We start from the raw sequence: 226242 nt of genomic DNA, 5'->3' as shown, positions 1-226242 counted from the left end.
GAGCCGGGCAGAACCGTCACATTATAGTCGGCGTACAGGCGGCGGGCGAACTCGGTGTCCGACAGCCCGGTGCGCGACACGTTGGCCCACAGGTAGAACGCCGCGTCGGGCAGCTTCACGTCGATCGCGTCGGCCAGCATCGGCGTGACTGTATTGAACTTCTGCAGGTACAGCGCGCGGTTCTCGCGCACGTGCGCCTCGTCGTTCCACGCGGCGATGCTCGCGTGCTGCCAGACCGGCGACAGCGCCGCGCCGTGGTACGTGCGGTACAGCAGGAATTTCTTCAGCAGCGCTGCGTCGCCGGCGACGAAGCCCGAGCGCATGCCCGGCACGTTCGAGCGCTTCGACAGGCTCGACAGCATCACGAGCCGCTCGAAGCCGCGGCCGAGGCGGTGCGCGGCCTCGAGGCCGCCGAGCGGCGGCGCCGCTTCGTCGAAATAGATTTCCGAATAGCACTCGTCGGACGCGATCACGAAGCCGTGGCGGTCGGACAGTGCGAACAGCTCGCGCCAGTCGTCGAGCGTCAGCACCGCGCCCGTCGGGTTGCCCGGCGAGCAGACGTACAGCAGCTGCGTGCGCGCCCAGACTGCGTCGGGCACGGACGCGTAGTCGCACGCGAAGTTGCGGGCCGGGTCGCTGTTCGCGAAATAGGGTTCGGCACCGGCCAGCAGCGCCGCGCCTTCGTAAATTTGATAGAACGGATTCGGACAGAGTACGATCGCTTTCTCGCCCTGTTCGGACGGGCGGGCGTCGATCACCGTCTGCGCGAGCGAGAACAGCGCCTCGCGCGAGCCCGACACGGGCAGCACCTGCGTGGCCGGATCGATGGCCGGCAGCCCGTAGCGGCGCTCGAGCCAGTGTGCGATCGACGTGCGCAGCGCGTCCGAGCCGGCGGTGGCCGGGTACGACGCGAGACCGTCGAGCGCGGCCACCACGGCGTCGCGGATCAGCGCCGGGGTCGCGTGTTTGGGCTCGCCGATGCCGAAGCTGATCGGTTTGAGGGCGCCGGAGGGCGTCACGTCCTTGAACAGGGCGCGCAGCTTTTCGAAGGGATAGGGCTGGAGCGAGTCGAGTCGAGGGTTCACGGGCGAAGCGGCCATCGCGGCCGGTTGGAGCGAAAGAAGCGGCGGGCGCGCCGCACGGCTGCGAACGGGCGCCGATGGCGCGCGGGTCGCAACGGACGATTATAGCGTGACGGAATGCGGTCACGGCCTGCCGGAACGGCGGCCGGGCCGGTCGAATAAAGGGTATTGAACCAAATGAATAACGCGGTACGCGGCAGCCTGCCGACGCTGGCCATCCTGATCGGCGCGTCGGTGTGGGGCCTGATCTGGTATCCGCTGCGGATCCTGGCGTCGCTCGGCGTGACGGGCACGCTGGCGAGCGCGCTGACGAGCCTCGTCGCCTTCCTGTTCGTGATCGTCGCGCGGCATCGCACGATCGCGACGCTGCGCTGGCACTGGGTGCTGCCCGGCATCGCGGTGACGGCCGGCGTGACGAACCTCGGGTTCGTGTGGGGGACGATCCACGGCGAAGTGCTGCGCGTGATGCTGCTGTTCTACCTGACCCCCGCATGGACCGCCATCTACGCGCACTTCCTGCTGCGCGAGCGGCTGACCTGGGCCGGCGCGGGGCTCGCGGCGCTGTCGATCGGCGGCGCGATGCTGATGCTGTGGTCGCCGACGCTCGGCCTGCCGCTGCCGGCCACCCCGGCCGAATGGGCCGGGCTCGCGGCCGGGTTGAGCTTCGCGATGAGCAACGTGCTCGTGATCAAGGCGAGCCGCGAGTTGCCGGAGATGCGTGCCGAGATGCGCACCGCGACGCTGTTCGGCGGCGCGGCCGTGTTCGGTGCGATCGCATCGCTGTTCGAGGGGATCCCGGCTGCGCCGGCGGGCGGCCACCTCGGCACGGCCGCGCTGATCATCGTCGCGATCGGCGTGACGATGGCGTCGAACAACCTGCTCGTGCAGTACGGGCTGGCGCGCGTGCCGGCCAACCGTGCGTCGATCATCATGCTGTTCGAGATCGTGATCACCGCGCTGTCGGCCTGGGTGTTCGCGAGCGAGCTGCCGACCGCCCGCGAGTGGGCGGGCGGCGCGTGCATCGTGCTGGCGACGCTGCTGTCGAGCCGGGTCCATCGTGCCGCGCCGGCACCGGACAAACCCGGCGACGGTCGGGACGGCGCACGCGCGATGGTATGATGGAAGCCGTTTGCGGGGCCCAACGCTGTATGCGCGCGGCCCCGCTTTTGAATTCCGGGGCGCATCGCGCGCATGGGCCGTCGGGCTCCGCGCAGTGCGGCTCCGTCCGTTTCACACCTTCTTCACATCCGATACCGCCGTGCGTCTGAGCTCGATCAAACTCGCTGGCTTCAAATCCTTTGTCGATCCCACGCATTTCCAGGTTCCGGGCCAGCTTGTCGGCGTGGTGGGCCCGAACGGGTGCGGCAAGTCCAACATCATCGATGCCGTGCGCTGGGTGCTCGGCGAGTCGCGCGCTTCCGAGCTGCGCGGCGAATCGATGCAGGACGTGATCTTCAACGGCTCGACCGCCCGCAAGCCCGGCAGCCGGGCCAGCGTCGAACTGATCTTCGACAACTCCGACGGCCGCGCGGCCGGCCAGTGGGGCCAGTACGGCGAGATTGCCGTGAAGCGCGTGCTGACGCGCGACGGCACGTCGAGTTACTACATCAACAACCTGCCGGCGCGCCGCCGCGACATCCAGGACATCTTCCTCGGCACCGGCCTCGGGCCGCGCGCGTACGCGATCATCGGGCAGGGCATGATCGCGCGCATCATCGAGGCGAAGCCGGAAGAGCTGCGCGTGTTCCTCGAGGAAGCCGCGGGCGTGTCGAAGTACAAGGAACGCCGCCGCGAGACCGAGAACCGCCTGCACGACACGCGCGAGAACCTGACCCGCGTCGAGGACATCGTCCGCGAACTCGGCGCGAACCTCGAGAAGCTCGAGGCGCAGGCCGTCGTCGCGACCAAATACAAGGAACTCGTCGCCGACGGCGAGGAGAAGCAGCGCCTGTTGTGGCTGCTGCGCAAGAACGAGGCCGCCGGCGAGCAGCAGAAGCAGCAGCGCGCGATCGAACAGGCGCAGATCGACCTCGAGGCGCAAACGGCGAAGCTGCGCGAGGTCGAGGCGCAGCTCGAGACGCTGCGCGTCGCGCATTACTCGGCAAGCGACGCGATGCAGGGCGCGCAGGGCTCGCTCTACGAAGCGAACGCCGAGGTGAGCCGCCTCGAAGCCGAGATCAAGTTCATCGTCGAATCGCGCAATCGCGTGCAGGCGCAGATCGCCGCGCTGAATGCGCAGCGCGAGCAATGGCGCGCGCAGGCCGAGAAGGCGCAGGACGAGCTCGAGGAAGCCGAGGAAGCGCGCGCGATGGCCGACGAGAAGGCCGCGCTCGCCGAAGACAACGCCGCCGCGAAGCACGATGCGCTGCCGGCGCTCGAAGCGAAATTCCGCGATGCGCAGGCGCAGCTCAACGACGAGCGCGCGCGGATCGCGCAGACCGAACAGTCGCTGAAGCTCGAAGCCGCGCACCAGCGCAACGCCGACCAGCAGCTCCAGCAGCTGCAGCAGCGCCATGAGCGCCTGAAGAGCGAAGCGGGCGGGCTCGATGCGCCGGACGAGGCGCAGCTCGAGGAGCTGCGCATGCAGCTGGCCGAGCAGGAAGAGATCCTGGCCGAAGCGCAGGCGCGCCTCGCCGACGCGCAGGAAACCGTGCCGCGCCTCGATGGCGAACGCCGTGCCGCGCAGGAGCGCGTGCAGGCCGAAGCCGCGCAGATTCACCAGCTCGAGGCGCGTCTCGCCGCGCTGAAGCAGCTGCAGGAAAACGTGCAGACCGAAGGCAAGGTGCAGCCGTGGCTCGACAAGCACGAGCTCGGCGCGCTGCCGCGTCTGTGGAAGAAGCTGCACGTCGAAGCCGGCTGGGAAGCCGCGCTCGAGGCCGTGCTGCGCGAGCGCCTGGCCGCGCTCGAAGTGTCGAATCTCGACTGGGTGAAGGCTTTTGCCACCGACGCACCGCCCGCGAAGCTCGCGTTCTATGCGCCGCCCGCGGCCGGTGAACCGCCGGCGGCCGTGGCCGGCCTGCGTCCGGTGCTGTCGCTCGTGCGCATCGACGATGCGGGCATCCGCGCGGTGCTGAACGACTGGCTCGGCAACGTGTATGTTGCCGACGACGTCGCGCAGGCGCTCGCGACGCGCACGAAGCTGCCGGCAGGCGGCGCGTTCGTCGTCAAGGCCGGCCATATCGTCACGCGCGTCGGCGTGCAGCTGTATGCGGCCGATTCGGAGCAGGCCGGGATGCTGGCCCGCCAGCAGGAAATCGAAAACCTGACGCGCCAGGTGCGTGCGCAGGCGCTGCTCGCCGACGAGGCGCGCACGGCCGCTGTCCGCGCGGAAGCCGCGCACACGCAGGCCACGCAGGCGCTCGGCGACGTGCGTGCACAGGCCGAGCGTGCGACGCAGCGCGTGCATGCGCTGCAGATGGACGTGCTGAAGCTCGCCCAGGCGCACGAACGTTACACGCAGCGCAGCACGCAGATTCGCGAGGAACTCGAGGAAATCGGCGCGCAGATCGAAGAGCAGCGTGCGATGCGCGCGGAATCGGAAGCGAATTTCGAGCGTTTCGACGGCGAACTGGCGGAACTGCAGGCGCGCTTCGAGGACAATCAGCTCGCATTCGAAGCGCTCGACGAATCGCTGACGCAGGCGCGTCAGGAAGCGCGTGACCTGGAGCGCGGCGCGAACGACGCGCGCTTCGCCGCACGCAATGCCGTGACGCGGATCGACGAGCTCAAACGCAGCATCCAGGTCGCGCACGAGCAGAGCGAGCGCGTCGCCGCGTCGCTCGAGGACGCACGCGCCGAGCTCGAGACGATCAACGAGCAGACCGCGCACACGGGGCTGCAGGACGCGCTCGAGATTCGCGCGGTGAAGGAAGAGGCGTTGCAGGCCGCGCGGATCGAACTCGACGACCTGACCGCGAAGCTGCGTGCGTCGGACGAGCAGCGCCTCGTCGCCGAGCGCTCGTTGCAGCCGCTGCGCGACCGCATCACCGAATTGCAGTTGAAGGAGCAAGCCGCGCGCCTGTCGGTCGAGCAGTTCGCCGAACAGCTCGTGACGGCCGAGGTCGACGAGGTGGCGCTGTCCGCGAAGCTCACGCCGGATCTGAAGCCGTCGTACCTGCAGGGCGAGGTCACGCGCCTGAACAACGCGATCAACGCGCTCGGTCCGGTGAACATGGCCGCGCTCGACGAGCTGAAGGCCGCGAGCGAGCGCAAGGTGTTCCTCGACGCGCAGTCGGCCGACCTGATCGACGCGATCACGACGCTCGAGGACGCGATCCACAAGATCGACCAGGAAACCCGCACGCTGCTGCAGGGCACCTTCGACGAGGTCAACCGTCACTTCAGCGACCTGTTCCCGCGCCTGTTCGGCGGCGGCCAGGCGAAGCTGATCATGACGGGCGACGAAATCCTCGATGCCGGCGTGCAGGTGATGGCGCAGCCGCCGGGCAAGAAGAACGCGACGATCCACCTGCTGTCGGGCGGCGAGAAGGCGCTGACCGCGACCGCACTGGTGTTCGCGATGTTCCAGCTGAACCCGGCGCCGTTCTGTCTGCTCGACGAGGTCGACGCGCCGCTCGACGACGCGAACACCGAGCGTTTCGCGAATCTCGTGCGCGCGATGTCCGACAAGACGCAGTTCCTGTTCATCTCGCACAACAAGATCGCGATGGAAATGGCGCAGCAGCTGATCGGCGTGACGATGCAGGAGCAGGGCGTGTCGCGGATCGTTGCGGTGGACATGGAAACCGCCGCGGGTTTTGCCCAGAATTGACGTTTGACGAAACCGGACCGCGTTCGCGCGGCGCATGGGCGCCCGTTCGCGGTTCCGACGAACAAGAATTGCTGATGGAGCGTGCATGGACGAGTTGACACTCGGTTTGATCGGCGCGGGCGCCGTCGTGGTGGGCGGCGTCGTGGTCTACAACGCATGGCAGGGCGCGAAGGTGCGGCGCAGGATGCCGCGCCCGATGCCGGAGGAAGCGGCCGAGGCGATGAACCGCCCCGAGCGCGACGAAGAATTGCCGTTCATCGAGCCGGTGCGCCAGCCGGTGCGGCGCGAGCCCGCGGCACCGGCCCCGGCGGCCGCCACGGGCGGCGCGCAGGCCGAAGTCGCGCGCGTCGAACCGACGTTCGGTGGCGCGGCGCCGGCCGACACGCCGGCCGATCTGCAGGCCGAAGCGACCGGCGTCGATGCACCGGCCGAGTCGGTCGAGCCGGTTGCCGGCGAAGCAGCCGCACCGGCTGCCGCGCACGACACGCACGCTGAACCGGCAGAGCCGGCCGAACCCGTGCTGCCGGCCGCCACGACGATCTCGTCGGCTCCGCCGGCGATCGTCGACCGCCGGATCGACTGCATCGTGCCGATCCGCCTCGGCGGGTCGCTGCCGGGCGACAAGATCCTGCCGGCCGCGCAGCGGCTGCGCCGCGCGGGCAGCAAGCCCGTGCACATCGAAGGCAAGCCGGAAGGCGGCCAGTGGGAGTTGCTGCAGAACGGCGTGCGCTACGAGGAGCTGCGCGCAGCCGCGCAGCTCGCGAACCGCAGCGGTGCGCTGAACGAGCTCGAGTTCTCCGAGTTCGTGACGGGCGTCCAGCAGTTCGCCGACGCGATCGACGGCGCGCCGGAATTCCCGGACATGATGGAAACGGTCGCGATGGCGCGCGAGCTCGACGCGTTTGCCGCGCAGTGCGACGCGCAGCTGTCGATCAACGTGATGTCGGACGGCGCGCCGTGGTCGGCGAACTACGTGCAGGCGGTCGCGTCGCAGGACGGGCTGCTGCTGTCGCGCGACGGCACGCGTTTCGTGAAGCTCGACGCGAAGCAGAACCCCGTGTTCATGCTGCAGTTCGGCGACACGAACTTCCTGCGCGACGACCTCACGTACAAGGGCGGCAACATGATCACGCTCGTGCTCGACGTGCCGGTCGCCGAAGAGGACATCCTGCCGTTCCGGCTGATGTGCGATTACGCAAAATCGCTGTCCGAGCGGATCGGCGCGCGGGTCGTCGACGATTCGCGGCGGCCGCTGCCGGAATCGACGCTGGTCGCGATCGATCAGCAGCTGATGAAGCTGTACGCGAAGCTCGAGGAAGCCGGCATCCCGGCCGGTTCGCCGGTCACGCGCCGCCTCTTCAGCCAGTAACGCGCGCACGGCGGGCGACGGCTTACGGCGCCGGCGCCCGTCGCGGCAAGGCGCCGTGCTCGTGTGCACTGCAGCGTGCCCCCGCTCCGGCGTCAAACTGAGATAATCGGAATTCCGATTTTTCAGAACGACTCTGCCGCCAGCATGGCCCGAACCCAAGCCGAACCGCCAGCCAGCCAGCCCGACGCGCGCGCCGCGTGGCTGCGCGACCAACTCGAGCGCGCGAACTACGCCTACTACGTGCTCGACCAGCCGGATCTGCCCGACGCGGAATACGACCGGCTGTTCCGCGAACTGCAGCAGCTCGAAGCCGACCATCCGGAACTCGTGACGCCCGATTCGCCGACGCAGCGTGTCGGCGGCGAGGCGGCCGGCGGCTTCACGCCGGTCGTCCATGACGCGCCGATGCTGTCGCTGAACAACGGCTTCGCCGACGAGGACATCGTCGCATTCGACAAGCGTGTCGCCGACGCGCTCGACAAGACGACCGATCTTGCCGGCTCGGTGACGGAGCCCGTCGAATACGCATGCGAACTGAAGTTCGACGGTCTCGCGATCTCGCTGCGCTACGAGCAGGGCGTATTCGTCCAGGCGTCGACGCGCGGCGACGGGACCACGGGCGAGGACGTGACCGAGAACGTGCGCACGATCCGCTCGATTCCGCTGAAGCTGAAGGGCAAGAACGTGCCGGCCGTGCTCGACGTGCGCGGCGAGGTGCTGATGTTCAAGCGCGATTTCGCACGCCTGAACGAACGCCAGCGGGCGGCCGAGCAGCGCGAATTCGCGAACCCGCGCAACGCGGCGGCCGGCAGCCTGCGCCAGCTCGACTCGAAGATCACCGCGCAGCGTCCGCTGTCGTTCTTCGCATACGGGATCGGCGTGCTCGACGGGATGCCGATGCCCGATACGCACAGCGCGCTGCTCGACTGGTACGAGTCGCTCGGCCTGCCCGTGAACCGCGAGCGCGCGGTCGTGCACGGGGCCGAAGGCTTGCTCGGCTTCTTCCGCCGGGTCGGCGAGAAGCGCGAGTCGCTGCCGTACGACATCGACGGCGTCGTCTACAAGGTCAACCGGCGCGACGAGCAGGAGCGCCTCGGTTTCGTGTCGCGCGCGCCGCGCTTCGCGCTCGCGCACAAGTTCCCCGCACAGGAAGCGCTGACCAGGCTCGTCGCGATCGACGTGCAGGTCGGCCGCACCGGCGCGATCACGCCGGTCGCGCGCCTCGAGCCCGTGTTCGTCGGCGGCGCGACCGTGACGAACGCGACGCTGCACAACGAGGACGAGGTGCGCCGCAAGGACATCCGGATCGGCGATACCGTGATCGTGCGCCGCGCGGGCGACGTGATCCCCGAGGTGGTCGGCGCGCTGCTCGACCGGCGCCCGGCCGATGCCGCCGAATTCGTGATGCCGACCGAATGCCCGGTGTGCGGCTCGAAGATCGAGCGCCTGCCGGACGAGGCGATCGCGCGCTGCACGGGCGGCCTGTTCTGCCCGGCGCAGCGCAAGCAGGCGCTGTGGCACTTCGCGCAGCGCCGCGCGCTCGACATCGACGGGCTCGGCGAGAAGATCATCGACCAGCTCGTCGAGCTGAATCTCGTGCGCACGCCGGCCGACCTGTTCAATCTCGGCTTTGCGACGCTCGCCGAGCTCGACCGGTTCGCCGAGAAATCGGCGCAGAACCTGCTCGACTCGCTCGAGAAGGCGAAGCATACGACGCTCGCGCGCTTCATCTACGGGCTCGGTATCCGTCACGTCGGCGAATCGACCGCGAAGGATCTCGCGAAGCATTTCGGCTCGCTGACGCCGATCATGGACGCATCGATCGAAGAGCTGCTCGAGGTCAACGACGTCGGGCCGATCGTCGCCGAGTCACTCCATCAGTTCTTCGCGGAAGAGCACAACCGGACCGTGATCGAGCAGTTGCGCGCGCCGGGCAAGGTGACGTGGCCGGAAGGGCCGCCCGCGCCGAAGGCGCCGCAGGGCGTGCTGGCCGGCAAGACGGTCGTGCTGACGGGCACGCTGCCGACGCTTACGCGCGATGCCGCGAAGGAAATGCTCGAAGCGGCGGGCGCGAAAGTGGCCGGTTCGGTATCGAAGAAGACGGATTACGTGGTCGCGGGCGCCGAAGCCGGCAGCAAGCTCGCGAAGGCCGAGGAACTCGGCATCCCCGTGCTGGACGAAGACGGCCTGCACCAACTCCTGGAGGGTAATACGCCATGATTCGCGAGATCCTGAAGATGGGCGATCCGCGCCTGCTCGAAGTCGCCAAGCCGGTCGAGCGGTTCGATACACCCGAACTGCACGAGATCGTCGCGGACATGTTCGAGACGATGCACCACGCGAACGGCGCCGGCCTGGCCGCGCCGCAGATCGGCATCGGGCTGCAGATCATCATCTTCGGCTTCGGCAACAACAACCGCTACCCGGACGCGCCGCCGGTGCCCGAGACCGTGCTGATCAACCCGAAGATCGAGTACCTGCCGCCGGACATGGAAGAGGGCTGGGAAGGCTGCCTGTCAGTGCCGGGCATGCGCGGCGTCGTCAGCCGCTACGCGAAGGTGCGCTACAGCGGCTTCGACCAGTACGGCGAGAAGATCGACCGCGTGGCCGACGGTTTTCACGCACGCGTCGTCCAGCACGAATACGATCACCTGATCGGCAAGCTGTATCCGATGCGGATCACCGACTTCACGCGCTTCGGCTTCACGGAAGTGCTGTTCCCGGGGCTCGATCCGGCTTCCGACGATTGATCGGCCGGCTTTGCCGGCGTCTCGCAGACAAGAAAAAAGCCCGCTTGCGCGGGCTTTCTCATTGCATGGTGCACGTGTAGCCGCCCGCGATCAGAACGTCTCGTCGGCCGACAGATAGCGCCATTGACCCTGCGGCAGTGCGCCAAGCATCACGCGGCCCATCCGGACGCGCTTCAGGCCGATCACGTCGAGGCCCACCAGCTCGCACATGCGACGGATCTGGCGCTTCTTGCCTTCGCGCAGCACGAAGCGCAACTGCTCGCCGTTCTGCCAGCTCACCATCGCGGGCTTCAGCGCGACGCCGTCGAGCTCGAGGCCGTGGCGCAGCTTCGCGAGCGACTCCGCGGGGAAGTGCTGGTCGATGTCGATGAGCCGCTCGCCGAAGCGCACGCGTACCAGGTACTCCTTGTCGATATCCGACTGCTCGCCGATCAGCTGCTTCGCGATCACGCCGTTCTGCGTCAGCACGAGCAGGCCGGTCGAATCAATGTCCAGGCGGCCGGCCGGTGCGAGGGCATGCAAGTGCTGCGGCGAGAAGCGCACCGGCGAATGGTCGCCGCTCCAGCGGTTCGCGCGCGTGATCAGCACGGCAGCGGGCTCGTAGCCGTCTTCCGCCTGGCCCGACACGTAGCCGACCGGCTTGTGCAGCAGGATCGTCACTTGCGCGGCCTGCGCGGCGCTCGCGCGTTCGTCGATCTCGATCTTCTGGTCGGCGCGGACCTTGGTGCCGAGCGTGTCGATGCGTTCGCCGTCGACGAGCACCCAACCCTTTTCGATCCATTCGTCGGCTTCGCGGCGCGAGCACATGCCGAGCTCGGACATCCGTTTCGACAGGCGCATCAGGCCCGATTCGTCACCGTAGTCGACGTCGGCGGCGGCGCGCTTGACCGGTTGTGCGGTCTTGACGGCGCCGAACGAGCGGCGCTCGCCGTCGCGTGCGGGGCGGGCCGGGCGGTCGCCGAAGCTGCGCTTCGCACCTTCGCCGGCAGGCTTGTCGCGATACGACGGGCGCTTGCCGTCGTCGGCGCCGGCGCGGCGCGGGCGGGCATCGTCATCACGGCGCGGCGGGCGATCGGACGATGGGCGACGGTCGCCGAAGCTGCGCTTTGCGCCTTCGCCGGCTGCCTTGTCGCGATAAGGCGCGCGTGCGTTCCCTTCACTGGAACCGGCTCGACGCGGCCGCGAGTCGTCATCGCGGCGGGGCGGGCGATCGGACGACGTGCGGCGGTCGCCGAAGCTGCGCTTCGCGCCTTCGCCAGATGCGTTGTCGCGATACGGTGCGCGCGCGTTGCCTTCACTGGAACCTGCCCGACGCGGACGTGTATCGTCATCGCGGCGCGGCGGACGATCGGACGACGTGCGGCGGTCGCCGAAGCTGCGCTTTGCGCCTTCGCCGGCTGCGTTGTCGCGATAGGGCGCGCGTGCGTTGCCTTCACTGAAACCTGCGCGACGCGGACGTGCATCGTCATCGCGGCGGGGCGGGCGATCCGACGACGGGCGACGGTCACCGAAGCTGCGCTTCGCGCCTTCACTGCCTGCGTTGTCACGATAAGGCGCGCGCGCGCCGCCTTCGGCACCTGCACGACGCGGCCGTGCGTCGTCATCGCGGCGCGGGGGACGATCCGACGACGTACGACGGTCACCGAAGCCGCGTTTTGCACCTTCACCGCCTGCGCTGTCGCGATACGGCGCGCGTGCGTCGCCTTCGCCACCTGCACGACGCGGCCGCGCGTCGTCATCGCGGCGCGGCGGACGATCGGACGACGTGCGGCGGTCGCCGAAGCTGCGCTTCGCGCCTTCCCCGGCCGCGTTGTCGCGATAAGGGGCGCGCGTGCCGCGTTCCGCACCGCCGTCACGCGGCGCACGCTTGGCCGGTGCGCGATCGGCGCCCGGGCGCTCGGCGCCCGCGGCAGCGCGCGGCTTGAACGTACGTTCGCCGGCGCCGGCCGGGGACGCCTTCTTCGGGCCGGCCGGCTTGTCGCCGGCGGGAGGCGTGGCGGGACGCACCGCCTTGCGGGCGACGAGGCTGCCGGAGCGGACAGGGGCGCGGGTCGGCGACGCCGGCTTCGGATTCTTGACGGTTAATTTGGTGCGCATAAACGCTGGGATTCATTCAGACTGCGATCGCACGCAGCAATTCGGTTTCGAGCTGGATCTGCAGGCGGTTGTCGGACAGGCCGGCACCCGCGAGCAGGAAGATGTCCTCGACGCGTTCGCCGAGCGTATTGATCCGCGCCGCGTGGACGCCGATCCGATGCTCGGCGAGTACGCGCGCGATCGAATAGAGAAGGCCCGGCCGGTCGTTGGCCGACACGGACAGGATGTAGTACTGGCCGCGCTCGTCGGCCCGCAGGTCGACGCGCGGCGTGATCGGAAACGTCCGGGACAGCCTCGACAGGCGGCCCTTGGACGGCTCCGGCAGCGGCGCGGTTTCGGTGAGCCGCGACGCGAGTTGCTGCTCGACGAGATTCGCGATGTCGCGATACCGCACGTCACGTTCGGTCTGCGTGACGATGAAGTTGTCGAGCGCATAGCCGTGCCGCGTCGTGCTGACGCGTGCGTCGAGCACCGACAGCCCGTTGCGGTCGAAATACGCGCAGATGCCGGCGAACAGGTCGGGGCGATCCTTGACGTACACGAGCACCTGCAGCGCGTCGCCGATCGGCGACGGCCGAGCGCGCACGATCGCGGTTTCGGCATTCACGTGCCGGTACAGCACGCGTGTCTGCCACGCGATGTCGGCCGCGTCGTGACGCAGGAAGAAGCCGACATCGAGCTGATCCCACAGCGCGCGATGCGCGTCGTCCGGCACGGTCTCGAGGCGCAGCAGCGCGAGCGCCTGCTCCTGCCGCGACTTCAGCTCCGAATGCGCGTCGGGGTTGGCTCCGCCGAGCACCGCGAGCGTGATGCGGTACAGATCCTCGAGCAGCTTGCCCTTCCACGTGTTCCACACCTTCGGGCTCGTGCCGCGGATATCGGCGACGGTCAGCAGGTACAGCGCGGTGAGGTGCCGCTCGTTGCCGACGACTTCCGCGAAGCGCTTGATGACTTCCGGGTCGCTCGTGTCCTGCTTCTGCGCGACCTGGCTCATCGTCAGGTGATGCTGGACGAGCCACACGATCAGCGCCGCGTCGTCGCCGGCGATGCCATGCTCGCGGCAGAAGCGGCGCGCATCGGCCATCCCGAGCGTCGAGTGATCGCCGCCGCGGCCCTTCGCGATGTCGTGGAACAGCGCCGCGACATACAGCACCCACGGGCGCTCGAAGTTGCCGATCAGCTGGCTGCAGAACGGATATTCGTGCGCGTGCTCGGCCACCGCGAAGCGGCGGATGTTGCGCAACACCATCAGGATGTGCTGGTCGACCGTGTACACGTGGTACAGGTCGTGCTGCATCTGGCCGACGATGCGGCGGAAGTTCAGCAGGTAGCGGCCGAGCACGCTCGTCTGGTTCATCAACCGGAACGCGTGCGTGATCCCTTCGGGTTGCTGAAGGATCCGCATGAACGTGTCGCGGTTCTGCGGATCGCGGCGCCACGTGTTGTTCATGATCTCGCGCGAGTTGTACAGCGCGCGCAACGTGCGGGCCGATAAGCCCTTCACGCCGCGGGTCGTCTCGTACAACAGGAACGCTTCGAGGATCGCGTCGGGGTGGCGTTCGAACACGCCGTCGTCGACGATCTCGAGCATGCCCTGCTTCTCGACGAAGCGGTCGGGCGACAGCACGCGCGTGATGCCGCTCGTCGCGGGGAAGAGCTGCGCCTCGATGTTCTGGATCAGGATCGTCGCGAGCTGCGTGACGGCTTTCGCGGCCCAGTAGTAGCGGCGCATCAGCTGTTCGCTCGCGCGCTTGGCCTGCGTCGCCCGATAGCCGAAGCTTTCGGCGGCCTGCGTCTGCAGGTCGAACACGAGCATGTCCTGGCGGCGGCCGGCGATCACGTGCAGCCGCGCGCGCAGCGTTTTCAGGAAACCTTCGTTGCGACGCAGCTCGCGCGCCTCGCGATCGGTGATGAGGCCACGCGTGTCGAGCTCGCGCCAGCTGCTGCCGAAACCGGCCGCGCGCGCGATCCACAGGATCGTCTGCAGGTCGCGCAACCCGCCGGGGCTTTCCTTCACGTTCGGCTCGAGGCTGTAAGGCGTGTCCTGGAACTTCGCGTGGCGCTGGCGCATCTCGAGCACCTTCGCGGTGAAGAACGCGCGGGCGTCGAGCGCCTCGTGGTAGCGCACCGTGAAGCGTTCGAACAGCGCAGTGCTGCCGACGATGCGGCGCGCTTCCAGCAGCGACGTCTGCACCGTGACGTCCTGCGACGCCTCCTCGATGCACTGCGCGACCGTGCGCACGCTGCTGCCGATCTCGAGGCCGAGATCCCACGCCATGCCGATGAAGCGCTCGATGCGCGCGTCGAGGGCCGGATCGTGCGCATCGGGCAGCAGCACGAGGATGTCGACGTCGGAATAGGGCGCGAGCTCGCCGCGCCCGTAGCCGCCGACGGCGACGAGCGCGAGCGTCGCGGGCAGCCCGCAGTCGTCCCACACGCGCTTCAGCGCTTCGTCGGTGAGTTTCGACAGCGCGTGCATCAGCGACGCGACGTTCGCCGCGCGGCGAAAGCGCTCGAGCATGTCCGCTTTGGCGGCCTTGAATTCGGCGCGCCGCGACAGCGCTTCGGGCGAGGGGGCTGCGTGAGCGCTCATGGGCGGCCGTTCAGGTGCGGGTGGGGCGGGCTGGCGCGACGGCGCTCAGACGGCGGCGGCCGGTTGCGCGAACACCGGGCGCGCCGGCGTGCCGGCCGACACGGTCAGCACCTCGTAACCGGTTTCGGTGACGAGCACCGTGTGCTCCCACTGTGCCGACAGGCTGCGGTCGCGCGTCTTGACCGTCCACTGGTCGGGCATCGTGCGAATGTCGCGCTTGCCGGCGTTGATCATCGGCTCGATCGTGAAGATCATCCCGGCCTTCAGTTCGATGCCGGTGCCCGGACGGCCATAGTGGACGACCTGCGGATCTTCGTGGAACACCGTGCCGATGCCGTGGCCGCAGTATTCGCGCACGACGCTGTAGCCCTGCGCTTCCGCGTGCTTCTGGATCGCGTAGCCGATGTCGCCGAGGTGCGCGCCCGGCTTGACCTGGTCGATGCCGAGCCACATGCATTCGTAGGTGGTCTGCACGAGGCGCTTCGCGAGGATCGAACCCTCGCCGACGATGAACATGCGGCTCGTGTCGCCGAAGTAGCCATTCTTGATCACGGTGATGTCGATGTTCAGCGCATCGCCGTTCTTGATCACCTTCTCGCCGGGAATACCGTGGCAGATCACGTCGTTGACCGAAATGCAGGTGGCCTTCGGGTACGGCGGGTAGCCGGGCGGCTGGTAGTTCAGCGGCGCCGGGATCGTGCCCTGTTCATTGAGCATGAACTCGTGGCAGAGGCGGTCGAGTTCGGCGGTCGTGACGCCCGCGACGACGTGCGGCGTGATGAAGTCGAGCACTTCGCTCGCGAGACGGCAGGCGACGCGCATCTCGGCGATATCGTGTTCGTTTTTGAGCGTAATAGCCATCGAGGTATGCCTGGAATGCGGTGAATTGACGGATTATCGCACCTTCTGGCAGGCGTCGCAGCCCCTGCCGGCGGTGCGGATGCGGGTTTTCGCGGATTGTCCGGCCGGCTGCCGCGCGGCAAGCGAAAGTGGTGAGCGACTTGAGAGCGGACAAATCGGCGTGCTATACTCTTTGGCTAAGTCGATATCCAATTGCCGCGCTTGCCCCAAGTTGGGGCGGCATGACGGATGGAAGGCTTGCGGCACGGGCGTTTGCACGTGTCGAATCGCAAGCCGGCGCAACCAGGGTGCCGGCCGCGCGGCATTCGCGCCCTTCGGGGTGGGATCGCGCGGCGGTACGGCGGCCGGCTTAAGACCCAACCCTCGTGGAGAATTTACATGGCAGTTACGATGCGCCAAATGCTGGAAGCGGGTGTCCACTTCGGTCACCAGACGCGCTTCTGGAACCCGAAGATGGCTCCGTTCATTTTCGGTCACCGCAACAAGATTCACATCATCAACCTCGAAAAGACGCTGCCGATGTTCACGGACGCACAGAAGTACGTGCGCCAGCTGGCAGCGAACCGCGGCACGATCCTGTTCGTCGGCACGAAGCGTCAATCGCGTGACACGATCGCCCAGGAAGCGCAGCGCGCAGGCATGCCGTTCGTCAACGCACGCTGGCTCGGCGGCATGATGACCAACTTCAAGACGCTGAAGGTATCGATCAAGCGCCTGAAGGACATGGAGGCGGCAGTCGAGGCAGGCGAGCTCGAAAAGATGAGCAAGAAGGAAGCGCTGCTGTTCGAACGCGAAATCGCCAAGCTGCAAAAGTCGATCGGCGGCGTGAAGGACATGGGCGGCATTCCGGACGCGATCTTCGTCGTCGACGTCGGCTACCACAAGATTGCTGTCACCGAAGCGAACAAGCTGGGCGTGCCGGTCATCGCCGTGGTCGATACGAACCACTCGCCGGAAGGTGTGGATTACGTGATCCCGGGTAACGACGACTCGAGCAAGGCAGTCGCGCTGTACGCCGAAGGCGTGGCCGATGCGATCCTCGAAGGCCGTGCGAACGCGGTCAACGAAGTGGTCCAGGCCGCACGCGGCGACGACGAGTACGTCGAGGAAAACGCGTAACTGGCCCCGAGCCGGCGCAAAAAGGGGGCTCTCAACAGGCCCCCTTTTTTTAAGCTTGTGCGTCGGACCTGATCGCGCCGAATGGGCGCGGGTCCGGAAACGAATCTCGGCCGTTCGCGTCCAAGCGGGCGGCGTTGTGAATACAGACTCAAGGAGCGAATGATGGCGGCAATTACCGCAAGCATGGTGGCAGAACTGCGCGCAAAGACCGACGCACCGATGATGGAGTGCAAGAAGGCGCTGACGGAAGCCGACGGCGACCTGGCCAAGGCTGAAGAGCTGCTGCGCGTCAAGCTCGGCAACAAGGCGAGCAAGGCGGCATCGCGCGTGACGGCAGAAGGCGTCGTCGCATCGTTCGTCGGCGGCAACGCAGGCTCGCTGGTCGAACTGAACTGCGAAACCGACTTCGTCGCGAAGAACGACGACTTCCTCGCATTCTCGAAGACGGTTGCAGAACTCGTCGCGACGCAAAACCCGGCCGACGTGGCTGCACTGTCGGCGCTGCCGCTCGACGGCTCGACGGTCGACGCAGTGCGTCTTGCGCTGGTCGGCAAGATCGGCGAGAACGTCTCGATCCGCCGTTTCGTCCGTTTCGAAACCGCGAACAAGATCGCCACGTACCTGCACGGCGCGCGTATCGGCGTGATCGTCGAGTACACGGGCGCGGACGAGCAGGTCGGCAAGGACGTCGCGATGCACATCGCGGCCATGAAGCCGGTCGCGCTGTCGTCGGCCGACGTGCCGGCGGAACTGATCGAGACGGAACGCCGCGTGGCCGAGCAGAAGGCTGCGGAATCGGGCAAGCCGGCTGAAATCGTCGCGAAGATGGTCGACGGCAGCGTCCAGAAGTACCTGAAGGAAGTGTCGCTGCTGAACCAGACGTTCGTGAAGAACGACAAGCAGTCGATCGAGCAGATGCTGAAGGCAGCCAATGCCGCAGTGCAGAAGTTCGCACTGTTCGTCGTCGGCGAAGGCATCGAGAAGCGCCAGGACGACTTCGCCGCCGAAGTGGCCGCGCAAGTCGCAGCAGCAAAGCAGCAGTAAGCCGTAAGCAGTCAGGCAGTATCCGCGGCGGGCGTCCGCTCCGCCGCGGTCGGCGCCGCCGCCGGCCGGCCGGGAAACCCGGTCCGACCGTCGGCGCTTGCCCGAATCAGTATTTCGCCCCTACAGTTCGTGGTTGTCATCCTCTCGTCGCTCGGAAGCCCCTATGTCCAATGCCTATAAACGCGTCCTCCTCAAACTCTCCGGCGAAGCGCTGATGGGCGACGATGCCTTCGGCATCAATCGCGCGACGATCGAACGGATGGTGGCCGATATCGCCGAAGTCGTGCGTCTCGGTACGCAGCTCGCGGTCGTGATCGGTGGCGGTAATATTTTCCGCGGTGTCGCGGGTGGCGCGGCCGGCATGGACCGCGCGACGGCAGACTACATGGGGATGCTCGCGACGATGATGAACGCGCTGGCGCTGCAGGACGCGATGCGCCACGCCGGCATCGAGGCGCGTGTGCAGTCCGCGCTGCGGATGGACCAGGTCGTCGAGCCGTACATCCGGCCCCGCGCGATCCGCCAGCTCGAGGAAGGCCGCGTCGTGATCTTCGCGGCCGGTACGGGCAACCCGTTCTTCACGACGGACACGGCCGCCGCGCTGCGCGGTTCGGAAGTGGGCGCCGAGGTCGTATTGAAGGCGACCAAGGTCGATGGCGTATATTCTGCCGATCCGAAGAAGGATCCGTCGGCCACGCGTTACACGACGATCACTTTCGACGAGGCGATCAGCCGCAACCTGCAGGTGATGGACGCGACCGCCTTTGCGCTGTGCCGCGACCAGAAGCTGCCGATTCGCGTGTTTTCGATCAACAAGCCGGGCGCGCTCAAGCGCATCGTGCTGGGCGAGGACGAAGGTACGCTCGTCCACGTGTAAACTCCCGCGGATGCGGGCCATCGGCCGCGGCGCATCCGCTGCGCCGGGCAGGGCCCGTGTTATTTGAAGGTTAGAAGGTTCGGAGGTTGAAATGAGTGTCGCTGATACCAAGAAGGGCGTCGAGCAAAAGATGCAGCGCTCGATCGAAGCGTTCAAGAACGATCTGGCAAAGATCCGTACGGGCCGTGCACACACCGGTCTGCTCGATCACGTGCAGGTCGACTACTACGGCTCGATGGTGCCGATCTCGCAGGTCGCCAACCTGACGCTCGTCGATGCGCGCACGATCGGCGTGCAGCCGTGGGAAAAGAACATGGTCGCGAAGGTCGAGAAGGCCATTCGCGAAGCCGACCTGGGCCTGAACCCGGCCACCGCCGGCGACCTGATCCGCGTGCCGATGCCCGCGCTGACGGAAGAGCGCCGCCGCGAGCTGACCAAGGTCGTCAAGAGCGAAGGCGAAACGGCCAAGGTCGCGATCCGTAACCTGCGCCGCGACGCGAACGAAGCGCTCAAGAAGCTCGTGAAGGACAAGGAAATCTCGGAAGACGACGAGCGTCGTGCAAGCGACGACGTGCAGAAGCTGACCGACAAGCACGTTGCCGAAATCGACAAGCTCGTGCAGAGCAAGGAAGCCGAGATCATGACGGTCTGACGACCGTCCTCGCGCGCCGCCTTCTTCCCGCATTACTGTCTCAACGGCCATGACCTATACCAGCTCTACCGTTCGCGTGCCTGACGTCGGCGTCGTGCCGCGTCACATCGCGATCATCATGGACGGCAACGGCCGTTGGGCGACCGAACGCCGCTTGCCGCGCGTCGCGGGGCATACCCGCGGCGTCGATGCCGTGCGGGCGGTGGTCGAAGGCTGCGCGCGCGCCGGCGTCGAATACCTGACGCTGTTCGCGTTCAGTTCGGAGAACTGGCGCCGTCCGAACGACGAAGTGTCGTTCCTGATGCGCCTCTTCATCACCGCGCTCGAGCGCGAGGTCGGCAAGCTTCACGCGAACGGGATCCGCCTGCGTGTCGTCGGCGATCTCGACCGCTTCGAGCCGCGCATCCGCGAGCTGATTCGCCGCGCCGAAACCAAGACGGCGCGCAATACCCGTCTTACGCTCACCATCGCAGCCAACTACGGCGGCCGGTGGGACATCCTGCAGGCGACGAAGAAGCTCGTCGAGCAGGCCGTGCGCGAGGGTCGCGAGGTCGAAGTGACCGAGGACGCGTTCGCGCCGCACCTGGCGATGGCCTATGCGCCGGAGCCCGATCTCTTCATCCGTACCGGTGGCGAGCAGCGCGTCAGCAACTTCCTGCTGTGGCAACTCGCGTACGCCGAATTCTATTTCACCGACAAATACTGGCCGGATTTCGACGGCGCGGCGCTGGCCGACGCCATGGCGTCGTATACGGAGCGCGAGCGCCGTTTCGGCCGCACGAGCGCACAGCTCGAACCGCAATCGCAGAACGCCGACTCCCTTTCATGCTGAAAACCCGTGTGATCACGGCGATCGTGATGCTGGCGGTCCTGCTGCCGGTGACGCTGTTCGCGCCGCTCACCGCGTTCGGCGCGCTGATCGGCGTCGTGCTCGTGTTTGCCGCGTGGGAATGGGCGCGACTGCTCAAGCTCGGCGGCGCCGGCCCGGTCGTCTATGCAGTCGTCGCGGCGCTGGCGCTCGCGGCAACGGCGCCGCTCGGCGTCGATGCGGCTTCGTCCCGTCCCCTTTTCATGGCAGCCGGCGTGTTCTGGCTGCTGGTCGGCCCGTTCACGCTGCGGCGCAAGCCGGCGCTCGCGGGCGGCGTATGGCGGCCGTTCCTGCTCGCGGCCGGCCTCGTGGTCTTTGCGGCCTGCTGGCATGCGCTCGTCGCGGCGCGTGCGCAGGGCGTACCGTTCGTGCTGTCGCTGCTTCTGGTCGTCTGGCTCGCCGATATCGGCGCATACTTCGCCGGCAAGGCGTTCGGAAAGCGTAAACTGGCCATCACGATCAGCCCCGGCAAGAGCTGGGAGGGCGCGATCGGTGGCTGGCTCGCCGTGATGGTCGTCGCCGGCGTCGCGATGGTCGCGCATGCATTCGAGCCGACCCTGTTTTCCGCGTTCGCCGTGCGCTACGGGATGCCCGGCGCATGGGCCGCACTGACGCTGCTGGTCGCATACAGCGTGATCGGCGACCTGTTCGAATCGTTGCTGAAGCGGCAGGCGGGCGTGAAGGATTCGAGCGGACTGCTGCCAGGCCATGGCGGCGTGCTCGACCGTGTCGACGCGCTGCTGCCGGTGCTGCCGCTCGCGATGCTGCTGCTTGGTTAAACCACTCATTCTGTTATGCAAAAACGCCTGACATTGCTCGGTTCCACGGGCTCCATCGGAGACAGCACGCTCGACGTGGTCGCGCGCCATCCCGAGCGCTTCTCGGTCTATGCGCTGACCGCACACCGCAACGGCGACAAGCTGGTCGAGCAATGCCTGCGCTTCGCGCCCGAGGTGGCGGTGGTCGGCGATGCCGAGACGGCCGCGCAGGTCGACGCGAAGCTGCGCGCGGCGGGCAGCAAGACGACCGTGCTGCACGGGCCGCAGGCGCTCGTGGACGTGTCGAAGAGCGACCGCTGCGACACGGTGGTCGCGGCGATCGTCGGGGCGGCCGGCATGGCGCCGAGCCTCGCGGCCGCGCGCGCCGGCAAGCGCATCCTGCTCGCGAACAAGGAAGCGCTGGTGATGTCGGGCGCGATCTTCATGGACGCCGTGCGCGACCATGGCGCGATCCTGCTGCCGGTCGACAGCGAACACAACGCGATCTTCCAGTGCATGCCGCGCGACGCGGCCGAGCATGGCGGGATCTCGAAGATCATCCTGACCGCGTCGGGCGGCCCGTTCCGCACGCGCGAACCGGCCACGCTCGTCGATGTGACGCCGGATGAGGCGTGCAAGCACCCGAACTGGGTGATGGGCCGCAAGATCTCGGTCGATTCCGCGACGATGATGAACAAGGGCCTCGAGGTGATCGAGGCGCACTGGATCTTCGGGCTGCCGGGCGAGCGCATCGACGTGCTGATCCACCCGCAGAGCGTGATCCATTCGCTCGTGTCGTATCGCGACGGCTCGGTGCTCGCGCAGCTTGGCAATCCCGACATGCGCACGCCGATCGCGCATGCGCTCGCGTTCCCCGAGCGTGTCGATGCGGGCGTCGAACAGCTCGATCTCGCGCAAATTGCCCAGCTGTCGTTCGAGAAACCCGATTACGCGCGCTTCCCGTGTCTCGCGCTTGCGCTGAAGGCGCTCGAGGAAGGCGGCATCGCGAGCGCCGCATTGAACGCGGCGAACGAAGTCGCGGTCGAAGCGTTTCTCGAGCGTCGCATCGGCTTCATGGCGATTGCGGCGACGGTCGACGCCGTGCTCAACGCGCTGCCGAACCGTACGCCCGACGGGCTCGAGGATGTCCTGGCGGCGGATGCCGAGGCACGCCGCCTCGCCACCGAGATCATAGCGAAAGCGCCTGCGCCACGCGTGGAGCGCACTGTCTGAATGGAGTGCTCATGAACGTGCTGGTCGAACTGATCGCGTTTGCGGTGGCGATCGGGGTGCTGGTCGTCGTGCATGAGTACGGACATTATCGCGTCGCGCGCTGGTGCGGCGTGAAGGTGCTGCGTTTCTCGATCGGCTTCGGCCAGCCCGTCGCGCGCTGGGTCAGCCGCAGGACGGGCACCGAGTGGACGCTGTCGGCGCTGCCGCTCGGCGGCTACGTGAAGATGCTCGACGAGCGCGATCCCGGCCCCGGCATCGCGCCCGAGGAGCTCGGCCAGGCGTTCAACCGGCAGTCCGTCTACAAGCGCATCGCGATCGTTGCAGCCGGGCCGATTGCCAACTTCCTGTTGGCAATCGTGCTGTTTTCCGTCGTATTCGCCACCGGCGTAACCGAACCGGCCGCGATCGTCGCACCGCCGGCCACCGGCACGGTGGCGGCGCGCGCGGGCTTCGACGGCAGCGAGCAGATCGTGTCGATCCGCAACGCGCAGGGCGGCGAGGCCGAGCCGGTGCGGTCGTGGTCGGACCTGCGCTGGAAGCTGCTGGCCGCTGCGTTCGATCACCGCGAGATCGTGCTCGGCGCACGCGACGGCAACACGACGTTCGATTTCCGCGTCGACCTCCGCCATGTTCCCGACAGTCAGCTCGACGACGATTTCATGGCCCATCTGGGCTTCGAGACCGGCGGCGGCACGCTGTCGGTCGCGTCGGTGCAGCCCGGCAGCGCGGCGGAGCAGGCGGGCCTGAAGGCCGGCGACAAGCTGGTCGCGCTCGACGGCAAGCCGATCGGCGGCGCGTCGCGCTTCATCGATTTCGTGAAACACCATGCGGGCAAGCCGCTCGAGCTGCAGATCGAGCGCGACGGCGCCGCGCAGACGGTGTCGATCGTGCCGCAGATGCAGCGCGACGACGAATCGGGGCAGCAGGTCGGCCGGATCGGCGCGGCGCTGTCGATGCATGCGCCGTCCGTCGACGTGCGATATGGGCCGATCGAAAGCCTGCAGCTCGGCGCGCACCGGACGTGGGACATCTCCGTGTATTCGCTGAAGATGTTCGGGCGCATGATCACGGGCAACGCGTCGCTGAAGAACCTGTCCGGCCCGGTGACGATCGCGGACTACGCGGGCAAGAGCGCGCGGCTCGGTCCGTCGGCGTTCCTGTCGTTCCTCGCCCTTGTCAGCATTAGCCTTGGCGTCCTGAACTTGTTGCCGATTCCCGTTTTGGACGGGGGGCATCTGTTATATTATGCGGTTGAAGCCGCGACCGGGAAAGCCGTCTCGGAGCGCTGGCAGCTGATTCTGCAAAGAGCCGGGTTGATCTGCATCGTCGCATTGTCGGCGATCGCGCTGTTCAACGATCTGGCTCGGTTAATCCATTTCTGAAGCGTCAGGCGGCGGCCGCTGGGCAGTCGCCTGATTTGATGCAGCTAAATATTGGGGATGCATGTTGTTCAAACCTCATCGCTTTGTACCTAAGACAGTTGCAGCGGCCGCGCTCGCCGCGCACGGCCTCGCGGCCCATGCAGCGGCACCGTTCGTGGTGCAAGACATCAAGATCGAGGGGCTGCAGCGCGTCGAAGCGGGTTCGGTGTTCGCCTACCTGCCGATCAAGCAGGGCGATACCTTCACGGACGACAAGGCATCCGAAGCAATCCGCGCGCTGTACGCGACGGGCTTCTTCAACGACGTACGCATCGCCACGCAGGGCAACGTCGTGATCGTGCAGGTGCAGGAGCGTCCGGCCATCGCGTCGATCGACTTCACCGGCACGAAGGAATTCGACAAGGACAACCTGACGAAGGCGCTGCGCGCAGTCGGCCTCGCCGACGGCCGCTACTACGACAAGGCGCTCGTCGACAAGGCGGAGCAGGAACTCAAGCGCCAGTACCTCACGCGCGGCTTCTACGCGGCCGAGGTCAAGACGACGATCACGCCGGTCGACGCGAACCGCGTGTCGATCCTGTTCGCGGTGGCCGAAGGCCCGAGCGCGAAGATCCGCCAGATCAACTTCATCGGCAACAAGGCATTCAGCACCAGCACGCTGCGCGACGAAATGCAGCTGTCGACGCCGAACTGGTTCTCCTGGTACACGAAGAACGACCTGTACTCGAAGGAAAAGCTCACCGGCGACCTCGAGGCGGTGCGCTCGTACTACCTGAACCGCGGCTATCTCGAGTTCAACATCGATTCGACCCAGGTGTCGATCTCGCCCGACAAGAAGGACATGTACCTGACGGTCACGCTGCACGAAGGCGAGCCGTACACGGTGTCGGGCATCAAGCTGTCGGGCAACCTGCTCGATCGCGAAGCCGAACTCAACAAGCTGATCAAGATCAAGCCGGGCGATCGCTTCTCGGCCGAAAAGCTGCAGCAGACCACCAAGTCGATCGTCGACAAGCTCGGCGAGTACGGCTACGCATTCGCGACCGTCAACGCGCAGCCGGACATCGACCAGGCGAACCACAAGGTGAACCTGAACCTCGTCGTCGATCCGAGCCGCCGCGTGTATGTGCGCCGCATCAACGTCGTCGGCAACACGCGCACGCGCGACGAAGTGGTGCGCCGCGAAATGCGCCAGCTCGAAAGCTCGTGGTTCGATTCGAACCGCCTCGCGCTGTCGAAGGATCGCGTGAACCGTCTCGGCTACTTCACCAACGTCGACGTGACGACGCTGCCGGTGGAAGGCACGAACGACCAGGTCGACGTGAACGTGAAGGTCGACGAAAAGCCGACCGGCGCGATCACGCTGGGCGCCGGCTTCTCGTCGACGGACAAGGTCGTGCTGTCGGCGGGCGTGTCGCAGGACAACGTGTTCGGTTCGGGTACCAGCCTGTCGGTGAACGTCAACACCGCGAAGAGCTACCGTACGCTGACCGTCACGCAGGTCGACCCGTACTTCACGGTCGACGGCATCAAGCGGATCACGGACGTCTACTATCGCACGTACCAGCCGCTCTACTATTCGACGAGCTCGAGCTTCCGGATCATCAGCGCGGGCGGCAACCTGAAGTTCGGCATTCCGTTCTCGGAAGTCGACACCGTCTACTTCGGCGCGGGCTTCGAGCAGAACCGTCTCGACGTCGATTCGAACACGCCGCAGAGCTACCAGGATTACGTGAACCAGTTCGGCCGCGTGTCGAACACGGTGCCGCTGACGGTCGCGTGGTCGCGCGACGCGCGTGACAGCGCGCTGATTCCGAGCCGCGGCTACTTCACGCAGGCGAACATGGAGTACGGCGTGCCGGTCGGCAAGATCCAGTACTACAAGGCCGACCTGCAGGCCCAGTACTACTATTCGTTCTCGCGCGGCTTCATCCTGGGCCTGAACCTGCAAGGCGGCTACGGTAACGGTATCGGCAACCCGTACCCGATCTTCAAGAACTACTACGCGGGCGGTATCGGCTCCGTGCGTGGCTACGAGCCGAGCTCGCTGGGCCCGCGCGACACGAAGACGAACGACCCGATCGGCGGTTCGAAGATGGTCGTCGGCAACATCGAGCTGACGTTCCCGCTGCCGGGCACGGGCTACGACCGCACGCTGCGCGTGTTCACGTTCCTCGACGGCGGTAACGTGTGGGGCAACGCGCCGGGCGGCACGAGTACGGGCGCCAACGGCCTGCGTTACGGCTACGGTGTGGGTCTCGCGTGGATCTCGCCGATCGGCCCGCTGAAGCTGAGCCTCGGGTTCCCGCTGCAGAAGCACGAAGGCGACCAGTACCAGAAATTCCAGTTCCAGATCGGGACGGCGTTCTGACCGAACGCATGACAACAGCAACGAGAGGGTAATTTTGCTAACCGGTAAGTTTTCGAAACGAGTGATGTGCGCGCTGACCGTTGCGCTGGCCTTGGGCGCGGCGACGGTGCACGCACAGGACGTCGCCCACATCGCGGCGGTCAATTCGGATCGGATCCTGCGCGAGTCGGTGCCCGCGAAGGCGGCGCAGACGAAGCTCGAAGCCGAGTTCGCGAAGCGCGACAAGGATCTGCAGGATCTGGCGGCGCGCCTGAAGTCGATGTCCGATTCGCTGGACAAGAACGGCGCGTCGCTGTCGGCGGCCGACCGCGCGCAGAAGCAGCGTGATCTCGCCCAGCTCGACACCGACTTCCAGCGCAAGCAGCGCGAGTTCCGCGAAGACCTGAACCAGCGCCGCAACGAGGAGCTGGCGGCCGTGCTCGAGCGGGCGAACAAGGTCATCAAGCAGATCGCCGAGCAGCAGAATTACGACCTGATCGTGCAGGAAGCCGTGTACGTCAGCCCGCGCATCGACATCACCGACAAGGTGCTCAAGGCGCTCGCGTCCGGCTCGACGAACTGAACGGAGCAGACGACGAATGGCATTGACGCTTGAGGAACTCGTAAAGCGGTTCGGCGGCGAGATCGCCGGCGACGCACAGTGCAAGGTGGGCGGGCTCGCACCGCTCGACCAGGCAGGCCCGCAGCAACTCGCGTTCCTCGCGAATCCGAAGTACCTGTCGCAGGTCGAGTCGACCCGCGCCGGCGCGGTGCTGATCGCGCCGAAGGATCTGGAAAAGCTGGGCGCGGCCGCAAGCGGTCGCAACTTCATCGTGACGCCGAATCCGTACGCGTACTTCGCGCGCGTCGCGCAGATGTTCATCGACCTGGCCACGCCGCAGCGCGCCGCCGGCGTGCATCCGAGCGCGACGATCGATCCGGCCGCGCAGGTCGCCGCGACTGCGGTGATCGGCCCGCACGTGACGGTCGAGGCCGGTGCGGTGATCGAAGATGGCGTGCAGCTCGATGCGAACGTGTTCATCGGCCGCGGCACGACGATCGGCGCGGGCTCGCACCTGTATCCGAACGCGTCGGTGTACCACGGCTGCAAGGTCGGCCCGCGCGCGATTATCCATGCGGGCGCCGTGATCGGCTCCGACGGCTTCGGCTTCGCGCCGGATTTCGTCGGCGACGGCGATGCGCGCACCGGCAGCTGGGTCAAGATCCCGCAGGTCGGCGGCGTCACGATCGGCCCGGACGTCGAGATCGGCGCGAACACGACGATCGATCGCGGCGCGATGGCGGATACCGTCATCGAGGAATGCGTGAAGATCGACAACCAGGTGCAGATCGGCCACAACTGCCGGATCGGCGCCTACACGGTGATCGCCGGCAGCGCCGGGATCGCGGGCAGCACGACGATCGGCCGCCACTGCATGATCGGCGGCGCGGCCGGGATCGCCGGCCACGTGACGCTCGGCGACTATGTCATCATCACCGCGAAGTCGGGCGTATCGAAGTCGCTGCCGAAGGCCGGCATCTATACCAGCGCGTTCCCGGCCGTCGACCACGGCGAGTGGAACAAGAGCGCCGCGCTCGTGCGCAACCTCGACAAGCTGCGCGAGCGCATCAAGGCGCTCGAAGCCGCGCTCGCCGCCCAGGGCGGCACGGACGCCTGAGCGCATCATGCGAGACCTCGAACCGGGCACGGCCAGCGCAACCGGCCCGGTTTGCCAGACTGGGCCGCACGCCGGCCCGCTTCAGCCTTTGCATCACCACCGCGCAGCCTCTGCGTGAGACGAACCATCATGAGCACTGAAAAAATCAATCTCGACATTCACAAGATCCTCACGCTGCTGCCGCATCGCTACCCGATTCTGCTCGTCGATCGCGTGCTCGAACTCGAACCGCACAAGGGCATCAAAGCGCTGAAGAACGTGTCGATCAACGAGCCGTACTTCCAGGGGCATTTCCCGAAGCGGCCGGTGATGCCGGGCGTGCTGATCCTCGAAGCGCTCGCGCAGGCCGCGGCGCTGCTGACCTTCTCGGAAGAGCAGCCGAAGGATCCGGAGAACACGCTGTACTACTTCGTCGGAATCGACGGCGCGCGCTTCAAGCGTCCGGTCGAGCCGGGCGACCAACTGATTCTGAACGTGACGTTCGAACGCTACATCCGCGGCATCTGGAAGTTCAAGGCGGTGGCGGAAGTGGACGGCAAGGTGGCGGCGGAAGCCGAACTGATGTGCACGGTCAAGACGACCGACGTGGCGCCCTGAGCGACGCGGCACGGACAGGCAACGCAACGCGACACATCACATCGAGAGGCAACGGCGCATGACCAGGATTCATCCCACCGCGATTGTCGAACCGGGCGCGCAGATCGACGAATCGGTCGAGATCGGCCCGTACGCGATCATTGGTCCGCACGTCACGATCGGCGCGCGTACGACGATCGGCTCGCACAGCGTGATCGAAGGCCATACGACGCTCGGCGAGGACAACCGCATCGGCCATTACGCGTCGGTCGGTGGTCGTCCGCAGGACATGAAGTACAAGGACGAGCCGACGAAGCTCGTGATCGGCAGCCGCAACACGATCCGCGAATTCACGACGATCCACACGGGCACCGTGCAGGACGGCGGCGTGACGACGCTCGGTGACGACAACTGGATCATGGCCTATGTGCACATCGGTCACGACTGCACCGTCGGCAACCACGTGATCCTGTCGAGCAACGCCCAGATGGCCGGCCACGTCGAGATCGGCGACTGGGCGATCGTCGGCGGGATGTCGGGTGTCCACCAGTTCGTGCGCATCGGCGCGCACTCGATGCTGGGCGGCGCATCGGCGCTCGTGCAGGACATTCCGCCGTTCGTGATCGCGGCCGGCAACAAGGCCGAACCGCACGGGATCAACGTCGAAGGGCTGCGCCGGCGCGGTTTCTCGCCCGACGCGATCTCCGCGCTGCGCAGCGCATACCGCCTGCTGTACAAGAACGGCCTGTCGCTCGAGGAAGCGAAAGTGCAGTTGCGCGAACTGGCGGCGGCGGGCGGCGAGGGCGACGCACCCGTGAAGGCGCTCGTCGAGTTCATCGACGCGTCGCAACGCGGCATCATCCGCTAAGCGATGCCGCTTCCGACCACTCAGCTCCGGCTCGCGATGGTGGCCGGCGAACCGTCGGGCGACCTGCTCGGCGCGTCGCTGCTCGGCGGGCTGCGCGAGCGCCTGCCCGAATCGGCCCAGTACTACGGGATCGGCGGGCCGCGCATGATCGCGCAGGGCTTCGACTCGCACTGGCAGATGGACAAGCTGACCGTGCGCGGCTATGTCGAGGCGCTGGGCCAGATTCCCGAGATCCTGCGGATTCGCGGCGAGCTGAAGCGCCAGTTGCTCGCCGAGCGGCCGGACGCGTTCATCGGCGTCGATGCGCCCGATTTCAACTTCAGCGTCGAACAGGCGGCGCGCGACGCGGGCATACCGTCGATCCACTTCGTGTGCCCGTCGATCTGGGCGTGGCGCGGCGGCCGGATCAAGAAGATCGCGAAGTCCGTCGATCACATGCTGTGTCTGTTCCCGTTCGAACCGGCGATTCTCGACAAGGCAGGCGTTGCCTCGACCTACGTCGGCCATCCGCTCGCCGACGAGATTCCGCTCGAGCCCGACACGCACGGCGCGCGCATCGCGCTCGGACTGCCGGCCGAGGGCCCGGTGATCGCCGTGTTGCCGGGCAGCCGGCGCTCGGAAATCGCACTGATCGGCCCGACCTTCTTCGCGGCGATGGCGCTGATGCAGCAGCGCGAGCCCGGCGTACGGTTCGTGATGCCGGCTGCCACGCCCGCGCTGCGTGCGCTGCTGCAGCCGCTCGTCGACGCGCATCCGCAGCTCGCGCTGACGATCACCGACGGCCGCTCGCAGGTCGCGATGACGGCTGCCGACGCGATCCTCGTGAAGAGCGGCACGGTCACGCTGGAAGCTGCGCTGCTGAAGAAGCCGATGGTGATCTCGTACAAGGTGCCCTGGCTGACCGGGCAGATCATGCGCCGGCAGGGTTACCTGCCGTACGTCGGCTTGCCGAACATCCTGGCGGGGCGTTTCGTCGTGCCCGAGCTGCTGCAGCATTTCGCGACGCCCGAGGCGCTCGCCGATGCGACACTCACGCAGCTGCGCGACGATGCGAACCGCCGTACGCTGACCGAAGTCTTTACCGAAATGCATCTTTCGCTGCGGCAGAACACGGCCGCGAAGGCGGCCGAAGCGGTCGTGCGCGTGCTCGAACAACGCAAGGGGCGCGCATGACCGCCGTCCGTGCACCACGCCGCCGCGCGTCGAGCGACGTGCAGGGCGGTTTTGATTTCAGCCGTCCCGACGAGATCGTCTGCGGTGTCGACGAAGCGGGCCGCGGCCCGCTCGCGGGGCCGGTGGTGGCCGCCGCGGTGATCCTCGATCCGGCGCAGCCGATCGTCGGGCTCGACGATTCGAAGGCGTTGTCCGCGAAGAAGCGCGACGCGCTGTACGAGCTGATCGTCGCGCGCTCGCTGTCGTATTGCGTCGCGTCGGCGAGTGTCGACGAGATCGACACGCTGAACATCCTGCACGCGACGATGCTCGCGATGAAGCGGGCGGTCGAAGGGCTGTCGGTCCTGCCGACGCTCGCGCAGATCGACGGCAACCGCTGCCCGACGCTGACCGTGCGCGCCGAGGCGATCGTCAGCGGCGACGCGCTCGTGCCGAGCATCTCGGCCGCGTCGATCCTCGCGAAGGTCACCCGTGACCGCATGCTCGTCGACCTGCACGAACGTTTCCCGGTGTACGGCTTCAACGTGCATGCGGGCTACGGCACCGTGAAACACCTTGCCGCGCTGCGCGAGCACGGCCCGTGCGAAGCGCATCGGCGCTCGTTCGCGCCGGTTCGTGCGGCACTCGACCTGATTCGATGAAAAGTATCACTTCCCGCGACAATCCGCTGTACAAGCGCCTGAAGGCGCTCGCGGGTTCGACGTCCCATCAGCGCCGCGGCGGCCAGGCGCTGCTCGAAGGATTCCATCTCGCGAGCGCATACCTCGATACGGGCGCGACGCCCGAGCTGTGCGTCACGACCGAAGGCGCACTCGGCCACGCCGAGGCCCAGGCGATCGTCGCACGCATCGATGCGCAACGGATCGTCACGCTGCCCGATGCGCTGTTCGGGCAGTTGTCGAACGTCGTCAACGGCGTCGGCTTCCTGCTGCTCGTCGACCGGCCGGCACAGCCGCTGCCGGCGCGCGTGACGCAGTCGTCGGTCGTGCTCGACGGTGTGCAGGACGCCGGCAACGTCGGTTCGATCCTGCGCAGCGCGGCGGCCGCAGGCGTGCGTCACGTGTTCTGTGCACCGGGCACCGCGTATGCGTGGTCGTCGAAGGTGCTGCGATCGGGCATGGGCGCGCATTTCCTGCTGTCGATCCACGAGGACGTCGAAGCCGGCGCGCTCGCCGAGCGCCTCGCGGTGCCGGTCGCGCTGACCGACTCGCACGGCGCGCAGGCAGTCTATGACTGCGACCTGTCGGGGCCGATTGCCTGGGTGTTCGGCAACGAGGGGGCGGGCGTGTCGGCGTTCTGGCGCGACGCGGCCACGCATCGCGTGACGATCCCGCAACCGGGCGGGATGGAGTCGCTGAACGTCGCGGCCGCGGCCGCGGTCTGCCTGTTCGAGCAGGTGCGTCAACAGCGGCGTGCGTGAGGCCACACGCGTGATCGCTCAACACCATGAAAAAGGCCGCGTCGAACGCGGCCTTTTCGTTTCCAGTGGCGACCAGGCGGCCGCCAGCGCTCGGGCTTAGTACGACTGCCGGTCGAGGCGGATTTCCTGCAGGATCGTCGTCGCGATTTCCTCGATCGACTTGTGCGTCGACGACAGCCACTTGATCCCCTCGCGGCGCATCATCGCTTCGGCTTCGTTGATCTCGTAGCGGCAGTTCTCGGGCGCCGCGTATTTGCTGCCCGGCCGGCGCTCGTTACGGATCTCGGACAGGCGCTGCGGGTCGATCGACAGCCCGAACAGCTTCTCGCTGTACGCGGCGAGCGCCGACGGCAGCTTGCCGCGCTCGAAATCCTCCGGAATCAGCGGATAGTTGGCCGCCTTCACGCCGTACTGCATCGCGAGATACAGGCTCGTCGGCGTCTTGCCGCTGCGCGACACGCCGACGAGGATCACGTCGGCTTCCGACAGATTGCGGTTCGACTGGCCGTCGTCGTGCGCGAGCGAGAAGTTGATCGCCTCGATCCGGGTCTTGTATTCCTCGGTGTCCGCGTTCTGGTGGCCGCGACCCATCGCGTGGCTCGACTTGAGCTCCAGTTCCTGCTCGAGCGGTTCGACGAAGCGCTGGAACATGTCGAGCACGAGTGCGTTCGAGCGCTTGACGATGTCGTTCGACTCGCTGTCGACGAGCGTCGTGAACACGATCGCGCGGCGGCCGTCGTGCACGGCGGCCTCGTTGATCTTCTCGACGGTCGCATAGGCCTTGTCGAGCGAGTCGACGAACGGCACGCGCACGAGACGGAATTTCTGGTCGAACTGGGAGAGGATCGAATGCGCGAAGGTTTCGGCAGTGATCCCGGTGCCGTCGGAGACGATGAATACGGTAGGCAGCATGAATCTGGGCGTCGAGCGTGAAGGGCGGTTGCGCGGGCGGCTGGAGGTTCGCCTCCAGACGCAGTGACAAGGTCGCGCCACATCCGGCAGCCGGCACGGTAGAATAGCGGCAACCTGTTGGATAAGCAATTGCGGGGGCAGGGCGCGTACGGCGCCCCAGGCTTCGCCGATCGATTCCAAAATTCCCGGCAAGTTTGGCGATTTGTCTGAAAATATCGCTCTTCTGCCGGGATTTTTGCAAATCGGGTCGGAAGATCATCCGCCGCTGCGATTGTTTCTCCAACAGGTTGCGCAAGACGCGCCGCGCCTTTTTGCAAGCGCCCGCGTCCAAGCCCACTTGCGCAATCGAGCATTTTTTTCACACTTAGGGGCTTGTATGACTAACGCAGCAAACGTCGCAAAGGACCAGGCGTATGTAATTCCGTTCGAGCAGTTGCGGATGACCGATGTGGAGATCGTCGGCGGCAAGAATGCGTCGCTGGGCGAAATGATCAGCCAGCTTTCCGAAGCAGGCGTTCGCGTACCCACCGGTTTCGCCACGACCGCGCTCGCGTTCCGCGATTTCCTCAAGCACAACGACCTTACCGACCGCATCGCCAAGCGTCTCGAGTCGCTCGACATCGACGACGTGAAGGCGCTCGCCGAAGCAGGCGCCGAAATCCGCAAGTGGATCGTCGAGGCGCCGATGCAGGCACGTCTCGAGCAGGAAATTCGTGAGCAGTTCGAAACCCTGAAGAACAGCTCGCCGGGCGAGCTGTCGTTCGCCGTGCGTTCGTCCGCGACCGCGGAAGACCTGCCCGACGCATCGTTCGCCGGCCAGCAGGAGTCGTACCTGAACGTCGTCGGCATCGACGACGTGCTCGACCGCATGAAGCACGTGTTCGCGTCGCTGTACAACGACCGCGCGATCTCGTATCGCGTGCACAAGGGCTTCACGCACGCGGAAGTCGCGCTGTCGGCCGGCGTGCAGCGCATGGTCCGCTCGGACGTCGGCGCGGCCGGCGTGATGTTCACGATCGACACCGAATCGGGCTTCAAGGACGCCGTGTTCATCACGTCGAGCTACGGCCTGGGCGAAACCGTCGTGCAGGGCGCAGTGAACCCGGACGAGTTCTACGTGTTCAAGACGACGCTCGCGCAGGACAAGTACCCGATCATCCGCCGCTCGATCGGCTCGAAGCTGATCAAGATGGAATTCACGCAGCCGGGCGAGCCGGGCCGCGTGAAGACGGTCGACGTGCCGCACGAGCAGCGCAACCGCTACTCGATCACCGACGAAGACGTGATCGAGCTCGCGAAGTACGCGGTCATCATCGAGAAGCACTACCAGCGTCCGATGGACATCGAGTGGGGCAAGGACGGCCGCGACGGCAAGATCTTCATCCTGCAGGCACGCCCGGAAACCGTGAAGAGCCAGGCGAGCGGCAAGGCCGAGCAGCGCTTCAAGCTGAAGGGGCAGTCGCAGGTGCTGGCAACGGGCCGTGCGATCGGCCAGAAGATCGGTGCGGGCCCCGTGCGCGTGATCCAGGATCCGTCGGAAATGGAACGCGTGCAGCCGGGCGACGTGCTGGTGGCCGACATGACCGACCCGAACTGGGAGCCGGTGATGAAGCGTGCAGCCGCGATCGTCACGAACCGTGGCGGCCGGACCTGCCACGCGGCGATCATCGCGCGTGAACTCGGCGTGCCGGCAGTCGTCGGCTGCGGCGACGCGACCGACATCCTGAAGGACGGCGCGCTCGTCACCGTGTCGTGCGCGGAAGGCGACGAAGGCAAGATCTACGACGGCCTGCTCGAGACGGAAGTCACGGAAGTGCAGCGCGGCGAACTGCCGGAAATCCCGGTCAAGATCATGATGAACGTCGGCAACCCGCAGCTCGCGTTCGACTTCTCGCAACTGCCGAACGGCGGCGTGGGTCTCGCGCGTCTCGAGTTCATCATCAACAACAACATCGGCGTTCACCCGAAGGCGATCCTCGAGTACCCGAACATCGACCAGGACCTGAAGAAGGCCGTCGAGAGCGTCGCGCGCGGTCACGCATCGCCGCGTCAGTTCTACGTCGACAAGCTGACGGAAGGTGTCGCGACGATCGCGGCGGCGTTCTATCCGAAGCCCGTGATCGTGCGTCTGTCCGACTTCAAGTCGAACGAGTACAAGAAGCTGATCGGCGGTTCGCGTTACGAGCCGGACGAGGAAAACCCGATGCTGGGCTTCCGCGGCGCGTCGCGTTACATCGCCGAAGACTTCGCGCAGGCGTTCGAGATGGAGTGCCGTGCACTGAAGCGCGTGCGCGACGAGATGGGCCTGACCAACGTCGAGATCATGGTGCCGTTCGTGCGTACCGTGAAGCAGGCGGAGCGCGTCGTCGGCCTGCTCGAGAAGTTCGGCCTGAAGCGTGGCGAAAACGGCCTGCGCCTCGTGATGATGTGCGAAGTCCCGACCAACGCGATCCTCGCCGAAGACTTCCTGCAGTTCTTCGACGGTTTCTCGATCGGCTCGAACGACCTCACGCAGCTCACGCTCGGCCTCGACCGCGACTCGGGCATGGAACTGCTGGCTGTCGACTTCGACGAACGCGACCCGGCCGTCAAGTTCCTGCTGAAGCGCGCGATCGATACCTGCCGCAAGATGGGCAAGTACGTCGGCATCTGCGGCCAGGGCCCGTCCGATCACCCGGACTTCGCGCAATGGCTGACGGACGAAGGCATCGTGTCGATCTCGCTGAACCCCGACACGATCATCGATACGTGGCAGGCGCTCGCCAACCGGAAGTAACGGTCGGTAACGTGCCATCGACGAAGGAGCGGCTCTGCCGCTCTTTCAGTGAAGGCAAATTGCAAGGTTCATGCTATAAACACCCCGGTAGCCACCGGGGTGTTTTTGTTTGTCGGTACGAACCGGGCTGCCCGAGCCTGTCGACCGCACGCCCGGGAGCCACGAACAAATCGATCCGGAACAGCGCTTCAGCGCGTATTCTGGTTCCATGCCACGCAAGTAAGCGCGGGAGATGTTTTTCTGGAGACCACAATGATGTCGGGGCATCTGTTCTGGTGGGTCGCGGTGGGCGTGCTGGTCGTGGCCGAGTTGCTGACGGGCACGTTCTACCTGCTGATGATCGCGCTCGGCTTTCTCGCGGGCGGGCTGCTGCAGCTGGCCGGTTTCGCGCCGCACGTGCAGTTCGGTGCGGCGGCCGTGGTCGCGATCGTCGCGATGGTCGTGTTGCGGCGTTCGGGGCTTGGCCGCAAGCAGAAGCGCGACACGTCGACGAATCCCGACGTCAATCTCGATATCGGCGCGACCGTCACGGTCGACGCGTGGCGTGATCGCCGCGCGCGTGTGCAGTATCGCGGCGCCGACTGGGACGTCGAGCTCGAGAACGGCGAGCGCGACGATGCGCACGTGTACCAGGTGAGTGCCGTGCGCGGCAATTGTCTCGTGGTCGTGGCGAAACCCGCGGGCTGATCGTCCGCCGATACAACAAGGAGGGAATATTTCATGGATTCGCTGATCATCTGGGTTGTCCTGCTCGTCATCGCGATCGTGATCGTGTCGAAGACGGTGAAGATCGTGCCGCAGCAGCATGCGTGGGTGCTCGAACGCTTCGGGCGCTATCACGCGACGCTGTCGCCCGGCCTGAACATCGTGCTGCCGTTCGTCGATCGCATCGCATACCGGCACGTGCTGAAGGAAATCCCGCTCGACGTGCCGAGCCAGGTCTGTATCACGCGCGACAACACGCAGCTGCAGGTCGACGGCGTGCTGTATTTCCAGGTGACCGATCCGATGAAGGCGTCGTACGGGTCGAGCAACTTCGTGCTCGCGATCACGCAGCTCGCGCAAACGACGTTGCGCTCGGTGGTCGGCAAGCTCGAGCTCGACAAGACCTTCGAGGAGCGCGACTTCATCAACCACAACATCGTGTCGGCGCTCGATCAGGCCGCGGCGAACTGGGGGGTGAAGGTCCTGCGCTACGAGATCAAGGACCTGACGCCGCCGAAGGAAATCCTGCACGCGATGCAGGCGCAGATCACCGCGGAACGTGAAAAGCGTGCGCTGATCGCCGCATCCGAAGGCCGCAAGCAGGAGCAGATCAACCTCGCGTCGGGTGCGCGCGAAGCGGCGATCCAGAAATCCGAAGGCGAGCGGCAGGCTGCGATCAACCAGGCGCAGGGCGAGGCCGCCGCGATCCTGGCGGTGGCCGAGGCGAACGCGCAGGCGATCCAGAAGATCGCGAACGCGATGCAATCGCAGGGCGGGATGGATGCGGTGAACCTGAAGGTAGCCGAGCAGTATGTCAGCGCATTCTCGAATCTCGCGAAGCAGGGCAACACGCTGATCGTGCCGGCGAACCTGTCGGATCTCGGCACGGCGATCTCGTCGGCGCTGACGATCGTCAAGAGCGCGGGGGCCGCGTCGGGCGGGAAGGCCTGAGTCCGGATCGGCGCGGGCCGCCGGCGGCCGCCGCGTGTGATCGGCGTGCGACGAATCGTCGCGCAGCGGGAGGCGGATGATGCCCGTGCGGTGCCGTCGTCGGCACCTTTCTTCGGCCGCAACCCGCGGCGTGCCTGGGATCGCTCTTGTCCCTGGCGTGCCCGATTCACCTGACACCCAAGCAACACGGCCCGCTTCGAGCGGGCCGTGTCGTGTGTGATGCGTGTCGCGCGGGTCAGGTGCCGGCGCGCATGATGCGTGCCTTTTCGCGTTCCCAGTCGCGCTTCTTCTCGGTTTCGCGCTTGTCGTGCAGCTTCTTGCCCTTCGCGAGCGCGATGTCGCACTTCACGCGACCGCCCTTGTAGTGGAAGTTCAGCGGCACGAGCGTGTAGCCGCGCTGCTCGACCTTGCCGATCAGTTTCTTGATTTCCTCGCGGTGCAGCAGCAGCTTGCGCGTGCGAACCGGGTCGGGCGTGATGTGGGTCGAAGCCTCGGGCAGCGGGCTGATATGGGTACCGATCAGGAAGATCTCGGCGTGCTTGATCACGACGTAACCTTCCTTGATCTGGCCGCGCCCGGCGCGCAGCGCCTTGACTTCCCAGCCCTCGAGCACGAGCCCCGCCTCGTAGCGTTCCTCGATGTGATAATCGAAGTGCGCTTTCCTGTTGTCGATGATGCTCATGAAAGGATCGGGCCAACTCGTTTAAAATCACGATTTTAGCAAAGCGGGGCGGGAATCGCCCGGCTTGCGTTCTCACTTTGAGCGATGCCGCGCGATTTATGGCAGATGTCCAGAAAACCGTATTGATCCGTCATTCGGCGGAACAGATGTTCGACCTCGTCACCGACGTGGCCGACTACCCCAATTTCCTGCCCTGGTGCGGCGGTGTCGAGATTCGCCGTCAGGACGAGAGCGGGATGGAAGCGCGCATCGACATCAACTTCAAGGGCATCAAGCAGCATTTCGCGACGCGCAACACGCAGCAGCGCCCGACGCGGATCGACATGGAGTTCACGGACGGCCCGTTCAAGAAGTTCACGGGCTCGTGGCGCTTCACGGCACTGCGTGCCGATGCCTGCAAGATCGAATTCGCGCTGCACTACGAGTTCTCGAGCATCCTGCTCGAGAAGATCATCGGGCCCGTGTTCAGCCATATCGCGAACACGTTCGTCGATTCGTTCGTGAAGCGCGCCGACCAGCGCTACGGGAAGGGGTGACGCGATGCTGTCGATCGAAGTCTGCTACGCGCTGCCGGATCGCCAGACGCTGATTCCGCTGTCGCTGCCCGACGGGGCGACCGTTCGTTCGGCGATCGATGCGAGTGGCGTGCTCGCGCTGCACCCGGAAATCGATCTCGCGAACGCGAAGACGGGCGTGTACGGCAAGCTGGCGCCGCTCGATGCACCGCTCGCCGACCACGACCGCGTCGAGATCTACCGCCCGTTGATCGTCGATCCGAAGCTCGCGCGCCAGCGGCGCGTCGACAAGTCGCGCCGCGCCGGCTCCATCGAGGGCCGCAAGTGGATGCACAAGGACGCGCGCTGACGCGGGCCGGTTCGCGGCTTCAGGCCCGATTCGTTTGATCGAACGCCGCGGCGCTCAGTGGGCCGCGGCGTTCGCGTTTGCGGGAGTGCTTCCCGACGTATCGCTGCCGGCGGGCGTGTCGCCGTGCTGCCGCACGGATCCGTAGACGCCCGCGAGCAGCAGCACCAGCGCGGCGATCTCGAGTGCATGCGGCATCCGCTGGTCGTACACGAACGCGTAAAGCATCGCAAACACGGTTTCGAACACGATCAGCTGGCCCGACAGCGTGAGCGGCAGCCGCTTCGACGCGGCATTCCACAGCCCGTTGCCGAGCCACGATGCGCCGATCGCGAGCACCAGGTTCAGCAGCCAGAACAGCTGCCAGCGCGACGCCGGCACCGACGCCTGCACGGCGCCGGCCGGCAGCGCGACGATCGCGATCCAGACGAGCCCGCCGATCAGGCCCGTCACGACACCCCACAGCACCGACCACTCGTTGCCGCCGAAATGATGATGGCGCTGCAGATAGCGAGCGTTCGCGACCGCATACCAGGTCCAGCTCGCGAGCGCGCCGGCCGCGCAGGCGATGCCCGCGAGCTTCTGGCCGAGCGTCGTCGCATGCGCGGCCTCGGACGTGAACAGGTCGACGTTGATGCAGACGATGCCCGCGATCACCAGCGCAAGCGGGGCCGCGAGCCGCCGCAGCGGCACGGCGCCGTGGTCGCCGAGGCCCGCGAGCGTGACCGTGACGGGCAGCACGCCGACGATCAGCGAACTGGGCGCGATGCCGATCAGGTGCACGGCGCCGGACAGCAGCATGTAGTACGCGACGTTGCCGACGATGGCGAGCCTGACCAGCGCGACGAGATCCTCGCGGGTCAGCCGCGCGAGCAGCGAGCGGGCGGCCGGCAGCGCGGCCGCCAGCGACACGAGGCCGTACATCGCGTAGCGGCCGGCGCTCAGCAGTAGCGGCGAGAAGTCGGTCAGCAGCCGAGGAACGAGAAACACCATGCCCCACAGGGCACCTGCCAAAACACCATAGACCACACCGCGTCGCATCGACCGCTCCGAACACATGACTGACGAGCGCGCAGCTTAGCGATGCGGCCGCCACGTCGTCTTGTTCATTCCTGCACTCGGCGCAGTGCGGAGTGCGGGCGTGCCGCGCCCGGGGGCGATCACGGCAGGCTGCTGATCATTCGTCAGCCGAATCGGGCGAGGCGCCCGCTTTGTTGCCCGACGCCCCGGCCCGCGCGGGCCGGCGTACGGCGCGCAACGTGCCGCTGTTGCCGCCGCCGCAGTAGAAGCAGTCGTGGCCGTCGGATTCGAGCCCCGATACGCCGACGCCTGCCGGCATGTCGATCTGCTCGAGCACCTCACCCGTGCGCGGATCGATGTGGCGCAGGTCGGCCTGGTCGGCTTCCCAGGTGCCGTGCCACAGCTCGCCGTCGACCCACGTCACGCCGGTGACGAAGCGGTTCGATTCGATCGTGCGCAGCACGGCACCCGTTTGCGGATCCACCTGGTGAATCTTGCGTTCGCGGTACTGGCCGACCCACAGCGCGCCTTCGGCCCAGGCCAGCCCGGAATCGCCGCCGTTGCCCGGGGCGGGGATCGTCGCGAGCACGCGGCCCGATTCGGGATCGATCTTCTCGATGCGGTCCTCGACGATCTGGTACAGGTGCCGGCCGTCGAACGCCGTGCCCGCATGCGCGGCGACGTCGAGCGAGCGGACGGTCGTGCCGCGTTCCGGGTCGAGCGCATTCAGCTTGTCGCCGGACGCGTACCACACGTACTGCCCGTCGTACGTGACGCCGTGTACGCCGTCGACGCCCGCAAACGGGCCGTATTCGCGAAGGATGTCTGCTCGGGAGCGTTTCATGTTCGTTACCTCGTCGTTCGATGCGGTCATCCTAATCGGCCCGCAGCGGGGCAGGGAGTAACAAGGTCGTCGCGAAACCGGGCAATGGCGGCGTCATCCATCGGCGCGCGCGGCCGCGGCCGAGCGCCTGGACCTTGTCGGCTTCGGCGAGTGCGTCGAGCGCGCGCTGCACGGTGCGCTGGCTTGCGCCGAGGGCCAGCGCCAGCGCGGAGCTCGACCACGCTTCGCCATCGGCGAGGAGCGCGAGCACGGCCGCGTGGCGATCGTCGACCGGGCGCGCCAGCACGACGGTCTCGCGTATGCCGAGCGGTTCGAGCGCGAAGCCGCGCGGCGTGGCGACGACGTTCGCGAGCGGCCGCAGCACCGCGCGCAGCCGGCCGATCTCGACGCGCAGGCGTGCGCGATGCGATTCGTCCGCGTGTTTCGCGCGGAACCCGACGGCGACGAGCGCGTTGCGCGACACGTCGGCCGGCCAGGCCTCGCCGAGCGCGCGGGCGAGCACGAACAGCACCGGCCGCCGCGCGAGCGACACGATCGTGCGCGCATCGCGCACCGTGTGACGGCACGCATCGACGACGAGCGCGTTCGACGCGAATAGCGTCTCGACTTCATCGAGTTGTACGAGCCGCGATGTACCGCGCGCGATGAGGCGCGCGGCCGGGGCGTCGAGCACGCGTGCCGCGGCCTCGACCTCGGCCGTCAGCGCGGCGATGCCGGCGTCGCGGGCTGCTGCGCGCGCACGGGCAAGCGCTGCACGGGCCGCGTGCGTGCGGATGCGGCGCATCGCGATGCCGGCCGCGATCAGCTCATGGGCGGCGCGCGATGCAGCGGGCAGCGGCGCGGGATCGAGATTCGCGAGCATCCGCTCCGCATCGTCGAGCTGGCCGATCAGCAGCAGCCGGCGCACGCCGAGATAGCGCGCATGCGCGGCGTTGGCACGGTCGCCGTGCGCGTCGAGCGTCGCGCACGCGGCATCGAGCGCGCGCGTCGGCCAGCGCAGGTCGCGCGATGCGAGCGCGATCTCCGCTTCCGCGACGACGCAGCGCGCACGCGCCACGGCCTCCCTGGCGCCGAACGCACGCGCGGCGCCGCGCACGAGCGCGCGAGCCCGTTCGAAATCACCGAGCTGCGCCATGGCGATCCCGCGCAGCGCGAGCGCCGGCGCATCGTCGCGCAGCGCGACGCGGTTCAGCGCGCCGAGCGCGTCACCGGCCGCGAGCGCGCGCGCGGCCGCGGTGATCAGCGAATCCATCCGAATCCCGACACACTTGTCACTCCCTCCGGTCCGATGCCCGCCCCTAATCTAGCACCACGCACACGGCACCGGACGCCGTGCCCGGATACCCATCGGAAGGAGGAACCCGCCATGACGACCCATCTCACCGGAACCCGCGACGAATGGCTGGCCGAACGCCGCGCGCTGCTCGACGCGGAAAAGGCGCTGACGCGGCAAAGCGACGAACTCGCGCGGCGACGCCAGGTGCTGCCCTGGGTGCGCGTCGACAAGACCTACCGGTTCGACACCGAAGACGGGCAGGCAACGCTCGATGACCTGTTTCTCGACCGCTCGCAATTGCTCGTCTATCACTTCATGTTCGGCCCCGACTACCAGGCCGGCTGCCCGTCGTGTTCGTCGATTGCCGACGGTTTCGACGGCTTCGCCGTGCACCTGGCGAACCACGACGTGACGCTCGCCGCCGTGTCGCGCGCGCCGCTCGCGAAGCTGCTCGCGTACCGCCAGCGCATGGGGTGGCACTTTCCGTGGGCGTCGTCGGTCGGCAGCGATTTCAACTTCGACTTCAACGTGTCGTTCACCGAAACGCAGCAGCGCGCGGGCGACGTCGAGTACAACTACGCGCGGGCCGGCCACGCGATGGACATGGATCCGCCGCCGCCACCCGTCGTGCAGTTCGCGGCGACGTGCGGCACCGACGCGCTCACGTATTCGCTCGACCGGCCGGGGATGAGCGCGTTCGTGCGCGAGGACGGCGCGGTTTATCACACGTATTCCACCTATGCGCGCGGCCTCGACGGGCTGTGGGGGATGTACCAGTGGCTCGATCGCGCGCCGCGCGGGCGCAACGAAACCGGCCCGTGGTGGCGCCGTCATGACGAGTACGCCCGTGGCTGAGCGCGCCGGCAACGGGCGGGGGCGGGCGATGACTCGGCCAGCGGCCGTCGTTGCGGGCCCCGATCCGCGGGCCTTCGCGGTGGCGCTCGCGGCCGTGTTCGCGGTTGCCGTTGTTGCGACCGTGGCGCAGCACGCGTCGATGGCCGCGATGGGCGGCGCACCGGTGTCCGGCGGCTGGATGACGCAGGCGGTATGGCAGCGGCCGTGCGGATGGGGCGCCGGCCGCACGTTCGCGGCGTTCGCCGGCATGTGGGGCGCGATGACGGTGACGATGATGCTGCCCGTGCTGGCGCCGGTGCTGTGGCGATACCGGCAGGGCGCCGGTCCGTTGGCGGCGGCGCGTTCGTCCTGGCTCGTCGCGGTGGTGGGCGCCGGGTATTTCGCCGTTTGGATGGCAGTCGGCGCGCTCGTGTTTCCGGCCGGCGCCGTGCTGACGAGCGCAGCCGCTCGGCTGCCGGTGCTCGGCCGTGCGATGCCGTTCGTGGCCGGCGCGGTCGTATTGGCCGCAGGCGTCCTGCAATTCTGCGGGTGGAAGACGCGCCGGCTGACGTGCTGCCGGCGTGCGGCGACCGGCGTGCATCCGCCGCACGCGGGGGCCGGTGCGGCATGGCGGCACGGGGTGCGAGCCGCCATCCGATGCGGGGCGTGTTGCGGGAACCTGATGGCGGTCGCGCTGGCGGCCGGCATGATGGATCTGCGCGTGATGGCGGTCGTGACGGTCGCGATCGCCGCCGAGCGCCTCGCGCCGGCCGGTGGGCGGGTAGCGCGGCTCGTCGGCTGCGTTGCGGTCGGCGGCGGCGTGGTGATGATCGTCCGCGCGGCCGGGCTGCCGTGAGGCGGGACGGCGGGCCCGTTCGGCCCGTTGCCGGGCCGCGCTTTACCGCCGCCGCTACCGCTGCGTGGCCCGTCCGCAACAGGCGGATGGGCCGTTTCGCGGCCGGCTGCGCGAATGGCTCGATGCGGCGGTGAAACGAAAGGCGATCGAAAACGAACCGAACGGCGATCCGAACGATTCGGCCCCCGAACGGCCGAAACCGGCTAAGCCGTTGTTCGTGTTGTGAAAATTCACGGCGCTTCGCGTATAATTCGCTTTTGCGCCCATAGGATTTGCCATGCGTCTGATCCAAAAAGCACTCACTTTCGATGACGTGCTCCTCGTTCCCGCCTTCTCCGACGTTCTCCCGCGCGACACCAGCCTCAAGACCAAGCTGACCCGCAACATCTCCCTGAACATGCCGCTCGTGTCCGCCGCGATGGACACGGTCACCGAAGGTCGCCTTGCGATCGCGATGGCCCAGCAGGGTGGCGTCGGTATCGTCCACAAGAACCTCACGCCGGCCGAACAGGCCCGCGAGGTCGCGAAGGTCAAGCGTTTCGAATCGGGCGTCGTCCGCGATCCGATCACGGTGCCGCCGCAAATGAAGGTGCGCGACGTGATCGCGCTGTCGCGCCAGCATGGCATCTCGGGCTTCCCGGTCGTCGAAGGCCCGCAGCTCGTCGGCATCGTCACGAACCGCGACCTGCGTTTCGAAACCCGCCTCGATGAGCCGGTCAAGTCGATCATGACGCCGCGCGAGCGTCTCGTCACGGTCAAGGAAGGCACGCCGCTCGCCGAAGCGAAGGCGCTGATGCACAGCCACCGCCTCGAGCGCGTGCTGGTCGTCAACGACGCGTTCGAACTGCGCGGCCTGATGACCGTCAAGGACATCACGAAGCAGACCGAGCACCCGGACGCGTGCAAGGACGAACACGGCAAGCTGCGCGCAGGCGCGGCGGTCGGCGTCGGTCCCGACAACGAAGAGCGTGTCGAGCTGCTGGTGCAGGCCGGCGTCGACGTGATCGTCGTCGATACCGCGCACGGCCACAGCAAGGGCGTGCTCGAGCGCGTTCGCTGGGTCAAGCAGAACTTCCCGCACGTCGAAGTGATCGGCGGCAACATCGCGACGGCCGCCGCCGCGAAGGCGCTCGTCGAATACGGCGCGGATGCGGTCAAGGTCGGTATCGGTCCGGGCTCGATCTGCACGACGCGGATCGTCGCCGGTGTCGGCGTGCCGCAGATCAGCGCGATCGCGAACGTCGCGGAAGCGCTGAAGGGTACGGGCGTGCCGTGCATCGCCGACGGCGGCGTGCGCTTCTCGGGCGACGTGTCGAAGGCCCTCGCGGCCGGCGCGAACGCGGTGATGATGGGCAGCATGTTCGCGGGCACCGAAGAGGCGCCGGGCGACGTGTTCCTGTACCAGGGCCGCCAGTACAAGTCGTATCGCGGCATGGGTTCGGTCGGTGCGATGAAGGACGGCGCGGCAGACCGCTACTTCCAGGACAACTCGGCGAACATCGACAAGCTCGTGCCGGAAGGCATCGAAGGCCGTGTCGCGTACAAGGGCTCGGTCAACGCGATCCTGTTCCAGCTGGTCGGCGGCGTGCGCGCGAGCATGGGCTACTGCGGCTGCAAGACGATCGACGAGCTGCACGACAAGGCTGAATTCGTCCAGATCACCGCGGCGGGCATGCGCGAGTCGCACGTGCACGACGTGCAGATCACGAAGGAAGCGCCGAACTACCACGTGGACTGATCGCCGATGAAACCGCTGCTGCGAGCCGTGCTGGTCATCGATGCCGTGCTGCTGCTGGCGTTCGGCGTGCTGTTCGTGCTGACGCCCTGGCAGTCGCTCTTCAACGCGCTGCAGCTTGCGAACGTCCAGCCGGCGATGCTCGGCCAGGCGTTCGGCATCGCGTTGCTCGGGCTCGCGTGGCTCGCGTTTCATGCAGCGTTCAACGGGGATCTCACGGCGCCGGTCGCGCGTTCGGTCGGCCATGTGTATTGGCTGACCGGCGCGCTGACGATCGTCTGGTCGATCGGCACCGGCAGCGGTCCCGCGCTCGCGGCCGCCGGCCGCGTGCTGTCGGCGGTGGCCGGCGTCGCGCTGATCGTGCTCGGCCTCGGCGGCGTGCGGCTCGCATCGGCTGTGCGCCGGCGCGAAAAAGAGCAGGCGCGGGAGCAGGCGCTCGAGGCGCGCGCGCCGGTGCAGCGTCCGGCCGAGCCGGCGACGGCACCCGCGTCGTCATCTGCGCCGCAGCGTGTCGAACCCGTCGTCAGCCGTCCCGCGGCGTCCGCTGCATCGTCGTCACCGGCCGCATCCGGCCCATCGTCGTCCGGCACCGTCGCACTCGACGAGCGCCCGCCGATGCAGGATTGACCGGCCATGCGTCGAGCGTGCTGCCTTCCGCCCGACGCCGCTGTCCATGCTATTGACGCAGCGCATGATGAAAATGATGCGCTGCTTTTCTTATTCTCTTCATCCCGTCCGCAGCCATGCACGACAAAATCCTGATTCTCGACTTCGGTTCGCAAGTCACCCAACTGATTGCGCGACGTGTGCGCGAAGCGCACGTCTACTGCGAAATCCATCCGAACGATGTGTCCGACGACTTCGTCCGCGAGTTCGCGCCGAAGGCGGTGATCCTGTCGGGCAGCCACGCGAGCACGTACGAAGACCATCAGCTGCGCGCGCCGCAGGCCGTGTGGGATCTCGGCGTGCCGGTGCTCGGCATCTGCTACGGCATGCAGACGATGGCCGTGCAGCTCGGCGGCAAGGTCGAATGGAGCGACCACCGCGAATTCGGTTACGCGGAAATGCGCGCACACGGACACACGCGCCTGCTCGACGGCATCGAGGACTTCAAGACGGACGAAGGCCACGGGATGCTGAAGGTCTGGATGAGCCACGGCGACAAGGTTGCCGAGCTGCCGCCGGGCTTCGCGCTGATGGCGTCGACGCCGAGCTGCCCGATCGCCGGCATGGCCGACGAGGCGCGCGGCTACTACGCGGTGCAGTTCCATCCGGAAGTCACGCACACGGTGAAGGGCCGCCAGATCATCGAGCGCTTCGTGCTGCAGATTGCCGGTGCGAAGCCCGACTGGATCATGAGCAACCACATCGAGGAAGCCGTCGCGAAGATCCGCGAGCAGGTCGGTGACGAGGAAGTGATTCTCGGCCTGTCGGGCGGTGTGGATTCGAGCGTCGCCGCTGCGCTGATCCATCGCGCGATCGGCGACCAGCTCACCTGCGTGTTCGTCGACCACGGCCTGCTGCGCCTGAACGAAGGCAAGATGGTGCTCGACATGTTCGAGGGCCGCCTGCATGCGAAGGTCGTGCACGTCGACGCGTCCGACCAGTTCCTCGGCCACCTGGCCGGCGTGACTGATCCGGAAGCGAAGCGCAAGATCATCGGCCGCGAGTTCGTCGAGGTGTTCCAGGCCGAGGCGAAGAAGCTGTCGAAGGCGAAGTGGCTCGCGCAGGGCACGATCTACCCGGACGTGGTGGAATCGGGCGGCACGAAGACGAAGAAGGCGACGACGATCAAGAGCCACCACAACGTCGGCGGCCTGCCGGAAACGCTCGGCCTGAAGCTGCTCGAACCGCTGCGCGACCTGTTCAAGGACGAAGTGCGCGAACTGGGCGTTGCGCTCGGCCTGCCGCCGGAAATGGTGTACCGCCATCCGTTCCCGGGCCCGGGCCTCGGCGTGCGGATTCTCGGCGAAGTGAAGCGCGAGTTCGCGGACCTGCTGCGCCGCGCGGACGCGATCTTCATCGAGGAACTGCGCAACACGACCGCGACCGCGCAGGATGCGGCTGCCGGCTTGTGCGGCGAAGCCGATGTCGGCAAGAGCTGGTACGACCTGACGAGCCAGGCGTTCGCGGTGTTCCTGCCGGTGAAGTCGGTGGGTGTGATGGGCGATGGCCGCACGTACGACTACGTGACGTCGCTGCGCGCAGTGCAGACGACCGACTTCATGACTGCACACTGGGCGCACCTGCCGTACGCGCTGCTCGGCCGCGCGTCGAACCGGATCATCAACGAGGTGCGCGGGATCAACCGGGTCGTGTACGACATCTCGGGCAAGCCGCCGGCGACGATCGAGTGGGAGTGAATTGACGTCCTTCGATGATTATCGCCAGCTATCGAAAAACTGCCGTAACGATTTGACTTTCAAATCAATACGTCGCGGAGTCTATCGGTGGCTATCGTCGGCCTGCAAAACAAGTTGACGGCAGAGTTGGCGGTAAAAGTCGAGGCCGGATCAAGACATTCTCGTTCACTATTCAGACTTTTACCGTCCTTGACGGTAAAAGTCTTCCCGGGGAAGCTAGTTTTACGCGGCTTTCCGGGCATCCACAGTTCTCCCGATCCCTGACGGTAAAACCGACGGTAACGCCGTCAAAAAATTGGACGCGGTGAACGCTTCGCAATATGCGAAACGGACTGCGTTCAAGCGGTTGCGCTGTCGCGAAGCGAGACGGCGTCGTACCAGCGTCGCAGCGCACGGAATTCTTCCGGAATCGACAAGTCGATCGCCTTGGCGGCGAAATCCACCGTGACGAGCAGCGTGATGTCCGCTACCGAGAAGTTCTCGCCAGCGGCGAAGGGCGACTCGGCCAACCGCGCGTTCATGTCCGCGAACAGATTTTTCACGCGCCGCGTGCTGCGCTCGACCAGTGAAGGGATCTGCTCGTAGTCGTGCGGTCCCGCGATCGCCCGGCCCTTCAGGCCGGGCGCCTTGTTCCGAATCGCTTCCATCACTGACGCGAAACCTTCCTGCTCGATGCGGCGATCCCACATCGAGACCACGGCCTGCTCCGCGGGCGTCGTGCCGAAGAGCGAGGGCGTCGGGTACACATCATCGAGGTAGCGGTTGATGACGGGCACTTCGCCGAGGGCCGTCCCATCATCCAGCACCAGCGTGGGCACGACGCGGCGCGGATTGATGGCGCGGTAGGCGTCGGCGTGTTGTTCGCCCTTGCCCAGGTCGATCGGGACCAGGGTGGGAGTGAGGCCCTTCTCGGCGAGCAGGATGCGCACGCGACGGGAATTGGGCGACGACGTGGAGTGATAGAGCTTCATTTGAATTTCCTTGAGAGATTGAATGGGTGCGGGCTCAGAGCTTGGAGCCGCCATCCACGCGCAACGTGTCACCGGTGATCCAGCGCGCCTGGTCCGAGGCCAGGAACGCGACGACGCTGGCGATGTCTTCGGGTTGGGCCACGCGTTGCAAGGCCTGCATGCCGAGGGTTGCCTCGCGTCCCGCGTCCGTCTTGGTGAAACTCGACATCTCGGTTTCCACCACGCCCGGTGCCACCGCGTTGACGCGGATGCCACGCGAGCCGAGAGCCGCGGCCCAGTGCTTCACCAGCGTATCGATCGCACCCTTGGTGGCCGAGTAGGCAGAGAGCGTGCCGACCGAGGCGTGTGCCGCCAGCGACGACAGCAGGACGATGCTGCTTCCTTTGCACAGAGCAGGCAGTAGTTGCTGCACGAGGAAAAATGGTGCGCGCACGTTGACGGCGAAGAGCGCGTCGAAGTCCTCGACCGTCGTCTCCTCGATCGACGCGGCCTTGGCGATGCCCGCATTGGCCACCAGGACATCCAGCCGTCCGCCGATGATGGTGCGAACGCGTTCGGCGAGCTGGTGCGGACCGTCCGGCGAACGCAGGTCGGTGGCGATCGTCTCGGCTTTGCCGCCGGCCCGGCGGATTTCGTCGACCACGGCGGTCGCCTCCGTCTCGCCGCTGCCGTAGTGAACCAGGACCTGCGCTCCGGCCGCGGCCAGCGTCAAGGCGGTGGCGCGGCCGATGCCGCGCGAAGCACCGGTGACGAGCGCGGTCTTGCCCGTGAGTGAGTTCATGACGTCCGTCTCCAAAGAGGTTGCGAGGTCGCTCAAGCGCGGGCCATGCCGGCCGGGCCTTCGTTCAGGAACTGAACGGCGTGCGCGACGAAGCGCTCCGGGTACTGATAAATCGAGCCGTGGCCGGCGTCCGGATAGAGCACCAGTTGGGCGTTCGGCAGGTGCTGCTGCAGCGTGACAGAGTGCGCAGTCGGGATGATCGCGTCGTTGCTGCCCTGGACGATCAGCGTGGGCTGCCGGATCGACTTCAGGTAGGCCAGCGCATTCTCGTCCGGCGCGATCCATTTGCCGATGGCGGCGCCTTGGGCGGCAACGGTTTGCGCGCTCACTTCCGGGTCGCGATCCTGGCGGCGCCACTTGCGTTGAAGGAAGGCGATGCCGGCTTTCTGGCTGGCCTCGGACGGCGCGAAGTGCACCGACAGCCAGAGATGTTCAGGCGGCTCGTAGCGGCCCGCGAAGATCTCGGCCGAGCGGCTGGCCGTCATGTCGTTGCCGCGATGGCCGGTGCCGACGAGGATGAGCTTGCGCACGAGATCCCCACCTTGAAGTGCGATCTCCTGCGCGACGAAACCGCCAATCGAGATGCCCAGCACATCGACCTGGTGGAGGCCGAGCGCGCGGATGAAGGCAATGGCGTTGGCGCCCATTTCCGGGAAGCTTGCCGGCGTCTCGCCGGACGAGCTGGACACGCCAGCGTTGTTGAACAGGATCACCTCGCGCGTCTCTGCGAGGCCGTCGGTCACGGCCGGATCCCAATAGTCCATCGTTCCGGTGTAGTGCTGGTTGAAAACGATTGGCACGTCGCTTGACTCACCGAATCGGCGATAGGCGAAGCGGATGCCATTGGCCTCGATGTACTGGGTCGGGGCGGTGTGATGAGTGAAGGTGTGCATGGTCGTATTCCCTATGAGGCTGACGGATCCTTGAGCGGGCAAGGTGCTGCCCCGCCTCGGTGAAAAGCCGGGCGTTGCCTGGGTGACGGACAGGGCCGCGCCGTCTCGGCGCGGCCCTGATCAGCCGGCTGACTTGCCGCCATCGACGGTGACGATCTGGCCGGTCACGAACGCTGCGGCGTCCGAAGCCAGGAAGCGCACGGCCGCTGCAATCTCGGCCGGCTTGCCGACGCGGCCCAGCGGCACGCGTGAAGCGAGCGCAGCCTTGTTCTCCGGCGTGGCGGTGAAGCGGTCCAGCATGCCGGTGTCGGTCGGACCGGGAGCCACGGCGTTGACGCGAACGCCCGCGGCCGCCACTTCCAGCGCTGCGGACTTGGTCATGCCCTCGACGGCATGCTTGCTGCCGGCGTACACCGACGCGTAGGCCGCGCCTTCATGGCCGTAAGTCGAAGAGATGTTGATGATGCTGCCGCTGCCCTGGGCAGTCATCACGCGCAGTTCGTGCTTCATGCTCAGCAGCGTGCCGAGCACGTTGGTGTCGAAGGTGGCGGCGTAGCTGTCGGCGGTCTGGTTCACGATCAGGCCGGGCTGGCCTTCGGTGCCGGCGTTGTTGACGGCCACGTCCAGGCGGCCGAAGTGAGCCACGGTCTGATCCACCAGATCCTGAACCTCCTGGTCATGCCGGACATCGGCTTGGATGAAGTGGGCCTCGGCGCCCAGCTGACGGAGTTCGGACTCGAGTGCCTGGCCTTCCGCCGACCGGCGGCCGGAGATGACGAGACGGGCGCCGCTGTCTGCGAACGCCAAGGCGGTGGCGCGACCGATGCCGGTCAGCGCGCCGGTGATGAGAATGACGGGATGGTGGCTCATGATATGCTCCTTGAGGTATGACGGTTGACGTACGGGCGAGGGGTTGCTGTCGTTCCGAATCTGCTTTCCCCGCCGCCATGAGTGAGAATTTAGGGGCCTCCCTTCAGAAACAAAAAGACTTTGTAAGTGGGTTGGTATGCCTAAAAAGCATGGGAGCAAGCATGGAGCTGAGACATCTGCGCTACTTCATCGCCGTGGCGGAGACGGGCAGTCTGACGGTGGCTGCCGAGCGGCGGCTGCATACGTCCCAGCCTTCGCTGAGCCGGCAGATCCGCGACCTGGAAGATCAGGTCGGCGTGGATCTGCTCAGCCGCAGCACGCGCGGCGTCGAACTGACGCCGGCGGGGAAAGCCTTCATCGATCACGCGCGACTGGCCCTGAGTCAGGTCGATGCGGCGATCGAGGCCGCGCGCCGGGCGGCGCAGCCGAGCAAGCAGCGTTTTGCACTGGGCTTCCTGACCGGACAGGAGATGACCTGGTTGCCGAAGGCGCTGAACTTGCTGCGCGACGAGTTGCCGAACATCGACGTCACGGTCTCCAGCGATTACTCACCGGACCTGGCGGATGCATTGGCGCGTGGCCGGCTGGACCTGGCCTTCCTGCGCGCCGAGCCGGGCTTCGACCTGGACTACACGACGGTTGGGCAAGAGCCGCTGGTCGTGCTGATGCCGAGCGATCACACCTTGGCCTCGCAAGAGAGCATCCGACCGCAACAACTCGTGGGACAGCCCTTCGTGGCCATGGCCAACAAGGCGCGCGTGCTGCGTTCCGTGGTGGACACGTACCTGCAGCGCGAAGGTGTGACGCTTACGCCCACCCAGGGCGTGGACAACCCAGCGATGGTGATGTCGCTCGTGGCGTCGACGCGCGGGCTGACGTTGATTCCCGACTACGTCGAGAACCTGCTGCCGTGGTCCGTGGTGAGCCGCCCGTTGGCGGGAGACGTGCCGACAATCGACCTCGTTGTCGGTCACAGCCGTTCCAACGCCTCTCCAATCCTCAAGCTGTTCCTGTCCCGGTTGAGCGAGCTGGTGCCAGCGGCCGCCAAACAAGCCATGCAGCCGAGAGTGTCGTAAGGACGGAGGCTTGCCATGTTCGGCGCAGAACCTGTGGTGCTGCGTCAATTTTTTTGCAATACAGTGCCGAGCCCACGCCCCGCGCACGGGTTGGAGAAATCGGTTGGGCGCACACCCTGCTCATCATGTCGCGCTGCAAGCGCGCGCAGGCGCGTCAGGACGACGAGAGCCTGTCCATCTGCATCACCATGTGCAAGAAGAGGCCTTGCATGACACGAACACAAGTCGCAGCTCAGTCGGTCAGCGTCGTGGGCGGCCACAAGACGGCCGTCCTGCCGTTGCCTTGTATCTGGAATCAACCGGAAGACTGCTGCGACAAGAAAACGGCCTGGCAGGTTGCCAAGCCGTTTTTCATCAATGGATTGCGCGAATCGGAAGCATCGCGACCCGGATGCTCACGCGTGTGCGCCCACGAGCGAACGCAGGTACGTCGGCACTTTCGCCTTGGCCGTTGCCTGCACACGGGCCATGAGCGCGTGATCGATGCGATTCAGTCCGTACGTCCGCGCAATGTCCTGCTGCAGCCGGCACCACAGGTGCCCGGCCATCTCGGCATCGACCATCGCCCGGTGTGCGCGGCCCGATTTCGGCAGCCGCAGCATATCCACCAGGCTCGACAGGCGGTGACTCCGGGCATCCGGATAGATACGTCTTGCCACGAGCATCGTGCACGCAAAGGCATGCTCGGCCGACACGCCAAGCAGCCCGAGTTCCGACTGCCAGAACCGTTTGTCGAACCCGGCGTTGTGGGCGACGACCGCATGCTTGCCGACGAACGCCGCGGCTTCCTTCATGACCTTCGACGCCGGCGGCGCCGCTGCGATCATCTCGTTCGTGATGCCGGTCAGCGCGACGACATCGGACGGTATGCGTCTGCCTGCATTCATCAGGCTCTGGAAACGGTCGACGATTTTACCGTCCCGGAGCAGGATGACGGCGATTTCGGTCGCACGGTCGCCCATGTTCGGCGAAAGTCCGGTTGTTTCGAAGTCCAGTACCGCAAGGGTTTGCATGGTCGAATCCTGTGGCTTCACGCGATGTCGTTTAGAGTGGCCGAGAGGTTAGCATCTCCGGGCCCGCGACAGGCTCGTTCAGTCCGGGAAACGATCATCCGTGCAAGGGTCGAGCGCGTGGTACCGGTGCGTCGTGCATGACGCGTCACGTGGCCGCATGCGGCATGCGTGGAGCGGACCTGGTATCAGGTCGCCGCGTTCGCGTGCCCGGAGCGCATGACGTGGAGGGCGGCGCGCTATCCCGCGCCGGCCACGGTTATGCGCGCTGCGGCGAGGACGACGGTTTCACGCGATAGCGCAGGTGGATCAACGGATAGGCGCGCCCCTGCCCATCGAGCGCCGATCGCCCGATGCGCTCGAAGCCGAGCCGTTCATAGAATCCCGCTGCCGATTCGTTCTGCTCGTTGACGTCGGTCGACAGGTCGGGGTGACGCTTGAGCGCGTCTTCCACGAGCAGGCGCCCGACACCCGCGCCGTGGTGAGCGGGATCGACGAACAGTGCTTCCATGTGACTGCCGTCGAGCAACATGAAGCCGATTGCGCGGTCGGCTTCGTCGACGGCGAGATCGAGCGGCGCACCGGGCAGGAACGCGACGACTTCGGATTCGATCGCACGACGGTCGTCGTCGCCGAGGAAGTGGTGCGTGGCGTCGACCGCGTTGCGCCAGATATCCAGCACGCGTGCGCCGTCGGCCGGAGTCGACTTGCGAATTCTGATCATGGGTTGGCCCATCTTTGATTTGTAATTGGAGGTTCGTCGGCGCGTAGCCGGCACCGTCATGGTTCCGATCGGGCCGCGCGCAAGCGCTGCGAGAAAGACAGCGGTGCTTCACGCATTCAAGTATTGGCCGGACGCTGCGCATGACCAAGTGCCGCCGCACGCTCGATCGCGCGTCGCGCGACATCACGAACCCCTGCGCTCATCGGCAAGTCATCGCGATCGAGTTCGGCGAGATCGAACCAGCGCGCGTCGAGTGCATCGTCGCCGGCAACAGGCGCGCCGCGCAACCATCGGCACAGCACCGCGACCATCACGAAATGCTGACGCACGTCGCCGCCGGCATCATAGTCGAACGCATCCAGCGCGGTAAAGGTGTCGAGCGCCTCGACGTCGACGGTCGTCTCTTCGGCGATCTCGCGCACGACCGCGTGCGCAATCGATTCACCCGCTTCGATCTTGCCGCCGGGAAAGCCCCAGCAGCCCGCATCGGGCGGATTGGCGCGACGCACCAGCAGCACGTCGCGCTCCCGCAGGACGATGCCGATCACGGCAGGAACCGGGCGGACGGAAGCGGGGACGCTGGTCGGGGAGCGGGTTGAGTCGGACATGGGATGCTACGTGCGGGTGCGTTCGAGTGGTTGGGGCGGCCGGCGACGATTCATTGCGCGCCGTCGGTGCGCTGCTCGATTGCGCGGATCACGGCGACCATGTCGTCCGCGCCATGTCCGGCTCGCTCGGTCTCGCCGTACAGCGCATGGCAGATGTCGAGCAGCGGCGACGCGATGCCGATGCCGCGCGCGGATTCGGCGACGAGGCGCGCATTCTTCAGCACGTCGGTGATCGCGGCTTGCACCGAGAAGTCGGCCGCGACGAGTTTGCCGAGCTTCACGCGCGACACGTCGCTCGCCATCGGGCCCGCATTCAGCACGTCGGCGAAGCGGGCGAGATCGATGCCGTGGCGTTGCGCGAAATGCGTGGCTTCGGTCAGGCCGGTGACCATCGTGATCAGGAACAGGTTCACGGCGAGCTTCATCGTCAGCGCCGACGGTACGTCGCCGCACACGAAGCTGTCTCGGCACAGCGGCTTCACGAGCGCACGGACGGCGTCGACGTCGTCCGGTGCGCCGGCGAGCATCACCACGAGTTGCCCGGCTTCGGCCGGCTTGCGCGACCCCGACACCGGTGCTTCGACGTAACGGCCCGACGCGGCGGCGATGTCGTCGGCCAGTGCACGCGAATACTCGGGTGCGTTCGTGCCCATGTTCACGATGGTGTGCCCGCCGACGCGGGCGGCGAAACCGGGCGTGCCGCGCGCGAGGGCGCCGTCGATCGCCGCGTCGTTCGCAAGCATCAGGATCACGGTGCGGCAGGTCGCGAACACGTCTTCGATGTGCTCGGCCACACGTGCCCCGGCGTCGCGCAGCGCATCGTCGCTGCCGTGCGACCGGCTCCATACGACGAGCGGCGTGCCGGCCCGCGCAAGATTGAGCGCCATCGGCGTGCCCATCACGCCGAGGCCGATGAATCCGACTGCGGTTTGCATGTTCTGCTCCCACGGTGAGTGGAGACGATCGTGGGCGTCAGTATCGCAGCGTTTCCGCATGCCTGCTATTTCATCCGCGCAGCCGCGGGCGCTACGTCACGGCCGCGCTGTCATGTCCGCCAGATACGGCCACGGATAGATGCCGCGCGCATGACCGTCGCCGAACACCATGCGGATGCCGTAGCCGGCCGTTTCCAGGCTGTCCAGCGTCAGGTCGGGCCGTGCATCGACACGACCGCCGTCGTGCCGGATCCTTCGGCATTCCGCACACGGGCAATCACCGCGCAACCGTGCATAGCTGACGCGTTGCGTGTGACCGTCCGGCCAGCGGAGGGTCAACGTGCGCGCCGGATGATCGAGCACGATTTCGGTCGGGGAGATCATCGCGACGCCTCGTCGATCTGCCGGATCGCGATCCGCACGGCCTTGCGCACTTCCGGATCGTGATCCTCCAGTGCGTGGGTCAGTGCGGGCAACGTCGCGCGGTCGCGCAATTCACCGAGCGCAAGCGCGGCTTCCTTGCGCAGGTTGCTGATCGCGTGAGAGAGCAGCGCGACGACGGCCGGCGCCGCGGCCGCATCGCGCAGTTGCCCGAGCGCACGCGCGGCGCGCAGGCGCACCTGCCAGTAGTCGTCGTCGAGCGCGGCGACGAGCGGTTCGCGCGCGGTCGCGACGCGCAGCTTGCCGAGCGTCGTGGCCGCTTCCTCGCGCACCTGCCATTCGCGGTCGCGCAGCGCGGCGAACAGCGCGTGGATGACGGTCGCGTCGTCGGGTGTCGCGAACCCGATCGCGCCGACCGCGATGCGTCGCACGTCCGCTGCGGCATCGGTTGTCGCGATGCCTGCAAGCGGTGGCAGCGCACGCGGATCCTTGAGCCAGCCGAGCACCGCCACGGCTTCGGCGCGCACCTCGGCGTGTTCGGCGTCGAGCGCGTGCAGCGCGGGCGCGAACGCGCCGGGGTCGCGCAACTCGCGCAATCCGCGCAGCACGGCACGGCGCACGAACGGCTCGGGCCGTTCGGCCCATCGGCACAGCACGGCGCCCGATGCCGCGTCCTTCAGTTCGGACAGGCTCTGCGCGGCGGCGGCGCGCACATCGTCGTCCGGATCGAGCAATGCGCAGCACAGCGCATCGACGACGTCGGGTTGCTCCCATGCGCCGAGCACACGGGCAGCTTCGCCGCGCACGTCGGCCGACGGATCGTCGCGCAGCGCGACGACGAACGCGGGCACGAACCCCGGATCCTCGAGGTCGGCGAGTTCGAACAGGGCGACGCGACGTACGGCGGCATCGGGCGCGGCGAGGCGGGCGACGAGTGCGGCTTCGTCGGAGGCATGTGCGCGGGGCAACGCGGCAGCGAAGGAGGAGTCGGTCATGGGCGACGGGAGAAAGCGTTGAGGGACACGGTCAGCGCAGCAGGTAAGGGATGTCGACCTTGACCGCGCCAGTCGGGCAATCGCGTTCGCACGGCATGCAGTACCAGCATTCGTCGAACTGCATGTAGGCCTTTCCCTTGGTCACGTCGATCGCGAGCAGGTCGAGCGGGCACACGTCGACGCAGACGGTGCAGCCCTTGTCGGCGATGCAGAGGTTCTCGTCGATCGTCACGGGTGCGCTGCTGCGCTGGAAGATGTCGTGCGGCGTATGGGACATGGCAGGTTCCTCAGAGGGCGGCCGCGAGCGCGGCCGGTTCGCGGATGCGCAGATTCGTGTAGGCGCCGCGTTCGTCGTCGGCAAGCGGCACGACGTACGGTTCGACCGGCCGCTTCTCGCTGCGCATCGCGCCCGCGGCGTCCTTGCGCAGCCAGGTGTGGCAGAACCATTCGGCGTCGTTGCGATGCGGAAAATCGACGCGGTGGTGGTACAGCCCCCAGCGGCTCTCGGTGCGAAACAGCGACGCGCGCGCGGCCATTTCCGCGCAGTCGCGGATCGCACGCACTTCGGCGGCGCGCATCAGTTCGTGCGGATGATTCGCTTTTATCGCTTCGATGTCCTCAGTAATGGCGTCAAAGCGTTGCAGCCCGATTTCCATCTTGCGCGTCACCTTCGGCGGTTGCAGATAGTCGTTCACCATGCGGCGCAGCTTGTATTCGACCTGCGCCGGCGCCAGGCCGCGCTCGCGCAGCAGCGGGGCAAGCACGCGGGTGCGTTCGGCGGCGACCTGTTCGTCGTCCACCGGCGCATGCTCGCGGCCGGCCACGTAGTCGGCCGCGTTCTGCCCGGCAAACCAGCCGTACGTGAATGCGCCGAGCATGTAGTTGTGCGGGACGGCCGCCATGTCGCCGGCCGCGTAGAGCCCGGGCACGGTCGTCTCTGCGCGGGCGTTCACGTACACGCCGGATGCGCTGTGCCCGCTGCAGAAACCGATCTCGGAGATGTGCATCTCGACCATCTGGCTGCGGTAGTCGGTGCCGCGCCCGGCATGAAAGCGGCCGCGGCTCGGCCGCTCGTTCGTATGCAGGATCTGCTCGATGGTCTGGATCGTTTCTTCCGCGAGATGGTCGAGCTTCAGGAACACGGGGCCGTTGCCGCTTTGCAGTTCCTGGTAGAACTCCCACATCATCTGGCCGCTCCAGTAATCGCATTCGATGAAGCGTTCGCCCTTGCCGTTCGCGGTGAAGCCGCCGAGCGGGCCGGTGACGTACGCGCACGCGGGGCCGTTGTAGTCCTTGATCAGCGGATTGATCTGGAAGCATTCGAGATTCGCGAGCGCGGCACCGGCGTGGTACGCCATCGCATAGCCGTCGCCCGCGTTGGTCGGGTTCTCGTAGGTGCCCATCAGGTAGCCCGAGGCCGGCAGGCCGAGGCGACCGGCCGCGCCGCAGCAGAGAATCACGGCCTTCGCGCGGATCACGTGGAATTCGGCGGTGCGGCAGTCGAAGCCGAGCACGCCGCTTGCGCGGCCCTGCGCGTCGGTCAGCACGCGCGTCGCGACGATCCGGTTCGTGATCGCGATGCGCGCGCGCTTCAGCTGCCGGTACAGCACCTTCTTGATGTCGTGTCCTTCCGGCATCGGCAGCACGTACGAGCCCATGTGATGGACCTTCTTCACCGCATAGTCGCCGGTGCCGTCCTTCTCGAACTTCACGCCCCAGCGGTCGAGCTGTTCGATCGTTTCGAAGCTGTGCGTCGCATACGCGTACACGGCCTCCTGGTCGACGATGCCGTCGTTGGCGATCGTGATCTCGCGCGTGTACTGCTCGGGCGTCGCATGCCCGGGGATCACGGCGTTGTTCAGGCCGTCCATCCCCATCGAGATCGCGCCGCTGCGCTTCACGTTGGCCTTTTCGAGCAACAGCACGCGCAGGGACGGGTCGCGCTCCTTCGCCTTGATCGCCGCCATCGGGCCGGCCGTGCCGCCGCCCACCACGACGATGTCGTATTCGAGCACATGGGTAGTCATTGCTGTTTCCTTGCAGGTTTGCGCGGTTTCTGCCGGTCGATGCGCAGCCGGTACTGGAAGGCGTCGCCGCGGAAGTAGAGGTATTCGAAGTCGATCGGTGCGCCCGACGCGTCATGCGTGAGGCGCTCGATGCGCAGCACGGGGCTGCTTTCCTCGACGTGCAGCGCATCGACGATCTCGTCGTCGGCGAGGATCGCGTCGATCGACACGTCGGCATGGCCGAGCGGGATGCCGCAGTCGTTTTCCAGGACCAGGAAAATGTCGCGCGTCGCGAGATCGGCGGCCGCGAGGCGCTTGCCGAGGGCTTCGGGTACCCACGTCTGTTCGAGCGACACGGGCTCGCGATTGAGCAGCCGCACGCGATGAATCTCGACGAGCGGCGCGCCCTCGGGCACGTTCAGCTTCGTCGCGAGATGGCGGTCGGCCTTGACGGTGCGGAAGCTGCGCACCTGGTTGACGATCTCGTAGCCCATCGACGACATCGCCTCGGCGAAGCCCTGCAGCGACGTCACGTTCTGGAACGCCTTCGGCTTCGACACGAAGGTGCCCTTGCCGTGCAGCTTGAACAGCAGTCCTTCCTTCTGGAGATCGCCGAGCGCCTGGCGCACCGTGATGCGGCTGACGTCGAACATCGCGCAGAGTTCGTGCTCGGACGGCATCCGGCTGTGCGGCGCATAGGTGCCGTCGAGAATGCGCGCGCGCAGCGTGTCCTTGATCTGCACGTAGAGAGGAGCCGGCGACAGCGGCACGACGTTGGGGGAGGTCATCGGTCAACTTGTTATGACAAGATCGCTCGAGTGTAGTCAGCCGGATCGCGCGGCCCAACCAACTATTTCTGATTTCGACTTTCCGATTCCGGAAAAGCGCGGCGGCAGGGGGCAGACCGAACGGACCATCCGCCATGTGGTGTCGGCTCGCTTCGCCCGTTACGGGCGCAACGGATCGGCGGACAATCAAAAAATTCGCCGGCGTGTGTGCCGCGCATGTCGATTTCGCGGTGCGCCGCCCGTCGTATCCATGTCGACCGGGCCTTGCGCAAAGCAGGTGGCGCCCGGTTCCCGAGGATCGCCATCACGACAAGGAGGCACCCCATGCCGGATTCCCGATACCGCTGGATCATCGTCGCCGCGGGCGGCCTGATGGGCTGCATCGCGATCGGCGCGATGTTTTCGCTGCCGGTATTCCTGCGCGCGATCGCGCGCGACACGGGCTGGTCGGTGACCGGCATTTCCGGCGCGATGACGCTCGGCTTCATCGCGATGGCCTTCGCGAGCATCGCGTGGGGCAGCCTGTCGGACCGCATCGGCACGCGCCCGGTCGTCATCACGGGCGCCGTCCTGCTGTCGGCAAGCCTGGCGCTGGCGAGCCGCGCGCCGTCGCTGCTCGCGTTCCAGCTCACGTTCGGCCTCGCCGTCGGCGGCGCGACGGCTGCGATATTCGCGCCGATGATGGCGTGCGTGACCGGCTGGTTCGACACGCACCGCAGCCTCGCGGTGTCGCTCGTGTCGGCCGGCATGGGGATGGCGCCGATGACGATGGCCCCGCTGGCCGCGTGGCTCGTGTCGGTGCGCGACTGGCGCACGTCGATGCTGCTGATTGCGGTGCTGGCGGCCGTCGTGATGATTCCGGTGTCGTTGCTGGTGCGCCGGGCGCCCGCGCTCGACGGCGCGCGGGCGGCTTCAGCGGTGCCGGCGCCCGCCGGCGAGCCGGCGGCGATGTCGGTCGCGGCCGCGCTGCGTTCGCCGCAGTTCGTCGTGCTGCTGCTGACCAACTTCTTTTGCTGCGCGACGCATTCGGGCCCGATCTTCCATACGGTCAGCTACGCGGTGACGTGCGGGATCCCGCTGATCGCCGCGGTGTCGATCTACAGCGTCGAAGGGCTCGCCGGCATGGGCGGCCGGATCGCGTTCGGGATCCTGGGCGACCGCCTCGGCGCGAAGCGCATGCTGGTGGCCGGGCTGCTTGCGCAGGCGCTGGGGGCGCTCGGGTACTACTTCGTGCGCACGCTCGACGGGTTCTACGCGGTCGCGATCGTGTTCGGCTTCATCTACGCGGGCGTGATGCCGCTGTATGCGGTGCTGGCGCGCGAGAACTTCCCGCTGCGGATGATGGGCACGGTGATCGGCGGCTGCGCGATGGCCGGCAGCCTCGGGATGGCCGCGGGGCCGGTCGCGGGCGGCCTGATCGTCGATACGTTCGGCAGCTATGGCTGGCTGTATCTCGGCTCGTTTGCGATCGGTCTCGGCGCGTTCCTGATCGCGACGATGTTCCGTCCGTTCGCGAACGCGCGGCGGGAAGCGGCGGCTGCCTGAACCGGGAAAACGGGAAACAGGGCCGCGTCTTTTTTCCGGGGCGGCGCGGTTCCGTTGGCGTCGTCCCACACCAAAACGGAGCCCGACACGGGGCGCGATGACCGGTGTCCAGATGGCCCACAGCCCGCTGCAGCGCAGCAGAGCGGCAAATGAGACCGATCGGCGCGCATGCCCCGCGATTCGGCCCCTAAAAAGCACAATATCGAGCATATATTCGAAGGGCCTGTCATACCCGCGTCACCCTGCTAGAATTCGGCCTGCCGCATTGTTCCGATTGACTGATGAGATTGCTTGACGCCCTGGTCGAACAACGTATTGCCGCCGCCGCCGCGCGGGGCGAGTTCGACGATTTGCCGGGTACCGGCGCGCCACAGGCGCTGGATGACGACCTGCTCGTGCCCGAGGAGGTGCGGGTGGCCAACCGTATCCTGAAGAATGCGGGCTTCGTGCCGCCGGCCGTCGAGCAATTGCGCGCGCTGCGCAACCTGCATGACGAAGTGCAGGCGGTCAGCGATCGCGCCGCGCGGTGCCGGTTGCAGGCGAAGATCCTCGCACTCGACATGGCGCTCGAATCGCTGCGCGGCGGCCCGATGGTGATGCCGCGCGACTACTGCCGGCGCATCGCGGAGCGCCTGTGCGAGCGCGGGCTTGACGAAGCGTCCGCCGAAGCGGGGCCGATGTGACGTCCGACGCGCTGCACGACGCAGCCCGGTCGACAGTCGCCCCGGCGGCCGAACCCGCCGCCGAATCTCCCGTTCCCGAAGCCGCGCCCGTATCGGCGCGCGACCTGCATTTCATGCGTCTCGCCCAGGCTGCCGCCGAAGAGGCGCGCGCGGCCGGCGAAGTGCCGGTCGGCGCGGTGCTCGTGCGTGGCGACGAAGTGATCGCACGCGGCTTCAACCATCCGATCGGCGGGCACGACCCGTCCGCCCATGCGGAAATGGCCGCGCTGCGCATGGCCGCACAGCATCTGCAGAATTACCGGATGCCCGGCTGCGAACTGTACGTGACGCTAGAGCCGTGCCTGATGTGCGCGGGCGCGATCATGCACGCGCGCATCGCGCGCGTCGTCTACGGCGCCGCCGATCCGAAGACGGGCGCGTGCGGCAGCGTGATCGACGCATTCGCGAATCCGCAACTGAACCACCATACCGAAGTGACCGGCGGCGTGCTCGCCGACGAGTGCGGCGCCGCGCTGAAGTCGTTCTTCGCCGAGCGCCGTCGCGCGCTGCGCGAAGCACGGCTCGCCCGCGACGCCGACTCCGGCGCGTCATAGGCGCCCGCCGCGCCCGTCGCTCGACGCGAGCCGGGCGTGCACGGTTCCGTGAACCGGAGACGGTTCGGTCCCTCTAAGGGGTTTGACGACCCGACACCTTTCTTCGCCATGTCCTTCCAGCCTGCCGCGTCCTACACCATCCGCCTGCTTGCGCCGTCCGGCTATCCGCACGATCCGGACGCGATCAATCGCGCGCTCGAACGCCTCAGCACCGCGCAGCATCGCATCGAGAACATCGAAGCGACGCAGCGGCGCTTCCAGCGGTTCGGCGGCACCGACGGCGAGCGGGCAGGCGACCTGAACCGTCTTGCCGATCCCGAGCGGCCGCTGCCGGACATCGCGCTCGCGGTGCGCGGCGGCTATGGCGCGGCGCGCATCCTGCACGGGCTCGATTATCGCGGGCTCGAACGCCGGCTGCGCGACCAGCCGGTCGCGCTCGTTGGCCACAGCGATTTCACGGCGCTCCAGCTCGCGCTGTACGCGAAGGCGCGCATCAAGACGTTCGGCGGCCCGATGCTGTCCGCCGACTTCGGCGCGGAAACGCCGAGCGACTTCACGATGCAGCACTTCTGGCAGACACTGACGCAGCCGAGTACGACGATCATCGCCGAAGCACCGCAGGTGCAGACCGTGAACGTGACGGGCACGCTGTGGGGCGGCAACCTCGCGATCCTCACGTCGCTCGTCGGCACGCCGTACATGCCCGACATCGAAGGCGGCATCCTGTTCATCGAGGACGTCAACGAGCAGCCGTTCCGGATCGAGCGGATGATCTATCAACTGCATCTGTCGGGGCTGCTCGCGCGCCAGCAGGCGCTCGTGCTCGGCCAGTTCACCGGTGCGCGGCCGTTCGAGTACGACAACGGCTACGACATGCAGGCGATGATCGACCAGGTGCGCGCGGTGATCGGGATTCCGGTCGTGACGGGGCTTCAGTTCGGCCACGTGCCCGACCTGCTGACGCTGCCGTTCGGCGCACAGGCGCAACTGGTCGCGAATGCGCACGGGTTCCGGCTCACCGTGTCGGACTATCCGCACCTCGGTTGAGGCGGGCGCAGCCGGTCGAAAGGCGGGGGTTCCCGCCTTTTTCTTTATGTAAGCGCGCAACTAACGGTCAAATATTTTCGTCGACATCAGCATGCTCGCCGTCGGATCTTGCACCAGTTTTGTCAACAAAATGACCGGGCGGGTATACGACGAGAAGCACGTCTGTCATACGTCTTGTCCTTGTCGTGCATGGATTCGACGCATCGTGCACCGAACCGGGTCGCGGCGATGCACGCCGATTGTGCGCAATGCCGGAAAAGAATTGTTGACAATCTTTATGTCCGCCCTAGGATGAGGATCATCACACGATGCCGATCATGAACGAGCCCGAATCCCACCTGTCCGGTGCAGCCAGTCCCGAAGCGATCGCCGAGCGGATCCGCACGGCGATCCTCGAGCATCGGCTCGCGCCGGGCGCGAAGCTGACGGAAGCGCAGCTCTGCGAGGTGTTCAACGTGAAGCGCGGGGCGATCCGCCAGGCGCTCGCGCAGCTCGCGACCGACAAGCTGGTCGATCTGGAGCCGAACCGCGGCGCGTTCGTCGCGAGCCCGACGCTGCAGGACGTGCACGAGGTGTTCGAGATGCGCCGGATCATCGAGCTCGCCGTGGTCGAGCGGCTCGCGACCGGGCCCGGCGCCAAGCGGCTGAAGGGTGTCGCCGCGCTGATCGAGAAGGAACGCAAGGCGTTCCAGCGGCAGGACTTCGCGGCCTGGATTCGCCTGTCGGGCGAATTCCATACGGCGCTCGCGACGCTGATGGGCAATGCGACGCTCAGCGCGTGCCTCGAAGGGCTCGTCGCACGCTCGACGCTGATGTCGGCGCTGTACGAGTCGCACGGGCGCAGCCCGTGCTCGTGCGACGACCACGACGAGATTCTCGGTGCGCTGGAGGCCGGCGATCCGAAGCGGGCGGTGACGCTGATGGCGCACCACCTGCAGCATGTCGAACTGAAGATGCTGGACCGGCCCGCGCAAGGGCAGGTCGATTTGCGCGAAGTGTTCGGCGGCGCCTGAGCGGCGACGCGAACCCGGCCACGCGCCACAAGAACGAGCGAAATGCAGGCCCGCGGCATTTGCCGCGGGCCGCTGGTCCGACTCCGGGCGTCGATCCGGAGCGATATCGATGACGGTGGAGCGGCCTTGCGGCCGCGTCAAGGAGAAGTCATGGCTCAGTTCAGTGTGGCGCACGACAGCGCCTATCCGGCGGATGAAGGCGGCGAGGGCGGCGACCCGACACTGCCGAAGGGTTACAGCGAACGTCTGTACAACGAAGATTTGGCACCCCTGAAAAACCAGACATGGGGCGCGTACAACATCTTCGCGTTCTGGATGTCGGACGTGCACAGCGTCGGCGGCTACGTGTTCGCGGGGAGCCTGTTCGCGCTCGGGCTGACGAGCTGGCAGGTGCTGATCGCGCTGATCGTCGGGATCGGCTTCGTGAACCTGCTGTGCAACCTGATCGCGCGGCCGAGCCAGCAGATCGGCGTGCCGTATCCGGTCGCATGCCGCGCGACGTTCGGCGTGCTCGGCGCGAACGTGCCGGCCGTGATCCGCGGGCTGATCGCGATCGCGTGGTACGGGATCCAGACCTATCTCGCGTCGAGCGCGCTCGTGATCGTCGTGCTGAAATTCTTCCCGCAATGGCTGCCGTACGCGGACGTGCATCGCTACGGCTTCCTCGGGCTCTCGGCGGTCGGCTGGGCCGGCTTCATGCTGCTGTGGGTGCTCCAGGCGTTCGTGTTCTGGAACGGGATGGAGACGATCAAGAAGTTCATCGACTTCGCGGGGCCGGCCGTCTACGTCGTGATGTTCATCCTCGCCGGCTACATGGTGTGGCGCGCGGGCTGGCGCAACATCGGCCTCAACCTCGGCGGCGTGAAGTACCACGGCGCGGAAGTGATTCCGGTGATGATCACGGCCGTGTCGCTGGTCGTGTCGTACTTCTCCGGGCCGATGCTGAACTTCGGTGATTTCTCGCGCTACTGCCGCTCGTTCGGCGAAGTGAAGCGCGGCAATTTCTGGGGGCTGCCGGTCAACTTCCTCGCGTTCTCGCTCGTCACGGTGATCACGACGGCCGCGACGCTGCCGGTGTTCGGCGAACTCATCACCGATCCCGTCGAGACGGTCGGTCGCATCGACCATCCGACCGCGGTGATCCTCGGCGCGCTGACCTTCACGATCGCGACGATCGGCATCAACATCGTCGCGAACTTCGTGTCGCCCGCGTTCGACTTCTCGAACGTCGCGCCGCGCCTGATCAGCTGGCGCGCGGGCGGGATGCTCGCGGCCGTCGCGTCGATCTTCATCACGCCGTGGAACCTGTTCAACAACCCGGCCGTGATCCACTACACGCTCGACGTGCTCGGCGCGTTCATCGGCCCGCTGTACGGCGTGCTGATCGCCGACTTCTACCTCGTCAAGCGCGGCCGGCTCGTGCGCGACGACCTGTACACGATGTCGGAAAGCGGCACGTACTGGTACACGGGCGGCGTGAACCGCCGCGCGCTTGCCGCGCTGTTGCCGGCCGCGGTGATCGCGGTCGTCTGCGTGATGGTGCCGGGCTGGCAGGGCGTCGCGAACTTCTCGTGGTTCATCGGCGCGGGGCTCGGCTTCGTGTTCTACCGGCTGCTCGTGAGCGCGAAGGCCTGAGGAGCATGCGATGAAGATCCGACTGATCAATCCGAATACGACCCAGCGGATGACCGACGCGATGGGCCGCTGCGCGCGCGAGGTCGCGGCCGCCGGCACGGAGATCGTCGCGGTGAGCCCGCCGATGGGGCCGCCGTCGATCGAAGGGTATTACGACGAGGCGCTCGCGACGCCGGGGCTGCTCGCCGAGATCGTGCAGGGCGAGCGCGACGGCTGCGATGCATACGTGATCGCGTGCTTCGGCGATCCGGGCCTGTACGCGGCGCGCGAGCTCGCGCGCGGGCCGGTGATCGGCATCGCCGAGGCCGCGATGCATGCGGCGAGCGTGCTCGCGCCGGGCTTCTCGGTCGTCACGACACTCGCGCGCACCTGCGGGATGGCTTGGCATCTCGCCGAGCGCTACGGGATGAAACGGTTTTGCCGCAACGTGCGCGCGACCGACGTCGCGGTGCTCGAGCTCGACCGGCCGGGCTCGGCCGCGCGCCGGATCATCGTCGACGAATGCCGGCGCGCGCTCGACGAGGACGGCGCCGACGCGATCGTGCTCGGTTGCGCGGGGATGGCCGAGTTCGCGCACGAGATCGAGCAGCAGATCGGCGCGCCGGTGGTCGAGGGCGTCACGGCGGCCGTCAAGTGGGCCGAGGCGCTCGTCGCGCTGCGCCTCGCGACCGCGAAGCGCGGCGACTACGCGCGCCCGCTGCCGAAGCGCTACGACGGCGCGTTCGCCCGCTTCAGCCCGCCGGACGGGGATCAGGCGGAACCGGTCGCGAATTTGCCGCAACCGCACATACACACCGTCTGACACGCACTATCTGCGCCGCTGTATGGGCGCGTATGGGCGTTTTCGCTAAACTGGGCCGTCATCGCATCGGCTTGCGCAGCCGGCCTCCGGCCCCCGTGCAGTCGATGCGAACCCATTATTTCAGCGAGCTTTCGCCGCACTTCGAACCATGTCACTCGATCCCAACTATCCTCGCGACCTGATCGGCTACGGCCGCCATCCCGTTCAGGCGAACTGGCCGGGGCGCGCCCGCGTCGCCGTGCAATTCGTGCTGAATTACGAGGAGGGCGGCGAGAACTGCGTGCTGCACGGCGATCCGGGCTCCGAGCAGTTCCTGTCGGAAATCGTCGGCGCCGCCGCGTATCCCGACCGCCACATGAGCATGGAGTCGATCTACGAATACGGTTCGCGGGCCGGCGTGTGGCGCATCCTGCGCGAATTCGAGAAGCGCGGGTTGCCGCTGACGGTATTCGGCGTCGGCATGGCGATCGAACGCCATCCGGAGCTCGCGCGCGCGTTCGTCGAGCTGGGCCATGAAATCGCGTGCCACGGCTGGCGCTGGATCCACTACCAGAGCATGACGCCGGAACTCGAGGCCGAGCACATGCGCCTCGGGATGGAAGCGATCGAGCGCGTGACGGGCGAGCGCCCGCTCGGCTGGTACACCGGCCGCGACAGCCCCAATACGCACCGCCTGGTCGCGGAATACGGCGGCTTCCTGTACGACTCCGACAACTACGGCGACGACCTGCCGTTCTGGATGGACGTCGAAGTGTCGGGCGGCAAGAAAACGCCGCAACTGATCGTGCCGTACACGCTCGACACGAACGACATGCGCTTCGCGACGCCGCAGGGCTTCAACACCGGCGATCACTTCTTCGACTACCTGCGCGATGCATTCGACGTGCTGTACGCGGAAGGCGACGAAGCGCCGAAGATGCTGTCGATCGGCATGCACTGCCGGTTGCTCGGCCGGCCGGGCCGGTTCCGCGGGCTGCAGCGTTTCCTCGACCACATCGAGAAGCACGATCGCGTATGGGTGACGCGCCGTGTCGATATCGCGCGTCACTGGCGTGAACATCATCCGTATCAGCCCAATCATCGAAACGAAGGGAAAGCATGAAGGCGATGCGCTACACGTTGGAACAACTGAACACGATGGCGCCGAGCGCATTTGTCGCGGCACTGTCGGGGATCTTCGAACATTCGCCGTGGGTGGCGGAAGTCGCCGCGGGCCAGCGGCCGTTCGCGAGCATCGATGCGCTGCACGAGACGATGTCGGGTGCGGTGGAAACGGCCGGCGAAGCGCGCCAGCTCGCGCTGATCAACGCCCACCCGGAGCTGGCCGGCAAGGCTGCCGTGCGCGGCGAGCTGACCGCCGAGTCGACGCGCGAGCAGAGCGGCGCGGGCCTCGACCAGTGCACGCAGGAAGAGTTCGACAAGCTGCTGACGCTGAACCGCACGTATCGCGAGAAGTTCGGCTTCCCGTTCATCCTCGCGGTGCGCGGCTATGACCGGCACGGCATCATCGCGAACTTCGAGTCGCGCGTGAATCACTCGCGCACCGAGGAACTGCGGGCGAGCCTCGACCAGATCTACCGGATCGCGCGCTTCCGCCTCGACGACCTGATCGACGCCTGACATCGCAATACGGCCTGCTGCGTCGCAGCGGCCTGATCGCCTCACTGAAACAAGGAAACATCATGGCTGTTCCGCTTCTCGATCCCAACGCACCCGACTTCACGCGGCGCTACGTGAACCTGGCCGACCCGCGTCTCGGTGCGCAGGCGCTCGAAGCCAGCGACGATTTCTTCGCGCCGAAGGACCGGATGCTGAACCCCGAGCCTGCCGTGTTCATCCCCGGCAAGTACGACGACCACGGCAAGTGGATGGACGGCTGGGAAACGCGCCGCAAGCGCACGACGGGCTACGACTGGTGCATCGTCAAGCTCGCGCGCCCGGGCGTGATCAAGGGCTTCGACATCGACACGAGCCACTTCACCGGCAACTTCCCGCCGGCTGCATCGATCGAGGCCGCGTTCGTGGCCGACGGCGCGCCGACGCATGCGACCGAGTGGGTCGAGATCGTGCCGTCGACGACGCTGCAGGGCAACAGCCATCACTACGTCGAAGCGAGCAATGCGCGCGCCTTCACGCACCTGCGCGTGAACATCTATCCGGATGGCGGCATTGCACGCCTGCGCGTGTACGGCCAGCCGCAGCTCGACTGGGCCGGCGCGAGCGCGACCGAGCAGTTCGATCTCGCGGCGATGGAAAACGGCGGTTACGTGGTGGCCGCGAACAACCAGCACTTCGGCGTCGCGTCGAACCTGCTGCTGCCGGGCCGTGGCGTGAACATGGGCGACGGCTGGGAAACCCGCCGCCGCCGCGAACCGGGCAACGACTGGGCGATCATCGCGCTTGCGCAGCCGGGCGTGATCCGCAAGATCGAAGTCGATACCGCGTTCTTCAAGGGCAACTACCCGGACCGCTGCTCGATCCAGGCCGCGTACGTGTCGGGCGGCACGGACAGCTCGCTGATCACGCAATCGATGTTCTGGCCGGTGCTGCTCGGCGAGCAGAAGCTGCAGATGGACAAGCAGCACTACTTCGAACAGGACATCGCGTCGCTCGGCCCCGTCACGCACGTGCGACTGAACATCATTCCGGACGGTGGCGTGTCGCGCCTGCGTCTGTGGGGGACGCTCGACAAATGAAGACGCTTGCCATCGAACCGCTGACCAAGGAAGCGTTCGCGCCGTTCGGCGACGTGATCGAAACGCAAGGGGCGAAGCAGATCCCGATCAACCTCGGCACCACGATCCGCTTTCACGATCTCGCGAAAGTCGACGTGACCGATGAAGGCGGCCGCACGCTCGTCAACCTGTTCCGCGGCCAGCCGCGCACGCTGCCGTTCGAAGTGAAGATGCTCGAGCGGCACCCGCTCGGCAGCCAGGCGTTCGTGCCGCTGAACGACCAGCCGTATCTCGTCGTCGTCGCGCCCGCGGGCGATCTCGATCCGGCGAAGATCCGCGCGTTCGTGACGAGCGGCTGGCAGGGCGTGAACTATGCGAAGGGCGTGTGGCATCACCCGCTGATCGCGCTCGGCGGCGTCAGCGACTTCATCGTCGTCGATCGCGGCGGCGACGGCCTGAACCTGAACGAGCAGGACCTGCAGGAATCGCTGTGGCTCACCGAGGATGCACTGGATGCGGTGACGGCCTGAGTCGCCGGCGTTGCTGCCGGCGTCTGACGAAACCCGCGCATCATGCGCGGGTTTTTTTATGCGTGGCCGATTCGGCGAGATTCAGGTCGTCGCGCTTTTGCGCGCGTCACGGCGCGGCCGGCGGCTCCTGTTCGTATGCGCGATGCAGCAGCGCGACGAACGACGATGCGTCGGGCAGCGTCGTCGCGCCGAACCGGCGCACGGCCAGTATCACGTCGTGTATCCGGAGCGCATCCTGGACGATCCGCCTACCGTGCGCTGTGCGACCGGCTCGCAGATGAACGCGTTGCGACGATGCGCGCGTCGTGGTGGCGTCTGCGCGTGCTATCGTGCCCGAATCTTGACCGCGCGACGCCCGGTTCCGGGCATGTTCCTCCGATGAGCCAACCTGAAAACGACCTCGCGATCCTGCTGCGCACGATGCAGCCCCAACTGCATCCGGGCGCGTTCGCCTTCGTATCGCTGCCGACCGACGCAGGCGTATCGTTATCCGAAGTAATCGCAACGTTTCGCGAAGCGGAAGGGCTGACGGTCGTGGTCGAAGAGGAGACGGCAGCGCGTCACGGCTGGCCCGTGCTGTTCCGCTCGGCCTGGATCACGCTGACCGTGCATTCCGACCTTGCGGCTGTCGGCCTCACGGCGGCGTTCGCACGCGCGCTGGGAGCGGCCGGAATCAGTTGCAACGTGATGGCGGCTGCGTGCCACGACCACATCTTCGTGCCGTTCGACGACGGCCCGCGCGCACTCGATGCGCTCGTCGCGCTCCAGCGCGACGCGATGCGCGCTGAGCGCTGAGCGTTGGCAACGCCGCTGCAACACGCAAAAAAAACGGGCCCGTAACGGGCCCGCGAACGGAAAGGATTGCGCCGGAATACGACCCCGGCGCACGGCGGCTTACTTGTTCGCGCCACCCTCGAACCACGCGGCGAGCTTCGTGCGCTCGTCGTCGGTCATGTGCGTGACGTTGCCGATCGGCATCGCCTTCAGGCGCACGGCCTGTTCATAGATACGCTGCGCATTCTTCGACACTTCGTCCGGCGTGTCGAACATCACGCCTGCGGGCGCGCTGCCCATCAGCGTCGGCTTCGCCGAGTGGCACTCGACGCAGCGCTGCTGCAGGATCGGCATGATGTCGTTGATCACGACCTTCGGCGCGTTCGCGGCCTGCGCTTCCGGCGCGACCGGCTTCGGCGTCGTCCAGACCAGTGCGCCGGCCAGCAATGCGACACCGCCGATCGGCAGGTACCACAGCTGCTTGCCGCGGTGGCGCATCACGAAGAACTGGCGAATCAGCGCGCCGGCCAGCATGATCAGCACGAGCACGACCCAGTTGAACTTGTTCGTGTACGTCATCGCATAGTGGTTCGACAGCATCGCGAACACGACCGGCAGCGTGAAGTACGTGTTGTGCACCGAGCGCTGCTTGCCGCGCTTGCCGTAGATCGGGTTCGGCTCTTCGCCCTTGAGCATCTTGTCGACCATCTTGCGCTGGCCGGGGATGATCACGAAGAACACGTTCGCCGACATGATCGTCGCGAGCATCGCGCCGACGATCAGGTACGCGGCACGACCCGCGAAGATGTGGCACGCGAGGTACGCGGCGGCGACCACGTAGATGCCGACGCAGATGCCGAGCACGCGGTCGTTGGTGCCGAGGATGCGGCACAGCGAGTCGTAGACGATCCAGCCGGCCGCGAGGAAGCCGAGTGCGGACGCGACGGCGACCACCGGGCCCATGTCGAGCACGCTCTTGTCGATCAGGTAGGTGTTCGGCGCGAGCAGGTAAAGCACGAAGAACAGCGAGAAACCCGACAGCCAGGTCGTGTACGACGGCCACTTCGACCAGTGCAGGTCATCCGGCATTTCCGGCGGGGCGACCGTGTACTTCTGCATGTTGTAGAAGCCGCCGCCGTGGACGTGCCACAGCTCGCCGAACACACCGCGCTTGCGCTGGTTCGGGTCGGTCGGCGGTTTCAGGCTGTTGTCGAGCGCGACGAAATAGAACGACTCGCCGATCCACGCAATGGCGACGATGACGTGCAGCCATCGCAGCGCGAGGTTCAGCCAGTCGGTGATGAAGCCTTCCATGAAACTCCTCCAGACTCAAATCGTTTGTTTGATGCGGGCGCTGATTCGAATGTCAGCTGCCGCGATAGGTGCTGTACGACCACGGCGACACGAGCAGCGGCACGTGGTAGTGCGAGCCGGTGTCGGCGATGCCGAAGCGGAGCACGACGCGATCGACGAAGCGGGGTTCGGGCACCTTCACGCCGAGCGACGCGAAGTAGTCGCCGGCATGGAACACGAGTTCGTATTCGCCGGCGGCGAGCGCGGCGCCTTCGAGCAGGGGTTCGTCGCAGCGGCCGTCGCTATTGGTCAGCACGGTCTTGATCGCGCGGCGCGATTCGCCGTCCAGCGCGTAGAGGTCCACCTTGATTGCAGCGCCGGGACGGCCGTGCGCCGTATCGAGTACGTGGGTAGTGAGCTTTCCCATTCGTTGTGTCCTTGTGTGAATGCGAGGTTCGGCGGCGACTCGATCCATGACTGTGCGGCGGATCGAGGCTCCACGTCACGTGGCTACATACCCGTCGGCGAGATTGAAGCGAGCGCCGTGCAGGCATTGTAAAAAGGTTCCCCACGCAAATACGGGCGCGATATCAAAGATAATGCGCCGCGCATGAGCGGCTGTCGACGGCACGCCGGAGGCGGCTTCCGGCGGGCTTTCGGCAGGCGTTTCGGGCCGCCGGCGGGGTGTTGCGCGGCGTACCATATTGAAACCGTGAAACGCGGTATTCCGGATCGCGCATTGTGTGCGGCGCGCGCTTGGGCGATCCTCCCGCCGTGCGCGTCGGCCCGTGGCCCGCGCGTACCCCGAAGACGGCGAGCACGCCGGGTAACCGGGCCAGGGCGTTCGAACGGACGCAGGCACCGGCGCGTGCCGCGATTCAGCGTTCGAACGGCTGTGTGACCGCCTCCAGGACAGCCCCTGGGGGCAGACCGACGCGGAGAACGCATGAACCTCGAGCAGCACGCTGGCGCACGCGCGCCGAATACCTCCTCATCCCGCCCGACAACCCTGCTGGTCAAGCACGCCGACGTGCTCGTGACCATGGACGACACGCGTCGCGAGCTGCGCGACGCGGGGCTCTACATCGAAGACAACCGGATCGTCGCGGTCGGCCCGACCGCCGAGCTGCCCGAGACGGCCGACGAAGTGCTCGACCTGCGCGGCCATCTCGTGATCCCGGGGCTCGTGAACACGCATCACCACATGTACCAGAGCCTGACGCGCGCGGTGCCCGCGGCGCAGAACGCCGAGCTGTTCGGCTGGCTCGCGAACCTGTACAGGATCTGGGCCCATCTGACGCCCGAGATGATCGAGGTGTCGACGCTCACCGCGATGGCCGAACTGCTGCAGTCGGGCTGCACGACGTCGAGCGATCATCTGTACATCTATCCGAACGGCAGCCGCCTCGACGACAGCATCGGCGCCGCGCAGCGGATCGGCATGCGTTTTCACGCGAGCCGCGGCGCGATGAGCGTCGGCCAGCGCGACGGCGGGCTGCCGCCCGATTCGGTCGTCGAGCGCGAGCCGGACATCCTGCGCGACACGCAGCGCCTGATCGAGACCTATCACGACGAAGGCCGCTACGCGATGCTGCGCGTGGTGGTTGCGCCGTGCTCGCCGTTCTCGGTGAGCCGCGACCTGATGCGCGACGCGGCCGTGCTCGCGCGCGAATACGGCGTGTCGCTGCACACGCACCTCGCGGAGAACGTCAACGACATCGCGTACAGCCGCGAGAAGTTCGGGATGACGCCGGCCGAATATGCGGAAGATCTCGGCTGGGTCGGCCACGACGTATGGCATGCGCACTGCGTGCAGCTCGACGATGCGGGTATCAGCCTGTTCGCGCGCACCGGCACGGGCGTCGCGCACTGCCCATGCTCGAACATGCGGCTCGCGTCGGGTATCGCGCCGGTGAAGAAGATGCGTCTCGCGGGCGTGCCGGTCGGCCTCGGCGTCGACGGCTCCGCATCGAACGACGGCGCGCAGATGGTCGCGGAAGTGCGGCAGGCGCTGCTGTTGCAGCGGGTCGGTTTCGGGCCCGATGCGATGACCGCGCGCGAAGCGCTCGAGATCGCGACGCTCGGCGGCGCGAAGGTGCTGAACCGCGACGACATCGGCGCGCTGAAGCCCGGCATGGCCGCGGACTTCGCCGCATTCGACCTGCGCCAGCCGCTGTTTGCGGGCGCGCTGCACGATCCGGTCGCGGCGCTCGTGTTCTGCGCGCCGTCGCAGACGGCGTACACGGTGGTGAACGGGAAGGTGGTGGTAAGGGAAGGGCGTCTGGCGACGCTCGACCTGCCGCCCGTCATCGCGCGTCACAACGCGCTCGCGCAGGCACTGGTCGAGGCATCGCGCTAAAGGAACGCCGGCGCCATCGGGCGGCCGCGTTGCCGCCGGGCAGGCCGCCGGCAGTCGCCACGCCCCGCCGAAACGGCGCGGGCGGCGCGCGCCGTTACGCCTCGATCAGCGTGCGGGTGGCTTCGGCGACGAGGCTGCGCAGCCAGCGCACTTCGTCGGAGTAATGGCAGCGTTCGTGCCACAGCTGGTAGTACTGCATCGGCGGGAAGTCGAGCGGCGCCGGCACGACCGACAGCGGCAGGAACTTCGCGTAGTGATCGGCGAACAGTCGCGTCGTCGTGAAGATCAGGTCGGACTTCACGAGCACGTACGGTGCGAGGTTGAAGTACGGCAGCGTGACGACCACGTGGCGCTTGAGCCGTTCGCGCGCGAGATGCACGTCGATCGCGCCGCGCTGGCCGACCGAGTACGGCGTCGGCGCGAGATGCGGGGCGTTCAGGTACTGGTCGAGCGTGAGCCCGCCGCGCTTCGCGAACGGGTGCGTGTTGCTCATCAGGCAGACGATTTCATCGACGAACAGGTTCGACAGGTGCAGCTGCTCGGGCGGTTCGGGCCAGTTGCCGACGACGATGTCGAGCTTGCCGTCTTCCAGCGCGAGCTCGTAGTCGAATGCGGGGCCGAGCGAATGGAACTCGAGCGTCGCGTTCGGCGCGGCCTGGCGGAAGCGCTCGACCACGGTCGGCACGAACAGCACGTTCAGGTAGTCGGGGCAGCCGATCCGGTAGCAGCGAATCGACGTGGCCGGATCGAAATTGTGCTGCTGGAACTTGATGCGCTCGATTTCACGCAGCGCGTTCTGCACGGGCTCGAGCAGGCGCAGCCCGTATTCGGTCGGCACCATGCCGGATTTGCCGCGCACCAGCAGCGGATCGCCGGTGATGTCGCGCAGGCGCCGCAGCGCGGCGCTGATCGCCGGTTGCGACTGGTTCAGTTTGACGGCCGCGCGCGTGACGCTGCGCTCCATCAACAAGGTGTGCAAGACGCGCAAGAGGTACGTGTCGATCGCCTCGCGTTGCTGACTCATGTTATCTCCGGTTTATATGGCTGGGCTGATCGAGAGGTGGGGTGGGTATATCGTTTTTAATATGAATGAAAATCAGCGTCAAGAGATGGATACCCGCAGGTACCCGTCGGCCGGGCCGCGAAGGGGCCCGAACGGGGGGGCGAAGTGAAGCGCGCGGCGCCGCGCGGAAAGCGCGTTGCACGGATCCGGTCAGCGGCGCGGCGTGTGACGCAGGGGGCGCGTCAGTCGTCGATGCGCATGCCGACTTTCAGCGTGACCTGCCAGTGCACGACCTGGTCGCCTTCGATGTGGCCGCGCGTTTCGGTCACCTGGAACCAGTGCAGGTTGTGCAGCGTCTTGCCGGCTTTCGAGATCGCGTTGCGGATGGCGTCGTCGCTCGATTGCTTCGACGAGCCGGTCAGCTCGATCATCTTGTACACGTGGTCGCTCATGATGCGCTCCCTGGGATGTCGGTATGGATGGCCGGCGCAAGCCGTGGTCCCGAAGCGGCGCCGCGCGTGCCCGGCTTCTTGAGTGATAGGTATGATGGGCGGCAAGTTCAACCCATATCGGAGACGAGGAGCATCGTGGAAGTCGGATTTTGCGGACCGGGATTGATGGGCGCGCCGATGATTCGGCATTTGCTGGCGGCAGGGCATCGGGTCAGCGTGTGGAACCGCTCGCGCGACAAGGCCGAGGCGCTCGTGAAGGACGGCGCGCAGGTGGTCGGCACGCCGCGCGAACTGGCGGAGCGCGTCGAGACGGTATTCGTGTGCGTGCTCGACGGCCGCGCGGTGGGCGATGTCGTGTTCGGCGAGCACGGCCTGCTCTCCGGCGATGCACCTGCGCGTCGCCTGCAGCGCATCGTCGATCATTCGAGCATTGCGCCCGCCGCCACGCTCGATTACGCGGCGCGTGCCGCGGCGCTCGGCGTCGGCTGGGTCGATGCGCCGGTGTCGGGCGGCGTGCCCGGCGCGCAGGCCGGCACGCTCGCGGTGATGGCCGGCGGCCGTGCGGCCGATCTCGACGCAGTGCGGCCGCTGATCGATACCTACGCGTCGCGGATCACGCACATGGGCGACGCGGGCGCGGGGCAGACGGCGAAGCTGTGCAACCAGGCGATCGTCACCGCGACGGTGACCGCGATCGCCGAGGCCGTCGGTCTGGCGCAGGCGAGCGGCATCGATGCCGCTCGGCTCGCCGAAGCGCTGGCCGGCGGCTGGGCCGATTCGGTGCTGTTGCAGACGTTCGTGCCGCGCATGACGTCGGGCGGTCATGCTCCGATCGGCGCGCTCGGCACGTTCCAGAAGGACGTCGATGCGATCGCCGACGCGGCGCGCGACACGGGCGCCGTGATGCCCGTATCGGCCGCCGTGCAGCAGGTGTTGCGGCTCGGCGCCGCGCAAGGGCTCGCCGGTGCCGATTTCGCCGCATTCATCGACATCGTGCGGCCCGGCAACGGGCGTCAGCAGGTGTCGTGACGGGCAAGCGGGGCGTGTGAATGGCAGATGGGCCGCCCGGAGGCGGCCCATCGAATGGCAGGGTGATCAGCCGAGGGAGCGTGGTGTCGTGTCGCCGGCGTTCTGGCGGCCGAGCCCGCCGCGCAGGCTCGCTTTCGTGCCTGCACCAAACTCGGGCAGGATGCGCGCACGCGCACGGCTCGCGAACACGAGGAAGCCGAAGCCGTTTGCTTCATACCAGTATCCGCCGTTCTCGAGGCCGTCCAGCGGCTGCTCGAGCGCGTTGGCGATCGATTCGATGCAGCGCTTGCGCAACTCGGCGATGGCGGGATAAGGCGGCTGGGCGCCGCGTACGCTGCACAGGAGCACGTCGAGACCGGGCAGCACATGTGCGTACAGGACGGGTTCGTCCTGCGCGCGGGCGCGGGCAATCTTGGTGTCGAGCTGGGCAAACGGTTTCGAGTGGCGCAATACCGCGAGGAATGACTCCTGGCCATCCTGCTGGGCACGCCGACGTTTTTTCGGGAAGGACATAAACACTCGCCTCAAAAACAATTGCAAGAAATGCGGCACTTTCATGCGACCCACTCCCGGCTATGTACGCCGCATGTCGATCCTTTATAGCACACGAAAATGCTGCCTTCGTGCAGTACGACGATCAATGTCTCCCGTCGACCTGCTCGCCATGATCGACACAGCCAGCGTCTTGGCGCCCGTACTGTCGTTTAGTCTCCATCATAGACCTGCTTTCCCCGCGCGTGCATTCGCCCGTCACAAAAAAGTGAGATAGGCCGCATGCGGCGGCGCATCGCGCACGCAATAAAAAGGCCCGCACGGGGCGGGCCGGGCTGGCGGGGCGCCGGGCGATCAGCGCTGCTTCAGCGAATCGCGGATCTCGCGCAGCAGCACCGTATCTTCCGGCGTCGCGGCCGGTGCGGCTTCGTCCGGCTTGCGCAGCTTGTTGATGAATTTCACCATCAGGAAAATGATGAACGCGAGGATGACGAAATTGATCGCCACCGTGATGAACGACCCGTAGCCGAACGCGGCGACACCCGCGGCCTGCAGGTCCTTGAACGAATCGGGATTACCCTTGAACGTCGGGGGGATGGTGCCGAGCAGAACGAACTTGTTCGAGAAATCCAGGCCGCCGGTCAGCACGCCGATGACCGGCATGATGAGGTCTTTCACGACCGAGTCGACGATCTTCGAGAACGCGCCGCCGATGATCACGCCAACGGCGAGATCCATGACGTTGCCCTTGACGGCGAACTCCTTGAATTCCTTGATGATGCTCATGAGCGGCTTTCTCCTGTGTGGGGCGAGGGGAGGCGTGCCGCGACGCGCAGGGATGCAGAGCGTCGAATGAGGGTCGGTGGCACGCCGATGGCCGCATGATAGCGAACGCTCCCCGTTGCCGGTAGTCCATCTTGAAATGATTGACAAATCCGCGCGTCGGCGCGGCCGGCCCAGCAGGAGAGCGTGGCGTGCATTGCAGCGCGTCGCGGGGGCGTCGACGCGCTGCGTCGCGTCAGGTGTTGTCGTCGGTCCAGCCGTCGTCGTTGCTGCCGAGATCCATGCCGCCGCCGCCACCGTTGCCGTCGCTCCAGTTCGAACTGTCGCCGCGGCCGAGGTCGAAGCCCGGGTCGTTCTCCTGCCGGCGGCGTTCGCCGTCGACGATCACGTCGCGTTCGACCACGCGCTCGCGGCCACCGGACATCGCCTCGCCGAGCAATACGCCGGTCAGCAGCCCGCCCATGCCGCCGCCGAACCCGCCGCCGCCTTGCTGGATCACCACCGGCGGTTGCTGTTGCGGGTAGGGCTGCTGAGGATACGGCTGGCCTGGCGCGCCCGTCATGCGATCGGCTTCCTGCGCATACACGGAACCGCTGCCGTTCGCCGGTGCCGCGGGTTGCGCGGCCGGGTCGGGACGGCCTTCGACGCGTGCCTTCACGCTCGCATGACGCTGTTCGAGTTCGTCGACGCGATACGGCGGCACCGGATTCTTGCCGTTCGACAGCGTTTCGACGAGCGTGCGCGCATCGGTCTCGATCGCTTCGAGTTCGCCCGTGAGCGCCGCGGCGCCGGGCGCCGTCGACAGCTTCGCGTCGAGCTTCAGCGGGCGGATGTCGTTCAGCACGTCGGTGGCGCGCTTGAGCTGCGTGCGGCGTTCTTCGTCGGCGCGGCTGTCGTCGGCCGTGCGTGCACGCCGCAGCGTCCAGCGCAGCACCAGCGCGATCACCGCGGCGAGCACCCCGAAGCCGATCCACATGCCGGTCGACGGGCCGTGTTTTTCGGCCGGCGCGACAGCGGGAGCGAGCCCCGGCTGCAGCGTGCCGGCCTGCGTGGCCGACGGTACGTTGCCGCTCACGCGCGCGGCGTCGGCGCGGATGCGCGACTCCGTCTGCGCGAAGCGCGATGCGTCGGTGAACTTGAGTTGCGGATCGAGCGACTTCGCGCGCTGCAGCTGCTCGAGTGCGTCGGACGCGCGGCCTTCGCGGTCCAGCACCTGTGCGTACAGGTAGCGCGCATGCGCGTTGTTCGGGTGGGCGTCGATGACTTGCGACAGCTGCGTGTCGGCTTGCTGCCAGTTGCGTTGCGCGATCGATTGCTCGACCTGCTGCAGCGACGGGACCGCAAACGCGGCGGACGACAGCACCATCAGCGAGAGGCCGAGTGCGGCGAGAGATTTCTTCATGGTCGAACCGGGCGCAGGCGCCCGTCTCCTGACGATCGGTTCGCGCCGCGCCCGGGGCGGGCGGCGGCGCGGTGGCCCGCAGCGGCCGTTACTGCGCGGGCGTGTCGAGTTGCTTCTTCAGCGCGGCGAGGCGATCCTCGACCGACGGGCCCTTGTTCAGCGCGGCGAGCTTGTCGTCGAGCGCCTTGCCGCTCGACGTGTCGGCCGAATTCAGGCGCGCGTCCGAGCGGGCGTTCTGCAGCGCGACCTTGTCCTCGAGCTTCTGGAAATCCTCGGACAGGTTCTTGCCGCCGATGCCGCCCAGGGCGCTGGCCGCGACGTCCTTCGCCTGCGCGATTTCCTGCTTGGCCTGCAGGATGTTCGAGCGTGCATTCAGGTCGTTGCGGCGCTGACGCATGTCGGCGATCTGCCCCTTCAGCTTGTCGACCGACGGCTCGAGCGTCGTCAATTCGGCTGCGAGCGCGTCACGCTCGGCTTCCGCGTTCGACTGCGCGGCGAGCGCCTCGCGGGCGAGCGCTTCGTCACCGGACTGCAGCGCGCGCTTCGCGCCGTCCTCGTACTTCTTCACCTTGTCGTCGGCCGCATCGCGCTTGCTGCGCTGGGTCGCGACCTGTGCCTCGATCTCGATCAGCGAATTCTCGGCACGGCCGATGCTGTCGTCGAGCTCCCGCACGATCTGCCGTGCGTCGCGCGACGGATCCTGTACCGAATCGGCCGCATCGTTCAGCAGGCCTTTGATCGTGCGCGAAACAGAGTCGAAAAGCGACATGAAATCCTCCGTGGTTGAAAGGCGCCGCATGAGAGCGGCAGTGCCCGTTGCGAGCCGGTTCCGACCCGCATGAGCCGGCGGATATTACACCACCGGTTCACTTAAATACGGCTTAAACGCGCGAGTTCAAGCGGCTTGCGCATCACGATGTCGAACCTTTCGCGATTGAAAGAAAGCCGGCGCGTGCGCGCGATATTGCGTGTCCATGATAGGCAGAGGATGCCGACAATACGTTCCTCAAATCACGGCATTGCGGGAATTTTTACAAAAAATCGCGAAGGCCCCCGGTCGATTTCATTAAAATGCGCTGTCACGTCGCGGGAACGGATCGCCGCGCGGCGGGGTCTGTCGACGTGACAGCCGCATCACGCTGTATCCGCTCTGATTCATTCGCCTGCATTTCCGCATGCGTCCAAGGGTGCCACGACCGCCCGCCATTCCGACATGCCAATTATCAAACGACCGTCTTCTTCTTCCGACAGGAACGAACCCCACTACACGCTGCGCCGTTCGCCGTCCGGAGCCTATTACCCCGACGACGACGATCGCGACGACGACCGCCGCACCCAGCGCAGCGGCGGCGGAGGACGCGGCCGCTCGTTCGGCTCGCGCGTCATGCTGTGGTTCGCCGGCCTCATCGCGACGCTGGCGATCGTCGGCGCGCTGATCGTCGGCTACGCGCTGGTCGTGATGGCGCCGCAACTGCCGTCGCTCGACGCGCTGACCAACTACCAGCCGAAGGTGCCGCTGCGCGTGTTCACGGCCGATCATGTGCTGATCGGCGAATTCGGCGAGGAACGCCGCAGCCTCGTGCGTTTCCAGGAGATTCCGGACGTGATGAAGAAGGCGGTGCTCGCGATCGAGGACTACCGCTTCTATGAACACGGCGGCGTCGACTTCGTCGGCATCCTGCGCGCGGGTGTCGCCGACCTGATGCACGGCGGTGCGCGCCAGGGCGCGAGCACGATCACGATGCAGGTCGCGCGCAACTTCTTCCTGTCGAGCGAGAAGACCTACACGCGCAAGATCTACGAAATGCTGCTCGCGTACAAGATCGAGAAGGCCCTGACGAAGGACCAGATTCTCGAGCTGTACATGAACCAGATCTATCTCGGCCAGCGCTCGTACGGCTTCGCGGCCGCCGCGCGCGTGTATTTCGGCAAGGACCTGAAGGACATCACGCTCGCGGAAGCGGCGATGCTCGCCGGGCTGCCGAAGGCGCCGTCCGCGTATAACCCGGTGGTCAATCCTAAGCGTGCGAAGGTGCGCCAGGAATACATCCTGAAGCGCATGCTCGAGGTCGGCTACATCACGCAGCCGCAGTACGACGCGGCCGTGAAGGAAGAGATCCACGTGCGCACGCCGGGCAACCAGTACGCGGTGCACGGCGAGTACGTCGCCGAGATGGTGCGGCAGATGATGTACCAGCAGTACAAGGACGAAACCTATACGCGCGGGCTGACCGTCACGACGACGATCAACTCGTCCGACCAGGAAGCCGCGTACCAGGCCGTGCGTCGCGGCATTCTCGACTACGAGCGCCGCCACGGCTATCGCGGGCCGGAAGCGTCGATCAAGCTGCCCGCGGCCGGCGACGACCGCGACGAGGCGATCGACGACGCGCTTGCCGATCACCCGGACAACGGCGACCTGCAGTCGGCGGTCGTGCTGTCGGCATCGCCGAACGCGGTCGAGGTGCAGTTCGTCGGTGGCGCGACCACGACGATCGGCCCGGCCGGGCTGCGCTTCGTCGCGGGCGCGCTCAGCCCCCGCGCGAACGACACGCTGCGCATCAAGCCGGGCTCGGTCGTGCGCGTGCTGAAGGACGGGAAGACGGGCTGGCAGGTCGTGCAGCTGCCGCAGGTCGAAGGCGCGCTCGTCGCGATCGCGCCGCAGGATGGCGCGATTCGCTCGCTCGTCGGCGGCTTCGACTTCAACAAGAGCAAGTTCAACCATGTGACGCAGGCCTGGCGGCAGCCGGGCTCGTCGTTCAAGCCGTTCATCTACTCGGCGTCGCTCGACAAGGGGCTCGGGCCGGCGACGATGATCAACGACGCGCCGCTGTACTTCCCGCCGAGCGTGCCGGGCGGCACCGCCTGGGAGCCGAAGGACGACGACCAGCCGGACGGCCCGATGACGATGCGCACCGGCCTGCAGCGTTCGAAGAACCTCGTGTCGATCCGGATCCTCGCGTCGATCGGCACGCAGTATGCGCAGCAGTACGTGACGCAGCGCTTCGGCTTCGATCCCGCGAAGACGCCGCCTTACCTGCCGATGGCACTCGGAGCGGGCCTCGTGACGCCGCTGCAGCTCGCGACCGGCTATGCGGTGTTCGCGAACGGCGGCTACAAGGTCGATCCGTACCTGATCGCCGAAGTCGACGACGCACACGGCCAGGCGCTGCAGAAATCGCAGCCGGTGCTCGCGGGCAGCACGGCGCCGCGCACGATCGAAGGCCGCAATGCATACGTGATGAACAGCCTGCTGCATTCGGTCGCGACGGCCGGCACGGGCGCGGGCACCAACGTACTGGGCCGCAGCGACCTGCAAGGCAAGACGGGTACGACGAACGACGCGAAGGACGGCTGGTTCGCCGGCTACCAGCAATCGCTCGTCGCGGTCGCGTGGATGGGCTTCGACCAGCCGAAGAGCCTCGGCAGTCGTGAGTTCGGCGCGCAGCTCGCATTGCCGATCTGGGTGAACTACATGCGCACCGCGCTGAACGGCGTGCCGGAGCAGCAGATGCCGATGCCGGACGGCCTGACGTCGATCGACGGCGAGCTGTACTACGCCGATCGCACGCCGGGCAATGGCTTCGTCGCCAACGTCGACATCAACCCGGCCGAGAATTCGATCAGCGCGAACGATGCGCTCGGCTCGGCTGGCGCGGCGGGGCTTGCGCCGCCGCCCGTCACGCCGCAGGAGAAGCAGCAGATCATGGACATGTTCGAGAACAAGTAAGCGGCACGCCGCGGTTCCGGCATGCGACGGGCGCCTTCGGGCGCCCGTTTTTTTGTGCGAACGGCCGGCAAACGGAGACGCGTGGATCAGAACGATGCGCAGGCCGGCACGACCGTCATGCCGACCGATTGCTGGTGAAATCGCTGCATGTACGCTTGCCGGATCGCGGCGAGTCGCGCACGTGTCTCGGGCGTATCGTCGGCGATGATACGGATCACGAAGCTGTCTTCGCGCGTGATCCGGCCGCTTGTCTGGTCGCGCCACTGGCCGTGTGTGTCCCAGTAGGTGAGGCCGTCGGGGAAGCGTGGTGTGACCGTGTCGGCGAGGAATGCCGCGCGCTCCGCATCGGTGACGGGGCCGCGCCCCGTGATGTCGCGCCCGAACAGCAGGTCGGCCTGCAGCATGCGGTTTTCGCCCGGCTGCGTGCAAACCGGCAGTGCGTTGACGACGGGCGACGGCGGTGCCGCGCAACCGGCGAGCAGGGCGATCGCCATGACGCAGGCGGCCAGCGGCCGCATCTGCCCATTTCGTGACGATCGACCTCCCCGCGCGCAAAACGCTGCGCGCTCAACCACTTGCGTGCTTGTCCGGCGGGTTATCAACAGGGCTGTCAACATAATCTGGGGATAACCCTAGGTTTGGCCACGCGTGCCCGATGTGGGGTCAGTGCTGTAGTGTCGCGTGCGCGAGATGCATGCCGAGCGTGGCCGGGTCGGTGTTGGTGCCCGACAGCAGCACGCCGACGCGCTTGCCCTGCAGCGTTTCGCGCAGCGGGCCGAGCAGGGCGGCCAGCGCAGCCGCGCACGCCGGTTCGACCGACAGTTTCAGCTGCGAGAACAGGAACAGCATCGCGGCCCGCAGCGCGTCGTCGGACACGGTGACGATGCGGTCGACGTGACGCCGGCACAGCTGGTAGCTGTATTCCTCGGTATGCGGCGCCATCAGCGAATCGGCGATCGTCTGCATCGCGCTCATCTTGATCGTGTGATTCGCCGCGAAGCTGCGGCTCATCGCGTCCGCGCCTTCCGGCTCGACGCCGTACACGTGCACACGCGGATTCGCGAGCCGCAGCGCGGTCGCCATGCCGGCCGCGAGCCCGCCGCCGCCGATCGGCACGATCACCGCGTCGAGGTCGGGGGTCTGGGTCGCCCATTCGTAGCCGAGCGTCGCGGTGCCGAGGATCGTGTGATAGCCGTTGAACGGATGGATGAAGAAGCGGCCTTCCTCGGCCTCGATTCGCCGGACCAGATCGAATGCCTGCGATGCACTGCCGGCCAGCACGACTTCCGCGCGGTACTGCTTGCACTGCGCGATGCGCGACGGGCTGGCGGTATGGAACATCACGACCTTCGCGCTGCTGCCGAGCCGCATCGCCGCGTACGCGACGGCCGCCGCGTGATTGCTGGCCGACACGCAGGTGACGCCGGCGTTCTTGCGTGCCTCGTCGAGCGCGAGCAGGTGCGTGAATGCGCCGCGCGCCTTGAAGCTGCCGCTGACCTGCAGCAACTCGAACTTGAAGTTGACGTGCGTGCCTTCCAGCGATGGCAGGTCGGCGCGTTCGAACACGGGCGTGCGCGCGACCCACGGCGACAGCGCGAAATGCTGCGCGGCGATTTCGTCGAGCGTCGGGATCGGCTCGCCGTCGATCGTCGTATGGGCAGTGCCCTGTTGTTCAGTCGACATGACGTGGCGGGTGGCGAAGTGGGCCGGCCCGCACACGCAGGCCCGCGTGGCGGGGGGCAGTCAGTGCGCGTCGACCGACATGCTGCGGATGAACTTGCGCAGGAACTGCTCGCAGCCGGCGAGCTGCGCGAGCTCGACATATTCGTTCGGCTTGTGCGCCTGCTCGATGTTGCCGGGCCCGCACACGACGCTCGGGATGCCCGCGCGTTCGAACAAACCGGCCTCGGTGCCGTACGCGACCTTGCGCTTGTCCTGGTCGGCCGTCAGCGCGCGCACGAGCTGCGTGATCGCGGCCTGTTCGGTGGCGTCGAGGCCGGGCGCCGCGGCGATCTTCGAGAATTCGATCGCGGCATTCGGATGCTCGCGCAGCATCTGCGGCAGCAGTGTTTCCCGTGCATACGCTTCGATGCGCGTGAAGATCTGCTCGGGATCGAGCGTCGGCAGGTTGCGGAACTCGAAGTCGAACCGGCATTCGGCCGGCACCGTGTTGATCGCGTTGCCGCCCTGGATCGTGCTCGTCTGCGCGGTCGTGAACGGCACGTCGTACAGTTCGTCGAACGGGCCTTCGGCGCGAAAGCGCTCGGCGATGTCGCGGATATGGCAGATGAGGCGTGCCGCGTACTCGATCGCGTTCAGCCCTTTCGGCGTCAGCGACGAATGCGCCGCGTGGCCGCGCACGCAGCAGCGGTACGCGTTGATGCCCTTGTGCGCGATGATCGGCCGCATGCTGGTCGGCTCGCCGACGATGCAGCCGGAGGGCTGCACGCCGCGCTTGACCAGATCCGCAATCATCAGCGGCGCGCCGGCGCAGCCGATTTCCTCGTCGTAGGACAGCGCGAAGTGGATCGGCTTCGCGAGCTTCGTCGCCTGCATCTCGGGCAGCAGCGCGAGCGCGGCGCCGATGAAGCCCTTCATGTCGCAGGTGCCGCGGCCGTACAGGCGGCCATCGCGGATCTCCGGCGCGAACGGGTTGCTGTCCCATTGCTGGCCGTCGACCGGCACGACGTCGGTATGCCCCGACAGCACGATGCCGCCGTTCGTCGAGCCGTCGTGCGCGGGCACGGTGGCGAACAGGTTCGCCCAGCCTTCACGCGGATCGTGCGTGATCGTCGATGCGATGCCTTTCGCGGCGAGCGCGTCACGCACCGTTTCGATCAGGCCGAGGTTCGGCACGCGGCTCGTCGTGTCCATCGACACCAGTTGCTTGATCCAGGGCAGGCTGACGAGCGACGCGTCGCCTTGGGGTGCGGCGGACGGCGCTGTCGCGTCGAGAGTGGACATGGCAAAACTCCGTCTGATGAATGGGAAAATCATACTCAAAAACGCGACGGCCCGCCCGCGTCGGGCGCAGTGCGGTGCAGCAACGCCGCATCTGCCACCAGCGCATCAGCGCGTCAGCGCACCGCGGCAGCTGCTCCCTGCTTCGGTCCGAGCGCGCGCAGCGTTTCCTTGATCGTCGACACGCGGATCGCGAGATCGGGCGAGCGCGTCTCGATGCGCAGCTTGTCCTGGCCCGCGAGCTTGATGTGCCGATGCTTCTGCACCATCTCGATGATCCGCATCGGATCGATCGGCGGGTTCGGCTCGAACTGCAGCCCGATCGCCACCTCGCTCGCGTCGATCTTCACGATGCCGAGCGGCTTCGCGGCGATCCGCAGCCGGTGCGTCTCGACGAGCGCGTGCGCCTGCGGCGGCAGCTTGCCGAAGCGGTCGATCAGCTCTTCCTGGATGCTGTCGATCGCGTCGCCGTGCTCGCAGTTCGCGAGACGCTTGTACAGCGACAGCCGCTCCTGCACGTCCGCGCAGTAGTCGGCCGGCAGGATCGCCGGCGCATGCAGGTTGATTTCCGTCGTCGCGGCGAGCGGGGCGGTGAGGTCGGGCTCCTTGCCGTTCTTCAGCGCCTTCACCGCGTCGTTCAGCATGTCCGTATAGAGCTGGAAGCCGATCTCGTGGATTTCGCCGGACTGCTTGTCGCCGAGCACTTCGCCGGTGCCGCGGATCTCGAGGTCATGCATCGCAAGATAGAAGCCCGAGCCGAGTTCCTCCATCTGCTGGATCGCTTCGAGCCGGCGCTGCGCCTGCTTGGTCAGCGCCTGCGGATCGTGGACCAGCAGGTACGCATACGCCTGGTGGTGCGAGCGCCCGACGCGGCCGCGCAGCTGGTGAAGCTGCGCGAGGCCGAACTTGTCCGCGCGGTGCATGATGATCGTGTTCGCGCTCGGCACGTCGATGCCGGTCTCGATGATGGTCGTGCACAGCAGCACGTTCGCGCGCTGCGCGACGAAGTCGCGCATCACCCGTTCGAGCTCGCGTTCGTGCATCTGGCCGTGCGCGATCACGATGCGTGCCTCGGGTACGAGCGCCTCGAGCATCGCCTTGCGGTTCTCGATCGTCTCGACCTCGTTGTGCAGGAAGTACACCTGGCCGCCGCGCTTCAGTTCGCGCAGCATCGCCTCGCGGATCACGCTTTCCTCCTCGCGGCGCACGAAGGTCTTGATCGCGAGCCGCTTCTGCGGCGCGGTGGCGATGACCGAGAAATCGCGCAGCCCTTCGAGCGCCATCCCGAGCGTACGCGGGATCGGCGTCGCGGTGAGCGTCAGCACGTCGACTTCCGCGCGCAGCGCCTTCAGCGCTTCCTTCTGGCGCACGCCGAAGCGGTGTTCCTCGTCGATGATCACGAGGCCGAGGCGCTTGAACTGCACGTCCGACGACAGCAGCTTGTGCGTGCCGATCACGATGTCGACGCTGCCTTCGTTGATCTGTGCGATCGCGGCGTTGACTTCCTTCGTGGTCTTGAAGCGCGACAGCTCGACGATCCGCACCGGCCAGTCGGCGAAGCGGTCGGCGAAGGTCTGCGTGTGCTGCTCGGCGAGCAGCGTGGTCGGCGACAGCAGCGCGACCTGCTTGCCGCCCAGCACCGCGATGAACGCGGCGCGCAGCGCGACCTCGGTCTTGCCGAAGCCGACGTCGCCGCACACGAGGCGGTCCATCGGCTTGCCGCTCGTCATGTCGCCGATCACGGCGGCAATGGCGGCCGCCTGGTCGGGCGTTTCCTCGAAGCCGAAGCTTTCCGCGAACTTCACGTAGTCGCGCGGATCGAGCGAGAACGCGTGGCCTTCGCGGGCCGCGCGGCGTGCATACAGGTTCAGCAGCTCGGCGGCGGTATCGCGGATCTGCTGCGCGGCCTTGCGCTTCGCGCGTTCCCACTGGCCGGAGCCGAGCGCGTGCAGCGGCGCGCTGTCGGGATCGGCGCCGCTGTAGCGCGAGATCACGTGCAGTTGCGCGACGGGCACGTAGAGCTTGCTGTCGCCCGAGTATTCGAGATGCAGGAATTCGGTCTCGCCTTCGCCGAGATCCATCGACACGAGGCCCATGTAGCGGCCGATGCCGTGCTGCGCGTGGACGACCGGGTCGCCGACCTTCAGCTCCGACAGGTCGCGCACCATTGCGTCGACGTTGCTGGCCTGTTCCTGCCGGCGGCGGCCCGTGCGACGGCCGAGCGCGCCGTACAGTTCGGTTTCGGTGACGACCGCGTAGCCTTCGCCCGGCACCGCGAAGCCGTTCGCGAGCGGCGCGACGCCGAGCGCGAAGCGTTCGTCGCTCTCGAGCCAGCCGGCGAAGTGGTCGTTCGACGCGGGGCGCAGATGGTGTTCGGCGAGCAGTTGCAGGATCGTCTCGCGCCGGCCGGCCGATTCGACCGTCAGCAGCACGCGCTTGCCCGACGATTCGACGAACGTGCGCAGCGACGCGAGCGGATCGTCGGCATGGCGGTCGACGGTGAGCTCGGGCAGCGCCGTCGCCCACCCGCCGGCCGGCTGCGCGGGCAGCACGACGCGGGCGAACGGCTTCGCGAACGTGAAGAAATCCTCGTCGGACAGGAACAGGCGCTGCGGTTCGAGGATCGGCCGCTCGCGATCGTGTGCGAGGAACGCATGGCGCTGCTTCGTGTCGGCCGTGAAGCGGCGGATCGACGCCTCGAGATCGCCGGTGAACACGAGGTGCGCATCCTGCGGCAGGTAGTGGAACAGCGTGGCGGTTTCGTCGAAGAACAGCGGCAGGTAGTACTCGATGCCGGCCGACGGCACGCCGTTGCCGATGTCCTTGTAGATCGGCGCGCGGCTCGGGTCGCCTTCGAAGGTCTCGCGCCAGCGGCTGCGGAAGGCCGTACGTGCGGCTTCGTCGAACGGAAACTCGCGGCCGGGCAGGAGGCGCACGTCGCGCACCGGATACAGGCTGCGCTGCGTGTCCGGATCGAACGCGCGGATCGAGTCGACCTGGTCGTCGAACAGGTCGATCCGGTACGGCAGCGGCGAGCCCATCGGATACAGGTCGATCAGCGAGCCGCGTACGCAGTATTCGCCGGGCCGCACGACCTGGCTCACGTGCTCGTAGCCGGCCAGCGTGAGCTGCGCCTTCAGCTTCGCCTCGTCGAGCCGCTCGCCCTGCGCGAATGCGAACGTGTACGCGGCCATGAACGACGCGGGCGGCATCCGGTACAGCGCGGTGGTCGCGGGCACGAGCAGGATGTCGCAGCGGCCCTCGCCGAGGTCGTGCAGCGTGGCCAGCCGCTCGGACACGAGATCCTGGTGCGGCGAGAACGTGTCGTACGGCAGCGTTTCCCAGTCCGGCAGCAGGCGCACGCGCGCGTCGGGCGAGAAATAGCGGATTTCCTGCGAGAGCCGCTGCGCGTCGACCGCGTTCGCGCAGATCACCGCGAGGAGCGGCACGTCCTGGCGGTTGTCGGCAAGATAACGGGCGATGGCGAGCGCGTCGGCGGAACCATGCGCGCCGTCGAAGGCGAAACGCTGGCCGGGCTTGACGCGGGCAACGGGCGAGGCGGACGGGGTGGAAGCGTTATCTGGCATAGGGACGACAGGGGTGGCGTGCACGGGCGCATCGCGGTGCGCCGGTCGAGACGAAAGACCTATTATAAAATCCGCTTCTCGATTTCATCTTTCCGGCGTTTCCTTTCGTGACTCCCCGACTTTTCGCCCTGATTCCCTGTGCCGGCACCGGCAGCCGTTCCGGCTCGGCCGTGCCGAAGCAATACCGCACGCTGGCCGGCCGCGCGCTGCTGCATTACACGCTTGCCGCGTTCGACGCGTGCAGCGAATTCGCGCAGACGCTCGTCGTCCTCGCGCCCGACGATTCCCACTTCGATGCGCGCCGCTTCGCGGGCCTGCGCTTCGCGGTGCGCCGCTGCGGCGGCGGCTCGCGCCAGGCGTCGGTGCTGAACGGGTTGCTCGAACTGGCCGAATTCGGCGCGACCGACCACGACTGGGTGCTGGTGCACGACGCCGCGCGCCCCGGCATCACGCCGGAGCTGATTCGCACGCTCGTCGCGACGCTGAAGGACGATCCGGTCGGCGGCATCGTCGCGCTGCCGGTGGCCGATACGCTCAAGCGCGTGCCGGCCGGCGGCGACGCGATCGCGCGCACCGAGTCGCGCGACGCGCTGTGGCAGGCGCAGACGCCGCAGATGTTCCGCATCGGCATGCTGCGCGAGGCGATCCTGCGCGCGCAGCGCGAAGGGCACGACCTGACCGACGAGGCGAGTGCGATCGAGTGGGCCGGCCATACGCCGCGCGTCGTGCAGGGCAGCCTGCGCAATTTCAAGGTCACGTACCCGGAAGATTTCGCGCTCGCGGAAGCGATCCTCGCGCGCTCCACGAACGCTTCCTGACTTTCACCCCCTCACAATCGGAATACGCATGGATTTCAGAATCGGACAAGGCTACGACGTGCACCAGCTCGTCGAGGGGCGCCCCCTCATCATCGGCGGCGTGACGATTCCGTACGAACGCGGCCTGCTCGGCCACTCGGATGCGGACGTGCTGCTGCATGCGATCACCGACGCGCTGTTCGGCGCGGCGGCGCTCGGCGACATCGGCCGCCATTTCTCCGACACGGACGCGGCGTTCAAGGGCGCCGACAGCCGCGTGCTGCTGCGCGAGTGCGCCGCACGCATCAAGGCGGCCGGTTTCACGATCCAGAACGTCGACAGCACCGTGATCGCCCAGGCGCCGAAGCTGGCGCCGCATATCGACGGGATGCGCGCGAACATCGCGGCCGATCTCGGGCTGCCGCTCGATCGCGTGAACGTGAAGGCGAAGACCAACGAGAAGCTCGGCTATCTCGGCCGCGGCGAGGGGATCGAGGCGCAGGCCGCCGCGCTGCTGGTGAAGCAGGGCGGCTGACGCCGGCTGCGGCGGCGCACGGTTCGCCCGCCGCGCCGCGCTGCGGAAATGAAAAATGCCACGCGGATGCGTGGCATTTTCGTTTGGCGCGGCGACCGGGCCGGCGCGGCTGCCGGCCGGGTGAGGCGACCGCTTATTCGCCTTCCGCGGCGATCACTTGCGCGGCGGCGTTGATCACCGACGCGATACGGCCGACGTCGCGCAGCTGCGTGACGGTCATCCCTTGCTCGTTCTTCAGCAGCGCATAGTGCGACTTCACGCAGAAGTGGCACTTGCCGACGATCGACGCGGCGAGCGCGTACATCTCGAACTTGCGCTTGTCGACGCCGCCGTGCGTCGCATACGCGCCCATCCGCAGCTCGGCGCGTTGCGTCTTCAGGTCGGCATCGTCGGCCATCTCGACATACGGATACCAGGTGTTGTTCATCCCCATCAGCGCGGCTGCCGTCAGCACGGCGTTCGTCTCTTCGGGCGACAGGACACCGGCTTCGCGGATCGTCTTGATGAGCACCGTGCTCTTCGCCGCGATGGCCGCCGCCAGCGCGACGCCGACCGCGTCGGTGCCTTCGAGCGACGAGCGCGAGATCGTGCCGTCGAGGTTCAGGCGAATGTCTTTCGCGTAGTCGGGAATACGTGCCTTAATCGAATCGATGAATTCCATTGATATCTCCTATGGGTTGGCCGTTAAAAAAGCCCGCAGGCAGGACGTGCGCCGCGGGCTTCGTGCATCGATGCGCTTACAGCGTTGCGCCGCCGACTGCACGGTTGCACGGGCACAGTTCGTCCGTTTGCAGGCCGTCCAGAATCCGCAGGACTTCTTCCGGGCTGCGGCCGACGTTCAGGTTGTTCACCGAAACGTGCTGGATCGTGTTGTCCGGATCGACGATGAACGTTGCACGCAGGGCCACGCCGGCTTCCTTGTCGCGCACGCCGAGCTGGTCGATCAGCTCGCCCTTGACGTCGCCGAACGAGTAGTGGTTCAGCTTGTCGAGGTCCTTGTGCTCACGGCGCCATGCGAGCTTGACGAACTCGTTGTCCGAGCTGCCGCCCAGCAGGACGGCATCGCGCTCTTCGAACTGCTTCGTGAGCTTCGCGAATTCGACGATTTCCGTCGGGCACACGAACGTGAAATCCTTCGGATAGAAGTAGATGATCTTCCACTTGCCCGGGAACGACGCTTCGGTGACGGTCTCGAACGCCGACTGGCCGTTTTCCTCGTGATTGTTGAAGCCCGGCTTCGCGGCTACGACGGTGAAAGCTTCGAGTTTATCGCCCACGGTTTTCATGCGGATACTCCTGTATGAGTTGGGAAGAAGACTGAGTCAAGCTACCTCGGTGCTGCAACGATGATGTGACAGCATGGGCAAAATTATAACACTATTAGTTAGTCGCTTCAATAGATTTTGACTAACAAGCCTCATAGCTTTTTTCAACCGGATCGATAGTGTGCAGCGCAAGAAGCGTGCGCGAGCGCGTCACGCAGTCGCACGCGCCTTGCCGGCGCCGGGGAATTCGAGCGTGACTTCGAGGCCCGCTTCCGGGTTGCGGTTGCGCAGCCGCAGCGCGCCGCGATAGCGGCCGACGAGGCGCAGCACGATCGCCATCCCGAGGCCCGTGCCGTCCGCCTTGGTGCGGGCGGTATCGACGCGGTAGAACGGCCGCATCACGAGCGGCAACTGATCCTCGGGGATGCCGGGGCCTTCGTCGCTCACCGACAGCTCGACGCGCGCATGCGACACGCGTGTCTCGAGCGTGATGCGCGACACGCCGTCCTGCTTGCTCTGGCCGTACTTGCGCGCGTTCTCGACGAGGTTGCCGATCACGCGGCGCATGTCGGTCTCGTCGGCTTCGATCACCGCGCTCGGCGCGAGCCGCGTGCGGATCTCGACGCCGTCCTCGCCCGACACGCGGGCGGCGACTTCCTGCGCGATCGACGACAGGTCGACGGGCTCGGGCTTGCGTTGCGACGGGCGGGCGTAGTCGATGAAGGCCGCGATGATGCGATCCATCTGCTCGATGTCGTCGACCATCGCGTCCTTGGTCGCCTGGTCGGACGGGCTCATCTCGGTTTCGAGCCGCAGCCGCGCGAGCGGGGTGCGCAGGTCGTGCGAGATGCCCGCGAGCATCAGCGCGCGGTCGGCCTCGAGCTGTTCGAGGTCGCGCACCATCTGGTTGAAGCTGCGATTGGTCTCGGCCGCGACGCCCATCCCGCGCTCGGGCAGCAGCTCGGGTGTCTGGCCCGAGCCGATCTGCCGCGCGGCGAGCGCGAGCCGCGAGAACGGCCGGTTCACCAGACTGGTGATGAACGCGGAGCCGAATAGCGACAACGCGAGCGCGAACAGCCCCCAGCCGGCCCATTGCAGGCCCGTGACGTTGTCGAGCTGGTCGCGGTCGAGCGCGACCCAGTAATCGTCGTCGTCGATCTTGAAGCTGATCCACACGCCGGGAATGTCGTTGACCGACTGGGCGATCACGGTATCGTCGCCGAGGCGGCTGCGGATGTCGTGTTCGATCAGGCGGTTCAGCGATTCATCGGGCTGCAGCTTGAACTTGTCGGTCTTCTCGCGCGGGTAAACGCGCACGCCCTCGTTGCTCTCGAGATCCTGCAGCAGCGCGCGCCGCAAATCGGGATCGGAATAGAGCAGGGCGGTGCGCGTGAGCTTCACGATCGCGACGAGCTGGAGAGCCACGCGCTGTGCACGCGGCTCGCGCTCGATCACGCGAAAGCTCTGGAACCACGCGGCGAGACTGACCGAGATCAGCAGCGCGATCAGCAGGAAGGTGCGCCAGAACAGCCCGCCGAACGCGAGCTGCAGGAGGCGCCGGTCGATACGCATGGGACGGGCCGAGGGCGGGCGAAACCGGAAAGGAAAAAGATCAGGCGGCGCCGTCCGGGATGAACACGTAGCCGAGGCCCCAGACGGTCTGGATGAAACGCGGGCTGCCCGGATCCGGTTCGATCAGCTTGCGCAGGCGCGAGATCTGCACGTCGAGGCTGCGATCGAACACTTCGTATTCACGGCCGCGTGCGAGCTCCATCAGCTTCTCGCGCGACAGCGGCTGGCGCGGATGACGCGCGAACACCTTCAGCACCGAGAATTCGCCGGTGGTGAGCGGAATTTCCTGGCCGGATTTCGTCAGCGTGCGCGTCGCGAGGTTCAGCGAGAACTCGCCGAACTCGAACACCTCGGTGGTTTCCGACGGCGCGCCCGGCAGTTCGGCCGGCGCCTGGCGGCGCAGCACCGCATGAATGCGCGCCACGAGTTCGCGCGGGTTGAACGGCTTCGGGAGGTAATCGTCGGCGCCCATCTCGAGGCCGACGATGCGATCCACGTCCTCGCCCTTCGCGGTGAGCATGATGATCGGCGTACGGTCGTTGCTGCCGCGCAGGCGCCGGCAGATCGACAGGCCGTCTTCGCCCGGGAGCATCAGGTCGAGCACGAGCAGGTCGAAACGCTCGCGTACCCAGAGCTTGTTCATTGCAGTCGCGTTTTCCGCGACGTAGACATTGAAACCCTGCTCGCCGAGATAGCGGCGCAGCAGATCGCGCAGGCGCGGGTCGTCGTCGACGACGAGAATCTTGGAGGGGTTTTTCGTTTCCATGATCGGCATCTTATCGCGAATGGGAATTGACGCACGGCCGTGAATTTTCGTGCGTTACAGTCGGTTACAAAATTTACCCGTAGTGTCGCGCCGAGTAAAGGCAGGCTATAGAGATTCCTTTACTCGAAGCCGAAATTCGGTAGATACTCCCCTGCACTCCATCATTCATCTTTGCACACCCGAATTCCGCAGGGTTTTTCAAGTACCAGAGGTAGCCGGTTGCCGCGTGACGAAGGGAACAAATCGACCAAAGAAGCGAGGACGGTCATGCGATCTGCCCGGATTGCACTGATGCTGACGATCGCGCTTGCCGGTCCGTATGCGTCGAACTTCGCGTATGCGCAGCGCCCCGAGCAGGGCGCATCGTCGCGCAAGCTGCCGCGCGGCAAAGCGCCGCAGTCCGATCGTACCGCCGAGATGACGGTCCGTTCCGCCGTGCCTCCCGATCTCGAACAGCGCCGCCGCGACGGGCACATGACGCCCGAGGAACGCCACCTTTTGCGCCAGCACATCGAGGACGCCGTTCGCGAGCTGTACAAGCGCTGACACGTCGTCTTTCTCCCTGCACGGAATTCACCGCGCGGAAAAGTTTCGTAGCAATTTTTCCGTCAACTTTCGCCTGCCGATTGCCGTTGTACCGGCATCCGCACCGCCGGTGCGCTCCGGGAGTCCATGACGATGAAAGCGAACGCTGCCGCACCGGCGCCGTCGCCCGCCATGCAGTCGCCGCTCGACGCCGACGATGCATTGTTTTTCCTGAGTCGTACCGGTTTTTCTCCCGCGCCCGCCGATGTCGCGCGCGTCGTCGGCATGACGCGTGCGCAAGTCGTGGCCGACACGCTCGGCAACGTTCGCCGCGACCCCGTCACGACCTGGCCCGACTGGATCGCCGAGTTGCCGCCGACGCGCGCGCAGCGCCAGGCGCTGACGCCCGACATGCGGCGCGACGAGCAGCGCGAGCGCAACGTTCGGTACGATGCGCTGCGCGCGGCGTGGGTCAACGAGATGATCGTCACGCCGTCGCCGCTCACCGAGCGCATGACGCTGTTCTGGCACGGCCACTTCACGTCGGGGCAGGACAAGGTGCCTTACCCGCAGACGATGGCGGCGCAGAACGCACTGTTTCGCCGCGAGGCGCTCGGCAACTTCGGCGTGCTGCTGCATGCGGTCGCGAAGGATCCGGCGATGCTGCAGTACCTCGACGGTGCGAGCAATCGCAAGGGGCGCCCGAACGAGAATTTCGCGCGCGAGGTGATGGAGCTGTTCACGCTCGGCGAAGGGCATTACACGCAATACGACGTGACCGAAGCCGCGCGTGCCATGACGGGCTGGACGGTCGATCCCGATACGTATCGCTTCGAGGTTCGGCCGGATCTGCACGACGCCGGCGACAAGACGATCCTCGGCGAAACGGGGCCGTTCGACGGCGACGGCTTCCTCGACATCCTGCTGAAGCGGCCCGGTACCGCGCGTTTCATCGCCGCCAAGCTGTGGCGCGAGTTCGTGTCGGATACGCCCGATCCGGCTGCGCTCGATGCGGTGGCCGAACGGTTTCGTTCGAGCGGCTACGACATTCGCACGGCGCTCGCCGCGCTGTGGTCGACCGACGCCTTCTGGGATCCGCGCAACCGCGGCGTGCTCGTCAAGTCGCCGGCGGAATTCGTCGTCGGGTCGGTGCGGCTGTTCGACGTGTCATACGGCGATCCGCAGATGCTCGCGAACACCGTGCGCACGCTCGGGCAGAACCTGTTCTATCCGCCGAACGTGAAGGGTTGGCCGGGCGGCGCGCTATGGATCAACAGCACCACGCTGCTCGCGCGCAAGCAGTTCGTCGAGCAACTGTTCCGCGCGACGGAGACGGCCGGCATGCACCCGCCGGCGCATGCGATGGTGCCGCCGCCGAATGCCCGTGCGCATGCGATGCCGGTAGTCGAGGCGGCATCCGCTGCCGGCATGCACGCAACGCCTGCCAAGCCTGCGCGCGCCGGCCTGCGTTTCGACCTTGAGCGCTGGCTTGCGCAATATCGCGCGCGGCCGCAGGCGATCGCGGGTTTGTCGACCGAGCTTCAACTGCAACATGCGGTGCTGCAGCTGTCGCCGGTCGCGGCAATCGACACGGATTCGACCGGCAGCGCGTATCTCGAGGCGCTGCTGATGGATCCGGCCTATCAACTGAAATGATTCGAACGACGATGAAGCGGGGCGCCGGTGCGGCAACGATGCCGGGTGGCGAACCAAAGGATGCGCGATGAACCGACGTGATTTTCTGACGCTGACGGGCGCCGCGGCCGCGGCCGGCGTGTCGATGTGGCAGGCGCCTGCGATGGCGGCTTCCGTGGCGCAGGCGGGGCGCCCATCGGCGGCCGGGTACGCGAACGTGCTGATCCTCGTCGAGCTGAAGGGCGGCAACGACGGCCTCAACACGGTGGTGCCGTATGCGGACCCGCTGTATTACCAGTTCCGCCGCAGCATCGGCATCAAGCGCGAGCAGGTGCTGCAACTCGACGCACGCACGGGGCTGCATCCTTCGCTCGCGCCGTTGATGCCGCTGTGGCGCGACGGGCAGGTCGCGGTCGTGCAGGGCGTCGGTTATCCGCAGCCGAACCTGTCGCATTTCCGCTCGATCGAGATCTGGGATACCGCGTCGCGCTCGGATCAATATCTGCACGAAGGCTGGCTGACGCGCACGTTCGCGCAGGCACCCGTGCCGCCCGGTTTCGCGGCCGACGGCGTCGTGCTCGGCAGTGCCGAGATGGGGCCGCTCTCGAACGGTGCGCGTGCGATCGCGCTCGTCAATCCCGCGCAGTTCATTCGTGCGGCCCGGCTTGCCGAGCCGTCGTCGCTGCGCGAACAGAACCCCGCGCTCGCCCACATCATCGACGTCGAAAACGACATCGTGAAGGCGGCCGACCGGCTGCGTCCGCGCGGCGGGATGCGTGAATTCAAGACGGCCTTTCCGGCCGGTGCGTTCGGCACGTCGGTCAAGACCGCGATGCAGGTGCTGGCCGCGTGCGAAGCGTCCGGGCCGGGTGCGCAGGATGGTGTCGCGGTGCTGCGCCTGACGCTCAACGGCTTCGATACGCACCAGAACCAGCCGGGGCAGCAGGCCGCGCTGCTCAAGCAGTTCGCGGAAGGGATGAGCGCGATGCGCGGCGCGTTGATCGAACTCGGGCGCTGGAACCAGACGCTCGTGATGACGTATGCGGAATTCGGGCGGCGCGCGCGCGAGAACCAGAGTAACGGTACCGATCACGGCACGGCCGCGCCGCATTTCGTGATGGGCGGCCGCGTGGCCGGCGGGTTGTACGGTGCGCCGCCGGCGCTCGGGCGGCTCGACGGCAACGGCAACCTGCCGGTCGCGGTGGATTTCCGCCAGCTCTACGCGACCGTGCTCGGGCCGTGGTGGGGGCTCGATTCGACGCGCGTGCTGCAGCAGCGCTTCGACACGCTGCCGTTGTTGAAGGCGTGAGGCTGGGGATCAGCGGCGGCGCGCGGCGCGCCACGCGATCCACAGCTTGCGGATCGGCGTCAGCGCGATGCGCTGATGCAGCACCTGGTAGCCGTCGCGCTCGATTTCGTCGAGCAGTGAGCCAGCCAGTGCGATCTGCGCGCGCAGCGTGCGCTGGGCGCGGCGTTCGGATGCCGGGATCGCCGCTTCGGCGGCCACGAGTGCTTCGCGCGCGCGGGCCGTCTGGAATTGCAGCAATTCGGTGAAGGCCGGGCTGTAGCGGCGGTTCAGCAAATCGGCCGCGGTCACGTTGTAGCGCTGCAGTTCGTCGATCGGCAGGTAGATACGGCCGTGGCGTGCATCGTTGCCGAGATCCTGCACGAACTGCGCGAGCATCAGCGCGCGGCCGGCATCCGCGGCCCACGGTTGCGGGTCCGCCGGGTTTGCCGAACTGGCGCGCGCGACCAGCGACGCGAAGGTGCCGCCGACCTGCGCGATATAGCGCTGCAGGTTCGCCAGATCGAGGTAGCGCGCCTGTTCGAGATCCATCCCGTAGCCGTTGACGAGCGTGCGCAATGCATCGGCCTCGGCGGCGATCGCCGGATGATGCTGCGCGAGCGCCTTCGTGACCGGGTGCGACGGCTGCCCGTTGGCCAGCGCCGCGAGTTCCTTGTGCCACCACGCGAGCTTCGTGTGTCCGACGGTCGGGTCGCTGGTTTCCTTGACGGTTTCCTCGAGTTCACGGCGCAGCGCGAACAGCGCGGTCAGGCGCGGCTGCGTGGCGTGCGGCGCCTGACGCAGTGCGTAGTAGACGCTGGAGCCCGCAGGGGCGGCCTTTTGCTGGCAGTAGTCGTCGAAGTTCACGGGCGGAATCGTGTGGGGGGCGGGTTCGGGGGACGCGCGGCGGCGCGGTGCCGAAACGTCGAGCGCGGCATTCTAGCACCGCTGCACGACGGGTGCCGGCAGGGGCGAGACAAGCCCGCGCGGATCGGGTAGAATCTCGCGCTCGCCTGATCGGGCGTGCCGGTTGCAAGCCGGCGCGATGTCCCGGGCGCGTGGTCACGCATCTTTCGTGCCGCGTGGTCAGGCGACAGAAATGCGCGTGAGTGGCGAAATTGGTAGACGCACCAGGTTTAGGTCCTGACGCCCGCAAGGGTGTGCCGGTTCGAGTCCGGCCTCACGCACCAGAAGTCGAATGCGCCTCAGTCAGGGGCCGTTCACCCAAAAGCGCTGTCGGTCGATTGACCGCAGCGCTTTTTTGTTGATGTCGGTGCGGCTCCCGGCACGCGAGCCGAGCAAGCGGTGCGCGAATATTCGTGCCGCGTGTAATATCGTGTTCGCTTCCCCTATAAGAAACACAATTACGCCGAGGACCAACGATGAAAAACGTACGCATTCCGATTTCCGTACTGGCGCTGATGCTGGTCGCGCCGGCCTTTGCCAATACGCCGGCCGAGAACATTGCGTGGAGCGCCCGGCCCCTGCAGACCGTTGCATCGACGTCGTCGGCGTGCTCCGCGTATTCGGCGCGCGTGATGTCGAGCGGCGACACGTTCTCTACGGAAAACGTGCTGAAAGCGCTTGGCACGTCGCTGGCCGGCGCCGCGCTGGGCGCCGTCACGGGTGGATATCAGGGAGCTGCCCCCAATCCGTGCGCGCGCCCGGGCCTGTGACCGGCCCGCAAGCGCACCGCCGGAATTCCCGCTTCATCTGAAACAAGCCACGCACCCAGCGCCGCGCGTCGCCCGACCCGCGGCGCTGCGTCATTTGACGCGCACTTATTCCCAGAAGCTCCGGATCGCGACCGCCACGATCACCGGCACCGAGAACACCAGCGGGATCGCGAAATATTGCGCTTCGCGATCGACGACCCAGCTATAGATCACCCACGCGGCGCCGATCGCGAACGTGATGAGGCCGACCGTCACGGCGGCGATGTTCAGGACCAGCTTCGAAGGCTGGCGGCGCGTCTTGGCATCGTCATTGTGATCGCGCGGGGACGATTTCATCGGAAGAGTGCGGCTTCGGGCCGGAACGGGGATAAAGGCACAGGAAACCCCATCCGCATCGATCGCGCAAGAGGGCGGGCGCCGGCCGGCCCTCGTCGCGTCCGCCGGCGCGCGCTACAACCCGAACGACGTAGCCAGTTCGTCGAGCAATTCGCGCTGGAACGCAACGAACCGCGCACCCGGCTGCTGCGCGATCGCGAGGTCGAGCATCGGATCGGCGACGTCGGTGCGAACACCCGCCAGCGCCTCGACGATCGCGAGCCCGCAGAACGGCACGTACGCCTCCGAATAGCCGCCTTCGTGAACGATCACGAGCCGGCCGCCGCAATGGCGTTGCGCAGCCTCCTTCACCGCGCGCGTCATGAACCGGTAGCTGTCGGTATGCAACTGCATGCGCGCGAGCGGATCGACCGCGCTTGCGTCGAGCCCGCTCGCGACGATGATGAGCTCGGGCCGAAAACGCTCCAGCGCCGGCAGCACGATTCGTTCGAACGCGTAGCGATATGCATCGTCGCCGCTGCCCGCGAGCAGCGGCACGTTCAGGTTCGCGCCGACGCCTGCGCCTTCGCCGCGGTCGTCGGCGCCGCTGTAGCCGGGCGGGAAGCAGCGATCCTGGTGCAGCGAGATCGTCAGCGTGTCCGGATCGTCGTAGTAGATCGACTGCGTGCCGTTGCCGTGGTGCACGTCCCAATCGATCACCGCGACGCGCTCGATGCCGTGTTTCGCGCGGGCGGCCTCGATCGCGATCGGGATGTTCGCCAGCAGGCAGAAACCCATCGGGCGGTCGCGCAGGCAGTGATGGCCGGGCGGCCGCGACAGCGAGAAGGCGTTTGCCGCACGTTCGCCGAGAACCGTATCGACGGCCGCGATCGCGAGTCCGGCCGACAGCGCGGCGATCTCGAAGCTGCCCTTGCCGAACGGCGCGAGATCGCCGAGGTCGCCGCCGTTCGCGTCGCTGAGTGCGCGGAACGCGTCGAGATAGTGCGCGGGATGAATGCGCAGCAGGTCGGCGGTCGAGGCCGGCGCGGCGCCGCGCAGGTCGAGTTGCGCGGCCAGGCCCGAGGCCTGCACGAGCGACAGGAAGCGACGCTTCGAATCGGGCGATTCCGCGTAGCCCGCGCTCGACGGCGGCTGGACCCAGCCGCCGACCGGGAAGAACAGCGCGTGCGTGCCGCCGGTGTGCCAGAAAGTGCGTTCGTCGGTGAAGAAGGCAGTGCGATTCATGGATGTGCGTGACCTGTCACGGGTGGGTGGAAATGGAGGCGCGCGTGCGGCGGTCGATGTGGCGCAACGCGGCGAACGACACGATCGCGACGGCCGTCGCGGCCGTGAACAGCACGCGCATCGTGCCGCCGGCGTCGAGCATCAGCCCGGCGAGCAACGGGCCGGCCGCGAGGCCCGCGCCGATCACGAAATTGAGCGTGGCCACGAGGCGGCCCGACGTGTCGATCTGCGCGACGGTCGCGAGGATGAACGGCAACACGAACGTCCACGCGAACTTGAACGCGAAGATCGCCGCGCTGTAGCCGCCGGCATGCCGCATCACCGCGAGCGCGACGAGCGAGGCCGCCAGCAACGCGTAACCGACCGCGAGCATCGCGCGCCGCGCGAGCCGGCCGCCTGCGCACGACGCGAGCGCCGCACCGGCGATGCCCATCACGCTTGCGATCGCGAGTACGTTGCCGGTCGACTGCGGATCGAGCCCGGCTTCGGTCGCGGCGCGGCTTGCGAACGTCCACACGCTGCCGATCGCGAGATAGAACGTGAGCACCGCGCCGATCGCGAGCATGACGAAGCTTTGCGGTGTCTGCTCTGCAGCGTTGCGCGCGTTCTGCGCGGGTGCGGCCCGCGTGCCCAGCGTGGACGGAAAGCCGCGCGACAGCGGCGCCGCGAACAGCGCGAGCGCGGCGAGCGCGATATACAGCGCGCGCAACCCGAACGCCGCGAACACATGCGGCAGCACGAACAGGCCGATTGCCCCCGCAATCAACTGGCCGACGACCCACAGGCCGTACACGCGGTCGCTGTTCTCGCTCGTCGCGGCGCTCGTCATGCAGAGCACCATCAGCGAGCCGCCGCCGAGCGCGGTGACGGCGCGCAGCGCGAGCAGCGCGACGAAACCCGGCATCCACAGTGCGGTCAGCAGGTTGCCCGCGCCGAACAGCGCGATGGCGAATGCGGCGACGCGGCGCGCGTCGACCCGGCCGAGCCACAGGTACGACGGCACGGTTGCGAGACTGAACGCACCGAGTTCGACGAAGAAGTAAGTGCCGATCTGCGACGCGGACAGTCCGAGCTGCGTCGCGAGTTGGCCCGCGACGGCGGGTGCCACGAGCAGCAGCAGCGGCGTGATGGCCGCGAACACGACGAGCGCGACGAGCGTCGAGCGCGCGAAGGTCGATGCGCGGCCGTCGGACGGGAGTGCTGCATCCGGTGAAAGGGTTTTCATGGCGGGTTCTCGTGTGGGGAATCAGAACAGGTGGTACATGCCGACCATCGCGCCGAACTGCGATGCGCCGGCGAGCGGCGTCGGGTCGTATTCGTAGACGGTCTGCGAACTCTGGCCGCTGTTGCGTGCGTAGCCGAGGTTCACGTAGGCGACGGTGCGTTTCGACAGCGCGTACGTGGTGCTCGCGATGAACAGCGTCGGGTGGCCGATTGCCGGCGTGCGCGAGTCGGTGTGGTAGACGCCCGCGTTCAGGCCGATCTCGCTCGACATCTGGTAGCGCGCACCGCCCCAGACGATCGTGCGTGCCGCGTCGAGGTCGCCGGTCAGGCGTTCGACGCCTGCATAGACGGTGAGCGGCAGTGCGGCGAACGCATAGCGCGCGGCGAGCGTGCCGAGTTCGCGGCGGCGTGCCGACGTGTCGTCGGCCGCCGAAACATCGCCGTGAGCCTGATGCAGTACCGCGCTGACCGACAGGCCGTTGCTCGTGAACTGGCCGCCGAGTTCGAGCACGCGTCCGGCGCGTGTATTGCCGGCGACGCCGGATGTCGCGGCAAGCGCCTCCACGTCGAAGCCGGCGAACGTCGGCGACTGGTACTTGACCGAGTGGTCGATGAAGTTCGCGTTCAGCGGCACGATGACGCCCTGGCCGCTGTACGACGCATACCAGAGCGGGTCGTAGAACAGCGTCTTGTCGAACAGCACGCTGAACTGCCGGCCGAGCGTGACGGTGCCGACGGGCCCGGCGATGCCGACGTATGCGCCGCGGAAGAACGCATAGCCGGGCACGGTCGCGGTGCCGTCGTTGAGGTTGAGGCCCTGTTCTAGCTTGAACAGCGCACGCCAGCCACCGCCGAGATCTTCGTGACCTTTCAGCCCGATCTGCGAAGGCAGGATGCCGTAGTTCTGCAACTGCACGGCCGAGTGGTGCCCGTCGGCGTGCGTCAGGTATTGCACGCCGGCGTCGAGCGCGCCGTACAGCGTGAGACTCGACTGCGCGTGCGCGGCAGCGCCGCACGCGGCAAATGTCGCGACGGCCGCGGCCGTGCGGAGGAAGCGGGGTTTCGTCACGTGGGGTTCTCCGTACCGTCCTGCATCGGTGTGTCGTTGGTGTTGTCGCGACGCAGTGTCCGCAGCGGGAAAACCGTCGAACAGTCGTACAGATGAACGGGGTGGAAACCCCGGGGTGCGCGGCACGCAAGCGGCGAGTAGCCGTCGCGCGGCGTGCTGCGGAGCAGCAACGTGCCGTGCACCGTTCAAATGGATGGGGCTGGCGCCCGTTCCGGAACCGTGGCCCGTCAAAAAAGCCGATCGCTATAATCGGCCGGTGTCGTTGCGCACATCAGCAGCCCGGATCGGGCAGGGGAGCGGAAGGTGAGGATCACGACGGATTTCGGGCAGGATCTCGATGCGCTGCGTGACGTGCCGGCCGCCATCGTGCTCGACGACTTCGCGTGGCCGCCGCTGCCGGGCCGGCGCGCCGATTTCGACGGCGTCACGCGCGGCGACGCATCGCAGCGCGAACTCGGGCTGATGCTGCTCGACCTGTACGCGGTTGCTGCCCGGTCCGGCATCGGCGAATTCGAATACCGGTTCTTTTCGCTGTTGCAGGCGCTCATCCCGTTCGACGCCGCATGGACGGGCGTCGCGACCCACGTGCCGACCGGCCCGGTGATGCACAACAGCTTCCTGTACCGTCTGCCGCACGCGTTCTTCAGCGACTGGAAGCGCGTGCGCGATTGCGACCCGCTCGCGCGCCGCACGCTGCGCGGCGCGTATGGCCATGCGGTGCGGTTGTCGGTCGTCGAACCGGGGCTCGATGCCCGGTTTCGCGACTGGTGCGTGAAGTACGGGCTCGCACAACTGATGTGCGTGTGCACGCTCGATCGCCGGTTCGGCCTGACGACGTTCATGTCGATCTATCGCCAGGGCCTGAATCGCCCGTTCAGCGATGACGATGCACGCCGCTTCGAGGAAGTGATTCCGCATCTCGCGGCGGCGCTGACGATCAATCGCGCCGCGCAGCTCACGCGCGAACGCGGTGAAACGGTCGCACCGGCGGCGCGTGCACTGTGCGACAACTTCGGCGTGCTTCACCACGCCGATCACGGTTTCGACGACGTGCTGCGCACCGAATGGCCGGCATGGGCCGGTGCACGCGTGCCGGAGCCGCTCGTCGCGCATTTGCGGCGACAGCCGGGCCAACCGTTCGTCGGCGACGCGCTGCGAATCCAGTGCGTGCCGGTTGCGGGGCTGTTCCAGATCGAGGCGCGGCCGCGCTCGCTGCTCGACCGCTTGAGCCCGCGCGAGCTCGCGGCAATCCGCTATTACGGCGCCGGGCGCTCGCACAAGGAAGTCGCGCAACAGATGGCGATTTCGCCGACGACCGTGCGCCACTACCTGCGCTGCGCGTACCGCAAGCTCGGCATGCACGACAAGAGCCAGATCGCCGGCGTGCTCGGCGCGACGGGCAGCGCGGCCCACGACGAGCCGGTGGAAGCCGATGGCGAGCCGCGCTGAGTTGCGCTGAGTCGCACGACTGCCGCACGTTGCATGCGGTCGCGCGAATGGTTGTGTCCGCAACTATTGAGCGCTATGCTCGTCAGTTCCCAGGAGACGGAATTTCATCATGAACGACACGAATTCAGGGTCGGTGCGCGCGGCGGTGGTCGGGGTCGGCGCGATCGGCGGATTGCTCGCGGCCGCGCTGTCGCGGGCCGGCATGACCGTGAGCGCGTATGCGCGCGGCGCGACGCTCGACGCGCTGAATGCGCATGGCGTGCGTGTGATCGACGAGGCGGGCGAGACATCGTCGGTTCCGGTGCGGGCGAGCGACGATGCGGCCGCGCTCGGGGTCCAGGACTACGTGGTGATCGCCCTGAAGGCGCAGGCGTTGCCGGCGCTGGCCGCGCGCATCGCGCCGCTGGTCGGGCCGGACACCGTGATCGTCGCGGCGATGAACGGGCTGCCGTGGTGGTTCACGCACGGGCTCGCAGGCGCGCTCGACGGCGTGCCGCTCGATGCGGTCGATCCGGCCGGCGCGGTGTCGGCGGCGTTGCCACCCGCGCAGGCGATCGGTTGCGTCGTGCATCTGTCGTCGAGTACCGATGCGCCCGGCATCGTGCGCCGCGGGCGCGGCAACCGGCTGATCGTCGGTGCGCCCGATCCGCGGCTTGACGTCGCCACGGCCCGGTTTGCCGCGGCGCTCGCGGCGGGCGGTTTCGACGTCGAGTCGACGCCCGCGATCCGGACCGAGATCTGGACGAAGCTGTGGGGCAACATGAACATGAATCCGCTGAGCGCGCTGACGGGGTCGACGGCCGAGCAGCTGCTCGACGATCCGTTCACGCAGGATCTCGCGCTTCGGATGATGGAGGAGGCGGCCGCGATCGGCGCGAAGCTCGGTCTGTCGACGGGGATGAGCGGGCCCGAGCGGATCGCGGTCACGCGCAAGCTCGGCGCGTTCAAGACGTCGATGCTGCAGGATTTCGAAGCGGGGCGCGCGCTCGAGATCGGGCCAATCCTCGGCGTGTTCCCTGAACTCGGGCGCAAGCTCGGTGTGCCGACCCCGTATTGCGACGCGGTACTCGGGTTGCTGCGCCAGCGCGCGGCGAATAGCGGGCTGTAGCGCGGGCGGGGCCGCTGCATGCGCGACGCCGGCGAGACGGAGCGCTGCAGTCCGTTTGCATCGCGACGCGCCGCATGACGCAAAGCGGGCCGCCCGCGTCGCCGATGAGGCGACCGGGGCGGCCCGTCAAATTCGTCGGATCAAACCTGCGGGCGCCGTGCCCGTGTCGCGGTTCAGTCGTCCCGCTCGGTCGCGTGCGCGACGACCTTGTCGAGCAGCCGTTCGAACGTCTGGCGTTCGCTGTCGGACAGGCACGCGAGCAAGCCGTCGTTCCACTTGCGCACGATCGGCATGATCTTGCGATGCAGCGCGCGGCCGTCGGCGGTGAGCGCGATCAGCACGATCCGGCCATCCTCCTCGCTTGCGCTGCGTTCGAGCAGCCCCTGGCGCAGCAGCGCCTCGGCTGCCCGGCTCGCCTGGCTCTTGTCGAGATTGGTGTGGCGCGCGAGATCCATGATCGAGAACGGGCCGAAGGCGCCGACGGCGGCGATCACGCGCGCCTCGGGCAGCGAGATGTCGAGCTTGTGCCGGTACACCTCGCCGATCCCGCGGTCGGAGCGCTTCGTGAGCGCATGGAGGCGATAGGTCAGAAACTGATCGAGCCCGGCTTGACGGCCTTTCATGTCGAATCCTGAAGAAAAAGGGCGGGCCCGATTGTTCCTGTATCGCGCGCTCGGGTCAACGGTCAGTGTGCGCCGTACTTCAGGCGTGTCAATTGCTCCGCTTCGTTCGCGAGCAGATTGGCCGCGTCGCGGATCGCGACGTCGAGCGTGATCGGCCCGGGAGCCGGCGAGAAGCAGCCGGAAAAATGTTCGGACAGGCGCGGCAGCGCGGCCGGGTCGACCGCGCCCGACAGCAGCGATGCGGGCACGCCGGCGGCCTGCGCGTGGCGGCACGCGATGAACGGCGCCTTGCCGTGCAGCGTCTGCACGTCCGAGCGGCCTTCGCCGGTGATCAGCCAGTCGGAGCCGGCGAGCGCCGCATCGAGCCCGACCTGCCGCGCGACCACTTCGGCGCCCGCTTCGAACTGCGCGCCGAGCATGTGCAGCGCGAAACCGAGGCCGCCTGCCGCGCCGGCCCCCGGCAAGTCGCGGCCGCGACGGTCGAGCGCGGCTTCGAGGAGGTCGGCGAAGCGGGCGAGGGCGGCGTCGAGGGTTGCAACCTGCCCGGGCGTCACACCCTTTTGCGGGCCGAACACGGCGGTCGCGCCGTGCGCGCCCGTCAGCGGGTTGTCGACGTCGGACATGCCGATGAATTCCGTTTCCTTCAGGCGCGGGTCGAGCCCCGACGCGTCGATGTGCGCGATGTCGGCGAGCCGCGACGGCACGGGCTCGACCGGCTGGCCGGCCGCGTCGAAGCACTGCAGGCCGAGGCCCGCGAGCAGCCCGGCGCCCGCGTCGTTGGTGCTGCTGCCGCCGAGCGCGACGAAGAAGCGGCGCACGCCTTCGTCGAGCAGCGTGCGGATCGCCTCGCCCATCCCGCGCGTGCTACGCGCGTCGACCGGCACGCTCATGCCGACCGGATCCGTAATGCCGACGATCTCGGCCGTCTCGACGATCGCGGTGCGCGCATCGATCACGCCGACCGCCGCATCGCGTGCCGCGAGCGACGCGCCGGCCACCCGCAGCGTGCGCCGCGTGCCGCCGCCTGCCAGCATCGCGTCGAGCGTGCCTTCGCCGCCGTCGGCCATCGGGCAGCAGCGCACGACGGCGTCGGGCCGGGCGCGGCGGATGCCGGTGGCGATCGCGTCCGCGACCTGCTCGGCGGAAAGCGAGCCTTTGAACGAATCGGGCGCGATGACGACGACAGGCGCGGACGGGTGTTGCGGCATGGTGTCTCCGGAAGGCGTGATTGGTGTGACGAATATTGGGGCCGCGACGGCGGCGACCTCTCAATTGGAGCTTACAGGATGGCGGGCCCGTGGTGGATACGGCGTTCGGCATAGCGGCGATCCGCTTGCATTGCCGTGCAAAGGGCGGTTGACGCGGCGCGGACGCAGGCGCGTCGCGCCGATCTGGCGGTGTGATGAAAATTGTTTGCTAGAATAGTCGATTCTTCCGGCCAAAGCCGTGCTCCGAGCCGCTTGCGCTAGCCATCCGGCGCGTGCAGGGATGGCGTGGCGCTCCGGCGCGGCGAGTGGATGTGACACACATCACGCCGCAGGCAGGCACGGCAAGGAAAACCCGATTCGCTCGAATAATTTTAGGACGATTGAAGCCATGGCTAACGTTGTTGAGAACCTCGGCAAGCTTGAACGCCGCGTGACGATTTCCCTGCCGAAAGACACCGTGCAGAAGGAAATCGACGCCCGTATCCAGAAACTCGCAAAGACCGTGCGCATGCCGGGTTTCCGCCCGGGCAAGGTGCCGGTGAAGATGGTCGCGCAACAGTACGCGGGTCAGGTCGAGGCGGAAGTGCTGAGCGACAAGATCGGCCAGGAATTCTTCACGATCAGCCGCGCGGAAAACCTGCGCGTCGCTGGCCAGCCGAGCTTCGAGCCGAAGCAGGAGCAGGCTGAAGGTGCATACGCGTTCGACGCGACGTTCGAGGTCTACCCGGAAGTCAAGATCGGCGATCTGGCGACGGCTGAAGTCGAGCGCTCGACGACGTCGATCGGCGACGCCGAAATCGACCGCACGCTGGACATCCTGCGCAAGCAGCGCGTGCACTACCACGCACGTGGCGAAGCCGGCGAGCACGGCGACGGCGGCGCGGACACCGCAGCGAAGAACGGCGACCGCGTGACGGTCGACTTCGTCGGCAAGATCGACGACGTCGCGTTCCAGGGCGGCACGGCTGAAGATTTCCCGTTCGTGCTCGGCGAAGGCCGCATGCTGCCGGAATTCGAAACCGCGGCGCTGGGCCTGAAGGTCGGCGAATCGCGCACGTTCGACCTGGCGTTCCCGGAGGACTACCACGGCAAGGACGTCGCGGGCAAGACGGCGCAGTTCACGGTCACGATGAAGAAGATCGAGTGGCCGCACCTGCCGGAAATCGACGCTGAATTCGCGAAGTCGCTCGGCATCGAAGACGGCGATCTCACGAAGATGCGCGCCGAGATCAAGGAAAACCTCGAGCGTGAAGCGAAGCGCCGCACGCAGTCGATCGTCAAGAACCAGGTGATGGACGCGCTGCTGAAGATTTCCGAACTCGACGTGCCGAAGGCGCTGATCGAGCAGGATCAGCAACGCCTCGTCGAAATGGCTCGCCAGGATCTGGCGCAGCGCGGCGTGCCGAACGCGAAGGACGCACCGATCCCGGCCGAGATGTTCACGGAGCAGGCAGAACGTCGCGTGAAGCTGGGCCTCGTGCTGGCCGAGCTCGTGAAGGCGAACGGCCTCGAGGCGAAGCCGGAACAGATCCGCGCGGAAGTCGACGAGTTCGCGAAGAGCTACGAAGACCCGAAGGAAGTGGTCCGCTGGTATTATTCGAACCAGCAGCGCCTCGCCGAGATGGAAGCGTTCGTCGTTGAAAGCAACGTCGTCGATTTCGTGCTGGGCAAGGCGAAGGTGACGGACAAGGAAGTGAGCTTCGAAGCACTCGCGAGCGCATCGGCGCAAGCGTAAGTGTTGCTCTAGCGGCGTGCCGGCTGTCGGAGCGACGGCCCGCACGCCGTTTTTACGTCAAGCGCACGGTTGCCATTAATATGGCGATTGAGCGGGCGGCTTCCTTCCGTTCAATTTTCCATTCGAACAAGGTTCATTGAATGATCACTCGCGCTGAATTGCTGGACATGCTTGCTTCGAACGCGCCGCAGGGTTTCGAGGCGCAAGCGCTGGGGCTGGTGCCGATCGTCGTCGAAACGAGCGGCCGCGGCGAGCGTTCGTACGATATCTACTCGCGTCTCCTGAAGGAGCGCCTGGTGTTCATGGTCGGCGAAGTGAACGACCAGACCGCCAACCTCGTGGTTGCGCAGCTGCTGTTCCTCGAGAGCGAGAATCCCGACAAGGACATCAGCCTGTACATCAACAGCCCGGGCGGGTCGGTGTCGGCCGGCATGGCGATCTACGACACGATGCAGTTCATCAAGCCGGACGTGTCGACGCTGTGCATGGGCCTCGCGGCCAGCATGGGTGCGTTCCTGCTCGCGTCGGGTGCGAAGGGCAAGCGTTTCGCGCTGCCGAACTCGCGCGTGATGATTCACCAGCCGCTCGGCGGCGCACGCGGCCAGGCATCCGACATCGAGATCCAGGCACGCGAAATCCTCTACCTGAAGGAGCGGCTGAACCAGTTGCTCGCGCAGCACACGGGCCAGGACGTCGAGCGCATCGCGCGCGACACCGATCGTGATAACTTCATGTCGAGCGAGGACGCGAAGGCGTACGGGCTGATCGATCAGGTGCTGCTGAAGCGTCCGTGAGCTTAAACGGGGTGCCGCCCCGATTCGGGCGGCGCCGTCAAACGTCCCGAGTGCCCTGAGCATCTGCGGCAAGCGCATCCAGCCGGCTCCGGTCGCGCCCTAGGCGCGGCGTCCGGAGCAATCGGCGTATCATGTCATTTACCTGTCCGGAGGCTCTACATTCATGGCGGACAAAAAAGGTTCGAACAGCGAGAAGCTGTTGTATTGCTCGTTTTGCGGAAAGAGCCAGCATGAGGTGAAAAAACTCATCGCGGGCCCGTCGGTGTTCATCTGCGATGAATGCATCGACCTCTGCAACGAAATCATTCGCGACGAGGCGGCTGCCGCCGGCGTCGAGGCCAGCCTGTCCCGGTCGGATCTCCCGAGCCCGCAGGAAATTCGCGACATCCTCGATCAGTACGTGATCGGCCAGGAACGTGCGAAGAAGATCCTCGCGGTGGCCGTGTACAACCACTACAAGCGCCTGAAGCATCTCGACAAGAAGGACGACGTCGAGCTGTCGAAGAGCAACATCCTGCTGATCGGCCCGACGGGCTCCGGCAAGACGCTGCTCGCGCAGACGCTCGCGCGGTTGCTCAACGTGCCGTTCGTGATCGCCGATGCGACGACGCTCACCGAAGCCGGCTACGTCGGCGAGGACGTCGAGAACATCATCCAGAAGCTGTTGCAGAACTGCAACTACGAGGTCGACAAGGCCCAGCGCGGGATCGTCTACATCGATGAAATCGACAAGATCAGCCGCAAGTCGGACAACCCGTCGATCACGCGCGACGTGTCGGGCGAGGGTGTCCAGCAAGCGCTGCTGAAGCTCGTCGAGGGCACGATGGCGTCGGTGCCGCCGCAGGGCGGCCGCAAGCACCCGAACCAGGATTTCATCCAGGTCGACACGACCAACATCCTGTTCATCTGCGGCGGTGCATTCGACGGCCTCGAGAAGGTGATCACCGATCGTACCGAGAAAACCGGTATCGGCTTCGGCGCGACGGTCAAGAGCAAGCAGGAACGCGACGCGGGCGAGGTGCTGCGCGAAACGGAACCGGAAGACCTGATCAAATTCGGTCTGATCCCCGAATTGATCGGCCGCCTGCCGGTGGTCGCGACGCTCGGCAAGCTCGATGAAGCCGCGCTGATGAAGATCCTGGTCGAGCCGAAGAACGCGCTCGTCAAGCAGTATCACAAGCTGTTCGCGATGGAGCGCGTCGAGCTGGAGATCCGGCCGGGCGCACTGCAGGCAGTCGCCCGCAAGGCGATCCGCCGCAAGACCGGCGCGCGCGGTTTGCGTTCGATCATCGAACAGGCATTGCTCGACGTGATGTACGAGCTGCCGACGATGAAAGGGGTCAGCAAGGTCATCATCGACGAGAACGTCATCGATGGCGACGGCAAGCCTTTGCTGATCTACGAGGACACGCCGAAGGTGGCGGGTTCGAACTGACCGGCTTGCCGACGATGTTCTGCGAAAAAGGCCGTTCATGAGACCGTGGGCGGCTTTTTTTCGTTTATCTTGTGGGTAACTCTGACTCGACACGCGGTGGTTACTTTCTTACCGAATATTTCCCGCACTTGAAGGCTTGCAATTCGTTGTGGCGGCCTCAATTACCGAACAATTGATTCCACTCATGGGGAAATGAAATGTCAGGCACCCAACTTCTCCCGCCGGAACGCATCACGCTCCCGCTGCTGCCGCTGCGGGATGTCGTCGTTTTCCCGCACATGGTGATTCCGCTCTTCGTGGGCCGGCCGAAATCGATCAAGGCCCTCGAAGCAGCGATGGAAGGCGGCAAGCACATCATGCTCGTCGCCCAGAAAACCGCGGCCAAGGACGAACCGACCGAAAAGGACATGTACGAGGTCGGTTGTATCGCCAACATCCTGCAGATGCTGAAGCTGCCGGACGGCACCGTGAAGGTGCTCGTCGAGGGCCTGCAGCGCGCGAAGGCGTTGTCGATCGAAGAGCAGGAAACGCAATTCTCCTGCGAAGTGATGCCGCTCGAGCCCGATCACGCCGACAGCGCTGAAACGGAAGCGCTGCGCCGCGCGATCGTGTCGCAGTTCGACCAGTACGTGAAGCTGAACAAGAAGATCCCGCCGGAGATCCTCACGTCGCTGTCGGGCATCGACGAAGCAGGCCGCCTCGCCGACATGATCGCCGAGCGCCTGCCGCTGAAGCTCGACCAGAAGCAGCACATCCTCGAGATGTTCCCGGTCATCGAGCGCCTCGAGCACCTGCTCGCGCAGCTCGAAGCCGAGATCGACATCCTGCAGGTCGAAAAGCGCATCCGCGGGCGCGTGAAGCGCCAGATGGAAAAGAGCCAGCGCGAGTACTACCTGAACGAACAGGTCAAGGCGATCCAGAAGGAACTGGGCGAAGGCGAAGAGGGCGCGGATCTCGAGGAACTCGAGAAGCGCATCAACGCCGCGCGCATGCCGAAGGAAGCGAAGAAGAAGGCCGACGCCGAGCTGAAGAAGCTGAAGCTGATGTCGCCGATGTCGGCGGAAGCCACCGTCGTGCGCAACTACATCGACACGCTGATCGGCCTGCCGTGGCGCAAGAAGAGCAAGGTCAACAACGACCTGTCGAACGCCGAGCAGGTGCTCGACGAGGATCACTTCGGCCTCGAGAAGGTGAAGGAACGTATCCTCGAGTATCTCGCGGTCCAACAGCGCGTCGACAAGGTGAAGGCGCCGATCCTGTGCCTCGTCGGGCCTCCGGGCGTCGGCAAGACCTCGCTCGGCCAGTCGATCGCCCGCGCGACGAACCGCAAGTTCGTCCGGATGGCGCTCGGCGGCGTGCGTGACGAAGCTGAGATCCGTGGCCACCGCCGTACGTACATCGGTTCGATGCCGGGCAAGATCCTGCAGAGCCTCACGAAGGTCGGCGTGCGCAATCCGCTCTTCCTGCTCGACGAAGTCGACAAGATGGGCATGGATTTCCGCGGCGATCCGTCGTCGGCGCTGCTCGAAGTGCTCGATCCGGAACAGAACCACACGTTCGCCGACCACTACATCGAAGTCGACTTCGACCTGTCGGACGTGATGTTCGTCGCGACGTCGAACTCGCTGAACATCCCGCCGCCGCTGCTCGACCGGATGGAAGTGATCCGCCTGTCGGGTTACACGGAAGACGAGAAGGTCAGCATCGCCCAGCGTTACCTGCTGCCGAAGCAGAAGAAGAACAACGGGCTGAAGGAAGGCGAGATCGAGGTCACCGAGCAGGCGATCCGCGACATCATCCGCTACTACACGCGTGAAGCCGGTGTGCGTTCGCTCGAGCGGGAAGTGTCGAAGATCTGCCGCAAGGTCGTGAAGATGCTGCTGCTGAAGAAGGCATCGGGCGCGATCAAGGTCGACGGCGAAAACCTCGATACGTTCCTCGGCGTACGCAAGTACGACTTCGGCCTCGCGGCGAAGGAAAACCAGGTCGGTCAGGTGACGGGCCTCGCGTGGACGGAAGTCGGTGGCGATCTGCTGACGATCGAAGCCGCGGTGATGCCGGGCAAGGGCAACGTGATCCGTACGGGTTCGCTCGGCGACGTGATGAAGGAGTCGGTCGAGGCGGCACGTTCGGTCGTGCGCTCGCGCTCGCGTCGTCTCGGCATCAAGGACGAAGCGTTCGAGAAGCAGGACATCCACATCCACGTGCCGGAAGGCGCGACGCCGAAGGACGGTCCGTCCGCAGGCGGTGCGATGACGACCGCGCTGGTGTCGGTGCTGACGGGTATCCCCGTGCGTGCCGATGTCGCGATGACGGGCGAAATCACGCTGCGTGGTGAAGTCCTGCCGATCGGTGGCCTGAAGGAGAAGCTGCTTGCCGCGCATCGCGGTGGCATCAAGCTCGTGCTGATCCCGGAAGAGAACGTGAAGGATCTCGCCGAGATTCCGGACAACGTGAAGAACGCGATCGAGATCGTGCCGGTCCGCTGGATCGACAAGGTGCTGGAACTCGCGCTCGAGCGTTCGCCGACCCCGCTTCCGCCGGAAGAAGAGGCGAAGGCGGCGGCACCGGTCGCCGATGCGGCGAAGGATGCCGGCTCGACGGAATTCGTCAAGCACTAAGCATCGGGACATCGTCGTTCCTGACGGTTGTTCACGAAACCCGCGGCATGGCCGCGGGTTTTTTTATGCATGGCCGAATCGTGTGCGCGAGCGTTTAAAAAATTCGCGCCGGGGCTTTGCAAAATGATCGGGGATGAATTAAACTTGCGGGCTCGCTGGTTGTTGATGCCGAAACGCAGATCGCAGCCAGAACGAATCGGAAACGGGTGCTTAGCTCAGCTGGTAGAGCGGCGCCCTTACAAGGCGTAGGTCGGGGGTTCGAACCCCTCAGCACCCACCAGTTTCCTGATTCAGCCAGACCAAGGAGCGGTAGTTCAGTCGGTTAGAATACCGGCCTGTCACGCCGGGGGTCGCGGGTTCGAGTCCCGTCCGCTCCGCCAGAAAATGAAGAAGCCCGCCTTGTGCGGGCTTTTTCATTTGCGTTTAGCGGCGCCTGCAAGCGCAGCCGCGGCCTGCAGCATGTGGGCGAATCCCGTCCGCTCCGCCAAACGAACGAAAGTGCCCGCCGCGTGCGGGCACTTTCGTTTTGTGCGCCTGTTTGCCGCGCCGTAGTCGCCCACGCGACGCCTGCTTTTCTCCCGTCCCACTCCGTATGTTGTAATATCGGTCGTTTTGTCCAATTTTCCCGTCACGCATGCTCGATTTCTTCCGTAATCACCAGCGCCTGATGATGGCGCTCCTGCTCCTGATCGTGTTGCCGGGGCTGGGTTTCGTCGGGATCCAAGGCTTCCGCGGCTTCTTCGACGACAGCGCGAACGTCGCGGCAGTCAACGGGCACAAGATCACGCGGGTCGAATTCGACGGCGCGTTCCGTCAGCAGATCGACCAGGCGCGTCAGGCGCTCGGCGGGCAGTTCGACATCAAGATGTTCGATACGCCCGAGCATCGCAAGCAGGTGCTCGACGGCCTGATCCAGCAACGCGTGCTGGCCGACGAGACCCAACGTCTGCACCTGACCGCATCCGACAACGCCGTGCGCGACGCGCTGATGAGCGACCCGATGATTGCGTCGCTGAAGAAGCCCGATGGTTCGATCGACGTCGAGCGCTATGCGCAACTGCTGTCGTTCCAGGGGATGACGCCCGAGCAGTATCAGGAGCGCGTGCGCTACAGCCTCGCGCTGCAACAGATTCCGGCCAGCATCGTGTCGAGCGCATTCACGCCGAAGAGCCTCGCGCAACGCCTGTCCGAACTCGCCGCGCAGCAGCGCGAAGTGCAGGCGCTCGTGCTGAAGACGAGCGACTTCGCCGCGAAGGTTCAACCGACCGATGCGCAGCTCGCCGCGTACTATGACGCGCACAAGCAGAGCTTCGCGACGCCGGAGACCGCGACGATCCAGTACCTCGTCTATTCGCCCGCCGCAGCGGCCGCGGGCGCGCAGCCGACCGAGGCGGACATCAAGAAGTTCTATGACGACAACCCGACGCACTTCCGCACCGAAGCACAGGTGCGCGTGAGCCATATCTTCATCGCCGCGCCGGGCAACGCAAGCGCGGCCGACAAGGCTGCGGCGAAGACGAAGGCCGAGCAGCTGCTGGCCGACGTGAAGGCGCATCCGGACCAGTTCGCGCAGATCGCGCAGAAGAGCTCGCAGGACGCACCGTCGGCCGCGAAGGGCGGCGACCTCGGCTTCATCACGCGTGGCTCGACGGCAGGCGGCAAGGCGTTCGACGATGCCGCGTTCGCGCTCAAGCAGGGCGACGTGAGCGGTGTCGTGCAGTCGGATCTGGGCTTCCACATCCTGAAGGCAACGGAAGTGAAGCCGGCCGCCGTCAAGCCGTTCGCCGACGTGAAGGACCAGATCGCAGTCGAGCTCAAGCAGCAGTACGCATCGAAGGCGTTCACGGACAACGCGGAAGGCTTCACGTCTACCGTCTATGAAAAGGCCAAGACGCTGCAGCCGGCCGCGGACAAGTACAAGCTGGCGATCCAGACGGCCACCGTCACGCCGACGCCGAATCCGCAGCTGCCGCCGACGAGCCCGCTGAACAATCCGAAGTTCCTGGCCGCGGTGTTCGCCAACGACTCGGTGAAGAGCCAGAACAACACGCAGGCGATCGACGTCGGCAACAACACGCTGATCTCGGCGCGCGTGACCGACTACAAGCCGGCCGCCGTGCCCGCGCTCGACGCGATCAAGGACGTCGTGCGCCAGAAGGTCGTGGCCGAACAGGCTGCGGAGCTCGCGAAGAAGGACGGCGCGGCGAAGCTCGCCGAACTGCAGAAGTCGAAGTCGACCGACGGGTTCGCGGCCGTGCAGAAGGTGTCGCGCACGCAGTCGCAGGGCCTGACGCCGGCGGCACTCAGCGCCGTGTACAAGGTCGATGCGAAGACGCTGCCGGCGTACGTCGGTGTCGATCTCGGCGCGGACGGCTACGCGATCTACCGCGTGAACGCGGTGATCCCGGGGTCGGCGGTCGATCCGCAGCAACTGGCCGCCGCGCAGCAGCAGATGGCGCAGGTCGACGCGCAGAGCGAAGGCGAAGCGTATCTCGCCGCACTGCGTGACCGCTCGAAGGTGAAGCTGTACGGTTCGACGGCCAGCCAGTCGCAGGACGGCGACAACTGAGCGTCGTTTCGCACGCAACAAAAAGCCCCGCTTCATGCGGGGCTTTTTGTTTTCCGGCGGGGCGGCAGCGTCAGCCGCGCGGTTTGCCGAGCAGCGGCTTCAGCGCAGGCCAGACGTTGTCGAGCAGAATGCCTTGCGCTTGCTGCGCGGGATGCATCTGGTCGGCCTGGAACAACTCCGGCTTGTTCTCGATGCCGGCCAGCAGGAACGGCACGAGCGGCACGCCGAGATCCTTCGACAGCCGCGTATAGACGGCGTGGAACTTCTGCGTATAGTCGGGGCCGTAATTGGGTGGCACATACATACCGACCAGCACGACCTTCGCCCGCGCCTGTCGCGCGCCGGCGATGATGTCGCGCAGGTTCTGCTCGGTCGTCGCGAGCGGCACGCCGCGCAGCGCATCGTTCGACCCGAGCTCGACGACGACGATCGACGGCTTGAGCCGTTGCAGCACCGCGGGCAGCCGCGCGCGGCCGCCGCTCGTGGTGTCGCCGCTGACGCTGGCGTTCGCGACGCTATAATCGATTCGCTCGGTCGCGAGCCGTTGCCGCAGCAATGCCACCCAGCCGGTGTCGCGCGGTAGCCCGTATTCGGCCGACAGGCTGTCGCCGAGTACGACGATCACGGGCTGGCCTGATGTCGCCGCCGGCGGCGTTGCGGCGCGCGCCGGCACGGTGGCGGCGAGCAGGGTGCCCAGCAGCGCGGCGACCGCCGCGCGTCTTTTCCAGCGAAATGTCGTGTCCATGTTCAAGATTACCGATCCGATCATCGAAGTCCATGACGTATGCAAGCGGGTCGCCGATGCAACGGGCGAGCTGACGATCCTCGACGGCATCACGCTTGCCGTGCAGCCGGGCAGCAGCCTCGCGATCGTCGGCGCGTCGGGGTCGGGCAAATCCACGCTGCTCGGCCTGCTTGCCGGGTTGGACAGCGCGACGAGCGGCACGGTTCGCCTGCTCGGTCGCGCGCTCGACCAGCTCGACGAGGATGCGCGCGCGGCGCTGCGCAACGGCGCAGTCGGCTTCGTGTTCCAGTCGTTCCAGTTGATGCCGCACCTGACGGCGCTCGAGAACGTGATGCTGCCGCTCGAGCTGCAGGGCGGCATCAGCGCGCGTGAGGCAGCCGATCGTGCCCGGGCGCTGCTCGTGCAGGTCGGTCTCGGTGAGCGCACCGCGCATTATCCGAAGCTGTTGTCCGGGGGCGAGCAGCAGCGCGTCGCGCTTGCACGCGCATTCGTCACGCGCCCGGCGATTCTCTTCGCCGACGAGCCGACCGGCAGCCTCGATGCGGCCACCGGGCATGCCGTCATCGACCTGATGTTCGAACTGAACCGCACGCACGGTGCCACGCTCGTGCTCGTCACGCACGATGTCGAACTTGCGCGCCGCTGTGCGACGACCGTGACGATCGACGCCGGCCGCATCGTCGAGCCGCACGCGGAGCAGCGCGGCACCTGAATGGAGCGGCCGGCCGCGCAAGCAGGGCTGCGCGGCCGGCATCGGCATGGCGCCGCGATACCTCAGCGCGTCAGCGCTTCAGCGCCGCGCGGGCGCGCTCGATCAGCGCGGTGGTCGACGAGTCATGCTTGGCCGGATCGACCGACTCGGACGTCAGGTCGGCTTCCACCACCTTGCCGAGAATCTTGCCGAGCTCGACGCCCCACTGGTCGAACGGATTGATGTCCCACACCGTTGCCTGCACGAGCACCTTGTGTTCGTACAGCGCGATCAGCGCGCCGAGCGTGCGCGGCGTCAGCGCATCGACGAGCAGCGTCGTCGTCGGGCGGTTGCCCGGGAACGTCAGGTGCGGCGCGAGCGCCTCCTTGCCCGGGCCCGCCACCTTGCGCGCTTCGTCGAGCGTGCGGCCGAGCATCAGCGCCTCGCTCTGCGCAAAGCAGTTCGCCAGCAGCTTGGGATGATGGCTCGCGAGCGGATGCTCGGGCGTCAGCACCGCGATGAAGTCGATCGGCACGATCGTCGGCCCCTGGTGCAGCATCTGGAAGAACGCGTGCTGGCCGTTGGTGCCCGGCTCGCCCCACGTGACGGCGGAGGTCGGGTAGTCGACGAAGGTGCCGTCCAGGCGCGCGGATTTGCCGTTGCTCTCCATTTCGAGCTGCTGCAGGTACGACGGCAGGTAGTGCAGCGCTTCCGAATACGGTGCGACGAGATAGCTCTGCGAACCGAAGAAATTCCGGTACCAGATGCCGATCAGGCCGAGCAGCACGGGCAAGTTGCGCTCGAGCGGCGCTTCGCGGAAATGACGGTCCATGTCGTTCGCGCCGGCCAGCAGCTCGTCGAACTGCTCCGGGCCGATCGCGATCATGATCGACAGGCCGACTGCCGACCACAGCGAATAGCGGCCGCCGACCCAGTCCCACATTTCGAACACGTTGTCCGCGGCGATGCCGAACTTCACGACTTCGGCCGGGTTTGCCGACACGCCGACGAAGTGCTTCGCGAGCGCGTCCTCGGGGCAGCCGCGCGCGACGAACCAGTCGCGCAGCGAGCGTGCGTTCGTCATCGTCTCGAGCGTCGTGAACGTCTTCGACACGATGATCGCGAGCGTTTCTTCCGGGTCGACCTGCTCGAGCACGCGCGCGAGATCGGCGCCGTCGACGTTCGACACGAAGTGCGTGGAGATTTCAGGCGTCGCGACGTGATGCAGCGCATGCACGACCATCTTCGGCCCGAGATCGGAGCCGCCGATGCCGATGTTGATCACGTGGCGGATGCGCTTGCCGGTGTAGCCCGTCCACGTGCCGCTGCGCACGGCGCGCGCGAAGGTCGCCATTTTCGCGCGCTCGGCGCTGATCTGCGCGTGGAACGGCGCTTGCGGATCGGTCGCGCGCAGCGCGGTGTGCAGCGCGGCACGGCCTTCGGTCGGGTTGACGATCTCGCCCGCGAACATCGCGTCGCGGCGTGCTTCGACGCCCGCGTCGCGCGCGAGCTGGACGAGCAGGCGCAGCGTCTCGTCATTGATGCGGTTCTTCGAGAAATCGGCCGCGAGGCCGCCGCCTGCGAGCGTGAAGCGTTCGGCACGCGTCGGCGCGTGGTCGTGTTCCGGCGCGAACCAGTCGCGCAGGCGAGCGTGGCGGATTTGCTCGAAGTGGGATTGAAGGGCAGTCCAGGCGGGGAGCGAATTCAGCGTCATGGCGGTTCGAGTGAAGCGTGAATCGGGAGGAATGCCGCGCCGGCTCATCGGGATCGGAAGGCCGGCGGACGAGAGGGCCCGCCGTGCGGCGGGGCAGTCAGTATAGCGGCCTTATGTGTCGGCGCGCGGCGACGCATAAAAAAGGCGATTGATCAGCGTGCGCACCATCGGCGCGAGTTCGCCGGCCGTGAGTCCGGCCGGGCCGGTGCCGTGTGCGGTCAGCGTGTCGGCCGCGAGGCCGTGCAGGTAGACGCCCGCGAGCGCTGCCTCGTACGGTGCGACGCGCTGCGCGAGCAACGCGCCGATCAGTCCGCCGAGTACGTCGCCGGTGCCGCCCGTCGCGAGCGCCGCATTGCCGGTCGGATTGATCGTCACGCGGCCGTCGGGCGCCGCAATCACCGTGCCCGAGCCTTTCAGCACGACGTTCGCCACATAGCGGGCCGCGAGCGCCTGCGCGGCCGCTACGCGGTCGCGCTGGATGGTCGCCGTGTCGCTGCCGAGCAACCGGGCGGCTTCGAGCGGATGCGGCGTCAGCACGCACGGATTGCCGCGCGTACCGCGCGTGGCGACGGCGGTCGCGAGATCGGCATGTGTCGCGACGAGGTTCAGCGCATCGGCATCGAGCAGCGTCGCGGCATCGTGTGCGAGCAGGTCGCGCACGAGCGTCGTCGCCGCCTCGCGCGTACCCAGCCCGCAGCCGGCCGCGATGGCGGTCATCGCGCCGAGATCGAGGCCGTCGGCCGGATGCAGCATCAGTTCGGGGAACGGCGGGTCGTACGGCGGCGCACCGGCGCCGAGGAAGCCGACGTGCACCTTGCCGGCACCGGCGAACAGCGCGGCGCGGGCGGCCAGGATCGGCGCACCGCACATGCCCGTGTCGCCGCCGAGCACGGCGACACTCCCGAACGTGCCCTTGTGCGACGCGAATGCGCGCGCGGGCAGCGCGGCGGCGAACCGCGCGGGCGCGTTCAGCACGATGGCCGGCGCCGCGGGCGGCGCGACGTCGAGCGAGGCGATGTCGATCTCGCCGGCGAGATCGCGGCCTTCGCCCGTGTAAAGGCCCGGTTTCGCGGCGATGAAGGTGAGCGTATGGGTAGCGGCGACGGCGACGCCCGCGCCGACGATCTGGCCCGTATCGCTGTCGAGCCCGCTCGGTACATCGAGGGCGAGCACCTGGCCGCCGCTGCGCGCATGCGCGGCGATGCGCTGGGCCTGCTCGGCGAATGCGCCGTCGAGCGCGCGGCCGAGACCGATGCCGAACAGCCCGTCGACGACCCATGCAAAGCCGTCCAGCGAAGCAGGCGGTGTGGCGGACAGCGGTATGCCGGCTGCGCGCGCGAGGCCGAGCGCCCATTGCGCGTCGTCCGGTTTCACCGGCACCGGCATCCACGCTTGCGTGGCGACGCCGAGCTGCTGGAGGTGAGCGGCGGCAACCAGCGCGTCACCGCCGTTGTTCCCCGGGCCGACCGCGAACCACACGGGACGGTCGTCGCCGGCCATGCGCTCGGACAGCCAGTGCGCGGCCGCGGCGCCGGCGCGGCCCATCAGCGTATGCGGCGGCAGCGCCGCCGCCGCGTCGGTTTCTGCCGTGCGCAGGTCGGTGACGCGCAGCAGCGCGATCGGATCGGAATCGGGGAGCGGGCGGGTAACGGTCATCGCGGGTTCGTGGCGGCTGGCTAGGTGGCCGCCGGGAGCGGGCCCGCGGCGGTCAGGTCGTGAAGCGCCCGGCGCGTAGCGCGGCGAGCGTGTCGGCGGGCCAGTGCTGCAAGTCGCCGCCCAGATAGTCGGTCACCACTTTAGCAGACCCGCATGCGAGCCCCCAGCCGGCCGGGCCGTGTCCGAAATTGACGAACACGCGCGGATGCGGGGTCGGACCGACGACCGGCAGGCCGTCCGGCGACAGCAACTGCGTGCCTTGCCACGACAACGCGGCCGAGATCCGCGCGGCGCCGGGCACCCAGTCGTGGACGGCCTGGCCGAGCAGCGCGAGCGCGGCCTCGGACAGCGGCTCGGCGAGCGGCTTCGCGGTATCGGGCAGGCTCTGCAGCACGGCGCCGCCGCCGACGCGCAGGCGCTGGTGCGTGCGCGTGATCGAGATCCGCTTGATCGAATCGATGACGTTCAAGTGCGGCGCGTGTTCTTCGTACGCGACGGGTGCGGTGAGCGTATGGACGCGCACCGGGTGCAGCGGCAGACGCCAGCCGAGCCGGTCGAGCAGCGGCAGGCTGCCGGCGCCGGCGGCGACCACGATCGCATCGGCGGAAATCACGTCGACCTCGCGTGCGTTCGACGCGCGCCGGTCGCCGGGCGGGACGAGCTCGACCGCGGCACGGCCGGTGTCGACGCGGATCGCGGCGACTTCCGCGCCGAAGCGGAACTGCACGCCATGTTCGTCGAGCGTCTGCTTGACCAGTTTCGCGAACAGCGGGCAATTGCCGGTGCGTTCGGTCTCGAGCAGCACGCCGCCGGCGAAGCCGGGTTCGGCCGGCACCGACGGTTCGAGCGTCGCGCATTCGTCGGCGGAGAGCAGGCGGTACGGCTGGTCGAGCGTGCGCAGCAGGTCGAGCGCCGGCTGCATCGCGTCCCAGTCGCGCGCATCGCGCACCACGTGCAGGATGCCGGGCTTCTGTTCGAATTCGAGTTCGAGGCGCGTCTCGATGTCGGCGAGCGTGTCGCGCGACGCATCGATCAGCGGGCGCAGCCGCGCGTACTGGGCGGCGAACGCGTCGGGTTCGCGCAGCGTGCCGAGCTGCTTGACGAAGCGGCGCACGCCGCCGTTGAAGCCCGGCTTGTAGACGATGCCGCTGTCGCGCGGCTGGCGCTGGCGCATGAAGGTCGGGCCGAACCAGACGTCGAGCGGGCTCGGCAGCAGCGCGCCGCCGTCGCCGTAGGTCGCACCCTGCGCGACGGTGGCGTGACGTTCGACCACGCACACGCGATGGCCGGCCGCGCGCAACTGGTAGGCGGTGGCGACGCCGCTGATTCCGCCGCCGATGACGATGACATCCATGGATTGCTTCGATGACGGGCGGCGCGCAGGCGCCGCCCGGTGAGAATTCGCTGAGGGCCCCGGCCCGGTGAACCCGGAATGATAGCGCCAAAATCGCGCGAACCGGCGCCGGGCGAGCACGGACCGTGCAGCCGCGCCACGGCCGCCGGCTGCCGCGCCCGCGCGGGGCGGCCCGGCGGGCGGGCTGTGCGCGGCGCGCACCTTGGCACCGTTGCGGTGCATGCACGCTACCGATTGGCCGGTCTGGGGCGACCGACTTCCGGGTATAATTACGGCCTTCCTTTCGCCCCACGTCGCCACCTCGCGCGACTCATCGACGTCAGTCCAGCCCATGGCTCACTTCTCGTGTTTTCCCGGCGCTTCGGCCCTCTCCGATTTCCGTCAAACCCGTCTGCTCGACACGCTCAAGCAAATCGACGCCAACATCGTCGCGGTGCGCGGGCAGTTCCTGCACTTCGTCAATGCGGCCGAGCCGCTGTCGGCCGACGACAGCGCGCGCATCGACGCGCTGATGCACTACGGCGCGCCGTTCGAGCCGGCGACCGAGAAGGGCACCGCCGAGACCTTCGTCGTGCTGCCGCGCTTCGGCACGGTCTCGCCGTGGGCGAGCAAGGCGACCGACATCGCGCAGCACTGCGGCCTCACGCAGGTCCGCCGCATCGAGCGCGGCGTCGAATTCACGGTCACGCTGAAGTCGGGCCTGCTCGGCGGCAAGAAGGCGCTGTCGGACGACGCGCGCGCAGCCGTGGCAGCCGCGCTGCATGACCGGATGACCGAAAGCGTGGTCGCGGCACGCGACGACGCGAAGCACCTGTTCGACGAACTGCCGGCCAAGCCGCTCGCGCGCGTCGACGTGCTGGGCGTCGGCCGCGGCGCGCTCGAGCGCGCGAACGTCGAGCTGGGCCTCGCGCTTGCCGACGACGAGATCGATTACCTGGTCGACGCGTTCCGCAAGCTCGAACGCAACCCGACCGACGTGGAACTGATGATGTTCGCGCAGGCGAACAGCGAGCACTGCCGCCACAAGATCTTCAACGCGCAGTGGACGATCGACGGTGAACCGCAGGACATGTCGCTGTTCGCGATGATCCGCAACACCGAGAAGCTGAACCCGCAGGGCACGATCGTCGCGTATTCGGACAACTCGTCGATCATGGTCGGCGCCGAAGCCGAACGCTGGTTCCCGCGCAACACAGGCGCGGCCGGCGAGCCGGGTGAACGCTATGGCCGCCACACCGAGCTCACGCACACGCTGATGAAGGTCGAGACGCACAACCACCCGACGGCGATCTCGCCGTTCCCGGGTGCGGCGACCGGCGCGGGCGGCGAGATCCGCGACGAAGGCGCGACGGGCCGCGGTGCGCGCCCCAAGGCCGGCCTCACGGGCTTCACCGTGTCGAACCTCGATCTGCCCGACGCACGCCAGTCGTGGGAAAACGCGCGCGACGCGGCCCAGCCCGTCGGCGAGCGCAACCCGAACGAGGCGCACGGCCCGTACGGCCGCCCCGACCGCATCGCGTCGCCGCTGCAGATCATGATCGACGGCCCGCTCGGCGGCGCCGCGTTCAACAACGAATTCGGTCGTCCGAACCTCGGCGGCTATTTCCGCGTGTACGAGCAGAACGTCGGCGGGAAGGTGCACGGCTATCACAAGCCGATCATGATCGCGGGCGGTCTCGGCAACATCGCCGACCAACATACGCACAAGCACGACGTGCCGGCCGGCTCGCTGCTGATCCAGATCGGCGGCCCGGGCATGCGCATCGGCATGGGCGGCGGCGCCGCGAGCTCGATGGCGACCGGTGCGAACACGGCCGAGCTCGACTTCGACTCGGTGCAGCGCGGCAACCCGGAAATCGAGCGTCGCGCCCAGGAAGTGATCAACGGCTGCTGGCAGCTCGGCGCGGAAAACCCGATCCTGAGCATCCACGACGTCGGCGCGGGCGGCCTGTCGAACGCGTTCCCCGAGATCGTCGACGGTGCGGGCAAGGGCGCGCGCTTCGAGCTGCGCAAGGTCGCGCTCGAGGAATCTGGCCTGTCGCCGCGCGAAATCTGGTCGAACGAAGCGCAGGAGCGCTACGTGCTGGCGATCGCGCCGGCCGACCTGCCGCGCTTCGAGGCGATCTGTGCCCGCGAGCGCTGCCCGTTCGCGGTGGTCGGTGTCGCGACCGATGAGCGCCAGCTGAAGCTCGTCGACGACGAAGGGACGGGCGCCGACGAATACCCGGTCGACATGCCGATGGAAGTGCTGCTGGGCAAGCCTCCGCGCATGCATCGCGACGTCACGCGCGTGACGACCGAGCGTGCGCCGGTCGACGTGACGGGCATCGCATTGTCGGCGGTCGCGGTCGACGTGCTGAAGCACCCGACGGTCGGCAGCAAGTCGTTCCTGATCACGATCGGCGACCGCTCGGTCGGCGGCACGTCGGTGCGTGACCAGATGGTCGGCCCGTGGCAAGTGCCGGTGGCCGACTGCGCGGTCACCGCGCTCGACTACGCGGGCTTCAAGGGCGAGGCGATGACGATGGCCGAGCGCACGCCGCTCGCCGTGATCAATGCACCGGCATCGGGCCGCATGGCGGTCGGCGAGGCGATCACGAACATCGCGAGCGCGCCGATCGCGGCGCTCGACAAGCTGAAGCTGTCGGCGAACTGGATGGCGGCATGCGGCACGGCCGGCGAGGACGCCGCGCTGTTCGACACGGTCAAGGCGATCGGCATGGAGCTGTGCCCGGCGCTCGGGATCGGCATCCCGGTCGGCAAGGATTCGCTGTCGATGAAGACGAAGTGGGACGAGCAGGGCGTCGCGAAGGAAGTGGTGTCGCCGGTGTCGCTGATCATCTCCGCGTTCGCGCCGGTCGAGGACGTGCGCCGTCACCTGACGCCGCAACTGCGCCGCATCGCCGACGCGGGCGACAGCGTGCTGATCGCGATCGATCTCGGCCGCGGCAAGAACCGGATGGGCGGCAGCATCTTCGCACAGGTCACGCAGCAGGTCGGCGACACGACGCCGGACGTCGACGATGCGGAAGACCTGAAGCGCTTCTTCAACGCGATCCAGTCGCTCAATGCGCAAGACAAGCTGCTGGCATACCACGACCGCTCGGACGGCGGCCTGTGGGCGACGGTGTGCGAAATGGCGTTCGCGGGCCACGCGGGCGTGTCGCTGAACGTCGACATGCTGACGCTCGACCCGAATCACGAATCCGACTATGGCGACGCGAAGGACTGGGCGAAGCAGACGAGCGGCCGCCGCGAGGATCGCACGCTGCGCGCGCTGTTCTCCGAGGAACTCGGCGCTGTCGTGCAGGTGCGTGCGACCGATCGCGACGCGGTGCTCGGCGTGCTGCGCGAGTTCGGCCTGTCGGCGTGCTCGCACGTGATCGGCTCGGTCAACGATCGCGACGTGATCGAGGTGTACCGCGACGCGAAGAAGATCTTCGACGCACCGCGCACCGAACTCCATCGCGCATGGAGCGAAGTGAGCTGGCGCATCGCGCGCCTGCGCGACAACCCCGCGTGTGCGGATGCCGAATACGACGCACTGCTCGACGCGGCCGATCCGGGCATCTCGCCGGTGCTGAGCTTCGATCCGGCCGACGACATCGCCGCGCCGTTCATCGCGACGGGCGCACGGCCGCGCGTCGCGATCCTGCGCGAGCAGGGCGTGAACTCGCATCTGGAAACGGCCTACGCGTTCGACCGCGCGGGCTTCGATGCACACGACGTGCACATGAGCGACCTGCTCGCCGGCCGTGCCACGCTCGCCGATTTCGCGGGTGCGGTCGCATGCGGCGGCTTCTCGTACGGTGACGTACTGGGCGCGGGCGAAGGCTGGGCGAAGACGATCCGCTTCAACGCGAACCTTGCCGACATGTTCTCGGCCTTCTTCGCACGTCCCGACACGTTCGCGCTCGGCATCTGCAACGGCTGCCAGATGCTGTCGAGCCTTGCGTCGATGATCCCGGGCGCGGAGGCGTGGCCGAAGTTCACGCGCAACAAGTCCGAGCAGTTCGAGGCGCGCTTCTCGTTCGTCGAAGTGGAGAAGTCGCCGTCGATCTTCTTCGCGGGGATGGAAGGTTCGCGGATTCCGGTCGCGGTCGCGCACGGCGAAGGCTATGCGGACTTCTCGCAGCAGGGCGACATCGATCGCGTCGCGGTCGCGATGCGTTTCGTCGATCACCGCGGCGAAGCGACCGAGCGTTATCCGTTTAACCCGAATGGCTCGCCGGCCGGCATCACGTCGGTCACGACGGCCGACGGGCGCTTCTCGGTGCTGATGCCGCACATGGAGCGCGTGCATCGCACGGTCGCGATGAGCTGGCACCCGGAAAGCTGGGGTGAAGCGAGCCCGTGGATGCGCGTGTTCCGCAACGCGCGCCGCTGGATCGGCTGATCGGGATGATGTTCGACCCGAACGCGCCGGTCGAGGTCGTCACGCTGCGCGATGAGCGTGCCAGCGAGGCCGACGCGATCGGCCGCGTGATCGTCGCCGCGTTCGCGGGCGAGCCGGAAGCCGGCCAGTTCGAACGGCGGATCGTCGATACGCTGCGGGCGGACGGTGCGTTGAGCGTCTCGCTCGTCGCGGAGCGCGACGGCCGCCTGATCGGGCACGTTGCGTTCTCGCCGGTGTCGATCGGTGGCGAACCGTCCGGCAGCCAGGGCTGGTACGGGCTGGCGCCGCTCGCGGTGCTGCCCGACTGCCAGCGGCAGAGCATCGGTGCGGGACTGGTGCGCACGGGGCTCGACGCGTTGCGCCGGCTTGGCGCGCGCGGTTGCGTGCTGCTCGGCGAACCCGCGTACTACACGCGGTTCGGCTTTGCGCCATCCGGCGACATCGTGTTCCCGGGCGTACCGCCCGAGTATTTCCTCGCGCTGTCGCTCGACGCTTCGGCGCCGCGGCCGTCGGGTGAAGTTCGCTATCACGACGTGTTCTATCCCGCGTAGCCTGTTGCGTGGGCGGTGCGCGTGAATCCGGCACGGGAAAGGCCGCTCTTCGGAGCGGCCTTTTTCATTTGCCGGGCTGCAAGCGCATCGTGACGCGTCTGCAGGCAGGGTGCGCGGGCAATAAAAAAGCCGCTCCGAAGAGCGGCTTTCGATACGCGTGCGGTGCGTGCTGGCGTTACTTGACAGTGGCTTGCTGGCGCAGACCTTCCTCGAACGCCTGCAGCTTCTGCTGCACGAGCTGTTGCGCGATTTGCGCCTTCACCTGCTCGAGCGGCGGCGGGGCGATGTCGCGGATATCGTCGACGCGGATGATGTGCCAGCCGAACTGGGTCTTCACCGGCGTGTCGGTCATCTGGCCTTTCTGCAGCTTCTGCGCGGCCGCCGCGAATTCCGGCACGTACGCCTTCGGGTCGGACCAGTCGAGATCGCCACCGTTCTTGCCCGAACCCGGATCCTTCGAGTATTGCTTCGCGAGATCCTCGAACTTCGCGCCGGCCTTGATCTTCGCGATCAGGTCCTTCGCCTGCTGCTCGTCGCTGACGAGGATGTGATGCAGGTGGTATTCGCGATTGCCGCCGGCGCCCTTGACGAGGTCGTCGTAACGCGCCTTCACTTCGGCGTCGGTCGGCTGGTTCTTCTTCAGGAAGCTCTCGATCATCGAGCGCAGCACGACGGTCTGCTGCGCGACGGCGACCTGCGCCTTCACGTCCGGACGGTTCGGGATGCCTTCACGGATCGCTTCCTGCATCAGGATTTCGCGGTTCACGAGTTCCTGGCGCACGGCCTGCTGCAGTTGCGGGCTGTCGGTCTGGCCTTGCTGGACGAGCTGAGCCACCATCGCGTCGGCGCGCGACTTCGGAATCGGCGTGCCGTTGACGACGGCGATGTTCTGGGCAAATGCCGGTGCCGCTGCAAAAGCAGCCGCCGCGACCCACAGGCGGGGGGATTTCAGGATCATCGGGAATTCCTAATGAGACTAGATTGAAGATTCGTTGAATTCTTCGGGCGTGTAAGCCACGATCGCGAGCGCGTGAATGCCGCGCTGCATCGCATCAGCGAGCGCATCATACACCAGCCGGTGCCGCGCGACGCGCGGCTTGCCCGCGAAGGCGGACGACACGATCGTGACCGTGAAATGGCCGCCGGCGGACGCGCCGGCGTGGCCCGCGTGCTGTGCGCTGTCGTCGCGCACGGTGAGCGACAGCGGGGCGAGCGCCGCGGTGAGGCGCGCTTCGATCAGCGCGATGCGCTCGTCGGGCGACGCGTGGAGAAAGGCGTCCGTCATGTCACTCGTCCTTCAGGTATTTCGTGAGCCACAGGCTCTGCAGGATGATGAATACGACCATCGCGCCTGTCGTGCCGAACAGCTTGAAGTTCACCCATTGCGATTCGGTGAAGTTGTGCACCACGTACAGGTTCGCGACACCGAGCACCGCGAAGAACAGCGCCCAGGCGACGTTCAGCTTGTCCCACACCGGGTGCGGCAGCGTGAGCTGCTTGCCCATCATCTTCTCGATCAGGTTGTTGCCGAACGCATAGCGCGCGGCGAGCAGCCCGATCGCAAACAGCCAGTACAGCACAGTCGGTTTCCATTGAATGAATTTCTCGTCATGCAGGACGAGGGTGGCGCCACCGAAAACGACGATCACGCCGAGGCTGACCCACAGCATCGTGTCGACCTTCCGGTGCCGGAACGCAACCCAGGCGACCTGGGCCAGCGTCGCGACGATCGCGACGGCGGTGGCGGTAAAGATGCCCCAGACCTTGAAGGCGGCAAAAAACAGGATGATCGGAAACAGATCGAACAGGAATTTCATGGCGCTCGCAGCTGCGTGAAAGGCCGCTTGCGCGGCCTTTCACCGTTGTAGGGACCCGCCAGGCACCGCCGGAGCGGATCGGGGCGGTGGCGCGAGGGGCGCCCCGCGGATCCGCCCGGCGCCGCTCATTCGTTTTCGGGTCGAGACTCGAAGTTTAACGCAGCCGAATTGATGCAGTACCGCAAACCGGTCTTGTCGCGCGGGCCGTCCTCGAAGACGTGGCCCAGATGCGCGCCGCAGTGGTTGCAGCGCACCTCGACGCGCACCATCCCGTGCGAGTAGTCGACCTTTTCGTCGATCACCTCGCCGTTGAGCGGCTTGAAGTAGCTGGGCCAGCCGCAGCCCGAGTGGAACTTGGCGCCGGATTCGAACAGCGGCGTGCTGCAGACGACGCATTTGTAGATGCCGTCGTCTTCGGTGTCGGTGTATTCGCCGGTGAAGGCGCGCTCGGTCGCCGCATGCTGCGTGACTTCGTACTGCATCGGCGTGAGCCGGCGGCGCAGCTCGGCGTCGTCCTTCTGGTACGGGAAGGTCTTGTCGTCGGAATCGTGGGACATGTGGGGTTCTCCTGATCGGTCGGTCGATACGCGCGGGTCGGGGCTCAGGACGAGCAGCTCACTTCGAGCGACCCGGCCCAGTCGGGCGGCAACGCCGCGTACGCTTCATGCTCCGGTTGTTCGTCGAATGGGCGGCGCAGGATCTGCGCGAGCCGCTCGACTTCCGAAAAATCCTTTTCCTTCGCGCGCCGGATCGCGACTTCGGCCAGATGGTTGCGCAACACGTATTTCGGGTTCGCGCGGTTCATCGCGGCGGCACGTGCCGCGTCGTCGCGTGTTTCCTCGGACAGCCGCGCACGGTAGAGGTTCGCCCACGCATCGAACGCGTCGCGGTCGATGAACAGGTCGCGCACGGGCGCGTCGCGGCTCGCGTCGTGCTTCGAGATCTGCGCGAGCCGGCGGAACGTCAGCGTGAAATCCGCGTGGCTCGCGTGCATCGTCTCGAGCAGCTGGTTCGCGAGCTCGGCATCGTTCTCGCGTTCGACCGCCAGGCCGAGCTTCGCGCGCATCGCACGTTCGAGCGCGGGGCCGAAACGTTCCGGAAATTTCGCGAGCACGGCCTGCGCGTCCTCCACCGCACGTTCGGCGCGCGCATCGTCGTCGGCGATGCCGTGTTGCAGGCCGATCAGCGGCAGCAGCGCCTGCGCGAGGCAATAGCAGTTCCAGTGCGCGATGCGCGGCTGCATCCGGTATGCGTAGCGGCCGCTCGTATCCGAGTGGTTGCAGATGTGGTTCGCGTCGAACGCGTCGACGAAGCCGAACGGGCCGTAGTCGATCGTCACGCCGAGGATCGACATGTTGTCGGTGTTCATCACGCCGTGGCAGAAGCCGACGGCCTGCCACTGCGCGACGAGGTCGGCCGTGCGCAGCGTCGCGGCCTCGAGCAGCGCGAGGTACGGATCGTCGGCGCGGCGGCAATCCGGATAGAAGCGGTCGATCACGTGATCGGCGAGCTGGCGCAGCAGGTCGGGGCGATCGTTCGAGAAGAAGTGCTCGAAGTGGCCGAAGCGCACGAAGCTTTCCGACACGCGCGTGACGACGGCCGACGTCTCGATCTCCTCGCGTACCACCGGCTGGTCGGAACCGATCACCGTCAGGGCGCGCGTGGTCGGGATGCCGAGATGATGCATCGCTTCCGAGCACAGGAATTCGCGGATCGACGAGCGCAGCACCGCGCGGCCGTCACCCATGCGCGAGTAAGGCGTGCGGCCGCTGCCTTTCAGCTGCAGCTCGTAGCGGCGGCCGTCCGTGCCGGTGCGCTCGCCGATCGTCAGCGCGCGGCCGTCGCCGAGCTGACCGGCCCACACGCCGAACTGGTGGCCGGAATACACCGCTGCATACGGCATCGCATGCGCGGGCCAGTCGCGCGTCGGGTTGCCGGCGAACAGGTCGGCGAAGCCGGGCTGCGCGGCGATCGACGGCGGCAGGTCGAGCAGTTGCGCGACTTCGCCGGAAAAGCCGACGACATACGGCGCGGCAAGCGGTGCGGCCGGCAGCCGCGTATGAAACGCGTCGCCGAGCGTGACGAACGCGCCGGTGGCGGGCTCGCCGAGCGTGGCGGCGAGGTCGGGGAGGGTGTCAGCCGGATCGGCTGCGCTTCGGGAAAACGACATGTTGAGCGCCTCTGGGTAAGCCGATATTGTAAGGCGGCGCCGCGCCGCCCGCATGGTGGCCCGCGCACCGTGCGCCAGGCCCGTCCGGGGCCGCTGACGGGCGCGCCGCAGAGGCACCGATTCGCATCCTCACGGAGAACAAGACGATGGGTAAGCCGTTGCTGGGCCAGATGATGGACATGCCGTTGCTGGTGTCCTCGCTGATTTCTCACGCCGCGCGCCACGCCGGCGATACGGAGATCGTGTCGAAGCGCGTGGAAGGCGACCTGCATCGCTACACGTACCGCGATTGCGAACGCCGCGCGAAGCAGTTGGCGCAGGCCCTCACGCGGCTTGGCGTCGAAACCGGCGATCGCGTCGGTACGCTGGCGTGGAACGGCTACCGGCATCTGGAAGCGTATTACGGGATCGGCGGGATGGGTGCCGTGTGCCACACGATCAACCCGCGCCTGTTTCCCGAGCAGATCGCGTACATCGTCAATCACGCGGAAGACCGCTACGTCTTCTTCGACATCAATTTCGCGCCGCTCGTCGAGGCCATCGCGCCGCAATGCCCGCACGTGAAGGGCTGGGTCGCGATGACGGACGCCGCGCACCTGCCGTCCGGCACGACGCCGTTCCTCTGCTACGAAACGCTCGTCGAAGCGGAGGATGGCCGCTACGACTGGCCGCGCCTAGACGAGCAGCAGGCGTCGGGGCTGTGCTACACGTCGGGCACGACCGGCAACCCGAAGGGCGTGCTGTATTCGCACCGCTCGACCGTGCTGCACGCGTACGGCGCCGCGCTGCCCGACGCGATGAACCTGTCCGCGATGGACGCCGTGCTGCCCGTCGTGCCGATGTTCCACGTCAACGCATGGGGGCTGCCGTACGCGGTGCCGCTCACGGGCGGCAAGCTGGTGCTGCCCGGCAAGGATCTCGACGGGAAATCGCTGTACGAGCTGATGGAAGCGGAGCGCGTGACGTTCTCCGCGGGCGTGCCGACCGTGTGGCTCGGCCTGCTCAACTACATGCGCGAGGCCGGTGTGCGCTTCTCGACGCTGAACCGCACGGTGATCGGCGGCTCCGCGTGCCCGCCCGCGATGCTGCGCACCTTCGAGGACGAATACGGCGTCCGCGTGATCCACGCATGGGGGATGACCGAACTGTCGCCGCTCGGCACGCTCGCGAAGCTCAACTGGGCGCAGTCGCAGCGGCCGCTCGACGCGCAGCGCAAGCTGCTCGAGAAGCAGGGGCGCGTGATCTGCGGCGTCGACATGCGCATCGTCGGCGAGGACGGCCACGAACTGCCGTGGGACGGCGTCGCGTTCGGCGAACTGCAGGTGCGCGGGCCGTGGGTGATCGATCACTACTTTCGCGGCGAGTCGTCGCCGCTGTCGGACGGCTGGTTCCCGACCGGCGACGTCGCGACGATCGACCCCGACGGCTTCCTGCAGATCACCGATCGCAGCAAGGACGTGATCAAGTCGGGCGGCGAGTGGATCAGCTCGATCGACATCGAGAACGTCGCGATCGCGCACCCGGGCGTTGCCGAGGCCGCCTGCATCGCCTGTGCGCATCCGAAATGGACCGAGCGCCCGCTGCTCGTCGTGGTGCCGCGCGAAGGGGCGAACCTGAGCCGCGACGCGCTGCTCGCGTTCTACGAAGGCAAGGTCGCGAAATGGTGGATTCCCGACGACGTCGTGTTCGTCGAATCGCTGCCGCACACCGCGACCGGCAAGCTGCAGAAGCTGAAGCTGCGCGAGACGTTCCGCGATTACGTGTTGCCGACGGCGGTCTGCGAGCCGTGACGCCGGCCCGGGCCGAAAGCGGCTCGTGAGGCGGTCGCCCGATCCGTCCCCGGATCAGGAGCAAAATTCAAATTGAACGACCGTGCTTTTTCGTTGTATGCTGCCTCCGTTCATCAGGACATGCGGCTGTTCGACCGCGCACAATGAAGCGCAGCCACCCCGGCGCGCGATGCATGGAGGCAGGCAGATGGCAGTGGATTACTCGACTCGCGACGGCGTGGCCGTCCTTACGCTCAACAATCCGCCCGTCAACGGGCTCGGCCTGTCGACCCGTCAGGGCGTCATGGACGCGCTCGATCGCGCCGCGCAGGATCCGTCGGTGACAGCCATCGTGCTGACCGGCGCGGGACGCGCATTCTCGGGCGGCGCCGACATCACCGAATTCAACACGCCGAAGGCGCTGCAGGAGCCGACGCTGCACACCGTGATCCGCGCGGTGGAGGCGAGCGCGAAGCCCGTCGTCGCGGCGCTGCACAGCGTCGTGATGGGCGGCGGCCTCGAGCTTGCGCTCGGCGCGCACTATCGCGTCGCGGCGCCGGGCGCGCAGGTCGCGCTGCCCGAAGTGAAGCTCGGCCTGCTGCCGGGCGCCGGCGGCACGCAGCGCCTGCCGCGTGCGGTGGGGCTCGAAACCGCGCTGAACATGATCGTGTCGGGCGCGCCCGTACCGTCGGAGCAGTTGGCGAAGAGCGGGCTGTTCGACGAAATGGCAGACGGCGACCTGCTCGACGCGGCCGTCGCATTCGCTGCCAAGGTCGGCGCGCAGAAGGGGCCGCATCCGCGCGTGCGCGATCGCAAGATCGTCCATGAGAACGCCGCCGGCTTCATCCAGTTCGCGCGCAATTCCGCGAAGGCCGCCGCACCGAATTTCCCCGCGCCGCACAAATGTATCGACGCGATCGAGGCCGGCGTGCTGCACGGCTTCGACAAGGGCAGCGTGGCCGAGCGTGAGGGGTTCGTCGCGTTGATGATGACGCCGGAAAGCCGCGCGCTGCGGCACGCGTTCTTCGGCGAGCGTGCCGCGAGCAAGATTCCCGACGTGCCGGCCGATACGCCGCTGCGCGAGATTCGCCGCGTCGGCGTGATCGGCGCGGGCACGATGGGCGGCGGGATCGCGATGAACTTCATCAACGCCGGGTTGCCCGTCACGCTGCTCGAGACGAAACAGGAAGCGCTCGAGCGCGGCGTCGCGACGATCCGCAAGAACTACGACGCGCAGGTGAAGAAGGGCAAGCTCACGCAGGAGAAGCTCGACGCGCGCATGGCGCTGATCACGCCGACGCTGTCCTATGACGACCTGAAGGACGCCGACCTGATCGTCGAGGCCGTGTTCGAGGAGCTCGGCGTGAAGGAGCAGGTGTTCAAGAAGCTCGACGAAGTCGCGAAGGCGGGCGCGATCCTCGCGTCGAACACGTCGACGCTCGACGTCGACAAGATCGCGGCGTTCACGAAGCGTCCGCAGGACGTCGTCGGCATGCACTTCTTCAGCCCGGCGAACGTGATGAAGCTGCTCGAGGTCGTGCGCGGCGCGCAGACCGCGAAGGACGTGCTCGCCACCGTGATGGCCGTCGCGAAGAAGATCCGCAAGACGGCGGTCGTGTCGGGTGTGTGCGACGGCTTCATCGGCAACCGGATGATCGAGCAGTACATCCGCCAGGCGCTGTTCATGCTCGAGGAAGGCGCGCTGCCCGCGCAGGTCGATCGCGCGATCGAGAAATTCGGTTTCGCGATGGGCCCGTTCCGGATGAGCGACCTCGCCGGCAACGACATCGGCTGGGCGATCCGCAAGCGCCGCTACGTCGAGCAGCCCGATCTCCATTACTCGAAGATCGCCGACCGCCTGTGCGAGCAGGGCCGCTTCGGCCAGAAGACGGGCGCCGGCTGGTACGACTACGTGCCGGGCGATCGCAAGGCGAAGCCGTCGTCGCTCGTCGACGAGATGGTCGTCGCGTATTCGAAGGAGCGCGGTGTCGAGCGTCGCAAGATCGGCGACGACGAGATCGTCGAACGGCTCGTGTTCGCGCTCGTCAACGAAGGCGCGAAGATTCTCGAGGAGAAGATCGCGTCGAAGGCGTCCGACATCGACATGGTTTACCTGACCGGCTATGGCTTCCCGCTGTGGCGCGGCGGCCCGATGCTGTACGCAGACGTGGTCGGCCTCTACAACGTCGAGCGCGCGATTCGCCGCTATGCGGCGGCACCGAACGGCGACGCATGGCAGCTCGCGCCGTCGATCGCGGAACTCGCGAAGGCCGGCCGCGGGTTCAACGGCTGACGCGCCGGATCGCGGCGCGACGCACACCCGGAGAAATGCAATGAAACGCACCGACGACGTACTGCTCGTGATCGACGTGCAATACGACTTCATGCCGGGCGGCGCGCTCGCGGTGCCGGACGGCGACGCGGTCGTGCCGGTGATCAACGCGCTCGCGCAACGCTTCGACCAGGTCGTGCTGACGCAGGACTGGCACCCGCGCGAACACGTGTCGTTCGCGGCGAATCACCCGGGCCGCGCACCGTTCTCCACGCTCGCGCTGCCGTACGGCGAGCAGGTGCTGTGGCCCGTGCATTGCGTGCAGGACACCGACGGCGCGGCGTTGCATCGCGATCTCGACATCCCGCACGCGCGGCTCGTGATCCGCAAGGGCGGCGACGCGCAGGTCGACAGCTATTCCGCGTTCGTCGAAGCCGACCGCACGACGCGCACCGGGCTCGCGGGCTATCTGCGCGAGCTCGGCGCGAAGCGCGTGTGGTGCTGCGGGCTCGCGACCGACTATTGCGTCGCGTGGTCGGCGCTCGATGCGCGCGCGGCCGGTTTCGAAGCCGCGGTGATCAACGATGCGTGCCGCGCGATCGACCTGAACGGGTCGCTCGCCCACGCATGGCAGCAGATGCAGGCAGCGGGCGTCGCGCATGTGACATCCGCGGGCGCGCGCCCGGCGGCGTAGCGCAATTCCCCATCCGATTCAGGTGAAGCAGGACCGAAGGAGACTCGCATGACCGAAGCCGTAATCGTATCGACCGCCCGCACGCCGCTGGCGAAATCCTGGCGCGGTGCATTCAACATGACGCACGGCGCGACGCTCGGCGGCCACGCGGTCGCGGCCGCTGTCGAGCGCGCGAAGCTCGACCCCGCACGCGTCGAGGACGTGATCATGGGGTGCGCGAACCCCGAAGGCGCGACCGGCGCGAACATCGCGCGGCAGATCGCATTGCGCGCGGGGCTGCCCGTGACGGTGCCGGGGATGACGGTGAACCGTTTCTGCTCGTCCGGGCTGCAGACCATCGCGCTGGCCGCGCAGCGGATCATCGCGGGCGAAGGCGACGTGTATGTCGCGGGCGGCGTCGAATCGATCTCGTGCGTGCAGAACGAGATGAACCACCACATGATCCAGGAAGGCTGGCTCGTCCAGCACAAGCCCGAGATCTACTGGAACATGCTGCAGACGGCCGAGAACGTCGCGAAGCGCTACGGCATCTCGAAGGAGCGGCAGGACGAGTACGGCGTGCAGTCGCAACTGCGCGCCGCGGCCGCACAGGAAGCCGGGCGTTTCCGTGACGAGATCGTGCCGATCACCGTGCTCGCGGGCGTGGCCGACAAGGCGACGGGCCGTCTGTTCACGAAGGAAGTGACGGTCTCGGCTGACGAAGGGATCCGCCCCGACACGACGCTCGAAGGCGTATCGAAGATCCGGTCGGCCGTGCCGGGTGGCGTGATCACCGCGGGCAACGCGAGCCAGTTCTCGGACGGTGCGTCGGCCTGCGTCGTGATGAGCGCCGACGCCGCGCAGCGCGACGGGCTGCAGCCGCTCGGCGTGTTCCGCGGGTTCGCGGTGGCCGGTTGCGAGCCGGACGAGATGGGCATCGGCCCCGTGTTCGCGGTGCCGAAGCTGCTGAAGCAGGCAGGGCTGAAGGTCGACGATATCGGCCTGTGGGAACTGAACGAAGCGTTCGCGGTGCAGGTGCTGTACTGCCGCGGCACGCTCGGGATTCCTGAGGATCGTCTGAACGTGAACGGCGGCGCGATCGCGGTCGGCCATCCGTACGGCGTATCGGGCGCACGCCTGACCGGCCATGCGCTGATCGAAGGCAAGCGGCGCGGCGTGAAGTACGCGGTCGTCACGATGTGCATCGGCGGCGGGCAGGGCGCGGCCGGCCTGTTCGAAATCCTCTGATCTTTGACACGGAGCGGCCGCGGTTTCGCTTCGGCGAGACAGGCGGCCGCGACGCGAATCGGCGCGACTGATCCGCCATTCGAAACAATCGGGAAGCAACAGGCATGCGCCCGGCAATGCCGTTTCCCCTTACTTGTCAAACGAATTGCCCCACCTATACTTGCTCTGACATTTGCCTTTCGGCACGATGGGCCGGATCGTGCGCCATGCGATCCGTGCCGCGAAGGTTCGAACCAACGCAGCAGACCGACCGGGGACCGAATGAGTACGACCTATGCAGCCGGGGAACCGCCGCGCGTCGTCAGCGCGGCCGCAAGGCTCTACGCGAAATGCCTGCTGGTCGGATTCGCGTTGCTGCCCGCCTATCTGATCGCCTATCTGTGGTTCTTCAGCGACCCGCGCGTCGTGTTCGAGAACCACGCGTTCCATGAAATCGCGATCGCCGCCGCCACCCTCGAAGGCGCGTTCGTCACCTACGTGACGTGGGTCTGCTACCGGTCGTCCGGCGAGCCGCTGCTGCGCTGGCTGACACTGGGCTTTCTCGGCTTCGCGATGATCTATGCGCTGCACGGTGCGTTCACCGGGATGGCGCATCACAACATCTGGCTGTTCCTGCTGTACGGGCCCGCGTCGCGGCTCGTGATGTCGATCCTGCTGCTCACGGGCCTGCTGTCGTATTCGCGTCCACCCGATCGCCTCGAGAAGCGCACGAGCGTGCGCACGTGGCTGCCGTGGATCGTGTTCTTCGTGATCGTCAACGTGGTCGTGGCGTACATCGCGTATTCGCCGGTCGCGGGCGCACCGGGCACGCGGCTGTCGATGGAAGGCGGCGCGCTCGTGTTCTCGCTGCTGAACGTCGCCGTGCTGCTCGCGCGACGGATCCGCTCGCCGCTGATGGTGATCTACGGTGTGTCGATCATGGCGTTCGCGCTGTCGTCGCTCGCGTTCATTCTCGGCAAGCCGTGGAATCACATGTGGTGGCTCGCGCATGCGATTTTTGCCGGCGGCTTCTTCCTGCTCAGCTACGGTGTCGTGCAGGCGCTGCAGACGACGCGGTCGTTCTCGGCGATCTACAGCCAGGAAGACCTGATGAGCCGGCTGTCGGAATCGATGGCGCGCACCGAGAGCGCGCTGCAGGAGCTGCGGCGCACGAACCAGAAGCTCGAATACATGGCCGCGACCGATCCGATGACGGGCGCGTCGAACCGCCGGCAATTCATCGCACAGGTCGAGCGCGAGATGGTGCGGGCCGAGCGCGATGGCACGCCGTTCTGCCTGCTCGCGCTCGATCTCGACAATTTCAAGAACATCAACGATGCGTACGGGCATCAGATCGGCGACGAGGTGCTGCGCGGCGTCGTGCGCCAGTGCCTCGATGCGATCCGGCCCGCGGGCGGCCTGGCACGGGTCGGCGGCGAGGAGTTCATGGCGCTGCTGCCGGACATGCCGCTCGAAGGCGCGCGGATGACGGCCGAACGCGTACGCTCGTCGATCGCGAGTTCGCCGTTCGGGCTCGATTTCAAGCGCGTGCAGGTGACGGTCAGTGTCGGCGTCGCGCAATACGGGGCCGACGGCAGCACGGTCGATGCGTTGCTGCGCGCGGTCGACGAACGGTTGTACCAGGCCAAGCGGGAAGGGCGGAACCGGGTCGTGGCGCGGTGATACGGGTTCGCGCGGCACACGGGCGCTGGTGAACGGACGCGCACCATTCGGCCGCGCGGGCGTACAGCGGCTGTGTCCAGCGCCTCGATCTCCGACGAAGCCCCGAAGGCGGTCACGCCGCCGGGGCTTTTGCATGTCCGGTCAGCACGCGACCGGCGACGCGCTACCGCGCTGCCAGCGCCGCCGCGCTTTGTTTCGGCTGCGCATCCTGCATCCGCTGCGACGCCTGCCACCAGTAGTTGCCCGCGCGCTGCTGCGGGTCGCGGATCGCGAGATACGTCGTACTCCAGAGCTGTGCCGCGTTCGCTTCGGTGGCGTCCGCACTGCGCGTGCCGAATGCATCGGTCTGGTACTTGCCGTTCACGTACGACCACGTCCACATCTCCGACGTGCGCATGTCGCGCCCGTTCGAGATCACCTGCCAGATCGTCTGCCGCGCCTGCGTGAGCAGCGAGCGTGTCGCGGCCGACAGGTCCTGGCGAGCGAGCTGGCGATCGAGCCCGGCCACCCACATCGCCTGCTGCCACGACCAGATCACCGTGCCGTGATACGCGGAACTGGTGAACTTCGGCCACAGCGCCTGGCTTGCATACGCAGGATTCGCGATCAGCATCCCGGCATCGGTCACGAGCCCGGTCGGGAACGGCCGCGTGACGTCGGTGACGATCCGCTGAAGCTCGTCGTCCGGCGGCGTGCCGAACAGCAGCGCGAAGCCACCGTCCGAATTCATCACCGGAATCGGGTTGCCCTGCTGATCGAGCGACAGCGCGTAGAACGCCAGCGGCGTGCCCGGTGCGGCGCCGGCCGGCACGCCCGCGGACGGCGCATAGGCCGACACGTCGGTGGCTGCCTGTGCGGCCGGCACGCTGACCTGGAACAGCGGCGGCGCCTGCGTTTCCCACGTGGCCGCCTGGTTCGCCGTGTTGGCGAGCGTCGCGCGCTGCCCGGCATCCAGATACGGATCGAGCAGGCCGTGTGTGAGGAACGCGTTCGCGGCACGCAACGCGGCCGGCACGAGCACCGCGTTGACGTCATACGGATAGACGCCGCCGCCGAGCCCGTCGGTGCTGTCGCGCCAGTTGCCGACGATCTCGCCGGGTCGCAGGTGGATCAGGTTCGCGACCGTCGGCTGCTGCACGAACGGCTGCGCGGTCGTCGCGACGTGCAGCAGGTTGACGACCAGGCGGCTGCCCAGGGTCTGCCCGTCGCTGCCGCGCTGCGCGAGATAGGCAGCCGCGCGGGCCTGGCCGCGCGTATCGTCGATCAGCCACGCGGCCGCGATCGGCGCGAGCAGGTAGTCGCTGTCGATCATCTTGTAGTCGTAGGTCGGCGTCGAATCGTTCGGCCGCCCGTTCTTCTGGTTGTCGACGAGGGCGAATTCGCCGATCCCTTCCTCGTGCGCGACCTTGCCGTCTGTCGACAGCCGGCTCAGCACCGACGACAGGCCGGCCTCGATCGCCGCGGGTTCGAGCACGGGCATCAGCATGCGTACCGAGATCAGCGTGTCGCGGCCGAAGTAGGTGTCGTACTGCCACGAGCCGGCCAGCAGCTTGTCGTGGAAGCTCAGGAATTCGAGCACGTTCTGGCTCACCGGGTCGGGGTTCACCGAGGGCGCGAGCAGGTCGGCGTGCGTGATCGGCGACAACGGCGTCTCGCCCGACAGCGCATCGACATGCAGCCGCAGCGTGTGCGAGCCCGCCGGCGCGCTCAGGACGAGCTTGCCGCCCGCTGCCGGCGTGATGCTGCCGCCGTCGCGCAGCGTGATGCGCAGTGAATAGCCGGGCGCGCCGTCGATCCGGTCGCGTTGCCATTGCGCGGCGCTGCCCTGAACCGTCGGCGCGGTGAGGATCTGCTGCGGAATCGTGGCGCCGCCGTTGAAGTCGCGCAGGAAGCGCACGTTGCTGAGCACGCCCTGGCGGATCGTCAGTGTGTTGGTGTCCACCGACACGTCGGCGCCGATGCCGTACAGCGGACGGCCATGCGTGTCGGGTGCCGATAGCGCGGACGGCGGCGTGTCGAGGCTCCAGTTCACCGGCTGCGCGGTGTCGTCGAACCACAGCCCGGTGCCGCTGTTGCCGGCGGGGAAGACCACGAGCAGGCGCGGCTTCGTCGACGAGCGCACGAGCAGGTGTGCGGCGACGTTGTCCTGCCGGTAGAACGCGTTGATCTGGCCGCCGGTGTCCATGCGGAACGACAGTGCGGCGTTGTTCGACGGCGGGTTGCTCGATTTGACGTCGTCGTCATTGCAGGCCGCGAGCAGGCCGGCGCAGATGAATCCGAGACACAGCGACTTCGCAAGGCGATGCATGTTGATGTCCCTCCTGATGACTGGCGATTTTTATGAGAATTATCGAATGAGTGGGTGCTCGATCTGCTTCATCCGGTATTGCGGAATTCCTGGGGAATTCAGAATTAATCCAGGCGTACTTCGGGGGCGAATTGAACGCGAAATAACCGGTTGGCGGTTAATGCCGGAATTGAAAACAAAAGGAGGTGCTGCCCCGGCCAGGCATGAAAGACTTCTTTGCTGACGTTCCGGCGCTGTGCCGACATGGGTGTGCGCGAAGTGAAAAACGAAACGTAAGCTGTCGTAGGGGATTCTAAAGTTCGGATAAATTCGAAGTCAATAATGATTTTATGGTTTTCGAATAATGCTCCGGAATGAGGTCGCAATTATTGCTTGTCGGACCGGTAAAATGTGCGAATTCATGTGGAAATAGAGACGTGTTGATTGTCGAGTTAAGTGAAAATCGATTGGCAATCGATGTCGGTATGGGTGATTGATTCCGAACCGGGATTGAATCGTGGCGGTTTGCCTGTCGCCGTGTCTCGGGCGGTGCAAACGAAGCCGTGGAATGTGGTGGATTCGGCAATACGGAGGGGTGAGCAACCGGCGTTCCTGCGACCGGGCTGGCGCGTGACTCCGTGAATCGGGCTCCATGCGATCGCGCCAGCGGTGTCGGCAAGTTTGGTAGGCTTGGGAACCGCTTCCGCTTACCGAATTGCCGCAGTCGGTCATTGATGCGATTCGATATTCGTCGTTTGCGGGGATGACGATCTTGCGACAGAGCGACTTTTCAGCGATGGCCGATGTTGGTTGGCGTCGCCTTCACTCCGGAGAATGCGCCGTGCTGCACGTGCTTGACGATTCAGTGGTCGTATTGGTTGATTTTCAGACGCGGCTGATGCCGGTGATTCACGAAGGGGCATCGGTCGTCACGCAGGCTGTCCGACTTGCCCGTATTGCGCAGATACTCGGGGTGCCGGTGACGGGTACCGAGCAGAGCCCCGTCCAGTTGGGCCGGAACGTACCGGAGATCAAGGAGCTGTGCTCCAGCACCGTCGTCAAGGATCATTTCGACGCATGCGCGGAGGGTCTGGTCGATGCATTGCCGGCCGGGCGCAACAGCGTCATGGTCGCCGGTTGCGAGGCGCACGTGTGCGTGTTGCAAACAGCGCTCGGGCTGTTGCGCAGCGGCCGCAAAGTCACGGTGGTCAGCGATGCCGTGGGGTCGCGCAGGACGATCGACCGGGACGCGGGGATCGCCCGGCTCGGGGCGGCGGGAGTGCAAATCGCGACGGTCGAGATGATCGGGTTCGAATGGCTGGGCTCCAGCCGGCATCCGCGTTTTCGCGATGTGCTGAGCCTGATCAAGTGAGTCGCGGCGCGCGTGCGCTGACGGAAACCGTGTTTCGGGAGCCGGATGCGTGAATCCCGGGATGTCGGCGCACTGGCGCCGTCAGGTTTGGCAGGCTAGGTGCCGGCGGTCGTGGGCGGAATCCTCGTGTCGGCGGGCGACACGGAGAAGAATCGTGCGCGAGCGCCTGGTCGCAGCCCTCCGACAGCGCGACGACAGTTCTCGTCGAACTGTCGCGCCGGCTCGAAACCTCGCCGTCGTTGGGGGCGAGGTTTCTCGGCCGCCGGCGGAGCTCAGGCCGCTGCCGCCTGATGCGCCGAGTCGCGCTGCTCACCACCCAGGATATCGATGAGGCTGGCCAACATCCGCGCCAGTTCACCGGTCATCAGCGTGACATCCGAGTCGAAGCGTTCATCGTCGTTCTGCGCGGTCGGATCCGCCGCTTCCTTGATCACGTCGAGCGGCGTCACGCGCTTGATCGTCAGCGACGGCGTCAGCACGAAGGAGATCCGGTTGTCCCAGGTCATCGCCAGGCGCATGCATTGTTTGCCGGCCTCGATGTGCCGGCGCATGTCGTTCGCTTCCAGTGCGTGGCCGACATATCGCACCGTGGCGCCGCCTTCGCCGCTCGAGCGCAATTCGGCGTCCTGATCCACTGTGAATCCGCCCGGCGCCTCGCCGGACAACAGCCAATCCGTCATCGCGGCGACCGGCGAACGCACCACCTGAACACCGGCGAGCGGCAACTGATCGATCGATTTGACGAGCAGGCCGCGAACGTCGTCGGCAACAGCCTGTGAAGCCGCATCGATGACGAGCCAGCCGTTCACCGTATCGATCCACACGCGGGTATCGCGCTGAATGGTGAACGCACGCGGGAGCAGTTCGTCGGTCACCTGCTCCTTGAGTTCGCGCATCTGCTTTCGCCCGACCTTGAAGCCCTGCTGCTCCTCGATTTCAAGCGCGCGTGCCTTGGTCACCTGAGTGACGACCGACGCCGGAAGCAGCTTCTTCTCGGCACGAAACGTCAGCAACATCTGCCGGTTGATCGAATACACGAGTGCGCCGTCGTCACGCGGCGACGCCCATCCGTGGCTCTGCATCTCGACGCTGGTGCCCGGCTGAAACGCGTGGGGCGCCAGCCATTTTTCCATCTGATCGGGGGTAACGGCCCAAGGTGCCGGAAGACGATGAAGCTGAAGGTTCTTGAACCACATAGGAGTACGGGCAAAGCGTACCATTCTATATGACGGTGATGCTTCGGGTGCGGATTCGGTTGTTCGAGGTGACGGTCCGATCGTTGATCGATGTCGTGTTGAGTAGGGGGGGCATCGCTCGCCAAATTCGCCACGGAACGGGAGCCGCGCCCTGCTCGAAAAGTTGCTTTGCCTTCGCCGATAGCAACGCGATTCTCCGTCCCGGCAATGCTGTACTTGTACCGGCAGAGCCTGGCGCCGGACAGTTGCACCAGCAGATCCAGCCCATCGAAGTCGGCAAGTTTGGTAGGCTTGTCGTCTGCCTTCGCTGGTCGGAACTTGATGGCATCAAGTGACACGGTGAACAAGCGGGAATCGCCTTCGGGTGATCGAAACGATACCCGCTTTGTCACCCGCATCTCGCTCGGCCGGATGCCACTTCCGGCGAACGCAAGCGAACGGTGAAAGGGCGTAAGATGCCCGATTGGCAAGGGTGACAGGCAAGTCGCCGAACCGGAACGAACAGGAGCAACCGAAGTGATCCGTCATATCGTCATGTGGAAGTTGAAAGAATCGGCCGAAGGCGCGACGCGCGCACAGAACGCGCTGAAGCTGAAGGAAAAGCTCGAAGGCTGTCGCGATCTCGTGCCGGGCACGCTGCAGATCGACGTCGGCGTGGCGACGCCGGGCCTCGATGCAACCGCCGACATCGTGCTCGTGTCCGATTTCGCGGACAAGGCCGCACTCGATGCCTACCAGGTGCATCCGGTTCACCAGGAAGTGAAGAAATTCGTCGTCGCGGTGGCCGAATCGCGCGAGTGCGTCGACTACATCGTCGACAGCCCACGATGAGCGACGCGGCAACCCCGACGGACGGCCCGTCGATCGAAAGCCCGTTCGTCGACATGCTCGGCGTGCAGCTCGTGTCCGCGAAAGACGGCGCAAGCGAGATTGTGCTGCCGCTCGAAGAGCGGCACATGAACACGTGGAGCATCGCGCACGGCGGCGTGACGATGACGCTCGCGGACATCGCGCTCGCGATGGCCGCACGCAGCCTGACCGACGACGGTATCGGCGTCGTCACGGTCGAGATGAAGGTGAACTTCATGCAGCCGGGGCGCGGTGAGCTGCGCGCTTACGGGCGCGTGATGCATCGCTCGACGACGATGGCCTACTGCGAAGGCGAAGTGCGCGACAGCGACGGCAATTTCGTCGCGAAGGCGCTCGGCACGTTCAAGTACATGCGGCGGCTCGCGGTGGGCCGCGACATCAAGCGGCAACGTTCGCGCACCGCGCCGGACGCCCAGCCCGGCCCGAGCGACGCGTAAGCGCCCGGACGCACGGCGGCCCGGCCTCTTCACAGGCCGGGCCGTTTTGTTTTGCGGCATGCATCGCCCACCGCCCACCGCGGCATGTCGCAACGCACGGCGCATCACGCCCGCCGGACCCGCGCATGGCATCATGCACGCTTGTCCGTTCACGGTGCCCCGCAGGCGCCGTCCTCACCGATGCCGCTGAATCCGAAGATCGCCCAGGTGCTCGACATGATCGAGCGCGCGAAACGTCCGTCCTATCACCACCAGACGCCGCAGCAGGCGCGCGCCGCGTACGAGAAGAGCGCGCCGATCCTCGACGTCGCACCGGCGCCGATGCATTCGGTCGAGGCGTGCGTCGTGCCGACGCGCGATGGCCGCACGATCGGTGCGAGGCTGTACCTGCCGGTCGCGCCGAGCCTCGCGGAGCCGCTGCCCGCGCTCGTCTACTACCACGGCGGCGGCTTCACGGTCGGCAGCGTCGATACGCACGACGCGCTGTGCCGGATGTTCGCGCACGACGCGCAATGTGCGGTGCTGTCGGTCGGCTACCGGCTCGCGCCCGAACACAGGTTTCCGACCGCGGTGAACGACGCCGCCGACGCGTTGCAATGGTTGCATCGCGAAGCGGCCACGTTCGGCATCGATGCCGAGCGATTGGCCGTCGGCGGCGACAGCGCGGGCGGCACGCTCGCGACCGTCTGCGCGGTGCTCGCACGCGACGCGGGCATGCGCCTTGCGCTGCAGATGCTGATCTACCCGGGCGTGACGGGCTTCCAGGACACCGAATCGCACGCACGGTTCGCGAACGGCTACCTGCTGACACAGGACACGATCCAGTGGTTCTTCACGCAATACGTGCGGGATCCGGCGGACCGCGACGACTGGCGTTTCGCACCGCTCGACGGCACGCGCGATGCGCCGTCGTTCGCGGGCGTGGCACCGGCATGGATCGCGACGGCCGAATACGATCCGCTGAGCGACGAAGGCGCCGCGTATGCGGAGAAGTTGCGCGCGGCGGGAAACGCGGTCACGCTGGTCTGCTATCCGGGGATGATCCACGAATTCTTCAAGATGGGCGGCTACGTGCCCGAAGTGCGGGCCGCGCATGCCGACGCGGTCGCGGCGTTGAAGGCCGCATTCGACGACGTTTGACGGTGGTTGTTTGGCGGCGTACGCGCCATATGGGAGCTGCGATGACGAACGGCGTGGTGGAAACGGGCGACTGGACGGTACTCGGCGGCGACGCCGCGCGGATCCGCGACGCGGTGTTCGTGCGCGAGCAGCAGATACCGCCGGAATGGGAACTCGACGACGACGATCCGCTGTCGCTCCATGCGGTGGCGTACCGCGTCGATGCGGCGACCGGCACGCGCCGCGCGGTCGCGACGGGGCGGCTGCTGCCGTCCGGCACGATCGGTCGCGTCGCGGTGCTGGCCGACGCGCGCGGGCAGGGCGTCGGGTCAGCCGTGCTGAACGCGCTGCTGGAGGCGGCGCGGCGCCGCGGCGAAATCGTCGTGCGGCTCTACGCGCAGGATTCGGCCGTGTCGTTCTACCTGCGGCACGGCTTCGCGGCGGTCGGTGAACCGTTCGTCGAAGCCGGTGTGCCGCACGTCGAGATGGCGCGCGCGCCATAGCGCGGCGCCTGCTCGCGGGCTCAGCGCGGCGGCGTCGCGTCGACGTCGAACGTGAGGGCGCGCTCGAACGTGCCCGGGCGAACGGTGCGGTGCGAGCCGTCGTCGTCGCAGCGTTCCTTGATCTCGACCGTCAGCCGCACGCCTTCCTTCATCGTGACGCGCAGCGCGGTCGTGCCGCGCGTACCGTATTCGGGTGTCTCGATGAACGCAGCCGACAGCGCACGCTCGCGCTCGATCGGAATGCCGGTGTGCGGCAGGGCGTCGTCGTCCGCGACATGCGGGTCGCGCATCAACGCGATCAGTTCGTCGAGCGACGGGGTGGGATTGTCGGTGAGCAGCGTGCCGAGTTCCGCGCGCTTGCGCACCACTTTCGGCCAGGGCGTATCGAGCCGCGCATTCGACAGCGCGTGCACGCCGGGCGCGATCGCGACGGGTGCGGCGACAGCACTCTCACCTTCGGGCGCGCGATTGCAGAACCACGCGAGCTCACGCCGACGCCAGTCGCCGACGAGCAGGTTGAAGCCGTTGTAGACGGCCGCATGCTCCGCGAGCCGCCCGAGGTAGTCGAGCGGCGCGACGGACGGACCGCCGAGGAAGTCGGACACGAGCTTGCCGCGGGTCGGTGCGCCCGCGCGGATGTCGAACGGCGCGCGGTAGTTCGTCAGCGCGGCGAAACGGCCGTCGCGCGACACGCCGAGCCACGTGCCGCCTGCTTCGAGATCGCGGCCGGCCAGCACGCCCGGTACATCTTCCCACCACGAGAGCGGCGCGCTGGTTCGACGAAAGAACTCGTCACGGTTGGCGGTGAGGGTAAAGACGGGACCGGCGGCGACATCGGGCTGCCAGTCGAAGGCAATCAGACACATCGGGCGAATCTCTCGCAGGAAACATCGGGCGCCGGCTGCGACTCGCGAGCCGGCGCGCGAACGGGTTGTCAGTGCATCACGCTTCCGTCGGCCACGCGTACGGCAGCGTATCGAACGCGAGCGCCGGGCCGTCGGCCGAACCGAGGTGCACCGTGCCGCTGTCGAGCGCGGCGAGCTTGATCTCGACGAGCGCGTCGACACCGCCCGCGGGCGCGGCCGCCGCGTTGACGATCATCCCGCAGGGCTGGCCGGGATCGTCGCTGTGGAACAGCTCGACGCCGGCATGCACGGTATCGGTCTCGCCGGCGACATGCGCGAGCGCCGTGCGGCGCTTGATCGTGCCGCGGTACTGGCTGCGCGCGACGATTTCCTGGCCCGGGTAGCACCCTTTGCGAAAGTTGACGGCGCCGATCACGTCGTAGTTGACCATCTGCGGCACGAACTGTTCGACGGCAGGCTGCGTGATGCGCGGTTCGCCCGCGCGGATGTCGAGCCAGTCCCACACGGCCGGCGACACGACCGGCAGCGACCCGCCGAGCGCGGCGATGCGCGCGTCGACCTCGGCGCGCGGGCCGATCCACAGATAACGCTTGCGACCGGCTGCGTCGGGTACGCGGATCAGCGTACCGGCGGGGCCGTCGACCTTCACGTGCACGCCGTCCGGCAGCGCGTCGAAGATGCCCGACAGCGCGTCGCGCACGTCGCCCGCGAAACCGACCACCGCGAGCGTGTCGCTCGCATCCGTCAGCTTCGCCTTGGCGCGCAGCACGAACATCGACAGCCGCTTCTGCACGGCGGCCTGCACGTCCTTCGACACCAGCAGGCGCACGCCGTGGCCGGCGCGCCACGCGAGGAACGAGCCGAGGAGGCGCCCCTTCGGCGAGCAGTAGCCGGACAGCCGCGCGCTCGCGGCGTCGAGATGTTCGATGTCGTTGGTGAGCTGGCTGTGCAGGAACGTCGCGGCATCATCGCCGGCCACGTCGATCACGCCGAACTGCGGCAACGGCACGCAGGCGCCCGGCGCATCGAAATCGGCGGCGGACGGGCGGGGGAAAACGGGGAGCGAGGCGGGTGCGGCCTGGACTGCCGGTGAAGCGAACGGTGTGCTCATGGAATGAGGGAACAGTCAACCCTGACTTTGACGGAGGCGAGCAAGTATTATATGGGTCTTACCTGAGTCACGTTTCCATGTCCCTACTGAAGAAATGCGCCGCGACGATCGTGGCGCTGGCCGTCGTCGTGGCCGCTGCCGGCGCGGGCGGCGGATATTACTGGGCAACCCGGCCGCTGCTGCTGGGTTCGGCATCGCTCGACGTCACGATCAAGCCGCGCAGCAGCGTGAAGAGCGTCGCGCTGCAGTTGAAGCGTGGCGGCGTGCCGGTCGAGCCGCTCGGCTTCGTCGCGATGACGCGCGTGCTCGGGCTGTCGAGCCGGCTCAAGTCCGGCAACTACGAATTCAAGACCGGCATCACGCCTTACGAGGTGCTGCAGAAGATCGCGCGCGGCGACGTGAACGAGTATGTCGCGACGGTCATCGAAGGCTGGACCTTCAAGCGGATGCGCGCGGAACTCGACGCGAACCCCGATCTTGCGCACGCGACGGCCAGCATGAGCGACGCCGAGCTGCTGCGCGCGATCGGCGCGCCGGACAGCGCGGTGCAGCGCGGCAGCGGCGAGGGGCTGTTCTTCCCCGACACCTATCTGTTCGACAAGGGCACGAGCGACCTGAACATCTACCGGCGCGCGTACCATCTGATGCAGACGCGTCTGGACGAGGCCTGGGCCGCGCGCGTGCCGGGCCTGCCGTACAAGACGCCTTACGAAGCGCTGACGATCGCGTCGATCGTCGAAAAGGAAACGGGCCATGCGGCCGACCGAGCGTTCGTCGCGGCCGTGTTCGCGAACCGGCTGCGCATCGGCATGCCGCTGCAGACCGATCCGTCGGTGATCTACGGGCTCGGCGATGCGTACGACGGCCGCCTGCGCAAGCGCGACCTGCAGGCCGACACTCCTTACAATACCTACACCCGACGCGGGCTGCCGCCGACGCCGATCGCGTTGCCGGGCGTGGCCGCGCTGCAGGCGGCGATCAATCCGGCACCGACGAGCGCACTCTATTTCGTCGCGAAAGGCGATGGCACGAGCGTGTTCTCGGACACGCTCGGCGACCACAACAAGGCCGTGGACAAGTACATACGAGGTCAATAATGGCGAGCGGTAAATTCATCACGTTCGAAGGCATCGACGGGGCGGGGAAGACCACCCACCTGCAATGGTTCTGCGAACGCCTCCAGGGCAAGCTGGCCGCGGCCGGCCGGCAAGTCGTCGTCACCCGCGAGCCGGGCGGCACGCAGCTCGGCGAGAAACTGCGCGAGATCCTGCTGAACCAGCCGATGGATCTCGAGACGGAAGCGCTGCTGATGTTCGCCGCGCGCCGCGAGCATCTCGCGCTCGTGATCGAGCCGGCGCTCGCGCGCGGCGACTGGGTCGTATCCGATCGCTTCACCGATGCGACGTTCGCGTACCAGGGCGGCGGCCGCGGGCTACCGCGCGACAAGCTCGAGACGCTCGAGCGCTGGGTGCAGGGCGGGTTCCAGCCCGACCTGACGGTCCTGTTCGACGTCGCGCCGCAAGTCGCGAGCGAGCGCCGCGGCGCCGCGCGCATGCCCGACAAGTTCGAGAGCGAATCCGACGCGTTCTTCTCGCGTACGCGCAGCGAGTACCTGCGGCGCGCGGAAGAGGCGCCGCACCGCTTCGCGATCGTCGATGCGACGCAGACGATTCCCGAGATCCGTCAGCAGCTCGAACGCGTGCTCGCCGCGCTGTAATTCGCAAGGAACGCACCCCATGATCTATCCGTGGCAAACCGACGACTGGAACCGCCTGCAGCAATTGCGCGCGCAATGGCCGCACGCGCTGCTGCTGCATGGCCAGGCCGGGATCGGCAAGCTGCAGTTCGCGCAGCATCTCGCGCAGGGCTTCCTGTGCGAATCGCCGCAGCCGAACGGCGAGCCGTGCGGCGCCTGCGCGGCCTGCACGTGGTTCTCGCAGGGCAACCATCCGGACTACCGGATCGTGCTGCCCGAGGCGCTGGCGGGCGAGGCGCCGGGCGCCGCCGACGACGCGAAGGCGGCCGACGCGGACGAAGGCGGCAAGAAGACGCGGGCGCCGAGCAAGGAAATCAAGATCGAGCAGGTGCGCGCGCTGCTCGACTTCTGCGGGGTCGGTTCGCACCGCGGCGGCGCACGCGTCGTCGTGCTGTATCCGGCCGAGGCGCTCAACGTCGCCGCGTCGAACGCGCTGCTGAAAACGCTCGAGGAACCGCCATCCGGCGTCGTGTTCCTGCTCGTGTCGGCGCGCATCGACCGCCTGCTGCCGACCATCATCAGCCGCTGCCGGCAGTGGCCGATGGCGGTGCCGGCGCCCGACGCGGCCGCGGCCTGGCTCGCCGCGCAGGGCGTCGAGCATGCGCCGGCGCTGCTCGCCGAGGCCGGCGGTGCGCCGCTCGCCGCGCTGGCGCTCGCGAGCGACGAGAACCGCCCGCTGCGCGACTACACGCTCGGGCAGCTCGCGGCCGGGGCGGCCTGCGACCCGTTCGCGTGCGGCGAGACGCTGCAGAAGCTGCCGGTGCCGCTGGTGCTCGGCTGGCTGCAGCGCTGGCTGTACGATCTGCTCGCGCAGCGGATGGCGGGCGCGCCGCGCTACTTCCCGATGCACGCGGCGGCGCTCGCGCGCTGCGCGGAAGCGGTCGATGCGAACGCATTCGCCCGCTTCATGAAGGCCGTGACGCGGCAGCGGACGGTCGAGAACCATCCGCTCAACGCGCGGCTCGTATTCGAGGAATTATTTCTCGGATATCGGGAAATGTTCGCGTGATCCGGCATTGTTTCTCGCGGGTTGCGAAACGATGACCGGCCTACACCGCGACGCGACCGTGGCCGTCCGGCCCGCGAACGCCGCCCGTTGCCGCATGCCGGTGCGCGCATGAGCGCCCGCCTTACGTATTAGGAAACACGATGTTCGTCGACTCTCACTGCCATATCAATTTCAAGGGCCTGGCCGGCCGCCTGCCGGCCGTTCTCGAGAACATGCGCGAGCACGACGTCACGCACGCGCTGTGCGTGTCGGTCGACTTCGAGACGCTGCCGGAGGTCCTGGCGATCGCGGACGCGCACGACAACGTCTATGCGTCGGTCGGCGTGCATCCCGATCACGAGGACATGCACGAGCCGACGCTCGCGGAGCTCGTCGAGCTGGCCGCGCACCCGAAGGTCGTCGCGATCGGCGAAACGGGCCTCGACTACTACCGTCTCGAAGGCCGCTCGATCGACGACATGGAATGGCAGCGCGAACGCTTTCGCACGCATATCCGCGCGGCGACCGCGACGATGAAGCCGCTGATCGTCCACACGCGCTCGTCGTCGGAAGACACGTTGCGGATCATGGCCGAGGAGCGTGCGGACGTGCCGGGCGGCGTGATGCACTGCTTCACCGAGCCGTGGCCGGTGGCCGAGCAGGCGCTCGCGCAGAACTTCCATATCTCGCTGTCGGGCATCGTCACATTCAAGAACGCGACCGACGTGCAGGACGTCGCGCGGCGCGTGCCGCTCGACCGGCTGCTGATCGAGACCGACTCGCCGTACCTCGCGCCGGTGCCGTATCGCGGCAAGCCGAATGAACCTGCGTACGTCAGCCATGTCGGACGCTTTATCGCATCCGAGCGCGGGATCGCCGTCGAGGCGCTCGCCGATGCGACGACGCAGAACTTTTTCCGGCTGTTCAAGATCGCCCGCTAACGACGGGCGCGCAGCCGACAACCCAGGGAAGGAGCCCACAACAATGACGAAGCCGACCAACCATCTGCCGAAACGCGCACTCGTTGCCGCCGCGCTCGTCGCGAGCGGCCTGTTCGCGGCAGCCGGCGCGCATGCCGAATCGCTCGATGCGATCGTCAAGGCCGTCAAGTTCGACGACATCGCCGACATCGGCAAGCAGCTCAAGAGCGGCAAGCTCGACCCGAACACGATCGCGCCGAACGGCGACCCGCTGATCGTGATCGCCGCGCGCGAGAAGTCCGACAAGGTTGCGGCGGCGCTCGCCACGACGCCGAACGTCGACCTCGAGAAGGAAGACAAGGCCGGCGAAACCGCGCTGATGCTCGCGTCGCTGAACGGCGACGTCGGCCTCGCGAAGCTGCTGATCGACAAGGGCGCGGAAGTCAGCAAGAAGGGCTGGGCGCCGCTGCACTACGCGGCCACCAATGGCCAGGATGAAGTGGTGAAGCTGCTGCTCGACCACGATGCGTACATCGATACCGCATCGCCGAACGGCACGACGCCGCTGATGATGGCCGCACGCGGCAACCATCCGTCGACGGTCACGCTGCTGCTCGACCAGGGCGCCGACCCGCAGGTGAAGAACCAGCTCGGCATCACCGCGCTCGAATTCGCGAAGCACTACAACGCGCCGGACGCGATCGAGATCCTGAGCAAGCGGACGACCCGCATCGGGGCATCGACGCCGGCAGAGGCGCAAAAGAGTGCAAAATGACGGTTTTCGGTGCGGCAGACGGTGCCCGCCCGGCCGGATTCCGGCCGGAGCAGGGCGTCCCGGCGCCGCGCCGGCCAAGGTAGCAGGCGGTCTCGGGCCGCATTGACATAAGGAACCCCATGTTGCGCGCAATGTTTTGTGCCGCGGTGTTTGCCGTGCCGTTGTCGGCAGCGGCGTTCACGGGCGCTGATCTCGACCGGCTGTGCGCGAAGACGGACGTCAAGTCGCGGGCGTCGTGCGCGGCCTACATCGAAGGCGCCGCCGACGGCGTCTACAACACCATCGATGCGATCGGCGGCACGACGGGGCCGCGGGTCGGCCAGTATTTCTGCCTGCCGCCCGACATCCGGGCGCAGCAGATGACCGATGCGGTGCGCAAGTACATCGCGGAAAATCCGAAGCTGGCCGACTACAACGCGAGCACCGCGGTGTCGCTCGGTCTCGGCAAGGCGTTTCCCTGCAGGAGCGGCAGCTGACCTGACGCCGTGTCCGGGCCCGCGCGCGGCCCGGGCGTCGCCGACGCATCCAGGACGAGGCGTGCGCGCCTCATTACCCAAGGGCGCCGATGATTTCAATCGAGGAACTGCGGCGCATCACCGATGCGCCGCTGCATTCATGGCTCGGCACGCTGGCCGTGTCCGTCATCGTCTTGCTGGTCGTCACGGTCGTGCACCGTCTCGGCGCACGCATCGTCAAGCGCATCGCGCAGCCGTATCCGTTGATGAGTGCGATCCTGCGCTACATCGACAGGCCGTCGCTCGTCGTGCTCGCGCTGCTGGCGCTCGAATTCCTGTGGGTCCAGGCCGACGACGGCATGTCGTTCGTGCGCGGCATGCGCACGGCGGCGGCGGTCGGCTCCATCGTTTCGCTCACGTGGCTGCTGGTGCGGCTTGCGGCCGGCGTCGGCGACGCCATCATCCAGGCCCATCCGATCGATACGGCCGACAACCTGCAGGCCCGGCGCATCCATACGCAGGCCAAGGTACTCGTGCGGACCGTGATGGTGCTGATCGTGATCATCGGCACCGGCGCTGCGCTGATGACGTTCCCGAACGTGCGCCAGGTCGGCGCGAGCCTGCTGGCGTCGGCCGGTGTCGCGGGCCTGGTCGCCGGTATTGCCGCCCGGCCGGTGCTCGGCAACCTGATCGCGGGGCTGCAGATTGCACTCACGCAGCCGATCCGGCTCGACGACGTGGTCGTGATCCAGGGCGAGTGGGGGCGCATCGAGGAAATCACCGGGTCGTTCGTGTCGGTGCGGCTGTGGGACCAGCGGCGCCTCGTCGTGCCGCTGCAGTGGATCATCGAGAATCCGTTCACGAACTGGACGCGCAGCAGCTCGGAAATCATCGGCACGGTCTATCTGTCGGTCGATTACCGCACGCCGCTCGCGCCGCTGCGCGAGGAGCTCGCGCGGCTCGTCCACGCGGCACCGGAGTGGGACGGCCGCGTGCAGGTGCTGCAGGTGACCGACGCGACGGAGCGCACGATGCAGTTGCGCGCGCTCGTCAGCGCGGCCGATTCATCGTCGTGCTGGGATCTGCGCTGCCGCGTGCGCGAAGGGTTGATCGCCTACCTGCAGGACCGCTATCCGCAATGCCTGCCGCGCAGCCGGATGGAACTGTATCCGCACGATGCCGCGCCGGATGCGCCGAATCCCGAACGGCCGCACGCGCGCTCGCCTGCCGCCAGTACGGCGGCCAATACCGCGGCCGACCCGCAGACCGCCGAAGGCCGCTGACAGCGGCCCGCATGCTCACCGTCCATCGTCATGACCGCGCTGAACACGCTCGCCATCGCCAATTACCGCTCGCTGCGCGAGCTGATCGTGCCGCTCGCGGCGCTCAACGTCGTCACGGGGCCGAACGGCAGCGGCAAGTCGAGCGTGTACCGCGCACTGCGGCTGCTCGCCGATACCGCGCAGGGGCGCGTGATTCCGTCGCTTGCCCGCGAAGGCGGGTTGCCGTCGACGTTGTGGGCCGGCCCCGAGCGCTTTTCGCGGGCGATGCTGGACGGCGACGCACCGGTTACCGGCACGGTGCGCAAGGGGCCCGTGAGCCTGAAGCTCGGCTTCGCCTGCGACGATTTCGGCTATGCGATCGATCTCGGCATGCCGGTGAAGAACGACGCGACGCAGTTCTCGCTCGATCCGGTGGTGAAGCGCGAGTGCATCTGGGGCGGCGCGATGTTGCGCCCGTCGACGCTGCTGGTCGACCGTCAGGGCGCGCAGATCCGCGCGCGCACCGCCTCGGGCGACTGGCAGACGATTCCGCAGCCGGTGGCGAGCTTCGACAGCATGATGACCGAGTTCGCCGATCCGACCGGCGCACCCGAGATGATCGCGGTGCGCGAACGGATCCGCTCGTGGCGCTTCTACGATCACTTCCGGACCGATGCGCAGGCGCCGGCGCGACAGTCGCACATCGGCACCCATACGCCGGTGCTCGCGGACGACGGCGCCGACCTGGCCGCCGCGTTGCAGACGATCCGCGAGATCGGCGACGGCGCGGCACTCGATGCGGCGCTCGACGACGCGTTTCCCGGCGCGTCGGTCGAGATCGACAATCCGGGCGGCCGTGGCCGCTTCGACGTGCTGATGCGCCAGCCGGGGCTGCTGCGGCCGCTCGCGGCGGCCGAGCTGTCGGACGGCACGCTGCGCTACCTGCTGCTCGCGGCCGCGCTGCTGACCCCGCGGCCGCCGGCGCTGATGGTGCTGAACGAACCGGAGACGAGCCTGCACCCCGATCTGCTGCCGGCGCTCGGCCGCCTGATCGCGCAGGCGGCGCAGCGTTCGCAGGTGCTCGTCGTGTCGCACGCCGCACGGCTCATCGCGACGCTCGAGCGCGAGGCCGGCTGCGAATCGCTGGTGCTCGACAAGCAGCTCGGCGCGACCGGGCTCGTCGATGCCGATACGCGCGACCTGCCGCCGTGGAAGTGGCCGTCGCGCTGACGGGCAAGGCGGGGGCAAGCGTTTGGGCGCGATCGGCGCATAGGGGGCCGGATCGGCCCGACAGGCGGAATGTATCCGGCCTGTAACAACACCCATAAAATGAAAGACGGGCGGTTCCGCGCGGCGGGATCGCGAATAATGAAGGGATATCCGGCCGGCGCTGCATGGGGGGCGGGGCGTGAAAGCCCGAAGGCCCGAAGGCCCGCCGGCCGTGCCGCAACGGACAGGACACAGGAGACGTGGACCATGAGAATTGCCCAGATCGCGCCGCTGACCGAATCGGTGCCGCCGAAGCTGTACGGCGGCACGGAGCGTGTCGTGTCCTACATCACCGAGGCGCTCGTCGAGCTTGGCCATGACGTGACGCTGTTCGCGAGCGGCGATTCGACGACGCGGGCGAAGCTCGAGCCGGTCTGGCCGCGCGCGCTGCGGCTCGATTCGTCGATCCGCGACCGGGTCGCGCCGCACATGCTGCTGATGGAGACGGTCGCGCGCCGCGCGAAGGACTTCGACGTGCTCCATTTCCACATGGACTACTACTCGTTCTCGGTTTTCAACCGGCAGGAAACGCCCTACGTGACGACGCTGCACGGCCGGCTCGACCTGCCCGAGCAGCAGCCGGTGTTCGACACGTTCAACACGGCGCCGGTGATCTCGATCTCGAACGCGCAGCGCCAGCCGTTGCCGCAGGCGAAATGGCTGACGACGGTCTACCACGGGCTGCCCGATACGCTGTACATGCCGCAGCCCGTCGAGCCGCGCTATCTCGCGTTCCTCGGCCGCATTTCGCCGGAGAAGCGCGTCGACACGGCGATCCGCATCGCCCGCCAGTGCGGGCTGCCGATCAAGATCGCCGCGAAGATCGACGCGGCCGACGAGGAATACTTCGAGCGCGAGATCAAGCCGCTCTTCGCGTTGCCGCACGTCGAATTCGTCGGCGAGATCGCCGATCACCAGAAGGCCGAATTCCTGTCGGGCGCGCATGCGCTGCTGTTCCCGATCGACTGGCCGGAGCCGTTCGGTCTGGTGATGATCGAGGCGATGTCGTGCGGCACGCCGGTGATCGCGTTCAACCGCGGCGCGGTGCCGGAAGTGGTGGACGAGGGCGTGTCGGGTTTCATCGTCGAGGACGAAATCAGCGCGGTGGCCGCCGTGAACCGGCTGCACCTGCTGCCGCGTGCGCGCGTGCGGCAGCGCTTCGAGGAACGCTTCACGTCGCGCCGCATGGCGCAGCAGTACGTCGACGTCTACCAGTCGGTGATCCGCGCGCAGAAGCGCTCGCGCTTCAAGGTGATCGACTCGACGACCTGACACGCGACGCGCACGACGCGCGCGGATGAAAAAACGGCGATGCCCGCAAGGACATCGCCGTTTGTGCATGGCCCGCGCGCGGTGCGCACGGGCGGTGCGCGAGCGTCAGATCTTCAGCTTCGTGACCTTCGTGCCGTTGATCGACACGTCACCCATCAGGCCTGCGTTCGTCAGCACGACGACCTGGACCGGCGCGGTGGCGGTGTTGGAGTCGACCGCGCCGTTCGCGCCCATCTTCACGAGCGCGACCGATGCGCCGGCGCCGGCTGCCCAGCCGTCCGAGCCGCGGAATTCGTCGAGCGCTTCCTGCGTCATGAACAGGAACACGATTGCCTTCGACTGCGCACCGGCCTGCAGGCCGACCGACAGCGACGACGTGTTGTAGTAGCCGACCGTGCTGCCGCCGACGCGCAGTGCGCCGTTGCCGGACTGGCCGCCGACGATGAAGCCGGCCTGGATGACGTCCGGGAAGACGAGCACGCCGCGCGACTTCGCGACGAGTTCGCGCGAACCCTTGACCGTGGAGTACATGCGCGACAGCGTGGCGTCGACGCTCGAGTCGATTGCCTGGCGCTTCGACGCGCTCGTTGCGGCATTGTCCGGCTTGTCCGGGGTGGTGGTGCAACCGGTGAGCGCAAGGCTACCGACGATGAGCGCAGCGGCGGCTTTCAGCACAAGATTCCGTTTTTGCATCGTTCTTCTCCATCGGATGATGTTCGGAGTGAGTCTCGCTCAGGGAGCGGATCACGTCGGCAGTTATATCACAGCGGATTACAGCCTCTTTTCATTGCGACGTGAAAAAGCGTCAAATCGCGCGGGGATGTCGCGGCGCGCCAACGGACGAACCGGCACCCCCGCGCCGACCTCGGGTCGGCGTGCGGCAAACACGGTGGTCGATCGGATGTCGGCGCCTGCCGCGCATCAGTGCGTGACGGGTGGAACAGGCGGCTTGATCGGGGGACGGCGCAGCGCGCGGCGGATCAGCGCGATCACGACGCCGCAGGCGAACAGGAACGCGGCCGGCACGACCCAATAGCCGACGAACGCGTGCCACAGATAGCCGGCGAGCGTATTGCGGCGCACCACGTATTCGTCGCGGGCCGCCTGCTGGCGCGGCGCATTGGCGGCGAGCACGTCGGCAGGGCAGCCGGCCGTGCGCGCCTCGTCAGGATCCCCGTGGCACTTCGCGGCGGCGCCGGCGGCCTGCTGCGCATCGGTGAGCTGCCAGGTGGTCAGCGCGAGTTGCAGGTCCGCCTTGTTGTACGCCATCTCCTCGCGGATCTCGCGCACGGCGACGATCGCGACGGGCACGGCCCAGAATACGATCACGATCAGCCAGCGGCGGAACCAGCGGTGTTGTCTCCATGCCATCCATGCCTCCGTTTGACGCGTGTGCGCGTCTGTCTCGAGGGCGGCCCGATGGCGCTTCTTGTACTTGGATGGGCCGCGTTGCAGCCATCATAGAAGAAAACGCGGCGAATTGCCGCACCATGTGGCGGCGCCGGCACGGCGAGCCGGGGAAGCGGGGCAGGAGCCGTCACAAAAGCGCGGAAGAGGCGCGCGGGCGGGGCGCGTCGATGCGCGTGCAACGAAAACAAAAATGCCGCGCCCGCCGAAGCGGTGCGCGGCATTCGATACGGGAGCGCCGGAACTCAGGCGGCCGGCTGGCTGCTCAGGCAGCTCTTCATGAACGCCTTGCGGTCGTCGCCTTTCTTGCCGGTGGCCTGCGTGTTGCATGCCTTCATCTTTTCCTGCTGCGACATCGCCTTCGCGGGCTTCGCCGACAGGCAGTCCTTCATGAACGCCTTGCGTTCGTCGCCCGTCTTGCCGGCTGCCTGGGTGTTACAGGCCTTCATCTTGTCCTGCTGGCTGTTCGCCGCGAACGCGGGGGAAGCCAGCATGCCGCCGAGAAGCACTGCGGCTACGAGCGATTGGATTTTCATTTCGACACTCCCATGGGGTGAATTGCGTGTTATCGACGCCGTCACGAAGCACCGTGCAATGAGGATAGGGTCGCATCGCACAGCGCGCTCCGATTATGGCAAATCAATGTGAAAACACCAAAACGGCACTTTCTATAACGTTGCGGACACCACGGCCGTTGACGGCACGTGTTGCCGAACGATCGGGACAAACCATGATGCGCGGCGGCCGGCGTCGGCCGCCACGCCGGAACCTGGCCGCAAGCCTTTACAATCGCGGCCATGAATACTTCGAATTCCGCATCCCCTTCGTCCGCGGCGGCCCTGCCGCGCATCGCCGTGCTCGCCACCGGCGGCACGATCGCCGGTGCCGCGCCCGACGCGGCCAGCACGGCCGGCTACCAGGCCGGCGCGCTCGGCGTCAATTTCCTGGTCGACGCGGTGCCGGCGCTCGCGTCCGTCGCGCGAGTCGACGCCGAGCAGATCGCCAGCATCGACAGCAAGGATCTCGCGCTGCCGCTGTGGAATGCGCTCGCCGCGCGGATCGACGCGCTGATGGCCGACCCGGCGGTCGACGGCATCGTGATCACCCACGGCACCGACACGCTCGAGGAAACCGCGTACGCACTGCACCTGGTCGTCAACGGCGACAAGCCGGTCGTGCTGACGGCCGCGATGCGGCCGGCAACCGCGCTGTCGTCGGACGGCCCGCTGAACCTGCTGAATGCGGTGACGGTGGCCGCGCATCCGTCCGCGCGCGGGCAGGGCGTGCTGGTCGCATTCAACAACCGGATCCACGGCGCGCGCGACGTCGTGAAGACGAGCACCTATGCGGTCGATGCATTCCAGTCGCCGGAGCTCGGCGCGCTCGGCTGGGTGCAGGATGGCCGGGTCGAATTCGCCCGCCGCGTCACGCGTTCGCGCGACACGCCACTGGCGATCGCCGCCGCGTGGCCGCCTGTCGAAGTCGTCGCGAGCTACGCGGGCGTGACGCGCACGGCCGTCGACGCGCTCGTCGCGGCCGGCGTGCGCGGTCTCGTCGTCGCGGGTACGGGCAACGGCTCGATCCATGCGACGCTGCAGGCGGCGCTGGCCGATGCGGTGAAGGCGGGCGTCGCGGTGGTTCGCGCGTCGCGCGTCGGGTCGGGGCACGTGATGCGCAACGGCGCCGCGAGCGACGATGCGCTCGGCTTCGTGAGCGCAGGGTCGCTGAACCCGTTCAAGGCGCGCGTGCTGCTGATGCTCGCGCTCGCGAACGGCATTCACGGCCGCGATGCGCTGCAGCGCGCGTTCGATACGCTGTGACCGGCTGATCGACGCGCGCGTCGCCATGAAAAAAGGCAGGCCATAGGCCTGCCTTTCTTTGTCCGTCAGTCCGGCAAAAATGCTCAGGACTGCGGCGGAATCACGAGCTTCTGGCCCGGGTAGATCCGGTCCGGGCTAGACAGCATCGGCTTGTTCGCCTCGAAGATCACCGGGTACTTGTTCGCGTCGCCGTAGACTTCCTTGGCGATCGCCGACAGCGTGTCGCCCGGCTTCACGTCGTGGTACCGCACTTCCGGATCGTCCGGCTGCAGATCGTCGTCGTTGACGCCCGCGACGCCTTGCACGTTGCCGGCCGCGACCTTGACCTTGGCCTTCGTGTCGAGGTCGGCGACGCTGCCCGACAGCGTCACGGTGCGCGATGCGCCGTCGAACGCCACGGTCAGGTTCGACGTATCGAGACCCTGCGTGTTGATGTAGTTCTTGATGGCATCGGCCGCGGTCTGGTTTGCGGCATTCGGATCTTCCGCGGCTTGCGCATCGGCATGACCCAGCAGTTTTTCGCCCGCCTCTTTGATAAACGAAAGAAGACCCATCGTTGCACTCCTTAGGTGGTTGAAAAGAAAACGCGCCGTGAAGTGGCGAAAAAAACACCGCGCTGGGCGCGGTCACCGGAGGTGAACGCAAGCGCGGCGATTTTCTCGAAAGGCGTGGCGAAAGTGTAGGCGTTCATGACGACGATTGCATGAAAAATCGCACGCTTGAACGTAAAGAAATGTAATACGCGAAATCCGACAGGCGGACACCCGACGACGACGTCTGACCGACCAAGGCTTCCCCGGCGTCGCCGGGTGCCGCTGCGGACCCCACCACGCCGCTCTCAGCCCAGAGCGGCGCTTTTCGCCCCGTCCCGCATGCCGTCGGCAGTGCAGGGCGGGGCGCCCCACCGTGACGCGCGAGCGTGTCGCGCATCGATGCGACCGGCCGTGCCGGTCACGTGTGTCTGTCGCGCGCGTCCGCCATCGCAGCGCAAACGCGCATCGTTGCAGCCGTGTTACGCGGCCGGCGTCTGGCCGATCTCGAAGTTCGACATGATCTCGAGCGCACGCACGAGTGCCGAGTGATCCCATGCCTTGCCGCCGTGCGATGCACACACGCTGAACAGCTGCTGCGCGCTGGCCGTGTGCGGCAGCGCGAGGCCGAGCTTGCGTGCGCCGTCGAGCGCGAGGTTCAGGTCCTTCTGGTGCAGCTCGATGCGGAAGCCCGGATCGAACGTGCGCTTCGTCATCCGCGCGCCGTGCACTTCGAGGATGCGCGACGCGGCGAAGCCGCCCATCAGCGCCTGGCGCACACGCTCCGGATCGGCGCCCGAACGTGCGGCGAACAGCAGCGCTTCGCCCACCGCCTCGATGTTCAGCGCGACGATGATCTGGTTCGCGACCTTGCAGGTCTGCCCCGCGCCGTTGTCGCCGACGAGCGTGATGTTCTTGCCCATCTTCTCGAACAGCGGCCTGGCGCGCTCGAACGCCGCCTCCGGGCCGCCGACCATGATCGTCAGCGTCGCTTCGCGTGCGCCGACTTCGCCGCCGGACACCGGCGCGTCGAGGTAGTCGCAGCCGAGTGCGTTGATCTGCTTCGCGAATTCCTGCGTGTCGAGCGGCGAGATCGAGCTCATGTCGATCACGAGCTTGCCGGCCGTCAGGCCCTTCGCGACGCCGTCGTCGGCGAACAGCACGTTACGCACGTCCGGCGTATCCGGCACCATCGAGATGATGATGTCCGCGTTCTTCGCGACTTCGGTCGAGTTCGCGACGACCTTCGCGCTCGTGCGCAGGTCGTCCGGGATCGGGAACGCGCCGTTCACGACGAGCTGATGGTCGCCCTTGAGCAGGTTGCGCGCCATGTGCGCGCCCATGATGCCGAGGCCGATGAAACCGATGGTTGCCATGTGAAAGTCTCCTATAGGGCTGAAAACGGAAAGGGCGGATCTCAGGCGGCGCGACGCGCCGAGCCCGGTGCGCAGCCGGCGACGCTGTGCAGCCAGCCGAGGCCTTCCGTCGTGGTGGTGCGGGGCTTGTACTCGCAGCCGACGTAGCCGGCATAGCCGAGCCGGTCGAGCAGCGCGAACAGGAACGCGTAGTTGATCTCGCCCGTGCCCGGCTCGTTGCGGCCCGGGTTGTCCGCGAGCTGGACGTGGCCGATCGATGCGAGGTTGCGTTCGATCGTCGCGGCCAGTTCGCCTTCCATGCGCTGCATGTGATAGATGTCGTACTGCAGGAACAGGTTGTCCGAGCCGACCGCGCGGATCACGTCGAGCCCTTCCGACGAGCGGTTCAGCGCGAAGCCCGGGATGTCGAAGCTGTTGCACGGCTCGACGAGCAGACGGATGCCTTCGCGCTTCAACGCGTCGGCGGCAAAGCGCAGGTTGTCGACGATCGTGACGAACGTCTTGTCGCGCGCCGTGCTGGCCGACGGGATGCCGACGAGGCAGTTCAGCTGCGGCACCTTCAGCGCCTTCGCGTACTCGATCGCACGGCCGACCCCTTCCTGGAACTCGCCGACGCGATCGGGCAGGCATGCGATGCCGCGCTCGCCCTGGTCCCAGTTGCCGGCGGGGAGGTTGTGCAGCACGAGGCGCAGGCGATGCGTTTCGAGCCGCTCGGCGAGTTCCTCTTTTGCGTACGGATACGGGAACAGGAACTCGACGGCGTCGAAGCCCGCGTCGGCGGCCGCCTTGAAGCGGTCGAGGAACGGCACTTCGTTGAACAGCATGGTCAGGTTTGCAGCAAACTTCGGCATGAGCTAAGCCTCTTCGGTCGGTCAGTCAAAAATGTCGTGCGGTTCAGTCGAGCATCGAGATAGCGGTCGGTGCGTGCTCGGCCTTTTCGGCGAGATCCTCGAATTCGTTGATCGCGTCGATTTCGGTGCCCATCGAGATGTTCGTCACGCGCTCGAGGATCACTTCCACGACCACCGGCACGCTGAACTCTTCCGCGAGCGTTTGCGCCTGGCGCAGCGCCGGCTCGATCTCTTCCGGCTTGAACACGCGCAGCGCCTTGCAGCCGAGGCCTTCCGCGACGGCCACGTGGTCGACGCCATAGCCGTTCAGTTCCGGTGCGTTCACGTTGTCGAATGCGAGCTGCACGCAGTAGTCCATATCGAACGCACGTTGCGCCTGGCGGATCAGCCCGAGGTACGAGTTGTTCACGACGACGTGCACGTACGGCAGCTTGAATTGCGCGCCGGCGGCCAGTTCTTCGATCATGAACTGGAAGTCGTAGTCGCCGGACAGCGCGACGATCGGGCGGCTCGGGTCCGCTGCCCGCACGCCGAGCGCGGCAGGAATCGTCCAGCCGAGCGGGCCGGCCTGGCCGCAGTTGATCCAGTTGCGTGCCTTGAACACGTGCAGGAACTGCGCGGCGGCGATCTGCGACAGGCCGATCGTGCTGACGTAGCACGTGTCGCGGCCGAACACCTTGTTCATCTCTTCGTACACGCGCTGCGGCTTGACCGGCACGTTGTCGAAGTGCGTCTTGCGCTGCAGCGTGCGCTTGCGTTCCTGGCATTCCGAGACCCAGGCGCTGCGGTCCTTCAGCTTGCCGGCGGCCTTCCATTCCTGCGCGACGGCGACGAACAGTTCCAGCGCGGCTTTCGCGTCCGACACGATGCCGAGATCCGGGCCGAACACGCGGCCGATCTGCGTCGGCTCGATGTCGACGTGCACGAACTTGCGGCCCTTCGTGTAGACCTCGACGCTGCCCGTGTGGCGGTTCGCCCAGCGGTTGCCGATGCCGAGCACGAAGTCGGACGCGAGCAGCGTGGCGTTGCCGTAGCGGTGCGACGTCTGCAGGCCGACCATGCCGGCCATCAGCGGGTGGTCGTCGGCAATCGCGCCCCACGACATCAGCGTCGGGATCACCGGCACGCCGATCGTTTCGGCGAACTGGACGAGCAGGTCTTCGGCCGCTGCGTTGAGCACGCCGCCGCCCGACACGATCAGCGGCTTGTCCGCGTCGTTGAGCATCGCGAGCGCCTTCTCGATCTGCGCGCGGGTGGCCGCGGGCTTGTAGACCGGCAGCGGTTCGTACGTGTCGATGTCGAATTCGATTTCGGCGAGCTGCACGTCGATCGGCAGGTCGACCAGCACCGGTCCCGGACGGCCCGAGCGCATCAGGTGGAATGCCTGCTGGAACACGCGCGGCACGAGCGCCGGCTCGCGCACGGTGACGGCCCACTTCGTGACGGGCTTCGCGATCGACTCGATGTCGACGGCCTGGAAGTCTTCCTTGTACAGGCGGGCACGCGGTGCCTGGCCGGTGATCGCGAGGATCGGAATCGAGTCGGCGGAAGCGGAATAGAGGCCGGTGATCATGTCGGTGCCGGCGGGGCCCGACGTGCCGATGCACACGCCGATGTTGCCCGGGGCCGCACGCGTGAAGCCTTCGGCCATGTGCGACGCGCCTTCGACGTGGCGTGCCAGTACGTGGCTGATGCCACCCGACTTGCGCATGGCCGAGTAGAACGGGTTGATCGCTGCGCCCGGCACGCCGAACGCGGTCTGGATGCCTTCTTTCTCGAGCACGAGCACAGCAGCGTCGACGGCTCTCATCTTGGCCATGAATGTCTCCTTGAATGGGGTGGATCTTGCAAATGGGTCTGTTGGGGACACTTTAGGGATGCAGGAAAGGTTTGATAAGATCAGCCGGAGTCGCTTTTTTCGAAACTAAAAGTATGGAATGACGGCCGGGCGGGGTTTTCCGCCGGTGCCGGCATAGAGACGGAGGCGGGAGATGGATCGCTTCAAGCAGATCGAGACGTTCGTGCGGGTGGCCGATGCCGGCAGCCTCGCGGCGGCGGCGCTCGAGGAGGGCGTGTCGCCGGTGGTGCTCGGGCGGCGCATCGATGCGCTCGAAAAGCGTCTCGGCGTGAAGCTGATGTACCGCTCGACGCGGCGCCTCGTGGTCAGCGAGGAGGGCGCCGCGTTCCTCGAGCGCTGCCGCGGCCTCCTGTCCGAGTGGGACCAGGCCGAGAACGAACTGGCCGCCGGGCGGCGCGCGGTCAGCGGGCACCTGATCGTGTCCGCGCCGGCCGCATTCGGGCGCAAGCACGTCGCGCCGCACGCCCCCGGCTTTCTGGCCGACAAGCCCGAGATGCAGCTGTCGTTCAACCTGACCGACCGCGTCGTCGATCTCGTGCGCGAAGGCTACGACCTGTCGATTCGGATCGGCGGGGCCGTCGATCCGAACTTCGTCGCGGTGAAGCTCGCATCGAACCGGCGCGTCGTGTGCGGCACGCCCGAGTATTTCCGCCGGCACGGCCGGCCGAAGTCGCTCGACGACCTGCTCAGGCACAACTGCCTGGCGTTCAACCTGCAGGGCGGGCAGAACCGCGGCTGGTATTTCCAGCGCCACGGCAAGATCGCGACGATGCGCGTGGCGGGCAATCTCGACTGCAACGACGGCGAACTGCTGCACCGCTGGGTGGCCGAAGGTCTCGGGCTCGGCTGGCGCTCCACCTGGGAAATCGCCGCGCAGCTCGAGACGGGCGAGCTGGAAACCGTGCTCGACGAATATGCGTTGCCGGACTACGACATCCTCGCGGTCTACCCGCAGCAGCGCTACGTGCCGGCGCGTGTGCGCTACTTCATCGACTACCTGCGTGCTGCTTACGCGAGCCCGGGCTACTGGAGCACCACGCCGTAACGGCGCGGACGGCCCGGCCACCGGGCTGTCCGGCATTTTTTTACGCTTCGGGCGTGCGGCTCGGGAATAAACTCGACGCAACGACGGTAAGGTCATCGAGCGTGCACGTTGCCAGTCTGTCCGGGCGCCGTGCTCGGAACGGGCGCGGCTTCGGCCGCCGGGACCAGGGAGGCCATGTGGGGCAAGCCGGACAGGCGATCGAAGAGCGGTCGGCGGACGACGCGGTGGCGCGCGGCGAGCGGTTTCGTGCGCTCGTGCTGCCGCATCTCGACGCCGCGTACAACCTCGCGCGCTGGCTGAGCGGCAACGCCGGCGATGCGGACGACGTCGTCCAGGACGCGTGCATGCGCGCACTGCGCTTCGTCGATTCGTGTCGCGGCGACAACGCCCGGCCGTGGCTGCTGACGATCGTGCGCCACACCTGGTACACGGAATGGCGGCGCCGCACGCATGCGCACGAGGTTGCGCTGCCCGACACGCTCGACGACACGGACGTGCCCGACGACTGGCAACCCGCGACCGACGATCCGCTCGCGCACCTGCTGCGCGGCGAGAACGTGCGGCTCGTGAACGAAGCGCTCGCGAAGCTGGCACCCGAATACCGCGAGGTGCTCGTGCTGCGCGAGATGGAGGACCTGAGCTACCGCGAGATCGCGGCGATCGCGGACGTGCCGGTCGGCACCGTGATGTCGCGGCTCGCACGCGGCCGGTGCCGGCTCGCCGCGCTGCTGGGCGGCGAGCCGGCACCGGCGGCCGCAGGCAGGCCCGGCCGTACGCCGGCTGGCGGAACCGCATCGGAGGCTATCGATGGACTGTAACGAAGCGCGAGCGTTGCTGGACGCGGACGTCGACCGCGAGCTGTCGGCGCCCGATGCGTTGCGGGTCCAGCAGCATGTCGAAGGGTGCGAAGCGTGCCGTCGTGAGCGCGCGCGGATCGTCACGCTGGTGCAGGCCGTGCGCCAGGCCGACTACCATCGTGCGCCGGATGCGTTGCGGGCCAGCATTCTCTCGAGCCTGCCGGCAGCGGCCGATGCGCCCGTGCGCGAGCAGGCGCAGCCCGAACCGAGGTCAAGGCCGCAGGCGCGTCCGCGTGGCCGCCGCTGGTTTTCGTGGCTGACGGATCAAGGCGGAGCAGCACGCCCGGCGTCGGCCGGCATGGGGCCGCGCGTGGCCGCGCTGCCCGGCCTCGGCTGGGGCGTCGCGCTGCTGGTGGCGCTTGCCGCGGCGGGCGGGATGACGTTGTCCGCCCGCCATGCCGATACCGACCGCACGGTCGACGAACTCGTGTCGAGCCACGTGCGGGCCGACCTGTCGGCGCGCGACATCGACGTGATCTCGACCGACCGGCACACGGTCAAGCCGTGGTTCAACGGCCGGATCGACTATGCGCCGCCGGTCGAGGATCTCGCGGCGGACGGCTTCGCGCTGGTCGGCGGCCGGCTCGACTACGTCGGGCGGCGTCGCGTCGCGGTGCTCGTCTACCGTCACCGGCAGCACGTGATCGACGTCTACGTGCGGCCGGCCGGCGAGGGGCCGGGAGCGCCGTACACGACCGTGTCGCAAGGCTACGCGCTCGACCGCTGGGAGGCGGCCGGCATGACCTGGTGGGCCGTGACCGACGCCGAACCGTCGGCGCTCGCGGCATTCAGGACCGCGCTCGATGCGCGACTCGGCGTGACACGCACCGAGTGACGGCACCTCGGCGGGGCTGCGGCCCGCCGCGCTTCTGTTCCGACCCTGACCGGGAAATGCGCCCAAGAGCAGCCGGCCTGCCCCGGTTCGCCCCTTCAAGTCTTTGAAAACATGGCCGAATCCGTGCACGAGTCGTCGATTAGCCTTGCACGCGCCCCGTATCCGGGTTAGAATCTTCGGCTTCTCACTTGCCACACCGGTTCAGACGCCCGGGTGGCTTTAATCCACAAGGAGTGTGTAATGCGTCATTACGAAATCGTATTCATCGTGCACCCCGATCAGAGCGAGCAAGTGCCCGCGATGATCGAGCGTTACAAGACCACGATCACGTCGCACGGCGGTCAGATCCACCGCGTCGAAGACTGGGGCCGTCGCCAACTGGCCTACATGATCGAGAAACTCGCGAAGGCTCACTACGTCTGCATGAACATCGAGTGCGACCAGACGACGCTCGACGAACTCGAACACGCGTTCAAGTTCAACGACGCCGTGCTGCGCCACCTCATCGTCAAGATGAAGAAGGCCGAAACCGGCCCGTCGCCGATGATGAAGGAAGTTCAGCGCGAAGAAGCCAAGAAGGCGGCTGCAGCTCAGCCGACCGAAGCGCAGGCTTAAGTTCGTCATTCATTAAGCCATCAAGGAGCGCGTCACTCACGTGAACAGGTTGCAATTGACGGCGAGCGTCGTCGAACGCGCACCGGTGCGATATACGCCGGCAGGTGTTCCGATCGCAAGCGCCACATTGCATCACCGCACGGAAGTCGTCGAAGCAGGCATTCCCCGTCAGGTCGAAATGACGATCGAGGCGGTGGCGGCCGGTGAGGCGAGCGGCAGGCTGGAAAGCCGTGAAATGGGCGTCGAAACGCTGTTCACGGGCTTCCTGGCAAAGAAAAGCCGCAACGCGAGAACCTTGGTGTTTCACATCACAGCATTGCAGGACATTGGAAAGGACTGAAATCATGCCCCGCCCGACTGGTAAGAAATTCGACAAGCGTCGTCAGCAACAAAACCCGCTCTTCAAGCGCAAGAAGTTCTGCCGTTTCACGGCTGCAGGCGTCGAGCAGATCGACTACAAGGACACGGAAACGCTGAAGGACTTCATCGGCGAAAACGGCAAGATCACGCCGGCTCGTCTGACGGGTACGAAGGCGCACTATCAGCGTCAGCTGGATACGGCCATCAAGCGTGCGCGTTTCCTCGCGCTGCTGCCGTACACCGATCAGCACAAGGCGTAATCAGGCGACGCAATAAGGAGAATTCGAATGCAAATCATTCTGTTGGAAAAAGTCGCCAATCTGGGTAACCTCGGCGACATCGTCAAGGTCAAGGACGGTTACGCTCGCAACTTCCTGATCCCGAACCGCAAGGCTCGCCGTGCAACGAAGGAAGCGATCGCCGAATTCGAAGTTCGCCGCGCCGAACTCGAAAAGATCGCCGCTGAAAAGCTGGCAGCATCGCAGGCAGTCGGCGAGAAGCTGAACGGCCAGTCGTTCGAAATCACGCAGAAGTCGGGCGTTGACGGCCGTCTGTTCGGCTCGGTCACGAACGGCGACGTCGCGGAACTGCTGAAGAAGGCAGGTTTCGAAGTCGAGAAGCTGCAAGTTCGCATGCCGGAAGGCCCGCTGAAGATGATCGGCGAGCACAACGTCCAGGTCGCGCTGCATACGGACGTCGTCGTCGACGTCACGATCAACGTGATCGGCGACCACGCGTAAGCGTACGCAAGCTTTCCGGGCGGCTTCCGCCGTCCGGACAAGGGCAGGCGCCCGGGCAACCGGGGCCTGCCTTTTTTTATTGCTCGTTCGCCGGTGGCCGGTATGGCGCCGTCCTGTGTAATTCGCGATAATCCCAACCCATGAACGCGCCGCAAGATCCTCAAATCGAATCGCTGAAAGTCCCGCCGCATTCGGTCGAAGCCGAGCAGTCGGTGCTCGGCGGCCTGTTGCTCGACAACGCGGCCTGGGACCGGATTGCCGACTTCCTGTCGCAGGGCGATTTCTACCGCTACGACCACCGGATCATTTACGAGCACATCGGCCGCCTGATCGCGTCGACGCGCCCGGCCGACGTCGTGACCGTGTACGAAGCGCTGACCACGTCCGGCAAGGCCGACGACGTCGGCGGGCTGGCCTACCTGAACGCGCTCGCACAGAACACGCCGAGCGCGGCGAACATCCGCCGCTATGCGGAAATCGTGCGCGACCGCGCGGTGCTGCGCCGGCTCGTGTCGGTTGCCGACGAAATCTCGGCCGATGCGTTCAACCCGCAGGGCAAGGAAGTCCGCCAGCTGCTCGACGAGGCCGAATCGAAGGTGTTCTCGATCGCCGAAGAGGGCGCGCGCGGCAACCAGGGCTTCCTCGAGATCGGCCCGCTGCTCACGCAGGTCGTCGAGCGCATCGATACGCTGTACCACACGGCGAACCCGAGCGACGTCACGGGCACGCCGACGGGCTTCGTCGACCTCGACCGGATGACGTCCGGGATGCACGGCGGCGAACTGATCATCGTCGCAGGGCGCCCGTCGATGGGTAAGGCGCAGCCGCTCGATGCTCGCGTCAGGACGCTCGCCGGCTGGAAGCGGATGGGTGAGCTGGCGGTGGGCGATCAGCTGGCTTCGGCCGATGGCGCGCCATCGGCGGTGACCGGCATCTATCCGCAGGGGGAGCGGCAGGTGTACCGCGTCCGCTTCTCGGACGGTCGTTCTGCCGAGTGCTGCGACGAGCATTTGTGGTGCGTCCATTACCGGGAGTGGGCGAAGCCTCGCATCCTGAGCACGGCGGAAATCCGTACGCTGCTGACGCGCGAGCGCTATCGCAACCGTTTGTGGATCGACATGGCGAGCGGTGATTTCGGGCATACGGAGGCACTGCCCGTCGACCCGTGGGTACTCGGCGCTTTGCTCGGCGACGGCTCGATGGGGGGTACGGCGGTGCGATTCAGCGTCAAGGCCGAGGAGACGCTGGAGCGGATGCGTGCGCGGGTCGATGCGACGCTCGAACTCGAACATGCGGGGCGGTACGACTGGCGAATCAAGCGCCGGCCGGCCGGTTCGGTATCGCGGCCGACGGTCAACCCGTTGAAGGCGGCGCTCGAGCGGCTTGGTGTCTGGGGGCGCACGAGCTACGACAAGTTCATTCCGCGCGAGTACCTCGACGCGGGCAAGGACGCGCGACTTGATCTGTTGCGTGGGTTGCTCGATACCGATGGCTGGGTCGAATCCTGGGGCACGGTGCGTTACTCGACCGCGAGTCCGCAACTTGCGCGCGACGTCCAGGAGCTGGCGCGCTCGCTCGGCGCCTGGTGCCAGATTTCGGAAAAGGCGACCAGTTTCACGTCGCATGGCCAGCGCGTGGCCGGCGTGACGGCGTACGTGTGCACGATCAGCCATCCGGATCCTCAGGATCTTTTCCTGTTCGAGGGTAAGCGCGAGCGGCTGGCGAGCGGGCGTTCGCGCCGCAAGATGCCGGTGATCGTCGGCATCGAGCCGACGCGTCGCACGGCGACGCAGTGCATTTCGGTGTCGCATCCGTCGCGCTTGTACGTGACCGACGACTATGTCGTGACGCACAACACCGCCTTCTCGATGAACATCGGCGAATACGTCGCGGTCGAGTACGGGCTGCCGGTCGCGGTGTTCTCGATGGAAATGCCGGGCACCCAGCTCGTGATGCGGATGCTCGGCTCGATCGGCCGGCTCGACCAGCACCGGATGCGCACGGGCCGCCTGACGGACGAGGATTGGCCGAAACTGACGCACGCGGTGCAGAAGATGAGCGAGGCGCAGCTCTTCATCGACGAAACCGGCGGCCTGAACCCGATGGAATTGCGCTCGCGCGCCCGGCGGCTGGCGCGGCAATGCGGCAAGCTCGGCCTGATCATCGTCGACTACCTGCAGCTGATGTCGGGTTCGTCGCAGGGCGAGAACCGCGCGACCGAAATCTCGGAAATCTCGCGATCGCTGAAGAGCCTCGCGAAGGAACTCGACGTGCCGGTGATCGCGCTGTCGCAGCTGAACCGCGGCCTCGAACAGCGTCCGAACAAGCGCCCGGTGATGTCGGATTTGCGTGAATCCGGCGCAATCGAACAGGACGCGGACGTGATCCTGTTCATCTACCGTGACGAAGTCTACAACCCGGACAGCCCCGACAAGGGCACGGCCGAAATCATCATCGGCAAGCAGCGTAACGGCCCGATCGGCCCCGTTCGGCTCACGTTCCTGGGGCAATACACGAAGTTCGACAACTTTGCAGGGGCACAGACGTTCTACGGCGAGTAACGCCGGTTGTAAAGCCCTAAATCGCCAAACGTTGTATCCAATCCCGGCGCGCGCATGTGCGCGCGTCGCGGCGCGACCGAAAACGGTACAATGTCGCCCGTTTTCGTGACAGTAGTTTGACAATCTCTCAGGAATCCCATGTTCGGTCGATTCATGCCCACCGAGGGCAAGTTCTTTGAACTCTTCAACGCGCACGCGAAGCACATCGTTTCCGGTGGCCGCGAGCTCGAACTGCTGATCGACAATCTCGCCGACGCCGAGATTCACAAGCAAAACGTGCAAACCGCCGAGAAGGCCGCCGACAAGCTCACGCACGAGGCGATCGATCTGCTGCACAAGACCTTCATCACGCCGCTCGATCGCGACGAGATCCACAAGCTGATCACGACGATGGACGACATCCTCGACCTGATGGAAGACGTCGCGACCGCCGTGTCGCTGTACGACGTACGTTCCGTCACGTCGGAAGCGAGCCAGCTCGCGCACATCGTCACGCAGTCGGCCCAGCACGTGCAGCAGGCGGTCGGGTTGCTGTCCGACATGAAGCAGTCGGCACAGATCCTCAAGCAGTGCGAGGAGATCGACCGCTGGGAGTCGGAAGCCGATCGCGTGCTGCGCGCGGCCATGTCGAAGCTGTTCCGCGAGGAAGACGACGTGAAGACGCTCATCAAGCTGAAGGCGATCTACGAGCTGCTCGAAGAGATCACCGACAAGTGCGAGGACGTCGCGAACATCATCGAAGGCATCGTGCTGGAAAACGCCTGAGCGGACCACGATGCATTCGATACAACTCGCCCTATGGATGGTCGCGGCACTCGTGCTCGTCGCGCTCGTATTCGACTTCATGAACGGCTTTCACGACGCGGCGAACTCGATCGCCACCGTCGTGTCGACCGGGGTGCTGAAGCCCCAGCAGGCCGTCGTGTTCGCGGCCGCGTTCAACGTGATCGCGTACTTCATCTTCCACCTGAAGGTCGCCCAGACCGTCGGTAAAGGCACGATCGACCCCGAGATCGTCGACCACTACGTCATCTTCGGCGCGCTGGTCGGTGCGATCGGCTGGAACGTGATCACGTGGTACTACGGGATCCCGTCGAGCTCGTCGCACGCGCTGATCGGTGGCCTCGTCGGCGCGGCGCTCGCCAAGTCGGGCTGGAGCTCGCTGAACATCGACGGGCTGCTGAAGACGATCGCGTTCATCTTCATCTCGCCGCTGCTCGGCTTCATCCTCGGCTCGCTGTTCATGCTCGGCGTGTCGTGGCTGTATTTCCGTACCGCGCCCAGCAAGGTCGACCGGCGCTTCCGCCGGTTGCAGCTGCTGTCGGCCGGGCTGTACAGCCTTGGCCACGGGGGCAACGACGCGCAGAAGACCATCGGCATCATCTGGATGCTGCTGATCGCGTCGGGCTATGCGTCGGCGACCGCCGATGCGCCGCCGGCGTGGGTAATCGGCGCGTGCTACCTGTCGATGGGCCTCGGCACGCTGTTCGGCGGCTGGCGCATCGTGCGCACGATGGGCCAGAAGATCACGAAGCTCAAGCCGGTCGGCGGTTTCTGTGCGGAAACCGGTGGCGCGATGACGCTGTTCCTTGCGTCGTTCCTCGGCATTCCGGTGTCGACCACGCATACGATCACCGGCGCGATCGTCGGCGTCGGCGCGACGCAGAAGCTGTCGGCCGTGCGCTGGGGCGTGGCCGGCAACATCGTGTGGGCATGGGTGCTGACGCTGCCTGCGGCCGCGTTGTTCGCAGCCGGCGGATGGTGGCTCGGTCACCAGATCTTCTGATCGCCGACGTAGCCGGATCGACATCCGATGCGCCGCCAGCCGAAAGGCTGCGGCGCATTTTCTTTTGGAGCGGGGAGTTCGCGGCGGAACGGGCGGGGTGGCGGCAGATACCGCCAACGTGATTGACTATCGAGGTTCGGCCGGTCAGTAGCTTCCGTTCGCAAACCGCGCGATCGGATCGTCTGCCGTACTGGTGCGCGGGCTGACGGGCGCGGATTGCGTCGATGCGCGCCATACCTGCACAGGTGGGGGCTCGATACTGCGCGGAGATGCCGGCGCAGCGGCAGGCGGCGGTTCGGCATCGAATGCGGCGGCCTGGGCGGCCGTGAGCGCCGTCGTGGGAATCTGCGTGCCGGACTCGACCGGGGCGGCAGGCGCTGCATTGGCCGTCATCGCGTTCATCCCATCATTCGCTGACGTTGCCTGTTGCTGCGCGGCCTGCCTGCGCGGTGGCGGCGGTTCGTACGGATCGGCGGCCGGGGCCGTGGGTGCGGCTGCGGCGGTCGTCACGACCGGCGCGGCAGCGATGACCGGCGCAGGCGCCTGCGCGGTTCTCGCTTGCGACGAGGCATAGGCAGGCGGCCGCGGCGCGGCGGCAGTCACGACCACCGCGGCTGGTGCGGCCGCTGGCGCGCTGCGCGGCTCGTCGCGCTTTGCCTCGTAGGTCGGTGCATCGAACGGCGTCGGCGCCCCGCGCGGCGGCGCGACGCGGCGAATGCCGTCGAAACGCTTGGCCCAGTACGGGTTCGTCAGGTAGTCGAGCCGCACGGTGCCGCCCGTCGACGGTGCGTTGACGAAGCGCAGCTTGCCGACATAAATGCCGACGTGCGAATGCGGCCGTCCGGTCGTATTGAAGAAGATCAGGTCGCCCGGCGCGATCTGGTCGGGCTCGATCGACACGCCGCGGCCGCTCATGTCGGCCGTCGTGCGCGGCAGGTTCACGTCGGCCGCCCGGCCGATCACGTAGCGCACGAGCCCGCTGCAGTCGAAGCCGCTCGTCGGCGTGTTGCCGCCCCAGCGATACGGGACGCCGACGAGGCTCATCGCCTGGATCGAGATTTCTTCCTGACCGACGCTGTGATCGACGAACTTCGGGAAATTGGCGGGGGCGGGGAACGCGCGCGGCGTCGTGATCCTCATGCCTGAATCGGAGCGCGATGCCGACTGCGGCGGCACGCTGGAGCAGGCCGCAAGCAGGGAAACGACGGCGACGGGAACCCAAATTCGAAGCATGGCAAGGCGGGCAAGCGCGGCGCGCTCGCGAATCGTATGACAACAGACAGACCCGATGGTAGACGCTCCGGCGGGGCTTAAGCAACCATTCTTGAGAATTTACTTGAAGTTTCGCGCGTAAACTGCGTTGTTGCGTGACGAAGCGTTACTTACGTCTTCGACCCCAAATAAAAACGGCGCTCCTGAGAGGAGCGCCGCGAGGCGTCGACAGCCGGCCGATCGGCCGGCCAGCCGCGTTACAGGATGTCCGACGCGTAGTCGGCGAGCCGCGAGCGTTCACCGCGCGCGAGCGTCACGTGGCCGCTGTGGCCCCAGCCCTTGAAGCGGTCGACGACGTACGTGAGGCCCGAGCTGCCTTCGGTCAGGTAAGGCGTGTCGATCTGCGCGATGTTGCCGAGGCACACGATCTTCGTGCCCGGGCCGGCGCGCGTGACGAGCGTCTTCATCTGCTTCGGCGTCAGGTTCTGCGCCTCGTCGATGATCAGGTACTTGTCGACGAACGTACGGCCGCGCATGAAGTTCATGCTCTTCACCTTCAGGCGCGAACGGATCAGTTCCTGCGTCGCCGCACGGCCCCATTCTCCGGCCGCGTCGTCGGTCTTCTGCAGCACTTCGAGGTTGTCGTCGAATGCACCCATCCACGGTTGCATCTTCTCTTCCTCGGTGCCCGGCAGGAAACCGATGTCCTCGCCGACCGGCACGGTCGCGCGCGTCACGATGATCTCGTTGTAGCGCTTGTCGTCGAGCACCTGCGCGAGGCCGGCCGCGAGCGCGACGAGCGTCTTGCCGGTGCCGGCCTGGCCGAGCAGCGTGACGAAGTCGATCTCGGGGTTCATCAGCAGGTTCAGCGCGAAATTCTGCTCGCGGTTGCGCGCGGTGATGCCCCACACGTTGTTCTTGTGGTGGCTGTAGTCGCGCAGCGTCTGCAGCAGCGCCGTCTTGCCGTTCAGCTCGCGGACGATCGCATGGAACGTCGGCTCGCCATTCTGCGGCTCGAGATAGACGAACTCGTTGACGAGCATCGACGCGACGAGCGGGCCGGTCACGCGGTAGTACGTGGTGCCCGTCTTCGTGTCCTGCCAGCTCTCCATGCCCTTCGCGTGCTTGGTCCAGAAGTCCTGCGGCAGTTCGCGCACGCCGTTGTACAGGAGGTCCTTGTCCTCGAGCACCTGGTCGTTGAAGTAGTCTTCCGCGGGCAGGCTGAGCGCGTGCGCCTTGATCCGCATGTTGATGTCTTTCGACACCAGCACGACCTGGCGATCGGGCCGGTCGCGCTGCAGCGCGCGCACGACGCCGAGGATCTGGTTGTCGGCCTTGCCTTCGGGCAAGCCTTCGACGGGCGCGATGTCCGCCAGCTTCGTCTGGAAGTACAGGCGGCCGAGCGCCTCGCGGCTGCCGAGGCGCGACAGCGGGATGCCGGCCGTGATCGGGCCGGCATCGGCGACGAGCGCGTCGAGCGTGCGGCTGACCTGGCGTGCGTTGCGCGCGACTTCGGACATCCCCTTCTTGTGGTTGTCGAGTTCCTCGAGCGTCATCATCGGCAGATAGACGTCGTGTTCCTCGAAGCGGAAGAGGCTGCTCGGATCGTGCATCAGCACGTTGGTGTCGAGCACGAACAGTTTCTGCAGCTCGGCTTCGGCGGGCTTGCGGCTGCGCGACTTCGTCGCGGCGCCGGTATCGCGCGCGGGGGCGGCGGCCGGTTTGTCGGCAGCCGGTTTGTCGTTGCGTGCAACGACGGGTGCCGCGGGTTCGGCGGGCGCCGGCATCGGCTGCAGCAGGGCGGCCGTCTGTTTGGTCTTGCGGCCGCGTGCGGGTGCGCTCGCGGCATCTTGCGCCGAAGACGCGACGGCGCGCAAGGGCGCGGCCGTGTTCGCGGCTTCGGTCATCGGTTGGGCCACGCTCGCCGGACCAAAGTCACCGGCTGTGGATGCGTCCCCTTCGGCGGATTTCTTCGCGGCTTTCGCGGGCCGCGCTTTCGCCTTGTATTCGTCGGGCGGCAGCAGGCTGCCGAGCTTGCTGGGGGGAGTAGGCAAAGGCATGGTGTCCCTCGGGAGGAATCGTGTCGCATGGCGTGCGCCGCTGATCGCATCCTGCGTGACGTAGACGCATGCAGTTTGCGCGCGGTGGCGCACAGGAAGTTCGTCTAGCCGGTTCGCCTAAGTGTCGATCAGCTCCTTGACGCGGTGAGGGCCGGACCGAGGCCCGGCGCGCAATCCATAAAAAAAGCCGCTGCCCCGTCGATAGAGGCATGCGGCTCAGCTGATACGGTCGTAATGCGCGTCAGGTGCCGGCAAGCATCGCAACGAGCACCGGCGCAGCTACGAGAAATATGGGGCGAACTGGCATTCATTGCGGCCCAATATAACGCGCCTCAAAGCGCTTGTACAGCACTTAGCACGTCGTCCACATGACCCGGTACCTTGATGCCGCGCCATGCCTGGCGAAGCACGCCGTCGGCGTCGATCAGGAACGTGGAGCGCTCGATTCCGCGCACTTCCTTGCCATACATTTTCTTCATCTTGATGACATCGAACAGCGCGCACAGCGCCTCGTCGGCATCGGAAATCAGCGGGAACGGCAGTTCGAGCTTTGCCTTGAAATTGTCATGCGAGCGCAGGCTGTCGCGCGACACGCCGATGACTTCCGCACCGGCTTTCTTGAACTTCGGATAGAGATCGCGGAACTGCAGCCCTTCGGTCGTGCAGCCCGGCGTGTTGTCCTTCGGATAGAAGTACAGCACGAGTTTCTTGCCCTTCAGGTCGGACAGCGAAATGTCGCCGCCCGTGGCCGGTGCGGTGAAATCGGGAACTTGACGGTCAACTTCGACGGACACGTGTTTCTCCTGTTGTTATGGAAAGGCGCCGCTGCGGCGGCGCGGTACGGCGGGGCGTCGCGGCAGCGCGCCGCAAGGGCGGTGCGGCGACGCCGGCTCGTGCGAACTCAGTCGGGCTGGACGATCAGTTCGCCGGAGCGGCCTGGGATTTCGCCCCACGTGACAGGGTACGATGGCAGCGAGTCGCGGTCCAGCGTCGCGTGGTAGTCGCCCATCGTCGCGAACGTGTGGCCTTGCGCGCGCCAGCCGGCGAGCAGTTGCTCGAACACGGGCGCGAGCTTCTGGCCTTCCAGCTCCGCATGCAGCGTGAACACCTGGTCGTGCGGATTGGTTTCGGTGAACTTGAGGATGTGCGCGGCGACGTTGTGCGTGTCGATGCCGTCGATGCCGAGCACTTCGTCGAGCGTCGGTAACGTGGTGGGCATCTGCACGTGCGACAGCGTGCGGCCGTTGACGACGGGCAGGTACGGCGAATGACCGCGGCCGTCGGAGGCGTAGCGCATCCCCCATGCGTCGATCTGCTCGAACGCGGAATCGTTCATCTGCCAGCCGGCCGCGCCGTGCGTGACGGGCGGCGCGCCGAAGACCTCGATGAAGCGCGCGTGACTCTTCTGCATTTCACGCGCGGTCCAGTCGCGATCGCGTGCACGGACGTTGTCCTGCCAGTACACGTGATCCCACGTGTGGATCCCGCATTCGAAGCCGGCCTCGTGGATCGCGCGCATGTCGGCGATGGCACGGCGGCCGATGTCGGGGCCCGGCAGCAGCACGCCGTACATCAGCTGCTTCACGCCGTAGTGTTCGACCACCGACGTGCGCGACACTTTCTTCAGGAAGCCGGGGCGGAACACGCGCCGCAGCGCCCAGCCCGTGTGATCGGGCCCGAGGCTGAAGAGGAAGGTCGCGCGCGCATTGAAGCGGTCGAAGATGCGCGCGAGGTTCGGCACGCCTTCGCGCGTGCCGCGCAGCGTGTCGACGTCGATCTTGAGGACGATGCGAGCCAAGCGAATGTCCCGATCAGCCTTGCTGTTCGACGAGCGCGCGCGCGTCGGCGACGTGGCCGCGATACGCTTCGAAGATGTTGCGCAGCGCGTCGTCGAACGTCGCTTGCGGCGCCCAGCCGAGTTCCTGCATCGTGTTGTCGATCTTCGGCACGCGGTTCTGCACGTCCTGGTAGCCGTTGCCGTAGTAGGCGCCGGACGTCGTCTCGACGAGCTTCACCTGCTTGGCCGAATCGGCGTACTCGGGGAATTCCGCCGCCAGTTCGAGCATCTTGTGCGCGAGTTCGCGAACCGAGAAGTTGTTCTTCGGATTCCCGATGTTGTAGATCTTGCCCGACGCGACGCCGTCCTTGTTCTCGATGATCTTCATCAGCGCGCTGATGCCGTCGCCGATGTCGGTGAACGCGCGCTTCTGCGAGCCGCCGTCGACGAGGCTGATGTTCTCGCCGCGCACGATGTGGCCGAGGAACTGCGTGACCACGCGCGAGCTGCCTTCCTTCGGCGTGTAGATCGAGTCGAGGCCCGGGCCGATCCAGTTGAACGGGCGGAACAGCGTGAAGTTCAGGCCTTCCATCCCGTAGCCCCAGATCACGCGGTCCATCAGCTGCTTCGAGCACGCGTAGATCCAGCGCGGCTTGTTGATCGGGCCGTAGGTGAGGGCCGACGCATCCGGGTCGAACTGCTCGTCCGAGCACATGCCGTAGACCTCGGAGGTCGACGGGAACACGAGGTGCTTGCCGTACTTGACGGCCGAACGCACGATCGGCAGGTTCGCCTCGAAGTCGAGTTCGAACACGCGCAGCGGCTGCTGGACGTAGGTGGCGGGCGTCGCGATCGCGACGAGCGGCAGGATCACGTCGCACTTCTTCACGTGATACTCGACCCACTCCTTGTTGATCGTGATGTCGCCTTCGAAGAAATGCATCCGCTCGTGGTTGACGAGGTCGCCCAGCCGATCGGTCTGCATGTCCATGCCGAACACTTCCCAATCGGTGGTTTCAAGAATGCGCTTCGACAGGTGATGGCCGATGAAGCCGTTCACACCCAGGATCAGGACTTTTTTTGCTTTCATGAATGACGGGAAGAATGAATGAACTGCGCGAATTCCGCGGGCGTCACGACGGTTTCGCTGCCGTCGCGCTGCTGCCACAGCTCGAGAATGGATAGGGCGCGGCTGTCGCCGCAGACGCCGAATAGCGCATTATCGCTTACGTGCAGGCCGGGCGGCAAATCTGCCGCGGCGGCTGCCGCCGCGCTGCCGGGCGCCGCCAGGCGCGCGCGCGCGATCACGAAACGCGTGCCGTCGACGTCCGTGAACGCGCCCGGATACGGGGGCGCGACCGCGCGCACCAGGTTGTAGACCTGCGCGGCCGGCTTCGACCAGTCGATGCGGCCGTCCTCGGGCTTGCGCCCGCCGTAGTAGCTGCCGCTCGAGAGATCGTTCGGCAGGTGCGGCGCCTCGCCCGCGAGCAGCGCGGGCAGCACGCGCCAGAGCGTCTGCTCGGCGGCTACCGTGACCTTGTCGAACACCTGCGTGGCCGTGTCGTCCGGCAGGATCGGCACCGCGGTCTGGCCGATGATCGCGCCGGCGTCGGGTTTCGCCGCCATCTCGTGCAGCGTCGCGCCGGTTTCGGTTTCGCCGTTCAGCACCGCCCAGTTGGTCGGTACCCGACCCCGGTATTTCGGCAGCAGCGACCCGTGCATGTTGTACGCGCCCTTCGGCGCGATCGCGAGCAGGTCCACCGGCAGCATGTGCCGGTAGTAGAACGAGAAGATGAAGTCCGGCTGCGCGTCGGATACCGCGCGACGCAGCGCCGGATCGGCGGGATCGGCCGGCGTGAGCACCGGAATGCCGTGCTCGGCCGCGACGGATGCGACGCTGCCGAACCAGATGTTCTCGTTCGGGTTGTCCTCGTGCGTGACGACGAGCGCGACGTCGACGCCGCGCGCGAGCAGCACCTGCAGGCAGCGCACGCCGACGTTGTGATAGGCGAAGACGACTGCGCGCGGCTTCATTGCGCGGCACCCGTGCGGTTCGCGCCGGCCGGCACCGGCGGCACGCCGTCGTGCTGCTCGAGCACGGCCTGGATCAGGTAGCGCGGCCGTGCACGCACCTGCTGGTAGATGCGGCCGACGTATTCGCCGAGCAGGCCCAGCGCGAAGATGATCACGCCGAGCAGGAAGAACGTGATGGCGAACAGCGTGAACACGCCTTGCACTTCCGCGCCGACGATGAAGCGGCGCACGAGCAGCAGCACGAACAGCGCGGCGGAGCCGAGCGACAGGATCACGCCGATGAACGACAGCCACTGCAGCGGCACGACCGAGAAGCCCGTCACGAGGTCGAAGTTCAGCCGGATCAGGCTGTACAGCGAGTACTTCGACTCGCCGGCGAAGCGCTCCTCGTGCGCGACCTCGATCTCGGTCGGCTTCTGCGCGAACGTGTACGCGAGGGCCGGGATGAACGTGTTGACTTCGCCGCACACGTTGATCGTGTCGATGATGCGGCGGCTGTACGCGCGCAGCATGCAGCCCTGGTCGGTCATCTTGATGCGCGTGATGCGCTCGCGCAGGCGGTTCATCATCTGCGACGCCTTGCGCCGCCACAGGCTGTCCTGGCGCTGCTTGCGGATCGAGCCGACGTAGTCGTAGCCCTCGCGCATCTTCGCGATCAGCTTGCCGATTTCCTCGGGCGGGTTCTGCAGGTCGGCGTCGAGCGTGATGACGATCTCGCCGCGCGATTGCGCGAAGCCGGCGAGGATCGCCATGTGCTGGCCGTAGTTGCCGTTGAGCAGCACGACGCGTGTCGTGTCGGGACGGACGTGGAACTGATCGGCGAGCATCGCCGCCGAGCGGTCGCGGCTGCCGTCGTTGATCAGGATCACTTCGTATGACGTGTCGAGTGCGTCGAGCGCCGGATACAGCCGCGCGAACAGCGCAGCGAGGCCGTCTTCCTCGTTGTACACGGGGATGATGACCGATACTTCGGGCCGGCCGGCGTCCAGGTGCCCGGCGGCCGGATGCCCGGCGCGTGCTTCAAGGTGACTCATGTACGCTTATTTTCCGTATTGTTCACAAATCTGGTTGATGGCGTCGACCACGCGACGCACGTCGCCTTCCGTCATCTGCGTGAAGAGCGGCAGCGTGACGGTCGACGCGCCGTACCGTTCGGCGTGGGGGAACATGCCCTCCTTGAAGCCGCGTGCACGGTACAGCGTGAAAAGATGGATCGCCGGGTAGTGGATGCCCGTGCCGATGCCGCGTTCCTTCATCTGCGCCATGAACTCGGCGCGGGTGATCGTCAGGCGCTCGAGCGGCAGCGTGATCAGGAACATGTGCCAGTTGCCGTTCTCGAATTCGGCGATCGGCAGGCCGACGCCGAGCTTCACGGCCGCACTGCCGTCGAATTCGGCGAAGTAGGCACGCGCAAGCGCGCGGCGCTGCGCGGTGAAGCGTTCGATGTGCGGCAGCTGGCCGAGGCCGACGCGCGCGGCGACGTCGGTCAGGTTGTACTTGCCGCCGAGCACGTCGCAATCCATCCCGTCGAAGCCCGTGCGCGTGATGCCCTGCAGCCGGTACTTCTGCGCGAGCGTTGCCTCTTCCTCGTTGTTCAGCACGAGCGCGCCGCCTTCGATCGTCGTCAGGTTCTTGTTCGCGTGGAAGCTGAACGACACGATGTCGCCGATCGCGCCGATGCGCTTGCCGTTCCACGTCGAGCCGAACGCCTGCGCCGCATCCTCGATCACACGCAGCTTGTGTGCGCGCGCAATGGCGTACAGGCGGTCCATGTCGACCGGCAGGCCGGACAGGAACACCGGGATGATGGCCTTCGTGCGCGGCGTGATCGCCTGCTCGAGCTTGTCGAGGTCGATGTTGCGCGTGACGGGATCGATGTCGGCGAACACGGGCGTCGCGCCCGTCTCGAGGATCACGTTGCTGGTCGAGACCCACGACGCCGGCGTCGTGATGACTTCGTCGCCGGGGCCGACGCCCGCGATGCGCAGGCCGATCTCCAGCGTGCAGGTGCCCGAATTGAACGCGCGGACCGGACGGCCGCCGCAGTATTCGGACAGCGCCGCTTCGAATTTCTGGCTCTGCGGGCCGGTGGTGATCCAGCCCGAGCGCAGCACGTCGACGACGCCCTGGATGGTTTCCTCATCGATCTCGGGGCGGGTGAACGGCAGAAACGGAGCGGTAGTCTGGCTCATGTACGCTTTGGCCTGTAATGGCGTGTAATAAAAGGGTCGGGCGATCCCGGCCGAAACCGGCATTAAACACCGGTTGGCGGAATCGCACCGTGATTTTTTGTAGGCAGACGCTTAATGCGCGCGGCGGCCGGGCTCAGCTTCGAGCGAGCACCAGCACGCCGATCAGGATGATGCCGATGCCGACGAGCCGCTGGACCGACAGCACTTCGCCGAACAGGTACCAGGCGGCGAACGCGTTGACGACATAGCCGAGCGACAGCATCGGGTACGCGATCGACACGTCGACCCGCGACAGCCCGACGATCCAGACCACGACGCTCAGCACGTAGCAGCCGAGGCCGCCGATGATCGGCAATTGGGTCGCGATCTTCAGGCCGACCGGAATGATGTTCGCACGGCTGAATTCGAAGTGTCCAACGGCGTTGACGCCGGCTTTCAGCAGGAGTTGCGCACAGGCGTTGAGCATCACGCCGGTGATGATGCAGACGAACGAAACGGGATTCATGCAGCGGGCGTCCTTACGATTGCGGTTTCTCGACGATCACGCGGCGGTTGTCGCGTGCAATCACGCGCATCGGCACGCCTTGCTTGACCAGGGTGTCGTACTCGCCGGGCGGCATGATCGCGAGCGCATGGGTTTCCTGCTTCCAGCGCGTGATCCACTCGTCGACGGTCGGAATCCACTTGTTCGGTTCCATCGAGATCCCGAACGCGAGTTCGTCCTGGCGCTGGACCATGATCGTCGTGTGGCCCATGTAGAACGGGAACGTGTGATCGAGCATTTCGATCGAGTAGAACGGCGTGTCGGCCGGCAGTTTCGCCAGTTCGGCGCGCACGGTGGGCGCGAGCAGCGCGCCGGAGCTGTAGCGGCCGAATTCGTCGTGACCGGTGCCGCCGATCGTGCCGAACGCGAGCCAGGCGGCGCCGAATGCGGCGAGCGCGGCGGCCACGCCCGCGCGGCGGTTCAGCCATGCGGCCGCGAGCGTCAGCGCGGCCGCGACCGCGAGGCCCGCGTACAGCCACATCTGGAACGCGCGGTACAGCGCGTTCGGCGTGCGGGCATCGCCCTGGTACGCGAGGAAGATGATCCCGAACGCCGCGACGACGAGGAACACGAGGTTGCCGAGCAGGTGGCGGCGGAACCGGTCGGCGCTCATCAGCGGCAGGTACGCGCCGATGATCAGCGCGAGCGCCGGCGCGACCGGCAGCACGTACGAGATCAGCTTCGAATGCGACGCGCTGAAGAACAGGAAGATGAATGCGCTCCAGATCAGCAGCACGAGCATCGGCGAGAAGCCGTTCGGCTGGCGCGGCATCCGCAGCGCATGGCGGATGCTCTGCCACGCGACCGACAGCCACGGCAGGAAGCCGACCAGCAGCACGGGCACGAAGTAGTAGAGCGGGCCCGGGCGGTTCTGTTCCGGGGTCAGGTACCGGCGGAACTGCTGGACGATGAAGAAGAAGTTGAAGAACTCGGGGTTGCGCTGCTGGACGAGCACGAACCACGGCGTGACGATCGCGAAGAAGATCACGAGGCCGCTCACCAGGTACAGGCGCTTCCACAGCGCCCAGTCGCGCGCGATCAGCGTATATAGCACGAGCACGGCGCCGGGCAGGATCAGGCCGACGAGGCCCTTCGACAGCACCGCGAACGCCATCGCGGCCCAGCATGCCCACATCCAGCCGCGTGCCGCGGCCGGGCGCAGCCCGGGCCGCTGCGCGAGCAGCAGCGAGCACAGCGACAGCGCCATCCAGAACGCGAGCCCCATGTCGAGCGCGTTGAAGTGGCCCATCAGGTTCCAGTACGGCGACGACGCGAGCACGACGGCGGCAAGGAAGCCCGACAGCGGGTTGAACAGGCGCGCGCCGGTGTAGCCGACCAGCAGGATGCCGGCGAAGCTCGCGACGGCCGTGTAGAGGCGCGCCTGCCATTCGCCGATGCCGAACCACGCGAACGTGAGCGCGTTCAGCCAGGTCTGCAGCGGCGGCTTCTCGAAATACTTGTAGCCGTTGTAGCGCGGCGTGATCCAGTCGCCGGTGACGAACATCTCGCGCGCCATTTCCGCATAGCGGCCTTCGTCGCTCGGGATCAGGTGGCGCAGCCCGAGCGGCGCGAACCAGACGATCGCGAGCGCGATGACGAGGAGGACGAGCGTGATGCGATTGAGCGGTAGCCTCGACGGCGTATCGTTCATGGATTTTCAGCCTGTTGGTTGTTGTGATGGGCCGCCGGCGGGTTGCGCCGGGGGCGGGCGGCCTGGCCGGGCCGATCCGGGGGATCGACCCGCTGCGCCGGCCCGAGTTTTACCGCATCCGGGATTAACGTTCAATTAAGAGCGCGGCGGCGACTTTGCGGCCCTCGGCCATCAGGATGTTGTAGGTGCGGCAGGCGGCCTGGAAATCCATCGTCTCGACGCCGATCCGCTTCGCCGTGAGCGCCGCGACGAGCCGCGGGTGCGGGAAGCGCAGCCGCGCGCCGCTGCCGAAGATCACGAGTTCGGGTGTCGGGTCGAGCAGCATCGCGAAATGCTCGGGCGCGAGCGCGTCGAACGACGACACGGGCCATGCCTGGACCGGCGCGCCGGGCAGTACGATGACGCTCGTTTCATGGCGTTCGAGATTGACGTCGACATAATCGGGGCCGTAGCCGGTGACGGTGTTGAGCGCGCCGCTCGTGTCCTGGTGCAGTTTCAAATCGGTATTCCGCGGTTCCGTAGGGGAATGTATCGCAGGGCCACACGGGCCCGGACGGCCGGTTTCGCTTGCCCGGGCACGCGGGACGCCCGACGGTGCGGGCCCGGCGCGGCTATGGTGCATTGCGAAAGTCAGCCAAAATCCGCTAAATTATAACTTTTTGGTCGCCCCCGGGCGCCATTTGCGTCGCGCGTCGCCACAAGCCGCGCCCGACCGCCCGCTTTTTCCCAGTCTAGACAGCGCGCACAGACCGGCCGCTTTCCAGTTTTGATCCCGTCCCCCCGGCCGCAAGGCCAATCCAGGAACCGTGTCGTCGTGAAACCGATTCAGAAGTCGAACAAGCTGCTCAACGTCTGCTACGACATCCGTGGCCCGGTGCTCGAGCACGCGAAGCGCCTCGAGGAAGAAGGCCACCGCATCATCAAGCTGAACATCGGCAACCTCGCGCCGTTCGGTTTCGACGCGCCGGATGAGATCATCCAGGACATGATCCGCAACCTGCCGACGTCGTCCGGCTATTCGGATTCGAAGGGCGTGTTCTCGGCGCGCAAGGCCGTGATGCACTACACGCAGGAAAAGGGCGTCGTGGGCGTCGGCCTCGACGACATCTACATCGGCAACGGCGCGTCCGAGCTGATCGTGATGGCGACCCAGGCGCTCCTGAACGACGGCGACGAAGTGCTGCTGCCCGCGCCCGACTACCCGCTGTGGACGGCGGCGGTCAGCCTGTCGGGCGGCACGCCGGTGCATTACGTCTGCGACGAGCAGAACGCGTGGATGCCCGATCTCGACGACATCCGCCGCAAGATCACGCCGAACACGAAGGCGCTCGTCGTGATCAACCCGAACAACCCGACGGGCGCGCTTTATTCGGACGAATTGCTGCTCGAACTGCTCGAGATCGCGCGCCAGCACGGCCTGATCGTGTTCGCCGACGAGGTGTACGACAAGATCGTCTACGACGGCCTCGAGCACACGGCGCTGGGTTCGCTGTCGGAGGACGTGATCACCGTCACGTTCAACAGCCTGTCGAAGAGCTATCGCTCGTGCGGCTATCGCGCGGGCTGGATGGCCGTGTCGGGCCTCGGCGGCGACAACCGCCGGCACGCGAAGGATTATCTCGAGGGGCTCGGCATCCTGTCGTCGATGCGCCTGTGCGCGAACGTGCCCGGGCAGTTCGCGATCCAGACGGCGCTCGGCGGCTACCAGAGCATCAACGAGCTGATCGTGCCGAGCGGGCGCCTGTACAAGCAGCGCGAACTCGCGTACGACATGCTCACGTCGATCCCAGGCGTGACCTGCGTGAAGCCGCAGGCCGCGCTGTACATGTTCCCGCGCCTCGACCCGAAGCTTTATCCGATCCAGAACGACCAGCAGTTCATTCTCGACCTGCTGCTCGAGGAGCGCGTATTGCTCGTACAGGGCACGGGCTTCAACTGGACGACGCCGGATCACTTCCGCGTGGTCTTCCTGCCGAACCTCGACGACCTGACCGATTCGATCAACCGGATCGCACGCTTCCTCGACGGCTACCGCAAGCGCCATTCGGCCTGAGCGGCACGGCCACAGGGACTCACTCATTCTTACTCATTCGATCACACGCAGCATGGAACCGATCAAAGTTGGCCTGTTGGGCTTCGGCACGGTGGGCAGCGGCACCTTCACGGTGCTGGGCCGCAACCAGGAAGAAATCAAGCGACGCGCGGGGCGCGGCATCGAGGTGACGCGCATTGCGGTGCGCACCCCGGCCAAGGCGCTGGCCGCGCTCGGCGGCGACGCCGGCGCCGCGCAGATCACCGACGATTTCAATTCGGTCGTCGATGATCCGTCGATCGCGATCATCGCCGAGATGATCGGCGGCACGGGCATCGCGCGCGAGCTCGTGCTGCGCGCGATCGCGAACGGCAAGCACGTCGTGACGGCCAACAAGGCGCTGCTCGCGGTGCACGGCACCGAGATCTTCGAGGCCGCGCGCGCGAAAGGCGTGATGGTCGCGTTCGAGGCGGCCGTCGCCGGCGGCATCCCGATCATCAAGGCGCTGCGCGAAGGCCTGACCGCGAACCGCATCCAGTACATCGCGGGCATCATCAACGGCACGACCAACTACATCCTGTCGGAAATGCGCGATCGCGGGCTCGACTTCGCGACCGCGCTGAAGGCGGCGCAGGAGCTCGGCTACGCGGAAGCCGATCCGACCTTCGACATCGAAGGCGTCGACGCCGCGCACAAGGCGACGATCATGAGCGCGATCGCGTTCGGCGTGCCGGTGCAGTTCGAACGCGCGTACGTCGAGGGCATCAGCAAGCTCGACGCGACCGACATCCGCTACGCGGAAGAGCTCGGCTACCGGATCAAGCTGCTCGGCATCACGCGCCGCGCCGAAAACGGCATCGAGCTGCGCGTACACCCGACGCTGATCCCGGAGAAGCGCCTGCTCGCGAACGTCGAAGGCGCGATGAACGCGGTCGTCGTGCACGGCGACGCGGTCGGCACGACGCTGTACTACGGCAAGGGCGCCGGCGCGGAGCCGACCGCATCGGCCGTGGTCGCGGATCTCGTCGACGTCACGCGCCTGCACACGGCGGACCCCGAGCATCGCGTGCCGCACCTCGCGTTCCAGCCCGACAGCCTGTCGAACACGCCGATCTTGCCGATCGAGGAAGTGACGAGCGGCTACTACCTGCGCCTGCGCGTCGCCGATCAGACCGGCGTGCTCGCCGCGATCACGCGCATCCTCGCCGAATCGGGCATCTCGATCGACGCACTGCTGCAGAAGGAGTCGGAGCAGGTCGACGGTGCGAACGGCGAAACCGACATCATCCTGATCACGCACGTCACGGTCGAGAAGAACGTGAATGCGGCGATCGCGCAGATCGAGAGCCTCGCGACGGTGGTCTCGAAGGTGACGAAGCTGCGCATGGAAGCGCTGAACTGAGCTGAGGACGACATGAACTACATCTCCACGCGCGGCGCCGGCATCGGCGAGCGCCACACGTTCTCCGACATCCTGCTCGGCGGTCTCGCGAAGGACGGCGGGCTCTACCTGCCGGCCGAGTATCCGACGGTGTCCGCCGACGAGCTCGCGCGCTGGCGCACGCTGTCGTATGCGGATCTCGCGTTCGAGATCCTGTCGAAGTTCTGCGACGACGTGCCGGCGGACGACCTGCGCGCGATCACGCGCCGCACGTACACGGCCGACGTGTACCGCAACACGCGCCATGGCGAGAACGCGTCCGACATCACGCCGCTGAAGACGCTCGGTACCGAGAACGGCGCGCCGCTCTCGCTGCTCGAACTGTCGAACGGCCCGACGCTCGCGTTCAAGGACATGGCGATGCAGTTGCTCGGCAACCTGTTCGAGTACACGCTCGCGAAGCACGGGCAGTCGCTGAACATTCTCGGCGCGACGTCCGGCGACACGGGCAGCGCGGCCGAATACGCGATGCGCGGCAAGGCCGGCGTGCGCGTGTTCATGCTGTCGCCGCACAAGAAGATGAGCGCGTTCCAGACGGCCCAGATGTTCAGCCTGCAGGATCCGAACATCTTCAACCTCGCGGTCGAAGGCGTGTTCGACGACTGCCAGGACATCGTGAAGGCCGTGTCGAACGATCACGCGTTCAAGGCGCAGCAGAAGATCGGCACGGTCAACTCGATCAACTGGGCACGCGTCGTCGCGCAGGTCGTGTATTACTTCAAGGGTTACTTCGCGGCCACCCGGTCGAATGACGAACGCGTGTCGTTCACGGTGCCGTCGGGCAACTTCGGTAATGTCTGCGCCGGCCACATCGCGCGGATGATGGGGTTGCCGATCGCGAAGCTCGTGGTCGCGACCAACGAGAACGACGTGCTCGACGAGTTCTTCCGCACGGGTGCCTATCGCGTGCGCAGCGCCGAGAACACCTATCACACGAGCAGCCCGAGCATGGACATCTCGAAGGCGTCGAACTTCGAGCGCTTCGTGTTCGACCTGCTCGGCCGCGATCCGGCGCGCGTGATGCAGCTGTTCCGCGACGTCGAGGAGAAGGGCGGCTTCGATCTCGCGGCGAGCGGCGATTTCTCGCGCGTCGCCGAGTTCGGTTTCGTGTCGGGCCGCAGCAGCCACACGGACCGCATCGCGACGATCCGCGACGTGTTCTCGCGCTACGACACGATGATCGATACGCACACCGCCGATGGCGTGAAAGTCGCGCGCGAGCATCTCGACGCGGGTGTGCCGATGGTCGTGCTCGAGACGGCGCAACCGATCAAGTTCGGCGAGACGATTCGCGAGGCACTCGATCGCGAAGCCGAGCGGCCGGCCGCATTCGACGGGCTCGAGGCGCTGCCGCAGCGTTTCGAGGTCGTGAAGGCCGACGCGCAGCAGGTGAAGGACTTCATCGCCGCTCACACGGGCGCATGACGCACGGCCGGGCCTGCGGGCCCGGTTGCGCAGGACGGCCGGAACGCCGATTCGTCGAACGGATCGGGGTTCCGGCCGTTTCGTTTGGCGGTGCCGCGCGGCTTCGACGCGCTACACCGAAACAAGTGTCAGACCGGCGTGCTCGCGCGAATCACAGTTTCCGCATGTCGGCCATATCGCGCGCCCGCGCGACGGCGTCGCTACAATGACGTATTGAATCCAACGATCCCCGATTCCATCGATGTCGAACCCGAATCCCGCGGCGCCGCGCGCGCCGATGCTGTCGACCGCCGAGGCGCTCGCCGCGCTGCTCGATGCCGCGAAGCCGTTGCCCGGCGCCGAAACCGTCGCCACGCTCGACGCGCTCGGCCGCGTGCTGACGGCCGACGTGAGCTCGCCGCTCGACGTGCCGCCGATGCATACGAGCGCGATGGACGGCTATGCGGTGCGCGTCGCCGACCTGCTGCATGGCGAGCGGCGCTTGCCGGTGTCGCAGCGCATTCCGGCCGGTCATCCGGCCGCGCCGCTCGCTGCCGGCACGGCCGCGCGGATCTTCACCGGCGCGACGGTGCCGCCCGGCGCCGACGCCGTCGTGATGCAGGAACAGACTTCGGCCGACGGCGATGCAGTCGAGATCCTGCACACGCCGAAGGCCGGTGAATGGATCACCGCGCAGGGCGCGGATATCCGGCAGGGCTCGGTGATCCTGCCCGCCGGCACGCGGCTCACGCCGCAGGCGCTCGGCCTGGCCGCGTCGGTCGGCTGCGCGCAATTGCCGGTTGCGCGGCGGATTCGCGTCGCGGTGTTCTTCACCGGCGACGAACTGACGATGCCGGGCGAGCCGCTGAAGCCCGGCGCGATCTACAACTCGAACCGGTTCACGCTGCGCGGGCTGCTGGAGCGGCTCGGCTGCCACGTGACCGACTACGGGATCGTGCCCGATTCGCTCGCCGCGACGCGCGACACGCTGCGCGAGGCGGCACGCGATCACGACGTGATCCTGACGAGCGGCGGCGTGTCGGTCGGCGACGAGGATCACGTGAAGCCGGCCGTCGAGGCCGAAGGGCGGCTCGCGCTGTGGCAGATCGCGATGAAGCCCGGCAAGCCGCTCGCGTACGGCGCGGTGCGCCGCGGCGACGATCACCCCGACGCGCACTTCATCGGACTGCCCGGCAACCCGGTGTCGAGCTTCGTCACGTTCCTGCTGTTCGTGCGGCCGTTCCTGCTGCGCCTGTCCGGCGTGCGCGACGTCGCGCCGCGCGCGCTGTCGCTGCGGGCCGACTTTTCGCAAAACAAGGGCGACCGGCGCAACGAATTCCTGCGTGCGCGCGTCAACGCGGCCGGCGGCCTCGACCTGTTCCCGAACCAGAGCTCGGCGGTGCTGACGTCGACGGTGTGGGGCGATGGCCTGATCGACAATCCGCCGCAACACGCGATCAGCGCCGGCGAGACCGTGCGTTTCATTCCGTTTTCCGAACTGCTGTCGTAACGCGACGGCTTCCCGAACCATGAAGATTCAACTGAAATTTTTTGCAAGCGTGCGCGAGGCGCTGGGTGTTGCCGACGAGCAGGCCGACGTGCCGGACAGCGTCACGACCGTGGGCGACGTGCGCGCCTGGCTGCGCGTGCGCGGCGGGGCGTGGGCCGAGACGCTCGCCGAAGGGCGCGCGCTGCGCATGGCGTGCAACCACGAGATGACCGATCCCGACACGCGGCTCACCGAAGGCTGCGAAGTCGCATTCTTTCCGCCGGTGACGGGCGGGTGAGGCGCAGGCGATGGCAACGGTACGAATCCAGACCGACGACTTCGACCTGAACGCCGAGGTCGCGGCGTTGCGTGCGCGCAACCCGAAGATCGGCGCGGTCGCGTGCTTCGTCGGCACGGTGCGCGACCTGAACGAAGGCGATTCGGTGGCCGCGATGGAGCTCGAGCACTATCCGGGGATGACCGAGAAGGCGCTCGAGAAGATTGCCGCCGAGGCCGGCCAGCGCTGGCCGGGCATCGACGTCGCGATCGTGCATCGTGTCGGCCGGCTCCTGCCGCTCGACCAGATCGTGATGGTCGCAACGGTGGCGTCGCACCGCGGCGATGCGTTCGCGTCGTGCGAGTTCGTGATGGACTACCTGAAGACCGAAGCGCCGTTCTGGAAGAAGGAAACGACGCCGGATGGCGAGCGCTGGGTCGATGCGCGCAGCACCGACGATGCCGCGCTCGCGCGCTGGGGCATCGAATCGGGGAATACACGGCGCTGAGCGTGGCGCCACGGTAATGCGGCGCGATGCCGCATGCGCGCAAGCGTCGCGCGCGCCGGCGGCCCGCCGGTGGCCCGTCACGCGTCCGGATCGCTGCTGCGCCCGATGATCTTCGTCGGAAACGGCTCGCCGCGGGCACGCGACGGCAACGCGTGCGGATCGTCACCTGCATCGCGACGGCGCGGCGCGATCGCGTCGAGCAGCGCCTGCTGCTCGGGCGGAATTTGATAGTCCCAGCCGAACCGGCTCAACTGGAGGCTCTGGGCGATCCGCAGTGCCGGCTCCATGAAGCGGATCGCCGCGGGCGGCGCGTAGCGCGCCTCGACGGTCTTCAGGAACAGCGACAGCCAGCGGCTGAAATGGGCGGGCTCGATCCCGTCGAGCGGCTGGTGCGCCTGCTGCACGTTGCCGCGATAGCCCTTGGTGCCGAGCACGAGGCTCGACCAGAACGTGACCATCTTCGGCAGGTGGTCGTCCCAGCGGCCGGCCAGCTTTGCGTCGAACACGGGCCCCAGCAGCGGATCGGCGCGGACGCGGTCGTAGAACGCGTAGACGAGATCCTGGATGTTCCCTTCGGTCGGCTCGGTGTCGCGAGGGCGGGCCGGGGCGGTATCGGGCGAGGCGGGCAGGACGGTCATGGCAAAAGGGCCGGCAGAAATAGGCAACGACAGGGGCGGCGCGGGCATCGAGTAGGACGCCGACCGAATTTTGACGCAAAATAGCGTCCAACACCCCTGAAAAACGTGTAAGTGTCACGCATCTTATTGCGCGCGCGCCATCCCGGCAACCCGGGGCCGCGGAGCAGGGCCACCAACCGACCTCGTGCGCATCCCGGTCGGCCCGGCTCACGTAATCGGGGTACGATCGATTTTTTCCGTATTCGCCCATGAGACTCACCGACTACACCGACTATTCGCTGCGCGTGATGCTGTACCTTGCCGTGCGCGGCGAGGGGCTCGCTACGATCCAGGAGATCTCGGACGCCTACGGCATCTCGAAGAACCATCTGATGAAAGTCGTGCAGCAGCTCGGCGAGCTGGGGTGGGTCGACACCGTCCGCGGTCGCAATGGCGGGCTGAGGCTGTTCCCCGAATCGTTGCAACTGACCGTCGGCCAGGTCGTGCGCGCGACCGAGAGCGATTTCGCGCTGGTCGGCTGCTTCTCGGCCGACGACGAATCGCGCGGCTGCGTGATCGAGCCGCATTGCCGGTTGAAGGGGGTGCTGGCGGCCGCGCGCGATGCGTTTTTCGCCGAACTCGACCGTCACACGCTCGGCGCACTGATCGAGCCCGCGTCGCCGCTCGCCGCGTTGCTCGGCATCCACCCGGTCGTGCGCCTGCATGCCGAGCCTTTGCCGGAAGACGCACCGGCGTCCGTCGAGCCGCCGTCGACGGCCCGCTGATACGCGCTCGCCGCGCGTCTCGCTCCGGCCGTGGCCCATTCCGGGGCCGCTTCAAGGATATCCATCGATTTTTGCGCTGAATCAACCCGAATTTCGCTTGAAAGCCGCATAACCATCCTCATCTTGGTGTTAATCGAAAATTGGAGGTCTCGACTAAATGAGAATCGACAAGCTCACCACCAAGTTCCAGGAAGCACTCGCGGACGCGCAAAGCCTCGCGGCAGGCCGCGACAATCAATACATCGAACCCGTTCACGTTCTCGCGGCGCTGGTCGCGCAGCAGGACGGTTCCGCCCGCTCGCTGATGTCGCGCGCGGGTGTTCACATTCAGGCGCTGCAAGGCGCGCTGAACGAGGCCATCTCGCGCCTGCCGCAAGTGACGGGCACGGGCGGCGACATCCAGATCGGCCGTGAACTGGCCGGGCTGCTGAACCAGGCCGACAAGGAAGCGCAGAAGCTCAACGACACGTTCATCGCGAGCGAGATGTTCCTGCTCGCCGTGTCCGACGACAAGGGCGACGCCGGCAAGCTCGCCCGCCAGCACGGCCTCACGCGCAAGGCGCTGGAAGCCGCGATCGCCGCCGTGCGCGGCGGCTCGCAGGTGCACAGCCAGGACGCGGAAAGCCAGCGCGAGGCGCTGAAGAAATACACGGTCGACCTGACCGAGCGCGCCCGTGCGGGCAAGCTCGATCCGGTGATCGGCCGCGACGACGAAATCCGCCGTTCGATCCAGATCCTGCAGCGCCGCACCAAGAACAACCCGGTGCTGATCGGCGAGCCGGGCGTCGGCAAGACGGCGATCGTCGAAGGGCTCGCGCAGCGGATCGTCAACGGCGAAGTGCCCGAGACGCTGAAGGGCAAGCGCGTGCTGTCGCTCGACATGGCCGCACTGCTCGCCGGCGCGAAGTATCGCGGCGAATTCGAGGAGCGCCTGAAGGCGGTGCTCAACGACATCGCGAAGGACGAAGGCCAGACGATCGTCTTCATCGACGAAATCCACACGATGGTCGGCGCGGGCAAGGCCGAAGGCGCGATGGATGCGGGCAACATGCTGAAGCCGGCGCTGTCGCGCGGCGAGCTGCACTGCATCGGCGCGACCACGCTCGACGAATACCGCAAGTACATCGAGAAGGATGCCGCGCTCGAGCGCCGCTTCCAGAAGGTGCTCGTCGACGAGCCGAGCGTCGAGGCGACGATCGCGATCCTGCGCGGGCTGCAGGAGAAGTACGAACTGCACCACGGTGTGGACATCACCGACCCGGCGATCGTCGCCGCGGCCGAGCTGTCGCATCGCTACATCACCGACCGTTTCCTGCCGGACAAGGCCATCGACCTGATCGACGAAGCCGCTTCGAAGATCAAGATGGAAATCGATTCGAAGCCCGAAGAAATGGACAAGCTCGATCGTCGCCTGATCCAGCTGAAGATCGAACGCGAAGCCGTGAAGAAGGAGCAGGACGAAGCGTCGCAGAAGCGCCTGCAGCTGATCGAGGAAGAGATCGAGCGTCTCGGCCGCGAGTACGCGGACCTCGAGGAAATCTGGACCGCCGAGAAGGCCGCGGTGCAGGGTAGCGCGCAGTTGAAGGAAGAGATCGAGAAGGTGCGGGCGGACATCGCGCGGCTGCAGCGTGACGGCAAGCTGGAGAAGGTGGCCGAGCTGCAGTACGGCAAGCTGCCGCAGCTCGAGGCGCAGCTGAAGCAGGTCACGCAGGCCGAAGAGCAGGAGCAGCACAACCCGACGCGCCCGCGCCTGTTGCGCACGCAGGTCGGCGCCGAGGAAATCGCGGAAGTCGTGTCGCGTTCGACCGGGATTCCGGTGTCGCGGATGATGCAGGGCGAGCGCGAGAAGCTGCTGCACATCGAGGAAAAGCTGCATGAGCGCGTGGTCGGCCAGCACGAGGCGATCAGCGCGGTGGCCGACGCGATCCGCCGTTCGCGCGCGGGTCTCGCCGATCCGAACCGTCCGTACGGCTCGTTCCTGTTCCTCGGCCCGACGGGTGTCGGCAAGACCGAGCTGTGCAAGGCGCTGGCGTCGTTCCTGTTCGATTCGGAAGAGCACCTGATCCGCATCGACATGAGCGAGTTCATGGAGAAGCACAGCGTCGCGCGGCTGATCGGCGCGCCGCCGGGCTATGTCGGCTACGAGGAGGGCGGCTACCTGACGGAAGCCGTGCGCCGCAAGCCGTACAGCGTGATCCTGCTCGACGAGATCGAGAAGGCGCATCCGGACGTGTTCAACGTGCTGCTGCAGGTGCTCGACGACGGCCGCATGACGGACGGGCAGGGGCGCACGGTCGACTTCAAGAACACCGTGATCGTGATGACGTCGAACCTCGGCTCGCAGGTCATCCAGGCGATGACGGGTGCGCCGCAGGAAGAGATCAAGGACGCCGTGTGGCTCGAGGTGAAGCAGCATTTCCGCCCCGAGTTCCTGAACCGGATCGACGACGTCGTCGTGTTCCATGCGCTCGACCGCAGCAACATCGAGTCGATCGCGAAGATCCAGCTCGCCCGCCTGCACGACCGGCTCGCGAAGCTCGACATGGCGCTCGACGTGTCGGAAGCGGCGCTCGAACAGATCGGCAAGGTCGGCTACGATCCGCTGTTCGGTGCGCGTCCGCTGAAGCGCGCGATCCAGCAGGAGATCGAGAACCCGGTCGCGAAGCTGATCCTCGCGGGCCGCTTCGGTCCGAAGGACGTGATCCCGGTCGACGTCCAGGACGGCAAGTTCGTGTTCGACCGCGTCGTTCACTGATCGCAGGGCTCCGGCCGTCGCCCGGTTCGCGCCGGGCGCACAAAAACAAACACCCCGCCTCGGCGGGGTGTTTGCTTATGGCGCGTCGCAACGACGCAGCGCGTCAGCCCTGCTTGTTGCCGCCGAACATGCCGGCGATCTGCGACAGCGAGCCGAGCACGTTCGACGGGTCGACCTGTGCCTGGCCGTCGGCCGGCACCGCACCGTCCGGCGTCGCGTGGTTGACGACGTGCGGCAGCACCTGCGCGAGGACGGTCGACGCCGTCGACGGATCGACACCGAACTTGCTCGCGAGCGCACCGATCGCGTCCGAGCCGAGCACGTTCTGCAGCGTGTCCGGCGAGATCGGCTGGTTCTGGCCGTTGCCGACCCACGAGCCGATGATGTCGCCGGCGCCGCCGGCCTTGAACTTCTCGATCAGGCCGTTCAGGCCGCCCGGCTGGTTGTTGATGAATTCGAGCGCGGTCGTGATCAGCGCGCTTTGCGAGTTGCCGCCGGCCTGGCCGCCGATCAGACCGCCAACGATGTCGAGGAGACCCATGGTTCTTCACCTTTACCGATAAGGGCGCCACACAGTGGGCGCCCGTTGAACGAATGCCGCGCGCACGCCGTCGCGCGCGCGGCGCACATCAGGCGCCCGACGCCGCGGCGGCGGAGGCTGCCTTGTCCTTCTTGCCTTTCTTCTTCGAACCCTTCGTCGCTTTTGCCGACGACGCGGCGGCCGGTGCGCTCGCACCCGCATCGGCGGATGCCGCCGCTGCGGCGGCCGCTTTTTCCTTCTTCGTCATGCGCTTGGCCTTGGCCGGCTTCGCCGTATCCGGCGCGCTTGCCGCCGGTGCCGGTGCCGGTGCGGTGGCCGTCGTGCCGGCCGTCGCGGTCGTGGACGTCGACGCCGTGCCTGCCGACGCCGTGGTCGACGTGGTGGCCGATGTCGTCGCGGCCGGCTTCGACAGCTTCACGCCCTTCGGCGGCGTCGACGCGCCGCCGATCGTCAGGCCGTTTTCCTCGAGATGCCCGACCGACTTCGTGCCGAGGCCCTTGACGCGGTTTGCGAGATCGTCCGCGTCCTTGAACGGGCCGTTCTTGGTGCGTTCGTCGATGATCGCCTTCGACTTCACGGGTCCGAGACCTTTCACGGATTCGAGCGCGGCCTGGTCAGCCGTGTTGACTTCGACGGCCGCGGCAAGGCCTGCGGCGAGCGACAGCGATAGCGCGACGAACAGCATCAGCAGCTTTTTCAGCATGGCAAAGGCTCCCTGGTTCTGACGGATGAATGGCTGTTGCAACGGACGGCGGCGTGACGCCCGGCCGGGCATCGCCGTTAAGCATAGGACAAATGCGTGCCCTTTTTAAGACAGGCTGACCGAATCTTGCTGAAGGCTTGCGACGCTGTAAAGACCGAACTCTGCGCCGGGCGGCGGTTTTGACCATTCTTTACGGTGTCGCCGGGGTGTCGCTGACGATCGTTGCACTGGCCGTTCGACAGGGCTTGACTTAGAGTGAACTCTAACTCCTAACCTTGTTGCTGCCATGTCGAACACCGTATCCCAATCTTCCTCCGCCGGCCCGCTGACGATCGGCCAGGTCGCCGAAATGACCGGCCTGTCGACGCATACGCTGCGGTACTACGAGCAGGCCGGCCTGCTGCGCGCGATTTCGCGCACGGCGGCCGGGCACCGGCTCTATGCGCCGGCCGACCTTGACTGGCTGGCCTTCGTGATGCGCCTGAAGGCGACCGGCATGCCGATCGCGCAGATGCAGGCGTTCGCGGCGCTGCGTGCGCAAGGCGAGTCGACCTTCGGTGCGCGGCGCAGCCTGCTCGTCGCACATCGCGACGCAGTGCGCGCGCATATCGCGGAGCTGCAGGCGAGCCTCGACGTGATCAGCGACAAGATCGCGTATTACGAGGCTCAGGAGCGGGATACGGCGCGACGGGCGAAACCTTCTCACTCTCCCTCGGAACAGGACGGACACAATGGAACGACTCGTTGACGACCGCTACACGCGCGGCTGGAACAAACTGAAGGAAATCGACGGCGAAGTGGGCGAACGCGTGATCGCGGCGCTCGCGCCGATCGCACCGGATTTCGGGCGGCTCCTGGTCGAGTTCGGTTTCGGCGACATCTACAGCCGGCCGCAGCTCGACCTGAAAGCGCGCGAGATCGCGACGATCGCGGCGCTGGCCGCGCTCGGCAATGCGCAGCCGCAACTCAAAGTGCATGTCGAGGCCGCGCTGAACGTCGGCTGCACGCGCGACGAGATCGTCGAGGTGTTCATGCAGATGGCCGTCTACGCGGGTTTTCCGGCCGCGCTCAACGCGCTGTTCGCCGCGCACGAAGTGTTCACGCGGCGCGATGAGGCGGCCGGTAACGCGGCAGATGCGAATGAAGCAGCCGTGCAGCCCGCATGACGAAGCACGCGCCCGCGCGTCACGCGCGGTGCGGCGCGACGATCCGGTGCTTCGCGATGCGCCGGTACAGCGTCGCGCGCGAGATGCCGAGCGCCTGCGCGGCCGCGTCGGGCCGCCAGCGATGCGCGGTGAGCGCCGCGACGATGCGGCCGCGTTCGTCGTCGGGCAGCGCGCCGGGCGACGTGCCGCCAAGCTGCGCGGCGATCTCGGCCGGCAGATCTCGCCGCGTCACGCGCGCGGCGTCGCACACCGCGCACGCATAGCGCAGCACGTTGCGCAATTGCCGCACGTTGCCGGGCCACGGATACGCGGCGAGCTGTTCGGCGAGCGTCGCATCGAGCGTCAGCACGTGGCCGGTGGCCTGCGCCTCCTCGGCGAACACGGCGGCGATCACGTCGCGCACGTCGGCACGCTCGCGCAGCGGCGGCAGTTCGAACGTCGCGCCGCTCAGCCGGTAGTAGAGATCTTCGCGGAACGTGCCCTCGGCCACCATCCGCGCGAGATCGCGGTGCGTCGCGCAAATCACGTCGAGATCGACGCGGACCGGCGTATCGCTGCCGAGCGGCACGACTTCGCCATCGGCGAGCACGCGCAACAGGCGCGTCTGCAGCGCGAGCGGCATGTCGCCGATTTCATCGAGGAACAGCGTGCCGCCGTCGGCGAGCGCGATCTTGCCGCGTGCGCCATGCTTGCGTGCGCCGGTGAACGCGCCGGCCGCATAGCCGAACAGTTCGCTCTCGATCAGCGCTTCGGGCAGCGCGCCGCAGTTGACCGCGACGAACGGCCGCGCACGCCGCGCGCCGGCATCGTGGATCGCGCGCGCGAATACTTCCTTCCCCGCACCGGTTTCGCCGAGCACGAGAATCGGCAGCCGCTTGCTTGCGACACGCAGCGCGAGTTCGGCCTGCTGCGCGATATGCGCGTCGCTGCTTTGCAGAAACGGCGTCAGTGCGCCGACGTGGCGTTGCGCGCTTCCCGGGCGGCGCGAGGCCGTGCCGGGCTCGCGGCCGGTGCGCCGTAGCGGCGCACGCAGCCGCGCATAGAGCGGCGCGCCGGTCGCGCGCAGCCGCAGCGCGACGATCGCATCGAGCCGCGCGGCATCGCGCAGCGGCATCTCGGTCGCGTCGAAGATCTCGTCGATATGGCGCGGCTCGCGCAGCGCCGGCAGTGCGTCGCGCGCCTGCCGGTTCGCGGCAATGATGTTGCCGCATTCGTCGAACGCGATCAGCCACTCGGGTTGCGCTTCGACGTAGTGACGATTCGGATGCCCGAACAGGATCCAGTGCTGCGTGGTGCTGTGCACGAAGTAGCCGTCCTCGATCAGCGCCGCGCTCTGCCGCACGAGCTGATAGACGAGACGCTGGCTGTCGCGGCCGTCGGGCGAATGAACGGCCGACGCGTCGAGCACGCCGATCAGCTCGCCGCCCGGCGAGAAGATCGGTGCCGCGCTGCAGGTGAGCGTCGTGAACGCCGCACGAAAGTGATCGGTCTTGTGCACGGTGATCGGCGCGAGATCGGTCAGCACGTTCGCGACACCGCAGGTGCCTTCCTCGCTTTCCGACCAGCATGAGCCGATGTGCAGCCCCGCATGACGGAAGTCGTTGCGGCGCTCGCGGTCGATCCGGTAGTCGATCGTCACGCCGTGCGCATCGGTCAGCATCACGCAGTAGTCGGCGACGCGGATCATGTCGTGCAGCCGCGTCAGGCACTGGCCCGACGCGCGCAGGAAGGCCTCTTCCTTGTCGCGTACTTCACGGAGCTCCGCTGCGGTCAGCACGCGCGGGCCGATCGACGAAGCGGGGTCGAGGCTGTAACGCTCCAGCGACCGCTGCCACGACGACACGAGGCGCGTGGAGTCGGCCGGCGCGGGCAGGCGTCCGGCGAGCGCGCCGAGCACGCGGTCGGCGTGCTGGGCCTGGGGGACGGCGTAGGGCATGGTCGGCTCCGGTTCCGTACGGCGGGGATGCGATGTTCTTGTAGCACATCCCGTTCGTCGGATCACATTGCATCGCAGCACGCGGCGGGCCTGAGACGTTCGTCTCACGGTATCGCGGGCTGTCTCGTGTCGTTGAGACGCGTGCGTGTGCGACAGGCGGAGATCGTCCGGTATGACGCGGCCTGCGCGGCGCCGCGCAATGGCGGGGGTTTGCGGGCAGGGCGGTGCGCTTGCACCGGCGTCGCGGCAGCCGTTTCGTCGTATCGATGCTGTGAGACGAGCGGGCCGAATGGCCGCGCGTTCCGTCCTTGCAGCAGCGATTGCGGAACCCCGGCATCCCCGTCGCTTCAGCATTCACAAGGGTTTTACGTTCATCGTATGTAGGGTGGCACGCCGCTTGCAGAGATCACGGGCAAGTCGGCGCGGTCGCGTCGACGACGATCCGCCGCCCGGCGATGGCAGCGGACGAGACAGGCAGGGCCGCGGCACGCCAACGCGCGGCGGCCGGCTAACTGGATGGAGACGAACCCGTGACGATGCCCGTTACCGTCGGCGTGATCGCGAACCCCGCATCGGGGCGCGACATCCGCCGCCTCACGACGCATGCCTCCGTCTTTCCGACGGCGGAGAAGGCGAACATGATCGTGCGCCTGCTGGCCGGCCTCGGCGCGATGGGCGTCGAGCGCGTGCTGACGCTGCGCGACCGGACGGGCATCGCGACGCTGCTGCTGCGTGCGATCGACACGCACCGTGCGGTCGCGCCGCACGAGCGCTGGCCCGACGTCGAATTCGTCGACCTGCCGATCACCGACACCGTCGCCGATACCCAGGCCGGCGCCGCGTACCTGCACCGGATGGAAGTCGCGCTGATCGTCGTGCTCGGCGGCGACGGCACCCATCGCGCGGTGGCCGCGCACTGCGGCGCGACGCCGCTCGTCGCGCTGTCCACCGGCACCAACAACGCATTTCCCGAACATCGTGAAGCCACGGTCGCCGGCGTCGCGGCAGGACTCGCCGCGACCGGCGCGGTGCCGGCCGACGTCGCGTTCACGCGCAACAAGCGGCTCGTCGTGCGCTGCGTGACGGGCGCGCAGCCGGGGCGCGAGGAGATCGCGCTCGTCGACGTGTGCGCCGCGCGGCAGCGCTTCATCGGCGCCCGCGCGATCTCGGGGTCCGACGACATCGATTCGCTGTACCTGACGTTTGCGGAGCCGGACGGGATCGGCCTGTCCGCGCTCGGCGGCGCGTGGGCGCCGCTCGAACGCAGCGCGCCGCACGGGTTGGCGATGCGCTTTGCGGCCGAAGGCATGACCGCCGGCACGCCGCTCGTCGCGCCGATTGCGCCGGGCCGCGTCGACCGCGTCGTGATGCGCAGTTGCGAGCGGCTCGAGCCGGATGCGTGGCAGACGATTCCGTTCGAGCACGGCACGCTCGCGTTCGACGGCGAGCGCGAGATCGAGGTCGCGCGCGGCGATCGCTACGAGATCTCGCTCGACTGGCGCGGGCCGCTGACGGTCGACGTCGGCCGCACGCTGCGCTATGCGTCGTCACGCCAGCTGCTGCGCGATGCCGGCGAGTGGCGCTATTGAGACACCGCTTTACCGAGTGACATTTCGGCATCCATAACGATCGACACGGAGACATCGCCATGACAGCCCCACTCGAAGGACAGGTCGCCATCGTCACGGGCGGCGCGCGCGGCATCGGCCGCGGCATTGCCCTGACGCTCGCCGGCGCGGGTGCCGACATCCTGCTGGCCGACCTGCTCGACGACGCACTCGACGCCACCGCGCGCGAGGTACGCGCGCTCGGCCGCCGGGCGGCGGTGGCGAAGGTCGACGTCACGCAGGCCGCACAGGTCGACGCAATGGTTGCGCAGGCACTCGCCGACCTCGGCCGGCTCGACATCCTCGTGAACTGCGCGGGCGTGATCAGCATTCATCCGGTCGGCGAACTGACCGAGCGCGACTGGGATTTCGTGATGGACGTGAACGCGAAGGGTACGTTCCTCGGCTGCCGGGCGGCGCTCGCGCCGCTGAAGGCGCAGGGCCGCGGCCGGATCATCAACGTCGCGTCGATTGCCGGCAAGGAAGGCTTTCCGAATCTCGCGCATTACAGCGCATCGAAATTCGCGGTCGTCGGCTTCACGAACGCGCTCGCGAAGGAGGTCGCGCGCGACGGCGTGACCGTCAACGCGATCTGCCCCGGCATCGTGCGGACCTACATGTGGGACCGGCTGTCCGACGAATGGAAGACCGACGGCGAATCGGTCGAGGAATCGTGGCAGCGGCACCAGTTGACGCTGATTCCGCAGGGTCGCGCGCAGACGCCGGAGGACATGGGCCGGCTCGCGCTGTTCTTCGCGACGATGGACAACGTGACGGGCCAGGCCGTGAACGTCGACGGCGGCTTCACGTTCCACTGACGGCCGCGGGCCGTGCAATCCGTCGCCGCGGCCCGGCCGCGGCGGCATTCGCAGTCAGACCTACCCAGGAGACACACATGACCGCTTCGACACAGCTCAGCAGGGACAAACTGCTGGACGCCTACCGGCTGATGCGCACGATCCGCGAATTCGAGGAGCGCCTGCACGTCGAATTTGCGACCGGCGAGATCCCCGGCTTCGTTCACCTGTATGCGGGCGAGGAGGCGTCCGCGGTCGGCACGATACTGCACCTCGGGCTCGCCGACTACGTTGCAACCACGCACCGCGGCCACGGCCATTGCATCGCGAAGGGCGTCGACGTGCACGGCATGATGGCCGAGATCTACGGCAAGAAGACGGGCGTCTGCCACGGCAAGGGCGGTTCGATGCACATCGCCGACCTGTCGATGGGGATGCTCGGCGCGAACGGGATCGTCGGCGCGGGCGGCCCGCTCGTCTGCGGCGCCGCGCTCGCGGCGAAGCACAGGAAGACCGGCGGCGTCGGCGTGTGCTTCTTCGGTGACGGCGCGTCGAACCAGGGCGTGATCTTCGAATCGATGAACCTCGCGTCGGTGTGGCGGCTGCCCGCGATCTTCGTGGCCGAGAACAACGGCTATGCGGAAGCGACGTCGTCGAGCTGGTCGGTCGCGACCGACAACATCGCCGATCGCGCGAACGGGTTCGGGATGCCGGGCGTGATCGTCGACGGTTTCGACTTCTTCGCGGTGCACGAAGCGCTCGGCGAAGCCGTCGAGCGCGCGCGCAACGGCGGCGGCCCGACGCTCGTCGAGGTGAAGTTCACGCGCTATTTCGGCCACTTCGAAGGCGATGCGCAAACCTATCGCGCACCGGGCGAAGTGCAGAAGCTGCGCGACGAGAAGGACTGCCTGAAGCATTTCGAAACGCGCGTCGTGCGGGCCGAAGCGCTGACGACCGCCGACCTGCGCGCGGTCGATGCGCAGGTGAAGGCGCTGATCGACGATGCAGTCGCGCAGGCCAAGGTCGCGCCGGTACCCGATGCCGCCGACCTGCTGACCGACGTCTACGTGTCGTACCCGTGAGCGCGGCCTGATACCGCGGCCGACACGGCGAACCGAACATTCCAGGAGACAGACATGGCAAGGAAAATCACTTATTCGCAGGCGATCAACGAGGCGCTCGCGCAGGAAATGGCGCGCGACGACAGCGTGATCGTGATGGGCGAGGACAATGCGGGCGGCGCGGGCGCGCCGGGCGAGGACGACGCGTGGGGTGGCGTGCTCGGCGTGACGAAGGGGCTGTTCCACAAGTTTCCGGGCCGCGTGCTCGATACGCCGCTGTCGGAGGGCGGCTACATCGGCGCGGCGGTCGGCGCCGCCGCGTGCGGGATGCGGCCCGTCGCGGAGCTGATGTTCATCGATTTCATGGGCGTGTGCTTCGACCAGATCTTCAACCAGGCCGCGAAGTTCCGCTACATGTTCGGCGGCAAGGCCGTGACGCCGGTCGTGATCCGCGCGATGTACGGCGCCGGCCTTCGCGCGGCCGCCCAGCACTCGCAGATGCTCACGTCGCTGTTCACGCACATTCCGGGGCTGAAGGTCGTGTGCCCGTCGACGCCGTACGACGCGAAGGGGCTGCTGATCCAGGCGATCCGCGACAACGATCCCGTGATCTTCCTCGAACACAAGCTGCTCTATACCCGTGAAGGCGACGTTCCGGAGGAGTCCTATGCGATTCCGTTCGGCGAAGCGAACGTGATGCGCGACGGCGACGACGCGACGATCGTCACGTACGGCCGGATGGTGCATCTCGCGATGGACGCGGCCGCGAAGCTCGCGAAGGACGGCATCCAGGTCGGCGTGATCGATCTGCGCACGACGTCGCCGCTCGACGAGGACACGATCCTCGAAAGCGCGGAGCGCACCGGGCGCGTGGTGGTCGTCGACGAAGCGAACCCGCGCTGCTCGATTGCGACCGATATCGCCGCGCTGGTCGCGCAGCGCGCGTTCCATGCGCTGAAGGCGCCGATCGAGCTCGTGACCGCGCCGCATACGCCCGCGCCGTTCGCGAGCGTGCTGGAAGACCTGTATATCCCGTCCGCCGATGCGATTGCGCAGGCGGTCCTGAAGACGAGGAGCTGACACGATGTCGATTCACATGATCACGATGCCCAAGTGGGGGCTGTCGATGGAGCAGGGGCAGGTCAACGGCTGGCTGAAGGCGCTCGGCGAACGCGTGACGAAGGGCGACGAAGTGCTCGACGTCGAGACCGACAAGATCTCGTCGGGCGTCGAATGCGCGTTCGACGGCACGCTGCGCCGGCAGGTCGCGCAGGAAGGCGAGACGCTGCCGGTCGGCGCGCTGCTCGGCGTCGTCGCGGCCGCCGACGCGAGCGATGCCGACATCGACGCGGCGATCGCCGAATTCCAGCGCGATTTCGTGCCGAGCGCGGCGTCCGACGAAGCCGCGGGCCCGCAGCCCGAGAAGGCGCAGATCGGCGGCCGGACGGTGCGCTTCCTGAAACTTGGCGAAGGCGGCGGCACGCCCGCCGTGCTGATCCACGGCTTCGGCGGCGATCTCAACAACTGGCTGTTCAATCACGCGGATCTCGCCGCGCACCGGCCGGTATGGGCGCTCGACCTGCCCGGTCACGGCGAGTCGGGCAAGACGGTCGAGACGGGCAGCCTCGATGAGCTGGCCGACGCGGTGCTCGCGCTGCTCGATGCGAAGGGCATCGACCAGGCCCACCTGATCGGCCATTCGATGGGCGGCGCGGTGGCGATGGCGGCGGCCGAGCGCGCGCCGCAGCGGGTCGCGTCGCTGACGCTGATCGCGAGCGCGGGGCTCGGCACCGCCATCAACCGCGCTTACATCGACGGCTTCGTCGCCGGCAATAGCCGCAACACGCTGAAGCCGCACCTCGGCGCGCTGTTCGCGGACAACGCGCTGGTCACGCGGCAGCTCGTCGAGGATCTCGTCAAGTACAAGCGGCTCGAAGGCGTGCAGGCCGCGCTGGAGAAGATCGCGCATGCCGCGTTCGACGGTGCCGCGCAGCGGCGCGTGTTCCGCGACCGGCTCGCGACGCTTGCGCCGCGCACGCTCGTGATCTGGGGCGAGCACGACCAGGTGATCCCCGCGCAGCACGCGCGGGGTTTGCCGGATGGCGTGCGTGCCGAGGTGATCCCCGGCAGCGGGCACATGGTGCAGATGGAGGCGGCCGCCGACGTGAACCGCCTGATCGTCGCGTTTCTCGGAGACTGACGATGGCCGCCGCGCTCGAACGACCCAGCCTCACGGCGCTCGGCCAGCCGGGCGCGAGAAGCCGTGACAAGCTCGCGCGCATTCCGGTGCGCGTCGAGCCCGCGGCCGGTGCGGCGTTGCCGAAGCCGCCGTGGCTGCGCGCGCGGCCGATGATGAGCGCGTCGGTCGCCGACATGGCGGCCGTGCTGCGCGATCATCGGCTGCATTCCGTCTGCGAGGAGGCGATGTGCCCGAACATCGGCGAATGCTTCGCGCAGCGCACGGCGACCTTCATGATCATGGGCGGCCTGTGCACGCGGCGCTGCCCGTTCTGCGACGTCGCGCACGGCCGCCCCGACCCGCTCGACGCCGACGAGCCCGCGCGGCTGGCCGACGCGGCCGCGGCGCTCGGGCTGCGCTACGTCGTGATCACGTCGGTCGATCGCGACGATCTGCGCGACGGCGGTGCCGCGCATTTCGCCGCCTGCATCGCGGCGGTGCGCGCGAGCGTGCCGGGCATCGGCGTCGAAGTGCTGACACCGGACTTCCGCGGCCGCGTGGCCCGCGCGCTCGATGCGCTGTCGACGGCCTGGCCCGACGTGTTCAACCACAACATCGAGACGGTGCCGTCGCTGTATCGCGCGGCGCGGCCGGGCGCCGACTATCGCGGCTCGCTCGAACTGCTCGCGCGGGCGAAGCGGGCACGGCCTGAGCTGGTGACGAAATCGGGATTGATGCTCGGGCTCGGCGAGTGCGACGACGAAGTGCGCGACACGCTGCGCGACCTGCGTGCGCATGACGTCGACGTGCTGACGCTCGGCCAGTATCTCGCGCCGTCCGAACACCATCTGCCGGTACGGCGCTACGTCAGCCCGGACGCATTCGCCGCGTGGCGCGACGAGGCGCTGTTGCTCGGTTTCAGGGAAGTCGTCGCCGGCCCGCTCGTGCGGTCGTCGTATCACGCGGCCGACGTGCTGGAGGAGACGTAACGGGCGGCGCGTCAGGCGGACGTGGAAGCGGCGGCATGCGCACGACTGACGCGGCGCAGGTACAGCACGAGCCCGGCGCCCGCGAGCATCAGGCTGATCGTGTTCGCGAACCAGAAGCCGCGCGCGCCGGTCAGCCACGCGGGCGCGATGCCGCCCACGTCGAAACCGAGCGCGTAGCCGCCGCTGAGCCCGACGCCCCACAGCGCGACCGCATAGATCACGGTCGGCACGACCGCGACCTTGTAGGCGCGCAGCACGAACGCCGACGTGACCTGAAGCGCATCGAACACGTGGTAGCACGCGACGATCGCGACGAGCGGCATCGCGGCCGCGGCGACGGCCGGGTTCGGCGTATAGCCGCCGATGATCAGCGGGCGCAGCACGAACACGAGCAGGCCGTAGGTCGCGGCAATGCCGCACGCGAAGATCACGCTGTGCCGGCCGAGCAGCCGGGCTTCCTCGGGCCGTCCGGCGCCGAGCGCGCGCGCGACGAGCGTCGACGCCGCCACGCCGATCGACAGCGGCGTCATGTACAGCACCGCGCCGATGTTGCCGGCGATCTGGTGGCCGGCGAGTGTCGTCGTGCCGAACTGCGCGATGAACAGCGCCATGCACGTGTACGACGTGACCTCGATCAGGTACGACAGGCCCATCGGCACGCCGAGTTTCAGGATCGCCTTCTGGCGCGCCCAGACCGGCCAGCAGAAGCGCGAGAAGATCGCGAGCGGCGCGAATACGTCGAGCTTCGCGAGCAGCGTGTAGCCGATCAGCGCGAGCGCCCAGTTGATCAGCGTGCTGGCGAGTCCGCAGCCGGGGCCGCCCAGGGCCGGCACGCCGAACCCGCCGAAGATGAACCACACGTTGAGCGGAAACTTGAGCAGCAGCGCGCCGATCTGCAGGATCATCGCGAGGCGCGGCTTGCCGGCCGCGTTGGTCAGCGCGTTGTAGATGCGGAAGACGAGGCTGGCGGGCAGCCCGTACGACAGGATGCGCAGGTAGTCGACGGTGCGGTCGTGCAGCGCGGCGGGCGTGTGCGCGACGCGCAGCAGCGGTTCGGGAAAATGCAGCAGGAGAAAGCCGGGCACCGCGAGCAGCAGCGCGAGCCACAGCGCCTGGCGCACTTCTTCGCCGATCTCGGCGTAGCGGCGCGCGCCGTACAACTGCCCGGTGATCGGCTGCAGCGCCGACAGGATGCCCGTCAAGCCGATATAGATCGAAATGTAGATCGACGAACCGAGCCCGAGCGCGGCGAGATCGACGGCCGAGTAGCGCCCGACCATCGCGGTGTCGATCACGCCGAACGCGATGATTGCGAGCTGGCCGACGAGCACCGGCCACGCGAGACCGACGATCCGGCGGATGTCGCCGAACATCGTCAATCGGCCGGCTGGCGGCGCGGCGGACGCCGCTTGACGGGCGTCTTCGGCCGTTCGATGCGCTCGTACAGGCGGAAGCGCTCGTCACGGTCGGCGGCGCGGCGGCCTTCCCACACGAGACGCCACACGTATTGCGACATCGAGCTCGGCTCGCCGAAGTCCGAGCGGTCCTGGCGCAGGATCACGTCGCAGTCGCCGGAGAAATCGAAGCGCATGTTGCCGAAATACGCGAAGGTCGCGATCTGCGCGTCACCGAGCCGCACCGGCGAGATGCACTCGTAGTCGGACGGCAGGTGCACCGCGATCTGCTGCGCGACGTCGCGATAGGTCCGGCCGTAATTGACGATCGGCAGCCACAGCGTCATCAGCAGCACCCACATCAGCGTGGTGCCCGCACCCGACAGCACGACGCTGCGCCACAGCACTTTCGGCTGCCGCGAGATGCGCCAGCGCACCAGGAAGCACCAGCATACGGTGGCGATCACCGCGCAGATGAACGACAGGATCTTGAAGTGCGGCTCGTAGCCGGGCACGAGGCGGGCGAGGTTGCGCGCGAGCGGATGCGGGAAGCCCGTGATCGAGGCGAGCCACACGAGCCACACGAAGGTGCCGAGGATCGTGAAGCTCAGCACCGCGAACCAGTCGATCGCGTTGATCGCGCCGCGCTTGAGGGTCGGCAGCGCGAACGTCGCGAGCACCGCGAGCGGCGGCAGCAGCAGCATGTACATGCGGTTCGACTGCTGGCTCTGCAGGATCACGAGCGCGACGAGCGGCACGGCGACCGACAGCGGAATTGCGATGTGCGCACGGCGGCGCATGCCGGCCCAGCTCCACCATGCCCAGATCGCGAGCGGCCACGCGGGCCACGTGAACAGCGGCAGGTTCTTCGCCGCATAGCCGAGCACCGCGGTCGGCGGGCCCGAGAAACGCATCAGGCTGCCGTGGATCCACTGGTTGAAGAACCATGCGGCATCGTCGGGCGCGGCGACGAACGCGGCCAGCGGCCACAGCGCGAAGATCGCGGCCGCGAGCGGCACGCCGATGAGCGGCAGGCGCAGGTTGCGCATCTCGGGCGTGACGAGCCACAGCACGGCCGTGCCGGCGAGCAGCGCGACGACCAGCACCGGATTGCCGGACAGCGCGACGAGGCCCATCGCGAGGCCCCACCACAGCGCGCCCTGCATCGGCTTGTCGATGCCGCGCACGATCCCGTAGACGAGCATCGCGATCCACGCGAACTGCGCGAGCTGCGGCGTCGTTTCGTGCCCGCGCTCCGCGAGGCCGAAGCAGGCGACGAGCACCAGCAGCGCGCCGTCGGCGAGCGTGCGGCCGTAGTCGCGCGGCTCGGGCTCGCCGCCGAATGCGTACTTGAACGGCTGGACTTCGGCACGCCGGCCGAGCAGGTAGGCGGCGTACCAGACGAATGCGCACGCGACGCAGAACAGCAGGCCGGTATCGACGCGCGACGCGTTGCTTGCGTCGACCCACGGGCCCAGGCCGCGGATCGACAGCGCGCCGAGCCAGTAGCCGAGCGGCCCGTCGGTCGTGATGAACTTGCCGACCAGATTCGGCAGCAGCCAGTCGTGCCAGCCGCCCTTGGCCATCGTCCACATCACGCCAAAGCCTGCCGCGTCCTCGTTCTTCCACGGGTCGCGGCCGAACAGGCCGAACGCGGCGTAGGCGAAGCAGAGCGTGAGCAGCAGCCAGCGCGGTAGCGCGCGCGTGGCGGAGGCGGTGAGACGGACGACAGGCTTCATGCAGATGAGCGATTTGTTATGGGCGGGTGGCCGGCGCGGACGCGCGCGGTCGAGCCGGTTTCGAGCTTCCGGCATTGTAGACGCGCCCGCTGTTGCGCGTCAGGTCGATGCCCGGGCGCCGGCTGGCGCCTGCCGGGCGAGCAGAGACAAAAAAGGGCAGCCTGGGCTGCCCTTTTGTGCGGTACCGGTGCAATGCAACCACCGGATGCAATGCGAAGCTTACTTCGCCTTGCCGCTGGCGCGAACGCCGAACTTGTTCTTGAACTTCTCGACACGGCCTGCCGTGTCCATGATCTTTTGCTGACCCGTGTAGAACGAGTGCGATTCCGACGACACTTCGATCTTGGCGAGCGGGTAGGTCTTGCCGTCGAGTTCGATGTTTTCGCGCGTCTGGATCGTCGAGCGCGTGATGAACTTGAAGCCGTTCGACATGTCTTGGAAGACGACTTCGCGGTAGTTCGGGTGGATGCCTTCTTTCATGGTCTTTCCTTGGTGAGAGCGGTAGCCAACCCGCCGCTTGCCGTGCCGGAACGCGCATATTGCGCAAACCGGAGGACGCCAAGCCCGGCGCGAGCCACTTGCCTAAGGTCGAAAAACGGCGATTATGCCAGAAAATCAGGTGGTTGACGAATAATTTTCACGGTGCGTCGAGCGCGCCGGTGCCGGCCGGATCCTGCCGGTAGTAGCGCGCGAGCAGCCGGTACAACTCCGGAAATTCGGACTCGAACGCTTTCGGCCGGACGAACAGCGCTTCGCTGCATACCGCGAAGAATTCCGACGGGTGGTCGGCGGCATAGGGATCGATCAGCGAATCCCGCTCGAAGCGCGCCCACGCGCGGTCCGGCACCGCGTCGACGCGCGCGCAGAACTGGTCGTACGCGTGTTCGAACACATCGGCCCAGGCCTGCGCATCGAGGTGCGGCGCGTGCCAGCGGCGAAATAGGGGCGGATAGCCATCGGCCGCGCCGTTGACCATGTCGATCTTGTGCGCGAACTCGTGGATCACGACGTTGTACGCGTCGTGGCCGTCCGTCATCTGCGCGTCTTCCCAGGACAGGATCACGGGGCCGCCTTCCCAGGCTTCGCCGCTCGCATCCTGCTCGACTTCGTGCACGACCCCGTCCTCGTCCTGCACCGTCTTGCGGATCACGAATTCGCCCGGATACACGACGACGCCGACCCAGCCGTCATACAGCGACAGATCGAGATTCAGCACGGGCAGGCAGGCCTGCGCGGCGATCGAGACGATCATCGCATCGGTCAGCTCGAGCCCGTGCGCGGTCGAGAACGATTTCTTCGCGACGAACAGGCTCGTCAGTTCGCGCAGCCGGCCGAGCGCGTCGGGCGGCAGTGCCGCGAGGAACGGCAGGCGTTCGACGGTGTCCTGCCACAGCGCGTCGGGAATCGGGTGGCTGCGCAGCGCGCGGTCGCGGCGGCGGTCGTCGAACCAGCGGGTCAGTTTCGAGAGCATGAAGGCGGCTCGCGGAAATCCAAAGCCTGTCTTTTAACTCAATCGATCTCTTTTTGCCATGCCGCAAAAAGGCCACCGACGAGCGCCACGCCCGCCAGGAAGTAAAAGCCGTCGAGCGACGCGAGGAACGACGCCTGTTGCGCGACCATGCGCGCGATCGACGCGATCGCGAGGCCGTGCGCCTCGTTCAACGCGTGGCCGGCGGCGGCATAGCTGCGCGTCAATGCATCGACGGTCTGCTGGAACAGCGGGTCGAACACGTTGGCACGCTCGACGAGCCGCGTCTGGTGCGCGGCCACGCGGTGCTGTTCGACGATGATCACCGACGACGTCGCGAACGAGATCGTCAGTTGCCGCACGATGTTCTTCAGCCGGTAGCCGTGCGTATATTCGTCGATCGCGAAGATCCGGAACGTCAGGTTGGCCACCGGCAGCACGATGAAGAGCAGCAGCAATCCGCGCAGCAGCAGCGGGACGATCAGCGCGGCTTCGCCGACTTGCGGCGTCATCCGCGTCATCCACAGCGCGGCCGTGATCGCGATCGCGAACCCCGGCACGACGAACCACTTCTTGTGCGTGACGAATTTCGCGTAACGCAGGTACGCGAACAGCGCGGTGGCCGAAATCAGCGACATCGTGCCCACCAGCCGCCCGGCGTTCTCGACCGGATAGCCGAGCCCGCTTTCGAGAAAGCGCGACGTCAGGTAACTGAAGCCCGTCGACTCGTAGTAATAGAACATGTAGAGCAGCAGCCCGACCTGGAACGTCCGTTCGCGGAACGCGTGCAGGCGCACGAGCGGCGTCGGATGATGCCACTGGTGATACGCGAACCACGCAAGCGCGCCGATCCCCGCGATCGTCAGCAGGATCAGCATCGGCGAGCCGCTGTAGAGCTGGTAATGCACCTGCTGCAGCACGATCTGCAGCGCACCTTGCGCGAGCGCGAACACGACATACGGCCAGAAGTGTCCGGAGCCGCGTTCGTCGTCGGGTGTCCGGCCCGAATCGGGCAGCGTGAGCAGCGCGAGTATCGCGAACGCGATGCCGGCCGGCGCCGAGCATACGAACAGCGCGCGCCACGTCGAATGTGCGACGAGCAGGCCGCCCACAATTGGCGCGAGCGCGCTGCCGAGCAGGATCATGATCAGGAACGCGCGTGTCGCGGGCGGCCGTTCCTGCGGCTTGAAGCTGATCTGGATCAGGATCCGGCACGCGCCCATCATCGGGCCGATGAAATAGCCCTGAAAGCCGCGCGCGAACGCGAGTTCGAGCGACGTGTCGGCGAGCGCGGCCGCGATCGCGCCGAACGAGAACATCAGCATGCAGCCGGCGACGTAGCGGCGATGGCCGAGCCGGTCGACCCACCATTGCTGCTGCAGGATGCCGAGCACGGCCGTGACCGCGTAGGCGCTCGACGACCACACGAGTTCATCGGGCGATGCGTTGATGCCGCCCGCGATGTAGCTCGCGAAGAACGAGAAGATCGCGTTGTCGAAGTAGTCGATGCCGGTAACGAGCGCGAGCGCCCACGGGAACAGGTCCGCGCGCAGGTTCGCGCGGCTCCACAGCGGCGAGCGACCGGGCATCGCGCTCACTCGCGCGCCTTGCGCGTGCGACGCGTGCCGGCTTCGGCCCGCCGCTGCGCGATCAGCGCATCGGCGTTTTCGCCGGCAAGACGCCGTTCGACGTAGTCGATGTCGTGCTGCAGTTCCTTGCGCAGCGCGACGGCTTCCTTCAGTTCGCGCTGGACGGCCGCGATCCGCCGGTCGAGCGTGTCGACCTGCTCGGCCAGGCCGGTGCGGATGTCGCGCAGCGACGCGTCCGAATAGCGGCGCCGGCCGTCGCCCGTTTCTTCCAGCGGGCGCTTCAGCATCTCGGTGATGCCGTGCAGCGAGAAACCGAGCGCGCGCAGCCGCAGGATGCGTGAGAAGCGCTCGAGATCGGCCTCGTCGTAGAGGCGGTAGCGGCCTTCGCTGCGTGACGGCGAGACGAGCCCGCGCTCCTCGTAATACTTCAGCGTGCGCGGCGTGACGCCGAGCCGTGACGCCGCATCGCTCACGGTCAGCAGCGGAGTGGAGGTGTCATTCGGCATCGGGAGGAGGATGGGATTCGGGCGATGACGCGATTATAGATCAACCTGTACGTTCACGTTCATGTTGGCACCGAAAAACGGCCGCCGGGCAGGATGCGCGGGCGGCCGTCTTTTGGGTGCGGGGCGGGGCGATTATCCGCCGCGGCGCATCAGGTCGAAGAACTCGGAGTTGCTCTTCGTCTGGCGGATCTTGTCGAGCAGGAATTCCATCGCTTCGACTTCGTCCATGTCGTGGATGAACTTGCGCAGCACCCAGATCTTCTGAAGGATCTCGGGCTTGATCAGCATTTCTTCGCGACGCGTGCCCGACTTGTTCAGGTTGATCGACGGATACACGCGCTTTTCCGCGAGGCGGCGCTCGAGGTGCACTTCCATGTTGCCGGTGCCCTTGAACTCTTCGTAGATCACGTCGTCCATGCGGCTGCCGGTTTCGATCAGCGCGGTGCCGATGATCGTCAGCGAACCGCCTTCCTCGATGTTGCGCGCCGCGCCGAAGAAGCGCTTCGGACGTTGCAGTGCGTTCGCGTCGACACCACCCGTCAGCACCTTGCCCGATGCCGGGATCACGGTGTTGTACGCGCGTGCGAGACGCGTGATCGAGTCGAGCAGAATCACGACGTCGTGCTTCATTTCGACGAGGCGCTTGGCCTTCTCGATCACCATTTCGGCGACCTGGACGTGGCGCGTGGCCGGTTCGTCGAACGTCGATGCGATCACTTCGCCGGCGACCGAGCGCTGCATTTCGGTCACTTCTTCAGGGCGCTCGTCGATCAGCAGCACGAACAGGATCACGTCCGGGTGGTTCTGCTTGATCGCGTGTGCGATGTGCTGGAGCATCACGGTCTTGCCCGACTTCGGCGACGCGACGAGCAGGCCGCGCTGGCCCTTGCCGATCGGCGCGATCATGTCGATGATGCGGCCCGTGACGTTTTCCTCGCCGCGCATTTCGCGTTCGAGCGACAGCGGCTTGTTCGGGTGCAGCGGCGTGAGGTTCTCGAACATGATCTTGTGTTTCGAGGCCTCGGGCGGCTGCCCGTTGACTTTGTCGACCTTCACCAGCGCGAAGTAGCGCTCGCCGTCCTTCGGCGTGCGGACTTCACCTTCGATGGTGTCGCCGGTGTGCAGGTTGAAGCGGCGGATCTGCGACGGGCTGATGTAGATGTCGTCGGTGCTCGCGAGGTACGACATTTCCGGCGAGCGCAGGAAGCCGAAGCCGTCCGGCAGCACTTCGAGCGTACCGTCGCCGAAGATCGTCTCACCCGTCTTGGCGCGCTTTTTGAGAATGGCGAACATCAACTCCTGCTTGCGCAGGCGGTTCGCGTTTTCGATCTCCAGGCCATTGGCCATTTCGATCAGTTCGGAGACGTGCAGAGACTTGAGCTCGGATAAATGCATACGGAGAACCCGCCAGGGAGGAGACGACGAAAGAAATAAAGGGAGGAGGGCGAGCGGAAGCGCTCAGAGACTTAAATGCGTCTTGTAGACGTTTTTTAATTCTAGCATAGGCCGATTCGCGCTTGAGCGAGCGATCGGCGGCTTGTCGACGGACGTGTTGCCGGCTGACAACACGTCCGCGGAACTGCCTGTATTACAGGTGGCTGTCCAGGAATGCGGTGAGCTGCGACTTCGACAGCGCGCCGACCTTCTGCGCGGCGGCCGCGCCGTTCTTGAACAGGATCAGCGTCGGGATGCCGCGCACGCCGAACTTCGCAGGCGTTGCCTGGTTGTCGTCGACGTTGATCTTCGCGATCTGCAGCTTGTCGCCGTAGTCCTTCGCGACTTCATCCAGGATCGGGGCGATCATTTTGCACGGGCCGCACCATTCGGCCCAGAAATCGACGAGCACGGGCTTGTCGGATTTGACGACGTCCTGTTCGAACGATGCGTCGCTGATGTGTTTGATCTGTTCGCTCATTGGGTCAATACCTCTTACGGTTCGGGGACTGCCTGCTTGCGCGTTGCGGCGTACCGGCCGCCGTTGGGGGCCGGCCGCTGCGGCAGGTCACTCCACTCTCCGGAAAGGAGGCGTGTAAGCGCTGCATGCCGCGGCTCGCGGGTCGTTCGGGCGTCATATTAGCCTAAATTGCTATCTGCTGCGGGCGGCGATAGTAGCCGCTACGCGAGTAGGGGTACGACGCGGCGTTCGACCGTTGTGTCGAGCAGGTGGAGGCCGGCTCGCAAATTACAAGGGGCGGACGCGCAGGTCATTCGCGTCGGGTGGGCTGCATGGCCCGATGCGCGTCGGTTTGTCGGGTCATATTCGCATTGATGCGAACAAACGGTCGCATTCATCCGGAAGCGGTGATAGAATATGCCGTGACGGGCCTCCTCGCATGGTGGGGCGGTGAACCTGGTCAGGTCGGGAACGAAGCAGCCACAATCGTTTTCCGCCAGTGCCGAGGGTTGGGCTCGTCACCTTCCATCTCGCCCCGTTCGCCGGGCGTTTTTTATTTCTGCACCCCGCTCCGTTTTACCTGCGCGTTTGCCTGTCTTCCGCACCGTTTCGCGTGTCGGCGCGACGCAGCGTTACTGATACAATTTCCCGATGACCTATCAAGTTCTCGCACGCAAGTGGCGTCCGAAGGATTTCGCTTCGCTCGTCGGCCAGGAGCACGTCGTCAGGGCGCTTACGCACGCGCTCGACGGCGGGCGTCTCCATCACGCCTATCTGTTTACCGGAACCCGCGGTGTCGGCAAGACGACGCTGTCGCGGATCTTTGCCAAGGCACTCAATTGTGAAACCGGCATCACGTCGCAGCCGTGCGGCGTGTGTCGCGCCTGTCGCGAAATCGACGAAGGGCGTTTCGTCGATTACGTCGAGATGGATGCCGCGAGCAACCGCGGCGTCGACGAAATGGCCGCGCTGCTCGAGCGCGCGGTGTACGCGCCCGTCGATGCGCGCTTCAAGGTCTACATGATCGACGAAGTGCACATGCTGACGAATCACGCGTTCAACGCGATGCTGAAGACGCTCGAGGAGCCGCCGCCGCACGTCAAGTTCATCCTCGCGACCACCGATCCGCAGAAGATCCCCGTCACCGTGCTGTCGCGCTGCCTGCAGTTCAACCTGAAGCAGATGCCGGCCGGGCACATCGTGTCGCATCTCGAACGGATCCTCGGCGAAGAGCAGATCACGTTCGAGCCGCAGGCGCTGCGCCTGCTCGCGCGCGCCGCGCAGGGCAGCATGCGCGATGCGCTGTCGCTCACCGACCAGGCGATCGCCTATTCGGCGAACGAGGTGACCGAGTCGGCCGTGTCGGGCATGCTCGGCGCGCTCGACCAGACTTACATGGTGCGTCTGCTCGACGCGCTCGCCGCAGGCGGCGGCCCGGAAATCCTCGCGATTGCCGATGAGATGTCGCTGCGCAGCCTGTCGTTCTCGACCGCGCTGCAGGATCTCGCGAGCCTGCTGCATCGCATCGCGTGGGCGCAGTTCGCACCGGGCTCGGTGCTCGACGAATGGCCCGAAGCGGGCGACCTGCGCCGCTTCGCCGAGACGCTGAGCCCCGAGCAGGTCCAGTTGTTCTATCAGATCGCGACGGTCGGTCGCGCCGAGCTCGGCCTGGCGCCGGACGAGTACGCCGGTTTCACGATGACGCTGCTGCGGATGCTTGCGTTCGAGCCGGCGGTTGCCGCCGGCAGTGCGCCGGTCGGCCAGCCGTCCGCACCGCGCGCGGTGCCTGGCTCGCGCGTGGCGGCGGCATCGGCCGCTACGGCGAAGCCGGTATCGGCTGCACCTGCCGCAGCAGCGCGGCCGCAGGCAATTGCCCCGGCAGCGCCGGCGGCACCCGTTGTGCGCGCAGCGCCGGTGCAGTCCGGCGACGAAACAGACCGGCCGGCCGTGAAACCGGCTGTCGTCGAAGCAGCCGCGCCGGCCCCGGTTGACGCGCCAGTCATCGAAACGCCGCAGCCGCAGACGGCTGCAGCACCGCAAGCGGAGCCGGCCGGCGATCACCCGACGCCTGTCCGCAAGGAACCGGAGCCGCCCGCCGCCGTTGCGCAGCGAAGCGACGAGCCGGCTGCGCCGGCCGAACCGATGCCGCGCGCTGCGCCGCCTGAGCCCGCCGCGCGTCCGTCGGCGCGTTCCGGAGGCGCCGCCGCCGCGCTCGACGTGCTGCGCAATGCGGGGATGCGTGTGTCCTCCGATCGCGGGCGCGCAGGCGCCGCCGCCGTGAAACCGGCAGCCCAGCCGGCCGTCGAGAAGCCGGCCGCGCCGCGTCCTGCCGCCGTCCAGGTGCCGACGCCGCGCGCAGCGGCCCGTGCACCGCAGGCAGCCGATTCGCGCCAGGCGTCGCCGCCGTGGGAGGACATCCCGCCCGACGACTACGTGCCGCTCAGTGCCGACGAAATGTTCGGCGGCCCGCCCGACGATGGCTTCGTGCCGGTGTTCGACAGCGGCCCCGACGACGTACGCGTCACGCCCAAGCCGGCGGAAACCCGTCCGTCCGCACCGGTCGACACGCGTCCGTTGCCGCCTGCGATCGCACTCGATCCGCTCGGCTTCGACGGCGAATGGCCGGCGCTGGCCGCGCGGCTGCCGCTCAAGGGCGTCGCGTACCAGCTCGCGTTCAACAGCGAACTGACGGCCGTCGACGCGACGACGTTGAAACTTTCCGTGCCGGTGCCGCAATATGCGGACGCCGCGCAGGTGGCGAAGCTGAAGGCCGCGCTGGCCGATGCGCTCGGCAAGCCGGTCGAGGTGGCCGTCGAAGTCGGGCCCGCACGGCGTACGGCGGCGGCGCTCGATGCGGCCGCGCGCGCGGCTCGCCAGCGCGAGGCCGAGCAGGAGATTCATGGCGATCCGTTCGTCCAGCAGCTCGTGCGCGACTTCGGTGCGCGCATCGTCGAGGGTTCGGTGCGTCCGCTCGCCGATGCGGCGCCGGACGGCCCGCCGCCGACGCTGCATTGAATTGAGCGCCCCCGCGACAGGCACAATCACGCCCATACATTGGCCGGCACGCGTCGCGTGCCGGTTTTCACACGATCAAGAAGGAGTATTCCCATGTTGAAAGGCAACCTCGCCGGACTGATGAAGCAAGCGCAGCAAATGCAGGAAAACATGAAGAAGATGCAGGAGCAGCTTGCGCTGATCGAAGTCGAAGGGCAGTCGGGCGCCGGCCTCGTCAAGGTGACGATGACGTGCCGCAACGAAGTGCGTCGCGTGTCGATCGACCCCAGCCTGCTCGCGGACGACAAGGACATGCTCGAGGATCTCGTCGCGGCTGCGTTCAACGACGCCGTGCGCAAGGCCGAAGCGACGTCGCAGGAAAAGATGAGCGGCATGACGTCGGGCCTGCCGTTGCCCCCGGGCTTCAAGCTGCCGTTCTGAGCGTAGCGTCCGTGTCACTTTTTGCTGCCGTATGAAACAGCCGTCCGCCCTGTCCGCGCTCGTCGAAGCGTTGCGCGTGCTGCCCGGCGTCGGGCCGAAATCCGCCCAGCGCATGGCGGTCCACCTGATGCAGCACGATCGGGAGGGCGCGGAGCGGCTCGGCCGGTCGCTGCTGTTCGCGACCGAGCACCTGCAGCACTGCGAGAAGTGCAACACGTTCACCGAAGCGCAGATCTGCGAGGTCTGCAGCGACGAAGAGCGTGATCCGACGCTGCTGTGCGTCGTCGAGACGCCTGCCGACCAGATCATGCTCGAGCAGACGATGACTTACCGCGGGCTGTATTTCGTGCTGATGGGCCGGCTGAGCCCGCTCGACGGGATCGGCCCGAAGGAAATCCATTTCGACCGCCTCGTGCGGCGCGCGTCCGACGGTGTCGTCAAGGAAGTCGTGCTCGCGACCAATTTCACGAACGAAGGCGAAGCCACCGCGCACTACCTCGGCCAGACGCTGAAGGCGCGCGGGCTCGCGGTCACGCGCCTCGCGCGCGGCGTGCCGGTGGGCGGCGAGCTCGAATACGTCGACGCGGGCACCATCGCCCGCGCGATGCTCGACCGCCGCACGATGTAAGCCGGGCGCCGCCGGCCGGCGGCGTCGCGCGCCTCGCGAGCGGCCGTTCTCGTGGCAACGCATGCACGTTCCATATGTAAACAGACCCTAGGAGACACATGAGCACCAGCCAGGGCCCGCTCGCGGGCGTCAAAGTGCTCGAATTCGGAACGCTGATCGCGGGGCCGTTCGCGTCGCGGCTGTTCGCCGAATTCGGCGCGGAAGTGATCAAGATCGAGGATCCGAACGGTGGCGACCCGCTGCGCAAGTGGCGTAAGCTCCATCCGGAGCAGGGCGGCACGTCGCTGTGGTGGTCCGTCCAGGCGCGTAACAAGAAATCGGTCACGCTCAACCTGAAGGCCGACGCCGGCAAGGCGATCGCGCGGCAACTCGCGCGCGAGGCCGACATCGTGATCGAGAATTTCCGCCCGGGCCTGCTCGAAAAGCTCGGCCTCGGCTACGACGTGCTGTCGGCCGAGAACCCGGGCCTCGTGATGGTGCGCCTGTCCGGTTACGGGCAGACCGGCCCGTACCGCGACCGGCCCGGCTTCGGCGCGATCGCCGAATCGATGGGCGGGCTGCGTCACATCACCGGCTATCCCGAACTGCCGCCGCCGCGCATCGGCATCTCGATCGGCGATTCGATCGCCGCGCTGCACGGCGTGATCGGCGCGCTGATGGCGCTGCATCACCGCAAGGTCAACGGCGGTGCGGGGCAGGTGGTCGACGTTGCACTGTATGAAGCCGTCTTCAACATGATGGAAAGCGTGGTGCCCGAATACGGTGTGTACGGGATGGTGCGCGAGCGCACCGGCGCGTCGCTGCCGGGCATCGTGCCGTCGAATACGTATGCGTGCCGCGACGGCAGCATCGTGATCGGCGGCAACAGCGATCCGATCTTCAAGCGGCTGATGAAGGCGATCGAGCGCGATGACCTCGCGGACGATCCCGCGCTCGCGCAAAACGACGGGCGCGTGCCGCGCACGCAGGAGATCGACGACGCGATTGCCGCGTGGCTCGCGCCGCGCACGATCGAAGAAGCACTCGTCGTGCTCAACGCGGCCGACGTGCCGGCCGGGCGCATCTACAGCGCCGCCGACATGTTCACCGATCCGCAGTTCGTCGCGCGGCAGATGATCCAGCGCTTCAAGCTGGCCGACGGCACCGACATTCCGCTGCCGAACATCACGCCGAAGCTGTCCGACACGCCGGGCGAAACGCGCTGGCTCGGGCCCGAGCTCGGCGAGCATACGGACGAGGTGCTGCGCGGCCTCGGCTACGACGCGCCGGCGATTGCCGCACTGCGCGAAGCGGGCGCGATTTGAGCACCCTCGGGCCTGTCGCTTCGCGCCGGGCTCCCGGAACTGGGCATTCCCCAACGGCGCGCCGTTGGCGGGAGAAAACCCGGGGTGGCGCAGCGTTTTCCTGAGCACGCGGAACGCCGCGCCGCAACGCGGCGGCGCAGCGTGTCCGGGTGCCCGCAGCGGTCCATCCGCAGTCGCCGGACTGTCGCTCTCGCGCCATCTTTCCTCGGTTACAATCGCCGGATGCGAATCCTACTCAGCAACGACGACGGCTATCTCGCCCCCGGTCTCGCCGCGCTCAGCGACGCGCTGCAGCCGCTGGCCGAGCTCACGGTGATCGCGCCCGAGCAGAACTGCAGCGGCGCGTCGAATTCCCTCACGCTGTCGCGGCCGCTGTCGGTGCAGCGCGCGGCGAGTACGGGTTTCTTCTACGTGAACGGCACGCCGACCGATTCGGTCCACGTCGCGTTGACGGGGATGGCCGACGCCAGGCCGGACCTCGTCGTTTCCGGGATCAACAACGGCCAGAACATGGGCGAAGACACGCTCTATTCGGGGACAGTTGCGGCCGCCACCGAAGGCATCATGTTCGGCGTGCCGGCCATCGCATTCTCGCTGGTCGACAAGGGCTGGGCCCATCTGGCGGACGCCGCGCGCGTCGCCGCGGAAATCGTCGAGCACTATCTCGCGCATCCGCTGCCGGGCCAGCCGCTGCTCAACGTCAATATTCCGAACCTGCCGTACAACGAACTGAAAGGCTGGAAGGTCACGCGCCTCGGCAAGCGTCATCCGTCGCAGCCGGTGATTCGCCAGACCGACCCGCGCGGCGAACCGATCTACTGGATCGGCGCGGCGGGCGAAGCGCTGGACGCCAGCGACGGCACCGATTTTCATGCAGTGGCAAACGGTTTCGTGTCGATCACGCCGCTGCAGCTTGACCTCACGCACACGCAGATGCTGCCTGCGACGCGCGAATGGGCGCGCGCCGGAGGGCGGGCTTCATGAGCGGCGAGCGCGCGAAGCGGTTCCCGCTCGCGCTCGAAGATCTCAAGCGAGCGCCACGCAAGTCGGAAGGTCGGGCCGGCGAACGCCATGCGGCGGTCTCGGCATCGAAGGCCGCCGACAAGCCTGCGGCCGTGCTGAAACCGGTTGCGGTGAAGCCCGCTGCGACGCGATCGGCCTTGCCCGGCTCCGCCGCCGCGAAGCCGGCGACCGCACCGAAGCCGACCGCACTGAAGCCCGCGATGCCGAAGCCGGCCGCGCCGAGCGTCGCGCCGGCCGGCACGTTCGCGCTGACGTCGGAACGTGTGCGCGAACGGATGGTCGAACGGCTGCGCGCGAACGGTGTGACCGACGCGCGTGTGCTGGAAGCGATGGCCGCGGTGCCGCGACACATGTTCGTGGATCCGGGGCTCGCAACGCAGGCCTACGAGGATTCGGCGTTGCCGATCGGCCACCAGCAGACCATTTCAAAGCCGTCGGTCGTCGCGCGCATGATCGAGCTCGCGATGGCCGGCCGCACGCTCGAGCGCGTCCTCGAGATCGGCACGGGCTGCGGCTATCAGGCCGCCGTGCTGAGCCACGTGGCACGCGACGTGTATTCGATTGAACGCATCAAGCCGCTCTACGAGCGCGCGAAGCTGAACCTGCGGCCGCTGCGCGTGCCGAATATCCGTCTGCACTACGGCGACGGGCGTGTCGGCCTGCCGTCCGCAGCCCCGTTCGACGCGATCGTGATCGCGGCGGCAGGGCTCGACGTGCCGCAGGCGCTGCTCGAGCAGCTTGCAATCGGCGGGCGGCTCGTCGCGCCGGTCGGCGCGCAGAGCGGGCAGCACCAGGTGCTCACGCTCGTCGAGCGCGTCGCGCACGCGCAATGGCGAGAGTCACGGCTTGATCGCGTTTTCTTTGTCCCTTTAAAATCCGGAGTAATTTGAAACCGATGAGTATGTTGCGCGCGATGCAAAACAACCGTTCCAGGGAACCGCTCACGCTCGCCCAGCGGGCGATCTGCGTAGCTGCGTTCTCCACGCTTCTGGCCGCCTGTGCGACGCGGCTCGACAACGCGCCCGTCGTCGATCGCTCCGGTTCGCTCGGCACGACCGGCACCGCGCAGCCCGCGGCGCCGCTTCCGCCGGCGCCACCGGGTTACTACCGGGTGAAGCCGGGCGACACGCTGTACCGGATCGCACTCGAAAACGGGCAGAACTATCGCGACATCGCCGCGTGGAACAACCTGGCGAATCCGAATCAGATTGAAGTCGACCAGTTGCTGCGCGTTTCGCCGCAGGCCGGTGCCGCCGTGGCGGGCACGCAGGTCGCCGCGCCGATCGCGGGCGCCGCCGTTGCGACCGCGCCGCTCAGCAGCGGCCCGGCAGCGCCGGCCGCCGGCACGTCGTCGTCGGTCGCGACGCCGCCTGCCGCAGCCGCCGCATCGAGCGATACGGCAGCCGCGCCGAGCGGCCCCGTGACGTTCGCATGGCCTGCGCGCGGCCCCGTGCTGAACGGTTTCGACGATGCGAAGAACAAGGGCGTCAATATCGGCGGGTCGGCCGGCGAGGCCGTGAAGGCGGCGGCCGACGGTCGCGTCGTCTACTCCGGCAATGGCCTGCGCGGCTACGGCAACCTCATTATCATCAAGCACGATGCAACTTACCTCACGGCGTATGCACACAATCGCGCTTTGATGGTAAAAGAGGGGGACGCGGTAACGAAGGGGCAGAAGATCGCCGAGATGGGGAACAGCGATTCCGACCGCGTGATGCTGCATTTCGAGGTTCGCCGGCAGGGTAAACCTGTCGATCCGCTGAAGTATTTGCCGCCTCAATAACCGAGACGACCATGCCGAAATCGAAGCGCCACGAGCCGCAAGCCGAATCTGAGAAAATCAGTCGAGCCACGCAAGCATCGGTGGGGCGAGCTGGTGCTTCGACGGACGACGAAGACGACGTCGCGGACAACGAGCGTGACCTCGAGGCACGCGACGCCGACGCGGACGGTGGCGACGACGAGCGCGAAGGCCGTGTCGAGGCAGCGCCCGATGTCGACGATTTCCGCACGATACTGCAGGCCGAGCTCACGGCCGACACGATCCAGCATTACCTGAACCGCATCAGCGTGAAGCCGCTGCTCACCGTCGAGGAGGAGCAGCGCTATTCGCGTCTGGCCAAGGCCGGCGAATTCGAGGCGCGGCAGGTGATGATCGAGCGCAACCTGCGTCTCGTCGTCAGCATCGCGAAGGGGTATCTGAACCGTGGCGTGCCGCTGCTCGACCTGATCGAGGAAGGCAACCTCGGCCTGATGCATGCCATCGAGAAATTCGACCCGACGCGCGGCTTCCGTTTCTCGACCTACGCGACGTGGTGGATTCGGCAGAGCATCGAGCGCGCGATCATGAACCAGGCCCGCACGGTGCGCCTGCCGGTGCACGTGATCCGCGAACTGAACCAGGTGCTGCGCGCGAAGCGCCACCTTGAAAAGAACTCGATGTCGACGGGTGAAGCGGCCGAGCGCCGCGAAGC

General features: G+C 67.0%; 207 protein-coding genes, 3 tRNA genes, 1 other RNA gene and 1 pseudogene (2 of these 212 only partly in view). 123 read left to right on the top strand and 89 right to left on the bottom strand.

From position 1 onward, the window contains the following. A protein-coding gene (gene dapC / locus CFB41_RS10675) for a succinyldiaminopimelate transaminase (protein WP_089456430.1) crosses the window boundary here: on the bottom strand, positions 1 to 1100 show its 5' portion. 133 nt of this gene lie to the left of the window's left edge; 1100 of the gene's 1233 nt are visible here — the first part of the coding sequence; it begins with the start codon at positions 1098 to 1100; its stop codon lies off the left edge, out of view. 159 nt (positions 1101 to 1259) lie between these two features. Here dapC and CFB41_RS10670 point away from each other — a divergent pair, with 159 nt between their 5' ends. The 5 genes from CFB41_RS10670 to def all read left to right on the top strand — a co-directional run bounded on the left by CFB41_RS10670 (position 1260) and on the right by def (position 9972). Continuing rightward, complete coding sequence (locus CFB41_RS10670; protein ID WP_089456429.1) at positions 1260 to 2201, top strand: DMT family transporter; 942 nt, start codon at positions 1260 to 1262, stop codon at positions 2199 to 2201. A 139-nt stretch (positions 2202 to 2340) separates the two neighbouring features. Next, positions 2341 to 5853: a chromosome segregation protein SMC gene (gene smc, locus CFB41_RS10665; protein WP_089456622.1), complete on the top strand. Its 3513-nt coding sequence runs from the start codon at positions 2341 to 2343 to the stop codon at positions 5851 to 5853. Between the two features lie 85 nt (positions 5854 to 5938). Further along, positions 5939 to 7222: a cell division protein ZipA C-terminal FtsZ-binding domain-containing protein gene (locus CFB41_RS10660; RefSeq protein WP_089456428.1), complete on the top strand. Its 1284-nt coding sequence runs from the start codon at positions 5939 to 5941 to the stop codon at positions 7220 to 7222. A gap of 144 nt (positions 7223 to 7366) precedes the next feature. Next, positions 7367 to 9442: an NAD-dependent DNA ligase LigA gene (ligA, locus tag CFB41_RS10655; RefSeq protein ID WP_089440443.1), complete on the top strand. Its 2076-nt coding sequence runs from the start codon at positions 7367 to 7369 to the stop codon at positions 9440 to 9442. Continuing rightward, positions 9439 to 9972 carry a peptide deformylase gene (gene def / locus CFB41_RS10650; protein WP_039342702.1) on the top strand — a complete coding sequence of 178 codons (534 nt, stop codon included), beginning with the start codon at positions 9439 to 9441 and terminating at the stop codon, positions 9970 to 9972. Before ligA ends, def begins: the two co-directional genes overlap by 4 nt. A 90-nt stretch (positions 9973 to 10062) precedes the next feature. On the opposite strand, the gene CFB41_RS10645 is transcribed toward def, so the two are convergent. From CFB41_RS10645 to map, 3 genes are read right to left on the bottom strand one after another with little or no spacing between them, the layout of a single operon-like run. After that, positions 10063 to 12069, bottom strand: coding sequence for a pseudouridine synthase (locus CFB41_RS10645; RefSeq protein WP_089456427.1), 2007 nt, complete (start codon positions 12067 to 12069; stop codon positions 10063 to 10065). 16 nt (positions 12070 to 12085) lie between these two features. Continuing rightward, a complete protein-coding gene (locus CFB41_RS10640; RefSeq protein WP_089456426.1) occupies positions 12086 to 14662 on the bottom strand; it encodes a [protein-PII] uridylyltransferase in 2577 nt (858 codons plus the stop codon). 45 nt (positions 14663 to 14707) lie between these two features. Beyond that, a complete protein-coding gene (gene map / locus CFB41_RS10635; RefSeq protein ID WP_012328760.1) occupies positions 14708 to 15523 on the bottom strand; it encodes a type I methionyl aminopeptidase in 816 nt (271 codons plus the stop codon). Positions 15524 to 15901: 378 nt separating this feature from the next. Here map and rpsB point away from each other — a divergent pair, with 378 nt between their 5' ends. From rpsB to CFB41_RS10550, 16 genes are all read left to right on the top strand, one after another. After that, positions 15902 to 16642, top strand: a complete 741-nt coding sequence (gene rpsB, locus CFB41_RS10625; RefSeq protein WP_006752149.1) for a 30S ribosomal protein S2 — start codon at positions 15902 to 15904, stop codon at positions 16640 to 16642. Between the two features lie 162 nt (positions 16643 to 16804). Next, positions 16805 to 17686: a translation elongation factor Ts gene (gene tsf / locus CFB41_RS10620; RefSeq protein WP_089440440.1), complete on the top strand. Its 882-nt coding sequence runs from the start codon at positions 16805 to 16807 to the stop codon at positions 17684 to 17686. 163 nt (positions 17687 to 17849) lie between these two features. Then, positions 17850 to 18563 (top strand): UMP kinase, encoded by a 714-nt coding sequence (pyrH, locus tag CFB41_RS10615; protein WP_011352459.1) that lies wholly within the window; start codon positions 17850 to 17852, stop codon positions 18561 to 18563. A gap of 91 nt (positions 18564 to 18654) precedes the next feature. Beyond that, positions 18655 to 19215: a ribosome recycling factor gene (gene frr / locus CFB41_RS10610; protein WP_039342717.1), complete on the top strand. Its 561-nt coding sequence runs from the start codon at positions 18655 to 18657 to the stop codon at positions 19213 to 19215. Positions 19216 to 19264: 49 nt separating this feature from the next. Next, on the top strand, positions 19265 to 20047 hold the full coding sequence (uppS, locus tag CFB41_RS10605; RefSeq protein WP_006478494.1) for a polyprenyl diphosphate synthase: 783 nt from the start codon (positions 19265 to 19267) through the stop codon (positions 20045 to 20047). Next, complete coding sequence (locus CFB41_RS10600; RefSeq protein WP_089440439.1) at positions 20041 to 20862, top strand: phosphatidate cytidylyltransferase; 822 nt, start codon at positions 20041 to 20043, stop codon at positions 20860 to 20862. The genes uppS and CFB41_RS10600 overlap by 7 nt, the downstream gene beginning before the upstream one ends. A gap of 15 nt (positions 20863 to 20877) precedes the next feature. Next, on the top strand, positions 20878 to 22074 hold the full coding sequence (locus tag CFB41_RS10595) for a 1-deoxy-D-xylulose-5-phosphate reductoisomerase (protein WP_089456425.1): 1197 nt from the start codon (positions 20878 to 20880) through the stop codon (positions 22072 to 22074). Between the two features lie 11 nt (positions 22075 to 22085). Continuing rightward, positions 22086 to 23456, top strand: coding sequence for an RIP metalloprotease RseP (gene rseP, locus CFB41_RS10590; protein WP_089440437.1), 1371 nt, complete (start codon positions 22086 to 22088; stop codon positions 23454 to 23456). Positions 23457 to 23517: 61 nt separating this feature from the next. Then, positions 23518 to 25827, top strand: a complete 2310-nt coding sequence (gene bamA, locus CFB41_RS10585) for an outer membrane protein assembly factor BamA (RefSeq protein WP_089440436.1) — start codon at positions 23518 to 23520, stop codon at positions 25825 to 25827. A 64-nt stretch (positions 25828 to 25891) separates the two neighbouring features. Then, a complete protein-coding gene (locus tag CFB41_RS10580; RefSeq protein WP_179249998.1) occupies positions 25892 to 26389 on the top strand; it encodes an OmpH family outer membrane protein in 498 nt (165 codons plus the stop codon). A 16-nt stretch (positions 26390 to 26405) separates the two neighbouring features. Further along, entirely contained in the window at positions 26406 to 27485 is a 1080-nt protein-coding gene (gene lpxD, locus CFB41_RS10575) for a UDP-3-O-(3-hydroxymyristoyl)glucosamine N-acyltransferase (RefSeq protein ID WP_089440435.1), read from the top strand. Between the two features lie 129 nt (positions 27486 to 27614). Continuing rightward, on the top strand, positions 27615 to 28082 hold the full coding sequence (fabZ, locus tag CFB41_RS10570; protein ID WP_011352450.1) for a 3-hydroxyacyl-ACP dehydratase FabZ: 468 nt from the start codon (positions 27615 to 27617) through the stop codon (positions 28080 to 28082). 58 nt (positions 28083 to 28140) lie between these two features. Next, positions 28141 to 28929 carry an acyl-ACP--UDP-N-acetylglucosamine O-acyltransferase gene (lpxA, locus tag CFB41_RS10565; protein WP_089456423.1) on the top strand — a complete coding sequence of 263 codons (789 nt, stop codon included), beginning with the start codon at positions 28141 to 28143 and terminating at the stop codon, positions 28927 to 28929. A 3-nt stretch (positions 28930 to 28932) separates the two neighbouring features. Next, the gene (lpxB, locus tag CFB41_RS10560) at positions 28933 to 30102 is read left to right on the top strand and encodes a lipid-A-disaccharide synthase (protein ID WP_089456422.1); all 1170 of its coding nucleotides are present in this window, start codon (positions 28933 to 28935) and stop codon (positions 30100 to 30102) included. Next, positions 30099 to 30743 carry a ribonuclease HII gene (gene rnhB / locus CFB41_RS10555; protein WP_089440432.1) on the top strand — a complete coding sequence of 215 codons (645 nt, stop codon included), beginning with the start codon at positions 30099 to 30101 and terminating at the stop codon, positions 30741 to 30743. The genes lpxB and rnhB overlap by 4 nt, the downstream gene beginning before the upstream one ends. Beyond that, complete coding sequence (locus CFB41_RS10550) at positions 30740 to 31522, top strand: RNA methyltransferase (protein ID WP_089456421.1); 783 nt, start codon at positions 30740 to 30742, stop codon at positions 31520 to 31522. Before rnhB ends, CFB41_RS10550 begins: the two co-directional genes overlap by 4 nt. Positions 31523 to 31618: 96 nt before the next feature. On the opposite strand, the gene CFB41_RS10545 is transcribed toward CFB41_RS10550, so the two are convergent. Beyond that, complete coding sequence (locus CFB41_RS10545) at positions 31619 to 32434, bottom strand: pyruvate, water dikinase regulatory protein (RefSeq protein WP_011352445.1); 816 nt, start codon at positions 32432 to 32434, stop codon at positions 31619 to 31621. 376 nt (positions 32435 to 32810) lie between these two features. Between CFB41_RS10545 and ppsA the strand changes: the two genes are divergently transcribed. The 3 genes from ppsA (at position 32811) to CFB41_RS10530 (ending at position 36866) form a co-directional block, all read left to right on the top strand. After that, the gene (ppsA, locus tag CFB41_RS10540) at positions 32811 to 35210 is read left to right on the top strand and encodes a phosphoenolpyruvate synthase (RefSeq protein ID WP_089456420.1); all 2400 of its coding nucleotides are present in this window, start codon (positions 32811 to 32813) and stop codon (positions 35208 to 35210) included. Positions 35211 to 35462: 252 nt separating this feature from the next. Then, entirely contained in the window at positions 35463 to 35897 is a 435-nt protein-coding gene (locus tag CFB41_RS10535) for an NfeD family protein (RefSeq protein ID WP_089440429.1), read from the top strand. A 33-nt stretch (positions 35898 to 35930) separates the two neighbouring features. Further along, positions 35931 to 36866: an SPFH domain-containing protein gene (locus CFB41_RS10530; protein ID WP_039342757.1), complete on the top strand. Its 936-nt coding sequence runs from the start codon at positions 35931 to 35933 to the stop codon at positions 36864 to 36866. Positions 36867 to 37101: 235 nt separating this feature from the next. Here CFB41_RS10530 and smpB read toward each other — a convergent pair whose 3' ends face one another. Further along, entirely contained in the window at positions 37102 to 37548 is a 447-nt protein-coding gene (smpB, locus tag CFB41_RS10525; protein WP_089440428.1) for an SsrA-binding protein SmpB, read from the bottom strand. A 98-nt stretch (positions 37549 to 37646) separates the two neighbouring features. Between smpB and CFB41_RS10520 the strand changes: the two genes are divergently transcribed. After that, positions 37647 to 38084 (top strand): type II toxin-antitoxin system RatA family toxin, encoded by a 438-nt coding sequence (locus CFB41_RS10520; RefSeq protein WP_034188832.1) that lies wholly within the window; start codon positions 37647 to 37649, stop codon positions 38082 to 38084. Between the two features lie 4 nt (positions 38085 to 38088). Further along, entirely contained in the window at positions 38089 to 38412 is a 324-nt protein-coding gene (locus CFB41_RS10515) for an RnfH family protein (protein ID WP_089440427.1), read from the top strand. A 54-nt stretch (positions 38413 to 38466) separates the two neighbouring features. Here CFB41_RS10515 and CFB41_RS10510 read toward each other — a convergent pair whose 3' ends face one another. From CFB41_RS10510 to CFB41_RS10500, 3 genes are all read right to left on the bottom strand, one after another. Beyond that, positions 38467 to 39450 (bottom strand): DMT family transporter, encoded by a 984-nt coding sequence (locus CFB41_RS10510; RefSeq protein WP_089456621.1) that lies wholly within the window; start codon positions 39448 to 39450, stop codon positions 38467 to 38469. Positions 39451 to 39586: 136 nt separating this feature from the next. Next, complete coding sequence (locus tag CFB41_RS10505; protein ID WP_089456620.1) at positions 39587 to 40273, bottom strand: DUF5074 domain-containing protein; 687 nt, start codon at positions 40271 to 40273, stop codon at positions 39587 to 39589. 31 nt (positions 40274 to 40304) lie between these two features. Next, a complete protein-coding gene (locus CFB41_RS10500; RefSeq protein ID WP_089456419.1) occupies positions 40305 to 41525 on the bottom strand; it encodes a helix-turn-helix domain-containing protein in 1221 nt (406 codons plus the stop codon). A 114-nt stretch (positions 41526 to 41639) separates the two neighbouring features. Here CFB41_RS10500 and CFB41_RS10495 point away from each other — a divergent pair, with 114 nt between their 5' ends. The 5 genes from CFB41_RS10495 to guaA all read left to right on the top strand — a co-directional run bounded on the left by CFB41_RS10495 (position 41640) and on the right by guaA (position 47337). Further along, a complete protein-coding gene (locus CFB41_RS10495; RefSeq protein ID WP_089456418.1) occupies positions 41640 to 42404 on the top strand; it encodes a DUF899 domain-containing protein in 765 nt (254 codons plus the stop codon). Between the two features lie 28 nt (positions 42405 to 42432). Further along, the gene (locus CFB41_RS10490; RefSeq protein ID WP_089456417.1) at positions 42433 to 43239 is read left to right on the top strand and encodes a DUF2182 domain-containing protein; all 807 of its coding nucleotides are present in this window, start codon (positions 42433 to 42435) and stop codon (positions 43237 to 43239) included. 277 nt (positions 43240 to 43516) lie between these two features. Next, positions 43517 to 44977, top strand: coding sequence for an IMP dehydrogenase (gene guaB, locus CFB41_RS10485; protein ID WP_011352433.1), 1461 nt, complete (start codon positions 43517 to 43519; stop codon positions 44975 to 44977). Between the two features lie 6 nt (positions 44978 to 44983). Then, a complete protein-coding gene (locus CFB41_RS10480) occupies positions 44984 to 45601 on the top strand; it encodes a hypothetical protein (protein WP_089456416.1) in 618 nt (205 codons plus the stop codon). A gap of 116 nt (positions 45602 to 45717) precedes the next feature. Then, positions 45718 to 47337 (top strand): glutamine-hydrolyzing GMP synthase, encoded by a 1620-nt coding sequence (gene guaA, locus CFB41_RS10475; protein ID WP_069248259.1) that lies wholly within the window; start codon positions 45718 to 45720, stop codon positions 47335 to 47337. Positions 47338 to 47675: 338 nt separating this feature from the next. On the opposite strand, the gene CFB41_RS10470 is transcribed toward guaA, so the two are convergent. The 4 genes from CFB41_RS10470 to CFB41_RS10455 all read right to left on the bottom strand — a co-directional run bounded on the left by CFB41_RS10470 (position 47676) and on the right by CFB41_RS10455 (position 50852). Continuing rightward, the gene (locus tag CFB41_RS10470) at positions 47676 to 48308 is read right to left on the bottom strand and encodes a glutathione S-transferase family protein (RefSeq protein WP_089456415.1); all 633 of its coding nucleotides are present in this window, start codon (positions 48306 to 48308) and stop codon (positions 47676 to 47678) included. A 34-nt stretch (positions 48309 to 48342) separates the two neighbouring features. Further along, positions 48343 to 49089, bottom strand: a complete 747-nt coding sequence (locus CFB41_RS10465; RefSeq protein ID WP_089440344.1) for an SDR family NAD(P)-dependent oxidoreductase — start codon at positions 49087 to 49089, stop codon at positions 48343 to 48345. A 32-nt stretch (positions 49090 to 49121) separates the two neighbouring features. Then, positions 49122 to 49982, bottom strand: coding sequence for an alpha/beta fold hydrolase (locus CFB41_RS10460; protein ID WP_089456414.1), 861 nt, complete (start codon positions 49980 to 49982; stop codon positions 49122 to 49124). Between the two features lie 120 nt (positions 49983 to 50102). After that, positions 50103 to 50852 (bottom strand): SDR family NAD(P)-dependent oxidoreductase, encoded by a 750-nt coding sequence (locus CFB41_RS10455; RefSeq protein ID WP_089456413.1) that lies wholly within the window; start codon positions 50850 to 50852, stop codon positions 50103 to 50105. Between the two features lie 161 nt (positions 50853 to 51013). Between CFB41_RS10455 and CFB41_RS10450 the strand changes: the two genes are divergently transcribed. After that, positions 51014 to 51928 (top strand): LysR family transcriptional regulator, encoded by a 915-nt coding sequence (locus CFB41_RS10450; protein WP_089456619.1) that lies wholly within the window; start codon positions 51014 to 51016, stop codon positions 51926 to 51928. Positions 51929 to 52323: 395 nt separating this feature from the next. On the opposite strand, the gene CFB41_RS10445 is transcribed toward CFB41_RS10450, so the two are convergent. From CFB41_RS10445 to CFB41_RS10405, 9 genes are all read right to left on the bottom strand, one after another. After that, positions 52324 to 52941, bottom strand: coding sequence for a PolC-type DNA polymerase III (locus tag CFB41_RS10445; RefSeq protein ID WP_089456412.1), 618 nt, complete (start codon positions 52939 to 52941; stop codon positions 52324 to 52326). 256 nt (positions 52942 to 53197) lie between these two features. Beyond that, complete coding sequence (locus CFB41_RS10440) at positions 53198 to 53662, bottom strand: acetyltransferase (protein ID WP_089456411.1); 465 nt, start codon at positions 53660 to 53662, stop codon at positions 53198 to 53200. A 116-nt stretch (positions 53663 to 53778) separates the two neighbouring features. Next, a complete protein-coding gene (locus tag CFB41_RS10435; protein ID WP_089456410.1) occupies positions 53779 to 54270 on the bottom strand; it encodes an NUDIX hydrolase in 492 nt (163 codons plus the stop codon). A 50-nt stretch (positions 54271 to 54320) separates the two neighbouring features. Then, positions 54321 to 55205, bottom strand: coding sequence for an NAD(P)-dependent oxidoreductase (locus CFB41_RS10430; RefSeq protein ID WP_089456409.1), 885 nt, complete (start codon positions 55203 to 55205; stop codon positions 54321 to 54323). Positions 55206 to 55301: 96 nt separating this feature from the next. Continuing rightward, positions 55302 to 55589, bottom strand: coding sequence for a DUF971 domain-containing protein (locus tag CFB41_RS10425; protein WP_089456408.1), 288 nt, complete (start codon positions 55587 to 55589; stop codon positions 55302 to 55304). Next, positions 55586 to 56581, bottom strand: coding sequence for a HEAT repeat domain-containing protein (locus CFB41_RS10420; protein WP_089456407.1), 996 nt, complete (start codon positions 56579 to 56581; stop codon positions 55586 to 55588). The genes CFB41_RS10425 and CFB41_RS10420 overlap by 4 nt, the downstream gene beginning before the upstream one ends. A gap of 31 nt (positions 56582 to 56612) precedes the next feature. Further along, complete coding sequence (locus CFB41_RS10415; RefSeq protein WP_089456406.1) at positions 56613 to 56858, bottom strand: ferredoxin family protein; 246 nt, start codon at positions 56856 to 56858, stop codon at positions 56613 to 56615. Between the two features lie 10 nt (positions 56859 to 56868). Continuing rightward, entirely contained in the window at positions 56869 to 58608 is a 1740-nt protein-coding gene (locus tag CFB41_RS10410) for a fumarate reductase/succinate dehydrogenase flavoprotein subunit (RefSeq protein WP_089456405.1), read from the bottom strand. Continuing rightward, positions 58605 to 59375, bottom strand: a complete 771-nt coding sequence (locus tag CFB41_RS10405) for a GntR family transcriptional regulator (RefSeq protein WP_089456404.1) — start codon at positions 59373 to 59375, stop codon at positions 58605 to 58607. The genes CFB41_RS10410 and CFB41_RS10405 overlap by 4 nt, the downstream gene beginning before the upstream one ends. Positions 59376 to 59699: 324 nt before the next feature. On the opposite strand from CFB41_RS10405, the gene CFB41_RS10400 reads away from it, so the two are divergent. The 12 genes from CFB41_RS10400 to CFB41_RS10345 all read left to right on the top strand — a co-directional run bounded on the left by CFB41_RS10400 (position 59700) and on the right by CFB41_RS10345 (position 70693). Next, positions 59700 to 60920, top strand: a complete 1221-nt coding sequence (locus CFB41_RS10400; protein WP_089456403.1) for an MFS transporter — start codon at positions 59700 to 59702, stop codon at positions 60918 to 60920. A gap of 281 nt (positions 60921 to 61201) precedes the next feature. Then, positions 61202 to 61603, top strand: a complete 402-nt coding sequence (locus CFB41_RS10395) for a DnaJ family domain-containing protein (RefSeq protein WP_006478536.1) — start codon at positions 61202 to 61204, stop codon at positions 61601 to 61603. After that, complete coding sequence (gene tadA, locus CFB41_RS10390; protein WP_089440332.1) at positions 61600 to 62196, top strand: tRNA adenosine(34) deaminase TadA; 597 nt, start codon at positions 61600 to 61602, stop codon at positions 62194 to 62196. The genes CFB41_RS10395 and tadA overlap by 4 nt, the downstream gene beginning before the upstream one ends. Before the next feature lie 108 nt (positions 62197 to 62304). Next, on the top strand, positions 62305 to 63243 hold the full coding sequence (gene ldcA / locus CFB41_RS10385) for a muramoyltetrapeptide carboxypeptidase (RefSeq protein WP_089440331.1): 939 nt from the start codon (positions 62305 to 62307) through the stop codon (positions 63241 to 63243). Between the two features lie 308 nt (positions 63244 to 63551). Further along, positions 63552 to 64256 carry a GntR family transcriptional regulator gene (locus CFB41_RS10380; protein WP_089456402.1) on the top strand — a complete coding sequence of 235 codons (705 nt, stop codon included), beginning with the start codon at positions 63552 to 63554 and terminating at the stop codon, positions 64254 to 64256. Between the two features lie 150 nt (positions 64257 to 64406). After that, positions 64407 to 65891, top strand: coding sequence for an NCS1 family nucleobase:cation symporter-1 (locus CFB41_RS10375; RefSeq protein ID WP_089456401.1), 1485 nt, complete (start codon positions 64407 to 64409; stop codon positions 65889 to 65891). Between the two features lie 10 nt (positions 65892 to 65901). Further along, entirely contained in the window at positions 65902 to 66693 is a 792-nt protein-coding gene (locus CFB41_RS10370) for an aspartate/glutamate racemase family protein (protein ID WP_069248243.1), read from the top strand. A gap of 148 nt (positions 66694 to 66841) precedes the next feature. Beyond that, on the top strand, positions 66842 to 67795 hold the full coding sequence (puuE, locus tag CFB41_RS10365) for an allantoinase PuuE (protein WP_089456400.1): 954 nt from the start codon (positions 66842 to 66844) through the stop codon (positions 67793 to 67795). Beyond that, complete coding sequence (uraD, locus tag CFB41_RS10360) at positions 67792 to 68313, top strand: 2-oxo-4-hydroxy-4-carboxy-5-ureidoimidazoline decarboxylase (RefSeq protein WP_089456399.1); 522 nt, start codon at positions 67792 to 67794, stop codon at positions 68311 to 68313. Before puuE ends, uraD begins: the two co-directional genes overlap by 4 nt. 62 nt (positions 68314 to 68375) lie before the next feature. Beyond that, positions 68376 to 69389: an allantoicase gene (gene alc / locus CFB41_RS10355; protein ID WP_089456398.1), complete on the top strand. Its 1014-nt coding sequence runs from the start codon at positions 68376 to 68378 to the stop codon at positions 69387 to 69389. Next, positions 69386 to 69898, top strand: a complete 513-nt coding sequence (locus tag CFB41_RS10350) for an ureidoglycolate lyase (RefSeq protein ID WP_089440324.1) — start codon at positions 69386 to 69388, stop codon at positions 69896 to 69898. The genes alc and CFB41_RS10350 overlap by 4 nt, the downstream gene beginning before the upstream one ends. Positions 69899 to 70276: 378 nt before the next feature. After that, on the top strand, positions 70277 to 70693 hold the full coding sequence (locus CFB41_RS10345) for an ACT domain-containing protein (protein WP_089456397.1): 417 nt from the start codon (positions 70277 to 70279) through the stop codon (positions 70691 to 70693). Positions 70694 to 70792: 99 nt separating this feature from the next. On the opposite strand, the gene CFB41_RS10340 is transcribed toward CFB41_RS10345, so the two are convergent. Together CFB41_RS10340 and uraH are read right to left on the bottom strand one after the other, a co-directional pair. Continuing rightward, positions 70793 to 71986 (bottom strand): urate hydroxylase PuuD, encoded by a 1194-nt coding sequence (locus CFB41_RS10340; RefSeq protein WP_039342830.1) that lies wholly within the window; start codon positions 71984 to 71986, stop codon positions 70793 to 70795. Positions 71987 to 72038: 52 nt separating this feature from the next. Then, positions 72039 to 72392, bottom strand: a complete 354-nt coding sequence (gene uraH, locus CFB41_RS10335; RefSeq protein WP_011352401.1) for a hydroxyisourate hydrolase — start codon at positions 72390 to 72392, stop codon at positions 72039 to 72041. Between the two features lie 519 nt (positions 72393 to 72911). Here uraH and CFB41_RS10325 point away from each other — a divergent pair. Further along, a complete protein-coding gene (locus CFB41_RS10325; protein WP_089456396.1) occupies positions 72912 to 74324 on the top strand; it encodes an 8-oxoguanine deaminase in 1413 nt (470 codons plus the stop codon). 94 nt (positions 74325 to 74418) lie between these two features. On the opposite strand, the gene CFB41_RS10320 is transcribed toward CFB41_RS10325, so the two are convergent. Together CFB41_RS10320 and CFB41_RS10315 are read right to left on the bottom strand one after the other, a co-directional pair. After that, complete coding sequence (locus CFB41_RS10320; protein ID WP_006762467.1) at positions 74419 to 75348, bottom strand: LysR substrate-binding domain-containing protein; 930 nt, start codon at positions 75346 to 75348, stop codon at positions 74419 to 74421. Between the two features lie 221 nt (positions 75349 to 75569). Then, positions 75570 to 75779, bottom strand: coding sequence for a dodecin (locus CFB41_RS10315; RefSeq protein ID WP_011352399.1), 210 nt, complete (start codon positions 75777 to 75779; stop codon positions 75570 to 75572). Between the two features lie 135 nt (positions 75780 to 75914). Between CFB41_RS10315 and CFB41_RS10310 the strand changes: the two genes are divergently transcribed. Then, a complete protein-coding gene (locus CFB41_RS10310; RefSeq protein ID WP_089456395.1) occupies positions 75915 to 76808 on the top strand; it encodes an NAD(P)-dependent oxidoreductase in 894 nt (297 codons plus the stop codon). Between the two features lie 66 nt (positions 76809 to 76874). Here the strand turns inward: CFB41_RS10310 and CFB41_RS10305 are convergent, their stop codons facing one another. The 4 genes from CFB41_RS10305 to CFB41_RS10290 all read right to left on the bottom strand — a co-directional run bounded on the left by CFB41_RS10305 (position 76875) and on the right by CFB41_RS10290 (position 80254). Continuing rightward, positions 76875 to 77321, bottom strand: coding sequence for a hypothetical protein (locus CFB41_RS10305; protein ID WP_027784713.1), 447 nt, complete (start codon positions 77319 to 77321; stop codon positions 76875 to 76877). A 333-nt stretch (positions 77322 to 77654) separates the two neighbouring features. After that, positions 77655 to 78086, bottom strand: coding sequence for a large conductance mechanosensitive channel protein MscL (mscL, locus tag CFB41_RS10300; RefSeq protein ID WP_059233903.1), 432 nt, complete (start codon positions 78084 to 78086; stop codon positions 77655 to 77657). 232 nt (positions 78087 to 78318) lie between these two features. Next, positions 78319 to 79485, bottom strand: coding sequence for a M48 family metallopeptidase (locus CFB41_RS10295; protein ID WP_089456394.1), 1167 nt, complete (start codon positions 79483 to 79485; stop codon positions 78319 to 78321). An 88-nt stretch (positions 79486 to 79573) separates the two neighbouring features. Next, entirely contained in the window at positions 79574 to 80254 is a 681-nt protein-coding gene (locus tag CFB41_RS10290; RefSeq protein ID WP_059233905.1) for a PspA/IM30 family protein, read from the bottom strand. Positions 80255 to 80698: 444 nt separating this feature from the next. On the opposite strand from CFB41_RS10290, the gene CFB41_RS10285 reads away from it, so the two are divergent. Beyond that, a complete protein-coding gene (locus CFB41_RS10285; RefSeq protein ID WP_089456393.1) occupies positions 80699 to 83215 on the top strand; it encodes a penicillin-binding protein 1A in 2517 nt (838 codons plus the stop codon). An 86-nt stretch (positions 83216 to 83301) separates the two neighbouring features. Here CFB41_RS10285 and CFB41_RS10280 read toward each other — a convergent pair whose 3' ends face one another. From CFB41_RS10280 to mfd, 4 genes are all read right to left on the bottom strand, one after another. Beyond that, complete coding sequence (locus CFB41_RS10280) at positions 83302 to 83733, bottom strand: DUF3574 domain-containing protein (RefSeq protein ID WP_089456392.1); 432 nt, start codon at positions 83731 to 83733, stop codon at positions 83302 to 83304. Between the two features lie 145 nt (positions 83734 to 83878). Next, complete coding sequence (locus CFB41_RS10275; protein ID WP_089456391.1) at positions 83879 to 84898, bottom strand: threonine/serine dehydratase; 1020 nt, start codon at positions 84896 to 84898, stop codon at positions 83879 to 83881. Between the two features lie 60 nt (positions 84899 to 84958). Then, positions 84959 to 86179 carry an acetylornithine deacetylase gene (argE, locus tag CFB41_RS10270; RefSeq protein ID WP_089440315.1) on the bottom strand — a complete coding sequence of 407 codons (1221 nt, stop codon included), beginning with the start codon at positions 86177 to 86179 and terminating at the stop codon, positions 84959 to 84961. A 113-nt stretch (positions 86180 to 86292) separates the two neighbouring features. Further along, positions 86293 to 89763: a transcription-repair coupling factor gene (gene mfd / locus CFB41_RS10265; RefSeq protein WP_089456390.1), complete on the bottom strand. Its 3471-nt coding sequence runs from the start codon at positions 89761 to 89763 to the stop codon at positions 86293 to 86295. Positions 89764 to 89870: 107 nt separating this feature from the next. Here mfd and ispD point away from each other — a divergent pair, with 107 nt between their 5' ends. Both ispD and ispF read left to right on the top strand, forming a co-directional pair. Further along, positions 89871 to 90581, top strand: a complete 711-nt coding sequence (gene ispD, locus CFB41_RS10260) for a 2-C-methyl-D-erythritol 4-phosphate cytidylyltransferase (RefSeq protein WP_011352390.1) — start codon at positions 89871 to 89873, stop codon at positions 90579 to 90581. A gap of 28 nt (positions 90582 to 90609) precedes the next feature. After that, a complete protein-coding gene (ispF, locus tag CFB41_RS10255) occupies positions 90610 to 91095 on the top strand; it encodes a 2-C-methyl-D-erythritol 2,4-cyclodiphosphate synthase (protein WP_021160386.1) in 486 nt (161 codons plus the stop codon). A 133-nt stretch (positions 91096 to 91228) separates the two neighbouring features. Here the strand turns inward: ispF and CFB41_RS10250 are convergent, their stop codons facing one another. From CFB41_RS10250 to ompR, 4 genes are all read right to left on the bottom strand, one after another. Then, complete coding sequence (locus CFB41_RS10250) at positions 91229 to 91756, bottom strand: carboxymuconolactone decarboxylase family protein (protein WP_011352388.1); 528 nt, start codon at positions 91754 to 91756, stop codon at positions 91229 to 91231. 76 nt (positions 91757 to 91832) lie between these two features. After that, entirely contained in the window at positions 91833 to 92381 is a 549-nt protein-coding gene (locus CFB41_RS10245; protein ID WP_006478563.1) for a peroxiredoxin, read from the bottom strand. A gap of 189 nt (positions 92382 to 92570) precedes the next feature. Continuing rightward, positions 92571 to 93932 (bottom strand): ATP-binding protein, encoded by a 1362-nt coding sequence (locus CFB41_RS10240; protein WP_089445825.1) that lies wholly within the window; start codon positions 93930 to 93932, stop codon positions 92571 to 92573. A gap of 40 nt (positions 93933 to 93972) precedes the next feature. Continuing rightward, positions 93973 to 94707: a two-component system response regulator OmpR gene (gene ompR, locus CFB41_RS10235; protein WP_006478565.1), complete on the bottom strand. Its 735-nt coding sequence runs from the start codon at positions 94705 to 94707 to the stop codon at positions 93973 to 93975. Positions 94708 to 94965: 258 nt separating this feature from the next. Between ompR and CFB41_RS10230 the strand changes: the two genes are divergently transcribed. From CFB41_RS10230 to CFB41_RS10220, 3 genes are all read left to right on the top strand, one after another. After that, positions 94966 to 95244, top strand: a complete 279-nt coding sequence (locus CFB41_RS10230) for a hypothetical protein (RefSeq protein ID WP_011352385.1) — start codon at positions 94966 to 94968, stop codon at positions 95242 to 95244. A gap of 132 nt (positions 95245 to 95376) precedes the next feature. Further along, positions 95377 to 96879: a DUF1800 family protein gene (locus tag CFB41_RS10225; protein WP_089456618.1), complete on the top strand. Its 1503-nt coding sequence runs from the start codon at positions 95377 to 95379 to the stop codon at positions 96877 to 96879. Between the two features lie 67 nt (positions 96880 to 96946). Further along, positions 96947 to 98167: a DUF1501 domain-containing protein gene (locus CFB41_RS10220; RefSeq protein WP_089456389.1), complete on the top strand. Its 1221-nt coding sequence runs from the start codon at positions 96947 to 96949 to the stop codon at positions 98165 to 98167. A 9-nt stretch (positions 98168 to 98176) separates the two neighbouring features. Here CFB41_RS10220 and hpnD read toward each other — a convergent pair whose 3' ends face one another. Continuing rightward, a complete protein-coding gene (gene hpnD, locus CFB41_RS10215; protein ID WP_089456388.1) occupies positions 98177 to 99010 on the bottom strand; it encodes a presqualene diphosphate synthase HpnD in 834 nt (277 codons plus the stop codon). A gap of 236 nt (positions 99011 to 99246) precedes the next feature. Between hpnD and CFB41_RS10210 the strand changes: the two genes are divergently transcribed. Both CFB41_RS10210 and CFB41_RS10205 read left to right on the top strand, forming a co-directional pair. Continuing rightward, a tRNA-Leu gene (locus CFB41_RS10210) sits at positions 99247 to 99333 on the top strand. Positions 99334 to 99525: 192 nt separating this feature from the next. After that, complete coding sequence (locus CFB41_RS10205) at positions 99526 to 99819, top strand: hypothetical protein (protein ID WP_089456387.1); 294 nt, start codon at positions 99526 to 99528, stop codon at positions 99817 to 99819. A gap of 105 nt (positions 99820 to 99924) precedes the next feature. On the opposite strand, the gene CFB41_RS10200 is transcribed toward CFB41_RS10205, so the two are convergent. From CFB41_RS10200 to CFB41_RS10185, 4 genes are all read right to left on the bottom strand, one after another. Further along, on the bottom strand, positions 99925 to 100155 hold the full coding sequence (locus CFB41_RS10200) for a hypothetical protein (protein WP_089440309.1): 231 nt from the start codon (positions 100153 to 100155) through the stop codon (positions 99925 to 99927). Positions 100156 to 100269: 114 nt separating this feature from the next. Continuing rightward, positions 100270 to 101379 carry a class II histone deacetylase gene (locus tag CFB41_RS10195; RefSeq protein ID WP_089456386.1) on the bottom strand — a complete coding sequence of 370 codons (1110 nt, stop codon included), beginning with the start codon at positions 101377 to 101379 and terminating at the stop codon, positions 100270 to 100272. 16 nt (positions 101380 to 101395) lie between these two features. After that, positions 101396 to 102604, bottom strand: a complete 1209-nt coding sequence (locus tag CFB41_RS10190; protein WP_089456385.1) for an MFS transporter — start codon at positions 102602 to 102604, stop codon at positions 101396 to 101398. 21 nt (positions 102605 to 102625) lie between these two features. Beyond that, positions 102626 to 103672, bottom strand: a complete 1047-nt coding sequence (locus CFB41_RS10185; RefSeq protein WP_089456384.1) for a porin — start codon at positions 103670 to 103672, stop codon at positions 102626 to 102628. 303 nt (positions 103673 to 103975) lie between these two features. Here CFB41_RS10185 and CFB41_RS10175 point away from each other — a divergent pair, with 303 nt between their 5' ends. Next, on the top strand, positions 103976 to 105121 hold the full coding sequence (locus CFB41_RS10175) for a helix-turn-helix transcriptional regulator (protein WP_089456382.1): 1146 nt from the start codon (positions 103976 to 103978) through the stop codon (positions 105119 to 105121). A gap of 109 nt (positions 105122 to 105230) precedes the next feature. Next, entirely contained in the window at positions 105231 to 106229 is a 999-nt protein-coding gene (locus CFB41_RS10170) for a 2-dehydropantoate 2-reductase (protein WP_089456381.1), read from the top strand. Between the two features lie 173 nt (positions 106230 to 106402). On the opposite strand, the gene CFB41_RS10165 is transcribed toward CFB41_RS10170, so the two are convergent. Beyond that, the gene (locus CFB41_RS10165) at positions 106403 to 106852 is read right to left on the bottom strand and encodes a MarR family winged helix-turn-helix transcriptional regulator (protein ID WP_039367176.1); all 450 of its coding nucleotides are present in this window, start codon (positions 106850 to 106852) and stop codon (positions 106403 to 106405) included. Positions 106853 to 106914: 62 nt separating this feature from the next. Beyond that, positions 106915 to 108060 carry a glycerate kinase gene (locus CFB41_RS10160; RefSeq protein ID WP_089456380.1) on the bottom strand — a complete coding sequence of 382 codons (1146 nt, stop codon included), beginning with the start codon at positions 108058 to 108060 and terminating at the stop codon, positions 106915 to 106917. Between the two features lie 388 nt (positions 108061 to 108448). On the opposite strand from CFB41_RS10160, the gene tig reads away from it, so the two are divergent. The 7 genes from tig (at position 108449) to CFB41_RS10125 (ending at position 117214) form a co-directional block, all read left to right on the top strand. Further along, complete coding sequence (gene tig, locus CFB41_RS10155; protein WP_089440301.1) at positions 108449 to 109795, top strand: trigger factor; 1347 nt, start codon at positions 108449 to 108451, stop codon at positions 109793 to 109795. 140 nt (positions 109796 to 109935) lie between these two features. After that, entirely contained in the window at positions 109936 to 110589 is a 654-nt protein-coding gene (gene clpP / locus CFB41_RS10150; RefSeq protein ID WP_010092137.1) for an ATP-dependent Clp endopeptidase proteolytic subunit ClpP, read from the top strand. Positions 110590 to 110752: 163 nt separating this feature from the next. Further along, a complete protein-coding gene (gene clpX / locus CFB41_RS10145) occupies positions 110753 to 112024 on the top strand; it encodes an ATP-dependent Clp protease ATP-binding subunit ClpX (protein ID WP_006489345.1) in 1272 nt (423 codons plus the stop codon). 197 nt (positions 112025 to 112221) lie between these two features. Then, complete coding sequence (gene lon, locus CFB41_RS10140) at positions 112222 to 114645, top strand: endopeptidase La (RefSeq protein WP_011352361.1); 2424 nt, start codon at positions 112222 to 112224, stop codon at positions 114643 to 114645. Between the two features lie 204 nt (positions 114646 to 114849). Beyond that, positions 114850 to 114925, top strand: a tRNA-Val gene (locus CFB41_RS10135). Positions 114926 to 114948: 23 nt separating this feature from the next. Then, positions 114949 to 115025: transfer RNA gene (locus tag CFB41_RS10130), tRNA-Asp, on the top strand. Positions 115026 to 115279: 254 nt separating this feature from the next. Beyond that, the gene (locus CFB41_RS10125; protein WP_089456379.1) at positions 115280 to 117214 is read left to right on the top strand and encodes a SurA N-terminal domain-containing protein; all 1935 of its coding nucleotides are present in this window, start codon (positions 115280 to 115282) and stop codon (positions 117212 to 117214) included. 70 nt (positions 117215 to 117284) lie between these two features. Here CFB41_RS10125 and CFB41_RS10120 read toward each other — a convergent pair whose 3' ends face one another. Further along, entirely contained in the window at positions 117285 to 117959 is a 675-nt protein-coding gene (locus tag CFB41_RS10120; RefSeq protein WP_089456378.1) for an arylesterase, read from the bottom strand. On the opposite strand from CFB41_RS10120, the gene CFB41_RS10115 reads away from it, so the two are divergent. Beyond that, on the top strand, positions 117958 to 118671 hold the full coding sequence (locus CFB41_RS10115) for an ABC transporter ATP-binding protein (protein ID WP_089456377.1): 714 nt from the start codon (positions 117958 to 117960) through the stop codon (positions 118669 to 118671). The two genes, CFB41_RS10120 and CFB41_RS10115, sit on opposite strands and share 2 nt — an antisense overlap. Before the next feature lie 70 nt (positions 118672 to 118741). Here the strand turns inward: CFB41_RS10115 and pgi are convergent, their stop codons facing one another. The 3 genes from pgi to CFB41_RS10100 all read right to left on the bottom strand — a co-directional run bounded on the left by pgi (position 118742) and on the right by CFB41_RS10100 (position 123374). Then, entirely contained in the window at positions 118742 to 120364 is a 1623-nt protein-coding gene (gene pgi / locus CFB41_RS10110; protein WP_089456376.1) for a glucose-6-phosphate isomerase, read from the bottom strand. A gap of 111 nt (positions 120365 to 120475) precedes the next feature. Then, a complete protein-coding gene (locus tag CFB41_RS10105) occupies positions 120476 to 122020 on the bottom strand; it encodes an NAD(P)H-hydrate dehydratase (protein WP_089456375.1) in 1545 nt (514 codons plus the stop codon). A 52-nt stretch (positions 122021 to 122072) separates the two neighbouring features. Then, the gene (locus tag CFB41_RS10100) at positions 122073 to 123374 is read right to left on the bottom strand and encodes an FAD-dependent oxidoreductase (protein ID WP_089456374.1); all 1302 of its coding nucleotides are present in this window, start codon (positions 123372 to 123374) and stop codon (positions 122073 to 122075) included. A 331-nt stretch (positions 123375 to 123705) separates the two neighbouring features. Between CFB41_RS10100 and purL the strand changes: the two genes are divergently transcribed. Then, a complete protein-coding gene (gene purL, locus CFB41_RS10095; RefSeq protein WP_089456373.1) occupies positions 123706 to 127770 on the top strand; it encodes a phosphoribosylformylglycinamidine synthase in 4065 nt (1354 codons plus the stop codon). Between the two features lie 5 nt (positions 127771 to 127775). After that, positions 127776 to 128321 (top strand): GNAT family N-acetyltransferase, encoded by a 546-nt coding sequence (locus tag CFB41_RS10090; protein WP_089456617.1) that lies wholly within the window; start codon positions 127776 to 127778, stop codon positions 128319 to 128321. A gap of 175 nt (positions 128322 to 128496) precedes the next feature. On the opposite strand, the gene CFB41_RS10085 is transcribed toward CFB41_RS10090, so the two are convergent. From CFB41_RS10085 to CFB41_RS10065, 5 genes are all read right to left on the bottom strand, one after another. Continuing rightward, complete coding sequence (locus CFB41_RS10085) at positions 128497 to 129279, bottom strand: peptidylprolyl isomerase (RefSeq protein ID WP_069248208.1); 783 nt, start codon at positions 129277 to 129279, stop codon at positions 128497 to 128499. Positions 129280 to 129297: 18 nt separating this feature from the next. Beyond that, complete coding sequence (locus CFB41_RS10080) at positions 129298 to 129606, bottom strand: BolA family transcriptional regulator (RefSeq protein ID WP_089440293.1); 309 nt, start codon at positions 129604 to 129606, stop codon at positions 129298 to 129300. Position 129607: 1 nt separating this feature from the next. Continuing rightward, the gene (locus CFB41_RS10075; RefSeq protein WP_011352350.1) at positions 129608 to 130138 is read right to left on the bottom strand and encodes a septation protein A; all 531 of its coding nucleotides are present in this window, start codon (positions 130136 to 130138) and stop codon (positions 129608 to 129610) included. Between the two features lie 125 nt (positions 130139 to 130263). Continuing rightward, positions 130264 to 130695 carry a peptide-methionine (R)-S-oxide reductase MsrB gene (gene msrB / locus CFB41_RS10070; protein WP_089440292.1) on the bottom strand — a complete coding sequence of 144 codons (432 nt, stop codon included), beginning with the start codon at positions 130693 to 130695 and terminating at the stop codon, positions 130264 to 130266. A 44-nt stretch (positions 130696 to 130739) separates the two neighbouring features. Further along, complete coding sequence (locus CFB41_RS10065; RefSeq protein WP_089456372.1) at positions 130740 to 132308, bottom strand: YdiU family protein; 1569 nt, start codon at positions 132306 to 132308, stop codon at positions 130740 to 130742. A 146-nt stretch (positions 132309 to 132454) separates the two neighbouring features. Here CFB41_RS10065 and CFB41_RS10060 point away from each other — a divergent pair, with 146 nt between their 5' ends. From CFB41_RS10060 to CFB41_RS10040, 5 genes are all read left to right on the top strand, one after another. After that, positions 132455 to 134098 carry a 3-(methylthio)propionyl-CoA ligase gene (locus CFB41_RS10060; RefSeq protein WP_089456371.1) on the top strand — a complete coding sequence of 548 codons (1644 nt, stop codon included), beginning with the start codon at positions 132455 to 132457 and terminating at the stop codon, positions 134096 to 134098. Between the two features lie 187 nt (positions 134099 to 134285). Further along, the gene (locus CFB41_RS10055; protein WP_089456370.1) at positions 134286 to 136370 is read left to right on the top strand and encodes a 3-hydroxyacyl-CoA dehydrogenase NAD-binding domain-containing protein; all 2085 of its coding nucleotides are present in this window, start codon (positions 134286 to 134288) and stop codon (positions 136368 to 136370) included. 40 nt (positions 136371 to 136410) lie between these two features. Then, positions 136411 to 137043, top strand: coding sequence for a bifunctional nicotinamidase/pyrazinamidase (gene pncA, locus CFB41_RS10050; RefSeq protein ID WP_089456369.1), 633 nt, complete (start codon positions 136411 to 136413; stop codon positions 137041 to 137043). A gap of 48 nt (positions 137044 to 137091) precedes the next feature. Then, positions 137092 to 138270 carry an acetyl-CoA C-acyltransferase gene (locus tag CFB41_RS10045; protein ID WP_089456368.1) on the top strand — a complete coding sequence of 393 codons (1179 nt, stop codon included), beginning with the start codon at positions 137092 to 137094 and terminating at the stop codon, positions 138268 to 138270. A gap of 261 nt (positions 138271 to 138531) precedes the next feature. Continuing rightward, positions 138532 to 139932, top strand: coding sequence for a GGDEF domain-containing protein (locus CFB41_RS10040; RefSeq protein ID WP_089456367.1), 1401 nt, complete (start codon positions 138532 to 138534; stop codon positions 139930 to 139932). 163 nt (positions 139933 to 140095) lie between these two features. Here the strand turns inward: CFB41_RS10040 and CFB41_RS10035 are convergent, their stop codons facing one another. After that, positions 140096 to 142240 (bottom strand): hypothetical protein, encoded by a 2145-nt coding sequence (locus CFB41_RS10035; RefSeq protein ID WP_089456366.1) that lies wholly within the window; start codon positions 142238 to 142240, stop codon positions 140096 to 140098. 820 nt (positions 142241 to 143060) lie between these two features. Between CFB41_RS10035 and CFB41_RS10030 the strand changes: the two genes are divergently transcribed. Continuing rightward, positions 143061 to 143591 carry an isochorismatase family protein gene (locus tag CFB41_RS10030; RefSeq protein ID WP_089456616.1) on the top strand — a complete coding sequence of 177 codons (531 nt, stop codon included), beginning with the start codon at positions 143061 to 143063 and terminating at the stop codon, positions 143589 to 143591. A gap of 272 nt (positions 143592 to 143863) precedes the next feature. Here the strand turns inward: CFB41_RS10030 and CFB41_RS10025 are convergent, their stop codons facing one another. Next, a complete protein-coding gene (locus tag CFB41_RS10025) occupies positions 143864 to 144787 on the bottom strand; it encodes a recombination-associated protein RdgC (RefSeq protein ID WP_089456365.1) in 924 nt (307 codons plus the stop codon). A gap of 29 nt (positions 144788 to 144816) precedes the next feature. Here CFB41_RS10025 and CFB41_RS10020 point away from each other — a divergent pair, with 29 nt between their 5' ends. The 5 genes from CFB41_RS10020 to CFB41_RS10000 all read left to right on the top strand — a co-directional run bounded on the left by CFB41_RS10020 (position 144817) and on the right by CFB41_RS10000 (position 147716). Continuing rightward, positions 144817 to 145122, top strand: coding sequence for a hypothetical protein (locus tag CFB41_RS10020; RefSeq protein ID WP_089456364.1), 306 nt, complete (start codon positions 144817 to 144819; stop codon positions 145120 to 145122). Between the two features lie 181 nt (positions 145123 to 145303). Further along, positions 145304 to 145618, top strand: a complete 315-nt coding sequence (locus tag CFB41_RS10015; RefSeq protein ID WP_011352339.1) for a Dabb family protein — start codon at positions 145304 to 145306, stop codon at positions 145616 to 145618. After that, positions 145615 to 146094 carry a PaaI family thioesterase gene (locus CFB41_RS10010; protein WP_046545900.1) on the top strand — a complete coding sequence of 160 codons (480 nt, stop codon included), beginning with the start codon at positions 145615 to 145617 and terminating at the stop codon, positions 146092 to 146094. The genes CFB41_RS10015 and CFB41_RS10010 overlap by 4 nt, the downstream gene beginning before the upstream one ends. 180 nt (positions 146095 to 146274) lie before the next feature. Further along, positions 146275 to 147234 (top strand): alpha/beta hydrolase, encoded by a 960-nt coding sequence (locus tag CFB41_RS10005; protein ID WP_089456363.1) that lies wholly within the window; start codon positions 146275 to 146277, stop codon positions 147232 to 147234. Between the two features lie 41 nt (positions 147235 to 147275). Next, a complete protein-coding gene (locus tag CFB41_RS10000) occupies positions 147276 to 147716 on the top strand; it encodes a GNAT family N-acetyltransferase (protein ID WP_089456362.1) in 441 nt (146 codons plus the stop codon). Positions 147717 to 147736: 20 nt separating this feature from the next. Here CFB41_RS10000 and CFB41_RS09995 read toward each other — a convergent pair whose 3' ends face one another. Continuing rightward, positions 147737 to 148582, bottom strand: a complete 846-nt coding sequence (locus tag CFB41_RS09995) for an NRDE family protein (protein WP_089440281.1) — start codon at positions 148580 to 148582, stop codon at positions 147737 to 147739. Between the two features lie 76 nt (positions 148583 to 148658). After that, on the bottom strand, positions 148659 to 149693 hold the full coding sequence (locus tag CFB41_RS09990; protein WP_089456361.1) for a folate-binding protein YgfZ: 1035 nt from the start codon (positions 149691 to 149693) through the stop codon (positions 148659 to 148661). 77 nt (positions 149694 to 149770) lie between these two features. Here CFB41_RS09990 and mltG point away from each other — a divergent pair, with 77 nt between their 5' ends. The 9 genes from mltG (at position 149771) to CFB41_RS09945 (ending at position 158390) form a co-directional block, all read left to right on the top strand. Beyond that, positions 149771 to 150790 (top strand): endolytic transglycosylase MltG, encoded by a 1020-nt coding sequence (gene mltG, locus CFB41_RS09985; RefSeq protein ID WP_089440279.1) that lies wholly within the window; start codon positions 149771 to 149773, stop codon positions 150788 to 150790. Then, positions 150790 to 151410, top strand: a complete 621-nt coding sequence (gene tmk / locus CFB41_RS09980) for a dTMP kinase (RefSeq protein WP_039367036.1) — start codon at positions 150790 to 150792, stop codon at positions 151408 to 151410. Before mltG ends, tmk begins: the two co-directional genes overlap by 1 nt. A 19-nt stretch (positions 151411 to 151429) precedes the next feature. Then, complete coding sequence (locus CFB41_RS09975; protein ID WP_089456360.1) at positions 151430 to 152458, top strand: DNA polymerase III subunit delta'; 1029 nt, start codon at positions 151430 to 151432, stop codon at positions 152456 to 152458. Between the two features lie 140 nt (positions 152459 to 152598). Next, positions 152599 to 153378: a TatD family hydrolase gene (locus CFB41_RS09970; protein ID WP_089456359.1), complete on the top strand. Its 780-nt coding sequence runs from the start codon at positions 152599 to 152601 to the stop codon at positions 153376 to 153378. 43 nt (positions 153379 to 153421) lie between these two features. After that, positions 153422 to 154132, top strand: a complete 711-nt coding sequence (locus CFB41_RS09965) for an ankyrin repeat domain-containing protein (protein WP_089440277.1) — start codon at positions 153422 to 153424, stop codon at positions 154130 to 154132. A gap of 119 nt (positions 154133 to 154251) precedes the next feature. Continuing rightward, positions 154252 to 154608: a Rap1a/Tai family immunity protein gene (locus CFB41_RS09960; protein WP_089440276.1), complete on the top strand. Its 357-nt coding sequence runs from the start codon at positions 154252 to 154254 to the stop codon at positions 154606 to 154608. A gap of 89 nt (positions 154609 to 154697) precedes the next feature. Continuing rightward, on the top strand, positions 154698 to 155870 hold the full coding sequence (locus CFB41_RS09955) for a mechanosensitive ion channel family protein (protein ID WP_089456358.1): 1173 nt from the start codon (positions 154698 to 154700) through the stop codon (positions 155868 to 155870). Positions 155871 to 155900: 30 nt separating this feature from the next. After that, positions 155901 to 157079, top strand: a complete 1179-nt coding sequence (locus CFB41_RS09950; protein ID WP_089440274.1) for an AAA family ATPase — start codon at positions 155901 to 155903, stop codon at positions 157077 to 157079. Positions 157080 to 157325: 246 nt separating this feature from the next. Next, a complete protein-coding gene (locus CFB41_RS09945; protein ID WP_089456357.1) occupies positions 157326 to 158390 on the top strand; it encodes a glycosyltransferase family 4 protein in 1065 nt (354 codons plus the stop codon). 105 nt (positions 158391 to 158495) lie between these two features. Here CFB41_RS09945 and CFB41_RS09940 read toward each other — a convergent pair whose 3' ends face one another. From CFB41_RS09940 to CFB41_RS09930, 3 genes are all read right to left on the bottom strand, one after another. Further along, the gene (locus CFB41_RS09940; RefSeq protein ID WP_089456356.1) at positions 158496 to 159083 is read right to left on the bottom strand and encodes a YSC84-related protein; all 588 of its coding nucleotides are present in this window, start codon (positions 159081 to 159083) and stop codon (positions 158496 to 158498) included. Between the two features lie 228 nt (positions 159084 to 159311). Next, positions 159312 to 159761 carry a hypothetical protein gene (locus CFB41_RS09935; RefSeq protein ID WP_179249996.1) on the bottom strand — a complete coding sequence of 150 codons (450 nt, stop codon included), beginning with the start codon at positions 159759 to 159761 and terminating at the stop codon, positions 159312 to 159314. Between the two features lie 281 nt (positions 159762 to 160042). Further along, positions 160043 to 160333, bottom strand: a complete 291-nt coding sequence (locus CFB41_RS09930; protein ID WP_043188161.1) for a PsiF family protein — start codon at positions 160331 to 160333, stop codon at positions 160043 to 160045. Between the two features lie 261 nt (positions 160334 to 160594). Between CFB41_RS09930 and CFB41_RS09925 the strand changes: the two genes are divergently transcribed. Continuing rightward, complete coding sequence (locus CFB41_RS09925) at positions 160595 to 161617, top strand: asparaginase (RefSeq protein ID WP_179249994.1); 1023 nt, start codon at positions 160595 to 160597, stop codon at positions 161615 to 161617. An 83-nt stretch (positions 161618 to 161700) separates the two neighbouring features. Here the strand turns inward: CFB41_RS09925 and lysM are convergent, their stop codons facing one another. From lysM to gcl, 5 genes are all read right to left on the bottom strand, one after another. Beyond that, positions 161701 to 162171, bottom strand: a complete 471-nt coding sequence (lysM, locus tag CFB41_RS09920) for a peptidoglycan-binding protein LysM (RefSeq protein ID WP_089456354.1) — start codon at positions 162169 to 162171, stop codon at positions 161701 to 161703. Between the two features lie 11 nt (positions 162172 to 162182). Continuing rightward, complete coding sequence (locus CFB41_RS38565; protein WP_256940921.1) at positions 162183 to 162308, bottom strand: hypothetical protein; 126 nt, start codon at positions 162306 to 162308, stop codon at positions 162183 to 162185. A gap of 321 nt (positions 162309 to 162629) precedes the next feature. After that, positions 162630 to 163523 (bottom strand): 2-hydroxy-3-oxopropionate reductase, encoded by an 894-nt coding sequence (locus CFB41_RS09910; protein ID WP_089456353.1) that lies wholly within the window; start codon positions 163521 to 163523, stop codon positions 162630 to 162632. Between the two features lie 41 nt (positions 163524 to 163564). Then, positions 163565 to 164374, bottom strand: a complete 810-nt coding sequence (gene hyi, locus CFB41_RS09905; RefSeq protein WP_021162122.1) for a hydroxypyruvate isomerase — start codon at positions 164372 to 164374, stop codon at positions 163565 to 163567. Between the two features lie 43 nt (positions 164375 to 164417). Continuing rightward, positions 164418 to 166193 carry a glyoxylate carboligase gene (gcl, locus tag CFB41_RS09900; protein ID WP_089440270.1) on the bottom strand — a complete coding sequence of 592 codons (1776 nt, stop codon included), beginning with the start codon at positions 166191 to 166193 and terminating at the stop codon, positions 164418 to 164420. Positions 166194 to 166365: 172 nt separating this feature from the next. Here gcl and CFB41_RS09895 point away from each other — a divergent pair, with 172 nt between their 5' ends. The 10 genes from CFB41_RS09895 (at position 166366) to CFB41_RS09850 (ending at position 175031) form a co-directional block, all read left to right on the top strand. Next, positions 166366 to 167277, top strand: a complete 912-nt coding sequence (locus CFB41_RS09895) for a substrate binding domain-containing protein (RefSeq protein ID WP_089456352.1) — start codon at positions 166366 to 166368, stop codon at positions 167275 to 167277. A gap of 176 nt (positions 167278 to 167453) precedes the next feature. Beyond that, entirely contained in the window at positions 167454 to 168095 is a 642-nt protein-coding gene (locus CFB41_RS09890; RefSeq protein WP_089456351.1) for an RNA polymerase sigma factor, read from the top strand. Continuing rightward, positions 168085 to 168969, top strand: coding sequence for an anti-sigma factor (locus CFB41_RS09885; RefSeq protein WP_089456350.1), 885 nt, complete (start codon positions 168085 to 168087; stop codon positions 168967 to 168969). Before CFB41_RS09890 ends, CFB41_RS09885 begins: the two co-directional genes overlap by 11 nt. A 240-nt stretch (positions 168970 to 169209) precedes the next feature. Continuing rightward, complete coding sequence (gene rpsF, locus CFB41_RS09880) at positions 169210 to 169584, top strand: 30S ribosomal protein S6 (protein ID WP_006402295.1); 375 nt, start codon at positions 169210 to 169212, stop codon at positions 169582 to 169584. 40 nt (positions 169585 to 169624) lie between these two features. Next, positions 169625 to 169924: a primosomal replication protein N gene (priB, locus tag CFB41_RS09875; RefSeq protein ID WP_011657069.1), complete on the top strand. Its 300-nt coding sequence runs from the start codon at positions 169625 to 169627 to the stop codon at positions 169922 to 169924. Between the two features lie 4 nt (positions 169925 to 169928). Continuing rightward, positions 169929 to 170204, top strand: coding sequence for a 30S ribosomal protein S18 (gene rpsR, locus CFB41_RS09870; protein WP_006486248.1), 276 nt, complete (start codon positions 169929 to 169931; stop codon positions 170202 to 170204). A 27-nt stretch (positions 170205 to 170231) separates the two neighbouring features. Beyond that, on the top strand, positions 170232 to 170684 hold the full coding sequence (gene rplI / locus CFB41_RS09865; RefSeq protein WP_021156519.1) for a 50S ribosomal protein L9: 453 nt from the start codon (positions 170232 to 170234) through the stop codon (positions 170682 to 170684). Positions 170685 to 170824: 140 nt separating this feature from the next. Then, positions 170825 to 173245 carry a replicative DNA helicase gene (gene dnaB / locus CFB41_RS09860; protein WP_089440267.1) on the top strand — a complete coding sequence of 807 codons (2421 nt, stop codon included), beginning with the start codon at positions 170825 to 170827 and terminating at the stop codon, positions 173243 to 173245. 138 nt (positions 173246 to 173383) lie between these two features. Then, the gene (locus tag CFB41_RS09855) at positions 173384 to 174010 is read left to right on the top strand and encodes a DUF47 domain-containing protein (RefSeq protein ID WP_034188683.1); all 627 of its coding nucleotides are present in this window, start codon (positions 173384 to 173386) and stop codon (positions 174008 to 174010) included. A gap of 10 nt (positions 174011 to 174020) precedes the next feature. Then, complete coding sequence (locus CFB41_RS09850) at positions 174021 to 175031, top strand: inorganic phosphate transporter (protein ID WP_046543500.1); 1011 nt, start codon at positions 174021 to 174023, stop codon at positions 175029 to 175031. Between the two features lie 144 nt (positions 175032 to 175175). On the opposite strand, the gene CFB41_RS09845 is transcribed toward CFB41_RS09850, so the two are convergent. Both CFB41_RS09845 and CFB41_RS09840 read right to left on the bottom strand, forming a co-directional pair. Next, positions 175176 to 176264, bottom strand: a complete 1089-nt coding sequence (locus CFB41_RS09845; protein ID WP_089456349.1) for a C40 family peptidase — start codon at positions 176262 to 176264, stop codon at positions 175176 to 175178. A 236-nt stretch (positions 176265 to 176500) separates the two neighbouring features. After that, the gene (locus CFB41_RS09840) at positions 176501 to 178303 is read right to left on the bottom strand and encodes a PhoH family protein (RefSeq protein ID WP_089425590.1); all 1803 of its coding nucleotides are present in this window, start codon (positions 178301 to 178303) and stop codon (positions 176501 to 176503) included. On the opposite strand from CFB41_RS09840, the pseudogene CFB41_RS38560 reads away from it, so the two are divergent. Next, positions 178199 to 178443 (top strand): annotated as a pseudogene (locus CFB41_RS38560) (hypothetical protein); the annotation flags it as partial. The gene CFB41_RS09840 and the pseudogene CFB41_RS38560 sit on opposite strands and share 105 nt — an antisense overlap. Positions 178444 to 178635: 192 nt before the next feature. Here CFB41_RS38560 and CFB41_RS09830 read toward each other — a convergent pair. From CFB41_RS09830 to CFB41_RS09790, 9 genes are all read right to left on the bottom strand, one after another. Next, complete coding sequence (locus tag CFB41_RS09830) at positions 178636 to 179097, bottom strand: peroxiredoxin (RefSeq protein WP_006756046.1); 462 nt, start codon at positions 179095 to 179097, stop codon at positions 178636 to 178638. 107 nt (positions 179098 to 179204) lie between these two features. Further along, positions 179205 to 180101 carry a polysaccharide deacetylase family protein gene (locus CFB41_RS09825; RefSeq protein WP_089456348.1) on the bottom strand — a complete coding sequence of 299 codons (897 nt, stop codon included), beginning with the start codon at positions 180099 to 180101 and terminating at the stop codon, positions 179205 to 179207. A 13-nt stretch (positions 180102 to 180114) separates the two neighbouring features. Continuing rightward, on the bottom strand, positions 180115 to 181170 hold the full coding sequence (locus tag CFB41_RS09820; RefSeq protein ID WP_006482864.1) for a bifunctional UDP-4-keto-pentose/UDP-xylose synthase: 1056 nt from the start codon (positions 181168 to 181170) through the stop codon (positions 180115 to 180117). Next, entirely contained in the window at positions 181167 to 182114 is a 948-nt protein-coding gene (locus tag CFB41_RS09815) for a formyltransferase (protein ID WP_089440263.1), read from the bottom strand. The genes CFB41_RS09820 and CFB41_RS09815 overlap by 4 nt, the downstream gene beginning before the upstream one ends. Next, positions 182111 to 183148 carry a glycosyltransferase gene (locus tag CFB41_RS09810; protein ID WP_089456347.1) on the bottom strand — a complete coding sequence of 346 codons (1038 nt, stop codon included), beginning with the start codon at positions 183146 to 183148 and terminating at the stop codon, positions 182111 to 182113. The genes CFB41_RS09815 and CFB41_RS09810 overlap by 4 nt, the downstream gene beginning before the upstream one ends. 6 nt (positions 183149 to 183154) lie before the next feature. Continuing rightward, a complete protein-coding gene (locus CFB41_RS09805) occupies positions 183155 to 184306 on the bottom strand; it encodes a DegT/DnrJ/EryC1/StrS aminotransferase family protein (RefSeq protein ID WP_089456346.1) in 1152 nt (383 codons plus the stop codon). Positions 184307 to 184439: 133 nt separating this feature from the next. Then, positions 184440 to 184811: an EamA family transporter gene (locus tag CFB41_RS09800; protein ID WP_011352303.1), complete on the bottom strand. Its 372-nt coding sequence runs from the start codon at positions 184809 to 184811 to the stop codon at positions 184440 to 184442. A 13-nt stretch (positions 184812 to 184824) separates the two neighbouring features. After that, positions 184825 to 186501: a glycosyltransferase family 39 protein gene (locus CFB41_RS09795; protein ID WP_089440261.1), complete on the bottom strand. Its 1677-nt coding sequence runs from the start codon at positions 186499 to 186501 to the stop codon at positions 184825 to 184827. A gap of 124 nt (positions 186502 to 186625) precedes the next feature. Beyond that, entirely contained in the window at positions 186626 to 187000 is a 375-nt protein-coding gene (locus CFB41_RS09790; protein ID WP_012328660.1) for an Mth938-like domain-containing protein, read from the bottom strand. 315 nt (positions 187001 to 187315) lie between these two features. On the opposite strand from CFB41_RS09790, the gene CFB41_RS09785 reads away from it, so the two are divergent. The 6 genes from CFB41_RS09785 (at position 187316) to CFB41_RS09760 (ending at position 193652) form a co-directional block, all read left to right on the top strand. Beyond that, the gene (locus tag CFB41_RS09785) at positions 187316 to 188554 is read left to right on the top strand and encodes a pyridoxal phosphate-dependent aminotransferase (RefSeq protein ID WP_089425584.1); all 1239 of its coding nucleotides are present in this window, start codon (positions 187316 to 187318) and stop codon (positions 188552 to 188554) included. A 52-nt stretch (positions 188555 to 188606) separates the two neighbouring features. After that, positions 188607 to 189935: a homoserine dehydrogenase gene (locus CFB41_RS09780; RefSeq protein ID WP_089440259.1), complete on the top strand. Its 1329-nt coding sequence runs from the start codon at positions 188607 to 188609 to the stop codon at positions 189933 to 189935. 12 nt (positions 189936 to 189947) lie between these two features. Then, complete coding sequence (gene thrC / locus CFB41_RS09775) at positions 189948 to 191399, top strand: threonine synthase (RefSeq protein ID WP_089456345.1); 1452 nt, start codon at positions 189948 to 189950, stop codon at positions 191397 to 191399. Positions 191400 to 191640: 241 nt separating this feature from the next. Continuing rightward, positions 191641 to 192888: a gephyrin-like molybdotransferase Glp gene (glp, locus tag CFB41_RS09770; RefSeq protein ID WP_089456344.1), complete on the top strand. Its 1248-nt coding sequence runs from the start codon at positions 191641 to 191643 to the stop codon at positions 192886 to 192888. A gap of 19 nt (positions 192889 to 192907) precedes the next feature. After that, positions 192908 to 193165 (top strand): molybdopterin converting factor subunit 1, encoded by a 258-nt coding sequence (gene moaD / locus CFB41_RS09765; RefSeq protein ID WP_011352296.1) that lies wholly within the window; start codon positions 192908 to 192910, stop codon positions 193163 to 193165. A 10-nt stretch (positions 193166 to 193175) separates the two neighbouring features. Continuing rightward, entirely contained in the window at positions 193176 to 193652 is a 477-nt protein-coding gene (locus CFB41_RS09760) for a molybdenum cofactor biosynthesis protein MoaE (protein ID WP_089456343.1), read from the top strand. Between the two features lie 77 nt (positions 193653 to 193729). On the opposite strand, the gene CFB41_RS09755 is transcribed toward CFB41_RS09760, so the two are convergent. Further along, positions 193730 to 194290, bottom strand: a complete 561-nt coding sequence (locus CFB41_RS09755; RefSeq protein WP_089456342.1) for a group III truncated hemoglobin — start codon at positions 194288 to 194290, stop codon at positions 193730 to 193732. A 248-nt stretch (positions 194291 to 194538) separates the two neighbouring features. Here CFB41_RS09755 and CFB41_RS09750 point away from each other — a divergent pair, with 248 nt between their 5' ends. Together CFB41_RS09750 and clpB are read left to right on the top strand one after the other, a co-directional pair. Continuing rightward, positions 194539 to 195054, top strand: a complete 516-nt coding sequence (locus CFB41_RS09750) for an Rrf2 family transcriptional regulator (RefSeq protein ID WP_089456341.1) — start codon at positions 194539 to 194541, stop codon at positions 195052 to 195054. A 157-nt stretch (positions 195055 to 195211) separates the two neighbouring features. After that, positions 195212 to 197809, top strand: coding sequence for an ATP-dependent chaperone ClpB (gene clpB / locus CFB41_RS09745; RefSeq protein ID WP_089440253.1), 2598 nt, complete (start codon positions 195212 to 195214; stop codon positions 197807 to 197809). A 103-nt stretch (positions 197810 to 197912) separates the two neighbouring features. Here clpB and CFB41_RS09740 read toward each other — a convergent pair whose 3' ends face one another. Then, a complete protein-coding gene (locus CFB41_RS09740) occupies positions 197913 to 198350 on the bottom strand; it encodes a YidB family protein (RefSeq protein WP_089440252.1) in 438 nt (145 codons plus the stop codon). A gap of 88 nt (positions 198351 to 198438) precedes the next feature. After that, entirely contained in the window at positions 198439 to 199053 is a 615-nt protein-coding gene (locus CFB41_RS09735; RefSeq protein WP_089456340.1) for a helix-hairpin-helix domain-containing protein, read from the bottom strand. A 286-nt stretch (positions 199054 to 199339) separates the two neighbouring features. Between CFB41_RS09735 and CFB41_RS09730 the strand changes: the two genes are divergently transcribed. Further along, positions 199340 to 199801, top strand: coding sequence for a MerR family transcriptional regulator (locus CFB41_RS09730; RefSeq protein WP_089440250.1), 462 nt, complete (start codon positions 199340 to 199342; stop codon positions 199799 to 199801). Then, positions 199785 to 200219: a carboxymuconolactone decarboxylase family protein gene (locus tag CFB41_RS09725; RefSeq protein WP_089456339.1), complete on the top strand. Its 435-nt coding sequence runs from the start codon at positions 199785 to 199787 to the stop codon at positions 200217 to 200219. Before CFB41_RS09730 ends, CFB41_RS09725 begins: the two co-directional genes overlap by 17 nt. Positions 200220 to 200238: 19 nt before the next feature. On the opposite strand, the gene CFB41_RS09720 is transcribed toward CFB41_RS09725, so the two are convergent. Further along, positions 200239 to 202155, bottom strand: a complete 1917-nt coding sequence (locus tag CFB41_RS09720; RefSeq protein ID WP_089456338.1) for a sigma-54-dependent Fis family transcriptional regulator — start codon at positions 202153 to 202155, stop codon at positions 200239 to 200241. Between the two features lie 530 nt (positions 202156 to 202685). On the opposite strand from CFB41_RS09720, the gene CFB41_RS09715 reads away from it, so the two are divergent. The 6 genes from CFB41_RS09715 (at position 202686) to lipA (ending at position 208788) form a co-directional block, all read left to right on the top strand. Then, positions 202686 to 203744, top strand: a complete 1059-nt coding sequence (locus CFB41_RS09715; RefSeq protein WP_089456337.1) for an ATP-NAD kinase family protein — start codon at positions 202686 to 202688, stop codon at positions 203742 to 203744. Between the two features lie 59 nt (positions 203745 to 203803). Then, positions 203804 to 204580 carry an SDR family NAD(P)-dependent oxidoreductase gene (locus tag CFB41_RS09710; RefSeq protein ID WP_089456336.1) on the top strand — a complete coding sequence of 259 codons (777 nt, stop codon included), beginning with the start codon at positions 203804 to 203806 and terminating at the stop codon, positions 204578 to 204580. 77 nt (positions 204581 to 204657) lie between these two features. Beyond that, positions 204658 to 205641 (top strand): thiamine pyrophosphate-dependent dehydrogenase E1 component subunit alpha, encoded by a 984-nt coding sequence (locus CFB41_RS09705; protein WP_089456335.1) that lies wholly within the window; start codon positions 204658 to 204660, stop codon positions 205639 to 205641. 54 nt (positions 205642 to 205695) lie between these two features. Then, the gene (locus CFB41_RS09700) at positions 205696 to 206700 is read left to right on the top strand and encodes an alpha-ketoacid dehydrogenase subunit beta (RefSeq protein ID WP_089456334.1); all 1005 of its coding nucleotides are present in this window, start codon (positions 205696 to 205698) and stop codon (positions 206698 to 206700) included. Between the two features lie 4 nt (positions 206701 to 206704). Next, a complete protein-coding gene (locus CFB41_RS09695; protein WP_089456333.1) occupies positions 206705 to 207820 on the top strand; it encodes an acetoin dehydrogenase dihydrolipoyllysine-residue acetyltransferase subunit in 1116 nt (371 codons plus the stop codon). Positions 207821 to 207822: 2 nt separating this feature from the next. Further along, the gene (gene lipA, locus CFB41_RS09690; protein WP_089456332.1) at positions 207823 to 208788 is read left to right on the top strand and encodes a lipoyl synthase; all 966 of its coding nucleotides are present in this window, start codon (positions 207823 to 207825) and stop codon (positions 208786 to 208788) included. 11 nt (positions 208789 to 208799) lie between these two features. Here lipA and CFB41_RS09685 read toward each other — a convergent pair whose 3' ends face one another. The 8 genes from CFB41_RS09685 to trxA all read right to left on the bottom strand — a co-directional run bounded on the left by CFB41_RS09685 (position 208800) and on the right by trxA (position 217399). Next, positions 208800 to 210161, bottom strand: coding sequence for an MATE family efflux transporter (locus CFB41_RS09685; RefSeq protein WP_089440241.1), 1362 nt, complete (start codon positions 210159 to 210161; stop codon positions 208800 to 208802). Positions 210162 to 210163: 2 nt separating this feature from the next. Beyond that, on the bottom strand, positions 210164 to 211996 hold the full coding sequence (locus CFB41_RS09680) for a glycosyltransferase family 39 protein (RefSeq protein ID WP_089456331.1): 1833 nt from the start codon (positions 211994 to 211996) through the stop codon (positions 210164 to 210166). A 144-nt stretch (positions 211997 to 212140) separates the two neighbouring features. After that, the gene (locus tag CFB41_RS09675; RefSeq protein WP_006753671.1) at positions 212141 to 212401 is read right to left on the bottom strand and encodes a type B 50S ribosomal protein L31; all 261 of its coding nucleotides are present in this window, start codon (positions 212399 to 212401) and stop codon (positions 212141 to 212143) included. 157 nt (positions 212402 to 212558) lie between these two features. Next, the gene (locus tag CFB41_RS09670; protein WP_089456330.1) at positions 212559 to 213392 is read right to left on the bottom strand and encodes a zinc-dependent peptidase; all 834 of its coding nucleotides are present in this window, start codon (positions 213390 to 213392) and stop codon (positions 212559 to 212561) included. Positions 213393 to 213430: 38 nt separating this feature from the next. Then, positions 213431 to 214987, bottom strand: coding sequence for an MFS transporter (locus CFB41_RS09665; RefSeq protein ID WP_089456329.1), 1557 nt, complete (start codon positions 214985 to 214987; stop codon positions 213431 to 213433). Continuing rightward, the gene (locus tag CFB41_RS09660) at positions 214984 to 215484 is read right to left on the bottom strand and encodes a MerR family transcriptional regulator (protein WP_089456328.1); all 501 of its coding nucleotides are present in this window, start codon (positions 215482 to 215484) and stop codon (positions 214984 to 214986) included. The genes CFB41_RS09665 and CFB41_RS09660 overlap by 4 nt, the downstream gene beginning before the upstream one ends. A 132-nt stretch (positions 215485 to 215616) precedes the next feature. Beyond that, positions 215617 to 216879: a transcription termination factor Rho gene (gene rho / locus CFB41_RS09655; protein WP_006478662.1), complete on the bottom strand. Its 1263-nt coding sequence runs from the start codon at positions 216877 to 216879 to the stop codon at positions 215617 to 215619. 193 nt (positions 216880 to 217072) lie between these two features. After that, positions 217073 to 217399, bottom strand: coding sequence for a thioredoxin TrxA (trxA, locus tag CFB41_RS09650; protein ID WP_006402348.1), 327 nt, complete (start codon positions 217397 to 217399; stop codon positions 217073 to 217075). Positions 217400 to 217802: 403 nt separating this feature from the next. Between trxA and ffs the strand changes: the two genes are divergently transcribed. From ffs to rpoS, 9 genes are all read left to right on the top strand, one after another. Further along, positions 217803 to 217901: signal recognition particle sRNA small type (gene ffs / locus CFB41_RS09645), an RNA gene on the top strand. A 128-nt stretch (positions 217902 to 218029) separates the two neighbouring features. Next, positions 218030 to 220393: a DNA polymerase III subunit gamma/tau gene (locus tag CFB41_RS09640; protein ID WP_089456327.1), complete on the top strand. Its 2364-nt coding sequence runs from the start codon at positions 218030 to 218032 to the stop codon at positions 220391 to 220393. Positions 220394 to 220486: 93 nt separating this feature from the next. Beyond that, entirely contained in the window at positions 220487 to 220813 is a 327-nt protein-coding gene (locus CFB41_RS09635; RefSeq protein WP_006482124.1) for a YbaB/EbfC family nucleoid-associated protein, read from the top strand. Positions 220814 to 220844: 31 nt separating this feature from the next. Continuing rightward, complete coding sequence (gene recR, locus CFB41_RS09630) at positions 220845 to 221441, top strand: recombination mediator RecR (RefSeq protein WP_006478665.1); 597 nt, start codon at positions 220845 to 220847, stop codon at positions 221439 to 221441. A 98-nt stretch (positions 221442 to 221539) separates the two neighbouring features. Continuing rightward, positions 221540 to 222745, top strand: coding sequence for a CaiB/BaiF CoA-transferase family protein (locus CFB41_RS09625; protein ID WP_089425563.1), 1206 nt, complete (start codon positions 221540 to 221542; stop codon positions 222743 to 222745). Between the two features lie 222 nt (positions 222746 to 222967). Continuing rightward, positions 222968 to 223729, top strand: coding sequence for a 5'/3'-nucleotidase SurE (gene surE / locus CFB41_RS09620; protein ID WP_089440235.1), 762 nt, complete (start codon positions 222968 to 222970; stop codon positions 223727 to 223729). After that, positions 223726 to 224658 carry a protein-L-isoaspartate(D-aspartate) O-methyltransferase gene (locus CFB41_RS09615; protein ID WP_089440234.1) on the top strand — a complete coding sequence of 311 codons (933 nt, stop codon included), beginning with the start codon at positions 223726 to 223728 and terminating at the stop codon, positions 224656 to 224658. Before surE ends, CFB41_RS09615 begins: the two co-directional genes overlap by 4 nt. 5 nt (positions 224659 to 224663) lie before the next feature. Continuing rightward, complete coding sequence (locus tag CFB41_RS09610; RefSeq protein ID WP_089456326.1) at positions 224664 to 225551, top strand: peptidoglycan DD-metalloendopeptidase family protein; 888 nt, start codon at positions 224664 to 224666, stop codon at positions 225549 to 225551. 11 nt (positions 225552 to 225562) lie between these two features. Then, a protein-coding gene (rpoS, locus tag CFB41_RS09605; RefSeq protein ID WP_089440232.1) for an RNA polymerase sigma factor RpoS crosses the window boundary here: on the top strand, positions 225563 to 226242 show its 5' portion. 409 nt of this gene lie beyond the right edge of the window; the window shows 680 of its 1089 coding nt (coding positions 1-680); its start codon is at positions 225563 to 225565; its stop codon lies beyond the right edge, outside the window.

Origin of the sequence: Burkholderia sp. AU33803 (assembly GCF_002223095.1) — a bacterium.
GTDB lineage: Bacteria > Pseudomonadota > Gammaproteobacteria > Burkholderiales > Burkholderiaceae > Burkholderia.
Note: the sequence above shows the minus strand (reverse complement) of the source record. Positions and strands in the feature narration are given on the sequence as shown.

What these genes read in the sequence shown, in the direction of transcription:
- CFB41_RS10295 (WP_089456394.1), bottom strand. Translation starts at nt 79,485, where the DNA reads ATGAAGAAATCTCTCGCCGCACTCGGCCTCTCGCTGATGGTGCTGTCG.
- mscL (WP_059233903.1), bottom strand. Translation starts at nt 78,086, where the DNA reads ATGAGCATCATCAAGGAATTCAAGGAGTTCGCCGTCAAGGGCAACGTC.
- CFB41_RS10315 (WP_011352399.1), bottom strand. Translation starts at nt 75,779, where the DNA reads ATGAGCGACCACGTGTACAAGATGATCGAGCTGACCGGCTCGTCGAAG.
- CFB41_RS10500 (WP_089456419.1), bottom strand. Translation starts at nt 41,525, where the DNA reads ATGGATTCGCTGATCACCGCGGCCGCGCGCGCGCTCGCGGCCGGTGAC.
- CFB41_RS09635 (WP_006482124.1), top strand. Translation starts at nt 220,487, where the DNA reads ATGTTGAAAGGCAACCTCGCCGGACTGATGAAGCAAGCGCAGCAAATG.
- CFB41_RS09735 (WP_089456340.1), bottom strand. Translation starts at nt 199,053, where the DNA reads ATGCTGAAAAAGCTGCTGATGCTGTTCGTCGCGCTATCGCTGTCGCTC.
- purL (WP_089456373.1), top strand. Translation starts at nt 123,706, where the DNA reads ATGGCTCACTTCTCGTGTTTTCCCGGCGCTTCGGCCCTCTCCGATTTC.
- CFB41_RS09805 (WP_089456346.1), bottom strand. Translation starts at nt 184,306, where the DNA reads ATGAGCCAGACTACCGCTCCGTTTCTGCCGTTCACCCGCCCCGAGATC.
- CFB41_RS10670 (WP_089456429.1), top strand. Translation starts at nt 1,260, where the DNA reads ATGAATAACGCGGTACGCGGCAGCCTGCCGACGCTGGCCATCCTGATC.
- moaD (WP_011352296.1), top strand. Translation starts at nt 192,908, where the DNA reads ATGAAGATTCAACTGAAATTTTTTGCAAGCGTGCGCGAGGCGCTGGGT.
- CFB41_RS09710 (WP_089456336.1), top strand. Translation starts at nt 203,804, where the DNA reads ATGACAGCCCCACTCGAAGGACAGGTCGCCATCGTCACGGGCGGCGCG.
- CFB41_RS10580 (WP_179249998.1), top strand. Translation starts at nt 25,892, where the DNA reads ATGTGCGCGCTGACCGTTGCGCTGGCCTTGGGCGCGGCGACGGTGCAC.
- pyrH (WP_011352459.1), top strand. Translation starts at nt 17,850, where the DNA reads ATGTCCAATGCCTATAAACGCGTCCTCCTCAAACTCTCCGGCGAAGCG.
- CFB41_RS10090 (WP_089456617.1), top strand. Translation starts at nt 127,776, where the DNA reads ATGATGTTCGACCCGAACGCGCCGGTCGAGGTCGTCACGCTGCGCGAT.
- CFB41_RS09995 (WP_089440281.1), bottom strand. Translation starts at nt 148,582, where the DNA reads ATGTGTCTGATTGCCTTCGACTGGCAGCCCGATGTCGCCGCCGGTCCC.
- CFB41_RS10225 (WP_089456618.1), top strand. Translation starts at nt 95,377, where the DNA reads ATGAAAGCGAACGCTGCCGCACCGGCGCCGTCGCCCGCCATGCAGTCG.
- CFB41_RS10195 (WP_089456386.1), bottom strand. Translation starts at nt 101,379, where the DNA reads ATGAATCGCACTGCCTTCTTCACCGACGAACGCACTTTCTGGCACACC.
- tsf (WP_089440440.1), top strand. Translation starts at nt 16,805, where the DNA reads ATGGCGGCAATTACCGCAAGCATGGTGGCAGAACTGCGCGCAAAGACC.
- CFB41_RS09695 (WP_089456333.1), top strand. Translation starts at nt 206,705, where the DNA reads ATGTCGATTCACATGATCACGATGCCCAAGTGGGGGCTGTCGATGGAG.
- CFB41_RS09845 (WP_089456349.1), bottom strand. Translation starts at nt 176,264, where the DNA reads ATGCTTCGAATTTGGGTTCCCGTCGCCGTCGTTTCCCTGCTTGCGGCC.
- CFB41_RS09640 (WP_089456327.1), top strand. Translation starts at nt 218,030, where the DNA reads ATGACCTATCAAGTTCTCGCACGCAAGTGGCGTCCGAAGGATTTCGCT.
- CFB41_RS10420 (WP_089456407.1), bottom strand. Translation starts at nt 56,581, where the DNA reads ATGACCGACTCCTCCTTCGCTGCCGCGTTGCCCCGCGCACATGCCTCC.
- CFB41_RS10100 (WP_089456374.1), bottom strand. Translation starts at nt 123,374, where the DNA reads ATGGATGTCATCGTCATCGGCGGCGGAATCAGCGGCGTCGCCACCGCC.
- uraH (WP_011352401.1), bottom strand. Translation starts at nt 72,392, where the DNA reads ATGGGAAAGCTCACTACCCACGTACTCGATACGGCGCACGGCCGTCCC.
- mfd (WP_089456390.1), bottom strand. Translation starts at nt 89,763, where the DNA reads ATGCCAGATAACGCTTCCACCCCGTCCGCCTCGCCCGTTGCCCGCGTC.
- CFB41_RS10320 (WP_006762467.1), bottom strand. Translation starts at nt 75,348, where the DNA reads ATGAGTCAGCAACGCGAGGCGATCGACACGTACCTCTTGCGCGTCTTG.
- CFB41_RS10495 (WP_089456418.1), top strand. Translation starts at nt 41,640, where the DNA reads ATGACGACCCATCTCACCGGAACCCGCGACGAATGGCTGGCCGAACGC.
- argE (WP_089440315.1), bottom strand. Translation starts at nt 86,179, where the DNA reads ATGTCCACTCTCGACGCGACAGCGCCGTCCGCCGCACCCCAAGGCGAC.
- CFB41_RS10245 (WP_006478563.1), bottom strand. Translation starts at nt 92,381, where the DNA reads ATGAAAACCGTGGGCGATAAACTCGAAGCTTTCACCGTCGTAGCCGCG.
- CFB41_RS10280 (WP_089456392.1), bottom strand. Translation starts at nt 83,733, where the DNA reads ATGCGGCCGCTGGCCGCCTGCGTCATGGCGATCGCCCTGCTCGCCGGT.
- lysM (WP_089456354.1), bottom strand. Translation starts at nt 162,171, where the DNA reads ATGGGTCTTCTTTCGTTTATCAAAGAGGCGGGCGAAAAACTGCTGGGT.
- CFB41_RS10240 (WP_089445825.1), bottom strand. Translation starts at nt 93,932, where the DNA reads ATGCGTATCGACCGGCGCCTCCTGCAGCTCGCGTTCGGCGGGCTGTTC.
- CFB41_RS09625 (WP_089425563.1), top strand. Translation starts at nt 221,540, where the DNA reads ATGAGCACCAGCCAGGGCCCGCTCGCGGGCGTCAAAGTGCTCGAATTC.
- CFB41_RS10080 (WP_089440293.1), bottom strand. Translation starts at nt 129,606, where the DNA reads ATGACGGACGCCTTTCTCCACGCGTCGCCCGACGAGCGCATCGCGCTG.
- rpsB (WP_006752149.1), top strand. Translation starts at nt 15,902, where the DNA reads ATGGCAGTTACGATGCGCCAAATGCTGGAAGCGGGTGTCCACTTCGGT.
- alc (WP_089456398.1), top strand. Translation starts at nt 68,376, where the DNA reads ATGGCTGTTCCGCTTCTCGATCCCAACGCACCCGACTTCACGCGGCGC.
- CFB41_RS09720 (WP_089456338.1), bottom strand. Translation starts at nt 202,155, where the DNA reads ATGCCCTACGCCGTCCCCCAGGCCCAGCACGCCGACCGCGTGCTCGGC.
- CFB41_RS10250 (WP_011352388.1), bottom strand. Translation starts at nt 91,756, where the DNA reads ATGGAATTCATCGATTCGATTAAGGCACGTATTCCCGACTACGCGAAA.
- CFB41_RS10515 (WP_089440427.1), top strand. Translation starts at nt 38,089, where the DNA reads ATGCTGTCGATCGAAGTCTGCTACGCGCTGCCGGATCGCCAGACGCTG.
- CFB41_RS09675 (WP_006753671.1), bottom strand. Translation starts at nt 212,401, where the DNA reads ATGAAAGAAGGCATCCACCCGAACTACCGCGAAGTCGTCTTCCAAGAC.
- CFB41_RS10115 (WP_089456377.1), top strand. Translation starts at nt 117,958, where the DNA reads ATGTTCAAGATTACCGATCCGATCATCGAAGTCCATGACGTATGCAAG.
- CFB41_RS10205 (WP_089456387.1), top strand. Translation starts at nt 99,526, where the DNA reads ATGAAAAACGTACGCATTCCGATTTCCGTACTGGCGCTGATGCTGGTC.
- fabZ (WP_011352450.1), top strand. Translation starts at nt 27,615, where the DNA reads ATGAGCACTGAAAAAATCAATCTCGACATTCACAAGATCCTCACGCTG.
- CFB41_RS09660 (WP_089456328.1), bottom strand. Translation starts at nt 215,484, where the DNA reads ATGCCGAATGACACCTCCACTCCGCTGCTGACCGTGAGCGATGCGGCG.
- CFB41_RS10450 (WP_089456619.1), top strand. Translation starts at nt 51,014, where the DNA reads ATGGAGCTGAGACATCTGCGCTACTTCATCGCCGTGGCGGAGACGGGC.
- CFB41_RS10460 (WP_089456414.1), bottom strand. Translation starts at nt 49,982, where the DNA reads ATGCACACCTTCACTCATCACACCGCCCCGACCCAGTACATCGAGGCC.
- CFB41_RS10075 (WP_011352350.1), bottom strand. Translation starts at nt 130,138, where the DNA reads ATGAAATTCCTGTTCGATCTGTTTCCGATCATCCTGTTTTTTGCCGCC.
- CFB41_RS10645 (WP_089456427.1), bottom strand. Translation starts at nt 12,069, where the DNA reads ATGCGCACCAAATTAACCGTCAAGAATCCGAAGCCGGCGTCGCCGACC.
- CFB41_RS09685 (WP_089440241.1), bottom strand. Translation starts at nt 210,161, where the DNA reads ATGTTCGGCGACATCCGCCGGATCGTCGGTCTCGCGTGGCCGGTGCTC.
- CFB41_RS10440 (WP_089456411.1), bottom strand. Translation starts at nt 53,662, where the DNA reads ATGATCAGAATTCGCAAGTCGACTCCGGCCGACGGCGCACGCGTGCTG.
- lon (WP_011352361.1), top strand. Translation starts at nt 112,222, where the DNA reads ATGTCAGGCACCCAACTTCTCCCGCCGGAACGCATCACGCTCCCGCTG.
- ppsA (WP_089456420.1), top strand. Translation starts at nt 32,811, where the DNA reads ATGACTAACGCAGCAAACGTCGCAAAGGACCAGGCGTATGTAATTCCG.
- CFB41_RS10105 (WP_089456375.1), bottom strand. Translation starts at nt 122,020, where the DNA reads ATGACCGTTACCCGCCCGCTCCCCGATTCCGATCCGATCGCGCTGCTG.
- CFB41_RS09850 (WP_046543500.1), top strand. Translation starts at nt 174,021, where the DNA reads ATGCATTCGATACAACTCGCCCTATGGATGGTCGCGGCACTCGTGCTC.
- CFB41_RS10065 (WP_089456372.1), bottom strand. Translation starts at nt 132,308, where the DNA reads ATGTCGTTTTCCCGAAGCGCAGCCGATCCGGCTGACACCCTCCCCGAC.
- CFB41_RS10305 (WP_027784713.1), bottom strand. Translation starts at nt 77,321, where the DNA reads ATGTCCTTCCCGAAAAAACGTCGGCGTGCCCAGCAGGATGGCCAGGAG.
- CFB41_RS09670 (WP_089456330.1), bottom strand. Translation starts at nt 213,392, where the DNA reads ATGCTCTCGAAACTGACCCGCTGGTTCGACGACCGCCGCCGCGACCGC.
- clpB (WP_089440253.1), top strand. Translation starts at nt 195,212, where the DNA reads ATGAGAATCGACAAGCTCACCACCAAGTTCCAGGAAGCACTCGCGGAC.
- CFB41_RS09855 (WP_034188683.1), top strand. Translation starts at nt 173,384, where the DNA reads ATGTTCGGTCGATTCATGCCCACCGAGGGCAAGTTCTTTGAACTCTTC.
- CFB41_RS10430 (WP_089456409.1), bottom strand. Translation starts at nt 55,205, where the DNA reads ATGCAAACCGCAGTCGGATTCATCGGCCTCGGCGTGATGGGCACGCCG.
- CFB41_RS09885 (WP_089456350.1), top strand. Translation starts at nt 168,085, where the DNA reads ATGGACTGTAACGAAGCGCGAGCGTTGCTGGACGCGGACGTCGACCGC.
- CFB41_RS09750 (WP_089456341.1), top strand. Translation starts at nt 194,539, where the DNA reads ATGAGACTCACCGACTACACCGACTATTCGCTGCGCGTGATGCTGTAC.
- mltG (WP_089440279.1), top strand. Translation starts at nt 149,771, where the DNA reads ATGTCCCTACTGAAGAAATGCGCCGCGACGATCGTGGCGCTGGCCGTC.
- CFB41_RS10530 (WP_039342757.1), top strand. Translation starts at nt 35,931, where the DNA reads ATGGATTCGCTGATCATCTGGGTTGTCCTGCTCGTCATCGCGATCGTG.
- CFB41_RS10160 (WP_089456380.1), bottom strand. Translation starts at nt 108,060, where the DNA reads ATGCCGCAACACCCGTCCGCGCCTGTCGTCGTCATCGCGCCCGATTCG.
- CFB41_RS10325 (WP_089456396.1), top strand. Translation starts at nt 72,912, where the DNA reads ATGAACCTCGAGCAGCACGCTGGCGCACGCGCGCCGAATACCTCCTCA.
- CFB41_RS10005 (WP_089456363.1), top strand. Translation starts at nt 146,275, where the DNA reads ATGCCGCTGAATCCGAAGATCGCCCAGGTGCTCGACATGATCGAGCGC.
- CFB41_RS09895 (WP_089456352.1), top strand. Translation starts at nt 166,366, where the DNA reads ATGGATCGCTTCAAGCAGATCGAGACGTTCGTGCGGGTGGCCGATGCC.
- CFB41_RS09810 (WP_089456347.1), bottom strand. Translation starts at nt 183,148, where the DNA reads ATGAGTCACCTTGAAGCACGCGCCGGGCATCCGGCCGCCGGGCACCTG.
- map (WP_012328760.1), bottom strand. Translation starts at nt 15,523, where the DNA reads ATGGCTATTACGCTCAAAAACGAACACGATATCGCCGAGATGCGCGTC.
- rho (WP_006478662.1), bottom strand. Translation starts at nt 216,879, where the DNA reads ATGCATTTATCCGAGCTCAAGTCTCTGCACGTCTCCGAACTGATCGAA.
- CFB41_RS09840 (WP_089425590.1), bottom strand. Translation starts at nt 178,303, where the DNA reads ATGCCTTTGCCTACTCCCCCCAGCAAGCTCGGCAGCCTGCTGCCGCCC.
- lpxB (WP_089456422.1), top strand. Translation starts at nt 28,933, where the DNA reads ATGCCGCTTCCGACCACTCAGCTCCGGCTCGCGATGGTGGCCGGCGAA.
- CFB41_RS09780 (WP_089440259.1), top strand. Translation starts at nt 188,607, where the DNA reads ATGGAACCGATCAAAGTTGGCCTGTTGGGCTTCGGCACGGTGGGCAGC.
- CFB41_RS10165 (WP_039367176.1), bottom strand. Translation starts at nt 106,852, where the DNA reads ATGAAAGGCCGTCAAGCCGGGCTCGATCAGTTTCTGACCTATCGCCTC.
- uppS (WP_006478494.1), top strand. Translation starts at nt 19,265, where the DNA reads ATGACCTATACCAGCTCTACCGTTCGCGTGCCTGACGTCGGCGTCGTG.
- lpxD (WP_089440435.1), top strand. Translation starts at nt 26,406, where the DNA reads ATGGCATTGACGCTTGAGGAACTCGTAAAGCGGTTCGGCGGCGAGATC.
- CFB41_RS09760 (WP_089456343.1), top strand. Translation starts at nt 193,176, where the DNA reads ATGGCAACGGTACGAATCCAGACCGACGACTTCGACCTGAACGCCGAG.
- rnhB (WP_089440432.1), top strand. Translation starts at nt 30,099, where the DNA reads ATGACCGCCGTCCGTGCACCACGCCGCCGCGCGTCGAGCGACGTGCAG.
- gcl (WP_089440270.1), bottom strand. Translation starts at nt 166,193, where the DNA reads ATGGCCAAGATGAGAGCCGTCGACGCTGCTGTGCTCGTGCTCGAGAAA.
- CFB41_RS09950 (WP_089440274.1), top strand. Translation starts at nt 155,901, where the DNA reads ATGACCGCGCTGAACACGCTCGCCATCGCCAATTACCGCTCGCTGCGC.
- CFB41_RS10510 (WP_089456621.1), bottom strand. Translation starts at nt 39,450, where the DNA reads ATGCGACGCGGTGTGGTCTATGGTGTTTTGGCAGGTGCCCTGTGGGGC.
- CFB41_RS10435 (WP_089456410.1), bottom strand. Translation starts at nt 54,270, where the DNA reads ATGTCCGACTCAACCCGCTCCCCGACCAGCGTCCCCGCTTCCGTCCGC.
- pgi (WP_089456376.1), bottom strand. Translation starts at nt 120,364, where the DNA reads ATGACGCTGAATTCGCTCCCCGCCTGGACTGCCCTTCAATCCCACTTC.
- dnaB (WP_089440267.1), top strand. Translation starts at nt 170,825, where the DNA reads ATGAACGCGCCGCAAGATCCTCAAATCGAATCGCTGAAAGTCCCGCCG.
- CFB41_RS10120 (WP_089456378.1), bottom strand. Translation starts at nt 117,959, where the DNA reads ATGGACACGACATTTCGCTGGAAAAGACGCGCGGCGGTCGCCGCGCTG.
- thrC (WP_089456345.1), top strand. Translation starts at nt 189,948, where the DNA reads ATGAACTACATCTCCACGCGCGGCGCCGGCATCGGCGAGCGCCACACG.
- CFB41_RS10350 (WP_089440324.1), top strand. Translation starts at nt 69,386, where the DNA reads ATGAAGACGCTTGCCATCGAACCGCTGACCAAGGAAGCGTTCGCGCCG.
- CFB41_RS09820 (WP_006482864.1), bottom strand. Translation starts at nt 181,170, where the DNA reads ATGAAAGCAAAAAAAGTCCTGATCCTGGGTGTGAACGGCTTCATCGGC.
- CFB41_RS09680 (WP_089456331.1), bottom strand. Translation starts at nt 211,996, where the DNA reads ATGCCGGAAGCTCGAAACCGGCTCGACCGCGCGCGTCCGCGCCGGCCA.
- CFB41_RS10660 (WP_089456428.1), top strand. Translation starts at nt 5,939, where the DNA reads ATGGACGAGTTGACACTCGGTTTGATCGGCGCGGGCGCCGTCGTGGTG.
- CFB41_RS10055 (WP_089456370.1), top strand. Translation starts at nt 134,286, where the DNA reads ATGGCAGTGGATTACTCGACTCGCGACGGCGTGGCCGTCCTTACGCTC.
- CFB41_RS09730 (WP_089440250.1), top strand. Translation starts at nt 199,340, where the DNA reads ATGTCGAACACCGTATCCCAATCTTCCTCCGCCGGCCCGCTGACGATC.
- CFB41_RS09795 (WP_089440261.1), bottom strand. Translation starts at nt 186,501, where the DNA reads ATGAACGATACGCCGTCGAGGCTACCGCTCAATCGCATCACGCTCGTC.
- CFB41_RS09930 (WP_043188161.1), bottom strand. Translation starts at nt 160,333, where the DNA reads ATGAAAATCCAATCGCTCGTAGCCGCAGTGCTTCTCGGCGGCATGCTG.
- CFB41_RS09800 (WP_011352303.1), bottom strand. Translation starts at nt 184,811, where the DNA reads ATGAATCCCGTTTCGTTCGTCTGCATCATCACCGGCGTGATGCTCAAC.
- CFB41_RS10220 (WP_089456389.1), top strand. Translation starts at nt 96,947, where the DNA reads ATGAACCGACGTGATTTTCTGACGCTGACGGGCGCCGCGGCCGCGGCC.
- CFB41_RS10170 (WP_089456381.1), top strand. Translation starts at nt 105,231, where the DNA reads ATGAACGACACGAATTCAGGGTCGGTGCGCGCGGCGGTGGTCGGGGTC.
- glp (WP_089456344.1), top strand. Translation starts at nt 191,641, where the DNA reads ATGTCGAACCCGAATCCCGCGGCGCCGCGCGCGCCGATGCTGTCGACC.
- CFB41_RS09965 (WP_089440277.1), top strand. Translation starts at nt 153,422, where the DNA reads ATGACGAAGCCGACCAACCATCTGCCGAAACGCGCACTCGTTGCCGCC.
- CFB41_RS10040 (WP_089456367.1), top strand. Translation starts at nt 138,532, where the DNA reads ATGAGTACGACCTATGCAGCCGGGGAACCGCCGCGCGTCGTCAGCGCG.
- CFB41_RS10465 (WP_089440344.1), bottom strand. Translation starts at nt 49,089, where the DNA reads ATGAACTCACTCACGGGCAAGACCGCGCTCGTCACCGGTGCTTCGCGC.
- CFB41_RS10410 (WP_089456405.1), bottom strand. Translation starts at nt 58,608, where the DNA reads ATGACTACCCATGTGCTCGAATACGACATCGTCGTGGTGGGCGGCGGC.
- pncA (WP_089456369.1), top strand. Translation starts at nt 136,411, where the DNA reads ATGAAACGCACCGACGACGTACTGCTCGTGATCGACGTGCAATACGAC.
- CFB41_RS10035 (WP_089456366.1), bottom strand. Translation starts at nt 142,240, where the DNA reads ATGCATCGCCTTGCGAAGTCGCTGTGTCTCGGATTCATCTGCGCCGGC.
- clpP (WP_010092137.1), top strand. Translation starts at nt 109,936, where the DNA reads ATGATCACTCGCGCTGAATTGCTGGACATGCTTGCTTCGAACGCGCCG.
- CFB41_RS10415 (WP_089456406.1), bottom strand. Translation starts at nt 56,858, where the DNA reads ATGTCCCATACGCCGCACGACATCTTCCAGCGCAGCAGCGCACCCGTG.
- lpxA (WP_089456423.1), top strand. Translation starts at nt 28,141, where the DNA reads ATGACCAGGATTCATCCCACCGCGATTGTCGAACCGGGCGCGCAGATC.
- CFB41_RS10340 (WP_039342830.1), bottom strand. Translation starts at nt 71,986, where the DNA reads ATGGAAGGCTTCATCACCGACTGGCTGAACCTCGCGCTGCGATGGCTG.
- ligA (WP_089440443.1), top strand. Translation starts at nt 7,367, where the DNA reads ATGGCCCGAACCCAAGCCGAACCGCCAGCCAGCCAGCCCGACGCGCGC.
- CFB41_RS09610 (WP_089456326.1), top strand. Translation starts at nt 224,664, where the DNA reads ATGAGTATGTTGCGCGCGATGCAAAACAACCGTTCCAGGGAACCGCTC.
- CFB41_RS10230 (WP_011352385.1), top strand. Translation starts at nt 94,966, where the DNA reads ATGCGATCTGCCCGGATTGCACTGATGCTGACGATCGCGCTTGCCGGT.
- CFB41_RS09960 (WP_089440276.1), top strand. Translation starts at nt 154,252, where the DNA reads ATGTTGCGCGCAATGTTTTGTGCCGCGGTGTTTGCCGTGCCGTTGTCG.
- CFB41_RS10060 (WP_089456371.1), top strand. Translation starts at nt 132,455, where the DNA reads ATGGGTAAGCCGTTGCTGGGCCAGATGATGGACATGCCGTTGCTGGTG.
- CFB41_RS10395 (WP_006478536.1), top strand. Translation starts at nt 61,202, where the DNA reads ATGAGATTGCTTGACGCCCTGGTCGAACAACGTATTGCCGCCGCCGCC.
- trxA (WP_006402348.1), bottom strand. Translation starts at nt 217,399, where the DNA reads ATGAGCGAACAGATCAAACACATCAGCGACGCATCGTTCGAACAGGAC.
- rseP (WP_089440437.1), top strand. Translation starts at nt 22,086, where the DNA reads ATGAACGTGCTGGTCGAACTGATCGCGTTTGCGGTGGCGATCGGGGTG.
- CFB41_RS10535 (WP_089440429.1), top strand. Translation starts at nt 35,463, where the DNA reads ATGATGTCGGGGCATCTGTTCTGGTGGGTCGCGGTGGGCGTGCTGGTC.
- CFB41_RS09970 (WP_089456359.1), top strand. Translation starts at nt 152,599, where the DNA reads ATGTTCGTCGACTCTCACTGCCATATCAATTTCAAGGGCCTGGCCGGC.
- CFB41_RS10275 (WP_089456391.1), bottom strand. Translation starts at nt 84,898, where the DNA reads ATGTCGACTGAACAACAGGGCACTGCCCATACGACGATCGACGGCGAG.
- CFB41_RS10480 (WP_089456416.1), top strand. Translation starts at nt 44,984, where the DNA reads ATGAAACCGCTGCTGCGAGCCGTGCTGGTCATCGATGCCGTGCTGCTG.
- CFB41_RS10020 (WP_089456364.1), top strand. Translation starts at nt 144,817, where the DNA reads ATGACGGTGATGCTTCGGGTGCGGATTCGGTTGTTCGAGGTGACGGTC.
- uraD (WP_089456399.1), top strand. Translation starts at nt 67,792, where the DNA reads ATGAAGGCGATGCGCTACACGTTGGAACAACTGAACACGATGGCGCCG.
- CFB41_RS09990 (WP_089456361.1), bottom strand. Translation starts at nt 149,693, where the DNA reads ATGAGCACACCGTTCGCTTCACCGGCAGTCCAGGCCGCACCCGCCTCG.
- CFB41_RS09945 (WP_089456357.1), top strand. Translation starts at nt 157,326, where the DNA reads ATGAGAATTGCCCAGATCGCGCCGCTGACCGAATCGGTGCCGCCGAAG.
- clpX (WP_006489345.1), top strand. Translation starts at nt 110,753, where the DNA reads ATGGCGGACAAAAAAGGTTCGAACAGCGAGAAGCTGTTGTATTGCTCG.
- CFB41_RS09955 (WP_089456358.1), top strand. Translation starts at nt 154,698, where the DNA reads ATGATTTCAATCGAGGAACTGCGGCGCATCACCGATGCGCCGCTGCAT.
- CFB41_RS10550 (WP_089456421.1), top strand. Translation starts at nt 30,740, where the DNA reads ATGAAAAGTATCACTTCCCGCGACAATCCGCTGTACAAGCGCCTGAAG.
- tig (WP_089440301.1), top strand. Translation starts at nt 108,449, where the DNA reads ATGGCTAACGTTGTTGAGAACCTCGGCAAGCTTGAACGCCGCGTGACG.
- CFB41_RS10380 (WP_089456402.1), top strand. Translation starts at nt 63,552, where the DNA reads ATGCCGATCATGAACGAGCCCGAATCCCACCTGTCCGGTGCAGCCAGT.
- ispF (WP_021160386.1), top strand. Translation starts at nt 90,610, where the DNA reads ATGGATTTCAGAATCGGACAAGGCTACGACGTGCACCAGCTCGTCGAG.
- CFB41_RS09705 (WP_089456335.1), top strand. Translation starts at nt 204,658, where the DNA reads ATGACCGCTTCGACACAGCTCAGCAGGGACAAACTGCTGGACGCCTAC.
- CFB41_RS10200 (WP_089440309.1), bottom strand. Translation starts at nt 100,155, where the DNA reads ATGAAATCGTCCCCGCGCGATCACAATGACGATGCCAAGACGCGCCGC.
- smpB (WP_089440428.1), bottom strand. Translation starts at nt 37,548, where the DNA reads ATGAGCATCATCGACAACAGGAAAGCGCACTTCGATTATCACATCGAG.
- tmk (WP_039367036.1), top strand. Translation starts at nt 150,790, where the DNA reads ATGGCGAGCGGTAAATTCATCACGTTCGAAGGCATCGACGGGGCGGGG.
- CFB41_RS10470 (WP_089456415.1), bottom strand. Translation starts at nt 48,308, where the DNA reads ATGAAGCTCTATCACTCCACGTCGTCGCCCAATTCCCGTCGCGTGCGC.
- CFB41_RS10000 (WP_089456362.1), top strand. Translation starts at nt 147,276, where the DNA reads ATGACGAACGGCGTGGTGGAAACGGGCGACTGGACGGTACTCGGCGGC.
- CFB41_RS09925 (WP_179249994.1), top strand. Translation starts at nt 160,595, where the DNA reads ATGAATACTTCGAATTCCGCATCCCCTTCGTCCGCGGCGGCCCTGCCG.
- surE (WP_089440235.1), top strand. Translation starts at nt 222,968, where the DNA reads ATGCGAATCCTACTCAGCAACGACGACGGCTATCTCGCCCCCGGTCTC.
- CFB41_RS38565 (WP_256940921.1), bottom strand. Translation starts at nt 162,308, where the DNA reads ATGAACGCCTACACTTTCGCCACGCCTTTCGAGAAAATCGCCGCGCTT.
- CFB41_RS10640 (WP_089456426.1), bottom strand. Translation starts at nt 14,662, where the DNA reads ATGAGCGCTCACGCAGCCCCCTCGCCCGAAGCGCTGTCGCGGCGCGCC.
- CFB41_RS10085 (WP_069248208.1), bottom strand. Translation starts at nt 129,279, where the DNA reads ATGATCCTGAAATCCCCCCGCCTGTGGGTCGCGGCGGCTGCTTTTGCA.
- rplI (WP_021156519.1), top strand. Translation starts at nt 170,232, where the DNA reads ATGCAAATCATTCTGTTGGAAAAAGTCGCCAATCTGGGTAACCTCGGC.
- CFB41_RS10190 (WP_089456385.1), bottom strand. Translation starts at nt 102,604, where the DNA reads ATGAAAACCCTTTCACCGGATGCAGCACTCCCGTCCGACGGCCGCGCA.
- CFB41_RS10345 (WP_089456397.1), top strand. Translation starts at nt 70,277, where the DNA reads ATGAGCCAACCTGAAAACGACCTCGCGATCCTGCTGCGCACGATGCAG.
- frr (WP_039342717.1), top strand. Translation starts at nt 18,655, where the DNA reads ATGAGTGTCGCTGATACCAAGAAGGGCGTCGAGCAAAAGATGCAGCGC.
- ompR (WP_006478565.1), bottom strand. Translation starts at nt 94,707, where the DNA reads ATGCCGATCATGGAAACGAAAAACCCCTCCAAGATTCTCGTCGTCGAC.
- rpsF (WP_006402295.1), top strand. Translation starts at nt 169,210, where the DNA reads ATGCGTCATTACGAAATCGTATTCATCGTGCACCCCGATCAGAGCGAG.
- CFB41_RS10290 (WP_059233905.1), bottom strand. Translation starts at nt 80,254, where the DNA reads ATGTCGCTTTTCGACTCTGTTTCGCGCACGATCAAAGGCCTGCTGAAC.
- rpsR (WP_006486248.1), top strand. Translation starts at nt 169,929, where the DNA reads ATGCCCCGCCCGACTGGTAAGAAATTCGACAAGCGTCGTCAGCAACAA.
- CFB41_RS09910 (WP_089456353.1), bottom strand. Translation starts at nt 163,523, where the DNA reads ATGGCAACCATCGGTTTCATCGGCCTCGGCATCATGGGCGCGCACATG.
- CFB41_RS10595 (WP_089456425.1), top strand. Translation starts at nt 20,878, where the DNA reads ATGCAAAAACGCCTGACATTGCTCGGTTCCACGGGCTCCATCGGAGAC.
- ldcA (WP_089440331.1), top strand. Translation starts at nt 62,305, where the DNA reads ATGTCCTTCCAGCCTGCCGCGTCCTACACCATCCGCCTGCTTGCGCCG.
- CFB41_RS09740 (WP_089440252.1), bottom strand. Translation starts at nt 198,350, where the DNA reads ATGGGTCTCCTCGACATCGTTGGCGGTCTGATCGGCGGCCAGGCCGGC.
- msrB (WP_089440292.1), bottom strand. Translation starts at nt 130,695, where the DNA reads ATGTCCCACGATTCCGACGACAAGACCTTCCCGTACCAGAAGGACGAC.
- CFB41_RS10455 (WP_089456413.1), bottom strand. Translation starts at nt 50,852, where the DNA reads ATGAGCCACCATCCCGTCATTCTCATCACCGGCGCGCTGACCGGCATC.
- CFB41_RS09725 (WP_089456339.1), top strand. Translation starts at nt 199,785, where the DNA reads ATGGAACGACTCGTTGACGACCGCTACACGCGCGGCTGGAACAAACTG.
- CFB41_RS10425 (WP_089456408.1), bottom strand. Translation starts at nt 55,589, where the DNA reads ATGATCTCCCCGACCGAAATCGTGCTCGATCATCCGGCGCGCACGTTG.
- CFB41_RS10600 (WP_089440439.1), top strand. Translation starts at nt 20,041, where the DNA reads ATGCTGAAAACCCGTGTGATCACGGCGATCGTGATGCTGGCGGTCCTG.
- CFB41_RS09815 (WP_089440263.1), bottom strand. Translation starts at nt 182,114, where the DNA reads ATGAAGCCGCGCGCAGTCGTCTTCGCCTATCACAACGTCGGCGTGCGC.
- CFB41_RS09940 (WP_089456356.1), bottom strand. Translation starts at nt 159,083, where the DNA reads ATGCAAAAACGGAATCTTGTGCTGAAAGCCGCCGCTGCGCTCATCGTC.
- CFB41_RS10375 (WP_089456401.1), top strand. Translation starts at nt 64,407, where the DNA reads ATGGCTCAGTTCAGTGTGGCGCACGACAGCGCCTATCCGGCGGATGAA.
- CFB41_RS10505 (WP_089456620.1), bottom strand. Translation starts at nt 40,273, where the DNA reads ATGAAACGCTCCCGAGCAGACATCCTTCGCGAATACGGCCCGTTTGCG.
- CFB41_RS10405 (WP_089456404.1), bottom strand. Translation starts at nt 59,375, where the DNA reads ATGACCTCCCCCAACGTCGTGCCGCTGTCGCCGGCTCCTCTCTACGTG.
- CFB41_RS10490 (WP_089456417.1), top strand. Translation starts at nt 42,433, where the DNA reads ATGACTCGGCCAGCGGCCGTCGTTGCGGGCCCCGATCCGCGGGCCTTC.
- CFB41_RS09700 (WP_089456334.1), top strand. Translation starts at nt 205,696, where the DNA reads ATGGCAAGGAAAATCACTTATTCGCAGGCGATCAACGAGGCGCTCGCG.
- CFB41_RS10445 (WP_089456412.1), bottom strand. Translation starts at nt 52,941, where the DNA reads ATGCAAACCCTTGCGGTACTGGACTTCGAAACAACCGGACTTTCGCCG.
- CFB41_RS10545 (WP_011352445.1), bottom strand. Translation starts at nt 32,434, where the DNA reads ATGCTGCCTACCGTATTCATCGTCTCCGACGGCACCGGGATCACTGCC.
- def (WP_039342702.1), top strand. Translation starts at nt 9,439, where the DNA reads ATGATTCGCGAGATCCTGAAGATGGGCGATCCGCGCCTGCTCGAAGTC.
- CFB41_RS09755 (WP_089456342.1), bottom strand. Translation starts at nt 194,290, where the DNA reads ATGACCGTCCTGCCCGCCTCGCCCGATACCGCCCCGGCCCGCCCTCGC.
- CFB41_RS10370 (WP_069248243.1), top strand. Translation starts at nt 65,902, where the DNA reads ATGAAGATCCGACTGATCAATCCGAATACGACCCAGCGGATGACCGAC.
- CFB41_RS10285 (WP_089456393.1), top strand. Translation starts at nt 80,699, where the DNA reads ATGCCAATTATCAAACGACCGTCTTCTTCTTCCGACAGGAACGAACCC.
- lipA (WP_089456332.1), top strand. Translation starts at nt 207,823, where the DNA reads ATGGCCGCCGCGCTCGAACGACCCAGCCTCACGGCGCTCGGCCAGCCG.
- CFB41_RS10045 (WP_089456368.1), top strand. Translation starts at nt 137,092, where the DNA reads ATGACCGAAGCCGTAATCGTATCGACCGCCCGCACGCCGCTGGCGAAA.
- puuE (WP_089456400.1), top strand. Translation starts at nt 66,842, where the DNA reads ATGTCACTCGATCCCAACTATCCTCGCGACCTGATCGGCTACGGCCGC.
- guaB (WP_011352433.1), top strand. Translation starts at nt 43,517, where the DNA reads ATGCGTCTGATCCAAAAAGCACTCACTTTCGATGACGTGCTCCTCGTT.
- CFB41_RS10125 (WP_089456379.1), top strand. Translation starts at nt 115,280, where the DNA reads ATGCTCGATTTCTTCCGTAATCACCAGCGCCTGATGATGGCGCTCCTG.
- CFB41_RS10010 (WP_046545900.1), top strand. Translation starts at nt 145,615, where the DNA reads ATGAGCGACGCGGCAACCCCGACGGACGGCCCGTCGATCGAAAGCCCG.
- CFB41_RS10025 (WP_089456365.1), bottom strand. Translation starts at nt 144,787, where the DNA reads ATGTGGTTCAAGAACCTTCAGCTTCATCGTCTTCCGGCACCTTGGGCC.
- CFB41_RS09975 (WP_089456360.1), top strand. Translation starts at nt 151,430, where the DNA reads ATGATCTATCCGTGGCAAACCGACGACTGGAACCGCCTGCAGCAATTG.
- CFB41_RS10520 (WP_034188832.1), top strand. Translation starts at nt 37,647, where the DNA reads ATGGCAGATGTCCAGAAAACCGTATTGATCCGTCATTCGGCGGAACAG.
- hyi (WP_021162122.1), bottom strand. Translation starts at nt 164,374, where the DNA reads ATGCCGAAGTTTGCTGCAAACCTGACCATGCTGTTCAACGAAGTGCCG.
- CFB41_RS09935 (WP_179249996.1), bottom strand. Translation starts at nt 159,761, where the DNA reads ATGGCATGGAGACAACACCGCTGGTTCCGCCGCTGGCTGATCGTGATC.
- CFB41_RS10400 (WP_089456403.1), top strand. Translation starts at nt 59,700, where the DNA reads ATGCCGGATTCCCGATACCGCTGGATCATCGTCGCCGCGGGCGGCCTG.
- CFB41_RS09615 (WP_089440234.1), top strand. Translation starts at nt 223,726, where the DNA reads ATGAGCGGCGAGCGCGCGAAGCGGTTCCCGCTCGCGCTCGAAGATCTC.
- guaA (WP_069248259.1), top strand. Translation starts at nt 45,718, where the DNA reads ATGCACGACAAAATCCTGATTCTCGACTTCGGTTCGCAAGTCACCCAA.
- recR (WP_006478665.1), top strand. Translation starts at nt 220,845, where the DNA reads ATGAAACAGCCGTCCGCCCTGTCCGCGCTCGTCGAAGCGTTGCGCGTG.
- bamA (WP_089440436.1), top strand. Translation starts at nt 23,518, where the DNA reads ATGTTGTTCAAACCTCATCGCTTTGTACCTAAGACAGTTGCAGCGGCC.